This is a genomic window from Halomonas sp. A29 (genome assembly GCF_046723295.1).
GTDB lineage: Bacteria > Pseudomonadota > Gammaproteobacteria > Pseudomonadales > Halomonadaceae > Halomonas.
Map to the genome: position 1 here is coordinate 1 of NZ_JAXQPR010000001.1, position 227,838 is coordinate 227,838.

Genomic DNA, 227,838 nt, shown 5'->3' on the forward strand with positions numbered 1-227,838 from the left:
GCACCCAGGCCGAACACCGCCACGGTGGAGCCCGGCTCGACCTTGGCGGTGTTGAGCACCGCGCCGATGCCGGTGGTCACGCCGCAGCCGAGCAGACAGATCTTGTCCAGCGGCGCCTCCGGCGAAACCTTGGCCAGCGAGACCTCGGGCAGCACAGTGTACTCGCTGAAGGTGGAGCAGCCCATGTAGTGGTGCAGCATCTTGCCGTCGAGCGAGAAGCGCGAGCTGCCGTCGGGCATCAGGCCCTGGCCCTGGGTGGCGCGCACCGCCTGGCACAGGTTGGTCTTGCCCGAGCGGCAGAACTTGCACTTGCCGCACTCGGCGGTATAGAGCGGGATGACGTGGTCGCCGGGCTTGAGGCTGGTGACCCCTTCGCCCACCGCCTCGACGATGCCGGCGCCCTCGTGGCCCAGCACCGAGGGGAACAGCCCCTCCGGGTCGGCGCCGGAAAGGGTGAAGGCGTCGGTATGGCAGACGCTGGTCGCAACGATACGCACCAGGACTTCCCCGGCCCTGGGGTCCTGCACATCGATTTCGGTGAGCTCGAGGGGCTTGCCCGCTTCGAGAGCAACGGCGGCGCGCGACTTCATGCAAAATCTCCTGATGGTCAAACGATCCAGTTTGTAACGATCTCTATCAGTCTAGGTGCGCCCAGCGTTATGATGATATAGAAACAGCGACACAACATTATTCCAGCTGTGCAACGATGGAGTTCCTATGGCTCATTGGGATGGTATCGAAGCCTTCGTGGAAGTGGTCAGGTTGGGTACCTTTGCTGCGGCAGCACGCCAGCTTCACGTTTCCAACTCGCATATCAGCCGCCAAGTGGCTCAGCTCGAGCAACAGCTGGGGCTGCCACTGCTCTACCGAACCACACGCCAGATCCACCTTACCGACGCCGGCGAACGCTACTATGTCCGATGTCGTGAACTTCTCGATGGCTTTCGCGAAGCGGAAACCGCATTGCAGAGCCTCAAGGAGTGCCCCCACGGTGTGCTTCAACTGAGCTGCGCCACCACCTTCGGCGAGCGCTTCCTCGCCCCGTTGGTGAACGACTTTCTGCGCCTGCACCCTCAGCTCGAGATGCGTCTTCACCTGACCAACCGCCAGGTGGATGTGATCGACGAGGGCTACGACGTCGTCATTCGCATGGGCACTCTACAGGATTCAACCTTGGTGGCACGCCGCTTGTGCGAGCGACGCGAATACGTTGTCGCTTCTCCCGATTACTTTCAAGGCGTATCGCAGCCCCACTCGGTAGCGGAGCTGGCACACCATCGATGCCTGATCGGCACCCGCGATCACTGGCGCTTCGACATCGAGGGGCTGCACCGAGAAATACGCGTGCAAGGTCCTTGGCAGGCCAACTCCGGGCTTGCACTGCTCGATGCAGCGCTCAAGGGACTGGGGTTGGCCCAACTGCCCGACTACTACGTCATGCCTTACCTTGCCAGCGGCGAACTGATCGAAGTACTACCCCGCTTTCAATGCCACGACGCAGGGGTTTGGGCGGTCATGCCACGGCATCGCCAGCATGCAGCCAAGGTGCGCCAGTTCGTCGACTACCTGGTGGAACATCTTCCCGCCAGCCTGGAGCGGGCCTGCTCCACGTCGCAGGAATAAAAAATGGCGCCCATGGGGCGCCATGACGAGGCTTGTCGATGCTTCTTACTTGAAGTTCTTGCGATACATCTTCAGCGCCTCGCCGACGATACCGCTGCGGAAGCTGAGTACGCAGAGCACGAAAATGATACCCAGGATCGGACCCACCCAGTTGCCCAGCGGTGACTGAGCCAGCAAATGCTGCAGGCTGACCACCAGCCCCGCGCCCACCACCGGGCCGAACAGAGTGCCCACACCACCGAGCAGGGTCATCAGGATCACCTCGCCGGACATGTGCCAGTGGGCATCGGTCAGAGAGGCGAGCTGGAAAACTACCGTCTTGGTGGAGCCGGCCAGTCCGGCCAATCCCGCCGAAAGGATGAAGGCCACCAGCTTGTAGGCATCGACGTTGTAGCCGAGCGATACGGCGCGCGGTTCGTTCTCGCGGATCGCCTTGAGCACTTGGCCGAACGGCGAGTGCACGGCCCGCTGGATCAGGGCAAAGCCGAACAGGAAGACCGCGAAGACGAAGTAGTACATCGCCAGGTTGTTGCGCAGGCTGATGAAACCGAACAGCTGGCCACGCGGCACGCCGTGCAGGCCGTCCTCACCGCCGGTGAAGGGCGCCTGGATATAGAAGAAGAACATCAGTTGGGCCAGGGCCAGGGTGACCATGGCGAAGTAGATGCCCTGCCGTCGAATCGACAGCGCCCCGAAGATGGCGCCCAGCACCACGGCAGCGGCCGTACCGGTGAGAATGCCCATTTCGGGAGTCAGCGCCGGATAGCTCGACAGCAGGTAGCCGGTCACGTAGCCACCGGTGGCCAGGAAGGCCGCATGGCCGAAGGAGAGCAGGCCAGCATAGCCCAGCAGCAGGTTGAAAGCGCAGGCGAACAGGGCAAAGCACAGCACCTTCATCAGGAATACTGGATAGGCGATGAAGGGCGCCACCATACCGATCGCGATCAGCGCCACATAGAAGGCGTTGCGACGCAGGTTGGCGCGGCGCTCTCGCTTCATGGATGGCGTCATGGTTTGGGTCGTGGCCATGTCGTCATGCCTCCTTGCCGAAGAGCCCGGCGGGCCTGAGTAGTAGCACCAGGATCATCACCAGGAAAATTACGGTGTTGGCTGCCTCGGGGTAGTACACCTTGGTCAGTCCCTCGATCAGCCCCATGGCAAGCCCCGTCACGACGGCGCCCAATATGGAACCCATGCCACCGATAACCACTACCGCAAAGACCACGATCAGCAGATTGGAACCCATGGTCGGCGAAACAGGATAGAGCGGTGCGGCCAGTACGCCGGCGAAGGCGGCAAGCGCTACGCCGAAGCCGTAGGTCAGCGTTACCAACAACGGTACGTTGACGCCGAAGGCCTGCATCAGCGCCGGGTTCTCAGTGCCAGCACGCAGATAGGCGCCAAGCCGTGTGCGCTCGATCATGTACCAGGTGCCGAAGCAGACCACGATAGCCGCCAGCAGCACCCAAGCGCGGTACTTGGGCAGGAACATGAAGCCGGTCTGATAGCCGCCCTGCAGCGCTTCGGGTGTCGGGTAGCGCGCTCCCGAAACACCGAAGAAGTTGACCAGCGTACCTTCGAAGATCAGCGCCAGGCCGAAGGTCAGCAATAATCCGTAGAGATGGTCGAGGTGTCCGATACGGCGCAACAGCAATCGCTCGATCAGCATGCCGAACAGACCCACCACCAGCGGCGCAAGCAGCAGTGCCGCCCAGTAATTGATGCCCAGGTAGCGCATGCCGAGCAGCGTGGCGAATGCCCCCAGCATGTACATGGCCCCGTGGGCGAAGTTGACGATCTTCAGCAAGCCGAAGATCACCGCCAACCCCAGGCTCAGCAAGGCGTAGAAGGCACCGTTGATCAGCCCCAGCAGCAGCTGGCCCATGAACACCGCCAACGGCACGCCGAATATCATCGTCATGTCAGGTTCTCCTCGCCGTCAGAGGGGCGGCGGCCGCAGCCGCCGCCAACCGTGTGTGCTTCAGTTCTGCACCAGCTTGCACTGGCTCTCTGAAAGCGGGCGGTAGGCCTCTTCGGCGGGAATGGTGGAAAGGATCTCGTACAGGTCCCATTCACTGGTGGAGTCGGCCGGTGACTTCACCTGGGCCAGGTACATGTCATGGATCATGCGTCCGTCTTCGCGCAGCCGGCCGTTACGCGCGAAGAAGTCGTTTATCTCCTGCTCCATCATGTACTCGCGAACGGTGGCCGGATCGTCGCTGCCGGTTGCCTCGACGGCCTGAAGGTAGTGCGTGGTGCTGGAGTAGATACCGGCCTGGACCATGGTTGGCATGCGCCCGACACGCTCGTAGTAACGCTCGGACCATTCACGCGCCTCATCGTCCATGTCCCAGTACCAGCCAGTGGTCAGCAGCAGGCCTTGGGTGGCATCGAGCCCCATGGCATGCACGTCGCTGAGGAACACGAGCAGGCCGGCGAGTTGCTGGCCCGCTTCCACCACGCCGAACTGGCTGGCGGTGTTGATGGCATTGACGGTATCGGCACCAGCATTGGCGAGGCCGATGATCTTGGCACCGGAGCCCTGGGCCTGGAGGATGTAAGAGGAGAAATCGTCAGTGGGGAACGGATGGCGCACACCACCAATGATCTGCCCACCGCTCTCTTCCACGACGCGGGATACGTCCGCCTCCAGCGCATGACCGAAGGCGTAATCGGCGGTGAGCATGAACCAGGTGTCGCCACCCTGGTCGACGACTGCCTTGGCGGTACCATTGGCCAGCGGGTAGGTATCGTATACCCAATGGATATGGTTGGGCGTGCAGTGCTCGTTGGTAATGCTGGATGCCGCCGAAGCCGAGACGATGCCGAAGCCATTGTTCTCTTCCAACACGCGCGTCACGGCGATGGTCACCGACGAGGCTACCAGACCGGCCACGAGGTCGACGTTACGAGTATCCATCCACTCACGCACGGTGTTGGCGCCCACATCGGCGCTGTTACGATCGTCGGCACTGAACACCTGGATCGGCGCCCCATTGACGCTGCCACCGAAGTCCTCGACCGCCATGTTCAGCGCCTCCAGGCCACCTGGCCCGGCCAGGTCACGGTAGGTACCGGACATGTCCGCCAGGTAGCCGATACGCACCTGGCCATCGCTGATTTCCGCCTGGGCGGCAGTTGCCATGGCGGCGGTAGCGGCAATGGCAATGCTGCTGGCGAGAGTCTTCTTGATGAAGGTCATTTTCGTCTCCATAGCCCAACTGGGCAGGTTGTTGTTGTCATGCGCGCTGCAGGTAAGACGTGATTGTGGTTACGAGTGCTGGCTTGCTATACGCCCAACAAGGAGTTCAAGTGTTCACGCTTGGAAGGCAGCGCCGCCTTGCTGATCTCCTCAATGATGCGCCCATGCTCCATGACGTAGTGGCGGTCGGCGAGCGGCGCGGCGAAGCGGAAGTTCTGCTCCACCAGGACGATGGTCATGCCGCGGTCGCGCAGTTTGACCAGCACCTCGGCGAGCTTCTGCACGATGACCGGCGCCAAGCCTTCGGTGATCTCGTCAAGCAGCAGCATGCGGGCCCCGGTACGCAAGATGCGCGCCATGGCCAGCATCTGCTGTTCGCCACCGGATAGACGTGTGCCCTGGCTGCGGCGGCGCTCGTAGAGGTTGGGGAACATCTCGTAGATCTCGTCGATCGACATGCCACCCGAGCGCACCGTGGGCGGCAACAGCAGGTTCTCCTCGACGTCGAGACTGGCAAAGATGCCACGCTCCTCGGGGCAATAGCCGATGCCCAGGCGCGGAATGCGATGCGCCTTCATGGCGATGGTTTCGGTACCGTTGACCATGATCGAACCGGTGCGCCGGCCGACCATGCTCATGATCGACTTGAGCGTGGTACTGCGACCGGCCCCGTTACGGCCCAGCAGGGTGACCAGCTCACCGCGCCGCACCTCCATGTCGACCCCGTGCAGGATGTGCGATTCGCCATAAAAGGCATGCAGGTCACGGATGCGCAGCATCTCGGCGCCATCATGGTCGCGATATTCGGTACGATTCGGCTGTTCGATGACCTGGTTCATGCGCTGGCCTCCTCTGCCTCACTACCCATGTAGGCTTCCCGCACCCGCGGATCGGCGGAAACTTCCTCGTAGTCGCCCTCGGCCAGCACGGCACCACGGGCCAGCACGGTAATCCGGTCGCACAGCCGGCTCACCACGCTGAGGTTGTGTTCGACCATCAGTACCGTGCGCCCCTTGGCCACGCGGCGGATCAACTCGACGATACGATCGACATCCTCCGCCCCCATACCCTGGGTCGGCTCGTCGAGCAGCATCAGCGTCGGGTTCATGGCCAAGGTGGTGGCCACTTCCAGGGCGCGCTTGCGCCCGTAGGGCATCTCGACGGTCAGGACGTTCGCATACTCACGCAGGCCGACCTCATCGAGCAGCTCGATAGCGCGGTCGTTCAGATGATCCAGGGTCCGCTCCGACTTCCAGAAATGAAACGAAGTGCCGATCGGGCGCTGCAGGGCCACCCGCACGTTCTCCAGCGCGGTCATGTGGGCAAACACAGCGGAGATCTGAAAGGAGCGCACCATGCCCATGCGCGCGATCTCGTTGGCCTTCATGCCGGTGATCGGCTTGCCACGATAGAGAATTTCGCCCCGGGTCGGCGGCAGGAACTTGGTGAGGAGGTTGAAGACGGTCGTCTTGCCGGCACCATTGGGGCCGATCAAGGCGTGGATATGTCCTTCCCGGACCTGCAGGTTGACATCGTCCACGGCAGTGAAGCCGCGGAACTGCTTGGTCAACCCGCGAGTTTCCAGTATGAACTCCTGGGTCATGTGACGTCCTCTCTGGACCGTCGTGACGATCCATGCTGATTTGTTGTCGTTGTGGTGAGGGCTGCAACTTGTATTTACTCTCAGCCCGGGGCTTCTAACCTTTACGTTAACGTAAGCTAGAGGAGACGAAACCGCGGGGCAACCATTGAAGCGCCGAACTCGACCAATGGCGTAGAGAGCGCGGCCATTCAATAGCTTGCAAACGAAAACGCGATGCCGCATGGGCATCGCGTCGGAAGGGGGCAAAGCTCGGTTAGACGGCAGGAATGCCGTGCGCTTTCAACATTCGATGGCGTTCACCGCCAGCCCGCCACGGGACGTTTCCTTGTACTTGTCCTGCATGTCGCGGCCAGTGTCACGCATGGTGCGGATCGCCTTGTCGAGGGAGATGAAGTGTTCGCCATCGCCGCGCAGCGACATCTGAGCCGCATTGATCGCCTTGACCGATGCGATGGCATTGCGCTCGATGCACGGCACCTGTACCAGGCCGCCAACCGGATCGCAGGTCAGCCCGAGGTTGTGCTCCAGGCCGATCTCGGCGGCGTTCTCAACCTGGCCGACACTACCGCCCATCACTTCAGCCAGGCCAGCAGCGGCCATGGCGCAGGCCGAGCCCACCTCGCCCTGACACCCCACCTCCGCACCGGAGATGGAGGCGTTCTTCTTGCACAGGATGCCCACCGCGGCAGCAGCCAACAGGAAATCCACCACGTCGCGCTCGCTGGCACCGGGCTGAAACTTCATGTAGTAGTGAAGCACGGCAGGAATGATGCCGGCCGCACCGTTGGTCGGTGCAGTGACCATGCGTCCGCCGGCGGCATTCTCCTCGTTCACCGCCAAGGCGAAGACATTGACCCAGTCCATCGCACCGAAGGTGGTAGCGATCAGACTCTGGTCGTCACTCGTTGCCAGCAGGCGACGATGCAATGAAGCCGCGCGGCGCTTGACGTTGAGCCCGCCAGGCAAAACGCCCTCCTGCTGCAAGCCTTTGTCGACACAGGCCTGCATGGCCTGCCAGATCTGCCACAGACCATCGCGCACTTCGGCTTCACTACGCCAGGCCTTCTCGTTCTCGAGCATCAGCTCGCTGATGCGCATGTCGTGCATGCGGCACAGCGCCATCAGTTCAGCCGCCGAGTTGAAGTCGTAGGGCAACGTGGTGTTGTCCTGGTCCAGCTCTCCCCGCTCGGCCTGATCCTCGTCGATGACGAAGCCACCGCCCACCGAATAGTAGGTGTTGCGCCACAGCTCCTCGCCATGACCATGGGCCACCAGCGTCATGGCATTGGGGTGATAGGGTAGGCACTCTTCGTACCACTGCATGTCGCGCGCCCAGAGGAAGGGAATCGCCAGGCGACCGTCGAGCAGCAGGGTGCTCGCCTCCAGCAGCTCCTCGATACAGGGTGCGACGATGGCGGGATCGATCCGGTCGGGGCGCTCGCCCATCAGCCCCATGATCACGGCGCGGTCGGTAGCGTGCCCCTTGCCGGTGGCGCTCAAGGAGCCGAACAGCTTCACCTCGACCCGGGCTACCCGTTCGAGCAGGTCACGCTCACGCAGCACCTGAACGAAGTCGTAGGCGGCCCGCATCGGCCCCACGGTATGGGAGCTGGAGGGCCCAATGCCGATCTTGAACAGGTCGAAGACGCTGATTGCCATAAGTCACCTCATCGGTCGCCGGGCAGCCACCGAGTGCCTCACTATGAGAAGTCACCCACCGATGGATCAGCCTAGCTAAAACATGTTTGCCTTCACGGCATGAATGGCCTTATGTTGAGCGTGAATACATCGAGCGGCAAACGAAAATAACTGCTCACTCCTATAGTAAAACTAAACCATGAATCGCCTGCTCCATGCCCAGACCCATGCCTGGCTGAAGGTCTTCGCCGTCAGCGCCCGCCACCTCTCCTTCACACGGGCGGCGGAAGAGCTGCATGTCACCACCGGCGCGGTGAGCCAGCAGATCAAGCAGCTCGAGGAGCGGCTGGGATTCAAGCTGTTTCGTCGCCTGCCACGACGCCTGGAGCTCACCGAAGAGGGCAAGCGCCTGGCCGCGGTGGTCGACGAGGCCTATCAATCGGTCGGCCTCGAGGTGAAGCGCCTGCGCAGCGGCGTGATGAGCGGCATCATCCGCCTGCGCAGCGTGCCGGCATTCCTCAGCAAGTGGCTGATGCCACGACTGCCGCGCCTGCAGGCGCGCTTCCCCGACATCGAGCTTCAGGTCATCGCCGAGGACAGCAGCCTGTCGCTGCGCGAGGGAGAGTTCGACCTGGCCATCGATCTCAACGATGGCCACTACCCGGGACTGGCCATCACGCCATTGATGGAAGAGGTGATCTTTCCCGTCTGCGCCCCGGCTTTGATGCGCCGCCGCCCGCCCCTGTCAGGCCCCGAGGAGCTGGCCTGGTATCCCTTGCTTCACGACATTACCGCCTGGCGCGGCGGGCACCCCTATGCCGAGTGGGAACACTACCTGCAGGCCATCGAAGCCCCGCCGCTCAACGTGCGCCGCGGCTATACCTTCAACCGCCACCGGCTGACAATGGAAGCCGCTATTGCCGGCATGGGCGTAGCCATCGCGCGTCAGGCACTGCTGACCAATGAGCTCAGCACCGGCGCCCTGATCGCCCCCTTCGCCGCTCGCATTCCGACTGGTAAGCGCTACGGCATCGTACATACCAGCGGCGCGCTCGATGATCGTCGCGTGGCCGCGGTGCACGACTGGATCGTGGAAGAAGCCCAGCGACACGCCAATTTGCCAGCCGCTATCTAGCCTATTCATGCAGGAGTCATTAAAATGACATGCATTCGTGTATGTCTCGATAGCGACCTTGTCCATGCCCTCCTCAGCACCCCGAAACGCCTGGCCGATCGGCTTCACCGCCGCCAGCCTGCGCGCAGGGCTCTACGTCCTGTTCATCGCCGGATGCGGCCAGCTAGCCTACCTGGAAGCTGCTTATTTCCCGCAAAGCCGTTTCACGGAATATGGCTTGGTGGAACTGGCACAAAGCCTCGTTCTGGCGACCTCGGCTGCCCTGTTATTCTACGTGCGTCAGGTGCAGCGTGCGCTTCCCACCGTCACCCTGTTGATGTTCGCCTTCATTGCCAGCTCGCTGATTCGCGAGCAGGACTACTGGCTCGACACCCGCGTCGCTCGCCACGCCTGGAAAGTACTGGTTGCCTTGATCGTTCTTCCCGCCCTGGCCCTGGTCATACGCCGTCGACATCGGTTCGCCGATGAATTCCGCCACTATTCCAACACCTTCTCCTTCGGCCTGTTTGCCAGCGGCGTGCTGGTGACCTATGTCTTCTCCCGCCTGTTCGGACGCCAGAGCCTGTGGCAGGCCATCATGCAGGAGAGCTACCTGCGCAGCTTCAAGAACGCCGCAGAGGAGATGGTGGAACTGCTCGGCTACGCTTTGATCCTGATCGCCATCATCGAGTTGGTGCTGCTGGCCAGGCGCTGGTGCATGGCCCGGCACTGACCTGTACTCTCAGCCTGCCGACCCCCTCCCCCGAAGGGCAACACGGTCTTTCGTGCTTCCGTGCCTCTAAAGTCGATTTGCAGACGGCGCCATATCAAAGTAATGTCGCGCGCCAAGCCCATTGGGCAAAATAATTCACTGCAATATCCGTACTAAAAGAGCATTTTCCAATGTCAAATTACGCAAACCGTCGCGAGCGGCTACGGAAAGGAATGTTCCACCGCTTCCTCGACGGGGTGGAGTGGCTCGGCAACCTGCTACCCCACCCCGTGACCCTGTTCGCCCTGCTCTGTCTCATCGTGATCGTGGCCAGCGGTATCGCAGGCGCCCTGGACGTCTCGGTCGCCGACCCGCGCCCAGCCAACGAAGGTGAGTTCATTGCGGTGAATTCACTGCTCAATGCCGAGGGGTTGCGCCGGCTGGTCACCGAAATGGTGACCAATTTCACCGGCTTTGCGCCGCTCGGCACCGTATTGGTCGCCATGCTTGGCGTTGGCGTCGCCGAGCACTCGGGCCTGCTTTCGGCCAGCATGCGCGCGCTGGTGCTGGATCGTTCGCCGCGAATCGTCACCTACGCCGTAGTGTTTGCCGGCATCATGTCCAATATGGCCGCCGAGCTCGGCTATGTCGTACTGATCCCGCTGGCAGCAATGATCTTTCACTCGCTGGGGCGCCACCCGCTCGCAGGCCTGGCCGCGGCCTTCTGCGGTGTATCTGGAGGCTACAGCGCCAACCTGCTGATCGGCACTGTCGACCCGCTGCTCTCCGGCATCACCCAGGAAGCCGCGCGCCTGCTCGATCCGAGCTACAGCGTGGGCGCAGAAGCCAACTGGTTCTTCATGATTGCCAGTACCTTCGTCGTCACGCTGATCGGCGGCCTGGTTACCGAGCGCATCGTCGAGCCAAAGCTCGGCAAGTTCGATGCCGCCTACGCCGTGGACGATATCGACGATCAGCGCATGGAGGGACTCTCGACCACTGAGAAGCGCGCCCTAAAGGGGACCGGGATCGCCACGCTGGCCATCGTGGCAGTGCTGGCAGCCATGGTGATACCTGCCAATGGCATCCTGCGCCATCAGGAAACAGGGGCCATCGGCGGATCCCCCTTTCTAAGCGGCATCGTGGTGATCGTGGCGGTCTCCTTTGCCGTGCTCGGCTTCGTCTACGGCAGGCTTGCCGCCACCATGCGCGGCGACCGCGACATCGTCGATGCCATGGCGCGCAGCATGAGCAGCCTGGGACTCTATATCGTGCTGGTGTTCTTCGCCGCCCAGTTCGTGGCGCTGTTCAACTGGAGCAACTTCGGCACGGTGATCGCGGTGGCCGGCGCCGACCTGCTGCAGACCATGGGCCTGGGTGGCCCGCTGCTGTTCGCCCTGTTCATCCTGATGTGCGCCTTCGTCAACCTGTCACTGGGCAGCGCCTCGGCCCAATGGGCGGTGACCGCACCGATCTTCGTGCCGATGCTGATGCTGATGGGCTACGCGCCGGAAGTGATTCAGGCCGCCTATCGTATCGGCGACTCGGTGACCAACCTGATTACCCCGATGATGAGCTACTTTGGCCTGATCATGGCGGTGGCGGCCCGCTACCGGAAGGATCTGGGCATCGGCACACTGGTGGCGCTGATGCTGCCCTACACCCTGTTCATGCTGATCGGCTGGAGCCTGCTGTTCTTCGCCTGGGTGTTCCTGTTCGGCCTGCCGGTAGGACCGGGATCTGCCACTCACTACGTGCTTTGACGAACCACCCCCACCGCTGGCGACGAGCCAGAACGCAAGAAGCCCATGGCCGCACGGCCATGGGCTTCTTTCATCGGGAGCTCCAGGCTCAGGAGCGCTCCAGCTTACTCGTCGAGGAACGAGCGCAGCGGCTCCGAGCGACTCGGGTGGCGCAGCTTGCGCAGTGCCTTGGCCTCGATCTGACGAATCCGCTCGCGAGTGACGTCGAACTGCTTGCCGACTTCCTCGAGAGTGTGATCGGTGTTCATGTCGATGCCGAAGCGCATGCGCAGCACCTTGGCCTCACGCGCGGTAAGGCCGCCCAGCACGTTACGCGTCGCCTCGATCAGGCCCTCGCCGGTGGCCAGGTCGACCGGCAGCTGCATGGTGCTGTCCTCGATGAAGTCGCCCAGGTGCGAGTCATCGTCGTCGCCGATGGGCGTCTCCATGGAGATCGGCTCCTTGGCGATCTTGAGCACCTTGCGCACCTTGTCCTCGGGCATCTCGAGGCGCTCACCCAACTCTTCGGGCGTCGGTTCGCGACCCATCTCCTGCAGCATCTGCCGCGACACGCGGTTGAGCTTGTTGATGGTCTCGATCATGTGCACCGGGATACGAATGGTGCGCGCCTGGTCGGCGATCGAGCGGGTGATCGCCTGGCGAATCCACCAGGTGGCATAGGTCGAGAACTTGTAGCCACGGCGGTATTCGAACTTGTCCACCGCCTTCATCAGGCCGATGTTGCCTTCCTGGATCAGGTCGAGGAACTGCAGGCCGCGGTTGGTGTACTTCTTGGCGATCGAGATCACCAGGCGCAGGTTGGCCTCGACCATCTCCTTCTTGGCCCGGCGCGCCTTGGCCTCGCCGATGGAGAGCCTGCGGTTGATCTCCTTCAGCTCAGACACCGGCAACTGGACCATGTCCTCCTCGAAGGCGATACGACGCTGGGAGCGCTGGATATCGGCGCGCAGCGGCTCCAGGCGCTCGGCGAACTTGGCGTGATTGCCCATGAATTCGTCGATCCACTCCTGGCGCGATTCGTTGCCGGGAAACGCCTTGATGAAGCTCTTGCGCGGCACCTTGGCCTTCTTGACGAAAAGCTGCATCACTGCCTTTTCCTGGGCGCGCACCTGCTCGACGCTGATGCGCACCTGGCCGACCAGGCGCTCGAAGTGCTTGGGCACCAGCTTGATCGGCGAGAACAGCTCGGCCAGACGCTCCATCTCGACCTGAGCTTCCGCGCTGCCCCGGCCGTGCTTGGCAAGCGCCTCACGCACCAGCTCGTTCTGCTCGCGGATCTGCTCGAAGCGAGCCTTGGCCTCTTCAGGGTCGGGACCGCCGGAGCTCTCCTCCTCCGCCTCGCCGGCATCCTCGTCATCGTCGTCGCTGGCGTCGTCGTCATCGCCAACGGCGCTGAGCTCCTCCTCGGGAACCTCGGCCTCGGCCACGCCGGGAATGCCTTCGTCAGGATCGATGAAGCCAGAGAAGAGATCGGAGAGACGGCCAGGCGCCTCTTCGTTCTGAGTCGCATCGTAGGCCTCGAGAATCGAGTCTACCGCGCCGGGCAGCCAGGCCAGGGCCGACATAACCTCGCGCGTACCTTCCTCGATACGCTTGGCGATCTCGATCTCACCCTCGCGGGTCAAGAGCTCCACGGTACCCATCTCGCGCATGTACATGCGCACGGGGTCGGTGGTGCGGCCCACGTCGCTCTCCACCGCTGCCAGGGCAGCCACGGCTTCTTCAGCAGCCGACTCGTCGGCGGAGTGATCGGACATCATCAAGGTATCTTCGTCGGGAGCCTCCTCGACGACGCTGATACCCATGTCATTGATCATGCCGATGATGTCTTCTACCTGATCGGGATCGGCAATATCCTCGGGAAGGTGGTCGTTGACCTCGGCATAGGTCAGGTAGCCCTGTTCCTTGCCACGCGCGATCAACTCCTTCAGACGTGACTGCTGCTGCGCATTTCCAGCCATAGAAACCCTATCTCGACGAAGAAGAATGAAGCACCTGAAGCGCTGGGGTGGAGAAAACTCATGAAGCCCAATAGTATAGCGGGAAACCACACGGGCCCGCCAGTACGGCCCCATTTGCTCAAACACTCAGGTATGTTAGTTTTAACGGTTATGCCGACAGCGGCCTGCCCTTCCCCATGTGGGGCTGGGAAGCGAGAAAACAACCCCCGCCGGCTAACGCATCAGCTCAACCAGTAATTCCTGCAGACGCTGCCTCGCCTCGAGCGGCAAACGCTCGCCGCCGCGCTCCCTCGCCAGCAAGGCCTCGAACTCCTCCTGCGGTGACTGCCTCTGGCGATGGCGCTGGAGGTAGTCGACAAGCCCTTCCAACTCCTTGCCCCGCGTATCACGCGGAATCAGCAGCTCGCGTCGGGCCAGCACCGCCAACCGCTGCCCCTGGGCACTGCCCTGGAAGTGAGCCAGCACCACCTGCGGGCTGCGATAGCGGCCGGCACGCAACAGTCGCACCAGCTCCAGGCACAGCGCGGCGTCCTCATCCCCCTCGGGACACCAATCGTCCTCCGCGGGCAAACGCTCGACCAACGACGGCTCATGTACCAGCAGCTGTATCACCCGTGCCACCAACCCCAGCGATCCGCTCTTGGCCTGCTGCACATCGTTCGCCGCGCCCCGACCAACAGGAGCCTGTGCAGGCGCAACGCTTGGCTCGGCCGGTGTCACCGCCATGCTCTCTTCCTTCGCCAGAAGCGCTTCGAAGCGCGACTGATCGACCCCGGTACGGCGCGCAAGCTCTCCCAGCAATACCGTCTGCAACATGCCCTGGGGCAGGCGGCTCGCCGCCTTTAACACCTGGCTGGCAAAACGCTCGCGATCCTCGACCCGCGCCAGATCGCGCCCCCTTGCCGCCTGGTCGAACAGGAACTCCGACAGCGGACTGGCGCAGGTGATGCGATCTTCGAAGGCCTCACGCCCTTCACGGCGCACCAGCGTATCCGGGTCTTCACCCTCGGGCAGGAACAGGAAGCGCGCCTCACGCCCGTCGATCATCTGCGGCAGCACGGCTTCCAGCGCGCGACTGGCCGCCTGGCGCCCCGCCTTGTCGCCGTCGAAGCAGAACACCACCTCACTGACCATGCGAAACAGCCGAGCCAGATGCTCCTCGCTGGTGGAAGTACCCAGCGTGGCGACGGCATTGCGGATGCCGAACTGGGCCAATGCCACCACGTCCATGTAGCCCTCGACGATGACCACTCGTTCCAGCCGCGAATTGGCCTGCCGGGCTTCGAACAACCCGTAGAGCTCACGCCCCTTGTGAAAGACTGGCGTCTCGGGCGAATTCAGGTACTTGGGCTTGGCATCGCCGAGCACCCGGCCGCCAAAGGCGATGGTGCGTCCCCGCACGTCGCGAATTGGGAAGACCACCCGGTCGCGAAAGCGGTCATAGGTCCGCCCGGTATCTTCGCGCTGCACCAGCAGGCCGTATTCGATCTGCACCGCTTCCACTATGTCCCGGGCACTCAGGTGGCGTTTGAGCGCTTCCCAATCGTCCGGGGCATAACCGATACCGAAATCCCGCTGCACCTCTTCCGAGAGGCCGCGTCGGGCCAGGTACTCCCGTGCCGCTTGCCCTTCGGACATCTTCAGCCGCTCACGATAGAAGCTGGCCGCCAGCTCTAGAAGGTTGACCCCTTCCTGACGCTTGCGTTCACGCGCCTGGGCGCGCGGATCGTCGGCACCCTCTCGCGGCACCTCGAGCCCAACTCGCGAAGCCAACTGGTCTACCGCCTCGGGAAAACGAAGCTTGTCGTACTCCATCAGGAAGCGCAGGGCGTTGCCATGGGCACCGCAGCCGAAGCAGTGGTAGAACTGCTTGTCGGCACTGACGGTAAACGATGGCGTCTTTTCCTGATGGAAGGGGCACAGGCCGGAATAGTTACGCCCAGCCTTCTTCAACTGCACTCGCTCACCCACCACTTCGACCACGTCGACACGCGCCAGCAAGTCATCAATGAAACGCTGAGGGATCTGGCCGGCCATGCAGGTCTCGCCACCTCCCGTTGGGATAGTAGAAGTATGAAGTGGAGCGGGGCGTGAAAAACAAGCGGCCACCTGACGGCAGCCGCTTGGTCATCCTTCCAGGAGCACCGATGCCCAAGGCGTCGGCACCCCGTTAGTACGGATCAATAGAGCCGTTCGAAACGCTTGCGCTCACGCTGGAGCTTCTTGGCGTGACGCTTCACCGCGGCGGCTGCCTTGCGCTTGCGCTCTGCAGTCGGCTTCTCGTAATGCTCGCGACGACGCACTTCGGAGAGGATGCCGGCTTTTTCACAGGAACGCTTGAAGCGACGCAGCGCGACGTCAAACGGCTCGTTATCACGTACTTTGACAGAAGGCATTAAGCACTCACCTACCTTAGAATCTTGAGTTCGGTTTGAACGCATACCCTAGTCTGGGCACACGACCCAATTGTACAGCGCACAGTAGTTTAGTCGGCGACACCAAGCATTGCAAATTCCGCGTGCCAGAAGCGGGATGGCAACGCCCCGATTTGCTAGAATGCCGGCTTTCACTCTTCACGAGCCTGCCCATGCGAGTCCTTGGCATCGAGACCTCCTGCGACGAGACCGGCGTCGCAATCTACGACACCGACCGCGGCCTGCTGTCCGACGCCCTCTACAGCCAGGTCGCCATGCATGCCGAATATGGTGGCGTGGTGCCGGAGCTCGCCTCGCGCGACCACACCCGGCGCCTGCTGCCACTGATCCAGCAGGTACTCGACGAGGCCGGCATGACCCGCCACGAGCTGGATGGCATCGCCTACACCGCCGGGCCGGGACTAGTCGGCGCGTTGATGGTCGGCGCCAGCACCGCCCATGGCATGGCACGCGCCCTAGCCATCCCGGTGCTCGGCGTGCATCACATGGAAGGTCATCTCATGGCTCCCATGCTGGAGGAGTCTCCGCCCACCTTTCCCTTCGTGGCACTGCTGGTTTCCGGCGGTCATACCCAGCTGGTGGAAGTCCAGGGGCTTGGCCGGTATCGCCTGCTAGGAGAATCGGTCGACGATGCCGCCGGTGAAGCCTTCGACAAGGCCGCCAAGATGCTTGGCTTGAGCTATCCCGGCGGCCCCCAGGTTGCCCGGCTGGCCGAGAGCGGCAATCCAGGGCGTTTTCGCTTCCCACGCCCGATGACCGACCGACCCGGCCTCGACTTCAGCTTCTCCGGGCTCAAGACGCATACCCTGACCACCCTTCGCCAACTGGAACGGAACAGCGAGCTCGACGAGCAGGCGCGCGCAGACGTGGCTCGGGCCTTCGAGGAGGCCGTGGTCGATACCTTGGTGATCAAGTGCCGCCGGGCGCTGGATGACACCGGGCTGAAACGCCTGGTGATGGCCGGCGGGGTCAGTGCTAATCTGCGCCTGCGCGAGCGCCTCGAGCGCGAGGCAGAGAAGCGTAGCGCGCAGGTCTACTACCCCCGCGGCAGGTTCTGCACCGACAACGGCGCCATGATCGCCTTCGCCGGTGCACAGCGACTGCTGGCCGGAGAGCGCGACGTGATCGGCAGTATGAAAGCGGTACCACGCTGGCCGATGGCAACCTTGGAAGCCCCCGCCTGAGCCAGATTCACCCGGAACTCAAAGCGTGTGCTCATCGCCTACCTTGAGGCGCCGAATATTGAGCAGATGGCGCAACAGCACCAGCCCGGTGAAGGCCATCACCACCAGCACGTAGTCCGGGGCCAACCACACACTGGCCAACGGAGCGACCCCGGCGCTGGCCAGCGACGCCACGGCCGCGGTGCGCACCCGCCAGGCCAGCAACACCCATAGCACGGCACAGCACAGCGCGACCCAGGGCGTCAGCACCAGCAGTACGCCAAAGGCACTGGCCACCGCCTTGCCGCCACGGAAGCGATGCCAGGGCGGATAGCTGTGCCCCAGCAGCACGGCCAGCCCCACTGCGCCCTGAGCCCATGGCGCCATGCCAAGCGCCATGGCCAGCCACAACACCGGCATGCCCTTGCAGGCATCGAGCAGCAGGGTCGCCACGGCCAAGCGGTAGCCGTGCAGCCGCAGCACGTTGGAGAAACCGGGATTACCGGAGCCTTCCTGGCGTGGGTCGCCGACGCCCGCCAGACGGCAGACCCACAGCGCACCCAGCCAGGAACCGCTGAGATAGCCCAGCAGCGACAGGCCCAACAGCGGCAACCAAGCTTCGCCCAAACTGCCCTCCACGCTCTCCATGCACCTCAATGGATTCTGCCAGTCCCGGCGCCCCGGGGACAGCGCCGCAAGCCTGTCAATCGCGCGCCTCGCTCAGTACAATCGGGCCTCCTTTTTCTCAGGGGCCGCGCATGGACCGCATACTGATCGAGTCGCTCGAGTTCGAGACGGTGATTGGTGTTTACGACTGGGAGCGCACCATTCGCCAGCGCCTGACGCTTGACTTGGAACTGGCTACCGACATCCGCCCGGCGGCGACTGACGACGACCTGACCAAGACACTCGACTACGCTGCCATCAGCCAGCGCATCGCCCGCTTCGCCGACGAACACGACTTCGCCCTGGTGGAAACCTTCGCCGAACGTCTTGCCCAGTTGCTCATCGACGAGTTCGGCGTGCCATGGTTGCGGCTGACACTGCGTAAGCCAGGCGCCGTACCCGCCGCCGCCGCTGTGGGCGTGCGCATCGAACGCGGCACTCGCCCGGGGAGCGCTCGATGACCCAGGTAAGCGTCAGCATCGGCAGCAACATCGACCGCGAACGCCACATTCGGGCGTGCCTGGATGCCCTCGCCGCCGCCTTCGACGACATTGCCGTATCGCGTGTCTATGAAAGCGAACCGGTCGGCTTCGAGGATGGCCGCAACTTCTTCAATCTGGTGGCGGTATTTCACAGCGACTGGTCGGTCGGGGAGCTTCAGGCCTGGTGCAAGCGCATCGAGCGCGAACACGGCCGACGTCCGGGCACGCCCAAGTTCAGCCCGCGAACGCTGGACATCGACCTGCTGACGGTGGGCGACCTGGTCGGCGAGCACGACGGCGTCATGCTGCCGCGCGACGAGATCCTTCACCACGCCTTCGTGCTGCTACCGCTCTCAGAACTACTGCCGGATACACCGCATCCAGAGGTCGGGCGGACCTACGCCAAGCTATGGTCGGAATTCAAGCCTGGCGAGCAACGCCTGTGGCCGGTCGAGCTCGACTGGCAGCGCAGTACGTCGAGCTAGGCCCAGGCGACCGGGGCAGCATGGATTCAGCAGGCCTACGGTTGCACCAGCTCCCTCTCGAGTATGGCCCGACGACGACGGGCCAGCTCCGCGCCCAATTCACCGCCATGAAAACCTTCCGCCACCAGGGCTTTCGCCTCGAGTCGCGATACCGCCTGCCAGGCTCGTGTGAGCGTCGCGGCGAGTGCCGGGGCATCCAGTGCCAGCAGCGCGAGCAAGGGTTCCACGCGCTCGCTGCGCCGCCAGGCATCGATACCGTCCAGCCAGTCCTTGACGTCATTCGCACCATGCGACGCCTGCTGACGCAGCTGACGGGTCAGCGCCGCCTGGCGCCCCAGGTCGCGATAGATTCGCGGCAGGCGCAGGCGTTCGGCCAGCCCCGCCTGCCGGTCCTCTTCGAGATGCTCCACCAAGCGCGCCCAGCGCCAGCGGGGGCGTTCTTCGTCGGGCATGCCATCGGGCAGGCTATCGAGCCTTGCCAATGCGGATTCCAACGCCGGACCATCCGCACTGAGCTCCGGCATCAGCACCGGCAGCGCCCCGCAGTCCAGCAAGGTGCGGAAGTAGACCGCCGGCTCGGGCTCGCCCAGCGCCTTCTCGGTCTCGGTCCAGACCCGCTCGGCCACCAGGTGAGAAAGCTCACCGCTCTCGGCCAGCTCGCGCATCAGCGAGCGGGTCTCCCCGGCGATGTCGAAGCCGAGCCCGGCATAACGCGCCAGGAAGCGCGCGGTCCGCAGCACGCGCAGCGGGTCCTCGACGAAGGCCGGCGAGACATGGCGCAGCAACTTGTCATGGAGATCCCGCTGACCGCCATAGGGGTCGACCAGCTTGCCCTCCGGGGTCTCGGCCATGGCGTTGATGGTCAAGTCACGGCGGGCCAGATCCTCCTCCAGCGTCACGTCGGGGCTGGCGTGCACCTCGAAGCCGGTGTAGCCATGGCCGGACTTGCGCTCAGTGCGAGCCAGAGCGTACTCCTCGTGAGTTGCGGGGTGCAGGAAGACCGGGAAGTCGCGCCCCACCGGACGGAAGCCGCGGCGCTGCATCTCTTTCGGTGTCGCCCCCACCACCACCCAGTCGGTATCGACGGTGGGCCAGCCAAGCCGAGCGTCGCGCACCGCCCCACCCACGCGGTAGACCGCGAGGCCTTCGAGGCAGCGGTCCCGCACTCCACTCATGGGCGACCACGCTCCACTCTTTCAGGCAGGCGGTACTCCCATTCGGTGAAGCCGCCATCGAGGCTGTAGACCTCGGCGAAGCCCTGCCCTGCCAGCCAGGCCGCGGCTTGCTGGCTGGAGTGGCCGTGGTAGCACACCACCACGAGCGGCTGCTCGCGCGGCGCGGCCTCGAGCAGCGCCGGCACGCTGTCGTTATCGAGATGACGACTACCAGGGATGTGTCCGGCACCGAAGCTCCCGGAGTCACGAATATCGACCAGCGTCAGCGCTGTCTCGGCGTCGAGCCAGGCCGTTAGCGTATCGATCGTCAGGTGTTGGAATGGGGGGGTCGGCATGAGGCCTCCCAAGTAGCAGGTATGATCAGCGGCGCTGGCGACTGGGCACGCCGATGCGCTCGCCGGTGGCGAAGTTTAACGCAATGAGGCTACCGCCCCATACGCAGCCGGTATCCAGCGCCTCGACGCGCACCCGCGCACCCTCGGCATGCCCCTCCAGGGCCGCCCAGTGGCCGAACAGCAGGCGCACGTCGTCAGGGCGAGGATAACGGAACCAGGGAGCGAAACCGGCAGGAGCGCTGTCGAGCCCCTCCTTGGCACTGAAGTCGAGGCAGCCGTCGGCATTGATGAAGCGCATCCGCGTCAGCACGTTGACGATGGCCCGCAGGCGATCGATGCCGTCGAGCGACGCCTGCCAGCAGGCCGGCTCGTTGCCGTACATTCGCTCGAGAAAGTCGCCGCTGCGCTCGCTGCCGAGCCTCTCCTCGACCTCGCTGGAAAGTCCGGCCGCCTCTGGCAACGACCACTGCGGCAGCAGTCCGGCATGGGTCATCACGGTATCACCCTGTCCGTCGAAGGTCTCGCGCACCAGCAGCGGCCGCGACTGCAGCCAGTCGAGTAGCGCCTCGCGGTCGGGGGCGGCCAGGATGTCATCGAGGGTATCCTTGCGGTTGAGCCGTGCTCCACCGCGTGCCACTGCAAGCAGGTGCAGGTCGTGATTGCCGAGCACGGTCAGCGCGGCATCGCCCAGCGCACGCACCTCACGCAGGCAGGCGAGCGACTCGGGGCCACGATTGACCAGGTCGCCGGCCAGCCACAGGCGGTCGCAGTCGGGATCGAAGTCGATTCGCTCAAGCAGCTCGACGAACTCGGCGTGGCAGCCCTGCAAGTCTCCGATGGCGTAGGCGGTCATGGGCACTTTCCTTGCAGCTTGGTGTGGAAACCCAGGCAACCCGCAGGCCACCCCGGACCGATGCGGTCAGTGTACCTGGTTGGGGCCGGCCAGGCGGAAGGGGGCGATGGTGACTTCGAAGGGTCGCTGGCTGGCCGTATCGACGCACGTGTATGCCCCTTCCATCACGCCCACCGGGCCATCGAGAATCGCCCGGCTGGTATAGCGGAACGTCTGCCCCGGGCCGATCATCGGCTGCTGCCCCACCACACCCTTGCCGCGAACCTCCTGCACCTTGCCGCTGCCTTGGGTAATGCGCCAGTGCCGCGCCAGCAGTTGCACGCTGCGCTTGGAGTGGTTGTGAATCGTCACGGTATAGCTGAACACGTAGCGCGACTCGTCGCGTGAGGACTCGTCGTCGCGAAAGGCGGGCTCCACGTCGACCAGCACTTCCCGTTCCAGTGGCATGTCCGGCGTCTGGGTCATGACGTCGCCTCCGTAGCGGCCAGGTAGTTGGCGATGCGAACAAACTCCTCGACGGTAAGGGTCTGGGGCCGCCGCGCGGGGTCGATACCGAGTTCCGCCATGGCCTCGCCCTCGATCAGTCCCTTGAGGTTATTACGCAGGGTCTTGCGTCGCTGGCCAAAGGCCTGGCGCACGACATTGAACAGCAGCGCCTCGTCCTTGGCAGGCCATGGCAGCTCGACGAAAGGCGTCAGCCGCACGATGGCCGAGTCCACCTTGGGACGCGGCACGAACGCCTCCGGCGGCACCGTGAAAAGGTCGTCGACGCGACAGCGGTACTGCGCCATCACCGAGAGCCGCCCCCAGTCGGCACCGCCCGGTTCGGCAGCCAGGCGCTCCACTACTTCCTTCTGCAGCATGAAGTGCATGTCGGCAATGGCATCGCCAGCTTCTAGCAGGTGGCTGATCAGCGGCGTCGAGATGTTATAGGGCAGATTGCCTACCACCCGCAGCGGCTCGCTCTCGCCGCGCAGGGCGCGGAAGTCGAACTTCAGCGCATCGCCCTCATGCACGACGAAGTCAGGATAGTTGAAGAACTGCACGCGCAGGCCCGGGATCAGGTCACGATCCAGCTCGATCACTTCAAGCCGGCCACCTGCCGCTGCTATCAGCGGCTCGGTCAAGGCACCCTGGCCCGGGCCGATCTCCACCAGCCGATCGTCGGGGCGCGGCGCAATGGCGCGCACGATTCGCGAGATGATGCCGGGGTCACGCAGGAAGTTCTGGCCGAAGCGCTTGCGAGCGCGATGGACCGGCGGGCGCGATGCCATTCAATGAATCCTTGTCTGTGCGTTCGTCAGGAAGTTGTCGCGGTCGAGCAGCGGCCTGCCATTTGGGCGGCCAGTGCCACGGCAACCCGCAGGCTGCCTGCATCGGCCAGGCCACGGCCGGCCAGGTCCAGCGCCGTGCCATGGTCCACCGAGGTGCGCACTATCGGCAGCCCCAAGGTGACGTTGGCAGCACGACCGAAGCCGGCATACTTGAGTACCGGCAGGCCCTGGTCATGATACATCGCCAGCACGGCATCGACGCCGGCCAGGTGACGTGGCGTGAACAGGGTATCGGCCGGCAGCGGTCCGTCAAGGGCGAAGCCTTCGTCGCGCAGGCGTTCGAGGCAAGGCTCGATCACCTCGATCTCCTCACACCCCAAGTGCCCACCCTCCCCTGCGTGAGGATTGAGTCCACATACGGCGATGCGCGGTGCGGCAACGCCGAACCAGCGCACCAGGTCGGCGTGCAGGATACGCAGGATACTCTCGAGGCCTGGTCCGGTAATGGCCCCTGCCACCTCACTCAGCGGCAGGTGGGTGGTGGCCAGGGCCACCCGCAGCGCCGTAGCGCCCTGCCAACCGGGCTGCGCTGCATGCAGGGCGCTGTCGGTGGCCAGCATCATCACTACCTCGTCGACGCCGCAGGCATCACGCAGGTACTCGGTGTGGCCGCGAAAGCCGGCATGGCCGGCATCGAGGATCACGCCCTTGTGCAGTGGGGCCGTGACCATGGCATCGGCATGCCCTTGGCGACACGCTTCGATCGCCACGTCGAGGGTCTCGAGTACATAGCCGGCGTTGGCCACCGCAAGTCGCCCCGGCTGGCAAGGTGCACGCAGTGCCACCGACCATACCGGCAGTACGCCGGGCCGTGCAGCCGGCACCGGTTCGCCCGGTGAAAGTTCGAGCAGGCCGACATCGAGGCCAAGCAGCGCGGCCCGTGCGGCCAGCAGCCTAGGATCGCCTATCGCCACGACTCGCCCTGGCGGAGGCTCCTCCAGCGCCAGTTGCAAGGTCAGTTCGGGACCGATACCGGCAGGCTCGCCGGTGGTCACGGCCAGCACGGGGCCAGAACTCGCCACTGTGCTCAACGCCCGTTGGCGAGCCGGTTGTCGACGAATGCCTCGGCGCGGATCTCCTGCAGCCAGGCGTCGAGCGCCTCGTTGGCCTTGCGCTGGAACACCATCTGGCGCGCCTGGTCTTGGCTCACGTTGCCGCCCTGCTGCTCGATGAAACGCTCGACCTCACGATTGCTGACGTTGACCCGGCCGCCGACCTGTCGCTGGTGCAGTTCGCGCATCAGCATCTCGCGACGGATCTCCTCGCGTACCGACGCCATGGTGAGGCCGTCCGCCTCCAGTGCATCGGCAAACTGATCGAGGGACATGCCGTTTCTTTCGGCGATTTCGCGAATCTGGCGATTGAGAGCGGTGTCATCGATGCTGAGCCCGGCGTCCGCCGCCATCTGCAGTTGGATCTCCTCGAGAATGATCTGCTCCAGCATGTGTTCACGCAGCATCGCCTCGGGCGGCACCCCCTGCCCTTGGGCAGCAAGCTGGCTGCGCGCCTGATCCATACGCTCCTCGAGCTGGCTCTGCATGATGGCCTGCTGGTTCACCACGGCCACGATTCGATCCAGTGATTGCCGCTGCACCGGCCGGAAGTCCTGGGCCATGGCTGTCAGCGGCAAGGCGCCGAGGCACAGGGCCATGCCCAGGGCACCCAGGGTGGCAATTGGCGAAATCCGCATGGTTCTCTTTCCTCTCATATGTCTCACTTGTAAGGCGTCCCGCAGCGGTCAGAAAGCCGCTGCACGGTAGCCTGGAATGGCCCGCTCGAAGTAGTCACCGGCATCGCCGCCGACGCCGCCCAGTCCCTTGAACACGAAGCGCAGGAACAGGCCACGCTCGTTGAAATCATCGTTAATGGTATTGGCGGTGTCGTTGTCGTTGACCCACTCACGCCAGACCAGTTGCAGTCCATAACAGCAGTCGTTCCACTGCACACCGGCCACCTGATCCAGGCTACGACGATTGGTATGGTCGTACAGGTAGAGGCCGATCAGATCAATCCTGGGGTTGACCTTGTAGGCAAAGGAGAGCTCGTACTCCTCGCGATCATAACCCAGGCGGTCCTCGTCTTCTCCCGAAGGGTCGAACCCTTCGAGTTGCCAACGATAGGCAAGGTTCAACACGTGACCACGAGGATCGCGATAGGCGACACCCACACTGCTTCTCTCGGTACGGCTGCGCTGGTCGTCATAGAGCAATTCATAGTGCGTGCTCCAGCGATCGTCGATACGCCAGTCGAGCCGCGTCACCACCGGTGAACGATCCCGGGTCGCCTGGTAAAGACGCTCCCCATCGTCGGCATCCGGTGAAGGCAGGGTGTCGGGATCGCCCGCCATGTCGATGTTACGGTCTTCGAAGTAGACCGACTGGCCCATGCCAAGCATGAAGCGCTCGCGGCCGCTGGCATCCTCCAGGAAGCGAGTGCTGGCGCCGTAGGAGAGGCGGTTGAGGTCGCCGACACGATCGGACCCCGAAAAACGGTGTGGCGACCAGAGCTGGTTCCAGGAGAAGGCACGCTCGTCGCTGTCGAAATCGGGGAATTCACGCTGATCGCGGGCCGGTACGTAGGCGTAGTTGAGCCGAGGCTCCAGGGTTTGACGATAGTCGCGCCCGCCGAGTTCCAGCTCGCGCTCGAAGATCAGGCCGCCATCGATCGAAGAGACCGGGACCGCACGTTGCAGCGAGGTGTCGCGATCCGTCACCCGCTCACCGTAGTCGAGGTCGTAAGCGGTGTAGAGCCATTCCACACGGGGTTCGAGGTGGCCCCAGGTCTCGTCGAAGCGCCAGCCGGTGGCTGGCGAGAGATGCAAACGTGTGCCGACGGCCGCTTCACGCAGCGGAACCCGGTTGCGGTCCACGTCGCGCCAGAAATAGGTGACGTTGGAGCGCCACTGCTGATACAGCCCCCCGGGCTGGCTCCAGCGCGCATTGGCGGTCAGGCTGGGCAGGCGATAGAAGGGCTTCTTGCGATCCTGCAGCGGATCGTCCAGACGCTGGTAGCCCTGGGCGCGCGCATCGAGATTCCACACATCGCCGCGGTAGTTGAGCTGGGCCAGGCGCGGCATGTTGTTGGGGTCGTCGCCGAAGGGGCTGCCGAAATCGTCGAAGTAGCGCCCGTCGCTGGCCGCACCGTAACGCAGATTGTAGCTGGTACGCGAATCGAAGCGTCCCCTGTGGCTGTAGTCGACATACCAGCGATCCTCGCCCTCGTAGCGCCGCGAGGGGTCGTTGGGGTTGTCGTTGGAACCACCGCCGTCACTGGTAATGTAGGCCCCTTCGAGCTGGCCGGCATCGCTGGGATAGAGGTAGCGGTACTCGCCGCCAAGCAGCAGGCCGCGGTCGCTGATCCAGCGCGGTACGATGGTGGCATCGTGATTGGGCGCGATGTTCCAGTAGAACGGATGGGCGTAGTCCAGCGCACCACCCGACAGCCCCAGCTCGGGCCACAGGAAGCCGGTATGGCGCCGGTCGTCGATGGGGAAACGCACCCAGGGCCAGTAGAACACCGGTACCCGCCCCACCTCCAGGCGTGCGTGACGCGCAGTACCAAAACCGCTTTCACGATCCAGTACCAGATCACCGGTAACCAGCTGCCACAGATTGCTGCCGGGATCGCAGGTGGTGAAACTCGCCGAGGTGAGCCGGAAACGGCCATCCTCGAGTCGCTCCATCTGCATCGCGTCGCCACGCAAACGCTGGTCGTGTACCACGAAATGCGCCGCATCGACGCTGGCGGCATCGCTGACCAGCGAAACCTCCCCGGCCTCGCCGCGCACCAGCAGATTGAGATCGCGCAGGGCAAGCGGCCCCTCGGCATAGGCTCGCTCACGCTCCGGCGGCACGCTCACCCGCGGCGACTCGAGCTGGCTATCGCCGCGCCGCAGGATCACCTCGCCGCCGAGAATGGTCTCACCATCTTCACCGTAATAGGCACTGTCGGACTCGGAGCGGACCTGATCGGGCACCTGGGTGGCAGGCAGGCGATAGGCGGGCATCACATAGACGCCACGGCACAGCGCCTCGGCGGGGCGATCTTCGCCCCAGGGGTGCCAGTCGAGCTGCCATGCCGGCAACGGCTCGAGCGCCAGCGCCTGTGGCACGCCAAGCGCCAGGCCGGATGTGAACAGCCCGGCCAACGCCGTTCCTGCATGTCGCTTGCCCATGTTCCCTCGATGTTCTTGGCGAAGAGAATCGGTATTATACAGACCGCACACAGCCTGTCGTATGCGCCTGATCGCTCAGCATGCGGCGGCGCCCCACGAGCGTCAACCGGCACCGTCCGGCACGACAAGGAGCCCGCATGAACCCGGACGATACCTCGACGCGATTCGAAGCCTTGCGCCGCTGGGCGGCCGTGCAACATCGGCTGCCTGCCGCAACGCTGAACTTGCGCCTGGCCGCAGGCGATGCCAGCTTCCGCCGCTACTTCCGCCTGCACCTGCCCGACGGCCGCTCGCGCATGCTGATGGATGCCCCGCCCGCTCAGGAAGACAGCCGGCCGTTCGTCGAGATCGCCCGGCGCTGGCGAGCCGGCGGCCTGCCGGTACCGGCACTGCATGCGGTGGACCTCGAAGCGGGCTTCCTCGAACTCGACGATCTAGGCGACACGCCGCTGCAGAGCCTCTTCGCCGGAGTCGATCATGCCGACACCCTGGCCTGGCACGAGAGCGCCATGGCATTGATCCATGAGCTGCAGAACCGCGCCGGCCCTCAAGCCCTGCCGGTCTATGATGCCGCCCTGCTCGGCCGCGAGCTGGATCTCTTTCCCGAATGGTGCCTCGGCGAGTGGCTCGGTGAGACCGCTCTGCCCCCCGGCTGGAACGAACTGCGTGAGGCGCTGATCGAGTCCGCTCTGACCCAGCCGGTGGTCACGGTACACCGCGATTTCGATGCCATGAACCTGATGGTGCACGACGAACGACTCTACCTGATCGATTTCCAGGACGCCGTGGCCGGCCCTATCAGCTACGACCTGATCTCGCTGCTGCGCGGACGCTACTGCCGCTTCCCCCCCGCGCGCTTCGCCGCCTGGGTCGAGGCGTTCCGGCAGCAGGCGATCAGCGACGGTCGCCTGCCGAGCTCCACTGCCAGCGAGACCTTTCATCGCCAGGTCCAGGCCATGGCCGCCCAGCGGGCGCTCAAAGTGCTCGGCATCTTCTGCCGCCTGACCCTGCGCGACAGCCGCGATGGCTATCTCGAACGCCTGCCGCACTTCCTCGCCCATCTCGAGGAGAGCCTCGTCTCACTGCCTGAGCATGCCGCCTTCCAGCACTGGCTCGTGGACAGCTTCCGCCCCGCTCTGGCGCGACGTCTGCCCAGCGGAATCGCCCCCGCCCCGGAGTCGCCATGAGAGCCATGATCCTCGCCGCCGGTCTCGGTAAGCGTATGCGGCCATTGACCGATCACTGTCCCAAGCCTCTGCTGCCGGTGGCTGGCAAGCCTCTGATAGCGCATCACCTGGAGCGGCTGGCGGCGGCCGGGATTCATGACGTGGTGATCAACGTCAGCTACCGTGCCGAGCAGATCATTACGGCGCTGGGCGATGGCAGCAAGCATGGCGTCAACATCGCCTGGAGCCGGGAAACACACCCGCTGGAGACCGGCGGCGGTATTCTCCAGGCGCTGCCGCTGCTGGGCGATTCGCCTTTCCTGCTGGTCAATGGCGACGTCTGGAGCGATTTCGATCCGGCTACCCTGACATCGCTCGATGCCGGCGACCTGGCCCATCTGGTACTGGTCGACAACCCCCTGCACCACCCCGCAGGAGACTTCCGTCTCGACGACACCGGCCGGGTACACGCCCAAGGCGAACCGCGCCTGACCTTCGCCGGGCTCAGCCTGCTCGACCCGGCACTGGTGGCCGAGCAATCACCGGGAGAGTTTCCCCTGGCCCCGCTGCTGCGTGCGGCGATGCACGCCGGCCGCATCGGCGGCACCCATCATCGCGGGCGCTGGGTCGACGTGGGTACCCCCGAGCGCCTGGTCGAGCTGGAGCGGGAGCTGGCCGGGCAGCAGGGCTGAGCCGAGCGCCGCACAGTGGTAAGCTCTCCGACATGAACGTATCGACAAGGAAACCTTGCTCATGAAAGCCAGCGTCAAGTGGACCGATGGCCGTCAGTTCGTCGCCGAATCGGGTAGTGGTCACAGCGTGGTGATCGATGGTCCACCCGACCACGGCGGACGCAATACCGGCCCGCGCCCGATGGAGATGCTGCTCATGGGAATGGGCGCCTGCACCTCCTTCGATGTGCTGGAGATCCTCGAGAAATCCCGTGCCGGTGTGACCGACTGCGTGGCCAGCATCGAGGCCGAGCGCGCCGACACGGTGCCGTCGGTGTTCACCAGGATCCACATACACTTCACCGTCAGCGGGCGCAATCTCAAGGAGAGCCAGGTCAAGCGCGCGGTGGAACTCTCCGCCGAGAAGTACTGCAGCGCCTCGATCATGCTGGCCAAAGGCGGCGTCGAAGTCACCCACTCCTACAGCATCGTCGATGATTGATGCGGCAAGGCATTTTCTGAAACCACAAGGCCCGCTCTAGCGGGCCTTTCTGCTTCTGGACGGAGTGACCCCGTCGGTACGGAAAGTCTCTTGGGCTCATTGTGACGCAGCACCGATGGGCCTTCTCTGCCATGACTTCTTGCTCAGAGTCGATAGACGCTCTTGGTCATCACCTTGGACATCAGGCTCATGCCGAATTTGACCGGCGCCGGAAAACGCGCGCCGCCGGCTTCCAGCGCCAACTGGGCGTGGTGTGCCTCGTCGATGGCCATCTGACGCAGCACGGCTCGGGAGCGCCGGTCTCCCGCGGGCAGCTTGACCATGTGCTCTTCCAGATGCTTGCCCACTTGCTCCTCGGTGGCGGCGACGAAACCCAGGCTGATCCGGTCGCCAACGGCCCCGGCCACCGCCCCCAGGCCGAAAGAAGCGGCATAGAACAGCGGGTTGAGCAGGCTGGTGTGGCTGTCGAGCTCCTGTAGCCGGTCGTCACACCAGGCCAGGTGGTCGATCTCCTCCTGGGCGGAGTGCTCCATCTGATCGCGTACTTCGGGCAACTTGGCGGTACAGCCCTGTCCCTGATACAGCGCCTGGGCACATACCTCACCGGTATGATTGACCCGCATCAGCCCCGCGGCATGGCGCCGCTCGTCGGCGGTCATGTCGTCGTCCTGGATTTCTGCAGTCGCCGGCGAAGGGCGCGATGCGACTGCCGCATGCGGCACCAGTGTGCGCAGCACGGTATCGAACTGGTGAATCAGGTTGTCGGCATGGGAATAGTTGCGGTTCATCTCGCTCTTTCCTGTACGAAGCTTTCCGGTACGAAGCCTGGCTGTACGCAACCTTGTTGTATACGCAGAACGGACTTGCCACCGTCCGCCAGAAGGCTGCCGCAAGCACGGCAGCGCCACCCTGCTGGGTGGCGCCATGATTCAGTTGCACCTGATGCGCCGCACGCCTCGACGCGCGCGGATTGCTCCGCAAAGCGCCAGCTAGCCAGCCGGCCAAGTAAAGCGACGACCGCCCATCAGGTGCATATGAATATGATAGACCGTCTGCCCGCCCTGGTCATTGCAGTTCATCACCACGCGGTAGCCGTCATCGGCAAAGCCGCGCTTCTCGGCCAGCCGGGCTGCGGTGTACTGCAGCCGGCCGATCAAGGCCAGATCGGCCTCCTCGATATCGTTCAAGGTGGCAATGTGCTGCTTGGGAATGATCAGGATGTGAGTGGGCGCCTGGGGATTGATGTCATTGAACGCCAGAACCTGCTCGTCCTCGAAGACGATGTCGGCCGGAATCTCGCGCTTGACGATCTTGCAAAACAGGCAGTCTTGCATCGGTTCGGGTTCCTTTCTCGTCACCGCTGGAAGTTGCGCAGCAGCGCCCCCTCTCAACGAAAGCGACGCTGGGCCAGCAGGTGGCGCACCAGCGGCGCCAGGATCAATTCGATGGCCAGCGACATCCTTGCACCGGGCACCACCAAGGTGTGCGGACGACTCATGAAGGAGTCCTGGATCATTGCCAACAGCCAGGGAAAGTCTACCGTGGAGGGGTCGCGGAAACGGATCACCACGAACGATTCAGCATCGTTGGGGATGTCCTGAACCTCGAAGGGATTGGACGTATCCACGGTGGGCACGCGCTGGAAATTGATGTGAGTGCGCGAGAACTGCGGCTGGATGTAGCGCACGTAGTCGTCCATGCGTCCCAGGATGGTGTCGATCACCGCTTCCTGGGAATAGCCGCGCATCTTGATGTCGCGGTCGATCTTCTGGATCCACTCCAGATTCATGGTCGGCGCCACGCCCACCAACAGATCGACGTGCCGCGCGATGTCGTGCCCCGCCGTGACCAGGCCTCCATGCAGGCCTTCGTAGAACAGCAGGTCGGTGCCGCAGGGCAACGGCTGCCATTCGGTGAAGGTGCCGACCTGGTAGCCGGCCTCGATCATCTGCTTGTCTTCGGCGTGGATGTAGTGACGGAAAGTGCCGGTGCCGTGCTCGCCGTACTCGTGGAACAGCGCTTCGAGACGGTCGAGCAGGTTGGCTTCCACGGCGAAATGGGAGAGCTGATTCTTGCGTTCCGGCTCTTCGCGGAAGATCCGCGCCAGTTCCTCACGGGTATAGCGATGGAAAGCGTCGCCGTCGACGAAGGCGGCATGAACATCCTCACGGGCGAACATACGCTCGAAGGTTCGTTTCACCGTCGTGGTACCGGCGCCTGACGAGCCGGTGACGGCAATGATCGGGTATTCGCGCGACATCAGGCGCTCTCCACTCCAGCGATAGCCTGGCCGACAGCCTCGGGGATGGCGACGCTACGCCCCTGGGCCGGATCCACCAGCACCACATTGAGACGAGCGGTGGCCACCGGGCGGCCGCCTTCGGCATGGCATACCCGGTGATAGACAACGATGGCCTTGCCTGCAGGCGCAGGAATCGCGGTTTCCACCACCAGCGCATCCGGCCAGCGGGCCTCGGACTGGTACTGCACTGCGAGGTCGACCACCACGCTGGGGTACCCACCCATGTCCCACTCGCTCAGCCCAAGCGCGCCGAATGCCTGGATGCGGGCCTCGTGGAGCAGTGACACCAAGGAGTCATGGCCCAGATGGCGGCCGTAGTTCATGTCGGTGATACGCACCGACAGCGGTTGCCGGTGCACAATGGCGGACTCGGGAAACTCCAGCTTGATACGCTCCATGTCCACTCCCTGAATATTGTTATCTGGTCGATGCGGCAGGTTGCCGGTGACTCAGTTGGCCTGTCGCTCGCGGGCGATGGCGCGATAGGCAATGTCGCTGCGGAACTGAACACCGTCCCAGCGGATTGCCGCCACGCCCTGGTAGGCCAGATCACGCGCCTGGGACACCCCCTGCCCCAGCGCGGTAACGCACAATACTCGGCCCCCGCTGGTCACCACGCGGCCCTGATCGTCCTCAGCGGTACCGGCATGGAACACCTTGCAGCCGGTGATAGCGGCGGCCTCGAGACCTTCTATCGCGTCACCCTTGCGGTAACTGCCAGGATAGCCGCCCGCTGCCAACACTACGCCCACGGCGGCATGCGGATCCCATTCGCAAGTCTGCCCGGCCAGCTCTCCGAGCGCCCCCGCCAGACACAGCTCGGCCAGGTCCGACTGCAGGCGCAGCATGATCGGCTGGGTTTCGGGATCGCCAAAGCGGCAGTTGTATTCGATGACCTTGGGATTGCCTTCGTCGTCGATCATCAAGCCGGCATAGAGGAAACCGGTATACGGATGGCCCTCGGCCGCCATACCGTACACCGTGGGCATGATGACCCGCTCCATGATGCGCTCGTGCACGCTCTCGGTCACCACCGGTGCCGGCGAGTAGGCGCCCATGCCGCCGGTATTGGGGCCGGCGTCGCCGTCGAGTGCACGCTTGTGGTCCTGGCTGGTGGCCATCGGCAGCACCGTGGTGCCGTCAACCATGACGATGAAGCTGGCTTCCTCACCTTCGAGAAACTCCTCGATCACCACGCGAGCCCCGGCATCGCCGAAGGCATTGGCCTCGAGCATATCGCGCACCGCCGCCTCGGCCTCGGCCAGGGTCATGGCCACGATCACGCCCTTGCCCGCAGCCAGGCCGTCGGCCTTGATCACGATCGGCGCGCCCTGCTCGGCCAGATAGGCCAGCGCCGGTTCGACCTCGGTGAAGGTGCGGTAAGCGGCCGTGGGGATGGCGTGGCGAGCAAGGAAGTCCTTGGTGAAGGACTTCGAGCCCTCGAGCTGTGCCGCACCCTGGGTGGGACCGAAAATGGCCAGTCCCGCCTCGCGGAAGCGATCGACCACTCCCTCGACCAGCGGCGCCTCGGGACCGACGATGGTCAGCGCGATACCTTCGTCACGGGCAAAATCCACCAGGCGCTCCAACTCAGTCGCCTCGATGGCGACGTTGGTCAGACCCGCCTCATGTGCCGTGCCGGCGTTGCCGGGTGCCACGAACACCCGTTCGACGCGAGGTGACTGGCCGACTTTCCAGGCCAACGCATGTTCGCGGCCACCGCCGCCGATGATCAAAACCTTCATCCGCTTGTTTTTCCTGTCTCTTGCTACGCAGGCTCGACTGAGGCGAAGCCTGGTGTTCGGCTGGGAAACGTCGCGGCATTATGGCAGAAAGCTGACCGGCACGCCGCCCCGCTATGAGGTCTTGTCGTCGTCCTTGCCTTTCTTGTCCGGCGTTTCCTTCGACCCCGGCTTGCCGGGCTGCCCCTGGCCGATCGCCTGCTGCCAGAAACGCATGTTCTCCTCGGCCATTTCGCGCATCAGCTCCATGGGCGAGTGGCGCATGGCCTGCTGCCACTGGTCCTGCATGCGCTTCTGCTGTTCGAGCATCAGTTGCGTGCCCTGCTCCAGATAACGTGCCAGCGGCAATGGCTGGGCCATGTCATAGACACGAATGAACTGTGCCAACAGGTCGTTGGAGAACACTTCGGCCTCGCCATCGGCCTGCTCCTGCTCGATGATGATCGACAGCAGGATGGTACGCGTCAGGTCCTCTCCGCTCTTGGCATCCTCGACCCGGAACGGCTCCTCATCGAGAATCAAGCGCCGCAGATCCTCGAGCGTCACATAGCGGCTCTGTTGGGTATCATAGAGCCTACGGTTGGCATACTTGCGAATCACGCGCACGGCGACACTCCTTGTAGGGAAGGCAAACTGCCCTTGGCTGCTATTGTGCACCGCGCCACCCTCCTTGCAAATCGAAGCGACCAACGAGGCCCGATGAACCTGATCCTGCTGACACCCGAGGAGATCCAACACGACCGGCTGGCATGTCTGCGCGACCCGCGCCGTCTGCGTCATTTGCGGGAGATCCATCGCGCCCAGGTCGGCGACACCCTGACCCTGGGTGTGGCGGGCGGCGGCATCGGTCGTGGCGAACTCACCCTGCTGACCGCCGACGAGGCCCGCTTCACGCTCGACGGCCTCGACACACCGCCGCCGCCGGCGCTGCCGGTGCACCTGGTGCTCGCCCTGCCGCGCCCGCGCATGCTGGCAAGGAGCCTCGAGCATGTCACCGCCCTGGGTGTGAAACACGTCACGTTGCTGCATACCCGTCGGGTGGAGAAGAGTTACTGGCAGTCGCCGGAGCTCTCCCCGGCAAAGATTCACGAGCACCTGGTACTGGGGCTCGAACAGGCGCGAGATACGCTGCTACCCGAGGTGAGCCTGGCCAAGGGCTTCCGTCCCTTCGTAGAAGAACGTCTGCCGCTGTTGCTCGAAGCCCGACGTGGACTCGTCGCGCACCCCGGCATGGTCCAGGCCTGCCCCTCGGGCCTCAGCGAGCCCATTGCGCTATTCATCGGGCCGGAGGGAGGCTTCATTCCTCATGAAGTGGAGCGACTGCTCGAGGCCGGCTGCGAGGGTATTCACCTGGGGCCGCGCATCCTGCGAGTGGAGACGGCAGTGGTCGCCCTGCTCGCCCGGCTGTTCTGAAGCGCCCACAGCGGGCGGCGGGAGTCACGCCTCGTCGTCCTCGATGTCGCCCTCTTCTTCTCCGTTATAACGCATGACTTCAGCGTCGTCCTTGCAATCGGGCTTGTTGAGGAAGGTGCGGGTCACGTCGAGCAGACCCAGATGACCGATGCTGCGCCGGCCGAGCAACAGCGGATAGTGCATTTCTCCGCGGTCGCGCAGGCTGAACTGCTCCTCGTAGACCGTATCGCCCATGCATACCTTCATCAGTACCACCGGACGCTCGTCCCGGCCGCCAGCGCCGCGTACGCGGATATCACGGTACAAGGGCATTTCCAACTCTTCTTCGAACGGCTCGCCACTGGCCTCATCAGTGAGTTCGAGGCGAAAACGTACCCACTCCTCGCCCTCCTTGTCGAAGACCTCGATGTCACGGGCATCGAGGGACGAGGTGAGCGCGCCACTGTCCAGCTTGGCCTTCACCTCGACACCCCAGGGTTCGAGAGTGCTTTTCTCGATCCAGCCGAATACCGGTTTCTCCTCATCGGCAAGGGACGGCGCCAAGCCGGCCAACAACAGCCCCACTGCCAGTGCCAATCGATGCAGATGGCGACAGGTCTGGCGGCGAATACTCGACTCCCTCATGGGCATGGACGAAACCTCCTTTCATCGTCAAAGCTCAGTGGACCCCTGATCAGCGCTGCGGTTCCAGCCAACTGACACAGGTGTTACGTTTACTACACTATTTGCATCACCAAGGAAAAGGGAGGGCAAGACGATGTCACAGCCACGCATGACAAGGACGACCATCGCCGCCTCGGTCGGCCTGCTCATCGCCGGCCTCGCCATTGGCGCACAGGCCCAGTTCGACCCGCAAGGCCTCTATTCCACTCGCGCCATCCTCGACGCCGACGTGCACTTCGAGGTGGCGCCCGACAGTCAGCCCAGCCAGGTCGTCGACATGCTGATGGGCGACGACAGGAAAGTACACGCCATCGTGGTTCGTTCCAACGATGCCGTAGGGCAGAACGGCGACTACTTGGTAATTACCAACGCCCACTACCGCCTGGTCAATCATGAAGAGAATGACGAAACCCGCCATGAAATCGTCGTCGACGCCGACCAGGAGGCTCTTGAGGCCATGCCACGCTACGACAAGGAGTGGTGGGACACGGCACGTCAGCGCGCTCGTGAAGCCTGGCATGACGCCGGTGAAGGTGCAGACAGTGCCTGGCAGCAGACCCGCAGAGGCGCCGATCGCATCGGCGAAGGTGCCGAGCAGGCCTGGGAGCGCACCCAGGAGGGAGCCGAGCGGGCCGGCCGCACCATCAGCGAAACTCTGGACCGCTGGACCAACAATTAGGCACGCTCCTTGGCACGCCCGCCCCGGCTCACCGGGGCGAGCAACGCATCAACGCTGTAGCCGCTGCAACAGCCCCACGGTGGCGAAGCCATCCGGCGTGACGCCGATGCTGCGCTGGAACTCGCGCAGACCGCTACGTGTATTAGGCCCCATGACCCCATCCGGGGTGCCGACATCGAAGCCGCGCGCGTTGAGTGCCTGCTGCATCTCGCGTACCTGACTGCGTGACAGCAGCTGCGCATCGCGCGGCCACTCGGCCCGGATGCCTTCGCGCCCGGCGATCCGGTCGGCCAGGGTTCCCACCGCCAAGGCATAGCTGGTGGCATTGTTGTAGCGCAGGATGGCACGGTAGTTTGGCCCCACCAGGAAGGCCGGCCCTTGAGCACCGGCCGGAGCGATCACCGAGGCCTGTTCGAAGCCGGGCAGGCTACCTCCACCGATACGACTCACGCCCTGCTGCGCCCACTCGCTGCTGGAACGGCGCGTTGTCAGCTCGGTCTGTGCATAGTCGAAATCCTCAGGCAGGCGCACCTCCACTGCCCAGGGCTGGCCGAGCTGCCAGCCGGCCCGCGCCAGATAGTTGGCGGTAGAAGCCATCACGTCCGGGATGCTGCCCCAGATATCGCGTCGCCCATCGCCGTCCCCATCCACAGCGTAGGACTCGAAGCTGGAGGGAATGAACTGAGTGTGCCCCATGGCACCGGCCCAGGAGCCGACCATGCGCTCCGGTGCGATGTCACCCGCCTCGATGATACGCAGGGCGGCAAGCAATTCGCCGCGGGCAAAGTCACGCCGCCGCCCGTCGAAGGCCAGGGTCGCCAGCGCCTCGAGCGTGGAAAAGTCGCCGAAGTTGCCGCCGTAATTGCTCTCGATGCCCCAGATGGCCACGATGACCTCGGCCGGTACCCCATAGCGCTGCTCCATGCGCTGGGCCGTGTCCCGATGCTCGGCGAGTTTGGCTTGCCCCTGGCTCACCCGAGCCTGGGAAACTGCACTGTCCAGATATTGCCAGATCGGACGCACGAACTCAGGCTGCGAACGGTCCAGCTCGATGATGCGTGGCCGATAGCGGACACCATCCAGCGCGCGCGCCAGGGTCGCTTCGCTGACCCCTTCGCTACGGGCCTGGCGGCGAAAGTCGCGCAGCCAGGCCTGGAAGTCCTCAGGTGCGGCCCGTTCGGCCTCGCTGGGAGCCGGCTCGGGTGCGGCAGCCTCGCTCGAGGGAGCGGTATCGGGCTGGCGTTCATTGGCCGCTACGTCCTGTACGGGACCGGATTGACATCCGGCCAACAGCAGGAGAAGGAAGGCGACAGGGAAGAGTGGACGAGTCATGGCGAGGTATTCCTTTACATCGAAGGCCACCGATAATGGCCCAGAAGCGGCCCTCTGGCCAGCCCTCCGGGCCGCGGAATCGTCGTATTGTGTAACCGGCCGCAAGGGGCGGGTACGCAGGTCACTTGGGATCGTTTTCGCGAGGCTGATGCACGGCGTTGGTATCCGTTTCCAGGCCGCTCTTGAGCTCATGGGTGAACGGGTCGTAGTTGGGCCGCAGCTCGTCCTTTACCGTACCGCTCCACAGCTTGGAGCCGACGAAGTAGCCGGCCCGGCCGATCACGTGGGCCGCCACTGGCGCGGTCATGAGCACGAAGACGATGATGGCGAAGGCCCGCGCCACTACGGCCACATCACCGAAGTGCAACGCCACCGCGAGCATGATCAGGATCACCCCCAGGGCAGCGGCCTTGGTGGTGGCGTGCATGCGGGTGAGCAGGTCGGGCAGGCGCAGGATCCCCAGCGCCGCCAGCAACATGAAGAGAGCCCCGGTCAGGATCAGGAAGCCTTTAACGTATTCAATCATCGCGCGGCCCTCCACGCTCCAGGAAACGGGCAAAGCCGATGGCGGCCAGAAAGCCCATCAGTGCGATCACGATGGCGGCATCCAGGAAGCTGGAAACGTCGGTGCGAATGGCATACACCCCCACCAGCCCCACCACGATGCTGGCGAACAGCTCCAGCGCCACCACCCGATCGGGAAGACTGGGGCCCCTCACGACCCGGACAAAGGCCAGAATCAGGCCAAGGCTCATCAATACTTGGCTGATCAGGATCACGACATCCATTGCAGCTCCCCCTTCGTCGATGTCAACGGAACAGTTCCAGGGCGCGACATTCCATTTCCTTGAGGTTGCGGCGAAGTTCCTCCTCGTCATCGAGGAACATGGCATGGATATAGAGCACCTTGCGATCGTCGGAGACGTCCAGGCTCAGGGTGCCGGGCGTCAGCGAGATCAGGTTGGCGACCATGGTGATCTCGAGCTCCGTGCGGGCGGCCAAGGGCATGGCGATGACCCCAGGCTTCATATGCCAGGGCGGAGTCAGGATATCGAAACCGACCCTCAGGTTGGCCTGCACCAGCTCCTTGACGAAAAAGCCGAGGAAGCCCAATATCCGCGGCACCCGTCCCGGGTAGCCGGCCAGGGCATCGACCTGTGGTTCGATCAGCACCAGGGTGATGTAGCCGAATACCAGCCCGACCACGAGGTTGAGCCCCGAGAAATCGCCGGACAGGATGACCCAGGCCAGCGCCAGCAGCAGGTTCCAGATCGCACCGGTCATGGCAGCTCTTCCTCTTGGTCCGTCGTATCGATCAGCGCCTCCTCGACACCGACCGCCCCTCCCATGACCACCTCGATGTAGCCCTGCGGATTCATCAGCTGGTCGCCAATCACATTCATAATGCCCATCAGCGGCTCGGCGAAAACACCGATCAGCAGCGCGAACACCGCCAGCACGGCCACCGGCAAGTACATCAGCCACAGGCTGGCCGGTACCATGCGGCTGTCGTCGCCCGCCACCACCTCCTCGGTCGGCACCAGATTATCCTCGGGCAGCGTCTTCCAGAACACTTCGTTCCAGATCTTGACCATGGAATAGAGCGTCAACAGGCCCACCAGCAGGGCAACCGCAGTGACCACGTAGGCTTCCGCCTCAATACCAGCACGCACGATGACGAACTTGGCAAAGAAGCCCGACAGTGGCGGGACCCCCGCCAGCGAGAAGGCCGAAAGAAAGAAGGCCACCGCCAACCATGGCCGCTCGCGGTAGAGCCCGCCCATCTTCTTCAGCTCGTAGGTACCCTGCAGCCGCCGGGTAACGCCACTGATCAGGAACAGGTTGGTCTTGACCACGATGTTGTGCATGACGGCGAAGATACCACCGGCAATCGCCAGCGGGGTGAACAGAGCCAGACCCAGGATCATGTAGCCGATCTGGCTGACGATATGAAATGACAGAATGCGGCGAAATTCGAACTGCGCCGCTGCGCCGAGCACCCCCGTGACCATGGTCAACGCAGCCCCCCACAGCAGCAGGTCCTGGGTATAGCCCATGGTGTGGTCGAACATCAGGGTGAAGACCCGGTACAGGGCATAGACACCCACCTTGGTCAGCAGCCCGGCAAACAGCGCCGATACCGCTACCGGCGGCGTGTGGTAGGAGGCCGGCAACCAGAAGAACAGCGGGAAGGCCGCCGCCTTGATGCCGAAGGCCACCATGAACATAACAGCCAGCACCTCGACCATGCCCTGGTGTTCCGCTATGGCCAGGCGCTGGGCGGCATCCGCCATGTTGAGAGTGCCGACGGTGCCATACAGCAAACCCACTGCGGTGAGGAAGATCACCGAGGCCAGCAAGTTGAGAGTGACGTACTTGATCGCTCCTTCCATCTGCGCCTTCTCACCACCGAGAATCAGCAGCGCGAAGGAAGCCACCAGCATCACCTCGAACCAGACGTAGAGATTGAAGATATCGCCGGTGAGAAAGGCCCCGGCCACCCCGGCCAGCAACAGATGCATCAGCGGATAGAAGCCGAAGCGCTCATGCCCCGGGCCGGTGGAAGCCAGCGAATAGACCGACAGCGCCAGGCCGATGATGCCGGTCAGCACCACCATCACCGCACTGAGCATGTCCGCCACCAGGGTGATGCCATAGGGAGCCGGCCAGCCCCCCATCTGGATCACCACATAGCCTTCGCGGCTCACCGTGACCAGCAGCCACAACGCTATACCGAGTAGTGCAAGATTCCCGGCCACGGCGGTGAAGCGCTGCATGGGACGCGAGCGCCAGAACAGCAGCGAGATGGCACCCGACAAAAGCGGCAGAAGAACGGGAAGGGCGACTTCAGGCCTCACGTATCGGTTTCCTTCATCTTGTCCAGGTCATCGGCCTTGACGATTTCGTAGGCCCGGCGGATCAGCACCACGGCGAACGCCAGCACGCCGAAGGCAATCACGATGGCGGTCAGCACCACGGCCTGGGGCAAGGGATCGGCCACCGGTCCCAGCGGTGCCGTGAGCCCCTCGGGGATCAGCGGTGGTGCTCCACGAGTCATCCCCGCCGAGGTGAAGATCAGCAGGTTCGCCGCGTTGGAGAGCAGCATCAGCCCGATCACCAGCTTGACGATCGAGCGGCGCAGCATGAGAAAGATCGCTGCCGCAAAGAGCATCCCTATGGCCACGGCCATCACCGGTTCCATGCCATTCCTCCGTGTGGGTTCAACGATACGGCACCCGCGGCGCCCCAGTGCTCAAGGCTCATCCTTGTCCACCTCCATCAGTGTCATGACCATGGCCAGCACCGACCCCAGCACCGCGAAATAGACACCGATATCGAAGATCAGCGGCGTCGATGCCTTGAAGTCGAGACCGGGGATCGTCCACCACTGGGCGGTCAGGAACGGCTGGTCGACGAACCAGGCGGGAAACACCGAGATCATGCCCAGCAGCAGCCCCATGCCGATCAGGTCGCGAGGATCGACCATGCGCAGCACTTCACGCGTGGCGCTGACGCCGAAGGCGAACAGGTAGAGGGTGAAAGCCCCGGCAGCCACCAGCCCGGCAATGAAGCCACCACCAGGCTCATCGTGGCCGCGCAGCAACAGGAATACGGAGAACAGCAGCTGCAGCGGCATCAGGATGCGTGCCGCCGTGTGCAGTATGAGCGTGCCAGACTTAACCATTGCTCGACTCCTTCTCCTGTGCCGTCGGCTTGGCGGACCTGACCGGCGCCCTCAGCTTGAGCATGGCGATGACCCCGATGGCCGCCAGCGCCAGCACGAAGATCTCGCCCAGGGTATCCAGCGCGCGATAATCGACCAGGATCACGTTGACGATGTTGCGGCCGTGGGCCAGCGGTGCACTGTTCTCGATCATGTAGTCCGAGATCGGGACGAACTGATCGATCCCCCAGGCGGTGAGAATCAGCAACGTGATCAGCCCTCCCAGGCTACCCGCCACCAGCACGTCACGCACCCGCTCGAGAGGCGTAGACAGGCTGGCAAAGCGCGGCAGGCGGAACAGCACCAGGACCAGCAGGATCACCGTCAGCGTCTCTACCAACAGCTGGGTGATGCCCAGGTCGGGAGCGCTGAACAGGATGAAAGTCAGCGCGATGGAGAACCCCATGATTCCCACCGATACCACGGCACTCAGCCGCGAGCGGGCGATGGCCGCGAACAGCGCGCCGAACACCATCAAGGTGACTACCACCACCTCGTGGAAGCGCACATCGAGTTCGAAGCCTATCTCCAGCGAGTGGCGCAGCAGCAGAGAGTTTCCGATCAGCGCAATCAGCACCATGACCATCACCAGGATATAGTTGCGCATGTAGCCGTTCTGCAGGATGCGAGTCTGCCAGTCGGATACCACAGTGATCCAGTGCATGAACGCCTCGTAACCTGCCTCGGGACCACGGGCCATGATGGGGTCGAGCCGTGCCAGATGAGCGCGCAGGCGATCCCAGCGCTTGAACAACAGGTAGCCAAGCACCAGCGTCACGATCGACATGATCAGTGGCAGGTTGATGCCGTGCCACAGCGACAGGGAAACGGTTATCGGCTCCCCCATCACCGCCGAGGCCGCTGCGGTGAGCACGCCCATTCCGGCCAGCACCGGCAGCAGGCCGAGCAACACGGAGAGTACCGCCAGACAGGCGGGTCCCAGCAGCATCGACAGTGGGGCTTCGTGGGCAACTCGCGGCGTTGGGCGACGCTCACCGAAGAACGGACGCAAGGCGACGATGGCCGCCACGGCGATGGTAAGAAAGGCCGAGATGAAGGAGAGCAGCAGGATCAGCCAACCGAAGGCATCGGCCTCCAGCGCCGTCTCGAACAGCAGCTCCTTGGCGATGAAACCAAACAGCGGCGGCGCGCCGGCCAGCGACAGTGCAGCGATCACGGCGACGATTGCTGTCACTGGCATCAGAGGGCGCAGGCCACCCATGGCGGTGACGTCCTTGGTGCCGGTTTCGTGATCGAGAATGCCGGCCACCATGAACAGCGCCCCCTTGTACAGCGAGTGCGCCAGCAGGAAGGTGACGAAGGCGATCAGCGCACCTTCGGTCCCGATGCCGAGCAGCATGGTCAGGGTACCCAGCGCCATGATCGTGGAGTACGCCAGCAACTTCTTGATGTTGGTATGGCGAATGGCCAGGAAAGCGCCGGTGAACATGGTTAGCGCCCCCACCACCGAGAGGATGCCTACCCATTCCTCGGTACCGCCGAGGCTGGGCTGCAGGCGTGCCAACAGATAGATACCGGCCTTGACCATGGTGGCCGAGTGCAGGTAGGCGGAAACCGGCGTCGGCGCGGCCATGGCATTGGGTAGCCAGAAATGGAACGGGAACTGGGCCGACTTGGTGAACGCCGCCAGCAGCAGGCACAGCAGCAGCGGCAGGTAGAGATCGTGTTCACGCAGATCGATGGCCCCGGCGCCGATCTCGGCCAGCGACCAGCTGCCGCTGGCATTGCCGAGCATCACCAGACCTGCCATCAGGGCCAGTCCGCCGCCGAAGGTGACGAACAGACCCTGGCGCGCCGACTTGCGCGCTTCGATGTCGGCATGGCTGAAGCCGATCAGCAGATAGGAGGTGATGCTGGTCAGTTCCCAGAACACGAACAGGGTAAGCAGGCCATCTGCCAACACCAGCCCCAGCATCGACACCATGAAGGCGAGCATGACGACATGGAAACGCACCAGGTCACGGTGGCCCTTCAGGTAACCGCCGGCATAGATCAACACGAAGGTACCGATGACGGTAATGAGCAGAGCGAACAGCAATGCCAGGCCATCGATGACGAAGGTCAGGCTCATGCCCAGCGATGGCACCCAGTCGAGCTGCAGTTGCAAGACCTCGCCTTCCATCACCGCCGGCACCTGACCCAGGAACCACAGCGCCAGCAGGGCCGGGAATGCAGCCAGCACGAAGCTGGTGCGTGAGCCGAACCAGTGATGCAACAAGGGGGCAAAGGCGGCCAGCACGAATCCTGATAGCACGGCAAGTTGCATCATGCAGTTCCCTTCTGTCGGTTCTTCCAGCAGTATCGGAGCATCCCGGCACTGCATCGTAAAGTTGCTGGCAAATCAGCCTTGTCAAGCCCCTTCCGGGAGAGCTTCAAGTCGATAGTGCACCAGGTCAAGAAACGGTGATTGAGCCCAGAAAATACGCCCAAAGGATGAGCGTTGGCAGCCGTCCCAGACTGTCTATTGCAGCGCAAAAGCAGTAGACTTTGCGCCGCGGCTGGCTACGGTGAGCGTTGATTTCACGACAAAACGGCTTGCTAGTATAGCGATTTTCCTCCGTTTTTTCATTCCCTTCCGGCAGCCCACCGCGTCGATTCTCGATCATTATAATTAGCCTGTGAGTGGTACTCGGGCGCGCCACCACGCGATGGCGCCATGGAACGATGTCCGACCCGCCGCCAGAATGGACGAACCACCATGTCGTTGCTGTGGATCCCCCTTCTCACTATCGCCGGCATCTTTGTGCCGATAATGACCTCTCGCCATGGTCGCAAGATCTGTGTCGTCGCTACCCTGATCGCCCCGCTGCTCGCCCTTGGCCTGGTGCTGGTGAACGCGCCGGCCGTCATCGCCGGCGACGTGATCAGCCTACAGATACCCTGGATCCCCCTGCTGGGTCTCGACCTGGCACTGCGCATCGACGGCCTGACTCTGCTGTTCGCGCTGCTGATCTTGGGTATCGGTAGCCTGATCCTGTGCTACACCGGCTATTACCTCTCGAGCGACGAGGATGACGGCCGCTTCCTCGCCTACATGATGCTGTTCATGGTCGCCATGCTCGGTATCGCCATGGCGGACAACCTTATCCTGCTGTGGCTGTTCTGGGAACTCACCAGCATCTCGTCGTTCCTGCTGATCGGCTTCTGGGGCCACCGCAGCGATGCCCGGCGCGGCGCGCGCATGGCACTGATCGTCACCGGCGCCGGCGGGCTGACCCTGCTCGCCGGCATCCTGCTGATCGGCCAGATTGCCGGCAGTTTCGCCGTGAGCGACGTGCTGGCAGCCGGCGACCTCATCCGCGCCTCCGAGCACTACCCGCTGATCCTGGCACTGGTGCTGTTCGGCGCCTTCACCAAGTCGGCCCAGTTCCCGTTCCACTTCTGGCTGCCCCACGCCATGGCCGCACCGACGCCAGTTTCCGCCTACCTGCACTCGGCCACCATGGTCAAGGCGGGCGTGCTGCTGATGGCGCGTCTCAACCCTGCCCTGGGCGACACCGCACTATGGACGGTCAGCCTGTCACTGGTGGGCCTGGCGACCATGCTCTATGCCGCCTGGTTCGCCCTGCTCGAGCGCGACCTCAAGGGCATACTCGCCTTTTCCACCGTCAGCCATCTGGGACTGATCACCCTGCTGCTGGGACTGGGCAGCCCACTCGCCATCGTTGCCGCGATATTCCACATCCTCAATCACGCCACCTTCAAGGCGGCACTGTTCATGATGGTCGGCATCATCGATCACGAGACCGGTACACGTGACATCGATCGCCTCGGTGCGCTTTGGTCGATGATGCCGCTGACCGGCACCATGACGATCCTGGCCGGCTCCGCCATGGCGGGTTTCCCGCCGTTCAACGGCTTCCTGTCCAAGGAGATGCTGTTCGAGCAGAGTCTGATCAACAACCTGCTCGGAGCACTCAGCATCGTCATTCCGCTGCTGGTGGTGGTCGCTGCGATGCTCTCGGTGGCCTATTCGCTGCGGCTGATCTGGAGCCTGTTCTTTGCCGAGCCCAAGCTGACCCGCGAGCAGAAGGCCCAGCCGCCGCTGCAGGCCCATGACCCATCTCGCGGCATGCTGGCCCCAGGTCTGGTACTGGCCACCATGAGCCTGGTGATCGGGCTGTTCCCCATGACCCTGGCAGCGCCGCTGCTGAACGCGGCGAGCCTTGCCGTACAGGGCGAAACCACGCCGGTCTTCAGCCTGGCGCTGTGGCACGGTTTCAACATGCCGCTGCTGATGAGCGTGGCCGCCGTCGCCGGCGGCATCCTGGTGTTGAGCCAGCAGCGTCGCTTCGCCGCCATCGCCGGGCTGTTTCCCGAACGCAATGCAGGGTTGATCTTCGAAGCGGCGATACAACGGCTGATCAAGGCCGCCCTGTGGCTGACCCTGAAGCTGGAGAACGGCTCCCTGCAGCGCTATCAGGCCCTGCTGATCCTGAGCGCATTGGCCATGGCCGCCATAGGCCTGACACAGCTGGAGAGCCTAACCGGTGAGCGGGGGCTGCAGCCGCTCGACGGCATATTGCTCCTTGGCGCCGGGCTGATGATCTTCGGTGCCATCGGCAGCGCCCTGAGCCACCGCTGGCGGCTGGTGTCACTGCTGATGCTCTCGGTGGTGGGGCTGTCGGTATCGCTCACCTTCGTGCGCTTCTCTGCCCCCGACCTGGCGCTGACCCAGCTGTCGGTGGAAGTCGCTTCGATGATCCTGATGATCCTGGCGCTGTTCTTCCTGCCCCAACGCCCCCCGCTGCTGGTATCGGGTCGACGTATCCTGCGCGACCTGATGCTGGCTGCCTCGCTGGGCCTGGTAGTGGCCATGCTCAACTATGCCTTGCTGACCCGGGAGAGCGCGACCATCGCCGACTATTTCCTGCGCGAGAGCGTACCCGGCGGCGGCGGCACCAACGTGGTCAACGTCATCCTGGTCGACTTCCGCGGCTTCGACACGCTGGGCGAGATCACCGTGCTCACCCTGGCCGGCCTTGCCACTTTCAAACTGCTCAACCGTCTGCGCCTGTTCATGCCATCAGGCAACATCGAGGGCATTCGCTGGTCGCAGCATCGCTACCCGCTGATCCTCTCGGTAGTGGCACAGATCCTGCTGCCGCTGGCGCTGCTGGTGTCGGTCTACATCTTCCTGCGCGGCCACAACCAGCCTGGCGGCGGCTTCATCGCCGGGTTGATCACCGCCACCGCACTGCTGCTGCAGTACATGGCCCGAGGCCACGACTGGACCCGCGAGCGACTGCCGCTCTCCTATCCCATCGTGGCCGTGTCGGGCCTGGCCATCGCCCTTGCCACCGGCCTCGGCAGTTGGCTGTTCGGCTACCCCTTCCTGACCTCGGCGTTCGGTTACTTTCATTTGCCCCTGGTGGGCAAGTTCGAACTCGCCACGGCGATGCTGTTCGACGTCGGGGTCTACCTGGCAGTGGTCGGCGCCACGCTGATGATCCTGATCAATCTGGGCCGCGTCACTACGATGAACCGCCCCACGCTGGAGGAACGCTGATGGAAGCCCTCTTCTCGCTCGTCGTCGGCGTGCTCACCGCCAGTGGCATCTACCTGCTGTTACGCGGGCGTACCTTTCCCGTCATTGTCGGCCTGGCGCTACTCGGCTACGCGGTGAACCTGTTCCTGTTCTCTACCGGCGGGCTCAACACCCATGCCGCAGCGGTGATCGGTGAATCGTTCGCCCCCGCCGATCCCCTGCCCCAGGCCCTGGTGCTGACCGCCATCGTCATCGGCTTCGCCATGACCGCCTTCGTCGTGATCCTGGCGATTCGTGCCCGCGGCGATCTCGGCTCCGATCATGTGGACGGCCAGCAGGGGGAAGATGGGGACGGCCCGCGATGAATCAGCACCTGCTCTCGCTACCCATCCTGTTGCCCATGCTGGGCGCACTGGTACTGCTACTCTCCGGCAAGGCAACCGACCATATCCAGCGCTGCCTGAGCCTCGCCTTCACCGGCCTACTGCTGTTCGTCAGCCTGTTGCTGCTGCGCCAGGCAGCCGGTGGAGAGCTGGCTTTCTATGCCTTGGGCAACTGGCAGGCGCCCTACGGCATCGTGCTGATGCTCGATCGCCTCGCGGCACTGATGCTGGCCCTGACCGCCGTGCTAGCCATGGGTTGCGTCATTTTCGCCTGTGCTGGCGACGACATCCGTGGCAGCAATTTCCACGGCATCTTCCAACTGCAGCTGATGGGTCTGAACGGAGCCTTCCTCACCGGCGACCTGTTCAACCTGTTCGTGTTCTTCGAGATCCTGCTGCTGGCCTCCTACGCCCTGCTGATGCACGGCGGCAACAAAGCCCGGGTCGGCGCCGGTCTGCACTACGTGATCCTCAACGTGGCTGGCTCGGCGCTGTTCCTGATCGCGCTGGGCGTACTCTATGGCGCCACCGGTACTCTCAACATGGCCGACATGGCGCGCCGGGTGGAGGACATGTCGGGCGATGATGCCGCCCTGGTCACCGCTGGCGCCCTGCTGCTGATCGTGGTCTTCAGCCTCAAGGCGGCCCTGTTGCCGCTCTATTTCTGGCTGCCACGCACCTATGCCGCCGCACCGGCACCGGTCGCCGCCCTGTTCGCCATCATGACCAAGGTCGGCCTCTATGCCATCCTGCGGGTCCACTCGCTGATCTTCATTGACACTCCCGCCGCCAGCGCCATCACCGGCTGGCTATGGTGGTCTGGGCTGGCGACCATCCTGTTGGCCGCCATCGGTGTGGTAGCGGCACGCGACCTGCGCCCATTGATCGCCTACCTGGTGCTGGTCTCGGTCGGAACGCTGCTGACAGCCACTGCGCTGGGCACCCCCTCGGCCACGACCGCGTTGCTCTACTACCTGCCGCATACCACGCTGATCTGCGGCGCGCTGTTCCTGATCGCCGAACTGATCGGTCAGCAGCGCGGCAAGGCCGGTACGCGCCTGGTGCGTGCGCGACGTCTCCACCAGCGTCAGCTGCTCGGCGTCCTGTTCCTGATTGCCGCGGTGGGCGTGATCGGCCTTCCCCCCCTGGCAGGCTCACTGGCCAAACTGCTGCTGATGCAGGCTACGGAGGGAGTGGCGCGGCTCTGGCTGTGGCCTCTGCTACTGCTGGCGGGTCTATGCGCCCTGATCGCCATGTCCCGCGCCGGCTCGGTATTCTTCTGGGCCAGCTACAAGGGCGAAGTCGCCGCCGGCAAAGTCAGCCGCGCCCAGCTCGCCGGCGTGGTGTGGCTGCTCGCCAGCGCCCCTGTGCTGGTCGCCTTCGGCGGCCCCGTCAGCCACTATGCCCAGGCCACCGCCGAGCAACTGGCCGCTCCCCAGACGGTGATCCAGCAGTTACTCGGTGACGCGCCCACCCGGGATATCGCACAGCTGCGCCAGCTGACGCTCGGCGAGACACAGGGAGACACTCTATGAAGGCCCTGGGACGCTACCTGCCCACGCCCACGCTGTCGCTGGTACTGCTGGTGGTATGGCTACTGATGGTCCGTAGCCTCGCCCCCGGCCAGGTGCTGCTGGGGCTGATCCTGGCAGTCGGCATCCCCCTGCTGACCCAGGGGTTCTGGGAGCCACTGCCACGGGTCAAGCATCCGCTCAAGCTGGTCTGGTTCGTATTGGTGGTGCTGTGGGACATCGCCAAGGCCAACGTACACGTCAGCCTGCTGATCCTGCTGCCGCGGCGCGAGCCGCATCCTGGGTTCGTCGAGTATCCGCTCGAGGTGAAGGATCGCCTGGCCATCACCCTGTTGGCCAATACCATCACCATGACGCCCGGCACCGTATCGACCAATATCCGCCTCGACGGCTCCTCGCTGCTGATCCACGTGCTGGACCTCGACGACGAGCAGGCCCTGATCCGCGAGATTCGCGATCGCTACGAGCGGCCGCTCAAGGAGATCTTCGAATGCTAGATACCGCTCTGCTGATCAGCCTGACCCTGATCGTGCTGGCCATGGCCATGAACGTGTACCGTCTCGCCATCGGCCCCGACGTGCCCGACCGCCTGCTGGCCCTCGATACACTCTACGTGAACTCGATCGCCCTGATCGTGCTGCTGGGCTTGTGGCTCAACACCAAGACCTACTTCGAGGCGGCGATCCTGATCGCCATGCTCGGCTTCGTCGGCACCATGGCCATCTGCCGCTACCTGCTGCGCGGCGACATCATCGAATAGAGGACACCACATGACCTTCTACGTGATAGCCGAGGGCGTGATCTCCTTCCTGCTGGTAGCCGGCGGTATCTTCGCCTTTACCGGCTCGCTGGGCATGCTGCAGTTCAAGGACTTCTTCATGCGCCTGCATGGCCCCACCAAGGGCACCACGCTGGGTATCGGCTGCGTGCTGATCGCCTCGATGCTCTACTTCACCATTACCCAGCGCGAGCTGCACGTGCAGGAGCTGCTGATCACGCTGTTCCTGTTCATCACCGCCCCGGTGACCGGCCACATGCTGGCCAAGACCGGGCTGCACATGCACCTGCGCTTCATCACCGGTACTCAGGGCTCGGTGCCGGAATTCCGCGATGAGGACGTGGGCCAGAGCCGGGTCGCCCGTCCGGCCCGGGCCAGGCACCCCTGGAAATACCGCAAGCAGAAGCGTTCGCGCCTGTTCCGCTGAGTCGTCTCGCTGGGCGAGACGACTCAACACCAGCCGCTCAGTTCATTGTCGATGATCGCCAGCAACGCGTGGATATGGTCGTCGCGGTCGTTGAGGCAAGGGATGTAGGTGAAGCGCTCTCCCCCGGCCGCCAGGAAGCTGTCGCGGATCTCCTCATTGATCTCCTCGAGGGTTTCCACGCAGTCGGAAGAGAACGCCGGCGAGACCACCGCGATGTGCCTCCTGCCCTGGCGCGCCAGCTCCGCCACGTGATCCACGGTGGGCGGTCCGACCCACTCTTCCGGACCGAACTGCGACTGGAAGGCCGTCTGCACGGCACTCTCCTCCCAGCCAAGCTGCTCGCGCAGCAGCCGCGTGGTCTTCTGGCACTGGCAGTGGTAGGGATCGCCTTCCATGAGGAAACGCTTGGGTACGCCATGGTATGAGGCCACCAGCACCTCCGGTGGCGTGTCGGCCGCGGCGTAGGCCTCGCGCACCGAGTTGGCCAGTGCCTCGAGATAGGCCGGGTGCTCGAAATAGGCTGGCACGGTGCGAATGGCCGGCTGCCACTTGAGTTTCATCAAAGTGCGGAAAGCGTGGTCGTTGGCCGTGGCCGTGGTTGGCGAGGCGTATTGCGGGTAGAGCGGAAAGAACAGGATACGTTCGCAGCCCTCGGCCTGCATTCGCCGCAGCACGCTGTCGGTGGACGGATTGCCATAGCGCATGCAGAAGTCCACCAGCACCCGGTCACCATATCGCTGCTGGAGGCCCGTCGCCACCTTGAGGGCCTGCTCCCGGGTGATGGTCAACAGTGGGCTCTCGTCCTTCTCGTTATTCCAGATGCCGCGATAGGCTTCGCCGGACTTGAACGGACGTCGGCTGAGGATGATCAACTGCAACAGCGGCTGCCACTTCCAGCTCGGGTAGTCGACGACCCGCTTGTCGGAGAGGAACTCGCTGAGGTAGCGCCGCATCGACCAGTAGTCGGTGCCATCCGGCGTGCCCAGGTTGGCCAGCACGACGCCCACCTTGGGCCGCGAAACCGCGGGATGATCCGCCGGAGCATGGGCAGGACGTTGACGTTCTGTCGAGCCCGGTTCCACTTGCGATGCGGCCATGCGCTGCGCTCCTCATGGGTGAGAAAAAGGAGCAGTTATTGTATCAGGCAGGAAGGGTGCGGGGCATGAAGTTATACTATGAATGTGATTTGTATAACTTGGATCAAGGTTGGTACCCGGGCGAGCTGCCCGGGCCGCCGCAAGCCCTAGAAAACCAGCGGCATGCGTGACGTGAGCGGGTCGCGGTAGTGAGCCTCACGGCCGACGACCTCATCCTGAGGCACGTGCTGGACCAGGAAGGCACGATGGATACCGGCACGCTGCAACTCAAGGTAGACGTCCTCCAGGGAGCGAAACACCGTCGGCTTGCCGCGGTGAGTCAGGATGTGGCGCGCCCCTTCGACGTCTTCCAGCTCCACCTGGTAGCAATGGCTGCCGGAATGCGTGATGACACGCACCTCGAAATTGTCGTGTTGGGCGACGAAACTCTTCAGCTGTTCGAATTCCATTGGCTCCCTCCATGCATCGGAATGGCGTTCCGTTGTTGTGCAGGATATGCGTCGGGCACAGCATGACTGTGCCCGATGTAATCTGCATGACGCTGACATATTGATCATATGACAGCATTGGAGCCAGGAGGGTTCCCAGCGCGCTCTTCCGCGTCCGCGCCGAGGTGTACTGCGCGGGCGGCTAGTGGTAGTCGGAGGGGTCGATCGCCTTGGCCAACGAGTTGCGGTCGACCCACTTGCCCGCCTTGGTCTCCTTGTAGCGGAACACGACACGATCGCCTACCGCCACGGTCAGCTCGGCGTCTTCGGTCTGGTAGCTGTAGGCTTCGCCATCGACGACCAAGTGAAAGCGATAGAGATCCGGCATACCCAGCCACTCCTTGAATGGCCCTTCACGCTCCAGCGACTGGAGTTCGCCGCGCGCTTCCAGTTTGGGGGTGCGCTGGCGCTTGCCGCGCCGAAATCCGCCTGCCATGGTCACTCCTCGAAAAACGACTGTCGGGGGGTCGGCATTATACGGGGCCGAACGAGAGGCTCAAGCACTGCCCTCGGTCATTCGCCAAATGCCTCGCCGTAGCTGTCCGGCGCCAAGTCCTCGAAGCGGGTGTACTTGCCGATGAAGGCCATGTGCACCGTACCGATGGGGCCGTTACGCTGCTTGCCGATGATCAGCTCGGCCAAGCCCTGGTTATCGGGGTTATCTGGATTGTAGACCTCATCGCGATAGACGAAGGCGATCACGTCGGCGTCCTGCTCGATGGCGCCCGATTCGCGCAGATCCGACATCACCGGACGCTTGTTGGGACGCTGCTCCAGTGAGCGGTTGAGCTGGGAAAGCGCGATGACCGGGCAGCCGAACTCCTTGGCCAGCCCCTTGAGTGAGCGCGAGATCTCTGAGATCTCGCCGGTGCGGTTCTCGGAGAAACCGGGAATCTGCATCAACTGCAGGTAATCGATCATCACCATCGCCAGGTTGCCATGCTCGCGCACCAGGCGACGCATCCGCGAGCGCATCTCGTTAGGCGACAGCGCTGCGGTATCGTCGATGAACAGCTGCTTGTCCTTGAGCAGGTTCACCGCCGATGTCAACCGCGGCCAGTCCTCATCCTCGAGCTGGCCGGTACGCACCCGGGTCTGGTCGATACGCCCCAGCGATGACAGCATGCGCAGCATCAACGAATCCGCCGGCATTTCCATGGAGAATACCATCACCGGCTTGTCGCTCGAGATCACCGCATGCTCCACCAGATTCATGGCAAAGGTGGTCTTGCCCATGGAGGGACGCCCCGCGATGATCACCAGATCCGAGGGCTGCAGGCCCGAGGTCATCTCGTCGAGGTCGCGAAAGCCGGTAGAGAGCCCCGTCATCTCGCCCTTCATGTTGAACAGCTCGTCGATGCGGTCCACCGCCTTGGCCAGCAGCTCGCTCATGCCAATGGGGCCGCCCGACTTGGGCCGCTCTTCGCCGATCTGGAACACCAGCCGCTCGGCCTCGTCGAGCAGCTCGTCAGCCGGCCGACCCTGAGGGCTGAAGGCACCGTCGGCGATCTGGCTCGCCGCGCGAATCAGCTTGCGCAAGGTGGCCCGCTCGCGAACGATATCGGCGTAGGCGCGGATGTTGCTCGCCGAAGGCGTGTTGCGCGCCAGCTCGGCCAGGTACGCAAGCCCGCCGACGGTATCGAGCTGATCGCGCCTTTCCAACGCCTCGGAGAGCGTGACCACGTCGAGCGGCTTGGCCGCCTCGGCGAGGCCGATCATGGCGTTGAAGATCAGGCGGTGCTCGTAGCGGTAGAAGTCGTCCGCCACCAGTCGGTCGGCCACGTTGTCCCAGGCCTGGTTGTCGAGCATCAGGCCACCCAGCACCGATTGCTCCGCCTCCAGCGAGTGCGGCGGCACCTTGAGCGCAGCGGTTTCCTTGTCGAGCTCGAGCGTGTCGTTCATGGCGCTACAACCTTCATGGGAACGGGCCGTGCCATTCTACCCGATGGCCCGGGTCCGCCCTACCTCTCGAAACGACAAAAACCGCGACCTAAGTCGGCCGCGGCAAGGGGATCGAAACAGTATGCGAACAATGGCCCGGCCGCAGCCGGGCTTAGAACCACACCTCGGTTTGTACACCGAAGCTCCACTGGCCACCGGTGAAGCCATCGCTACCGAAAGCGCCGGTGCCGTAATCGTTGAGTTCGCTCGACCAGTCGGTATAGGAGGCGAAGGCGCGGATCTCGGGGCGCTGCCAGAAGCCGCCCACCTGGGGCTTGAAAGTCGGCGCGATGGTGAACTTGCCGAAGTCGCCACTCACGGCGTTTCGCCCATCGTAGCCGTTGGGATCGAGATCCATGTACTGGTAACTGGCTTCGTACTGCATCTCGAAGTTCTGAGTAATCTCGTTGGCCAGGCGCGCGCTCAGGGTCAGCCACTTGTAGTCGTCGCCCTCGACGTAGCGGTCCTTGCTGACCTCGCCGAACAGCACCGGGGCGATACGCCAGCGAGGCGCCAAGTAGGTGGTGCCGTAGATGCCGAGGCGGGTGGCCTGGGCGTCATCCGTCAGGTTACCGTCGCTGCCGAGCCCCTTGACCTCGGCGCCCAGGCCCTGGCCGTGCAGCAGCGCCACCTTGAAGTTGCCCTCGCCCAGGCCGAAGAAGCTGTCGCCGTGGTAGGCCACCATGGTATGGAAGCCGCTGTCGGCGGCGGTCTGCCCTGCTCCGATGTCACGCTCGTCATTGTCGGCCGCCGAGAGGGCGTTGACCATCCACTGCCAATTGCCGAAGTAGTTGTTCGAGGTCAGGATCAGGCTGTCGGTGCTGCCATCATCCCCCGGGTACTCGGGACGTACCGGGTAGTCGCTGAAACTGCGCCCGTAGAGCGAGAAGTTGGAGCGCCAGCTGTCGGCCAACTGCATGTCATAGACACCGGCGCCGGTACCGGCGAGGAAGATGAAATCGCTGTCGAGCCAGTGGATGTCGAAGTTGTCGCGATCGAAGCGCTTGCCGGCCCAGATAGAGGCATTCTCGAAGGCACCGGTGAAGCTCGGCAGGTCGCTGAACTCGGCGTAGACCTGGCGCACGTTGAGGTTGGAGTCATCGTCCCAGTCGTTGCTGGTCGTGGTCCCGCTGGCCAGCATGGTGCGGTAGAGCGCCTTGGCACCGTTGTCGAACTGCATGCGGTAGTTGAGGATCGCCTCGGCGTAGGTATCGTCCTCGTTGCCCAGGCGGCCCACGGCACCGCCCACCCCACCCGCCGGCGTCACGTAGGGACCGCCCGGAATACTCTTGCGATCCTCGCCCAGCAGCAACCCCGAGCGGGCGTAGACGTTGAACGAGAAACCCTCTTCGCCGCTGGCCTGACGCTCGACCTTGGCCAGGCGCTCCTCGACCTCGTCAGTGGAAAGTCGCCCCTCGGACTGGGCCTCGGCGAGTTCGGCGCGCTGCTCCGCGGCACTGGCACGCTGTTCGGCAGCGGCGATACGATTCTCGAGCTCGAGCAGGCGCTGCTCCAACGCAGCAGTATCGGCGACGGCATGCCCCATCATGCCGAAGCTGGCCACGGCCACGGCGGCAACGAGTGGAGTTCGTAGCAAGGCGGTCTTCATCGCAGTTGTTCCTTTTATGTTTGTTTATTCGTTTGTTTTCACAAGAAGAACGGGGCGAAACACGGCACTGTATCGTTATAGACAAGCATCGCAATGCTGCCTTGCGGCCCTGCTGCCCTGGCCTGAAGCGCAACGCATCCAGGTCAGGCAGAACTTAATCGTTTAAGAGCAATGACGCAAAGACAAACCGTAATATTACTACCAATGTCTAAGAGGCTGGTGTCGGCACGAAAAAACAAGGGGCGCAGGGAGTTTTCTCCCCGCGCCCCTTGGCGTCGTTACCGAGCTAGCTGGAAAGCTTACTCGGCGACAACGACCACGCGAACGGTGGCGTCGACTTCGGCATGCAGGTGCAGGTCGATGTCGTACTCGCCGGTCTGGCGAATCGGACCTTCGGGCATGCGAACTTCGCTCTTGGCGACTTCGATGCCGGCCTGGCCCAGCGCTTCGGCCAGGTCGCGCGGACCGATGGAGCCGAACAGCTTGCCTTCATCGCCGGCCTTGGCCACCAGCGACAGCTCGATCTCGGCCAGTTGAGCGGCACGGGATTCGGCGATCGCCTTGCGCTCGGCGGCCTGCGACTCGAGCTCAGCGCGCTGGGCTTCGAAGGCTTCCACGTTGTCCTTGGTGGCAGGCACGGCCAGGCCGTAGGGCACCAGGTAGTTACGGCCATAACCAGGTTTCACGGTGACCTTGTCGCCCAGACCGCCCAGCTTGCCAATGTTGTCGAGCAGAATGACTTCCATCTCGTTAACCTCATGTCAGTCGCTGCGAGGGGCCAGACGGCTGCGGAAATCCGCGAACACGTCGATGAAGGCCACCAGCAGCACTATCAGAATCATGGGCCAGGTGGTGATCAGCAATACGTAGAAAGCGATCAACCACAGCCCGTTCATGCCCTTTATCCCGATGAAGCCGTGCACCAGGGCAATACCGGCCACCAACAGCGGCACCCAAGCCAGCATGGAGAGCGACGGCAAACCCAGTACCATGCCCACCACACCGAGCAGAACCAGCAGGCCGAGTTCGCGCGGCGCCAGGCGCAACGCATGGAACTCCTCGCGAAAACCGCCGGGGTTGTAAAGCCCCGCCTGCCACGCGCGCGCCAGAGCCAGACAGCCCACCGCGGCGATCAGCACCATCAGACCGGTAATGCCACCGATCAGCAGCGTTGCCAGCTCTTCGGTGTCGAAGCCCTGCCGCGCCAGCTCGGTCAGCATGCGGTCGATGTCGGCCGAACCCTGGCGTAGCTGTTCCAGCAGCGGCCCGGTACCACCCGGCGGCACGAAGATGCCGAACTGGATCATCGCCGCGGCGGCCAGGGTGCCGACGATCAACGCCTCGCCCCAGCGCATGCGCGAGCGCAGCACCACCGCCATCAGCGTGACCAGCAACACGCTGGCCAGCGGAATGGCATCGCCCTGGGTCCACCACCAGCCGGAGGGGACGGCAGCCGCCACCAGTACCGGTAGCGCTGGCGACAGACCGCGCCGCAGGGTAACCAGGGCGACGATGGCACCGCTCAGCCAGAACAGCCAGGGTACGATCGCAGCCAGAGCCGCCCCACCTGCTGCGTAGGGCATGCCGCGCATCAGCCATCGGGCAATCGGCAACATCGAGTGCGGCTTACTGGTGGCTGTCGGTGTAGGGCAGCAGAGCCAGGTAGCGCGCGCGCTTGATGGCGGTAGCCAGCTGACGCTGGTAACGGGCCTTGGTACCGGTGATACGGCTAGGTACGATCTTGCCGGTTTCGGTGATGTAGGCCTTGAGTGTGTCCAGATCCTTGTAATCGATCTGCTTCACACCTTCAGCGGTGAAACGGCAAAACTTGCGACGGCGGAAAAAGCGTGCCATGTAAAGACTCCTCGGTACGTGCTATCAGTTGGCTTCGGCAGTTTCTTCTTCTTCCGCACGCGGTCTTTCTTCGCGACGCGGACGCTTGTCGTCTGCCGGCTTCATCATCGGCGAAGCTTCAGTGATGGCTTCCTTGCAGCGCACCACCAGGCTGCGAATGATGGCGTCGTTGAAGCGGAAGATGTTCTCGATTTCCTCGAGGGTCTCGCCGCTGCACTCGACGTTCATCAGCACGTAGTGAGCCTTGTGAATCTTGTTGATCGGGTAGGCCAGATGACGACGGCCCCAGTCCTCCAGGCGATGCAGGGTGCCACCGCTCTCGGTGATGATGCTGGAGTAACGCTCGACCATGGACGGCACTTGCTCGCTCTGGTCCGGGTGGACCATGAACACGATTTCGTAATGACGCATGGGATCTCCTTTCGGGTTGGCAGCTTCCGCGTGCGCCGATGGCGTCAAGGGAAGCAAGGAGGTGATAGTCGAAATAGCAACGCCCGCTCACGCAGGAACGGGCGCCTGTATTCTAGTGATCCGCGCCGCCACATGCAAGGCAGGGCGGCGCTGGCGACTCAGCCGCTGGCGCCTCGACGCTGACGTACCGCCTCGAACAGGCAAATGCCGGTGGCCACCGAGACGTTGAGGCTAGAGACACTGCCGGCCATGGGCAGCTTGACCAGGCCGTCACAGGCTTCGCGGGTCAAACGACGCATGCCCTTGCCCTCGGCACCCATCACCAGCGCGGTGGGGCCGCTGAAGTCGGCATCGAACAGCATCGCCTCGGCCTCGCCGGCGGTGCCGGTGATCCACACACCGAACTCCTTGAGCCGGGCCAGGGCTCGGGCCAGGTTGGTCACCTGGTAGACCGGCAGGCTCTCGGCGGCGCCACACGCCACCTTGCGCACCGTAGCGTTGAGCGGTGCGGCCTTGTCCTTGGGCACGATCACGCCATGCACGCCGGCCGCATCGGCGCTACGCAGGCAGGCGCCGAAATTGTGCACGTCGGTGACGCCATCGAGTATCAGCAACAGAGGCGGCGCCTCATGAGGCCAGGCTTCCAGCTTGAACCACAGCGAGGCCTCGCTCTCGAAGGCAAGGGGGGCCGTGAAAGCGACGACACCCTGATGAGAGGCTTCCTGCGCCAGGCGATCCAACTCATCACGCGGGTGCAGTTCGATACGAGTCCCGCCTCGCCGGGCCCTGTCGACTATTTCAGCCAGACGCTGCTGGGCCTCGCCCTCCTGTACCCAAAGCAAGCGTGGGGAGTCGCCCCGCTCCAGCAGGGCGCGAACGGCGTGAACACCGAACACCGCATCGAGCCCACCGGGCACGCCAGGTGCGTTGGCTGCGTAGCGGGAACCTGGCCGCCGGCCCGAATCACGCTGCCTGCTCTTGCGCCCTTGCGCCATCAGCTGCGCGCTCTCGGCTTGCGCGGGCCGCGGCGGCGCTTGCCACCCTTGCCCTTACTACCCTTGTCGTCCGCCTGGCCCTTGCCGGCGTTAGGCTTGGGCGTAAAAACCGCCTCGCTCTCGCCACGGCGCTTGCGCGACTCACGCTTGGGCCGCGGCTTTTCATCTTCCAGAGCGAAGTCGATCTTGCGGTCGTTCAGGTCCACACGCGCCACCTGCACGGTGACGCCATCGCCCAGGCGATAGCTCATGCCGGTACGCTCGCCCTTGAGGCGGTGCTTCTCGGGCTCGTAGTGGTAGTAGTCGGACGGCAACGAGGTGACGTGCACCAGGCCCTCGACGTAGACCTCGTCGAGGCGCACGAAGATACCGAACTGGGTGACCGAGGCGATGGTGCCCTCGTAGACCTCACCCAGTTTGTCGGACATGAACTCGCACTTGAGCCAGTCCTCCACGTCGCGGGTAGCGTCGTCGGCGCGGCGCTCGGTCATCGAGCAGTGCTCACCAAGCTCCAGCATCTGCTCGAAAGTGTAGGGGCACCACTTGCTGGGCGGCTCCACCGGCGCCCCTTCGGCGCGCAGTACGGTGTTGGTCTGACGCGGCCCGCGAATCACCGAGCGTATGGCGCGGTGCACCAGCAGATCGGGATAACGTCGAATCGGCGAAGTGAAGTGGGCGTAGGCCGGATAGGCCAGGCCGAAATGCCCCTCGTTCTGCGGCGAGTAGACCGCCTGGCTCATCGAGCGCAGCATCACGGTCTGGATCACGTCGGCATCGGGGCGGCCGCGAATCGCCTCGGCCAGCGCCTGGTAGTCCTGCGGCGTGGGTTCGTCGCCCCCGCCCACCGAAAGCCCCAGCTCATTGAGGAACAGGCGCAGCTTATCGAGACGCTCCGGTGAAGGCCGCTCGTGGATGCGATAGAGCGCCGGCAGGTCGTGTTTGTCGAGGAAACGCGCGGTGGCCACGTTGGCCGCCAGCATGCACTCCTCGATGATCTTGTGCGCGTCGTTGCGCTTGCGCGGAACGATCTTCTCGATCTTGCGCTCCTCGTTGAAGAGGATGGCAGTCTCGGTGGTTTCGAAGTCGATGGCACCACGCTCCTCGCGAGCCTGGCGCAGTACACGGTAGAGCTCGTGCAGGCCCTGGAGCGGCTTCACCAGGTCGCGGTACTCCTCACGCAGCGCGTCCGCTTCGGCATCATCGCCACTGAGGATCGCCGCCACCTTGTTGTAGGTCAGCCGCGCATGAGACTGGAATACCGCCTCATAGAAGTGGTAGCGACTGATGGTCCCGTTCTTGGAGATGTTCATCTCGCAGACCAAGGCCAGGCGGTCGACGTGGGGATTGAGCGAACAAAGCCCGTTGGAGAGCAACTCGGGCAGCATCGGCACTACCTGCCCCGGGAAGTAGACCGAATTGCCGCGGCGGATCGCCTCCTCGTCCAAGGCACTACCCGGGCGCACGTAGTGCGACACATCGGCGATGGCGACGAGCAGCTTCCAGCTGCCGGACTTGGTCTTCCAGGCGCATACCGCGTCGTCGAAATCCTTGGCCGTCTCATCGTCGATGGTGACCAGAGGGATATGACGCAGGTCGATGCGATGCTGCTTGTCCTGCTCGGCCACTTCGGCGGACATCTCGGCAATCTGGTCGTGGACCTCCGGGGGGAACTCGGCAGGAATCTCGTAGCTGCGGATGGCGATGTCGATTTCCATCCCCGGATCCATGCGCTCTCCAAGCACCTCGACCACTTCACCCACCGGCTGCACTCGCGTATCAGGCTGCTGGACGATCTTCGCCGACACCACTTGACCATCCCGAGCGCCGCCGCAGGCGCTGTGGGGGATGATTACTTCCTGGGTGATGCGCGGATTTTCGGGGATCAGCACGCCGAATTCGGACGTATTCTCGCGGAACACGCCGACGATAGTCTGGGTGTTGCGCGACAGTACCTCGGCGATGGTGGCTTCGTCGCGGCCGCGGCGATCGCGCCCGCTGACGCGAACCAGTACGTAGTCGCCATGGAAGACCCGGCGCATCTGCCGCGGCGGCAGCACCAGGTCGGGTTTCTTGCCATCGTCGCGCAGCACGAAGCCGAAACCGTCGCGATGGCCCAATACCTTGCCCTTGACCAAATCCAGCTTGTCGATCAAGGCATAGGCACCGGCGCGGTTGCGCAGTACCTGGCCATCGCGCTCCATGGCCGCCAGGCGACGGCGCACCGCCTCCTGCAGCTCCTCGTCGTCGAGACCCAGCATGCGGCTCATTTTTTCATGGGTGACCGGCTTGCCGTACTCTTCCAGGCGCGCCAGCAGGTACTCGCGGCTGGGCGCCGGCTTGTCGTACTTGTGGGCCTCGCGGCTGGCATGAGGGTCGTCGCTGAGCGTCCAATGAGTCATGCGTGGGGCATCCTTGGCAACGGGAGCAGCGTTCCTGGGAGGGCGCGGGCGAGAGGCCGCGTACGTTGGGTGTTGCTAATGGAGTCGTTTGTCATGCCCGCATTATAGCGCCGGTGCCGGTTCGGCCCAACCATGGCGGCATGATCTGTAGACAACACGTGAGCGAGGACACTCGGCGAAGCCCTTGCCAGCGCCATCCGCGCCGCCTGGCGCCGGGTGAAAATTCTCCCGGCGCTCTTGCATTGGGCCCTGAATTGGGTAAGATACGCGTCGCCTGCCCAGATGGCGGAATTGGTAGACGCGCTAGCTTCAGGTGCTAGTATCCTTACGGATGTGGAGGTTCAAGTCCTCTTCTGGGCACCATTCGCTCCCTTCGGGATCGATGGTAGGGTCAGGCCCCTCGCTCTTTGTCAGCTTGAAAGTCTCGTGTTCGCCCAGGTGGCGGAATTGGTAGACGCGCTAGCTTCAGGTGCTAGTATCCTTACGGATGTGGAGGTTCAAGTCCTCTCCTGGGCACCATCCCAGGCTCGCGAACACGACCGACGACAGCATGATGCGCCCAGGTGGCGGAATTGGTAGACGCGCTAGCTTCAGGTGCTAGTATCCTTACGGATGTGGAGGTTCAAGTCCTCTCCTGGGCACCACTGCTCTTCACGAGCACATCGCGTCATGCAGTGACAATATCCAAGAGCACTAAAAGCAGGTAACCCAAGAAACCGCGATCAATCGCGGTTTTTTTGTGCCTATATCAAGCCTAGCCATTACCGTCGCGAGCGAAGAAAGGCGGCTTCTCGCCGGAGCGCAGCAACCGGAGTTGACTTGCTGCTCAATGAGGATTCGACCGGGCCGGCGCTCCGGTACCGCCGAGCAGCCGGATTTCTAGCGCAGCTAGGAATGGGTGGCTTGATCAGAAGCGTGATGGCAGGCGCGCCACCTCTTCCAACGCCCAGCCCTCTGCCACGACCTCTCCCTCCAGCACCTCGGCCACTTTTTCGGGCAGGCGCGGGAAGAAATTCAACCCGGTGCGTTTCTCCACCTCGTCGATGCTCACCAGGTAGTCGTCCAGCGGTTCGTCGCCGCGCACCTCCTGGGGCATGATGAAGGCCAATGCCCTGGGCTCCTCGCCCGGCACCACGATGATCTTGTAGAAGGCTTCGGGGATCTCGACGAGCCCCACCCGGTTGGTCACGTTGTCGAGGAAGCGCTCGGGAAAGACCGGGCCGGTAATCACCTGCACCACGCCGAAGCGCGGCACGAAGTGATCGATCACCACCTCCTCCAGGCGCTGCCAGAGCCGGCGATTAAGGTCGGGTCGCTGGGGCGAGATATTGCTCATCAGGAACGACTGCTCCTGGGCCTGGCGCCCATGTACTACGGCAATGGCATAGTTCGGGGCCAGGTGCCCGCGGTCATAGCCGCTGCCGAAGTAACTGTCGGCAGCGATGGGCCATAGTGTGCGCCAGTCGCGGCGAAAATCGGGCCTGGGACCCGACCTCGGATCTTCCACCTCGTGCAGCAAGTAGCTGACCCAGAGCGGATTGACCCGCACGTCCGACCAGCCCACCAGGAAACCGTCGTTGCGCAGTACACGATGTAACGTCAGCGGTGTCGGGCTTTCCCAGGTGGGCACGCCCATCCAGCTCAACTGGTCACGATACTCCTGCTCCTGGGTGTACCACAGGCCGCTGCCGACCAAGACGAAGACGAGGGTGATAGCGAACTGCCGAGTGCGTGAACGCCAGCCTGACAGTGGCGAGCGTCGGCGCCTTCGCCGGCTGTGGGAACGTGCTAGAGCCATGAGTCGATCCGAAAGGTGCCGCTGCCGGCGCGCATCGGCACCGGCACATGGTATTCAGTAACTTGGGTATTCAGGAACTTGGGTGTACAGGCAGTTGGAAAGCAACAGCCCCAGGTTACCAGCCCAGCGAGAACATGGTCTCGAGGTCGTGCCGGGAGTGCACCTGCATGGCATTGAGGGTCTCGGTGTCGCGGATGCCTTCCACGGCATTGAGGCGCTCGGTGACCAGCTCGGCCAGGCTTTCGAAGTCGCGGGTACGGGCGATCGCCACCAGGTCGTAGCGACCGCAGGTGGAGTAGACCTCGCTGATCCCCTCGACATCGGCGAGCCGCTCGGCCACCGCCTTGACCTGCCCTTTGTCGGTATTGATCAGAATCACGGCATTCTGCATCGGGCACCCTCCCCGGTTAAGTATTCGTGCGGCATGGCACCGCCGCGCTGGCGCGAGTATAGCAGGCCAACCACGGCGGCAGAACAAAGTGCCGGTCTCCCCGCCTGCCTCATAAACAGGGCGGTAGAAATATTATCGGGTAGCCGACGAACAGCGTGCCGCCCGCCGAGAACAGGAAGACACCCGCCGAAACATGGGCAAAATAGCAATCGCGCTGCAGCTCTGTCTTGCGTGCGGCCGCTACGCTGGCACAGGTCAGCCACAGCAGCAGCGCAGTAGTCACCAGCGTGGCCAACCCGATGCCGACATTGATGCCGGTCAGCATATCGCGCTCGGGATCGGGTGGCGCCACAGAGCAGGCCACCGAGAGCCCGGCGTAGATGGCCACGAACCAGATGCCCCATATGGTCAGGCCGCTGATCACGTGAATCGGATGGGTCAGTCTCAACAGACGTTTCATGACGCCCCTCCCAGCAGGGTCGGCATGACCCAGATGGCCACGAAGAGGGTCCAGTAGACCACCAGGTTGTAGTACCACAGACGCAGCACTACCACCGGCTCCATCGGCACCTCGACGCTGACATAGCCGAAACCGACGCGCAGCCCCTGCAGGATGCAAAGTACTGCCCCCAGGGCAGCCAGGATAAGCACGTAGCACAGCGCCACCAGCAGCGTGGCATCATGGGCCGTCTCGGTAGGTGCCAGCCCCGCGAGCCACATCACTGCAACGATCAGCAGCGTCTGCAGCCCCCCCAGGCCACCTGCCGCATACATCAGCAGGCCGAGCCCGGCTCCTTCGCCACGGCGCAGCCGGCGCACTACCTTGGCCAGCAGCAGCGTGCCCACGGTCAGCGCCACACCTGCCCCCACCAGCAACGGCATGGAGAGCGGAGAGGTTTCCGGCATTTGCCATTCCGGCGCTACGGTCCACAGGTAGAACCAGCCAAACAGCAGCGAGAGGTAGAGCGAGCCATTGGCCAGATGAGACACCGACATGCACCATACGCCAGGTCCATTCATGGTGTGGTAGTGAAGCGGTGGCTCGCTGGGCGCCATCGACGCCTCGGGCGCCTTGCCGGGGTGCGCGCCGTTTTCCCAGGACCAGCGCAGTAGCAGCACGACAGCCGCCAGGGTTGCGATGGCCCCTATCCAGTAGATTCGGATCAACAGGCTGATACAGACGAGGGCGATGGCCAGCGATGCGAACAGCGGCCACCAGGAGTTGCTGGGCAGATGAATGGTTTCGCGCAGCTTGCCGGTCAGGGCGTCGCTGCCCCAGGTCTCGCGCCGGCCATGCTCGATGGTGTTGAGACCATGCTGCCCCTCGTAGATGGTGCGTGAGAGTTCGGGCTTCTCCCACAGCGGGTGACGCGTCTCGACCGCGGGCAGGCTGACGAAGTTGTAGGGCGTGGGCGGCTTGGGCATGGCCCACTCAAGGGTGTCTGCATTCCATGGGTTCTGCGGCGCCTTCTTGCCGAAGCGGAAGTGCAGTGCGATATCGAAGACCAGCAGCGCCACCCCGGCGGACATCATGAAGCCGCCTACCGAAGAGATCAGGTTGTAGAGATCCCAGCCCATGGCGGTATCGTAGGTGAACACGCGCCGGCGCATGCCCAAGAGTCCAGTCCAGTGCATGACCAGGAAGGTGACGTTGAAGCCGAGGAAGATCAGCCAGAAGCTCCACTTGCCGAGCCGCTCCGAGGGCATGCGCCCCGAGACCTGGGGCAGCCAGTAGTAGAGTCCCGCCATCAGCGGGAACAGCATGCCCCCCACCAGCACATAGTGCATATGAGCGACGACGAAGTGAGTGTCGTGGACCTGCCAGTTGAACGGCACCAGGGCCAGCATCACCCCGGTCAGCCCCCCCAGCACGAAAATCACCAGGAAGCCGACGATCCACAGCATCGGCAGGGTCATTCTAGGTCGGCCCAGCCACAGGGTGGAGAGCCAGACGAAGATCTGGATGCCGGTAGGGATCGCCACCAGCATGCTCGCCGCCGAGAAGAAGGCCAGCGCCAGCTGCGGTATGCCCAGAGTGAACATGTGGTGCACCCACAGCCCGAAGCTGACGAAGCCCATGATGATGATCGCCGCCACCACCCAGCCGTAGCCGACGATGGGCCGCCCGGCAAAGACCGGGATCAGGGTCGAGACGATGCCCGCCCCCGGCAGGAAGATGATGTAGACCTCGGGGTGGCCGAATAGCCAGAACAGATGCGCCCACAGCACCGGGTCGCCGCCGCCGGCCACCTCGAAGAATGGCATGCCCGCGGCTCGCTCCAGTTCGAGCAGGATGCTGCCGAGGATCAGCGGCGGAAAGCCGACCACGATCATCAGCGCCATGGCCAGGATGTACCAGGCAAACAGCGGCATCTTGTGCAGCGCCATGCCCTGGGTACGGGTACGCAGGATCGACACCACCAGCTCGACCCCGGCGGAGAGCGCCGAGATCTCGACGAAGGTGATGCCCAGCAGCCAGAAATCGGAGCCCCTCCCCGGGGCATATTCGCCGCTGCTCAGGGGGGTGTACATGAACCAGCCGCTGGCCGGTGCCATCTCGAGGATCATGCTGGAGGCGAGAATGATGCCGCCGAACAGGTAACAGAAGTAGCCGAAGGCGGTCAACCGCGGGCAGACCAGGTCGCGAGCCCCGATCATCTTGGGGATCATGTAGATCGCCAGCCCCTCGAGAATGGGAATGGCGAACAGGAACATCATCACCGTGCCATGCATGGTGAAGACCTGGTTGTAGATCTCGTGGGACATGAAGTCGTTGTCGGGAAAGGCGAGCTGGGTGCGGATCAGCATCGCCAGCAGGCCACCGATCAGAAAGAAGATCGCCCCGGTGACCATGAAGCGCAGGCCGACGGTGGTGTGATTCACCACTGTCAATGCCCGCAGGCCCGTGGGATTACCCCAGACTTCGTCCATGCCCTTGTGCAGTCTGCGGAGCTCGGGCGTCAGGGTCGCATCCTTGATATCGCTCATGGTTCCATCGTCTCCAGCCAGGCACCAATATCCTGCAGTGTCTCGATATCGATATGGTTATGAGGCGGCATCCTGTTGCCGGGCTTGAGCGTCTGGTGGTGTTCGAGCCAGTAGGCGATGGCGCCCTCTTCCATGGGCAACACACCAGCTCCCAGTGAAGGGCGCGAGCCGATGTCGGTCAGATCGGGCCCCTGGATGTCGTGGGACACGTCATCGACGATGAGCTGCTCGGGGAAGCCGTCCACCGTGTGGCAGGCCACGCAGTGCTCGCCGAAAGCCTGCCGAGCCTCGTCGAAGCCGTCGCTTGGCTCGGGCGGTGCCCGGCGTTCGGCCAGCCAGGCATCGTAATCGTCGCGCTCCAGCGCCTCGACGTGGAGCAGCATGGCGGTGTGCTGGGCGCCGCAGAACTCCGCGCACTGGGCGCCGAAGACACCGGGCACATCTGCCTCGAGGCGAATGGTCGAGCGCCGCCCCGGCACCATGTCGCGCTTGCCGCCGAGGCGCGGTATCCAGAAGGCGTGGATCACGTCGGCGCTCGTCAGACGAAAATCGACCGGTTCGCCAGCCGGCATCACCAGCCGGTTGGCGGTGATTACGTCAGGCTCACCGTTCTCGCCGGGATAGCGGATCTCCCACCACCACTGGTGCCCCACCACCTCGATGAGTTCGGCTTCGCCCTCGGCAAGCGGCAGGGGCAGCATGCCGCGACCGGTGGGGGCGGCAAATACCAGCAGCGCGACTATGCTGACCACGGGCAGTGCGATTCCGCCACCCAGCACCCAGCGCAGCATGATGCGCTGCTCCTCTCGCGGCGTTCGCGTTGGCTGCTCACGGCGGCGGAAGGTATAGAGCCAAAGCGCAATGAGGGCCAGCGAGACCACCACGCTGACGCCGAGCATGGCCCACCACACCCAGAATTGGTGACGAGCGGCCGGGCCGGAAGGATCGAGGATCGACATCTCCCCGGCACAGCCAGCCAGTATCCCCAGCAGCGGCGCACCCAGAATGAGACGCCGCCAGCAGTTGACCCGATGCCGCACGGGGCGTTGAATGCCTGTGAGAGCCCTGAACCGATCGCAAAGGACGCGAACATGGCTGACCAACCGAAGCGCTCGATAAAGAGCCGCGCCGCCATCGCCGGCCACCCTCTTCACCCGACCATGGTGCACTTTCCCATCGCTTGCCTGATGCTGGTGGTAGGAAGCGATGCACTGCTGCTCTACACCGACGACCCGTTCTGGGCACGGGTCGGCCTGTGGCTGGCCGGTATCGGCGCGCTGGGCGGCTGGGTCGCCAGCATTGCCGGGCTGACCGACCTGATCATGGTGAGACGAATTCGCCAGATGATCCTCGGCTGGTGCCACGCCATCCTGGCGGTGATGATGCTGTCGCTGGCCTCGCTCAACTGGCTGTGGCGCTACTTGCACCCCACCGACCTGCTGCCCTGGGCCGTCAGCCTCACCTTGATGACGGCCGGAATGATCATGCTGGCCGGGATTCTCGGCGGTATGCTCGTCTATGACGAAGCGGTCGGGGTCGAGATCGACGACAAGTGAAGCAAAGCGCACCTGGCGTGACGAGTGACACATGTGACTCTCCTTGTCATGCCTCAGTCGAAGGGTTTGCTCAGCACCAGTACCAGCACGGTGAGCATCAGCGATGCCGCCAGAGCAGCGATCAAGCCGCTGGCCGGTATGAGGAAGCGGTATCGATTTCGCTCCAGCCGTACGATCAGTGCGCCGCACAGCACATGACACAGCACCATGCCGCTCACCGCCGCCAGCTTCAGCACCAGCCAGCCACCCGTGAGCTGAGCGACGACGAAGAGCAGTGTGCCGCTCATGATCGCCAGCAGGGCGAAAGGCGTGGCGACATGGGTGAAGAGAAAACGCAGCAAGGGCGGAGCGGGAACCTCGAAGGTCGCCTCCCCCCGCGTTCTGGCGCTTGCCATCAGCAGGGCCGGCAAGTAGAGCAAGGCCGCACACCAGCACAGCAGCGTGGCAATGTGCAGAATTTTGATCCACGGCATAACAGCATCCTTGCAGCAGCAGTGTGACCCCACACTACCCAATGTAGGGCCGCTGGGCCAAGTTTACCCGGACGGCATACGATCCGCCGTGTCGCCGGGCTCCTCTCGATTCGTTACGCCGTCACTTTGTCGAACCCATGACACCGGGTGGAAACACAACGAAACACACGGCAATTGCGCCTGCGCTAGAAAAAGTGTTTCCTCTGCTTCACACAAGAACTTCATACCCCTCGTCGAGTCTGATGATCAGGATGGTGCTACCCCCTCATCCTTGGCGCCAGTCTGGCCTGAACCGGGGTAATCTTCATTGACCGTGTCGAAGCAGGAGAACCCTCCATGGCCAAAAAAACTTCCATGGCCAAACAGAGCCGACGAGCCTTTCTGCGCGATGGCTTGCTGGGTGTCGCTGCCCTGCCGTTGGGAATCGGCGTCCTCTCGCGACAGGCCTTCGCCCAGAACCTGCCCAGGCTCGACCCCAACGATGAGCAGGCCCAGGCATTGAACTATGTCGAAGCGGCCAGGCAAGCCAGCGACCACCCTGCCTATGCAGAGGGTGAAACCTGCAGCAACTGCATGTTCTTCGAGCGCCGCAGCGAAGGCTGCCAGCTCTTTCCCCAGAACAGCGTCGAGCCCGCGGGCTGGTGCCAATCCTGGGTCAGCATGGACTGAGCGGGCCTCTTGGCCCGCCAATGCCCCCCCTTTCTTCGTGCTACTGCTCCTTGCCTTCGTCGTCGGGTAGCGGCCACTGATAGCGCCGGACGACCGCTCCCTCTTCGGAGAGCGATTCCAGCCTTACGGGGAAGCCCCACAGCTGGTGCAGGTGGCGAATCACCGGGTAGACACTGCGACCCATGGGACGCCGGCTGTCCTGCACGTGATGCAGGGTGAGCGAGCGGTTACCGCGGATGTTGGCCTCGTAGACCTGGATGTTGGGCTCGCGCAGCGACAGCGCATACTGCTGCGCCAAGGCCTCGCGGATTCGGCGATAACCTCGCTCGTCATGGATGGCGGCCACTTCCAGCATCTCTTCCTGATCGTCGTCGATAATGCTGAACAGCTTGAGGTCGCGCATCACCTTGGGTGAGAGGAACTGCTGGATGAAGGATTCGTCCTTGAAGTTGCACATGGCGAAGTGCACCGCCTCGAGCCAATCGCTGCCTGCGATGTCGGGAAACCACTCGCGGTCCTCGTCGGTAGGGCTCTCGCACATGCGCCTGATATCGCTGAACATGGCGAAGCCCAACGCGTAGGGGTTGATGCCGCTATAGAATGGACTGTCGAAACCGGGCTGACTGACCACAGCGGTGTGCGACTGCAGGAACTCCAGCATCAGGCCCTCGTCGACCAGACCTTCGTCATAGAGCCGGTTCATCAGGGTATAGTGCCAGAAGGAGGCCCACCCCTCGTTCATCACCTGGGTCTGGCGCTGGGGATAGAAGTATTGCGCCAGCTTGCGCACGATACGCACTATCTCACGCTGCCAAGGCGCCAGCAGCGGTGCATTCTTCTCCAGGAAGTAGAGCAGGTTCTCCTGGGGCTCGGGAGGATAACGCCCGGCCGTATGCAGGCCCAGAGGGTCCTCCTCACTGTCCAGGCTGCCTGGGAGGACGTCGGCCTGATGACGCCCCGGAATGGTACGCCATAGCGTATTGACCTGGGTCTGGAGATACTCCTCGCGCTCCGCCTGGCGACGCACTTCCTCTTCGGCAGAGATCGGCGAGGGCCGCTTGTAGCGGTCGACACCATAGTTCTGCAGGGCATGGCAGGCGTCGAGCAGTTGCTCGACGGCCGTCACGCCGTGCCGCTCCTCGCATTCGGCCACGTAGCGGCGAGCGAATACCAGGTAATCGACGATCGAGCTCGCATCCGTCCAGGCGCGAAACAGGTAATTACCCTTGAAGAAGGAGTTGTGTCCATAGCAGGCGTGGGCCATGACCAGCACCTGCATCATCAGCGTGTTCTCCTCCATCAGATAGGCAATACAGGGGTCGGAGTTGATCACCAGCTCGTAGGCGAGCCCCATCTGGCCACGCCGATAGGCCTGCTCCACCGCCAGGAACTGCTTGCCGAACGACCAGTGATGGTAGCCCACCGGCATCCCCACACTGGCATAGGCATCCATCATCTGCTCGGTGGTGATGATCTCGATCTGATTGGGATAAGTATCCAGTCGATACTCGTCTGCCAGCCTGGCCAACTCCCGTTCATACGCATCGAGGATCTCGAAATTCCAGTCGGAACCGGTGGCAATCGGCTTGCGTCGGATCATGTTGCCTCCTCGTTCGCTCAATGGGCGGCACGGCGCTTGAACAGCTCGCGGAACACCGGATAGATGTCACCTGCCTCGACGATCTGGCGCATGGCAAAACGGTCGGGGAACACGGCGGCCACCGTCTCGTACTCCTCCCATAGCGCCTGGTGCGCGTGGGGAGTGATTTCCACGTAGGTGTAGTACTGCAGGCGGGGCATCAGCGACTTCATCAGTCGCTCGCGGCAATTCACCGAATCGTCATCCCAGTTGTCACCGTCCGAGGCCTGGGCCACATAGAGGTTCCACTGTGCAGGTGGGTAGCGCCGGGTGATGATCTCATCGACCAGCGTCAGGGCGCTGGAAACGATGGTGCCGCCAGTTTCCCGCGAGTAGAAGAACTCCTCCTCGTCGACCTCCTTGGCCGCGGTGTGGTGGCGCACGAAGACCAGTTCGACCTTCTCGTAGTTACGCTCGAGGAACAGATACAGCAGCAGGAAGAAGCGCTTGGCGATGTCCTTGTGAGCCTGGGTCATGGAGCCCGAGACATCCATGACGCAGAACATCACTGCCTTGCTCGACGGCTGCGGCTGGTTGATCAGATTGTTGTAGCGCAGGTCGTAGGTATCGATGAAAGGCACCGCCTCGAGGCGCTTCTCGAGCCGCTCGATCTCCGCCTTGAGTTCACCGATTCGCGATGGGTTACGCAGCACCGGATCCTTGCGCTCCTCCTCATCCAGCGCTTCCTGTGCCTCGCGCAGTGCACGACGAATGGGGGCACGCATGGCAATGCGCCGGGCATACGCCTCGCGCATCGAGCGCACGATATTGATCCGAGCCGGTACACCATCGCGGGTGACCCCGGCGCGCACCGGTTTCACTTCATCCAGATCCTTGAGCGCCTTGCGCTCGAGATGCGGCAATTCCAGGCCGTCGAAGACGAAATCGAGGAATTCCTCGCGAGTCAGGCTGAAGGCGAACTCGTCCATGCCCTCGCCCTGGTTGGAGGCGTTGCCTTCACCCGAGCCACCACCACCGCCGCCCCCACCGGGGCGGCGCAAGCGATCACCCTCGACGAACTCCTTGTTGCCGGGGCTGACGATGGTGCGCTTGCCACCCGGGCCGTGCTGGAACACCGGCTCCGAGATGTCGCGAGCCGGAATCGAGACCTTCTCGCCGCGCTCCATGTCGGTGATCGAGCGGCGGTTGACGGCTTCCTCGACAGAACGCTTGATGTGCGTCCGGTAACGGTCGAGGAAGCGCTGGCGGTTCACGGCGCTCTTGTTCTTGGCGTTGGCGCGTCGATCGATGAAATAGGTCATGTTGACCTCCTGGCTCGCGCCGATTATTGCGATTTACGCACCCGCAGATACCACTCGGAGAGCAGCCGCACCTGCTTCTCGGTATAGCCACGGTCCTTCATGCGGGCCACGAAGTCCTCGTGCTTCTTCTGATCCGCGGTCGAGGCCTTGGCGTTGAAGGAGATCACCGGCAGCAGCTCTTCGGTGTTGGCGAACATCTTGTGCTCGATCACCCCGCGCAGCTTCTCGTAGGACTGCCAGCTCGGGTTCATGCCGTTGTTCTGAGCCCGCGCCCGCAGCACGAAGTTGACCACCTCGTGGCGGAAATCCTTGGGATTGGAAATACCCGCCGGTTTCTCGATCTTCTCCAGCTCCTCGTTGAGCGCCTGGCGATTGAACAGCTCCCCGGTTTCGGGATCGCGATACTCCTGGTCCTGGATCCAGAAGTCGGCATAGGTGACGTAACGATCGAAGATGTTCTGGCCATACTCGGAGTAGGACTCGAGATAGGCGGTCTGGATCTCCTTGCCGATGAAGTCGACGTAGCGCGGCGCCATGAACTCCTTGATGTAGCGCAGGTAGCGCTCGAAGGTCTCCTTGGGCAGATGCTCCTGTTCGAGGCGCTGTTCCAGCACGTAGAGCAGGTGCACCGGGTTGGCGGCGATCTCGTGGTTATCGAAGTTGAACACCTTCGACAGGATCTTGAAGGCGAAGCGCGTGGAGAGCCCGTCCATGCCCTCGTCGACGCCAGCCGAATCGCGATACTCCTGGATCGACTTGGCCTTGGGATCGGTATCCTTGAGGTTCTCGCCGTCGTAGACCCGCATCTTGGAGTAGATGCTGGAGTTTTCCGGCTCCTTGAGCCGCGAGAGCACCGAGAACTGCGCCAGCATGCGCAGGGTATCCGGAGCGCACGGCGACTGATCGAGCGAAGAGTGCTCCAGGAGTTTCTTGTAGATGTTGATCTCCTCGGTCACGCGCAGGCAGTACGGCACCTTGACGATGTAGACGCGGTCGAGGAAGGCCTCGTTGTTGCGGTTGTTGCGAAACGCCTGCCATTCGCTCTCGTTGGAGTGAGCCAATACGATACCGTCGAAGGGGATCGCCCCCATGCCCTCGGTAGGGTTGTAGTTGCCCTCCTGGGTGGCGGTCAGCAGTGGGTGCAGCACCTTGATCGGTGCCTTGAACATCTCGATGAACTCCATCAGCCCCTGGTTGGCCTTGCACAGGCCGCCAGAGAAGCTGTAGGCGTCAGGATCATCCTGCGAGTAGAGCTCGAGCTGGCGGATATCGACCTTGCCGACCAGCGAGGAGATGTCCTGGTTGTTCTCGTCGCCGGGCTCGGTCTTGGAGATGGCGATCTGGTTGAGCCGCGAGGGGTACAGCCGCACCACCTTGAACTGCGAGATGTCGCCGCCGTACTCCTTGAGCCGCTTGGCCGCCCAGGGCGACATGATGCTCTTCACGTAGCGGCGCGGAATGCCGTACTCCTTCTCGAGCAGCTCGCCATCCTCCTCGGGCGAGAACAGCCCCAGCGGCGACTCGAAGACCGGCGATCCCTTGATGGCGTAGAACGGGATGTGTTCCATCAACAGCTTGAGCCGTTCGGCCAGCGACGACTTGCCACCGCCCACCGGCCCCAGCAGGTAGAGGATCTGCTTGCGCTCCTCGAGCCCCTGGGCGGCGTGGCGGAAGTAAGCCACGATCTGCTCGATCGCCTCCTCCATGCCATAGAACTCGGAGAAGGCTGGATAGCGGCGAATCACCTTGTTGGAAAAGATTCGGGAGAGCCGCGGATCCTTGGCAGTGTCGATCACCTCGGGTTCGCCGATGGCTTTCAGCATCCGCTCGGCGGCGCTGGCGTAGGCCATGGGGTCCTCACGACACAGCTCCAGGTACTCCTGCAGGCTCATTTCCTCCTGCTGAACACGAGAGAAGCGGTTCTGCACATGATCGAAGATGCTCATCGAAGCCTCCTGTTTTGCCTACCCTGTTGGCCACCCGATCGGAATGACCCCCTTGGGTTACTCATCAGCCTAGACACTTCGCGACGGAGTGGGTGGCAAAGAATCAACGCAAGGTAAGGATAATCATGAGAACGCCGGAGACGCCAAGGGTTCGATGAGCAAAACCGAAATGAATTAAACGTTGTTAGGACGCAGCCTGCCTGCCCCGCCGGTACTGACGGAACGGGCAGCCAGGCGCCCCCACAGCGCATGACGCGTGGCCTGGAGCCAAGTCCGCCGTCGTAAATGCCATAGATAAATGAGGTGATCGGCAACGCCACGACCGGTCGTAGGACCGGCCGTGGCGTCTTGCTGAAAGGTCATCATGGGCAGCAAGGGATTTCTTCAGCTTAGCTGCCTTGATGAATTCTGCTGTCAACGCTGCACGTTACAACCCTGCTGCTACTCGTGTGCCCTGGTCGATGGCCCGCTTGGCGTCGAGTTCGGCGGCTTCGTCGGCACCGCCGATCAGGTGCACCGCCACGCCGGCTTCCTTGAGAGGTTCCAGCAGCTCGCGGACCGGATCCTGGCCGGCACAGATCACCACGCTATCGACCTCGAGCAGGCGCGGCTCCTCGTTATAGCGAATATGCAGGCCAGCGTCATCGATACCGACATACTCGCAGCCGGCCAGTGCCTCGACGCCGCGGTGGCGCAACGACATTCGATGCACCCAGCCAGTGGACTTGCCTAGCCCCTTGCCGGGCTTGGAGCGCTTGCGCTGCAGCAGGAAGACCTGACGCGGCGTCTCGGGGCGCTCGGGTGGGCGAATGCCGCCAGGCTCGGAAACACCGAGGTCCACACCCCACTCGGCACACCAGGCCTCGCGATCAAGCGAGGGATGCCCCACATGGGTGAGCAGCTCGGCCACGTCGAAGCCGATGCCGCCGGCCCCGATGATTGCCACTCGCCGCCCGACCCGCTCGGGATGCAGGATTGCCGTGGGATAACTCATCACCTTGGGATGCTCGATGCCCGGCAGCTCCAGGCGTCGCGGGCGTACGCCGGTGGACAGGATCACCGCATCGAAGGCGCGCAGCGTCTGGACATCGGCCTCTGTACCCAGCCTTACAGAGACGCCGTGTTTGGCAAGCATCACCTTGAAGTAGCGCAGGGTCTCGTCGAACTCCTCCTTGCCGGGAATCTTGCGCGCCAGGTTGAACTGGCCGCCCAGCTCGTCGGTGCGCTCGAACAGCACTACCCGATGGCCACGCTGGGCGGCGGTAAGCGCCGCCGCCATGCCTGCCGGTCCGCCACCGACCACGGCAACGTCACGCGGCATCTCGGCCGGCACCACTTCGAGCTCGGTCTCGTGGCACGCCCGGGGATTGACCAGACAAGAGGTGAGCTTGCCCTGGAAGGTGTGGTCGAGGCATGCCTGGTTGCAGGCGATACAGGTATTGATCTCGTCGCTACGTCCCTCGGCCGCCTTGCTCATCCAGGCCGGGTCGGCAAGGAAGGGGCGCGCCATGGAAACCATGTCGGCATGCCCCTCTGCGAGTACACGCTCCGCCACTTCGGGCATGTTGATGCGGTTGGTGGTGATCAGAGGAATGGAGAGCTCGGCCTTCATGCGACGGGTCACCTCGGTGAAGGCCGCACGCGGCACGCTGGTGACGATGGTGGGCACGCGCGCCTCGTGCCAGCCGATGCCGGTGTTGATCAGGCTGGCCCCGGCGGACTCGATGGCGCGCCCCAGGGTCACGACCTCCTCCCAGGTACTGCCCTCCTCCACCAGATCAATCATCGACAGGCGGAAAATGATCAGGAAGTCGTCGCCCATCGCCTCGCGTATACGCGAGACGATCTCGACGGCAAAGCGCATGCGATTGTCGAGGGGTCCACCCCAGCGATCGTCGCGCTGATTGGTGCGCAGGCAGAGGAACTGATTGATCAGATAGCCCTCGGAGCCCATTACCTCGACGCCGTCGTAGCCGGCCTCGCGGGCCAGGGATGCGCAGCGCACGTAGGCATCGATCTGCCGCTCAACCTCTTCATCGGTGAGCTCTCGCGGGGTAAACGGGTTGATCGGCGCCTGAATCGGTGACGGCGCTACCAGCTCGGGCGAATAGGCATAGCGCCCGGCATGCAGTATCTGCATGCAGATATGGCTGCCCTCGGCATGTACTGCCTCGACCACACCGCGATGGTCGGCCACCTGCTCGGCCCGCTCCAGTGTGGCAGCGCCCTGGAACACCGCCCCTTCGGCGTTGGGGGCGATACCACCGGTGACGATCAGCCCCACGCCCTCGCGGGCACGCTCGGCATAGAAGGCCGTCAGGCGCGCAAAGCCATTCGGCGCCTCTTCCAGATTGGTATGCATGGAGCCCATCAGCACGCGGTTGGGCAGCGTCAGGTGGCCCACCTCGAGCGGACGAAAAAGATGAGGATAGCGCACGCCGAACTCCTCCTTGGGTCTAGTCACGGTTATTTCAAACAACTGTATGATAGCCGGGCGGCAGGCGCAAAGGAAAAGCGAGCCTTACGCCAAAAGACGAAGCACGCTCTGCTCTCGCGACGGGGAGACACCCGCGGCTCATGCACGCCGGGCGAAGACTGGATGGGGGGAGTATAGACGATACGAAAAGGCCCCGAGCCTGAGCTCGGGGCCTGAAATCGATGGCGGACCGGACGGGACTCGAACCCGCGACCTCCGGCGTGACAGGCCGGCATTCTAACCGACTGAACTACCGGTCCGCGTGGTGGGTGATACCGGATTCGAACCAGTGACCCCCAGCATGTGAGGCTGGTGCTCTAACCAACTGAGCTAATCACCCACGGATATCGCACTGCTGCGATGAGGACTTACCAAGCCAGGGCATCATGGCGGACCGGACGGGACTCGAACCCGCGACCTCCGGCGTGACAGGCCGGCATTCTAACCGACTGAACTACCGGTCCACGACAGATGACACTAGCGTCGGAAGCGATGGCGGACCGGACGGGACTCGAACCCGCGACCTCCGGCGTGACAGGCCGGCATTCTAACCGACTGAACTACCGGTCCGCTGTTTGCTTCCTGGGTGTTGCACGTGATCACCGTTTCACCATCGCTTGCTGCTCGAAGGCGATGGTGGGTGGTACAGGGTTCGAACCTGTGACCCCCAGCTTGTAAGGCTGGTGCTCTCCCAGCTGAGCTAACCACCCCTGGTCACGTGGCGCTGAATTCTACAGAGTTCCTTAGCCTTGTCAACGCCCTTGCGCATATCTCAAGTGAGCAAAAGGGCCTTGAAAGAGACCGGCCATCGGGACGAATGTCCTACAACCCGCGCCATCCGTGGAGTCGCTCATTTCGGCTCGCGATGTGCTCGCATGAAAGCGGCGATCACGGCTGCGCCTTCCTCGATCAGGATCGCCTGGGTACGGCCCGATCGTTGTCGCGGCTTCCAGTCGTGGTCGCCCTCCTCAAGCCAGTGCAGTTGCACCCGGGCAGGAAGCTCGTAGCGAGAAACCTCTTCATGCGTACCGAAGGGATCACGGCTGCCCTGCACCACCAGGGTGGGGCAATCGATCAGCGGCCAATGTTCGAGCCGCAGGCTCGCGGGCTTGCTCGGTGGGTGGAACGGGTAGCCGCACAGCACCAGGCCGGCCGCCTGGTCACGGGCTGCCAGCAGGCTGGCCGCACGGCCACCCATGGACTTGCCGCCGAGCCACGGCATACCCCCTTCTGAGCGTGTCAGAATGTCGCACCAGCGGGACAATTCTTCTACCAGGCGATCAATCCTCGGAGGTGGGATCCGCCGCCCCTCGCGCTGCATGCGCTGCATGTAGCCGAACTCGATGGCAAGGGTCTGGACGCCCTGGTTGGCAAGCGCATCCCGTAATTGCCTCATATAGGCGGATTGCTGCCCAGCCCCCGCGCCATGGGCAATCAGCATGCGTCCGGCGCTTCCGCCACCTCTCACTTCGAGCGGACCAAGCCCTTCGACGAGCCAGCAGCCAGGCTCTCGATCGAGCCCCTGCTCGTGCAACTGATCCGGCCCAATCGAAACAGGGTCTAATCGTGCAAAGTTCGACACACGTCAAATTCCTATACGAGTTTCGCCTGTATGCTTGTTTCAGTCTGTCAGGTGGCTGCGCTAGAATCCGCCTGCTTTCTGACCTGCTTCAGCCAACCGAGAGCGCGTCGTGGCCACCGCCACCGCGAGTTCTCGATACGCGTTCGATGGGAACCTGACATGAGCACAGCATTAGAGCATCCGACCTACAACTACAAGGTAGTTCGGCAGTTCGCGATCATGACAGTGGTGTGGGGCATCGTGGGCATGTTCCTCGGTGTCATCCTTGCCGCTCAACTGGTATGGCCGCAACTCAACCTCGATCTGCCTTGGACGAGCTTCGGCCGCCTGCGTCCGCTACATACCAACGCAGTGATCTTCGCCTTTGGCGGCTCCGCGCTGATGGCGACCTCGTACTACGTGGTGCAGCGCACCTGCCAGACACGACTGTTCTGCGACAAGCTGGCCGCCTTCACCTTCTGGGGCTGGCAGGCAGTGATCCTATCGGCGGTGGTCACGCTCCCGCTCGGTATCACCACCACCAAGGAGTACGCCGAGCTCGAGTGGCCAATCAACATCCTGATCGCCGTGGTCTGGGTCAGCTACGCCATCGTCTTCCTGATGACGATCAAGCAGCGCAAGACTTCCCACATCTACGTGGCCAACTGGTTCTTCGCCGCCTTCATCCTAACCGTGGCCGTGCTGCACATCGTCAACAACGCTGCGATCCCGGTCACCCTGACGTACTCCACGTCGATCTATGCCGGCACCATCGATGCCATGGTGCAGTGGTGGTACGGGCACAACGCGGTGGGCTTCTTCCTGACCGCCGGCTTCCTCGGCATGATGTACTACTTCGTGCCCAAGCAGGCCGAGCGGCCGATCTACTCCTACCGCCTCTCCATCGTCCACTTCTGGGCGCTGATCATGATCTACATGTGGGCCGGGCCGCACCACCTGCACTATACCGCCCTGCCCAACTGGGCCCAGTCGCTGGGCATGGTGATGTCGATCATCCTGCTGGCGCCCTCCTGGGGCGGCATGATCAACGGCATGATGACCCTCTCCGGTGCCTGGCATAAGCTGCGTACCGACCCGACCCTGCGCTTCCTGGTCGTGGCCCTGTCGTTCTACGGCATGTCCACCTTCGAAGGCCCGATGATGGCAGTGAAGACGGTCAACGCCCTGTCCCACTACACCGACTGGACCATCGGCCACGTGCATGCCGGCGCCCTGGGCTGGGTGGCGATGATCACCATCGGCTCCATGTATCACCTGATACCGCGCCTGTTCGGGCGCACCGAGATGTACTCGGTCGGCCTGATCGCCGTGCACTTCTGGCTGGCCACCATCGGCACCGTGCTCTACATCGCCGCCATGTGGGTCAACGGTATCCTGCAAGGCCTGATGTGGCGCGCCATCAACCCCGACGGCACCCTGATGTACACCTTCATCGAGTCGGTCGAGGCCAGCGGCCCGGGCTACATCGTACGCCTGATCGGCGGCCTGTTCTGGATCGTCGGCATGCTGCTCATGGCTTACAACGTCTTCATGACCGTCAAGCGCAGCGAAACCGTCAACCAGCAGCCGATTCCGCAGACTGCTTGAGTAACCGGGGAAACCGACACCAATGAAACACGAGATTGTCGAAAAGAACGTAGGCCTGCTCGCCGTGTTGATCCTGGTGGCGATCAGCTTCGGCGGCCTGGCCGAGATCGTGCCGCTGTTCTTCCAGAAGCAGACCACGGAGCCGGTGGATGGCCTGCGTCCGCTCTCCGCCCTGGAGCTGGAAGGGCGTGACATCTACCGCCGTGAAGGCTGCGTGGGCTGTCATTCGCAGATGATCCGTCCGTTCCGCGCCGAGACCGAGCGCTACGGGCACTACAGCGTCGCCGGCGAGTTCATCTACGAGCACAACTTCCTGTGGGGCTCCAAGCGGACCGGGCCGGACCTGGCCCGTGTCGGCGGCCGCTACAGCGACGACTGGCACCGTGCCCACATGTACAACCCGCGCGACGTGGTACCGGAATCGATCATGCCGGCCTATCCGTGGCTGTTCGAACGCACCCTCGACGGCAACGACACGCCGCGCAAGATGGAAGCGCTGCGTACCCTGGGCGTTCCCTATACCGACGAGGACATCGCGGGCGCCACGCGCGAGGTGCGTGGCCAGCAGGAAATTACGGCCCTGGTCGCTTATCTGCAGCAACTGGGTACCGTGCTTGAGGGCACGCGCTGATCATGGATACCGGGACCTTTCGCGGCATCATCACTTTTCTGCTGATCGTGGCATTCATAGGCATCACCTGGTGGGCCTATTCCCGGCGGCGCAAGCCGGACTTCGACGAAGCGGCCAACCTGCCCTTCGTCGAGGACGATGAGCCACTCAACCGTGACAGCACCAGCGCCTCGCAGCGGCATGCGAAGAATGAATCGAACAGCGCAGCCGATTCCCGAAACGACAGGGGAGATAAAAACACATGAGCAATCTTTGGGATGACTCCCTTTCCGGGTTCTGGAGCGCCTGGATCATTGTGATAACGCTGGGCTCAATCGCCTTCGCATTCTGGATCCTGTACGCCAACCGCAAGACCGACAAGGTGCCCGATGCCGACGGCAACGTGGAAACCACCGGACATGCGGCCGACGAGATCGAGGAGTACGACAACCCGCTGCCGCGCTGGTGGTTCCAACTGTATGTCGCCACCGTGGTGTTCTCGCTCGGCTACCTGCTGCTGTACCCGGGGCTGGGTAACTTCGCTGGCCTGCTCGGCTGGACCCAGGAAGGTCAATGGGAGCAGGAAGTCGCTCGCGCCGAAGAGCGCTTCACGCCGATCTTCGCCCAGTACCAGGAGATCCCCATTCCAGAGCTGGCACGCGACGCCGATGCCATGCAGGTGGCCGAACGGATCTACCAGAACAACTGCGCGGTGTGTCACGGCGCCAATGCCCGAGGCGGTTATGGCTTTCCCAACCTGACCAACGACGATTGGCTGTACGGCGGCGAACCCGAGCAGATCGTGACCACCCTGGTGCGCGGGCGTAACGGCCTGATGCCCTCCTGGCAGCAGCTCGGCCAGAGCAACATCGAGAACGTGACCCAGTTCGTGCTGTCGCTGTCCGATCTGGAGCACGACGCCGAACGCGCCGAACAGGGTGGAGCGGTCTACGCCTCGGTGTGTGCAGCTTGTCACGGCCAGGAAGGTACCGGTAACCAGGCATTGGGCGCCCCCAACCTGACCAACGATACCTGGCTCTACCAGGCGCCCGGTCAAAGCGTTGCCGACTCTGTGCGCCAGACCCTGCGCAACGGCCGCAACGGTCACATGCCGGCTCAGGAAGCCTATATCGGTGAAGAGCGCGTTCATCTGGTTGCGGCTTACGTCTACAGCCTGCGCCTGCGAGACTGAGGCCCACCCAGCAGCGGCAGAGTGCGACGTCGAGTCGCACTCTGCCCGCCTCGCCCCGGGCTCTCGATACAATGAAGCCACTTCATTGCCTTCCCTCTGCGGGCCAGCGTTGCCCGTCGCGAGTCCAACATGAACGATAAGATTCCCACGCGTGACGTGACCCCGGAACCGGTGGGCCACCACAGCCCGCGTGGCGCGGTGCAGCAGGAGATGTACGCCAAGCGACGCCACATCTACGTGCGCGAGATCAAGGGCCTGTTCCAGCGCCTGCGCCGGCTGTCGAACTGGTTCCTGATGCTGGCCTTCTTCGGCCTGCCCTGGCTCACCTGGGGCGATCGGCCGTTGATCTGGTTCGACCTGCCCGGACGTGAATTCCACATCTTCGCAGCAACCTTCTACCCCCAGGAATTCATCCTGCTCTCGTGGCTGCTGATCATCTGCGCCTTCGGCCTGTTCTTCATTACCGTATTCGCCGGTCGCGTATGGTGCGGCTATACCTGCCCCCAGAGCGTGTGGACCTTTCTCTACATCTGGGTGGAGCACCGCCTCGAGGGTTCACGCAACCGACGCATCAAGCTCGACCGCGAGCCGATGAGCGTCGACAAGGCATGGCGCAAGAGCGCCAAGCACGCCGTCTGGCTGGCTATTGCGCTGGCGACGGGCGTGACCTTCGTCGGTTACTTCACCCCGATACGCGAACTGGCCGTGGAGCTGCCCACCCTCGAGGCCCACGGCTGGTCCTATTTCTGGGTCGGCTTCTTTCTGGTCTTCACCTATCTCAATGCCGGCTGGCTGCGCGAGCAGGTGTGCATCTACATGTGCCCCTATGCCCGCTTCCAGTCGGTAATGTTCGACGCCGATACCCTGATCGTTTCCTACGACACCAGCCGTGGCGAGCCCAGGGGGTCGCGCAAGAAGAGCCTGAGCCATGCCGAGGCCCGCGAGGCCGGCCATGGCGACTGCATCGACTGCGACCTCTGTGTACAGGTCTGCCCCACCGGAATCGACATTCGCGATGGTCTGCAGTACGAATGCATCACTTGCGCGGCCTGTATCGATGCCTGCGACAGCGTGATGGACCGGATGAACTATCCGCGTGGCCTGATCCGCTACACTACCGAGAACGCCCTGGAAGGAAAGCGCTCCCATATCCTGCGCCCCCGCCTGCTAGGCTACTTCGCCGCGCTGATGGTGATGGTCGGCCTGTTCGTCTGGGCGCTGGGCGATCGCATGCCCCTCAATTTCGAGGCCGAGCGCGAGCGTGGCCAGCTCTACCAGATGACCCGTGACGGGCGCATCAGCAACGTCTATACCCTGACGGTGCGCAATCTCGACGACCGGGAGCATACCTACCACCTCGCAGTGAGTGGGCTGCCCGGCCTGGAACTGGATACCGAGACGCTGCGGGTACCGGCCGGCACCTCGCGGCTCTTCGCCGTTCAGGTCACCGCCGACCCGGCGGTACTGGAGCTACCCAGCCATACCATTCAGCTGCTGTTGCAGTCACAAGACAACGAGCGCATCGCGCTCGAGCGAGAAACCCGCTTCATCGGTGAAACCCGGAGATGAATCACATGACGACCCCCTCCCCCTGGTACAAGCAGTTCTGGCCGTGGTTTCTGCTCGGGCTGCTGATGCTGTCGATCAGCGTAAGTTCGACCTTTGCCGTGCTGGCCGTGCGCTCCGCCGATGGCATGGTCCAGGAGGACTATTACGAACACGGTCGCGCCATCAACATGGTCCTGGCCAAGCAGCAGCGTGCTCATGAGCTGAACCTGGCCGCGGATCTGCGCATCGACCCCATGACCAGCGACATCATCGTGCAGCTCGACGGCGATGACCGCCCCGAGAGGCTCTACCTGCGCCTGATCTTCCCGACCCAGGACGATCGCGACCAGGATCTCGTGCTCGAACACGTGCGCGACGGCCGCTACCTTGGCCAGGCACCCGACAACCTGCGCTACCGCTGGTACCTGCAGCTTCATCCCAGCGCAGAACAACCCGAGTGGCGTCTGGTCGGCGAGGCCAGCCTTCCCAGCGAGGAGAGTTTCAGCCTCACGCCGGGCGTGCAGCAGCGTAGCTGACACGAGCGATGTGACCACACTTGACGCATGACGACATGACCCTGGCCGCCAGTAACGTGAAGCCCACCGAAAGCTGTTATCACTGCGGCAGCCTGGTTCCGGCAGGGGCACCTTGGTCGATTGCCCTCGATGACGGCAGGCACCCGCTGTGCTGCCCCGGCTGCGAGGCGGTGGCTCACGCCATCGTCGATGGCGGCCTGGCCAGCTACTACCGCTTTCGCACCGAACTGCCCGAGCGCCCCGACGAGCGCCAGGCGGTCAAGGCCGAGACCTGGGCGGTATTCGACGATCCCGGGCTGCAGCGCCAGTTCGTGCATACCGATGGCGACAACGGCGAGGTCCATGCGACCCTGGCGGTGGATGGCATCACCTGTGCCGCCTGCGCCTGGCTGATCGAACACCGCCTCAACGCCTTGGAGGGCGTGACCTCCAGCGCTGTCAACCTCAGCCATCACCGCGTACGCGTGGCCTGGGATCCGGCCCGACTCAAGCTTTCAAACATCCTCGCCGAGATGGCCGCCATCGGCTACAGCGCTCAGCCCTACGAGCCCGACGCTGCCCAGCAGCGGCTGCAGCACGAGGAGCGCATGAACATCCGCCGGCTGATCATCGCCGCGGTGGGCATGGCCCAGGTGATGATGTTCTCGATCCCCATCTACGTGGCCGGCCCCGGTGAGATCAGTGAGGATTTCTACGCCCTGTTCCACTGGCTGTCGTTCGCCCTGGCCACACCGGTGGTGTTCTTCTCGGCCGTCCCCTTCTTCCGTAATGCCGTACGCGACCTGCGCACCCGCGTACTGGGCATGGACGTGCCGGTCTCCATCGCCATTGGCGGCGCCTATCTCGCCAGCGGCTATGCCGTGCTGTCAGGCACGGGCGAGGTCTATTTCGACTCGGTGGCGATGTTCACCTTCTTCCTGCTCTTCGGCCGCTACGTGGAAGCGCGGGCGCGCCGGCGCAGCGGCCACACCGGTAACGTTCTGGCCGGTGCCCTGCCGCTCTCTGCCGTGCGCCTGGAAGCCAATGACGAGGAGCGCATCCTGCCGGCCAGCGAGCTCGCCGCCGGTGACCGGGTGCTGATCAAGCCTGGCCACGGTGTGCCCGCCGATGGTGTCATCGAAGAGGGCGAATCGAGCCTCGACGAATCGATGCTCACCGGCGAGTACCTGCCGGTGAACCGCCGCGTCGGCGACGCCGTCACCGGCGGCAGCCAGAACATTGAAAGCCCATTGGTAGTACGCGTTACCCACGCCGGCAAGGAGGCGCGGGTGGCGGGCATCGTCGACCTGACCGACCGCGCCTTCGCCAGCCGCCCGCGCCTGGCCCAGATGGCCGCACGCATGTCGCACCTGTTCGTGCTGCGCCTGCTGGTGGTGACCGTCTGCGTAACCACCGCCTGGTGGTTCATCGACCCCAGCCGCATGCTGTGGGTCATGCTTTCGGTACTGGTGGTGACCTGCCCTTGCGCCCTGGCGCTGGCGACACCTACCGCCCTCACCGCGGGGCATGGACAGCTGCGCCGCCGTGGGGTGCTGATCACCCGTGCCGATGCCATCGAGTCACTGTCTCAGGTCGACCGGGTCATCTTCGACAAGACCGGCACGCTGACCTGCGGTGAAATGCAGCTCGTCGACACCCGCCCGCTCGGTGAGCTTCAGCCGGAGCGCGCCAAGGTGATCGCCGCGGCGCTGGAGGCTTACTCGGAACACCCCATTGCCCGCGCCTTCCGCCCCTGGCGCGACGCCACGATGGAGACAAGCGAGCGGACCAGCCGCACCGGCCTGGGCGTAGAGGGAGTGATCGAAGGCCGTCGCTGGCGCCTGGGGCGACCCGACTTCGCGGCTCCCGAGCACAAGCTCACCGCCCCGGGCGATGGCCAGTGGCTGCTGCTCGGCGAGGAAGGCGAACCCCGCGTCTGGTTTGCCCTGCGTGACCGGCTGCGCGACGATGCCATCGAGACCATGGTGGCGCTGAAGGCTCGCGGCGTCCAGGTGGAACTGCTCTCTGGCGACACGGCCGATGCCGTGCGCACCATGGCACAGCAGCTCGGCATCGATACCTGGCAGGCCGGCGCCAGCCCGGAAGACAAACTGGCCCGCATTCGCCAGTGCCAGGCCGCCGGCGAGAAGGTGGCCATGATCGGCGACGGTATCAACGACGTGCCGGTGCTGGCCGGGGCCGACGTATCCATCGCCATGAACGGCGCCACCGACCTGGCCCGCACCAGCGCCGATGCCGTGTTGCTGAGCCCGCGCCTGATGCGTATCGTCGAGTCGATCGAGATAGCCCGTGCCACCCGCCGCATCATGCGCCAGAACATGATCTGGTCGGTGTGCTACAACTTCTCTGCCCTGCCCCTGGCCGCCATCGGCATCGTGCCGCCATGGGTCGCGGCGCTAGGCATGTCGGGAAGCTCGCTGGTGGTTGTGGGCAATGCACTGCGTCTCAATCGCTTCCATATGCGCCCCAACCCGACGCCGAGCCCCGATGCGCAACTGGTGAATGCATGACGATCCTCTATCTGCTCATTCCGCTCTCCCTGATCCTGCTCGGCCTGGCCGTGTGGGCTTTTTTCTGGGCGGTCAAGAACGATCAGTTCGAGGACCTGGAGGGCCCGGCCCACCGCATTCTCTTCGACGAGGACGAGAACGACCTGACGCCGGCGGAGCGCGAAAAACGGCGGCAGGCCGCCCAGCGCAAGCCGGCCGATGGGAATGGCGACGGCCCGGCGGCGCGCTGATGGACCCTACCGGACTCGGCCTGCCACCGCTGCTGGCGGCCTTCGTCTTCGGCCTGCTCGGTGGTGCGCACTGCATCGGCATGTGTGGCGGCATCATGAGCGCGCTGACCTTCGCCGTGCCGCCCAGTATGCGCAGTCCCGCAAGGCTTTCGGGGCTGCTGCTGGGCTACAACCTGGGCCGCATCCTGAGCTACATGGTCGCCGGGGCGCTGGTCGCCTCGCTTGGTACCGTCCTGGCGCTCACCCCTGCCACGCGGATCGTCCTGCAGGTGTTCGCTGCCGCGATGCTGATTCTGATGGCGCTCTACATTGCCAACTGGTGGAAGGGGCTGCTCAGGGTGGAGGCTCTTGGCCGGCACCTGTGGCGCTACCTGGAGCCTCTTGGCAAACGCCTGATGCCGGTGGTGAAGATTCCCCAGGCCATCGGCCTCGGCGCGGTGTGGGGCTGGCTACCCTGTGGGCTGGTCTACTCGATGCTGGCCTGGAGCCTGGCCACGGCAGACCCACTGCGCGGCGCAGCGCTGATGGGTGCGTTCGGACTCGGTACCCTGCCTGCACTGCTGGTCACCGGTTTCGCCGCCCGCCAGTTGGGTGCGCTGATCCGTCACCCGGCGACCCGTACCATCGCGGCACTCTCCATCATCGCCTTCGCCCTGTGGCAGCTCTTTGCACTATTGCCGCATGGCATGGCAGGGCATTAAAGGCGCTGTCCCGGGACGGCATTGACACTTCGTTTGACGCAGCTCAATCCACCTAGGGCGGTGTATCGCTACATTGTGTCAACGCTAGCCTTTCGGAGTGCCATCATGTCCGTTCCCGCGATGTCCGTGCATCGAGCGATGGCCGATCCATTCGCCTGGAACGAGGCCCTGTTGCGGCGCTACGACACTCATGGCCCGCGCTATACCTCGTACCCCACTGCCAATTCGTTCAGTGACGATTTTGGCGTGGAGGCCTACCAGGCCGCCCTTGCCCGCAGCAATGCCGACGGCAGGCCGCTGTCGATCTACGTCCATATCCCCTTTTGCCGCAAGGCTTGCCATTATTGTGCCTGCAACAAGATAGCCACCAAGAACGCCAAGGTGGCGGAGCCCTACATCTCGCGCCTCGATCGGGAAATGGTGCTGATCAAGCCCTACCTGGATACGCGTCGCGAAGTGGCACAGCTGCACTGGGGTGGCGGCACCCCGAGCTTTCTCAGCCTCGATCAGATGAGCGATCTGATCGACCGGCTCGACGCGCGCTTTGGCCTCTCCAGCGCCCGTGAGCGCGACTACGCCATCGAGATCGACCCGCGTGAGGCCGACGTCTTCACCTTGCGCCACCTGCAGGCGCTGGGGTTCAATCGCTTGAGTCTCGGCGTTCAGGACCTGGACCCCAAGGTGCAGCGCGCCGTGAACAGGGTCCAGCCACGCATTCTCACCGAGGCCCTGCTCGACGAAGCCGATCGCCTCGGCTTTCGCTCGCTCAACCTGGACCTGATCTACGGCCTGCCTTTTCAGACTCGCGACAGCTTCGCCACCACCCTGTCACAAGTGATCGCCATGGCACCGGCGCGCCTTTCGGTGTTCAACTATGCTCATATGCCGGAGCGCTTTACCGCCCAACGGCACATTCGCGCCGAAGACCTGCCTCGGCCCGAGGAGAAACTGGCGATACTGCGCACTACCATCGCCATGCTGACCGAGGCGGGCTACGTGCACATCGGCATGGATCACTTCGCCCGCACCAGCGACAGCCTGGCCATCGCCCAGCGCGAAGGCACGCTACAGCGCAACTTCCAGGGCTATTCCAGTCATGCCCAATGCGACCTGGTTGGGCTAGGCGTCTCGGCCATCTCCTGCATCGATGACGCCTATGCCCAGAACCACACCAGCCTTGACGCCTATGAAGCGGCCCTCGACGGCAGCCGCTTGCCCACCGCAAGAGGTATCCGGCTGAACTTCGACGACCGTGTCAGACAGCATGCCATCGAGCGGCTGATGTGCGACATGGAGCTGGACATGGCCGAGCTGAGCGAAACCTTCGGCATCGATGCTCCCCGTTACCTGGCGGATGCCCTGGCACGGCTGGAGAACCTCCAGCGCGACGGGCTCGCGCTCATGGAAGGGCCGCGGATTATTGCAACCCCCATCGGCCGGCTGCTGATCCGACACCTGGCCATGGCCTTCGATGCCCGCTCGCCGCTGCTGCCCGATGCTCAGTTCTCACGCATCGTCTGACCTCAAAGGGCTAGCAAGAAAGTTCTAAACATACTGCGGCCAAAGGTCGCAAGAGGCATTTTACCGGCTACAATAATGCTCCATAATGCGTCAATGATAACGATCCAGGAGGTGGAGCATGCCGGTCAACGCGGCCAATGCAGTCGGCAAGCGGCGTTCGTTGCTGCATGAAACCCGCTGCCAGAACTGCAGCTTGAGTTCGCTATGCCTGCCTCTCGCCCTGGAGCTCGAGGACATGGAGCAGTTCGACGCCATCATCCGGCGTCGCTCACCCTTGAAGAAGGGCGAATCGCTGTTCCGTCAGGGCAGCGCCTTCAGCAGTGTCTTTGCCGTGCGCTCAGGCAGCCTCAAGCAGGTCACCACCGAGGGCTCCGGCGACGACCAGGTCACCAATTTCTACCTGCCCAGCGAACTGGTCGGCCTCGATGGCATCGACGAAGAGATCTATCCCGGCAGCGTGATCGCGCTCGAGACCACCACCGTGTGCGAGATCCCCTTCGATCGTCTCGACAGTCTTTCCGAGCAGTTGCCCGAGCTACGAGGCCAGCTCTACCGCAGCATGAGCAAGGAGCTGCGCGATGACCGCAAGATGATGCGCCTGCTGTCACGCAAGACCGCCGATCAGCGCCTGGCCAGCTTCTTCTCCAGCCTGTCGGACCGCTTCCGCCGCCGCGGCTACTCGCCCTACAGCTTCCGCCTCTCCATGTCGCGTGCTGATATCGGCAACTACCTGGGCCTGGCCGTGGAAACGGTCAGCCGCATCCTGGGGCGCTTCCAGCAGCAAGGGCTGGTCGAGGTCTCTGGGCGCGAAGTGAACATTCTCAATCTCGAGGCATTGGTGGCCCAGGCGCAGGACGATCACTGAGCCCATAATTCGCAACTCCGATCGAAGAGACCCGCCCGGCAATGCCGAGCGGGTCTCTCTGTTTGGTCTCTGTTTGGCGGCACTAACCGGCTATTCAGCGATTGTGCGAAAGCTCCAGCGCGTCGATTCGACGCTCGCGCATCCGCACCTGCTTGGACTCCAGCCCTTCGAAGTCGAACAGCTCACGGTCGGCCAACTGAGACGGTGCCACGTTGGTCACCGCCTTGAACATGGTTTCAATGCGCCCAGGATGCTTGCGCTCCCATTCGGAAAGCATCTCCTTGACCACCTGGCGCTGCATGTTGGGCTGTGAGCCACACAGGTTGCAGGGAATGATGGGAAAGTCCATCAGCCGTGCGAATTCGGCGATATCCGCCTCGCGGCAGTAGGCCAGGGGACGAATGACGATATTCTTGCCGTCATCCGAGAGCAGCTTGGGCGGCATGGCCTTGAGACTACCGCCATAGAACATGTTGAGAAACAGCGTCTCGAGAATGTCCTCGCGATGATGGCCCAGCGCCACCTTTGTCGCACCGATCTCCTCGGCGAAGCCGTAGAGGGAGCCGCGACGCAGCCGTGAGCAGAGCGCACAGGTGGTCTTGCCCTCCGGCGTCTTCTCCTTCACCACCGAATAGGTGTCACGCTCGAGAATGTAGTACTCGACGCCGATGGACTCGAGATATTCGGGCAGCACGTGTTCGGGGAAGCCCGGCTGCTTCTGGTCGAGATTGACCGCCACCAGCGAGAAACTTACCGGCGCATTGCGCTGCAGGTTGCGCAGGATTTCGAGCAGGGTGTAGCTGTCCTTGCCACCTGACAGGCAGACCATGACGCGATCGCCCTCGCGGATCATGCCGTAGTCGACGATGGCATTGCCCACTTGACGTCGCAGGCGCTTCTGCAACTTGTTGAATTCGCGCCGGGCCTTGGCATCGAGCGCCTCCAAGGGGGAGGTCTCTACGCCATTGCCCTGCTCTTGATGAGCATCAGGGCCGTCGGCAATATGAGGATTGAAAATCACGGCGTCTTGCATGGTCACGGACTGCCAGAGCGTGGTGGATGACGGTGGCCATCCTACCATCGCCTCGTCCCAGTGGCGACGCCGTGGCGTCATGCCGGCGCAATTTACCAGGTTGTTTCACCACTTCACGCCTCGCGGCGATCAGGCATCGCAACACGCTCCAGGCGCAGGTACATCAACGCCGTGGTCACGGCATCGCCGAGCGCGGTGTTGCGCCCCATGACCGGCACGCCAAGAGTTTCCGCTACCGCCTCGAAGCGCTGCGAACGCGGCTCCGGCTCCATGACGCTGCGACGCTGTTGGCGATGAAACAGCTGTGCCACATCGATCCCGCTGTTGGGCAGGTCGAAACCGAAGCGAGGCCGAATCTGGCGATTGAGAATGGCCAGGTCGAAGTCCAGCCGCCAGCCCAGCAGCGGGCGGTTGCCAATGAAGTCGAGCAGTGTCACCAAGGCTTCATCCAGACTGACGCCATCGTCGAGATCGATACCCCGCAGCCCATGCACGCGGATCGAGTCGCCAGTCAGCGTGGCGGGGCGCTTGAGGCGCAAGTCCAGCGACTCGCTGGTCAGCACCCTGTCGCCGCGCACCTTGACCGCACCGATGGATACGGGCTCGGCGGTACGCGTATCGACACCGGTAGTCTCGCAGTCGATAGCCACCAGCTCATCCCCGGTGTAGGGATGAAAAAGCCAGCCATACTCGCCGCCGGCATGGCGACGACGATCATGGGCCCGGCGTAATGCTCGAAACATGCCGTTCCTCCTTGGTTCCTGTCTGCCTGCCGCGGTTGCCATTCTCAGGAGTATTCGAGGTGGTAACGCTGCGACAGGCTCTGCTTGAAATCCTTGACGATGTGCAGCGCTTCACGCAGCAGGTCACGCTCCAGTGACGACAGCTGCTGAACCACGACACGATCCGGACTCTGGTTATCGATATCGCCACCCAAGCGCTCCAGTTGCTGTTTCAGGCGCAATTCGGTGAACAACGACAGCGCCTCGGCCAGATCCTCGGCGACTCGCTCTTCCAATCTTCCATCCGCCGCCAGAGCCTCGAGCCGCTCCAGGGTGGAAGTGGGTTTGATGCGACGCTCCAGCGCCATGGTGCGCACCCCATGCACGATCGGGAAGATGCCGCCCTTCTTGATGTCGATGCCGTGCTGAGGCTTCTTTAGCGAGCCGAACAGGGTCAGAGGCGTGGAGAAGCGCAGCGCCGTGCGAGCGAAATAGGAAAGAAGGATCTCGTCACGCGAGCACTGCTCGAAGAGGGCCTGGCGTACGCGGTCGAGCAGCGCCGGGTTGCCCGCCACGGCATGGGAATCGAGCATGATGGCAAGTTTCATCAGGCTGTCTCCGTCACGCTTCTCTGCCCAGCGGGCAATGCGTTCCCGCCACTGGGAAACGGACCCCACCCAGTCGGGGTTGCTGACCATGATGTTGCCGGGACAGGGCGGGTAACCCAGTTCGATCAGTGTTTCGGTGAGTCGCTGCATCTGCTCACCCACAGCAGGCCATTCGAGTCCGTCGGCGAGTATCAGGCCGTTGTCCTGGTCGGTCTTGAGAATCTGCTCACCCCGTCCTTCACTACCCATCACCATCAGACAGCTGTCGGCGTGATAACGCTCGTCGATTAGAAAGCCCCAGGCCTTGGACATGATGCGCCCGTTGAGCGCCGCCAGCAGGCCCATGGCGAAGCGCAGCTTGACGCCTTGCGCCATCAGCGCCTTGACCAACTCGGGTGTACGGCGACTGGCGCGGAACAGGGCATCGAGACTATCTGCCTGTTCCACTTGCAGGCTCACCACATAGCTACGGCTGGAGAAATAGCTGAGTACGTCGGTGAGTTCCACCACACCGATCGGTGAGACTTTTTCCTGTTCCTGTTTCTGCTCCAATACCACGACCCGTTCCACCTTGAAGCGGGTCATCATGACGAGGACTTCGAACAGGTACTGATCGGGGCGTACCGTGACCAGCTCGAAATGAGCGATATCCTGAAGCGGACTCTCCTTCTCACGCTCCTGAAGCACCAGCGCTTCGAGCAGGTCGGTCTTGGTCACCATACCCGTGCCGCTCTCGCCTTCCACCAGCAGGCTGTCGGCGTGACTCTCATGCAACCTGAGCACCGCCTCGGCGATGGTCGTCCCCGGTCCCATGCACAACGGTGGGCGCATGCACTCTTCGACCCGTGCCAGCATGAAGCCGGCCATGGTCATACCTCCCTCTGCCCGCTGTTCGGTCAGCAGGCGCGCCTTGTGGGCCAATGTTTGACGGAAGAATTCGGCAAAAGCGGGGTAATCGTCAGCAAGCTGCAGGAACAGCGCCTTGGGCAACAGATAGCAAAGGCTTTCTTGCTCGGCGCGGAAGCGGTAGCGGCTCTTGCCATTGAGGATGCTGATGGCCCCGAAGAGATCGCCGGCCGTATAGTGACCGATCCGCTCGCGCGCGCCCGGCTGCGTGGTGTCCAGTTCGGCCACCTCCCCCTTGTGGATGAGGAAGACGTACTCACCGGGCTGACCGGTTTCGAGGATGATCTCGTCACGATCGAAATAGGCCAGGTCGATGCCATTGCGAACGCGCTCACGCCCCTCTTCGTCCAGAAAGGAGAACGGGGGTTGGGAAAGATCGACATCGACCATGCTGTAGCCCTCGTTGTGCGGCCGCCATCGCCGTCAGCACCCGAACGAGTCCGAAGGGAGGCCTGGCGAACAGGTCGCAATACCAAGGGAAACCCATGCCTGGGCCATCTACGTCCCTGTCGCCCGAAACAATAAAGAAACATTCCCTCGCTATATTTCGATGTGACCCACATCGAACAGGACTTCTCGAGGCAGAATAACAGTCCCGACTTTCGAGACATAACCTAGACCAACGTCCAAGAGAGTTGACTACAGGGGTTTTCAATCAGTACTAGACAATGGTCTTACAGAAGAGATATAGACAAAAGTTCAATGCTAGACAATCGTCCTAACACACAGGTTGCGATATCTCTAACCTCCACGAAAAGATAAGACAAGTCAATGATATTAAAAGCAAAATTAAAACATAAGAGCATTACAGTTTGCTCATGATACCAAAGTCTGGGATTTTATTTTCCTGATTTATTGACCACTATTGCTCATGAGTCATTCGGGGGAGACGTACCTTGATAACGCGGCTCGATGATCGGTAACCAGAAATGGTGGGAAGTGCGGCTCGTCCGCAGGGAGCATGGGAACTTAAGGCACTTGCCAGCGCCATTGACCATACCACCCGACCCGAATCGCCCAGCGCGAACCCCGATGAAGCTTGGCAACCCCTCTTGGCGACTTCCCAACCTTAACAACAAGTGGAGAGCATCACTATGGCAGATGATAAAACCAATGCTGCTGCATACTGGAAGGCGAACGTACGCCTCATAACCGGGTGCATGATCGTCTGGGCATTCGTTTCGTACGGCTGCGCCATCCTGTTTCGCCCCCTTCTTTCAGGCATCCCGATCGGCGGCACCGATCTCGGATTCTGGTTCGCCCAGCAGGGATCCATCCTGACCTTCATCGGCTTGATCTTCTTCTACGCCTGGAAGATGAACAAGCTCGATCAGAAGTTCGGTCTCGGGGAGTAAGCCAGCATGAGTCAGTTTGCCATTAACCTTCTCTTCGTGGGCGGCTCTTTCGCCCTCTATATCGGCATTGCCATCTGGGCCCGTGCCGGTTCGACCAAGGACTTCTATGTCGCCGGCGGTGGCGTTCACCCGATCACCAACGGCATGGCCACCGCGGCCGACTGGATGTCCGCGGCCTCCTTCATCTCCATGGCCGGCCTGCTGGCTTCCGGCGGCTATGCCAACTCCACCTTCCTGATGGGCTGGACCGGCGGCTACGTGATTCTGGCCATGCTGCTTGCGCCCTATCTGCGCAAATTCGGCAAGTTCACCGTGCCCGACTTCATCGGTGACCGCTTCTATAGCAAGACGGCCCGTATCGTTGCCGTCGTGTGTCTGATCGTCGCCTCGGTGACCTACGTCATCGGCCAGATGACCGGCGCTGGCGTTGCCTTCTCGCGCTTCCTCGAGGTGCCCAGCAGCGTGGGTATCTGGATCGCCGCGGGTATCGTCTTCCTGTACGCCGTATTCGGCGGCATGAAGGGCATCACCTATACCCAGGTGGCCCAGTACATCGTGCTGATCGTCGCCTACACGATTCCGGCTGTGTTCATTGCCTTGCAACTGACAGGCAATCCGATTCCGATGTTCGGCATGTTCAGCACCCATACCGAATCCGGCATCCCCCTGCTGGCCAAGCTCGACGAAGTGGTCACTGCATTGGGTTTCCGTGACTACACCGCCGATGTGGACAACAAGCTCAACATGGTGCTGTTCACCCTGTCGCTGATGATCGGTACCGCCGGCCTGCCCCACGTCATCATCCGTTTCTTCACCGTGCCCAAGGTCGCCGACGCGCGCTGGTCCGCTGGCTGGGCGCTGGTGTTCATCGCCCTGCTCTACCTGACCGCACCGGCCGTGGGCTCCATGGCACGCCTCAACCTGGCCACCACCATTTTCCCGGACATGGCCGGCCAGGTTCAGGACTATGAAGAAGCGGCAGACAATGCGCTGCTCTACGAAGAGCGTCCGGACTGGGTACGCACCTGGGAAGAGACAGGACTGCTCACCTTTACCGATCGCAATAACGACGGGCGCATCCAGATGTACAACGATGCCAACCCGGCCTTCCAACCGATCGCCGAGCAGCGCGGCTGGGAAGGCAACGAGTTGACGGTGAACAACGACATCCTGGTACTGGCGAATCCGGAAATCGCCAACCTGCCGGGCTGGGTCGTGGGTCTGATCGCAGCCGGGGGTATAGCGGCGGCACTCTCCACTGCGGCGGGCCTGCTGCTGGCCATTTCCTCGGCCATCAGTCATGACCTGATCAAGAACACCATCAATCCCAACATCACCGAGAAGGGTGAGATGCTGGCGGCACGGATCTCCATGGCCGGTGCCATCCTGCTGGCGACCTACCTGGGCCTCAACCCGCCAGGGTTCGCCGCGCAGACCGTGGCACTCGCCTTCGGTATCGCTGCCGCCTCGCTGTTCCCGGTGCTGATGATGGGTATCTTCTCCACTCGGATGAACAGCAAGGGCGCCATCTGCGGCATGCTGGCCGGCCTGATCGCCACCCTGCTCTACATCTTCACCTACCTGGGCTGGTTCTTCATCCCTGGCACCAACATGCTGCCGAATACCCAAGACAACTGGATCATGGGCATCTCGCCGCTCTCCTTCGGTGCCGTGGGTGCGATGATCAACTTCGCCGTGGCCTATGCGGTCTCCACCGCGACCGAGGAGCCGCCGCAGGAGATTCAGGACCTGGTGCAAAGCGTGCGTTATCCGAAAGGCGCTGGCGTCGCACTCGACCACTAAGCCATAATGACCCCGGCCCGAAGCGGGCCGGGAACCAGTCCCAATCGGGCTTCCCTCCGGGAAGCCCGATTGTTTTAGAAGGTAGCGCTATGATATGGCACTTGATTGCGGCGATCTTCGCCGGCCTGGGTGCTGCGGGCATCGGCTTGATACTGCGCCTGGCCAGTGGCAAGCGGCTTCCGAAGTGGATCGTTCCGGTATTCGCCGGCCTGGGGATGCTGGGCTACCAGATCCACTACGAATACTCCTGGTTCGACCACAAGCAGGACCAGCTACCCGCCACGGCTACGGTGATACAAACCGAGCAGGACAGCATGGTTTGGCGGCCCTGGACCTACCTGTATCCAATGACGGTGGCCTTCAGCATCGTCGACCGAAACAGCATGGTGTCCCGGCAGGCGGACGATCAGGAGCTGGTCGAGTTCATTCTCTACCGCTTCGAGAAGGAGTATGTGGATCAGCTTCATCACCAGCCGTATCTGATCAACTGCTCCTCGGCCGAGCTGGTACCGCTCAGCGAGGGCAACCGCCAGCCACGCCTCGATGCCCTGCGCACACTGGACGAGGAATCGCGCCTCTACCAGGCGGTCTGCTCGCACGAGTGAGTCTCGGCACCCCGCCGACACCGCCCCTCGGCCCGAGTGTTCTCGGGCCGATATCGCTTTAGAATGGTCGGCACTTGCCGGGGGGAGGAATCATGTTTGCCGGTTGGCTGCTGATCGCGGTTTCACTGCTCTACATCGCCGTCCTGTTCGGCATCGCCTGGCTTGGCGATCGCAACGCCCGTCGGCGTGGCGCCAGTCGCCAGCGTCCGGTCATCTATATCCTGGCACTGGCGATCTACTGCACCTCCTGGAGCTTCTATGGTGCGGTCGGCCAGGCCGCGACTTCTGGCTGGTCCTTTGCCAGTATCTATGTCGGGCCGATTCTTACCTTTCTGCTGTTCTGGCCAGTACTCGCCAAGATGATTCGCGTCGCCAAGCGGCAGAACATCACCTCGATCGCCGACTTCATCGCCTCGCGCTACGGCAAGGCGCAGTCCCTGGCGGCCTTTGCCAGCCTGGTCGCACTGATCGGCACGCTGCCCTACATCGCCCTGCAGCTGAAAGCCGTATCGACCTCGTTTGCCGTACTGACGGATGCGGCCGATATCACCCACACTCCGCTCTTTGCCGATACGGCCTTCTTCGTTGCCATCGTGATGGCAGCGTTCGCCATCCTGTTCGGTACGCGCCACACCGATGCCACTGAACACCATGAAGGATTGATCCACGCCGTCGCCTTCGAGTCGATGGTCAAGCTGCTGGCCTTTCTGATCCTAGGCGCCTATGTCACCTGGGGCATGTTCGATGGACTTGGTGAGCTGATGGCGCTGGCTGACACTCAGATGGAGCTTCAGCGCCAGCTCGCCGACCAGGACTTCGGTCGAGGTTTCTGGGCCCAGACGCTGCTGGCGATGCTGGCGATCTTCTGCCTGCCTCGCCAGTTCCACGTCGCCGTGGTGGAGAACACCCACCCCGATGATGCCGCCAAGGCACGCTGGCTATTCCCGCTCTACCTGGTGGCGTTCGCCTTCTTCATCCTGCCCATCGCCGCCGCGGGCCTGGCCCTGTTCCCCGACGGCTCTGTGGAACCCGACACCTTCGTGCTGGCACTACCCATGGCCGCCGGCCAACAGTGGCTGACCCTGCTCACCTACATCGGCGGCTTCTCCGCAGCGACCGGCATGGTCATCGTGGCCACGGTCGCGGTATCGATCATGATCTCCAACGAGATCGTGATCCCGCTGCTGTTCCGCCTGCGCTGGCTGGATGCTCGCCCGCGCGATTACGGGCGGCTGGTGCTGCAGGCACGGCGCATCACCATCTGCGTCATCCTGGCGCTGGCCTACGGTTTCTATCACCTGATCGCTGAGTTCACCTCACTGGCGTCCATCGGCATGCTCTCCTTCGCTGCAGCGGCCCAGTTCGCCCCTGCCCTGCTCGGCGGGCTCTACTGGAAGCGCGGCAACCGGCTAGGGGTGGTGGTGGGCATGAACGCCGGATTCGCCATCTGGGCCTACAGCCTGCTGATGCCGGGAATGATTCAGGCTGGCGTACTGCCAGCCGACTGGCTTGTCGGCGGCCCCTTCGGCCACCCCTGGCTGACGCCCACCTCGCTGTTCGGGCTCAACTTCGGTGACTCTTTCACCCATGGGGTGATGCTCTCCCTCGGGGTCAACCTGTTCTGCTATATCTTCGTTTCCCAGCTCACCTCACAGCGGGTGGTAGAGCGTATCCAGGCCTCGCTGTTCGTCGACAGCGTCGAGACCCGCCAGACTTCGATCAATCGCCCCTGGACCGGCGCTACTACCGTTGGTGACCTGAAGGTGCTATGCGAACGCTTCCTCGGTGCCAGCCAGGTAGCTCGCGCCTTCGACGACTACGCCCGGCGCACCGGCAAGCCGCTGGAGGACGGCAACCGCGCCTCCATCGACGTGATTCAGTTTACCGAGCGTTTCCTGGCCTCGGTGCTCGGCGCCTCTTCGGCGCGCATCGTGGTCAACTCGGCGCTGCAGGGGCGCGGTATCGGCATCTCCGACGTTATCTCTATCGTCGACGAAGCTTCCCAGGTGCTGGAGTTCAACCGTGCCCTGCTGCAGGCCACCATCGAGAACATCAACCAGGGCATCAGCGTGGTCGATCAGAACATGCGCCTGGTGGTATGGAACCAGCGCTATCTGGAGCTGTTCCGCTTTCCCGACCACTTGATCCGGGTCGGCGCACCAATGGACAAGATCTTCCGTTACAACGCCCACAACGGCGAGTACGGCCCCGGCGACCCGGAAGAGCACGTGCAACTGCTGATCGACAACATTCGGGACGGCCAGCCTCACCGCTACGTGCGCTACCGCCAGGACGGCAGCGTGCTCGAAGTACAGGGCAACCCCATGCCGGGGGGCGGCTTCGTCTATACCTACCAAGACATCACCCAACAGAAGCGCATCGAGGAGGCGCTGATACGCTCAGAGAACAACATCCGCATCTACACCGACAACGTACCTGCGCTGATCGCCTACTTCGACAAGGAGTGCCGCTACCTCTTCACCAACCGCGCCTACGAGCAGGCCTTCGGCATTGATCGCAACGAGGTCATCGGCAAGCACGTCAACAGTGTCATCAGCGACGAGATGGCCCGCGAGCGCGAGCCCTGGATTCATCGGGCCTTAGCTGGCGAACGGGTCAGCTTCGAGGTGTCGCTGCGCCTCGGCGACGACCTGCGCTACATGCTGGTGACCTATACCCCGCACTTCGGCGACAGTGGCGCAATACTGGGCTTCTTCGCGCTCTACCAGGACATCACCGAGCGGCGCCTGGCCGAGATCGCCCTCAAGGAGACCAACGAGACCCTGGAAGAGCGGGTACGCGAACGGACCCAGGCACTCTCGGAAGCCAACACCGCACTGCGCCAAGAGAACCGGGTGCGAGCCGAAGCCGAGCAGGCGCTGCGCCAAGCCAAGCAGGTGGCGGAGGATGCCAACGCCTCCAAGACTCGCTTCCTTGCTGCCGCCAGCCATGACCTGCTGCAGCCACTCAATGCCGCACGCCTGTTCACTTCGGCGCTGTCGAACGAGATAGATGCCAGCGACATGAAGCGCACCATCGGCCATATCGACAATTCGCTGCAGGCCGCCGAGGAACTGCTCGGCACCCTGCTCGACATCTCCAAGCTCGATGCCGGTGCTCTCACCCCACGGCGCAACCACTTCGCGCTGGCGGATATCTTCCGCCCCCTGCGCGCCGAATTCGAAGTCATGGCCGAGGAGCGCGGCCTCGACCTGGTGGTGGTCCCGACCCGTGCCTGGGTCGACAGCGATCCCCAGATGTTGCGGCGAATCGTGCAGAACTTCCTGTCGAACGCCCTGCGCTATACCCAAGAGGGCCGGGTGCTGCTGGGTTGCAGGCGACGCGGTGCGCGCTTGACCATCGAGGTGTGGGACTCGGGCCCGGGTATCCCCGAATCCAAGCAGGCGGAGATCTTCCAGGAATTCCGCCGTCTGGACCAGGCCTCACGCCACAAGGAGAGCGAAAAAGGCCTGGGCCTGGGTCTGTCGATCGCTGACCGCATGAGCCGCGTACTCGATCACCCGATCAAGGTTTTCTCCCGGGAGGGTATCGGCACCATGTTCTCGGTCAGCGTGCCTGTGGTGGCCGCACGCAGCGAGGCAGAACGCGCCGAAGAAGCCGCCTCGCCGCGGCGTGCGGGCAACAAATTGGTGGGCACTCGCATTCTGTGCGTCGACAACGAGACGTTGATCCTGGAAGGCATGAAAGCAATGCTATCGGGCTGGGGCTGTGAGGTGTATACCGCCACCACCATCGGCGGCGCCAAATCGGTCCTGCGCAATCTCGACGGCGAGCCGGATGCGATACTGGCCGACTACCATCTCGACAACGAAGTCACCGGCCTGATGGCGCTGGAGGCCCTGAGCGAGCGGTTGCAAGGTGCGGTGCCAGGCATCGTCATCACCGCCGATCGCACCGAGGAGGTGGCCGAGGAGATCCGCCGCAGCGGCTATCATCTGCTGCAGAAGCCAGTGCGTCCTGCCGCCCTGCGCGCCCTGTTGACCCGCACGCTGCAGGCCAGCCGAGCCCCTAGCGCTTAACAGGAAGGCAGCCTAAACGAAACCGCCTCCGCGGCAAGACCAGGGAGGCGGATTTTCTTTTTTTCTTTCAAGCTTCCAGCCGCGAAGCGCCGCTCTTGAAGCTCCTGTTCGAAGATCAGGACTCCACCTTGGGCGGCTCCACCTCGAGCTTCTGGGCGGCGATGACCGCCTGGGTGCGCGAGTGCACCCCCAACTTGCGCAGGATGGCGGTGACGTGAGCCTTGATGGTGGCCTCTGAGACGTTCAGCTCGTAGGCAATCTGCTTGTTGAGCAGGCCTTCAGTGAGCATGTTGAGAACCCGGAACTGCTGCGGTGTCAGCGAGGCGATAGCCTCAGCGAAACGGGTCTCCTCTTCGTTGGCATCACCCAGGGAGTCGGCCAGCTCCTGGGGCAGCCACACCTCACCGTCGAGAATCTCTCCCACCGCCTCGGCGATCAGTTGCAAGGAGGAGGACTTGGGAATGAAGCCAGAAGCTCCATAGTCGATCGCTCGGCGTACCACGTAGGGCTCATCACTGCCGGAAACCACTGCCACCGGGATATCCGGGGTCTGCCCGCGCAGTTGTATCAAGCCGGAAAAGCCATGAGCGCCCGGCATGTGTAGATCGAGCAGGATCAGGTCGGCATCGGGATGACGGGTGACGACCTCGCAGGTCGCCTCCATGGTGTCGGCTTCGACGATCTCGGCCTGGGGAGCCAGCTGGCGCAGCGCCTGCGTCAGCGCTGCTCGGAACAGCGGATGGTCATCGGCAACGATGAATTTCTGGGCAAAGGCCATGGATTCTCCTCCGGTTCCTCGAGCTCGGGGCTTGGGGCCGCCGCTTCAGGCTCTTCGATTGTTCACCGCATGTTACCCCATGCTTGGGCGCTTCCCAAGCATGGGAAGCGAGTTGTCGACAATACTTTCCGACTTGTCCCACTTCGAACGGGCAATAAAGACAATTTTCTTTTCACATGGAAACAGCAATCCTCTTGATGGCCTTGGAAAGCGACTTCTATCTTCAGAGACGATGGCAGACGCCAGCAGTGCCGGATTCCCGGTAAATGGAAGTACGTGCATGGGAAGTCCATGCGGAAAGGATTCAAGGAGATTTACTATGGCACAGCGCAACCAGAACCCCGGTAATTTCGCCAACGATCCGAAGAAAGCCTCCCAGGCCGGCCAGAAAGGTGGTCAGAACAGTGGCGGCAACTTCTCCAACGACCGCCAGAAGGCTTCTGAAGCCGGTCGCAAGGGGGGGAAGAACAGCTGATTACTCTGTCTTATTGATCTCAATCAACCAAGCTGCCGGGAAGCTGCCGGCAGCTTTTTCCCTGCCCCTCCCGCCAGTTTTTGCGAGCCATGCATGTGTCTCCCTCCCTGATCATACGATCTTGGCACGTGGTGAAAGATCTTCGACAGACGACAAAAGCGCCAGACGACAAAAGCGCCAGACGACAAAAGCGCCGCCTCTCCGCGAAGCGGCGCTTTAGCGTCGAGGCCGGAACCTACATATGATCGCGCGGAATCACCTTTTCCCAGTTCTTTGAGAAGACCCGGTACTCGTCCTCGTAGGCATCGAGCTGGGCATGGACGAAGAAATTACTCTCGTCGCAGCTCAATATGGTGCGCGTATAGACTTCCACGTTCCAATCGTCACGTTTGAAGGTACGCTCGGTATAGGTCTCACCGCGCGCCGAGGTAAAGTCGTCGTTGACGGTGGTGTACCACTCGCGGGTGCTGCGCCTGATCTCGGTACCGATGTCCTCGATACGAAAGTGCCCCTGGTCGTTGATCACCTCGAGGGTCGCTTCCTTTGTCGCCAGGTCGCGATGCAGCAGCCAGTTGTGTTCGCTGGCAGCGAAGGTATGGACGTCCAGAGGCGGCGCCTCCTGGGGCTCGTCGAATGCGGACAGGCGCAGGTCCTCCTCGCCCGGGGTTCGTTCCGGCAGCACCAGCGCGCTGCTGTCGGGATAGATGTCGACCTGAGCCGGCTCCGGCGGCAGCCAGGCCAGGGGCCAGTAGGAGGTCGAAACCGACACGCGTAGCTGGTGTCCCTTCGGGAAACGCTGGGCGATACCGTTCATCGGGATGCGCACCCGATAGCGGCGGTGCGGTATCAGCGGTTCGGGGTTGGCATCGCTGTCACGATGCGACAGGTTGAGCAGACCATAGGTGACTCGGGTCGACTTACCGTCCGGTGCCACGTCGGAAAGACGCACCGCCAGCATCGCCTGCGGTTTGTCGCAGGAGAGTTCGAGCTCAACCGCGGGCATACCGAAGATATCGAGCGGCTCGGCCAGTTGGCGACTGCTGAAGATCAGCGAGCCGCCGTCCTCCTCGCGCTGGTCACCCGGCAGGTCCGGCGTGGCGGCATAGGAGCACCACTTGCCCGCCGCCAGGCCGACGCTTAGCGGAGACTGCAGCGCCAGGGCACTCTCCTGCCCCTCGCGCTGGTGCGGGCCGCCATGCCCCTCGCCCATGTGGATGGTATAAGGGCCTAGCCCGTAGCGGCGCTCCTGAATGTTACTCGAAGGCCAGCCGGATTCGGCGATCCAGCGCCCGGGGCGCTCCTCATAGGAAGTATCAGGCGGCACGCTGTCCTGCTGCCAGGCGCGCAGCATGGGTTCCTCCATGATGCCGGTGTCCTTGCCCTTCAGCCAATGGTCCCACCAGCGCAGGGCCTCCTGGAGAAAGCCAATGGCCGGCCCCGGAAGTCCCTGGTGTGGATACTTGTGGCCCCAAGGGCCAATCAGACCTTTGCGTGGCACCTCGAGATGCTGCATCAGGCGCAGAACGGTATTGGTAAAGCCGTCGGCCCAACCGCCAATGGCATACACAGGGCACTGGATTGCCAAGTAGTCTTCGTTGATCGAGCTGGTGGACCAGTAGGGGCCGCGTCGCTGGTGCTCGAGCCAGGGCTCGAGCCACAGGCCGCTGTTCTCCATGCGGTCGAACCACATGTCGCGCCAGCGATTGCCGACGATCTGGGGGTCCGGCGGTAGGGTATTGAAGGCGAACATGACAGTTGCCTCGGAGAGGTTGTCGCCGAGCAGGCAGCCGCCCATGTAATGCATGTTGTCCGCATAGAGATCATCGCTCGAGCAGATACTGATGATCGCCTTGAGCGCCGGCGGCTGCTTGGCGGCTACCTGGAGGCTATTGAAGCCCCCCCAGGAGATGCCCATCATGCCGACGTTGCCGTCGCACCAGGGCTGCTCGGCGAGCCAGGCGATGGCGTCGACACCGTCCTCCTGCTCCTGCTGGGTGTATTCGTCGGTCACCACCCCATCGGAGTCGCCGCTGCCACGCATGTCGACGCGGACACAGACATAGCCATGGCCCGCCATGTAGGCGTGATTGGCGGCATCACGTGCTCGGGTAATGTCTCGCTTGCGATAGGGAATGTATTCCATGATCGCCGGCATAGGCGTACTCTCGGCCCCCTCCGGCAGCCAGATCCTGGCTGCCAGCTGAGCCCCATCGCGCATGGGGATGAAGACGTTCTCGATCTCGCGAACCTTGTAGGGAAACGAATCTACGACACTCACGGTTCCTCCTCGCGGGTTCATTCGGTGGGTTCGATCTCGAACTGAAGCGTCTCCAGGCATGCCCTGTAGCGCTCTTCGATCTGGTCGTGGTCCTCACCCGCAACATAGAGGGTGCCCAGGCGATAGCAAAAGTTGTCTTGGTGCAGCAGCTCTCCCAGCCGCGTGCCAGGCGCCACATCGATTCGCACCTTGGTGCCGGGATAGCGCTCGCACAGCGCCTCGATTTCCGCTTCGCTGGGTATCCGCCTGACGATGCCGTCCTTGTGCTCGTAGGGGATGTAGCACTTGGCCGCCACGGCGGCCACGCCTTGCCGATTGACCAGTGAGGGCCGTTCGCCCAGGGCGATATCGACGGCGACCTCATGGTTCGACATGCCGTCGACCATGATGAAGATCTCGCTGTGGGACTGTGAGATCCGTGTGTTCACCTCGATCAGCCACAGCTTGTCATTCTCCTCGTCCCACATGAACTCGGCGTTGAAGCAGCCGTTGTCATAGCTGATGTGCTCGAGGAATCGGCGCGACACATCGATCATTTCGCGATGGATGCGCTCTGGCAGGTTGCTGGGATACTCCAGTCGATCGTAGGGGATGTCCTTGTTGACCGAATTGGGCTGGGCGATGATGCCATGGACGTTGAATTCACCACGATAGACCGTGCCTTCGGGTGCACCCTGCACACCCGCAACGATCTGTTCGGCAATACATGAATTACCGTCCATTTCCTGTACTTCGGGCGGCAATTCTGCGTGTCGCAGCGCCTCGTTGAACGGGTCGCCGAGCTGGCGAATGCCCTCGCGGATCTCCTTGATCGCCGCATGGAACTGCTCCTCGTTCTCGATTCTGAAGCCCAGATGTGAGGAAAACGCCTTGACCGGTTTTATCCAGAAGGGGTAGTTCAGCGTGACCTGGGACAGCGGGTCTTCTACAAAAGGGTCGACGGCACAGAACTCAGGTACCACTTCAGGGATGACTTTCTGTTGCTCTAGCCGGCTCCAGTACTTGTGCTCGCACTTGAGCACACTTTCGACCGAGGGCGCCGGGATGCCATTCTCCTTGCACAGGATGGGCACCATCACGCTGGTGGGAAAGTCCCACTGCGCCACGATGGCGTCGATGGAGCCATCGAATCGCTTGAGCTTTTGGCGGGCCTCGTCCAGCAAGGCGTCGAAGGAAAAGCTGGGCGACTCGACAGCAGTCCTGACCGACAGCAGGTTATGCACCTCGAACCCTTCGGAGTGGCGTAGGGTCTCAAGTTCCTGGCGCTGTTGATCTTCCAGCGCTACGACAAAAATGTTCCGTTTCATCCGTCTATCTCCATGACAGTTCCTTTGGAAAGCCACGTAAGGACTTTCCTCTCTTCCCTACACGCATCAATCAAGATAAGTAGGCGGGGCCCAAGGTTCCATGAAGAAGACGATTCTTTACCCTTCCAAACCCCGAGAAACAAAACGGCACGCAAAGCCTGACGTCTCGGTGTTGCCATCGGCTTGGGATACAACAAAGCCGTTGCGCTGCGTTATGGGTTTGGTGACTACGCCAAGCGGGACTAGTCTGAAAGACGAGGCCTTTGTGGCCTGGGAGTCAGCGGCCAAGGATGGAGCCGATGGAGAAACTCGAGGAGTACCGACGCAAGCGCGACTTCACGCAAACACGAGAGCCCGCGGGCGAAGCGCGAGGCAAGGACGCGTCGGGAAATCTCTACGTGATGCACAAGCACGCGGCCAGTCACGACCACTTCGACCTGCGCCTGGAGCAGGATGGCATACTCCGGAGCTGGGCCCTGCCCAAGGGGCCGAGCCTCGAACCTGGTGAGAAGCGCCTGGCCGTAGAGGTTGAAGACCACCCGCTAGAATATGGCAAGTTCGAAGGCGTGATCCCCGAAAAGTCCTACGGCGGGGGTACCGTCATGCTCTGGGATCACGGCACCTGGCGGGTCAAGGGTCGGGCCAAGCAGGACCGTCTCGATATCGAGCTCGACGGTGAGCGGCTCAAGGGCAGCTGGACCTTGACACGCATGAGCGGCAAGCGCCAGGACAAGCACGGGCGCAACTGGTTGCTGATCAAGCGCCACGACGACAAGCCACGCATGGATGAATCGCTCACGGTCGAACTCGACGCGAGCGTCGCCAGCGGTCGCAGCATGGATGAGATCGCCGAGGACCGAGACGCCACCTGGTCCTCGAAAAGCCGCGCCCTGCCCGATCCGTCAGGCCTCGAGGGTGCCCGGCGCACGAAGCTGCCCCGCGAGGTAAAACCGCAGCTCGCCACTCTGGCCCGCGAAGTGCCTAGCAAAGGCGACTGGATCCACGAGATCAAGCTCGATGGTTATCGCCTGCTCGCCCGCATCGAAAACGGCGAGGTGCGGCTGATTACCCGCAATGGCAAGGACTGGACCCATCGTTTTCCCGAAGTCGCCCGGGCGCTGGCGCCGCTGCCGGTGACCTCGGCGCTGCTTGATGGCGAGGTGGTGGCCATGGGCAAGGATGGGGTCAGCCGCTTCGGCCAACTCCAGGAAGCGCTCTCCGACGGCCGCACGTCCGCCCTGGTCTACCAGGTCTTCGACTTGCCCTATTTCGAAGGCCATAACCTCGCAGGCGTGGCGCTGCTCGAGCGCAAGCGTACCTTAGAGGCGCTACTCGATGCCGCGGGAATGAAGGAAGGCACCATCCGTTACTCCGATCATATCGAGATCCAGGGCGAAGCCTTTCATGAGCGCGCCTGTCACATGGGCCTCGAAGGCATCATCTGCAAGCGGGCCGACAGCCGCTACCAACAGAAGCGCAGCCGCGACTGGCTCAAGGTCAAGTGCGTCAGTCACGAGGAGTTCGTAGTCGGCGGTTACACCGAGCCTAGTGGTTCGCGCAGCGGCTTCGGCTCACTACTGATGGGGGCCTATGGCAGGCAGGGATTGGTCTATGCCGGCCGCGTCGGCACCGGCTTCAGCAATCGCTTGCTGGAGCAGCTAAGCACCACCCTGAAGGAGCTCGAGATCAAGCGTTCACCCTTCCACGACAGTGTGCCGGATAGCCGCTCGGCCCACTGGGTGCGCCCCGAGCTGGTGATCGAAGTGGAGTTCACCGAGCGCACCCGCGACGGCCGCCTGCGCCACCCGGCCTTCCGCTGCCTGCGCGAGGATCGCAATCCGGAGGAGATCCGCATGACCCCGACCAAGGAGATGGCCGCCGATGACGCGCCGGAAAAAGACGGCAAGGCGGGCAAGACAACCTCTCGTAAGCGCAAGGACGAAACCTCGTTGCTCGGCGTCCGCCTCACCAGCCCCGACCGCGTGCTGTTTCCCGAGCAGGGCCTGACCAAGCTCGATCTGGCGCGTTTCTACGACCAGATACACGAGTGGGTACTGCCCCACCTGGCGCGGCGGCCGCTGTCGCTGGTGCGCTGCCCCCAAGGCCGCGACGACGAATGCTTCTTCCAGAAGCACCCGCGACGCGCCATCCCGGCAAGCGTGCCGCGCCTCGACATCCCGGAGAAGAAAGGCAGCGCCGAATACGTCTATGTCGAGTCGGCCGCCGACCTGGTGGGTCTGGTCCAGGCCGGCGCGTTGGAGATTCACCCCTGGGGCAGCCGCATCGACCACCTCGAGCAGCCAGATAACTTGGTATTCGATCTCGATCCGGACGAAGGCATCGCCTGGAAGGAGATCCTGCGCGTCGCCGGCACGCTGCGCGAGCGCCTCGAGTCACTGGGCCTTACGCCCTTCCTGCGCACCACCGGCGGCAAGGGCCTGCACCTGGTGGTGCCACTCGAACCCAGCGCCGAATGGGACCAGGCCAAGGCCTTCGCCAAGGGCCTTGCCGAAGCTCATGCCAAGGACGACCCGCAACGCCTGACCACCAACATGTCCAAGGCCAAGCGCGAGGGGCGCATCTTCATCGACTATCTGCGCAACGCCCGGGGTGCCACGGCAGTCGCCTCCTATACGGTCCGCGCCCGCAAGAATGCCCCGGTGGCAGTGCCGATCCGCTGGGACGAACTCAACGCCGCGCTGCGCGCCGACCGCTACAACGTCGAGAACCTTCGCCGGCGACTCTCGGCCCTGCGCCAGGATCCTTGGGCGAATTTCGCTGAAGCGGCGCGCCCACTGGATGCCGACCTGCTCAAGCGAGTCGGCGTGAAATAGGTAGCAGGACGGAGGAGACGACATGAGCGAAGCGCCCTGGTGGCTCGAATCCGGTCCCGAGACCTGCCAGTTCTGCCTGCGCACCTTTTACTACGAGGCCGGCTACCACTGTATCTACTGCGACCGGCCGATCTGCCCTTCGTGCGTCGCGGCACGCTTCGAGAGCCGCGAGACGGTCTGCCCGGAATGCCATGAGGATGGTAACCGTCATGAGGAGGAAAACTGATGGCGGCACGAGCGATGTGGAAGGGCGTGATCCGCTTCGGCGAGGTCCAGGTTCCGGTCAAGCTCTACTCGGCGGTCCAGGACCGCAGCGTGCACTTCCGCCTGCTGCACGAGAAGGACCGTTCACCGGTCAAGCAGGCCATGGTCAATCCCGAAACCGACGAGGTCGTGCCCTACGCCGAAACCCGGCGCGCCTATCGCACCGACGAGGGCAGCCTGGTGGTATTCGACCAGGAGGAGCTCGAGGCACTGGAACCCGACTCGGGGCGCGACATCGAAGTGATTCGTTTCATGCCCCCCCAGATTATTGACCACCGCTGGTACGACCGCCCTTACTACCTCGGCCCCGACGGCAGCGAGTCGCTCTACTTCGCCTTGGCCGAAGCGCTGGGCAACAGCGGCAAGGAGGGACTGGCCCGCTGGGTCATGCGCAAGAAGAGCTACGTCGGCGCTCTGCGCCTGCATCGCGGCGTGCCCATGCTGATATCGCTGCGCCACGAGGAGCAGGTGGTCCCGGTGGATGCCCTGGAGCCACCGAAGGGCAAGGCGCTCGACACCAAGGAGCTCGACATGGCGCGGCAGTTGATCGGCATGCTGGAAGCGAAGTTCGATCCCGAGGAGTATCACGATGAGTATCGCGAACGCGTGCTGGCGCTGATCGAGGCCAAGCAGCGCGGCAAGAGCGTCAAGGTCACGCCCATTCGTCGTCGGGAGGCTTCCGACGACCTGTCCAAGGCGCTCGAGGCCAGCCTGAAGAAGGAGCGCAAGCGTGCCTAGCCAGAGCAAGCGCCGGACCAAAGGCAAAGAGAAGGAGAAGGACAAGCGCAAGGACCCATCAGCGAAGCGCGACGAGAAGAAGCGCTTTCACGCCAGCGGTCCGCGCCCGCTGTGGTCGGGCACCATCACCTTTGGGCTGGTCAGCCTGCCGGTCAACCTCTACCCGGCCAACCGGCCCAAGCCGGTGTCGCTGCGCATGGTAGACCGGGAAGGCACGCCGCTGGCGCGACGCTACTTCTGCGAGAAGGAGGAGCGCGTGCTCGACTATGACGAGCTGATTCGCGGCTACGAAGTCGAGAAGAGCGAGTTCGTGGTGGTGGAGGATCGCGAACTCGAATCGCTCGCACCGGAGAAATCCCAGGAGATCGACCTCAAGCGCTTCGTCGGGCTCGACGAGATCGACCCGATGTACTTTGAGCGCGCCTACTTCATGACTCCCGACAAGGGCGTGACCAAGGCCTACCGTTTGCTGGCGAAGAGCATGGAGGCCTCCGAACGCGCGGGTATCGCCACCTTCGTCATGCGTGGCAAGGAGTACCTGGTGGCGATCATCGCCGAGAAGGGCATCCTGCGTGCCGAGACGCTACGCTTCGCCGAAGAGATACGAGCACCCGAGGAGATCGATCTGCCCGAGGCCATCCAGCCCGACAAGAAGCGGGTCAAGGCCATGCAGCAGGCCATCGATAAACTCACCAAGGACGACTTCAGTCGCGAGGCGCTCCAGGATCTGCAGAGCCAGCGTATCGTCGAGCGTGCCGAAGAGAAACTCTCCCGCGGCGAAGACGTGATCGAGCTGAGAAAAGAGGACGAACCCGACGTCGATCCGGAACAGGGCGGCGAGGTGATCGACCTGATGCAGGTGCTCAAGCAGAGCCTGGCCGAAGGCCGACCACCGGGCCAGGGCGAGTACGAAGGCAGCGCCTCCAGCAGCGCCAAAAAAGGCAAGCCGGGCAAGAGCAACAAGACATCGGCCTCGGGGAACAAGCGCCCGAGCAAGCGTCATCCCGTCGAGCTGGACAGCCTCGCCCGCGACGAACTCTATGAGCGCGCCCGGCAGCTTGACCTGCCCGGCCGCAGTCGCATGAGCAAGGCCGAACTGGTCAAGGCCATCGCCAACGCCGGCTGAGACGAAAACGCCGGCCACAAGGGCCGGCGAAAAGAGTCGTGAACCGGGGTGGTCAGCGAACGGCGCGGTTCTCGATCAAATCATCCACCACGCTCGGATCGGCCAGGGTACTGGTATCGCCCAGGCCATCGGTTTCATTGGCGGCAATCTTGCGCAGGATGCGGCGCATGATCTTGCCCGAGCGGGTCTTGGGCAGGCCCGGCGCCCACTGGATGACGTCCGGCGAGGCGATCGGCCCGATGTCCTTGCGCACCCACTGGGTCAGCTCTTTCTTGAGCTCATCACTGGGCTCGATACCATCGTTCAAGGTTACGTAGATGTAGATGCCCTGGCCCTTGATGTCGTGGGGGAAGCCCACCACGGCGGCCTCGGCCACGGCCTCGTGAGCCACCAGCGAGGATTCGATCTCGGCGGTGCCCATGCGGTGACCAGAGACGTTGAGTACGTCGTCGACACGGCCGGTGATCCAGTAGTAGCCGTCCTCGTCGCGACGACAGCCGTCACCGGTGAAATAGTAGCCCTTGTAGGTGGAGAAGTAGGTCTGGATGAAGCGGTCGTGGTCACCCCAGATCGAGCGTGCCTGGCCGGGCCAAGAGTCGCTGATCACCAGGTTGCCGTCGACGGCCCCCTTCAGTTCGTTGCCCTCGCTGTCGAGCAGGGCTGGCTGCACGCCGAAGAAGGGCAGCGTGGCGGAGCCCGGCTTGAGGTCCATGGCACCCGGCAGCGGCGAGATCATGATGCCGCCGGTCTCGGTCTGCCACCAGGTATCGACGATCGGGCATTTGGAGTTGCCGATCACGCGGTGGTACCACTCCCACGCCTCGGGATTGATCGGCTCGCCCACCGAGCCGAGCAGGCGCAGGCTGTCGCGCTTGCTGGAGTCCATCACACCGTCGCCGTGGGCCATCAGTGCGCGGATGGCGGTTGGCGCAGTGTAGAGAATGGCGACCTTGTGCTTGTCGACGACCTCGCCCATGCGACCATGGCTGGGATAGCTCGGCACGCCTTCGAACATCAGCGTGGTGGCGCCGTTGGCCAGCGGACCGTAGACGATGTAGCTATGGCCAGTGACCCAGCCCACGTCTGCGGTACACCAGTAAACCTCGCCATCCTGATAGTCGAAGATGTACTGATGGGTCAGGCTGGCATAAACCAGATAGCCGCCGGTAGTGTGCTTGAGCCCCTTGGGCGCGCCGGTTGAGCCGGAAGTGTAGAGAATGAACAGCGGATCCTCGGCGTTCATCTCCTCTGCCGGGCAGTCGCTGGCCTGCTTGTCGACCAGATCGTGGTACCAGACGTCACGCCCTTCCTTCCACTCGATCTCACCGCCGGTACGCTTGACCACCAGCACCTTTTCACACACCTCGGTGCCCTTGCGGGTCAGAGCGGCATCGACGTTGTCCTTGAGCGGTACCTGCTTGCCGCCACGCACCGACTCGTCGGCGGTGATCACTAGCTTCGAGTCGGCACCAATGATGCGCTGGGCCAGGGCATCGGGGGAGAAGCCGCCGAACACCACCGAATGCACTGCGCCGATACGAGCACAGGCCAGCATGGCCACGGCCGCTTCGGGGATCATCGGCATGTAGAGGGTCACGACGTCGCCCCTGCCGATACCGAGCTCCTTGAGCGCGTTGGCCAACTGGCAGGTCTTGGCGTGCAGTTCACGGTACGTGACGTGCTTGGAATCCTTGGGGTCGTCGCCTTCCCAGATGATGGCGGTCTGGTCGCCACGCTTCTCCAGGTGGCGGTCGAGGCAACTGACGCTGGCATTCAGGGTGCCGTCCTCGAACCAGCGAATATCGACGTTGTGCGGATCGAACTTGGTGTTCTTGATCTTGGTCGGCGCCTTGAACCAGTCGATACGCTTGGCTTGCTCGGCCCAGAAGCCCTCGGGGTCGTCGACGGACTGCTGGTACATGGCCTGATACTTCTCGCGATCGATCCAGGCGTTGGCGGCGAAGTCGTCGCTTACCGGATGGACTTTTTGCTGCTCGGTCATTGGCTAGCCTCTTCCAGGAGATGCACCCTCACGGTGGATGTTACCGGCTGCCTTGTTGTGGGTTGCGCCGGCATCAGATTCGCCCATCAGCATATACCCTCGACGCGGGCCTTCCTCTTAGACCTTGGTATCAGGATTTTTCCTTTAGTAATCAGCCATTTGTAGCATATTTTTCATGCTCTACGAAGGATTGATAGACCAACGTCTCAGCACACGACAGGCAGCGATAGCGGCGCCCCTTGGAGGCCAGTGCGTGGCGGCGCGAAGTGAAGAAGTGCTCCTGGCAAGCACAGAGGTAGCGATAGGGCATGGGACTTGCCCGCCGGGTATCAAAGGAGTGCGTTACGCTTGCCTTGAGGCCGAACAGTCGCTCCATCACCGTGCGCCACTCCCGCCCATGAGGTCTCGCATGGCGCCCGTCGCTTAAATGACGTACCAACCAATGAGCCATTTCATGCGGCACCACCTCACGTAGAAAGAGGTGGCGATTCTCACGAAAGAGCACCGGGTTGAAGCGCAGCCCACCGCGGCCGTAGTGCGCCTGGCCGGCGCACTTGCCGCGCAGGTCGCACCACACCTTGGGTCTGGGCAGCTCGGGATGATAGTCGCGACACAGCTGCCAGGCAGCCTCCACCCGCTCCAGCAAGGCCTGGTGCAGGGCGTTGTCATCGAGTTTCTCGAGCCTCTCGGGGCAAGGATCAGGAAGCGCAGGTCGTCTCATGGGTGCTAAAATGACGTCCCGCCACGGCGGTGTCCAGCCTTGCATGGCCACACCGCCTTCACGATGCCATGCGAGAGGCCCGATGTCCGATACGCCCCTGCCCCAGCCCCTGCTCGAGGACGAAGAACTCGACCGCCTCGACGAGTTCCTCGACTCCGAGAGCGTCGACCCCGATGCTCTGGACCTGATCTCGGCCCATGGCTTTCTGGTCGCGCTTGCCGTAGCCCCCCGTGAGGTGGAATCCGCTACCTGGGTGGCGGAACTGTTCCACGGCGAGCCGGCGTTCAGCAATGCCGACGAGCGCAGCGAGATCCTTGGGCTATTGGAAAAGCTGCGCACCAGCGCTATCGACACGCTGGAGCAGGGTGGATTGCCCGAACTGCCCTTCGACCTGACCCTTGAGGACTTGCCACCGGAGGAGACGCCCATTGGCGACTGGTGCGCCGGATTCATGGAGGGAGTGTTCCTCGACGAGGCGGCCTGGTTCGAGCAGGACGAAGAAACTGTGGCCACCCTGCTGCTGCCGTTCATGGCGCTGTCGGGACTGTTCGAGGACGAACCGGACATGGCCGAAATGGCGGCGGATACTGCACGCATGGAGTCGTTGGTCGGCCAACTGCCGGACCTGGTGCTGGATCTCTACCTGCACTACCGCGTGCCGCCCGAGACACCCAAGCCCATGCCGCGCAAGAAGAAACCCGCCGGCCGCGGCCCCATCAAGGGAAAACCCAGCGGCAAGCGGTAGTCTCGCCTGTCTTCCGGTATAAGCACGGGAGCGCAACAAAGCGATAGCTACCCGGAAGCGCTGGCGTTAGCGCAGCCACTCGCGGCGATCAGCGCGGATGTCGCTCGAGGACAGGTGTCATGAGCGCAATAGCCCGTCACCGTAGCCGCGTCAACCAGGCATCGAAGCTACCGAACACCCACTCCTTGAAGCGCTGCCAACGCGGACGCTGCAGCCACTCCCGATGGGTGATCTCGCGGCTGGCGGAGAAGTTGCGCTCGAACAGTGCCGCCACCTCGCCAGCGAAACGGGCATCGTCCACCTCCTGGTTGGCCTCCAGGTTCCAGTGCAGGCTCCAGTGGTCGAAGTTGCACGATCCCAGGCTCGACCATTGGTCGACCAGCGAGAACTTGGCATGGATGAAGGTGGGCTGGAACTCGAAGATGCGCACGCCGGCGCGCAGCAGGCGCCGATAGAAGCGCTGGCCGGCATAGCGCACCCAAGGGTGATCGTGGTCGCGGCCAGGCAGCAGCAGGCGCACGTCGACGCCGCGACGGGCGGCACGGGCCAGCCGCATGCGCAAACTGAGGGTGGGCACGAAGTAGGGTGTGCACAGCCAGATACGGCGCTGGGCCGATGATACCCGGCCATACAGCGAGTGACGAATGGCCTGGTAGCGGTAGCCCTGCCCCCATACCACCCGGCCACGCATACCGTGATAGTCCTCATGTGGACCGAGCTCGAGCCGCAAGTGCCGCACCAGTGTCGCTTCGCCTGCTCCTCGTGTCATCGGCGAATCCCACAGCCGCGAGAACAGCCGCACCCAGTCGGCGATGACCGGTCCTTCGATACGTATCGCGACCTCGTACCAGGCTTCGAGGAACTCATCGAGCACGCCGAAGCCGCCGGTGAAGGCGACCCGGCCGTCGATCACCACCAGCTTGCGGTGGTCGCGGGTCAGATTGCGCGTCAACGAACGCAGCCCCAGGGGGTTGAACAACCGTAGCGCCACGCCGGCTTGCTCCAGGCGGTCACGATCCTCCCCGGCGAGCCCCATGGCGCCATAGGCATCCAGCATCACGGCCACCGTCACGCCCCGTCCCGTCGCGCGGCATAGCGCATCGATCAGCTCCGTGGCCAGGCGCCCCGACTCCATCAGGTAGAGTTCGATCAGTATCGAGCGACGCGCCTGCTCTATGGCCGTGAACATCACCGGCAGAAAGCACGACGACTCCGCCAGCAGCTCGAACCGATTGCCATCCCGCCACACGCCATGCATGGCATGCCTCCCGTCTCCTTGCCAGCCGTGATTGACGCACGTTTGCACGGCGAGGGAAAGCACCTGACCCAAGCAGGGTGCCATGGCTATACTGGCCCCTCGGTTCGACATCGAGGCAATCGGATGGCCCTAGCCCACTCTCTACTCTCTATACTACGCGCCCCATTGAAGGGCTTGCTCAAGGCCTGGGTCGAGACTCGACTCATCGAGCCCGAGCCCACGGAGCTGGCCATCACTCCCTCACGACCCACGCTCTACGTGCTACCACATCCCGCCCTGTCCGATGCTCTGCTGCTCGAGGTGTTGTGCCAGCGTCACGGACTGCCGCCGCCCCAAGGGCGTCTCGACCTGGATGGCCTGACACTGCCGGCCAGCGTGGCACTACCCGCCAGACAGCGCCGCCTCTGGCGTCGCACCCGTGCGCTCGAGGCTCCCTTTCGCCAGGCGTTGGAGTACCTGGACGCTCATCCTGATGCCGATATTCAGTTGATCCCGGTAAGCGTGTTCTGGGGGCGCGCCCCTGGCAAGCGCTTCGGTTTCTGGCGACTGCTCTCCGCCGACAGCTGGCAGCTGACCGGGCGGCTGCGCCGGGCGCTCTCGGTGCTGGTCAACGGCAAGAGCGTGGAGGTCCATTTCGGCGCACCGCTGCAGCTGCGCGACCTGCTGGACGAGCGCGGTCCCGCCGTGGCCAACCGCAAGACCGCCCGACTGCTGCGCATCCATTTCCGGCGTATGCGCGCACGCGTGCTCGGCCCCGATCTTTCCCACCGCCGCACCCTGATTGAAGGCGTGGTAGCGAGCCCTCCAGTGCGTCGAGTCATCAACGAACTGGCACCAGCCGAGAAACGCTCCCCCGAGCGGCTGCAGCGACGAGCCCTGCGCTATGGCCGCGAGATCGCCTCGAACATGACCTACCCGGTGCTGCGCTTCATGGACGGCCTGCTGCGGCGCCTGTGGAACCGACTATACGATGGCGTCGAGGTGCGTGGCCTCGACCGGGTCAAGGCGCTGGCGGGCGATCATACGCTGGTCTACGTACCCTGCCACCGCAGCCACATCGACTACCTGCTGCTCTCCTACGTGCTCTACCGCGACGGCCTGATGCCGCCACACATCGCCGCCGGGCGCAACCTGAACATGCCGGTCATCGGCCCGCTGCTACGCCGCGGCGGGGCCTTCTTCATGCGCCGCAGCTTCCGCGACAAGCCGCTCTATGCAGCAGTGTTCAACGAGTACCTGCATCGTCTGCTCGAGCGCGGTCATCCGCTGGAGTATTTCATCGAGGGCGGCCGTTCACGCAGCGGGCGCATGCTCGCACCGCGCCCCGGCATGCTGTCGATGACGCTGCGCTCGTTCCGCCGCAGCGCCGACAATACCAGCCCGCCCCGGCTCGCCTTCGTTCCCGTGTACATCGGCTACGAGCGCGTCATCGAGAATTCCAGCTATCAGCGCGAGCTGCGCGGCGGCAAGAAGCGCAAGGAATCTCCGCTGGCACTGCTCGGAGTTATCAGCAAGCTACGCCAGCCGTTCGGCAAAGTGTCGGTCAACGTCGGCGAGCCATTGCAACTCGGCCCCTGGCTCGACGCCAGCGCGCCTGACTGGCGCGCGGACACCTCCTCGGCCAAGCCGGCCTGGCTCAACCAGGCCGTGCCAGGGCTGGGCGACGAGCTGGCCCGGCGCATCAACGCCGCTGCGGCACTCAATCCAGTCAATCTGGTGGCACTGGTACTGCTGGCCACGCCCCATCACGCCATCGAGGCCAGCCTGATGTCGCGGCAGCTCGCCCTGCTCGCCGCCCTGCAGCGCCATTGCCCGGGCGGCCAGCACGTCAGTCTGCCCCAGGGCGCACCAGACGACTGGATCGCAGGGGTCGTCGCGCTGGGAATGATCGAACGCCGACCCCATGCGCTGGGCGACATCCTGGTAGCGACAACGGAGCAGGCCAACCTGCTGGTGTGGTACCGCAACAACGTATTGCACTTGTTCGCCCTGGCCGGCCTGACCGCCTTCGCCTTCCGCCATTCTCCACGCCAGGATCTCGATAACCTGCAGGCTCAGCTCGAGCCACCCTGGCCGATACTGGCCCGCGAGCTGTTCCTGGAGCCAGTAGTGCTGTCCCAGGCGTTGCCAGCCATGCTGGAGGCGCTGTGTCAGGAAGGCTTGCTGGAACGAAGTGGCGATGGCTGGCAACGGCCCGCCTCGCTGGAGGCCGGCGAGCAGCTGCGCCTGCTGGCGAGACTGATGCAGCCCTCGCTGGAGCGCGGCTATCTATTGCTGGCGATCCTGTTGGCCCAACCCCCCGGCACCTTGGGGCGTGACGCCCTGGCCGAGCGCAGCCAGCAGTTGACCGAGCGCCTGGCGCTGCTCTCCGGACGCGACGCGCCGGAGTTCTTCGACCGCAAGCTGTTCGCCAGCCTGATCGAAAGCCTGGAGGCCGAAGGCTGGATCTGGGAGCAAGATGAGCGACTGTGGTTCGACGAGCGGCTGCGCAGCGCCGCACAACGCAGCGGTGAGCTGTACGATCCGGCACTGCGGCATAGGCTACAACTCATCAGCCACGAGTAGGGGTGGGTTTGAGTGAGCGATGGACGTAGAGGTCGTAGCGGCTGGTCTTGCCTTCGATGACGTGCTGCGGCGCCGGGCCCGCAATGGGTGGCGCCTTGCGCGGGCGCTTGACCACCACGCGGTGAGTGGCCACGTCCAACGCCGCTTCCAGCAGCCGCGGGGCATCGTCATCATCCCCGGCAAGCTCGCGGAACAAGCGCATCTCCTTCTTCACCAGCGCGGACTTCTCACGGTGGGGAAACATGGGGTCGAGGTGGATCACCTGAGGCGCCACCCTGCTGGTGGCGACCAGCGCGGCGAGTTCGCGGGTGGCGTCGCCATGGGCCAGGTACATACGGGTCACGATTTCTGCCGCCTCGGGGTCTCGGGCGGCACGCGCCAGGCCGTCTTCCAGCAGCGCGTGGATCTCCGCTACGCGCTCGATCAGAAGTACCTCGGCACCGAGGCTGGCCAGCACGAAGGCATCGCGGCCGAGGCCGGCGGTGGCGTCTACCACGCTGGGCGTGACCCCGGCGGCAAAGCCGCATGCCCGAGCGATGAGCTGACCCCGCCCGCCGCCGAAGCGGCGGCGATGGGCGGCGCGCCCCTCGGCGAAGTCGACCCGCAGGGGCTTGCCGTAGCGCGCCGGATCGCCGGCCAGCACCAGGGCACCCCCGTCGCGCCGGAGCTCCAACTCGCCGCTTGCGCTCACAGCATCGTCGCTCGGCCGGGCGCTACGGTTCATTTGCCCTTCTGCCATGCCACCTGATCACGCAGGTAGATAGGCTGGCTCTCATGGGCGGCAGGGCGAAGACCCTGTGCATAGTCTCTGGCGGCCAGCAATACCATCTCCTCGGCGGCAGGCTCGGATTCAGCATCGCGCTGCGCAATAGCCGCCTGTACCTCAGCCGGCATTGCCTCCCATAGCGCCCAACCGGAGCCGATGCCATACCATCCGCTTTCTTCTGTAATCTCAGGCAGTCGCAGGCGCTGCGGAGGTATCACCGCCTCTTCGAGCAGCGCTTCGGTCACGCCATCGCGACAGCGCCAGGCAGCAACGTAGATTTCACCCATGCGCGCGTCCATCGCCGCAACGATGTACTCGACCGCATGGCGCCGATGCGCCGCCAGGGCCAGCGCCTCAAGGGTCGAGACGCCCAGCAGCGGTCGATCCAGGCCATAGGCCAGCCCCTGAGCCGTACCGGCAGCGATACGCAGCCCGGTGAAGGAGCCGGGGCCGCGGCCATAGGCCACGCCGTCCAGCTCGGAAGGGGACACGTCCGCCTCGGCCAGCACTTCGTCGACCATCGGCAACAGGCGGCGGGTATGTTCACGGGGGGTCAGGGCGAAGCGGGAAACCAGGCGCTCCTCATCGCCGCCACGCCGTATCAACAAGGCGGCAGAGCAAGCACTGGAAGAGGCATCGAGGGCCAGCAGGATCGGCATAGGGGTTGTCGAGTCAGAACATGGGCGGATCATTATACGCCGCTGCGGCACACGGGACGATGATTCAGAACGCGAATGGCCCACCGAAGTGGGCCATTCCAAGCATCAGGTGCTCGAAAGGAGTCAGGCGTCCAACGCCTCAGTCACCTTGCGCGTGATCTCGTCGACGCTGCCTATGCCTTCCACGCGATGGTAGGCAGGCGCCGCCTGCGGCTCCTGTTCGGCCCACTGCTGGTAGTAGTCGACCAGCGGTGCGGTCTGCTCGTGGTACACCGCCAGGCGGTTGCGTACGGTGGACTCGCGGTCGTCATCGCGCTGGATCAGCGGCTCGCCGGTGACGTCGTCCTTGCCCTCCTCCTTGGGTGGGTTGTACTCGACGTGATAGACCCGGCCGGAGCCCGGGTGCACGCGTCGCCCCGCCAGGCGCTTGACGATCTCCTCGTCCGCCACGGCGATTTCGAGCACGTGATCGATCTTGACCCCGGCCTCCTTCATGGCATCGGCCTGGGGGATGGTGCGCGGAAAGCCGTCGAACAGGAAGCCATTCTCACAGTCGGGCTGCGCGATGCGCTCCTTGACCAGCGAAATGATCAGCTCGTCGGACACCAGGCCACCGCTGGTCATGATCTCCTTGACCTTGAGGCCCAGCTCGCTGCCCTCCTTGACCGCCGCGCGCAGCATGTCACCAGTGGAAATCTGCGGAATCTTGTAGCGTTCGCAGATGAACTGGGCCTGGGTACCCTTGCCGGCACCCGGCGCGCCCAACAGGATCAAACGCATCTAGCTGCTCCTTGAGAGAGTGGAAATTCTTGTGGGTAAAAGGAATGTCATGAACGATAACCGCGGCGACGCCACCAGACAACCGCATGCTGCTGCCCGAGCCCCATGCGCTTGGCCTAAGCCTCTGCATTTACAGTCAAATAAGGTCAGGTTGCACTTTGGTATCCCTACCCTAAAGTGGCGACTGCAAACACCGACGGCGCCCCGCAGGGCGCCGTCGATACTGCCTCGAGCCGTGATTACAACAGCATGCGTCGAATGTCGCTCAGCGCCGCCGCCAGGAAGGCAGTGAAGCGCGCGGCATCGGCGCCGTTCACGGCCCGGTGGTCGTAGGAGAGCGACAGCGGCATCATCAGCCGCGGCTCGAAGTCGGAACCGTTCCACACCGGTTTCATCTGCGCCTTGGAGACACCGAGGATGGCAACCTCCGGAGCATTGACGATCGGCGTGAAGGCAGTGCCGCCAATGGAACCCAGACTCGAGATGGTGAAGCAACCGCCAGTCATCTCCTCGCGCTTGAGCTTCTTCGACTGCGCCTTGCCGGCAAGCTCGACGCTCTCCTTGGCCAGCTCGATCAGCGATTTCTTGTCGGCATCGCGGATCACCGGCACCATCAGGCCGTCCGGCGTGTCCACGGCGACACCGATATGGACGTACTTCTTCCATACCAGGGTCTCGCCGTCGCTCTTCAAGCTGACGTTGAACTGCGGGAACTTGCGCAGGGCGAAGGCGCACGCCTTGATCATGAACGGCAGCGGCGTGAGCTTGGCACCCTGGGCCTCGGCCTCGGCCTTCATCGACTTGCGGAAGGCCTCCAGCTCGGTGATGTCCGCCTCGTCGAACTGAGTGACGTGGGGCACGTTGAGCCAGCTGCGATGCAGGTTGGTGGCGCCCATCTTGAGCAGGCGCCCCATCGGCTTCTCTTCGATCTCACCGAACTGGCTGAAGTCCTGGTCAGGCACCGGCGGAATACCGGCGCCCCCGGACGCTGCCGGCGCGGCGGCAGGCGCCTTGGCCTGGCCCGCCATCACCTGCTTGACGTAGGCGTGGACGTCCTCCTTGAGCACTCGCTCCTTGGGCCCGCTCGGCTTGACCAACCCCAGGTCGACGCCCAGCTCGCGTGCCAGCATGCGCACCGCAGGGCCAGCATGAACCAGCTTGCCATCGCGCGGCTTGTGGGCCGCCATCTGCGCCTCGGGGCTCGGCGTACCGGCCGGAGTCGGCTTGGCCTGGGTGGACGAGGCCGGCTTTTCGCTCGGCTCGCTCGGCGCCTTGCTGGCCTTGGACGTGGCCGCCTGTGGCTTGGCACCAGCCACCTCAATATAGCCAATCAGATCACCTTCGGAGACAGTATCGCCCTCCTTGACAGTGAGTTCGATCAGCTTGCCCTTGTAGGGGCTCGGCACGTCCATGGAGGCCTTGTCGGACTCCAGGGTGATCAACGGGTCTTCCTCATTGATTTCGTCGCCAGCGCTGACGGCGATTTCGATGATCGGGACGTCGCTAGAGCCGGAGAGATCCGGCACGCGAAGCTCCTTGCGCTCGGGCTCGCCGCTCGTCGCCTCTTCCTCGGCCTGTTCGGCGGGCTCAGCGGTGGTTTCCTCCGCCTCGGGTTCGGCCTCGTCGGCCTCACCGTCGCCGGCGATCTCCATGGTGCCGATCACATCACCCTCGGAGACGGTATCGCCCTCCTTGACGGTGAACTTGACCAGCTTGCCGCTATAGGGGCTCGGCACGTCCATGGAGGCCTTGTCGGACTCCAGGGTGATCAAGGGGTCTTCTTCGTTGACCTCATCTCCCTCGGAGACGGCCACCTCGATCACCTCGACGTTCTCGGAACCGCCCAGGTCGGGCACCTTGATCTCGACGGTGCGCTTGCCGCCGCCGGAGGCCTTCTTCGCCGCCGGCTTCTCTTCAGCGGCCGCGGACTGCTGCTTGGCGGGTGCTTCCTCACGCTTGGCCTCGGCCTTCTCGCCGCTGCCAGCGTCATCGCTGCCGCTACCCTCCACCTCGAGTTCGACGATGTCGTCGCCCTCGGAAACGGTATCGCCCTCTTTCACCAGCACGCGGACCACCTTGCCACCCTTGGGTGACGGCACGTCCATGCTGGCCTTGTCCGATTCCAACGTGATCAGGGTGTCCTCTGGCTTGATGACATCCCCTTCGGATACGGCGATTTCGATGATCTCGACGTCTTCACTGCCGCCGATGTCTGGAACTTTTATGATTTCGCTACTCAAGGTCGCGCTCCTTCCAAATCGTGCCTGGAACAGGCGGGCCGAGGCCCGCCTGGCCACCGGATCAGCTGGTCAGCGGGTTGGGCTTGTTGGGGTCGATGCCGTACTTCTTGATCGCCTCGGCGACGACCTTGCGATCCAGCTCGCCGCGATCAGCCAGCGCCTTGAGCGAGGCCACGGTCACGAAGTAGCGATCGACCTCGAAGAAGTGGCGCAGTTTCTCGCGGGTGTCGGAGCGGCCGTAGCCGTCGGTTCCCAGTACATGGTAGTCGGTCGGCACCCAGGCACGGACCTGGTCGGCGAACAACCGCATGTAGTCGGTGGAGGCGATGACCGGCCCCTTGCGACCTTCCAGGCAGCGAGTGACGTGCGGCTTGACCGGCTCGTCGGCGGCATTGATGAAGGCTTCACGCTCGAGCAGCAGGGCCTCGCGGCGCAGCTCATTGAAACTGGTGACGCTCCACACGTCGGATGCCACGCCCCACTCGTCGGCCAGCATCTGTGCCGCCGCTTCCACTTCACGCAGGATGGTGCCGGAACCGAGCAACTGCACATGACCCTTGTCGCCCTTGTGCTCGCGCAGCAGATACATGCCCTTGATGATGTCGTCGACGGGAACGTTCTCGAGTTCGGGGTGCTCGTAGTTCTCGTTCATCACCGTCAGGTAGTAGAAGCAGTTCTCCTTGTCGGCGAACATGCGCTTCAGGCCATCCTGGACGATCACCGCCACTTCATGGGCATAGGTCGGGTCGTAGCTACGGCAGTTGGGAATGGTCGCCGCCTGCAGGTGGCTGTGGCCATCCTGGTGCTGCAGGCCTTCACCGTTGAGCGTGGTGCGCCCGGCGGTACCGCCGACCAGGAAGCCCCGTGCCTGCAGGTCGCCGGCGGCCCAGGCCAGGTCGCCGATGCGCTGGAAGCCGAACATCGAGTAGTAGATGTAGAACGGCAGCAGCGGCAGGTTGTGGTTGCTGTAGGAGGTGGCCGCGGCAATCCACGCCGACATGGCGCCGGCCTCGGTGATGCCCTCCTCGAGGATCTGACCCTTCTTGTCCTCGCGGTAGAACATGATCTGGCCCTTGTCGACGGGCTCGTACTTCTGACCTTCGGAGGTATAGATGCCGAGCTGACGGAACATGCCCTCCATGCCGAAGGTGCGCGCCTCGTCGGGCACGATCGGCACCACCTGCTGGCCGATCTTCTTGTCCTTCACCAATCCGTTGAGGATGCGCACGAAGGACATGGTCGTAGAGATCTCGCGCCCCTTGGAGCCGACCAGCTGGGTAGCGAAGGTCTTGTCCTCAAGACTGGGGATCGTCAACGCCTGGAAATCGTTGCGCCGCTGCGGCAGATAGCCGCCCAGGCGCTCGCGCTGCAGGTGCATGTACTTGAGCTCGGGGGAGTCGTCCTCCGGCTTGTAGTACGGCACCTCCTTGAGCTGCTCGTCGGTCAGCGGAATGCCGAAGCGATCGCGGAATTTGCGCAGCGCCTCGTACTCCATGGTCTTGACCTGGTGAGCTTCCATGGAAGCCTCGCCCTCACCGCTGCCCATGCCGTAGCCCTTGACGGTATGCGCCAGGATCACGGTGGGGCGGCCGTTGGCGTTGTTGACCGCCTCATGGTAGGCCGCATAGACCTTGAACGGGTCGTGGCCGCCACGATTGAGCCGCCAGATGTCCTCGTCGGACAGGTCCTTGACCATCTCGGCGGTCTCGGGGTACTTGCCGAAGAAGTGCTCGCGGGTGTAGCCGCCGTCGATGGCCTTGTAGTTCTGGTACTCGCCGTCGACCGCCTCGTCCATGCGCTTCTGCAGGATACCCTTCTTGTCCTTCTCGAACAGCGGGTCCCACAGCCGGCCCCAGACCACCTTGAGCACATTCCAGCCGGCGCCGCGGAAGACACCCTCGAGTTCGTCGATGATGCGACCGTTACCGCGTACCGGCCCATCGAGGCGCTGCAGGTTGCAGTTGATGACGAAAATCAGGTTGTCGAGCTTCTCGCGGCTGGCCAGGTGGATGGCACCCAGCGATTCCGGCTCGTCACACTCGCCGTCGCCCATGAAGCACCAGATCTTGCGATCGTGCATGTTCCTCAGCTCGCGCGAATCGAGGTACTTCATCACGTGAGCCTGATAGATCGCCTGGATCGGGCCCAGGCCCATGGAAACGGTCGGGAACTGCCAGAAATCCGGCATCAGCCAGGGATGCGGATAGGAGGACAGCCCGTCACCATCGACTTCCTGCCGGTACTTGTCCATCTGCGCTTCGGTAAGGCGTCCTTCCAGGTAGGCACGGGCGTAGACGCCCGGCGCCACGTGGCCCTGGATGTAGACCAGGTCACCCTCGAAATCCCCGTTGGGGGCACGGAAGAAATGGTTGAAGCCCACGTCGTAGAGCGTGGCGGCGGACATGAAGCTGGCAATATGCCCGCCCAGCCCCGGATTGGCGCGGTTGTTGCGAATGACCTGCGCGATCGCGTTGTAGCGGATCAGCGAACGGATGCGACGCTCCATGAACAGGTCGCCAGGCATCGGCGCCTCGCGATGCACCGGGATGGTGTTGCGATGCGGCGTCGTCACCGAGAAGGGTGCCTGCATGCCGTCACGGCGCAGCCGATCGGCCAGGCGTGACAGCAGGTACCGGGCGCGTTCCTCGCCCTCACGATCCAGGACCGACTCCAGGGAATCCAGCCATTCCGTGGTTTCGACCGGATCGAAATCTTCTCTTGCCTCCAGACTCATAGACGTCTCTCCGAGTGACAATGTGATGTCAGGTTGCCCCATGCGGATAGACGATGGGGCGGGTAGTACCGCTGACGATCAGGGGAATGTCAGGCCGCGACGCGGCTGTTGTAGTCATATTACAGAAGCGCATACAACGAATGGCGTAGAACATACCGTAAAGTGGTCTCTCTGCCAATCTCCAAGAAATGGAATATTTTTCCACACTTACGACATTGCATTGCAACACAAGATGTTACGACAACTATCGCGACAGGCGTGGGGCTGAGTTCGAAATGTAATAAAACTACCGTATGATTCTTCCTGACGCATTCTACCTCTGGAATCCCAACTTCTTGAGGCACTGGCGGAAATAGGCCCAGTCGAAGGCGGGACCAGGGTCGCTCTTGCGCAGCGGCGCCACCCGCGCGTGGCTGGTGATGCGTGCGCAATTCACCTCAGGGTAGTTTTCCATGAGCGCCTTCACGGCCTTGGCCAGAGCTCGATACTGGGTATCACGATAGGCATGGACCTCGTCTCCCTCCAGCTCGATACCCACAGTGAAATCGTTCAGCGCGCGACGCGCCTGCCCGCGGTCGATCCAGCACGAGCGGCCCGCATGCCAGGCACGCCGGCCGAAGGGCACGAACTGCACGCACTCGCCATCGCGGCGAATCAATAGATGGGCGGAGACGCGTAGCTGGGCGATACCGGCAAAGAAGGGGTGGGCTGCGGCATTCAGTGAGTTGGTGAACAGCTGCTCGATATGCTCGCCGCCGAACTCGCCGGGAGGCAGGCTGATCGAATGCAGCACTATCGCCGAGACCTCGCCCTCGGGACGTGCGTCCTGGTTGGGCGACGGCACGCGCCGTACGCCTTCCAGCCAACCTTGCTCGATACTCATCTCGTTCCCCTGACGTCCTGGGCCTGGATTCCCTATAATGACGATCCCGACGCTCCATGAACATGAAAAGGCCTGCCATGCATTATCAGGACGCCCTTGCCGAAGCGATCCGCGAAGCCGCCGCTCATCTGCTGGCCGAAGACGTCGGTCCCGCCGACATCACCGCGCAGTTGATCCCCGAGTCGCAGTGGGCCACGGCCCGGGTCATCACCCGCGAGCCGGCGGTCCTGTGCGGTATGGCCTGGGTCGAGGAGATCTACCGTCGCCTCGACCCCAGCATCAGTTTGCGCTGGAGCGCCGCCGATGGCGATCGCCTGGAGGCCGGGCAGTGCTTCCTTGAGATTGAAGGCCCTGCGCGCCGCCTGCTAACCGGGGAGCGCGCTGCCCTCAACCTGCTGCAGACGCTCTCCGCCACCGCCACCCGCACGCGACACTATGTCGACTTGCTCGAAGGCACCGGCGTGCGCCTGCTCGACACCCGCAAGACCTTGCCAGGCCTGCGCCTGGCGCAGAAGTATGCGGTCACCTGCGGCGGTGGGCACAATCATCGCATCGGGCTCTACGACGCCTTCCTGATCAAGGAGAACCACATTGCTGCCTGCGGCAGCATTGCCGCCGCAGTCAAGGAAGCACGCAGCATCGCCCGCGACCTGCCGGTGGAAGTCGAAGTGGAGAATTTCGATGAGCTCGACCAGGCCCTGGCGGCCGGCGCCGATATCGTCATGCTGGACAACTTCACGCTGGAAGACATGCGCGAGGCGGTGAAGCGCAACGCCGGCAAGACCACGTTGGAGGCTTCCGGCAACGTCGACGAGACGACCCTGCGGCAGATCGCCGAGACCGGCGTCGACTGCATCTCCAGCGGCGCCTTGACCAAGGACGTCAAGGCGATCGACCTGTCGATGCGTATCAGCGCCCTGCGCGACGCTTGAGCTTCTTGAGGAAATGCTGAACAAATCGACGAGCGAGATGAAGCGCAAGGCGCACGGAGCACAGGAACCGGAGCCTATGGGGTATAGGTGAGGATTCCGCGCACCGCGCAACGCAGCGATTCGCTCGCACAGGCATTTGTGCAGCGTTTCCCTAGGTTTCGACAGCGGAGAGGCGCCTCTCCAGCCGCTGCCGTTCGAGCCGCACGCCGTCGCGCGTAACCCACTCCGTGCCGAGATCCCGCCAGCCGCGGCGCAGCAGGCTTTCGGCCAGCATGCGGCTGGCATCGATGGTGGCACGCGCATAACCGTATTCGAGCAGCACCCGCTCGGCGTGCACCAGCAGCGTCGAGCCGATGCCGCGCCGCGCCAGTGATGGCCAGACATAGAGGGTGTGGATATGCCCCTTGGGGATGTCCAGCTCCAGGAACCCCACGCAGCGCCCGTCGCAGGTGGCCATCAGCGTCGTGTAGAGCGCCTGGCGTGCCGCCCATGCGCTGGCCTCTCTTGGCATCGTCGCGGCCCAAGCCTCGCGCTGCTCGACGCTGTAATGAGCGGCCGCACCCTGCATAACGGCGTGGTGGAAGACCTCGGCCTGATCGGCAGCGTCCCGTGCCTTGGCCTGTCGGTAGAGGATCCGCGGCGAACCGCTTCTCGCGGACGGCGCATCGTTCGTCGTCATCGTTGCCATCTTCCCTGCCCATGTCTCACGTTGCCTGCCTCGGCATGCAGGGTACACAAGCTCGCCGCTGCGGCCAATGGCAGGCATAATGCAACGCCATGACCAGCCCAACATCTCCTACCACCGGCTACATGATGCAGGCCATCGGCCACATCGAGAGCGACTTTCCCGACAAGTTCGGCGTACCGCGTCAACCTGGTCTGGCGCCGGCCGCTCACGCCGTGCTGATTCTCGTCCCACCCTATGACGACCCCTTGATGGTGCGCGGCCTCGAAACCTTCAGCCACCTGTGGCTGACCTTCGTCTTCCACCTCAGCCCCGAACGCTGGTCCCCCCTCGTCCGCCCACCGCGGCTCGGCGGCAACGCCAAGGTCGGCGTATTCGCCAGCCGCAGCACCCACCGGCCCAACCGGCTAGGACAGTCTCTGGTGGAACTACTCGGAATCGACACACAGGATGGTGTGCGCCTGCTGCTGAGCGGCTGCGACCTGGTCAGCGGCACGCCTGTGCTCGACATCAAGCCCTACCTACCTTGGGTGGAAGCGCTACCCGATGCCCGCGCCGGCTTCGCCCCCGAGGCTCCGCCCATGCTGCCGGTAACCTTCGCTCCCGAAGCCGAGGCGGCGCTGAATGCACGAGGCGATGGCGATTCGCTGCGAACCCTGATCATCCAGGTACTGGCCCAGGATCCCCGCCCCGCCTATCATCGGCGCACACTTGGTGGCGATAGCGCCCGGGTCTATGGCGTGCGGTTGCGCGATGTCGATGTGCGCTTTCACGCGATCGAGGAAGGACAGGAAACGTTGATCGTCGTGGTGGAGATCGTGCCGGCCTGAAACGGTGACGCCCTCACAGGGAGGGCGTCAGGGCAGATCGACGACTGGCGGATTCAAAACCTCTACTCAGGTGAACTCCACACCAATCCGCCGCCCCACTTCCTCGTAGGCCTCTATCACGCCACCCAGCCCTTGGCGGAAGCGGTCCTTGTCCATCTTGTTGCGCGTCTTGGCATCCCACAGGCGGCAGCCATCCGGAGAGAACTCGTCGCCCAGCACGATCTGGCCCTTGAAGAGACCGAATTCCAGCTTGTAATCGACCAACAGCAGGTCACCGTCGGCAAACAGCTTCTTGAGTACCTCGTTGACCCTGAAGGTCAACGCCTTCATCTCGGCGAGCTGCTCGGGGGTCGCCCAGCCGAAGGTCTCGGCCAGCGACTCGTTGATCATCGGGTCATGCAGGGCATCGTTCTTGAGGAACAGCTCGAAGGTAGGCGGCGTGAGCTCACTACCCTCCTCCACGCCCAAGCGCTTGACCAGGCCACCGGCGGCGATGTTGCGCACCACGCACTCCACCGGGATCATCTCGAGCTTCTTGACCAGGCTCTCGGTATCGGAAAGGCGCTTCTCGAAGTGGGTGGGAATGCCCGCCGTCGCCAGCTTCTCCATGATGAAGGCATTGAAGCGGTTGTTGACCATGCCCTTGCGTGCCAGCGACTCCATACGTTCGCCGTCGAAGGCGCTGGTATCGTCACGGAAATGGAGGACGAGCAGGTCGGGATCGTCGGTGGCATATACCGATTTGGCCTTGCCGGCATAGAGTTCTTGGCGCTTTTCCATGGGAGTCTCCAGAAAGGGTGAAGGCATGACCTGAGGATGGCAATTCAGTTGATCGCCTGCCAATGCAGCCCGCTGTCCTGGGCGGCGATCGTCAGGCGTGATACGTCGCCGTCGAGCAGAGGCGTCAGGGCCTCGAGGGCCAGTTCGGGGCGGTTGTTATGCTCCGAGAGGTGCGAGCAGACGACGTGCTGCAAGCGATCCAGGCCGAGGCGCTGCAGCAGTGCCGCCGCCTGAACGTTCGCCAGGTGCCCCCAGTTGCCACCGACGCGCCGCTTGAGCCGTGGCGGGTAGGGCCCGACCTCGAGCATGTGACGGTCGTGGTTGCACTCCAGGATCAATGCATCGCAGCCGCGGAACGCCTCGACGACATGGTCGGTGGGGTGACCCAGGTCGGTCAGCACACCCAGGTGGCAACCGCGGGACTCGAAGCGAAACTGGACCGGCTCGCGGGCATCGTGGGGTACCGTGAACGGGTCGACGACGAGGCTCTTCACCGCGAAACGCGACTGCGGCGTGATCCAGTGGCGGCAAGGCACCTCACCCAGACGACCCGAGAGCCAGGTGCCTGGAGTGATGTAGACCGGTACCGCATAGCGCCGAGCCAGGGGCCCCACGCCACGCAGGTGGTCGCCATGCTCGTGGGTCACCAGCACGGCGTCGAGCTGGCTCGGATGCACGCCGAGGTGCGCCAGCCTGCGTTCGGTTTCGCGCAAACCGAAGCCACAGTCGACCAGCAGCGTGGTCTCGCCGTCGCTGACCAGGGTGGCGTTGCCCTTGCTGCCGCTACCGAGCGAGGCAAAGCCGAGCCGACCAGCGGCCGGCAGCGACCCGATGGTCTGCCCTGACTGCATCAGCGCAGCAGGCCCGCCACCCGCTCGAGCAGCTCGCGGGCGTCCTCTTCGGTGAAGCGCCGCTCGCTCTCGTTGACGGCCCGCAGCGTGGTGCGCTCGGGGCCTTCCGACTCGAGCACCAGGCGAATCTCCTGAGGCATCTGGCGAACGTCGGGGCTCAGCACGATCTGCAGCATGCCACGGCCACGCTCCGAGGCGGTCATGTAGCTGATCAGGAAATCATGCTGCTGCGGGTTCTGCTCGAGCAGCTCACGGCGTTCCTCGACGGTGAAGTCGGCTTCCAGCTGATGGCTCAGCTCGGCCCAGACCCGGTCGATGTCCAGCGGGATGCGCACCACCCATTCACCGCCGGAGAGCTGCTCGAACCTCAGGCGGTCTTCGCTGGCGATCTGCTGCCCGGCCAGCGACGCGGCACTGGCGGTAGCGGTGCGTGCGCTGAAGTGCTGCTCAAGCGCATCGAGGCAGGCCACCACGGGGCGCCCGTTCTGGTCGCAGCGAACCTCGCTGTCACCGGCCCGCAGCCCCTGGCGCACGCTCAGCCGGCCTTGGGCCGTTTCCAGCACGCCGCGGTCATCGCTGGCCTGTACCTGCAGTCCGCGGGCATGAGAGAAGTCCTGCAGTTGGGGCCACACCATGCCTGGGTCGGAACCGATCACCAGCCAGCGATCGTTGCCGATCTCACGCCGCTCGACGAAGTCCCGCTCCACCGTACTGCCGGAAGCCAGCCGCGTAGGGCTGGGCGCGCGGAAGCGTTCACCGCCGGTACGCAGGCTGCCTTGGGCCTCAGGTACCGGCATGGCATCGCGGTAACGCTGCTCATTGCGCCCTTGCGGCAGGACCAGGGGCGCACTGCGCTGGGCCTTCACATAATCGATGTTGCGATCGTCATAGAAGCCTTCGCGGGCACAGCCAGCAGTGGCCAGGGCAGCGAGAGCCACCAGCGGCATCCATTTCAGCGCAGAGTTCATGCATTCACCTTGCAGTCAGAATATCGGGGCGGCAGGAGCTTCCACACCGCCTCAATCGTCGATTACGCCAGCCAGTTGCAGCGCCTCGTCCACCGTCGCATGGTACTTGCTAGACAGCCAGGTGAGCGGCAGTCGAATGCCCTGCTCGATCATGCCCATGCGGTGCAGCGCCCACTTGACCGGAATCGGGTTGGACTCGATGCCCATGTTGGTATGCAACGGCATCAACCGGGTATTGATCTGGTGAGCTCGGTCGGCATCACCCGCGACCGCGGCGACGCACAGCTCGTGCATGGCCTTGGGCGCAACGTTGGCAGTGACCGAGATGTCGCCATTGCCGCCCATCAACATGAATTCGCAGGCAGTGGCGTCGTCACCGGAGTAGAGCATGAAACCGCTGCCCTTGAGGCGAGCGATGAGGTCTTCGGCGCGCTCCAGGTTGCCGGTAGCATCCTTGAGCCCGACGATATTGTCGACCTCGGCCAGGCGCATGACGGTTTCATTGTAGAGATCCGAGCAGGTACGGCCGGGCACGTTGTAGAGAATCACCGGCAGGCGGCTGCCCTCGGCTACCGCCTTGAAGTGGCGATAGAGCCCCTCCTGGGTGGGCTTGTTGTAGTAGGGACACACAGACAGACAGTAGTCGGCGCCCACTTCGCTGGCGTAGCGCGCCAGCTCGACGGCCTCGGAGGTGGCGTTGGCGCCGGTCCCGGCGATCACCGGAATGCGGCCGTTGACCTCCTCCACCACCGCGCGGATAACGTCGAAGTGCTCGGCGAAGGACATGGTAGTGGGCTCACCGGTGGTGCCGGCAGCCACGATACCGTCGGTGCCGTTCTCCAGGTGGAAGTTCACCAAGCGGCGCAACGCCTCCCAGTCGATATCGCCATTGGCCTTCATCGGCGTCGCCAGGGCGACGATACTGCCAGTGATCATCTCTCTTCCTCTACGCAATAGCCGCTCACGCTGCACTCGGGTGTCGTATCGACTGGTCTCGAGCAAAGGGTAAATGGTACTCAGGCGGCACAGGCCTGTACAGCACGGCCGACGTGCTCTTTGACAGCGCACGCAGGCCTGCGTGTAATGAAACGCTTCCCATCCAGCCAAGGAGCCTCTCATGACGCTTGCCATCGGCCAACCGGTGCCCGATTTCAGTGCCGCCGCTACCGGCGACACCACCGTTTCCCTCTCCGCACTCAAAGGTCGCCAGGTGGTGATCTATTTCTACCCCAAGGCCAGCACCCCCGGCTGTACCACCGAGGGCGGCGATTTCCGCGACCGCAAGGCAGACTTCGAAGCCGCCAATACGGTCATCCTCGGCGCCTCGCGCGATGGCATTCGCGCCCAGCAGAACTTCAAGGCCAAGCAGGCGTTCAACTTCGAGCTGATTTCCGATCAGGACGAGGAAATCTGCAAACTGTTCGACGTCATCAAGCTGAAGAAGTTGTATGGCAAGGAGCATCTCGGCATCGAGCGCAGTACCTTCCTGATCGATGCCGAAGGCAAGCTTGCCCGTGAGTGGCGCGGCGTCAAGGTCAAGGGGCACGCCCAGGAGGTACTCGAAGCGGCCCAGGCGCTGCACGCTGCCGATTGAAGCCAGAGATTGAAGCCAGAGACAGGCACTCCGCCCGGGACCAACGGGCGGATGCCACTCACTCCTCGACCCGCTGCTCCGGCTCCTCGACCTGCTGCGAGTCATGGTACTGCCGAATTCCTCGCGGCCAGGCATAGACCAGGGCCTTGAGCAGCGTGGCCAGGGGGATGGCGAAGAAGATCCCCCAGAAGCCCCAGACCCCGCCGAAGAACAGCACCGCCACGATAATCGACACCGGATGCAAGTTGACCGCCTCGGAGAACAGGATCGGTACCAGCACGTTGCCATCCAGCGCCTGGATCACGCCATAGGCGATCAATACGTAGAGGAACTGCTCGCTCATCCCGAAATGGAAGCCCGCCACGGCAGCCACCGGCAGGGTCGCCACGGCCGCGCCGATGTAGGGTACCAGCACCGAGAACCCGACCAGTACCGCGAGCAGCGCCGAATAGGGCAAGCCGAAGAAGGCAAAGGTGAAGAACGACACCGTACCGACGATGATGATCTCGACGAACTTGCCGCGCACGTAATTGGCAATCTGGGTATCCATCTCCTGCCAGATGCGCGTCATCAGCGTGCGTTGCTGAGGCAGCAACGACAGGATGAAACCGACCAGTTGCTCGCGGTCCTTGAGCAGGAAGAAGACCAGGATCGGCACCAATACCAGATAGATGATCAGCGCCAGGATATTGCCCAGCGAAGCCAGTGAGAGGGTCAGGGCGCGCTGGCCGAACTGGGTCAGCTCACGGCCGGCCACGGCGATCCATTCCTGCACCTGGTCCGGCGTGATGAGGTTGGGATAGCGCTCCTGGAGATCGTCCAGCCAGCGCTGGCCGCTGGCCACGATACGCGGCGTTTCCTGTACCAGGCCCACCAGTTGGTTCCATATCAGGGGCATGAGGATGAAGGCCAGCGCCAGCAGCACGCCGATGAAGGCAAGGAAGACCAGAGTCACCGCCATCAAGTGCGGTACACCGCGCCGCGTCAGAGCGTTGACCCCGCCCTGCAGCAGGAAGGCGATGACCAGCGAAGTGAGGAACGGAGCCAGCATGCGACCAAACAGAATCACCGCGGCGAAGCCCAGTACCAGCACGACCAGCAGGATGACCGCTTCCTCATCCGAAAAGTAGTGCTCGACCCAACCCTTGAACACCTCACGCAAGGTCATGAGGCCGGCTCCTCGCCCTTGCGTAGCCAGAAGTGAAAGACCTCGCCGCGCTCTTCCCGCTCGATCAAGTCGTGGATGCTGTTGTCGGCGAAGGTCTCGAAGTCGCGCCAGGAGCCAGCATCGGTTGCCCGGATCTCGAGTATCTGGCCGGCCGCAAGCCTGGCCAGCGCCTGCTTGGCCTTGAGCAGTGGCAGCGGGCAAGGCAGGCCGCAGGCATCGAGTACATCGTCTGGTTGCACAGCCATGTCGTCTCCCGGGAAAATACAAACGATCTTGCTGGATTGAGCGGTTGCCCTTGCAGGGAAGCGCAAAACCCTTGAGATTTAAAGGCACTTTGCGGGCCGAATCAATGTCGGATAGGTTAACCACCGCTGCTGCGAACGAGACTGGCACATGTTGCGCAAGACCCGAACCTGCCTGACCACCGGTGCCGTCGCGCTGACGTTGGCCTTGGCCGCGCCAGTGCCAACCAGCGCCACGGAAGATTATGGCCTCCCCAGCCTGACCGGCAGCAGCCAGGCCATGACCGGAGAGGAGTTCCGCCTGGGACGCGCTTGGCTGCGTCAGTTCCGCGCCCGCGCGCCCAATTGGCAGGATCCCATCGCCCAGGATTACATGGAGACGCTGGTGTCGCGTCTGCTGCCGCACAGCGGGCTGGCCGATACCCGTACCGTGGTGACACTGGTAAACAGCCGTGCCCTCAACGCCTTTGCCGTACCGGGTGGTGTCATCGGCGTCAACGCCGGCCTGTTCGCCTTCGCCAACGAAGAGGATGCCGTGGCCTCGGTGCTGGCCCACGAACTGGGCCACCTGTCCCAGCGTCACTTTGCCCGCGGCCAGGCACGCGCTGAGCAAACCCAACTGCCGGCCATGGCCGCGATGCTGGCAGGGATGCTGATCGCCGCCAGCGGCGGTGGCGACGCCGGCATTGCCGCGGCCATGGGTTCCCAGGCCGCCTTCGTGCAGGACCAGTTGGCCTATTCGCGGCGCTTCGAACAGGAAGCCGACCGGCTCGGCCTGCAGACCATGGCCCAGGCCGGCTTCGACCCCGACGCCATGGTCAGGATGTTCCGTGCCATGCAACGCCAGGTGAGCCTGCAGGGCGGCAATCCACCGGAGTTCCTGCTCACCCACCCCTTGACCGAGTCGCGTATCAGCGATGCCGAGTCCCGCGCCTCCCAGCTCGAGCCCGTGCGCCCCCGCGAGGGCGACCCGATCTACCATCTGGTTCGCGCCCGGGCATTGCTGGCGATCAATCAGCGCGACCCGCAGCAGGCCGCGACACGCCTGGCCCAGGATGACGCCCCGGCAGCGGCCAAGCGCTACCTCGACGCATTGATCGCCGCCCACCACGGCCAGACCGACAGCGCTCTCAGCCAGCTCGATGGTCTCGCCCGGGAGCTTCCCGACCTGGCCATCCTGCCGGTCAGCGCCGCCGAGGTCGCCTTCGACGCAGCCCGCTACGACGACGCCATCGAGCGCAGCCGGCGCGTGCTGCGCCTGATGCCGGGCCATATGCCGGCCACTCGCATCCTGGGCGAAGCATTGCTTCAGCGCGACCCCAACGAGGCCTACCGAGTCCTGAATGAGCTGTCCAGCCGGCGCCCCGAGGACCCCCAGGTCTTTACCCTGCTCGCCGAAGCCGCCGGTCGCAGCGGCCGCGAGGCCTGGGGCCACCTGGCCCGGGCCGAGCAGATGCAGCTCACCGGTGACATCCAGCGCGCGATTCGCCAGCTCGACGTGGCCCGCGGGATTGCGCAGCAGAGCGGCGACAGCAACGCTCTGGCGCGCATCGAGCAGCGCCGGGAAGATTTCATCGGCTATCGCGAGACCATGGAGAAGTTTCGATGAAAAAGCCCGCGAGGGTTCGCGGGCACTCGTGCTTTGATCGGAAGCGCGATTATCCGGCACTCACCTACTTCTGACCGGCACTGCTACTTCTGAAAGTTGAGCATGCGCTCCAGCGGCTTGAGCGCCTTCAGGCGCAGCTCGGCGTCGACGAAGATTTCGCCGCTGCCTTCGCGCAGGGCACCGGCCAGGTTGTCCAGTGCGTTCATCGCCATCCACGGGCAGTGGGCACAGCTGCGGCAGGTCGCGCCGTTGCCGGCGGTGGGCGCCTCGAATAGGATCTTTTCGGGCACCATCTGCTGCATCTTGAAGAAGATGCCGCGGTCGGTGGCGACGATCAGCTTGTCGTTCGGCAACTCCTTGGCCGCCTTGATCAGCTGCGAGGTCGAGCCAGCCACGTCGGCCAGCGCTACCACCGAAGCCGGCGATTCAGGATGCACCAGCACGGCGGCATCCGGATAGAGCCCTTTCAGATCCTCGATACCCTTGGCCTTGAACTCCTCATGGACGATACAGGCACCATCCCACAGCAACATATCGGCGCCGGTCTTCTGCTGGATATAGCCGCCCAGATGCTTGTCCGGGGCCCACAGGATCTTCTCGCCACGGGCCTGCAGATGTTCAATGACATCCACCGCGATGGAGGAAGTCACCACCCAGTCGGCACGCGCCTTCACCGCCGCAGAGGTGTTTGCGTAGACTACCACGGTACGCTCAGGGTGCTGGTCACAGAAGGCGCTGAACTCGTCGGCCGGACAGCCGATGTCGAGCGAGCAGGTCGCTTCCAGAGTGGGCATCAGCACACGCTTCTCGGGCGACAGGATCTTGGCCGTCTCACCCATGAAGCGCACCCCGGCCACCACCAGGGTGTCGGCGTCGTGACGCGCACCGAAGCGGGCCATCTCCAGCGAGTCAGCCACGCAGCCGCCGGTCTCCTCGGCCAGCTGCTGAATCGCATCGTCGGTATAGTAGTGAGCGACGAGTACTGCGTTGTGCAGCTCGAGCAGACGCTTGATCTCGTCGATACGCGCCTCGTCCTCGGCCGGAATACGGGCCGGGCAGTAGGCGCGGGCAAGGTGCTCGCGCACCTCGATACGGGAAGTCATGATCGTCATCGTGTCTACCACTGTGACTGGCAGGGGCTCCCCCTGCGGGTATCGGGTACATCGCGACTTGCACGCTCCGTGCAGGCGATGCGCCTGGGGTCCAGATTGCGTCTCTCGCTATCTCGACCCATTCACTTATTCTAGACCAGAACGGTGGGGTATTGACCAGTCCCGGCCAGATTAAAGTGGCATACGAGGACAATGAGGGCTTCTCCCGGCAGGATCAAGGGGATTCCTCCAGCAGCGGGAGACTATGTGCGCCACCAGACGGATGACACTCTTGTTCTGCCTTATGCTGAGGGTGGCGGTCCGTCGTAGCCGCGCCGCTCCCCAGGTAACTCCCGCTGCGAGCAAGACCTCTTAACCCGAGTGACACCATCATGAAACACATCAGACATCTCATACTTGGCACTACCTTTTCCTTGACACTGCTGTCACTCGCTGCCTGCTCCGGCATGTCGGCACAGGACAAGGGCACCGTGGTGGGTGCAGGCGTGGGGGCCGTTGGTGGCTCAGTACTTACCGGAGGCTCCGCTATCGGTACCGTGGGAGGCGCGGCGGTGGGCGGCGTGATAGGCCATGAGATCAGTAAACCAGACCAGTAAGCCGTGCTAGCTTGGCTTATTAATGAGCTTCACAGCTGGGGACATCCGGAAGAAATCCTGCTTTCAAAGCTGCGATCTAATGGGTAGGAGAATTTTTTCTGACAACTTTTCGTGCCATGGGCGACTCTTCCAGTCAGCAAGGGAATACGGTTCAGCCGACAGTAGATCGGCATCGAACACTGCGGTCATCTGAGTGGCAAAATCTCTGCTGTAAATATTCAGGCTGGCTTCGTCATTGAGCCGAATCGAACGCATGTCGAAATTGGTTGAACCCACCGAAACAAACTCGTCATCGATGACCAGCAGTTTTGTGTGCAACATGGTCGGCTGATAGACGTGGATCTCGGCACCGGCGCCAAGCAGCGCGCCCCAATCAGACTTGGAAGCAACCTTTACCGTCACCGCATCGATGTGCGGCCCAGGCAACAAGATGCGAACGCGAACCTCACGATCACGGGCTGCGATGAGGGCTTCGATTAACATCCTGTCGGGCACAAAATAGGATGCTGCCAGGTCGATAGTCGCCTCGGCCGCCGCGATGGCAAGCAGATACATCAGGTGCATGCTCTCGCTTCCGCCTGATGGCGAAGCAACGAAGACGTGCGCGTCCATCTCGCCCTCCTCCTCAAGGGCTGGAAAGTAGCTCGGTCCGTTCAGCACTTGGCCAGTGGTCTGGATCCAGTTGTCGTTGAAGGCCGCTTGCAACTGCGCCACCACGGGTCCTTCAATCCGGAAGTGAGTATCTCGCCAGTGATCAGGATCGCCACCGTCGCCACTCCACTGATCCGCGATGCCAACCCCTCCGGTGAACCCGATACGGCCATCAACCACCAGCAGCTTGCGATGAGTGCGGTTGTTCATCCGGCCAACGTTGTACCAGTTCAACGGCCGATAGCGATGCAACTGCACACCGGCGGCCTGCATGTAGTCCAGCAGAGACTGCTCCATCTTGTTGCTGCCGACCCAGTCCATGGTGACGCTAACCGCCACGCCCGCACGGGCACGGTCAGAAAGCGCTAGCGTGAACGCTTCACCAATGCCCCCCGACCAGTAAATGAAGGTCTCGAACGTGATCGACGTCTGTGCCGAGCGAATGGCCTGCAACATCGCTGGAAAAATCTCGTCGCCATTTTGCAGCGCGGTCACTTGATTGCCGCCCACTATCGCCGGGCCCAGCAGGACAGACATCTCGCGCCTAAACTGCAAATCAGAAACCGCGTAGCGATGCTCTATCTTGCGCTCCAGAGACCTCTCAGGTGTCTTGAAATTCTGCAGCAACAACAGTGCCACACCGGTGGCCAGCACAGTGGCCCCAATAACCCAGAGCATAGACTTTCGCCCCCCAGTCAATGACGTTCCAACCGTGCGAAGGCGAACAGCGCAGTCAATGGATGCCGGCGACGCTCGATTTGCGCGCGCAGCAATTCGGCACCGAGCATGCTGTAAGTGATGCCGTTCCCACCATACGCCAGCGCAAACAGAACACGCGTACCGTACTGCGGGTGGCTACCAAACAGCGGCAGCCCGTCGCTGGTTTCAGCGAACGTACCTGCCCAGGCAAATGTCGGTCGTGCGTGAAGGTAGGGGAGCAAATGAGAGACCTTGCGCTGCAGCGTCGCTGCCTTGCGGTCGACCGATCGATCACGTCGAGCCGGGATGTCGCGGTCGTCGTCTTCACCGCCGACCAACAGCCGCCCGTCGCCGGTGCTCCGCAGATACAGATACGGTCGCGCGGACTCCCACAGCATCGTGCTTGCCAACCAGCCCAGCTCGGCAGAATCGATGGGATCACTGATGTAAGCGTAGCTGCTGAGATTCGTTGCGACGCGCTGGAGCAACCAGCATTGCGCTTCGTAACCGCTGGCAATCACGGCGTGCTTCGCCCTGATCGACACACCACTGGCTGTAGTGAGCTGTACCGAACGCGTCGTCGCCGTGATAGCTTTCACCTGCGTGCGATCGAACACGCGCGTGCCTTGGCGCTGCATTCTGCGCAGCAGTCGTGAGGCGAGCCGGTAGGGATCAACCCTGGCGGCTACCGAGCTGAGGATGGCAGACGGTGCTGTCAGTCCATATTCACCCTTGAGCGCAGTACGGCTCAGCCAGCGTACCGGAAATCCGTGCTGCTTCCGCCAGGCGAATTCGTCAGCCAAGCGTGGATGATCGGCGCGATTGCTGGCGTAGTAGAGGCTTTCACACATGGAGAAATCGACATCGCCGACCGCATGCGCGACTGCTTCGATCATGCTGATGGCACGCAAACTGGACTGATAAGCGAGCAATGCAGAAGTTTGGTCGAAGCGCCTGGCGAGATCTATAGCATGAGTATCGATTTCATACTGCAACAAGGCGGTGCTGGCCGATGTGCTGCCCCAGCATACATCGCGCTGATCAAGCACGACGACATCGTGACCGTGGCGAGCCAGTTCATCCGCGATCAGCGCGCCGGTGATGCCAGCGCCCACCACCGCGACGTCGCAGATCAGATCGGCATCAAGCTGCGGGAAGGCGTACATCAGGCCATTCTTGACTGCCCAGAACGGATAACCGCTTTTCAAGTCCACCGGCAACTCCTGCCGCAGTATTCCTGGAGTGTAGATGGGTAGTGTCAGCCAGTACGATAGCCGCGTCGGTGCGCTGCCACACGGAGCGAGAACGGAGCAAATCGCAGCCCGGCTCCTCAAAAGTGCCTGATGTCGTTACGCCACTCAGCCAATGGCTACGCTTTTAAACGGAAGCAGCTTATACTCCCCCTACAAATCGGGCCTGCCACCTAATAAAACAGTAAATTCAACTACCTCATAAAAAATTTTCCGAAATAACCAACTAAAAACTTAACCATCAGAACCCCTTGAACAAAAGAGGGTATTCCAAAGTGCGCAATGAAAGCTGTTCGGTCAGCTCAGGGGCATGTTCAGCAAGGAGCAGAAAAAATTATGATGCAATAGAAATCACCAACCCAGGAGCCTATTGGATTTTACCGAGCGTCACGAAATCATTAATTTCGATACGATTTTATCAATCGGGTGAGTCGAATAGCCCGACTCTTAACGAACCAGATCGATTAAAGTTTTCCGAAAAACCAAACCTAGCAGTAACCAAGCGTTAAGTCCGACAGGCTCCTAGAACCCAAAAACTGCCCGTCGTCGGCCACCACAAATCCCGAAGATTGCCGAAATCCCCATATTCATCCTTGTCGTGGTGAGCTACCATGAGATCTATATTCGGAGCAAATTATTGGAGTCTCGCATGCCCGCAACCATTAATGAACATAAAGACTATATTCAGCTGCGAGACAAGGCGGAAGCGCAGTTGAAGTCGGGCACGGCACCCGCAGCGAATCACTGGCCGGTAGGAGTTGATGCCCTACGCCTGCTTCACCAGCTATCAAGCAATCCAGAAAAAGCGGAAGATGCTCTCAAGCTGCTTCATGAACTGCAGGTTCATCAGGTGGAGCTTGAGTTGCAGAACGAGGAAATTGCCGCCAATGAACGAGCCCTTGTCGAGGATTTTAACCTTTATCGGACACTTTTCGACTCCGCTCCCCTTGGCTACTTTCTCGTCGACCTCGTGGGCAACGTGATTCAGGGCAATTTTGCCGCAGCGGAGCTTTTTGGTGTTGGCCGTGAAGCGCTGGAGGGACGGCCCATCGCCACCTACTTTCTCGCTGAGAGCCGGCCACGACTGCTTGACCTGATACGACATGTCGCACAGAGCGGCACCATGGATTCCTGCATGGCCAAAACGGGGGGGCACAATCAAACTCCCCGGCACATGCAGCTCATGGCATCACTCTCGCCAGAGCGCAAGCATATCCTGCTGATCTGCCGCGAGTGCGGAAATGCAGAATAGCTGCCGCTCTACCGTTCCGCGTCACGAAGGCGACGACACCACCGCCAAGCCCCCCGTGACTACGCGAATCCTGGGCATTGGCGCCTCCGCCGGTGGCCTAGCGCCGCTGGAGCAATTCATCGCCCGGATCCCCCCATGTAGTCGCATGGCCTATGTAGTGGTGCAGCATCTCGATCCCACCCATAAGGCATTGCTCCCGGAATTGCTCCAGCGGGCCACTCCGATGCCGGTAAGGGAAGCCAGGCAAGGCACCCTTATCGAACCTGACTGCGTTTACGTGATACCGCCGAATACCGAACTCAGCGTTGTCGACGGCAGGCTGAACCTCGCCCCCCCCTTGGAATCCAGGGGAATGCGTCTGCCCATCAACGTGCTGTTTTCTTCCCTGGCTAGCGCCCAGGGAGAGCAAGCCATCGGCGTGGTTCTGTCCGGCATGGGTTCCGACGGCACCCTGGGCCTACAGGCAATCAAGGCCGTGGGCGGCCTCACTGCCGTGCAACAACCCGACACAGCACAGTTCGATGCCATGCCCAGCAGCGCTATCGCCGCAAACTGCGCCGATATCATTGCCCCGCCCGGCGACTTGCCCGCTCGCATCCTGGCCTGCCTTGCACAGGCACCCAAGCAGGGCGCTCCCGGTCATTTGGTGGACACAGAGCTGGAAGCGACACCCTTGCAACGCATTCTGCGTCTGCTGCAAGGGCGAACCCGCCACGATTTCTCCCACTATAAGCCAAGCACTCTGCACCGCCGCATGGAGCGGCGGATGGCGATCCACGAAATCACCACCTTGGCGCTTTATGCGGATTATCTCCAGCACAACCCTCAGGAGATCGACCTGCTGTTCAATGAAGTGCTCATCGGGGTGACCGGTTTTTTCCGCGATGCTCCGGTATGGGAGTATCTGATGGATGCCACCTTGCCAGAGCTGCTGGCACGACAGCCCAGGGAGCCCCATTTGCGCGCCTGGGTAGTGGGCTGCTCGACCGGCGAAGAAGCCTACTCCTTGGCCATGGCCTTCACCGAGGCGCTGGAAAAACTGCCACACGCCCATGACGTTACCCTGCAGATTTTCGCCTCCGACCTAAGCCCGGATGCCATTGCCACCGCTCGCCGCGGTCACTACCCCGCGGAAATCAGCAGCAGTGTTTCGGCGGAACGCCTGGCACGTTTTTTCAGTGCCCATGCCGACGGCTACCAGATCAACAGCGACATCCGCGACCTGGTGCTGTTTGCCCAGCAGGATGTGGTGCTTGACCCTCCCTTCACCCGCCTCGACCTGATTTCCTGCCGCAACCTGCTGATCTACTTCGATCAGAGCCTGCAGCACAAACTCATTCCCTTGTTTCACTACAGCCTGCGTGCCGGGGGAGTACTGTTGCTGGGAAGCTCTGAGACGATAGGCCGCCACACTCAGCTCTTTGTCCCCATTCAATCCAAATTGCGACTCTATTTGCGCCAGGATAGTGCTCGGAGTAACGATACCCGGTTGCCGGTGAAGTCGTTTCCACCCTTGTCCAGGATAGCCAAGGAGCTTCCCGTGTCCGCCAACAACTCATCGTCCCAGACAACGGATAACCTGCAAGCGGCAGCCGATCAGGTATTGCTGCAGGTTTATGCTCCCGCCGCGGTGGTGGTCAACGATGAGGGCGATGTCGTCTATATCAGCGGACGTACGGGCAAGTACCTGGAGCCTGCTGCCGGCAAGGCCAACTGGAATTTTCACGCCATGGTGCGGGAAGGCCTGCGGACACCCATAGGCAGCGCACTGCGCCAGGCTGCGGACCAGAGCGAACCGCTACACTTGCCAGGCCTGCAGGTGCAACTGCCCGGCGGTGGTATGCAGAGCGTCGATGTCACCGTACAAGCGCTGCGGGAGCCCACCGCCCTGCGCGGGATGAAGATGATCGTATTCCGCGACATCGCCAAGACTCATGCCGGCCCGGCCAACAAAAGCAAATCGACAACAGCCGCCCAACAGGCCTATGCCGCGGAGCTGCAACAGTACCAGGATGAAGTCCAGACGCTGCGTGAAGAAAACCGCACATCCCAGGAAGAGTTGCAGTCAGCCAACGAAGAACTGCAGTCAACCAATGAAGAATTGCAGTCAACCAACGAAGAGCTGACCACCTCGAAGGAGGAAATGCAGTCAATGAACGAGGAGCTGCAAACCATCAATGCGGAAATGCAAACCAAGCTCGATGACCTCGCCCTCGCTCAAAGCGATATGAACAACCTGCTCAACAGCATCGAGATAGCCATTCTGTTTCTCGACCAAAAGCTGAATCTCCGCCGTTTCACCGACCGGGCATCAAAGATCATCAACATCCGAGAAGGCGATATCGGTCGACCTCTTAGTGACCTCACCACCAGCCTGCTGTATCCGGAACTCAACGACGATGCTCTTAACACTCTGAGTACCCTGGCATTTTCTGAGAAACAGATCACCACTACCGACGACCGCTGGTTTACGGTACGGATCATGCCCTATCGCCGTCTGGATAATGTGATTGATGGGGTAGTGATCACACTTATTGATATCACCGCGACTAAAGAGCTGGAACAGGCCCTACGCAAGGATTTGCAATCTTGACAAAAAACCACGATCCCATGCAAAGAATGCAGCCGGCAGACCCCACCAGGCACTGCACTTCGAATTAAATATCGTGTTAATTGCTTGTGGATTTACCGAACAGCAGCAATCCAACGCCTGCCGCCGCAGATGCCGCGCCAAGGACAAGAAACCAGAGGGTGGAGTCAGTGAAGCGGCCGGTAACGACCTCCGAAACCTGGTCGCCGAGGCTTTGGGACGACTGATATGCGAAGAAAAGCAGGATCATACCCACAACAAGCAACACAACGGCCAGAACTCTATTATTCGTCATTTCTATCTCCTGGTGGCGGATGATCTCATCGGCACGGTTGACCCAGATAGGCGTCTATCAGGATCTTCCGCGCCGATCTCCTCTAAGCAACCCTATCACCTTGCGTAGTAGTTCTCGACGGTAGAATTCCAGCTGGCGTCAGCCATATTCGGCCAGTTATCCTTGTCGAAGCCCGGCGCATTCTTCAAACGTTCGACATCGACGTCCAGCATGAAACATCTGTTCTCCTTGTCCAGTGTCAATGCCTTCCACGGGACAGCGAACAAACGATCACCCATGCCAAGAAAACCACCTGACGACAGGACTGCATAACGTATTTTTCCTTCAGCCACATCGATCATGACGTCATGGATCTTACCGAGCTTTTCATCCTGCATATTGCAGACATCATCGCCGGTAATGGTCGAGGCACTCAGCAATATGGACCCGACGAGCAGGTCATCAGCGGTTTCGTACCTACTATTCGGCTGGGACATTGAATCGTTCATTTCGTTGCCTTCTTGATATCGCTCTTTAGATCTCCGTACTTGGCTTCAGCCTTACCGCCATGCTTTTCGGCTTTACCCTTGTACTCCGTATTCTTTTCTCCCGTCACCTTGCCGACAACCTCCTTGACCTTTCCTTTCACCTCTTTCGCCTGACCTTTTATCTGATGCTTGTTCATGAGCCTACCTCCAGGTGTCTAGCTTGGGTTATCGCTCTCACCATGAACTACGAAGACAGGGTGATGGCCCCAATAACTATATAGAGGAAAACCGCAGCATGGTCTGTGCGGTGTCCAACATATACGGAGAATTTCTTGGATAGAACTACGTAACACCGCACCAGAGTATTTTTCACCTATATCCGAGGCAAATGATACCCACAATCAAGAAACTGAACTCTAGACACAAGAAAGGTAAATATCCCTTTACCTTTGGCGAGGATAGCTCAGCAACCGGTCATATTCTTTCTTGACGACCGCATAGCATTCACAGACCCGTGCTTCCAGACCAGCTCTGTCCAGGATGCTGATATGCCCACGATGGTAGGAAATCAGGCCGGCCTTCTGCAGTTTACCGGCCGACTCGGTTACGCCCTCGCGGCGTACGCCGAGCATATTGGCGATCAGTTCCTGGGTCATGACCAGCTCGTTGGTCGGCAAGCGGTCGAGGCTCAGCAACAGCCAACGACACAGCTGCTGATCCAGGCTGTGATGCCGATTGCATACCGCCGTCTGAGCCATCTGAGTGATCAGAGCCTGGGTATAACGCAACAGCAGGTGCTGAAGCGTTCCCGCGTGCTCGAACTCGTCCTTCAGCAGCTGCCCCTTGAGGCGATAGGCGCTGCCAGCACTCTGCACGATGGCACGGCTCGGTGTAGTTTCGCCCCCCATGAACAGCGAGATGCCGACGATACCTTCAGCACCAACGACGGCAATTTCCGTCGAGTCGCCATCCTCCATGACGCACAGTAGCGATACGATGGAGTCCGTCGGGAAATAGACATGCTGCATGACCTTTCCCGACTCGGCCAGCGAATCCCCCAGCGTCAGCTCTACCCGCTCCAGGTAGGGCGCCAAGCGCTGATATTCATCCTTCGGCAGGGCTGCCAGCAAGTGGTTCTGACGAGGATCATGTTGCAGGGGCATGACGGACACTCCCATATCTGGCAAGCCCCCTCCAACTACAGGGTACGAAGAGCGGACTTGCCCATGGTGGCTGACGACAAACGGAAGCCAACAACCGATTGAATTTCAGTGAAAAAAAATAACGCTTATGGGCCTCGCCCTCCGACACAGACGCAGGAACCGAAGTACATATTGTGTACGCTAGCGCACGGAAGCAACTCCATCATGTCACTACGCTCGCTGAATGACCAACCAAGCCCCAAGGCTCAGGTCAGGCAGTGCCGCCCCATTGGGGGGTCACACGCAGGCGGAACAGGAAACCGACTCATGGTAGTGCCAACGTCTCTGATCACGCCCCTTGCGCCACTGGTTCTAGCACCGCACCAGTCCACACCGTTCTTACCCCACGCCAGGGTGTGCGGTCCATGTGAAGTTCACGTTTCGGGGCCGCGTGCATGAGGGACGACCCGATGCTCCAGGGCACCGCCTGGACGCAGTTTCGTTGTGACTCCTTGCGCGCAGAGGAACCGGTGCGGCAAGGATACACCCAGATTCACGCTTCGAGACGGGAAGTCGCAGCAGCCTTGGATGCCGAGAGGGCATGGGCTCGAGTGGCCCTCAACGCCATTGGCGATGCCGTCCTGGCCATCGACCTTCACGGCACAGTCACCTACATGAACCGGGTGGCTGAAAGCCTGACGGGCTGGTCGGAAACGGAGGCCGTCGGCAAACCGCTCTCCAGAGTATTTCAGCGCGTCGATGGCACGACATACCAACCGACTATCTCCCCTGGGCATCGGGCCATTCAGGAGAATAGAAAGATCGGCCTCGCCCTGGATTGCGTGCTAGTTCGCCAGGACGGCAGCAAGCTCGAGATCGAGGATTCGGCAACACCTATCTATGACTGGGAAGGTCGAGTCACCGGCGCCGTGATCGTGTTCCACGACGCCTCACGGTCACAGGCCATGTTGGAAAGGCTGGCCTACCTGGCACAGCACGACGCGCTCACCGGCCTGCCCAATCGTGCCCTGCTGATGGAGCGTCTCTCCCGAGCCATTGGCCTGGCCCGGAGACACCAGCATTTGGTCGCTCTACTCTATCTTGACCTTGATGCCTTCAAGCCCATCAATGACTCGCTCGGCCATTCCTTGGGTGACAGACTGCTCCAGGCGGTTGCGGGCCGTCTTCAGGACTGTATGCGTGACATCGACACCGTCTGCCGTCAGGGTGGCGACGAATTCGTGATCCTGCTTGCCGAGATCAGGAAAGCGGAAGATGCGACCAAGGTCGCGGAAAAGCTGCTCGACATACTGAGCAAACCATATCGTATTCAGGGTCATGAGCTCCTCATCACGCTAAGCGTAGGTATCAGTCTCTACCCGAATGATGCAGAGGATGCAGATACCCTCATGCACAACGCCGACATGGCCATGTACCACACCAAGCGGAATGGCCGAAATGGGCACCAATGTTTCACGGCTGAGATGGATACTCTACCCCTCCAGCGGAGACAGATCGAACCGGGTTCGCATCGACTCCTTCCCTCGTCTCAACTCTTTTTCGACTTCTAAGCCAAAGTGCACTCTTCCGACACTAATTAAGTGAGTCACTTGGTACGACAGCGCACAGACTGAGAGCCATCAAGGACATACACTCAGGTTGAGCGAGGCAAGGAGACAGCCGGTACAGGGAGTTACGCTCAGCGTCGCAAGGACCGCGACGCCATCAGAACACGAACCATACAGCAGCATCCGAAACAGGAACATGCGCCGCAGAGGAAAGCCTTATGAACAACATCGTCTATATCGTCGGCGCAATCGTCATAGTATTGGTGATCCTCTCCGTTCTTGGCCTTCGTTGAGACAAGCGACGAGATAAGTTGGTTCTCAGGACAGCAGGGAGAATGCCGGCCGAAGCCCCCTTCCCACTGGAGACGCCTCGTGGCCATCATCAAGGGATCAGTGTTCCTGCTCTTTCTTTTCGGTCACATCGCGCTGATCAATGCCGATTACCGCTACACCGATGCCCTGCAGAGCTACGAGCGGCAGGAGTACCGCCACGCTTTGCAGATGTTCGATCGGCTCGCCACTATCGGTGACGCCGATGCCCAGTACATGCTGGGGCAAATGCACGAGGCCGGCCAGGGGACTCTGCAGGACTTCGTGGAAGCACATAAGTGGTACAACCTGGCCGCGGCTCGTGGCCACCGTCATGCCGTTACGGCGCGCGATGCAGTAGCGGCGCGGATGACCGTGCAGCAGATCAGCGAGGCCCAACAGGCAGCCCGTACCTGGCAACCAAGGGCGACACCGTCAGGAATAGCGCTCGAATCATCGTCTCCCGTCGAGGGCCTGTCCGGCCAACAACTGGTGGCCGAAGTTCAGCGTGAACTCAACCGGCTCGGTTATGCGGCCGGCCCGGAGGATGGCCTGATGGGAACTCGCAGCCGTAATGCGATTCGCGATTTCCAGGGCACAGTGGGCCTGGCCCAGGATGGTCAACCGACAACGGCCCTACTGGCCAGATTACGGCAAGCGGGTCGGGAGCAGGCGGCCACGGCTCCCGAGACGGGACCAGCAAGGCGGGTCGCACTGGATGAAGCCTTCAGTGATGGCGACTTCCGGCACAATCCTCCCTGGACCGTACTCAGCGGACGATTTGGCATCGATGACGGCGGATTACGCAGCGTCGTGGAGAAACCACAAATGGCCACCCCCGTCTCACCGGCGCTCCGCCCGGAGCGACCGGAAGAACTCGGCCTGGCAATGCTCCAGTTGATCCTTGAGCAAGCGGGAGGGCTGAAGCCAAACGCGCCATCACCGGAGGCGGCAGAGATCGAGTTCGGGGACGCAGCCCGGATTTTCGTTCTGGCACCCGTCGACAACGCCTTCAGACTGGAGCTGGAACTGGCCTCCTACCAGCGGCCGGGCAGCCTGGAACTGGGGCTTTTCCAAGGCAGCCAACCCGACGGAGGCTACCGCCTGATCTACAATGCCGGCTCACGGCCCGGGCTTAGCCTGGTACGGATGACTGGCGATGGGGGAGACGTGATCGCCAGCAGCGATGGCACACTCGACCTCGAAGATGGCCGCTTCCACATCTTGAGCTGGACCCGAGACGAGAGCGGCAACATGCAAGTCTCGGTGGATGACCAGCGTGTGCTGCAGGCACAAGATCGTCGCCTGCGCCAAGGTTTCCAGGGCTTCGTGCTGGTGAATCATGGGGGAGATTATAACCTTCGCCGGGTGCGGCTGGAGCATTAGGGACACGCTGCACAAATACCTGCACGAGCGAATCACTGCGTTGCGCGGTGCTCGGAATCCTCACATATACCTCATATGCTCCAGTTCCTGTGCTCCGTGCGCCTTGTGCTTCATCTCGCTCGTCGATTTGTTCAGCGTTTCCTTAGGGCAACGCTCGCTTCCTGAGCGGATCGATCAACGCGCTCCCGTAACGACAAAGCGCCCTCGCTTTCTGGAAGCGAGGGCGCTTTGTTGTCAATCTGGTGGGTCGTGTAGGATTCGAACCTACGACCAATTGGTTAAAAGCCAACTGCTCTACCAACTGAGCTAACGACCCGGAGCTTGCGAACAAGCATACAGGCCCGGAATGGTGGGTCGTGTAGGATTCGAACCTACGACCAATTGGTTAAAAGCCAACTGCTCTACCAACTGAGCTAACGACCCTTCCGGACGGGGGCAGATATTACTGATCACACCCCTGGCTGGCAAGGATTTTTTTGACTTTAGGCGGCATGCCCGCCTCAGAGAAGCACAGCCGGCACAAGACCTAGCGCCCCTTGGGGTTCTTGGCACTCTTGGGCTTGCGCATCGCCTGCACAGGGCGCCGCTTGTTCTTGTCACGACTCCAGCGGTTCTTCTCGTCCGGCGTGAGCTCGGGCACCTTGCGCGGCGTCAGGCCGGCGGACTGGGCCAGGTCGTCGATCTCATCCTGGGACAGCTCCACCCACTCCCCCGCCTTTGCCCGCTTGTCGAGGAAGATATTACCGTAGCGCACCCGCTTGAGCCGGCTGACCGTGAGCTCCTGGGACTCCCATAAGCGACGCACCTCGCGGTTGCGCCCCTCCAGGACCACCACGTGGAACCAGGTGTTGATTCCTTCACCACCAAACTCCTGGACGTCGGTGAAGCGCGCCGGGCCGTCCTCGAGCATGACACCCTCGACCATGGCCACGATGTGCTCCTTACGCACCTCTCCCATGACCCGCACGGCGTACTCCCGCTCGATCTGGGTCGAGGGATGCATCAACCTATTGGCGAGCTCACCGTCGGTGGTGAAGAGCAGCAATCCGCTGGTGTTGATGTCCAGACGACCGATGGCGATCCAACGCTCGCCCTTGAGGCGCGGCAGCCGCTCGAATACGGTACGCCGCCCCTCGGGGTCCTTGCGCGTGCACAGCTCGCCTTCCGGCTTGTTGTACATGATCACTCGACGTGGCGTCTCCTCGACGCCACGCAGGGTCACGGGGCGGTCGTCGAAGGCGACCCGGTCGCGCATCTCGATGCGGTCGCCAAGCGTGGCGACCTTGCCGTTGACCTTGACCCGGCCGGCCTCGATGGCCGTTTCCATCTCGCGGCGCGAGCCCAGCCCGGCCCGGGCCAGGACCTTCTGCAGTTTTTCCGTGTTACTCGTCATGTGTCGTCTGACTTCTCGTCTACGGTGGGTTCCGCCCCCGCTCCGCCGTCATCATCGACGCTGGTGCGGGCACGTTCGGCCAGGCGGGCTTCGAGATCGGCGAAGCTCAACCCTGGCCTGTCGGACGCCTTCCCGGCGTGTGGTTCGTCGGCCGTCCCGGCCGTCGTTTCGACATGTCCAGCATGCCCATGTTCGCGCTCTGTCTCGTACTCTACCTCAAGCTCTTCCTCGTCGCCTTCATAGCCGACCTCATCCCCATTGCCCGGCGTGTCCTCGTCGGCCTGCGCCAACAGGAGGTTGGGCGGTGGCGGGGCCTCGTCCTCGAACACCGGCTCCGCCATTCCCTTGAGCTCATGCATGGGCGGTAGCTCGTCCAGGGTCTTCAGGCCAAAGTCATCGAGGAACTGGCGAGTAGTGGCGTAGACCGCCGGGCGGCCCGGCACGTCACGGTGCCCGACCACACGGATCCAGCCGCGCTCGGCCAGGGTGCGCATGATCGAACTGCTCACCGCCACGCCGCGCACCTCCTCGATATCGCCGCGGGTCACCGGTTGACGATAGGCGATCAACGCCAGGGTCTCCAGTAGCGCCCGGGAGTAACGCTGCGGTCGCTCGTCCCATAGCCGCGAAACCCAGGGTGAAAGGCGTGGACGAATGCGCAGCTGATAGCCCGAAGCGGTCTCGATCAGCTCCATGGCGCCACGATCGTGGCGCGCAGCGACCCGCTCCAGCGCCTCGCGCAAACTGCGCCGCTGTGGCCGCTCGTGATCGTCGAACAGCCCTTCGAAGCGCTCCAGCGAAAGCGGCTCGGCCGCCGCCAACAGCGCCGCCTCGAGGATCTCATCGAGGCTGTCAGGCAGCTCCATGGCGGTCATGGACGGTCTTCCTCTTCGACAAAGGGGCTTTCGGCAAAGGGGCTCTCGACATCGGCTCCCTCATCGTCGAAAGCTGCCTCCTCCGCCTCTTCTCGTGGCGCACGAGCGCGCACATGGATCGGCGAAAGCGGCACGTTCTGCACGATCTCGATCATTGCCTCCTTGGCCAGCTCCAGGATGGCCATGAAGGTGACGATGACGCCGGCGCGCCCCTCCTCAAGGGTGAACAGCGCTTCGAACGGCGTGTAGTGTTCGTGATCGAGCCGCTCCATGATCGCCAGCATGCGCTCGCGGGTCGAGAGTACCTCACGCCCCACCTGGTGGGCCTGATTGAGTTCGGCCCGGCGCAGGATGCCGGCCAGCGCACCGAGCAGCTCGTCGAGCTCCACGTCGGGATGGATCACCCGCGCTTGCAGCGGCGGCAGTGCCGCCCGCGCCGGAAACCAGTCGCGGCCCAATCGCGGCAGCTCGGCCAAGGCCTCGGCGGCGCCCTTGAGCTGCTCGTACTCCTGCAGGCGACGGATCAGCTCGGCACGCGGGTCTGCCTCTTCGTCGTCACCGCCATCCCTGGGCGGACGCGGCAGCAAGGTACGCGACTTGATCTCGGCCAGCATCGCTGCCATCAGCAGGTATTCGCCGGCCAGCTCGATCTCCATCGCCTTCATCAACTCGACATACTCGATGTACTGGCGGGTGATGGCGGCCACGTCGATGGCGAGGATATCGAGGTTCTGGCGGCGGATCAGGTAGAGCAGCAGATCGAGCGGCCCCTCGAAGGCCTCGAGGAAGATCCGCAGCGCCTCCGGCGGGATGTACAGATCCTCCGGCAGCTCGGTGATCGGCTCGTCGAACAGCCGCGCCAGCACCGCTGACTGAGTCTCGGCGTCGCTCGTGGCCGGCTGATCGGGAACAGCCATATGGGGCGTCTCGCTCACGCGGGGCTGGCCTCCCGGCTGGGCTCGTCTGAAGATCGATCACGCAGTCTACCAAGAGCGCGGGGGTCAGGGTAAGCCCGACTCAACCCGCGGCCGATGAGGCGACCTCTCCCTGGATATGCGCGCCGGCATGACACTCCAGCCGTTTGGCCTCCACGATGCCCAGTATGCGGGCCCGCGAGCGTAGCGTGAGCTTGTCCGAGGCCTTCACTTTTCCCACCACCTGCCCATCGACGCTGATCTCACGACCTTCCAGATATGACGACACTCTCCCACTCATCGTCACCATGACAGGGTGCTCCTGGGCGATGAGAGCACCCTCTATGCTGCCCTTGATCACGACAGGCTCATTGGCGATGAGTTTGCCCGACACTCGTGTCGCCACACCGATGCGGCTTCCCTCCGTCTCGCTCGGCAAACGCGCCGCTGGCTGCGTCTCGCTGATTGTCGTCTCGACCCGTTGCGTCTCACGCGGAATGACCGGGAAGGCCTCGGAGTGAAAAGCAGGCGCAACCGTCGTCATACTCTCAACCAGGCCCGCGGCGAGACGTTTTCGCTTGCGCCTTCCCCCATCCCAGACGATCAGCGTCATGGCAGCCACGCCAATAAGGATAAGCCATGTCTGAATACCCACATCCCTACTCCATCCCCTCGTATTGTTCCTTATAGGCGCCTAGCCTCACGCTCGGTGTCGAGAAAAAGCTGTCAGATGCCGCATAGATCTGCGCTTTGATATCGCTGCAAGCGAGCTAGGCTGCATGGCTACTCGTCGATCTTGGAGGCCTGCATGTTTCACAAGGCAAAGCATCGTCAACCGGAAGCAGCGACACCCAGCGTCGTTACGACCGATACCGAACGAATGCCACCTCGGCAGGAAATGCCCGCGACACGGCCCAGCGTGTCGGTCATCGGCAGCCACACCCGCGTGCAGGGGAACATCGACGCCGAAGAGGATCTGGCCGTGGAGGGTTACGTCCAGGGAACCATCACCTGCAAGCAGAACAGCGTGACGCTGGGGCACGGTAGTTGCATCGTCGGTGACGTCTACGCGCATACCCTGCACGTTTCGGGCGAAGTCGAGGGCAACCTCGTGGCGTCGCACCGCGCAACGATCCACAAGGGCGCCATCGTCAGAGGCACTATCGTGACACCATGCCTGATGCTCGAGGACGGCAGCACTTTCCACGGCAATATCGACATGGACCCCGAGAACGCTCTCCTGAAAGAGGCTTTCGGTGAGCCTGCCGTCGGCAGAGAACCTCTCTCCTCTCCATCGCTCGACGTCAGCGGCACCAGTATCGGAGAGGAGTCTGACCTCGAGGAGCCCCACACCGCCGCGGCGCAGGAGGAAGAGGCCCGCTAGGCGGAAAACTCGACCTGAGCCAATCTCCTGCGTCGTACTATGGCAGCCTGACCGCCAAGGATGTCTCACCAATCGGCGCCCTCAGGCGCTGCCACTGGCGCATCACCATTGCCAGTACCACGCAGGCCAACGCCAGATTGGACAGCGGCAGCGCCAGCCACACCCCCGTCAGCCCCAGCCCTAGCGGCAGCAAGGCCAGGAAGGGCACCTGAATGGCCATGTTGCCCAGGGTAATCAGCATCGCCTGGCGCCCCATGCCCATGGCCTGGAAGAAACAGGCCGCCAGCACAATGAAGCCGTCCAGGAAGAGCGCGAACAGATGAAGGCGGATTCCCAGGGCGGCAGCCGCCAGAAGCCCGGCATCGTCGGAGGCGAAGATGCCAGCGACATGGCTGGGCCAGAGCATCAGCACCGCCACCATCGCCACACCGAACCCCAAGCCTGTATAAAGACCGAGTAGAAAGACCCGCTTGATATCGTTGCTCCGACGCGCGCCATGGAAGTAGCTGATCAGCGGTTGCATGCCATTGGCCACGCCCTCGGCCAGCATGTAGTAGAAGGCCAACAGGTAACCGGTGATGGCATAGGCCGCCACCTGCACCGAGCCGCCATACCTCATCAGCAGCACGTTGTGCAGTACCGTCACCACGCCGAGATAGAGATACATCACCATGCTGGCGCCCCCGGTCCCCAGCACCGATCGGCAGGCGGCAAGACGCAGCGGCTGCCAGCGCAGGCGGACGGGGGGCTTGCGGCTGAGCAGAAAGCCCAGGCAGATCAGAACGGTGAAGCTCTCTGCCAGCAGCGTGGCCAGGGCCGCCCCCAGCAGTTCCCAGCCTAGCCACAGGATGAAGACATAGTCGAAGGCAATGTTGACCAGGCCGCCCGTCACCATCGCCAGGGTCGCCAGGCGAGGGGCGCCCAGGTTGCGCACCCAGAACGGCAGGGCCAGGCTGGCCAGCACCAACGGTGCCCCCCAGGCCATGACCGTCAGATAGTCGCTGCCAAGCCGGGCCACCTGTCCCGTGGCACCCTGGAGGGCCAGGAAAGCCTCCCCGCCGAACAGCAGCATACCGCCCACCGGAACTCCGAGCAGCACCAGCAGCCAGCCGCCTTGGCCCAGCATCACCGCTGCCTGCGCCTCATCCCCCCGGCCCTGAGCGATGGAACACTGGGCTCCGGCCCCGGCACCCAACATCAGCCCCACCGCCAGCAGCACGAGGACCGCCGGAACGGCCATGGTGATACCGGCCAGGCCCGGCTCGCCAACGGCGTGACCGATGAAGATGCCATCCACCACCTGGTACATGCCGCTGACCAACAGCGCCGTGACGGCTGGCAGGGTGTAGCGCCAATAGGTGCGGGTAATCGAGCCAGTGTGCATCAGTCGCCCCTTCCGAGGCCCTGGCAGGCCTTGTCCAGCAGCCGCTCCAGCTCGCGCCGCTCATGCTCATCCAGCCCTTGCCGTAGCGCCGCGGCGGTCTCCGCATAGACGTCGTGCTCTTCCCTCTCGATCTGTCGCGCCCTGTCCGTGGGATGCAGGTGCACGGCTCGGCCATCCTCTGGACAGGCCGTGCGTTGGAGGTAGCCGCGCGCCTCCAGCTTGCTGACCATGGTGCTGGCCGAGGCCTTACTCACCCGCAGCAGGGCGGCCAGCTCCGTCAGGCGCATCCCTTCGGTCGTCGAGAGCAGGGCGTAGAGGTAGTCGAGCTCGGCGGCAGTGAGCTCCATGCTGCCGCTGCGCCGGCCATGCTCCCGCCAGCGGTCCCATATCTCCCAACCCAGGACCTTCAGGTCCGCTTCGAGTGTCACGTTCAACCTCCATCACCATATAGTTAGTTATTCTAACTAATCATATGGTGATGGCAACCCCCTCACCCTCACCGATCCGCTACAATCCAAGCGCTTGCATGGCCCCCTATTCCACCGCTTCGGCCCTGCGATAACGCCCGGTGTAGTCGAACAGCTTCTCGCGTACCTGCCAGTGGCGCCCCACCCTGCGCCCGACCACGAAGTCGGGATGGCGCAGACGACGGCGCTCGGCGATGACCTCCTCGGCGCTCAGCGGCTGCCAACGTGTTCCCGGCGCGCGCAGGTGATCGCGCAGGAACACCGCAGCGAAGGCGGCACGCTGGGCCGGGGTCTCCAGCGCGAACCACTCGGCCAGGGTCGTGCCGTCCTCGTCGTGATAGGTGACCTTGAGCCGCGGCAGCCCGCGGCCGTTGACGGTAGCTTCGAGCTGCATACCGGCCACCCGCAGCACCCGGGCATCCCTGAGGCGTAGCGCCTCCTTGAGCTTGTCGTCGGCGTCGACCAGCAGGGTCTGACAGCCATGGCAGCGCCGCGCGGCGATATCGTTTTCGGCACCGCAGTCGCCGCACACCTTGAAGCGAAAGCGAAATGAACATTGCGTCATCGCTGGCGTTGTCGATGCTGATTTTATGCTTTTAGCGCGGGTGCGGGCGCTATGAACAAGAAGCCCTTGGCAGCGCCGCCCGAAGTGTTCAATCACCAGCTCGCCGTCGCGCCGTCCCCAGAACAGGTTGGCGTGCCCGCACGCGGGGCACTCGACCTGTACCGGCTCGGTGTCCGAAGCCGGTCGCGGGCTGCCCACTTCCGGCGCGTAGAGATCCCAGGGATTGCCGGCGTAGTCGAGAATCAGGCAGTCGCGCTTGCCCGGCGCGAGGCGCAGGCCGCGGCCGACGATCTGCTGGTACAGGCTCACCGACTCGGTAGGTCGCAGAATGGCGATCAGGTCGACGTGAGGCGCATCGAAGCCGGTGGTCAGCACCGCCACGTTGACCAGGTACTTGAGTTCTTTCGCCTTGAAGGCAGCGATGATGCGTTCGCGCTCACGTGATGGCGTCTCGCCAGTGACCAACGCCGCCTCACGCTGGGGCAGATAGCCGAGGATCTCCTCGGCGTGGGCGACACTGGCGGCGAAGATCATTACCCCCTGGCGCTCGGCGGCACGCTCGACGATCTCGGCGATGATGCCCGGCGTGGCGCGGTTGCCCGCTACTACCCGGTTGAGTTCCTCCTCTCGGTAGAGGCCACTGGCCGCCGGGGTGAGTGCCGAGAAGTCGTAGCGTTCGACCGCCGCATCGACGCGGTTCGGTGGCGCCAGGTAGCCCTGCTTGACCATCAGCCGCAGCGGCTGCTCGAACACGCAGTCGCGGAAGAAGCAGGCCTCGTCGCCACGCACCATGCCGTGGTGGTGGCGGTGATAGATGAAGCCCTGGCCCAGACGATAGGGCGTGGCGGTCAACCCCAGCACCTTGAGCCGCGGATTGGCGTGGCGCAGGCACTCGATCACGCGACGATAGCTGGCGTCCTCCTCCGGCGAAACCCGATGGCACTCGTCGATCACCAGCAGGGTGAAATTACTGTCGTCGAACAACGCCAGGTTGCGTACCACCGACTGCACCGAGCCGAACACCACCTGGCGTGCGCTCTCCTTGCGCCCCAGCCCGGCGCTGAAGATGTCCGCCTCGAGGCCGTAGGCCAGGTACTTGGCGTGGTTCTGCTCGACCAGCTCGCGCACGTGGGCCAGCACCAGCACCCGCCCACGGGCGAGCCGCGCCAGCTCGGCGATCACCAGCGACTTGCCGCTGCCGGTGGGCAGCACCACCACCGCCGGTTCGTCGCTGGCACGAAAGTGCGCCACCACGCGCCGCACGGCCTCCTGCTGATAAGGGCGCAGCGCGGGGGCCGCGGAAGCAGATATGTCAGAAGTAACGCCAGGGTTCATGGGAAGATACGACAGGCGACAAGGCCCGTCATGTTACCCGCCCTCGAGCTCGTCGTCAGGTCACCGAGGATGGTCGAATCTCGGCTCGCGCCCGCCCATCCTGGCCGCTACCGCCTCCAGTTGCTCCTCGCCGCCGAGCAGGCCGCGCTGCAGGCTGGCCTCCAGCGCCAGGCGCTCACGTTCGGACATACCCGGGGCTCGCCCAAGGAGCTCGCGGGCCGCTGCCACCGCTTTGGGCGAACGCGCCGCCACCGCCGTGGCAATGTCGCGCGCGGTGCGCTGCGGGTCGTCTGACAGACGCGTGGCCAGGCCAAGTGTTACGGCTTCGCGCCCGTCCACCTTGCGTCCCGTCCAGATCAGCTCCCGCAGCACGTCGCCACGGACGTTTTCGGCAGTCACGCTGATGCCCATGTCGGGGATGATGCCCCAGACGATCTCCAGCAGTGCCAACCGAGAGTCGGGATGCACCACGCGAATATCGGCGCCTAGCGCAATCTGCAAGCCGCCGCCGTAGACGTGCCCGTGCAGCGCGGCGATCACCGGCACGCCGGCGTCGCGCCAACCCAGCGCCAGCCGCTGTACCGGATTGATGCCAGCCCCATCGGCAACCAGCAGCGAGGGCAATCGCTCGGGGCTGGACATGATCGCGGCCATGTCGAGGCCGGCACAGAAGCTCTCTCCATCCCCCTTGAGTACTACGGCACGCAGCCCATCGAGCTTGCACAGGTACTGCTGCGCTGTCTGCAGGGCATCGATCATCGCCCAGTCGAGGCCGTTATGCTCGCGGGGCCTCGCAAGGGTAACCTCGGCCACATGGTCCTGAAACGTAAGTGTCACCCGCTCATGGAAAACTTGTCGTGTCATGCCTGATTGCCTCATGTCATTCCATCAGGGCAGTCTGGCGTGACGGCTACAGTTGTCAAACATTCGTTTCATTTTGATTCCTTGGCTTTTCCACAGTTCGTCTATAGTGAAGATTCAGTGCCGTGTCGGACGAAGCCATCAAGGGCAACGGGGAAGAAGCGTGGCTTTCGTCATACCCGTGGATGGAATCACTGGTTCATCAGACCTAAATATCGCGAAACCTGATGAAGGTCATGCTAACCGGGGGCATTCTCTGAGCATCATTCAAGCCGCAGCCGATGCGGGGGCGCGGTTGATGCTTGGCCTTCGAAAAGAGGACACTGCCATGCCAGAAAAACCAACAAGGATCACCAGGCTGGCCCTGGTGCTGGATGAGCTGTTGACACTCGCCGAGGCGCACGAACGCGCCGAGGTGGCGCGTTACCGACGACTCGCCTTCAGCTTTCTGCCTTTCGATACCGCCGTGAGCCGCTTGATGGCATCGCTGGGCATTCAATGCGAAATGCGCGTGGAGGAGCTGCGCCGCCTCTCGCACCAGCTAGGCCTTTCGGAACTTCTTTCCGCCCAGGCAACACCAGGCGCTACCTCAGCCCCTCCCTTCTTCATCAGCACCGAGGAAGTGGCGCTCGAGGTTCTGACCCAGGCGATGACCGATGCCGGCTACTCGCTGCATTTCCATGAGCATCTGCGCGAAGCCAGTACCGTCCCGGCGCTCTATCCGGCCCTGACGACGTTGATCAAACAGAAGCGGGCGGAGCACGCCGTGCTGGAGGGCTTTCTCGCCTCGCACAGTGTTTCCCCCAATGTCTCTCGCAATGGCCTGCTGCAGATGGAACAACGCGCTTGACGCTGTGATGCCTTTGCCGGTCAGCATAATCACAACACGGCAGGGATGAGCCAAGACAGCATGAAACGAAGAGGCGGCCCACAGGCCGCCTCTTTCATTTGTTGCCGGTGAACATCAGCCAAGCCAGACGCGAGCGTTGCGGAACAGGCGCATCCAGGCGCCATCCTGGGTCCACTCCGTGGGGCGCCAGGAGTTGCTCACGGCCCGTACCACCCGCTCCGGGTGAGGCATCATGATGGTGACGCGCCCATCCGGCGTGGTCAGGCCGGTGATGCCGGAAGGCGAGCCGTTGGGGTTGGCCGGATAGCGGGTGGTCACCTGTCCGTAGTTGTCGACGTAGCGCAGGGCGACCTGGGCACTACCCTGCATATTGCGCAGGTGGGCACTGTCGCGGAACTCGGCGCGGCCCTCACCATGAGCGACAGCGATCGGCAAGCGCGAGCCCTCCATGCCGGAAAGCAGGATCGAGGGGCTCTGCTCCACCTGAACCATGGCCACCCGCGCCTCGAACTGCTCGGATTCGTTGCGCATGAATCGCGGCCAGCTCTCGGCACCGGGAATCAGCTCCTTGAGCTGGGCGAACATCTGACAGCCGTTGCACACACCGAGACCGAAGCTATCGTCGCGCTCGAAAAAGGCGGCGAACTGCTCTCGTGCACGCGGGTTGAACAGAACCGACTTGGCCCAGCCACCGCCGGCTCCGAGCACGTCGCCGTAGGAAAAGCCGCCGCAGGCAACCAGCCCCTTGAACTCATCGAGAGCGACACGCCCCTCGAGAATGTCGCTCATGTGCACGTCTACCGACTCGAAGCCGGCATGATCGAAGGCCCAGGCCATTTCCACATGGCCGTTGACACCCTGCTCACGCAGGATCGCTACCGCCGGGCGTGCCGTGCTGATGAACGGCGCCGCCACGTCCTCGTTGACATCGAAGGTGGCGCTGGCCGAGAGGCCCGGGTCACGGCCGTCGAGCAGGCCGTCGAACTCGCTCTTGGCACAGTCCGGGTTGTCGCGCAGCGCCTGCATACGGTAGCTGGTCTCGGCCCAGGTGCGCTGAGTCAGCAGCCGGGTGGTCTCCAGCAGCGGCTCCTCGAACAGGGTCACGCGTACCTGGTCGTCGTAGCGCGGGCGGGCGATGACGCCGCAGGTCTCGATACCGGCGGCGGCGAACTGGGCCAGCACCTCTTCGGTATGCTGACGGTTGACCTGGATCACCGCGCCGAGCTCCTCGGCGAACAGCGCATCCACCGCCTGGGTGGGTTCGTCGATCAGCCAGTCGAGCTTGATCTCGAGGCCGGCACGGGCAGCGAAGGCCATCTCCAGCAGCGTTATCAGCAGGCCGCCGTCGCTGCGGTCGTGGTAAGCCAGCAGCTTGCCATCACGGTTGAGCCCCTGGATCACGGCGAAGAACGCCTTGAGATCCTCCGGGTCATCGAGATCGGGGCAGTCGTGGCCAAGCTGACCGTAAACCTGAGCCAACGCCGAGCCGCCCAGGCGGTTCTTGCCGCCGCCCAGGTCGATCAGGATCAGGTCACTCTCGTCCTGATCGAGGTTGATCTGCGGCGTCAGCGTCTTCAGCGCATCAGTCACCGGGGCAAAGCCGGTGACAATCAGCGTGAGCGGTGCGGTGATGCTCTTTTCGTAGACCTCCTCACCGTCACCCGCCTGCCAGGCGGTACGCATGGACATGGAATCCTTGCCCACCGGAATGGCGATACCGAGCTGCGGGCAGAGCTCCATGCCCACCGCATGGACGGCATCGAACAGCGCCTGGTTCTCGCCGACGTGATCGGCGGCGCTCATCCAGTTGGCGGAGAGCTTGATGTCACCGAGTTTCTCGATGGGCGCGGCAGCCAGGTTGGTGATCGTCTCAGCTACCGCCAGGCGAGCGCTGGCTGCCGGGTCGATCAGCGCCACCGGCGGACGCTCGCCCATGGCCATGGCCTCACCGGCATGGGTGCCGAAGCTTGCGGTCGTGACAGCGACGTCGGCCACCGGCACCTGCCACGGGCCGACCATCTGGTCGCGGGCCACCATGCCGGTAATCGAGCGGTCACCGATGGTGATCAGGAAGCTCTTCGAGGCCACCGTGGGCAGGCGCAGCACGCGCTCCATCGCTTCACGCAGGTCGAGGTTGTCGAGCATCACACCGGGTAGCTCCAGGCTCTCGCGCTGGAACTCGCGCTGCATCTTCGGCGGCTTGCCGAACAGCACGCTCATCGGCAGGTCGACCGGCTTGGTCTCGAAGTGGCCGTCGCGCACTTCCAGGTGGTGCGCCTCGGTGGCCTCGCCGACCACGGCGTAGGGGCAGCGCTCGCGGGCACACAGTGCATCGAAGGTGGCGAGATCCTCCGGCGCCACCGCCAGTACGTAGCGCTCCTGAGCCTCGTTGCACCAGATCTCCAGCGGGCTCATGCCGGGCTCGGCGTTGGGCACCGCGCGCAGCTCGAAGCGACCGCCGCGATCACCGTCCTTGACCAACTCCGGCAGGGCGTTGGAGAGCCCACCGGCACCCACGTCGTGGAAGAAGCGAATGGGATTGGCCTCGCCCAGTGCCCAGCAGCGGTCGATCACCTCCTGGGCGCGGCGTTCCATTTCGGGGTTTTCGCGCTGCACCGAGGCGAAGTCGAGATCGGCACTGGAAGTTCCGGAGGCCATCGACGAGGCCGCTCCGCCGCCAAGGCCGATCAGCATCGCCGGACCGCCCATCACGATCAGCTTTCCGCCAACGGGGATCTCCCCCTTCAGCACATGGCCTTCGCGAATGTTGCCGTAGCCACCGGCAATCATGATCGGCTTGTGGTAGCCGCGCCGCTCGATGCCACCAGCGCCCAGAATGTCCTGCTCGTAGGTGCGGAAGTAGCCGGCAAGGTTGGGGCGTCCGAACTCGTTGTTGAACGAAGCTCCGCCGATGGGCCCCTCGAGCATGATCGCAAGCGCCGACTGCATGCGCTCGGGCTTGCCGTAGTCGAACGCTTCCCAGGGCTGCACGAACTCGGGGATACGCAAGTTGGAGACGGTGAAGCCGGTCAGGCCGGCCTTGGGCTTGCCGCCGATGCCGGTGGCCCCTTCGTCGCGGATCTCGCCACCGGCACCAGTGGCCGCTCCCGGATAGGGCGCGATCGCGGTGGGGTGGTTGTGGGTCTCCACCTTCATCAGGATATGGATCGGCTCGCGATGGGCGGCGTACACGGCGCGCTCGGCGGCCTTGCCGGTCAGCGGCGCGGCGAAGAAGCGTGGCGCCGTGGTCCCCTTGATCACCGCAGCATTATCGCTGTAGGCGGAGAGAATGTTCTCTGGCGAGGCCTGGTAGGTGTTCTTGATCATCTTGAACAGCGAATGACTCTGCGCCTCGCCATCGATCACCCAATCGGCATTGAAGATCTTGTGCCGGCAATGCTCGGAGTTGGCCTGAGCGAACATCATCAGTTCGACATCGGTGGGGTTGCGCTCCAGGTCGCGGAAAGCATCGACCAGATAGTCGATCTCGTCTTCGGCCAGCGCCAGCCCCAAGGCGAGGTTGGCCTCCTCCAGCGCTGCCCTGCCCCCGTCGAGAATGTCCACCTGCCCCAGCGGCGCCGGCTCGTGATGGGCGAACAGCCGCGCGGCATCGGAGGCATCGGTCAGCACGTTCTCGGTCATGCGATCGTGGAGCGTCTCGAGAATCGCCATGAAGGCGGCCTCTGACATTGGCGCCTTGAGCGTCACCCGGTAAGCGATTCCGCGCTCGATCCGGCGCACCCGGTCCAGGCCGCAGTTACGGGCAATATCAGTGGCTTTGGACGACCACGGCGACTGGGTACCGATACGCGGCACTACCAGGAACAGCTGGCCTTCGCTATCCAGGGCGTCGTCGCTTTCGCATCTGATGCCGTAGTCGAGCAGTTGGTCGAGGAGGGCGTGCTCCTCGCCGGAGAATTCACCGTCGTGATCCACGAAGTGCACGTAGGCAGCGTGCAGGGACTCGACCTCGGGAACCCGTGCGCGCAGAGCAGCCAGCAGCTTGTCGTGACGGAAAGCGGAAAGGGCAGGCGCGCCTCGAAGTTCGAGCATGTCTGGAAGCCTCTGAAGCAAGCGGAGGTAAGAGGGGGCCGCACGGCGGCGCAGAAAGGCGACATGATACTGGAAAGCGACGGGCAGACGAAATGCAGCAGATGACAGGCGTGCCTTGGGCCGTTATCGTGAAGCTCTCTTCGCCGATCGTCGCCTGAATGCCCGAGTTCGATAGTCGTCTCCTGCTGAGCCGCCTGCGCCTGGCCGCCCTGTTGCTGCTGGGAGTCGTGCTGTGCCTGGCGCCCTATCGCCACTTCAAGCCCGTCAGCGGTCTGTTGGAAGCGGTTCAAGAGCGCGATTTCATCAGCATTCACACGCGCAACACCCCAACCACCTACTACGAGGGACGCCACGGCCCAACCGGGTTCGAGTACGAGTTGATGCGCCGCTTCGCCGAGTTCCTCGGCGTCAGCCTGACCCTGGATGCCCGCCATCATATCCACAGTGCGCTGGACGCGGTGCGCCAGGAAGGCGATCTCGCCGCGGCCGCCCTGCCGCTGGACCTGACCCAGCGAGACCTTATCTATAGCCGCCCGATTCTCGACCTGCAACCGCTACTGGTCTATCGCCGTGGCCTGCCGCCGGTCAAGACCACGGAGGGCCTCGCCGGCCTCACCATCGGCACCATTCGCGGCTCGGGTACCGATCGCGTACTGCGCGAGCTGCAGGCCGAGCATCCCGAGCTGGGCTGGCAGGAATCATCGGATCTGGAAGTCGCCGAACTGCTCAGCCGAGTGGAGAACGGCAGCCTCGATGCTGCGGTGGTGTTCGAGCACCAGTTCCGCATCAACCGGATCTTCTTTCCCGGCGTGGAACGTGGCTTCCCACTGGGCAGACCACTCTCCATGGCCTGGGCCTTTCCCGCCCAAGGCGGCCTGGGGCTGCAGCAGGAAGCCAACCGTTTTCTCACCGGCCTGCAGCAGGAGGGGCTGCTCGACGAACTGGTCGCTCGCCACTTCGGCCATGACGACTACCTGGAGTACGTCGGCGCCCGGGTCTTCATCGATCACCTCAACGCACGCCTGCCCACCTACGCCGAGCTGTTCCGCGAGGCGGCCCGCAGCACCGGCTTCGATTGGAAGCTGCTGGCGGCACTGGGCTACCAGGAGTCGCACTGGAACCCTGAGGCCACCTCCCCCACCGGCGTTCGCGGCCTGATGATGCTGACCTTGCCCACCGCTGGCGAAATGGGCGTGAGTGATCGACTCGACCCGGCCCAGAGCGTGCATGGCGGAGCGCGCTATCTGCGCCAGATCAAGGATCGCCTACCCGAGTCGATCCAGGGCGAGGATCGGCTATACATGGCCATGGCCGCCTACAACGTGGGGCTTGGCCATCTGTATGATGCCCGCGTCATAGCCGAAGAGCTTGGCGGCAATCCCGATAGCTGGGAAGACGTACGCGAGGCGTTGCCGCTGCTGCAACAGCATGAATGGCACAGCAAGACGCGCCATGGCTACGCGCGGGGCGGCGAACCGGTCATCTACGTGCGCAACATCCGGCGTTACCACGAGATCCTGACCTATGTCGACCGTAGCCAGCAGCAGTACCTGCAGCTCAACGAACTGTCGAACAGCGAGGACGACGACGCCCCGCTGTTCGACATCATTTCTCCCCTTCTCTAGAAGAGCGTGACCATGTATCGACATGCCGCCTTCTTGACCTGCCTGGCCAGCGTGCCACTCGTCATCGGGATCGTGCTTGGAGATGGCGAGCGTCCCTTGCATGAGTTCGTCACGCTCGGGCTCACCGGCATGCTCGTCCTGGCCAAGCTGATGCTGCTGTGGGGCTGGCATGCGCCGGCCAAGACGCTTGTAGTGGTCAGCCTGCTGCCGTTGACACTGGCACTGGTCAGCTATGTGCTGCCGGAGTACTGGGTACCACTGTCGCGCTGGGACGACATGAGTCGAGGGCTGGTCGAGGGGCTGACGCTGGAAGCCTGGCGTCCGGCGCTGCTGACGACCCTGAGCCTGATCCTGCTGGCCATACTGATCGTCACGCGTACCCGCTCCACCCTGGGCGGCCCACTGCTGCTGCTCATGACGGCGCTATTGCTGGGAGTGCAGGGCCTGCTCGGCAAGGCGGGCCCCGATACTCAGCTGTTGCGTTCAGCAGCCGGACCATGGCCCACGCTGGCCATGGCAACGCTGCTGGCGGGTCTGGGCATGGCGGCCCTGCCAGGCTGGCGGGCCCATGCCACCGCCCTCAGACGCGCACTGGTACCATCATTGATCCTTGTTCTGGCCGTGTTGCTGCTGTGGCATCATCAGAAGGCCGTCACCGAGCGCGAGCTGCATGTTACCGTCGAGACGGAAGCCCGGCAGCTCGGCGATCATCTTACGCGTGAGATACAGGATCACCTGGCCGCCGTGGAACGCTTCGCCAACGTCTGGACCTTGTTCGACACCTCGCCCAGCCAGGCCGAATGGTCCAGGCAGGCGGCCCTCTACCACCGCGACTTCCGCTATCTGCTCAACATCGCCTTCGTCGACCCCGATAGCCGGCTCACGCGAATCTATCCGTTCAACGAAATCAATCACCGGGCCTTGGGGGCACGCCTGTTCGATGCCCAACCCGCCGGGCGCGAGGCAGTCAGTCGTGCGCTCTTCGAGCAGCGTATCGGACGCACGGACGTCATCATGCTGCTGCAGGGCGTTCCCGGCATCATTCACTACCTGCCGATCGTTCTGGACGAACAACGCACTCTGGGCGCCGTGGCCATGGTCATCAGCTTGCCGATGCTGGCCGAAACGCTGTTCAGCGAGGTGGACAAGCAGCACATCAGCCTTATGCTCACACAGGGCGACCGGGTACTGGCCAGCCAGATACCCGAGACACGCCTCGGCCCCTGGCAGCACGAGGTACAGCTCGACGTGGCCGGCGCACCGCTGGGTTTGCGCGTTCAGCCCAGCCACTCTCGCCTGTTGCAGCAGTTGCCTCGGCACCCGGTAGTCAGCCTCGTCATCGGCCTGACCCTGGCCTATCTGCTCTATCTGGTACTGCACGGCTACACACGCCTCGCACGCCAGCATCGCAAGGTTCACTCTGCCAACACCGAGTTGCGACGCGAAATTCGCACCCGTAGCCAGCTCCAGCAAGAGGTCGAGTGGCTGGCCCGCCATGACGACCTGACCCAGTTGCCCAACCGCCGGCTGTTCATGGAAACGCTGGAAGCCAATGCCGCTCAAAGGCCGCTGAGCGTATTGATCTGCGATGTCGACCATTTCAAGCGTATCAATGATCATCAGGGCCACCTGGTCGGCGACCGCTACCTGGATCAACTGGGTCGGATAGGATGCGAGATCATCCAGTCGTACGGTGGGTTGTTCGCCCGCTACGGTGGGGAGGAGTTCGTTGCCTGCCTGCCGCTGACAGACCCCGTGCAAGCACGGGAAATTGCTGAAGCACTGCGTCAGCATCTGCAGGACGCCGAGCTACGGCATCATGATGGCAGCGTCCTGACGGCCAGCATCGGCGTCGTGACCCTGGTCGACGGTCCGCTTGACGTCGCCACCCTCATGCAGGCCGCCGACGACGCGCTCTACCGCGCCAAGGCCGAAGGGCGCAATCGGGTCAGGGCCGCCCCGCCATTAACCACCATCGAGAAAGTCTGAAGAGGCTGTGCCATTCTCGCGCCTGGCTTCGAAGAAATCCTTGAGCAGCCGGGCGGCACGCGGGGCCAACACCCCGCCTTCCACCGCGACCCGATGATTGTGCCAGGGCTGAGCGAACAGGTTGGCCTTCGACTCCACCATGCCGGTACGTGGCTCGGCGGCGCCATAGACCAACCGGGCCATGCGAGCATGGATGATCGCACCGGTACACATCAGGCAGGGCTCCAGGGTGACGTAGAGCGTGCAGCCGTCGAGGCGGTAATTGCCCAACCGCTGGGCGGCATCGCGCAGGGCGCGAATCTCGGCATGGGCGCTGGGATCGTGGCCCGAGATCGGGGCATTGTAGCCGGCGCCGACGATCTCGCCGGTGGCATTTACCACCACCGCCCCTACCGGCACTTCGCCGGCGGCCAGCCCCTCGCGGGCCTGGTCCAGCGCCCGGTGCATGTAGAATTCGTCACTGCGCATCGGCGCGGACTCCGTTATGCTGTTGCCTGAAACAACCGTATGATACGCCGATGAGGAAACCCATGACCGATGCCCTGAATGCGCTCGTCGATCTGCTCGGCCTGGAGGAGATCGAGGAGAACCTGTTCCGCGGCCGCAGCCAGGATCTTGGCCTGCCGCAGCTGTTCGGTGGACAGGTGCTCGGCCAGGCGCTCTCGGCCGCCTCCCATACGGTGGATGCCAGCCGTCAGGCACATTCGCTGCATGGATACTTCCTGCGCCCCGGCGACCCCCATCGCCCGGTAGTCTATCAGGTCGACGCCGTGCGCGATGGCGGCAGCTTCACCACCCGGCGCGTCACTGCCATCCAGAAAGGCCGCCCCATTTTCTTCTGCAGCGCTTCCTTTCACGGCCGCGAAGAGAGCATGGCCCACCAGATGGCCATGCCCGGGGTCACCCTACCCGAAGCGCTGGATCAGGATCCGAACGCGCGCCTGGAGCGCTTTCCCGGTCACCCCATCGAGTTCCTGCATCTGGGCGACGAAGCCGAACCGGGCCAGCCTTCGCGTAAGCGGCTGTGGTTCCGCCTCACCGGCGAGTTACCCGACGACCCGGCCCTGCATCGCTACCTGCTGGCCTACAGCTCCGACTTCAACCTGCTGACCACGGCCCTGGTGCCACATGGCATCACCTTTCGCGACCCCAAGCTGCAGATCGCCAGCCTCGACCACGCGCTGTGGTTCCATCACGACGTCAAGGTCAACGACTGGCTGCTCTATGACATGGACAGTCCCTGGGCAGGTGGCGCCCGGGGCTTCGCCCGCGGCAGCATCTATGACCGCAGTGGCCGGCTGGTCGCCTCTACCGCCCAGGAAGGCCTGACCCGCCTTCGCGAGGCTCCCTGACTCACACGAGACTCCAGATCGGCCTGCCGTACGGCTAATGTCGTAGCCCTAGAATCGTCGGCAGGCCTCAAGCCATCGCTAAATCAGCCGAAGTTAGTAAGTACTTACGATCGTATCAGTACACTTGCTATCTTCGAGGTTTCGCAATGCATGAAGCATCCGCTCCCAAGGCCTCATTCGCTCTGAGCCTTCAGGCTCGTCTCCTGCTGCTGGTCCTGCTGCCCCTGCTGGTGACCACCGTCAGTCTGGTGGTCATCGATGCCTATTCCCGCTCCCAGGACAGTCGCATCAACCTGGAACATCAGCGTGAGCTACTCATCGACACGCGCAAGTCTGGGGTTCGCGACGTGGTCGAGAGCGCTCATTCGGCGATTCAGCCCATCCTGCAGGCCTCCGGCCTCAGCGACACCGAAAAGCGCGAGCGCGCCGCCGGGATCCTGCGTGCCATCCGCTTCGAAGGCGGCAACTACGTCTTCGCCTATCAACACGACGGCCTCAACGTAGTGACCGCGCCGATGCCCGAGCGCGAAGGCACCAACATGATCGGCGTACAGGCACCCGATGGCGCCTATATCATCCGCGACCTGATCACCGTGGCCCGCCAGGGCGGCGGTTTCTACGAATATCCCTGGGAGTATCCCGGCACCCGCAGCATCGAAACCAAGTACTCCTATTCCGTCAACGTGCCCGAGTTCGACTGGATGCTCGGTGCCGGGGTCTACGCCACCGACATCGACGCCGCCATGGTCAGCGCCAGGGCCCAGGCGGCCAGCGAACTGCGCCATTCCATTCTGACCTCGGCACTACTCGGGCTGGGACTGTTCGTCATCGTAGCGATCGTGTCGATCTGGCTGGTGCGCCGTACCGTGGCACCGATCCGTCGTACCGCCGAAGCCATGCGCGACATCGCCAAGGGCCAGGGCGACCTGACCCGGCGCCTGACGGTGGAGAGCCGCGACGAGATCGGCGAGCTGGCAGCGCAATTCAACGCCTTCGTCTCGCGCATGCAGGATACCCTGCGTGACGTGCGCCGCAGCACCGCCAGCGTGAACCAGGCCGCCGAGGAGATCGCCCAGAGCAGTGACGAGCTGGCGACCCGCACCGAGCAGGCGGCGGCCAACCTGCAGGAGACCTCCGCCTCGATGGAGGAGATCACGGCCACGGTGAACCACAGCGCCGAGTCCGCCGAACAGGCCAATCAATTGGTGGTGGCCACCAGCCAGGTGGCCCGCGAAGGCGAGGTCGCCATGCAGCGCGTCGAGCGCACCATGGCCGATATCGATACCTCGTCGGGCCGCATTGCGGAAATCATCAAGCTGATCGACAGTATTGCCTTCCAGACCAATATCCTGGCGCTCAACGCCTCGGTAGAAGCCGCCCGCGCCGGTGAACACGGCCGCGGCTTCTCGGTCGTGGCCCAGGAAGTTCGTACCCTGGCCAGCCGCAGCGGCGATGCCGCGCGTGAGATTCGATCCTTGATCGATACTTCCGCGACCCATACGCGTGAGGGCACCAACATCGTCAAGCAAGCCGGCGAGACCATGCGCGAACTCGTCGCCAGCGTAGCGCGGGTCAGCGACGTGATCGCCGAGATCAGCGCCGGCGCGAAAGAGCAGAATGCCGGCATCGGCCAGATCAATACCGCCGTGGCCGAGATGGACACCATGACCCAGCAGAACGCCGCCATGGTCCAGCAGTCTTCCACCGTTGCCGGCGACATGCGTCATCATGCGCAGCATCTCAGCGAACTGGTGGGTACCTTCATCCTTGGCGAGGATGGGCCGGCGCAGCCGAAGGCAGCACAGCGGGCTGCCCCGACCCCTCGGCCTACCGCGCTTCCGCGCCCCGCCACCGATCCCAAACCGCGCAAGGCGCACGCTGCCGAGGAGGAGTGGGAAACCTTCTGACGAAGAGGAATGGCCAGCCAGGGAGGGCTGGCCATGCATCGCCTCGCAGCCTCTTCCACGCGATCAAGTGCGAATGCCGGGCACGTCATGCCGTAGCCGCGGTACGGGCTGCGGCGGTGGAACGTCGGTGGTGACCTCCAGCTCGCTCTCCTCGCCTTCCTGCCAGTAGCGTAGCCGGGCATCCTCATCCACGGCGGTGTCACGCACCAGCTCGAGGTAGCGCAGCGGCGTATCGGGCACCTCGCCGTTGACCTCGAGCAGCAGCGCACCGGGCTGAAGGCCGGCATCCGCAGCGGGTCCGCGTACGTCACTGACCAGCACGCCGGGACTGTCGGGCAGGCCCAGCGCCTCGCGCAGATCCTCGGTTACCGGAGTGACGGTAATCCCGAGCGCCACGACCACTTGATCGTCCAGCCCTTCGTACTCGATCTCTCTGGCCGCCTCGAGCACCTGGGGCGCCACATGAATGCTCGCCCCCGCATAGAGCGCCAAAGCGATGGCATCGCTGGGCCGACTGTCGATGAGCAGCGTCTCTTCACGCCCCGGCAGGCGCAGCTCCAGCATGCCGAGAAAGGTGTGATCGACGATGGCATCGACGTAGACCCGCTCCAGGGTGGCGTCGATTCCGCCGAGTACGTCACTCAGCAAGTCATGGGTCATGGGCCGAGGCGTGCGTTCCCCGGCCAGCCCGCGCAGGATGGCCCCCGCCTCGTTGACGCCGATGAAGATCGGGATGACTTCCCGCGCGCCCGGCTCGCGCAGCAGCACCACCGGCGGTCCGCCGAAGCCAGCCAGGCCCACCGTGGCGACTTCCACCTCGACCATCTCGTCGATTTCAGCGGCGAGCTCACGCGCGCCCGCAGCCAGCGAGCCCGTCAGCAGCACGGTACCGCACAGCAACGACAGCAGGCAGCGCCAGCGAATTGGCCATGGCATAGGTATCTCCCGCGAGCAGGGTTCGCCTTCAGCATGGCACCCATGGTGCCCCCCTGCCATGTGGTTGCCGGCAACCCCAAGAGGGTGGCGCCTTCATCATTGCGTCTTGGCCGTCACCAGTTCCTTCCAGCAGGTGGTGTAGCGCTGAGTGCGGCGCTGGCAGCGCAGTTCCCAGGCATTATCCTTGTGCGGCAGACCGAAGCGCACCGTATCGCGCCCCATCTCCCGGTTGAGGTGATCGAGGGTAGCCATCAATCGTCGGCTGCGGTCACGTCGCTTCTCATCGGTGGGGTCATCCAGCAGCGAGAGCTGACTGCGCTCGGCATCCATCAAATCCAACAGCATTACGCCGCATTTCTGGTAGCGATGCCCTTCGAGAAAGATCGCTGTCAGTGCCTGGTGCACCGCGGCAAGGATGCTTGGCGTGTCGTCACAGGGCTCCGGTAATGCCACGACATGACTATTGGCGTACTGGGCGTCCCTTGAACGGTGCGGATTGGTGCGCACGAAGACGAGCACCGCACGGGCCAGGCTGCCCTGGCGGCGCAATTTCTCGGCAGCCCGGGTGGCATGCTGCCGCGTGGCGGCCTGCAGGTCGGCAAGCTCGCTGCTCAACTTGCCGAAGGAGCGCGACACCAGGATGCGCTGGCGTGGCATGGACAGGTCCTCGAGTTCGATGGTCGAATGGCCGCGTAGCTCCCAGACGACACGCTCAAGTACGACCGAAAAGGACCCACGGATCCACTTGGGATCGGCCTGTCGCAGTTGCCAGGCCGTCTCGATACCCATCAGTTGCAACCGCTCGGCTGTTCGCCGGGCTACGCCCCACAGGTCAGAAACCGGCAGTTGCTCAAGCACCTGGCAGGTTACGTCACTATCGGCCTCGAGCAGGCACACGCCTTCGTAGCCCAGCTCACGCTTGGTCAAGCGGTTGGCCAGCTTGGCCAGCACCCGAGTGGGGGCCAGGCCCACGCCGGCCGGGATACCCGTCCAACGCTGCACTGTCTCACGCAGTCGCTGGCAATGGGCTTCCAGCGCCCCAGGCTCAAAGCCGGAAAAGTGCACGAAACTCTCATCGATCGAATAGAGCTCCACCACTGGGGAGAATTCAGCGAGCACTTGGTTCACCCGGCGTGAGACATCGCCGTAGAGGGCGTAGTTGCTGGAAAGCAGCACGGACTGGCGGCGGATAGCCGGGGGCAACTGATGCAATGGCGCCCCCATGGCCACGCCTAGCGCCTTGAGCTCCCGTGAGCGCGCCACCACGCAGCCATCGTTATTGGAGAGTACACCTACCGGCAGCCCTTCCAGACGCGGATCGAAGGCCCGCTCACAGCTGACGTAGAAGCTATCGCCATCGACCAAGGCGATCATGGCAAGGCCCCCGGCAAGGCATGAACGACATGGGTCACCACGCCCCACACATGGCATTCGCGCCCTTCCAATGGAATCGGCGCAAAGCTTGGGTTGCTGGCCAGCAGTACGGTGCGCCCGCGCTGGTGGGCCAGCCGCTTGACGGTGAGCTCACCATCCACCGCTATCACGATCACCCGTCCGGGCAACGGCTCCAGACTGCGGTCCACCACCAGCAAGTCGCCATCGTGGATACCGTCACCTCGCATCGAATCTCCTTCGGCGCGCACGAAATAGGTGGATGCTGGACGCCGCACGACATATTCGTGCAGGTTGAGGTCGCCATCCAGATGATCGTCGGCAGGGCTGGGGAAACCGGCCCGCACCCGGCAGCCCAGCAAGGGCTGGGCTTGCAGACCGGCTCCCGTGGTGGCACTGCAGACGGCGCGCAAGAAGGAGAAAGGGGCAAGCTCCATGGGGCCTCCAAACAAATACTGTAATCATATACAGTATTCGACATGGATCCGTCCCTTGGCAAGCGCTTCGCGAACGGAAAACGCCGACCATCCACAGTTGAAGGTAGCGGCCTAGCGTTCCACGCTAGAGGGAGAGGCTTTCCAGGGAAGGAAACGGCATGGACGACCTTGCCAGCGACTTTCTGGCCGATAATACCGTTCTCATGGAGCTTGCCGTGGCATTGCTGCTGGGTGCGCTGATCGGCATCGAGCGCGGCTGGGTTGCGCGCGAGCGGAAGTGGGGCGAGCGTGTGGCCGGGGTGCGCACCCATGCCTTGGTGGGCCTGTTCGGTGGCATAGCGGCCCTGCTCGCGGAAGTGCTGACGCCCTGGGCCTTTCCACTGATTTTCCTGGCCGTGGCAATCATCGCCCTGGTCGGCTACCGCGCTCGCATGGAGCAGAGCCGCGACTACAGCATCACCGGCCTGATCGGACTGCTGCTGACGTTCTGCTTCGGCTCCCTGGCGGTGGCGGTGAACATCGCCCTGGCCACGACCTGTGCAGTGGTCACGGCGCTGATCCTCGACAACAAGCGCGAGATCCATGGCCTGCTCAACAAGCTGCAGGCCAACGAGCTCGACGCCGGTCTCAAGCTGCTGCTGATCAGCGTCGTGATGCTGCCGCTACTGCCCAACGAAGACATGGGCCCTGGCGGCGTACTCAACCCCTACGAGATCTGGTGGCTGGTGGTATTGATCGCCTCGATCTCTTTCATCGGCTATTTTGCCGTGCGCCTCGGCGGCACCGAAAAAGGCATTCTGTTCACCGGACTGTTCGCCGGGCTCACCTCCTCCACCGCCCTGACCCTGCAGTACGCCCGCCAGGCACGCCGCGAACCGCAGCTCGCCCCGATGCTCGCCGCCGGCATCCTGCTGGCCTGCGGCACCATGCTGCCGCGCCTCTTGCTCTATGCCGCTCTGCTCGGCCCCACGTTGCTGCCGCAACTGGCGGCACCGGTCGCGACCATGGGCGTGACGCTATACCTGCCGGCGCTGTGGCTATGGCGCCGCCACCGCCGCAATCCCAAGGCCGACCGGCCGATGACCCAGAACCCCCTTGAGCTGCGCGCCGCACTGCTGCTCGGCGCCCTGCTGGCGGTAGTCATGGTGCTGGGTGAGTGGCTGCGGGCCTGGCTTGGCGCTGCCGGCGTCTACCTGCTGGCCGCCGTCTCCGGCATGGCGGATGTGCATGCCGTTGCCCTGTCGCTGAGCCGCATGGCCACGAACACCATCGAACCCTCCACCGCCGTGCTGGGCATCGTGCTGGCGGCCTCGGTCAACAATTTGTTCAAGATTGTGCTGGCCGTCAGTGCCGGCAATGCTCACCTGGCCCGCTGCATTGCCGGCCCGACATTGGCTTCCGCAGTGGCGGGACTAGTTGTCGCCTGGCTGGTCTAGGGTCTGGGGTTCCAGGGGCTAGGTCCAGGGGCTAGGGCAGCCTCAGCACCTCGCGAAACCCACCCCAGATCATGCGCTTGCCGTCGAACGGGTGGTTGGCCGGATCCATCATGTCTGCCATGCGTGGGTCTTCCATCACCTTGGCATTGATGCGGTCACGCTCCTCACGCGAGGCATAGAGGATCCAGGAGAAGATCACCGTCTCCCCCGGTTCGAGCTTGACGCTCTGGGGGAAGGAGGTATGCTCTCCCGGCTTGACGTCATCGGCCACGCACTCCACGTACTCCAGCGCGCCATGCTCGCGCCAGACCTCGCCGGCCCGCCGGGCCATGTCCAGGTAGGCGTCGAGGTTCCCTTCGGGAACCGGCAATACGAAACCATCGACGTAGCTCATGGGATGTCTCCTGAGTTATGAGTTGGGGATGGGCCAATAGGCCTCATCCCTCTTTCGAGCGAGCCAACGGCAAATCGACATCGGTGGCATTCGCCAGCACCTCGCGCAGGCGGCGCTCGAGGAAACGTCGCTCAGCCCCCTGGGTTGCCAGCGCCAGCGCCTGGCGATAATGCACCGCCGCCTCATCACGACGGCCCAGCCGGCGCAGCAGATCGGCCCGCGTGGCCGGCAGCAGGTGATAGCCAGGCAGGTGAATCTTGTCGAGTAGTTCCAGTCCCGCTTCCAACCCGTCGGCCATGGCGATCGCCACGGCTCGGTTGAGTGCCACCACCGGTGTGGGCTGAAGGGCGTACAGCAGGCTGTAGAGCGCGGCGATGCGCCGCCAGTCGGTCTCTGCCGGCGTCAGCGCCTGAGCATGCAGCGCGGCAATGGCAGCCTGCACCGCGTAGCCGCCGAGCACGCCACCACGCAGCGCGATGCCAACATGCGCGCTGCCCTCCTCTATCTCGTCGGCATGCCAGCGCGAGCGATCCTGCTCCTCCAGCAGCACGATATCGCCAGCCGCGTCGGTCCGCGTATCGCGTCGAGAATGGTGCAGCAGCATCAGCGCCAGCAGGCCACGTGCCTCGCGCTCCGCCGGCAGCAGCCGTACCAACATTCGCCCCAGGCGAATCGCCTCGGCGCAGAGGTCGCCGCGCACCCAGTCGTCGCCGAAGCTGGCCGCATAGCCTTCGTTGAAGATCAGGTAGATCACCGCCAGCACCGACTCCAGGCGCTCGCCCAGGGCCGTGTCGTCGGGCACTTCGAAAGGAATGCCGGCGTCGCGGATCTTGGCCTTGGTCCGCACCAGCCGCTGGGCCAGGGTCGGCACCGGCACCATGAAGGCGCGGGCGATCTCCTCGGTACGCAACCCACCCAGGGTATGCAGCGTCAGTGCCACCTGGGCGGGTCGTGCCAGGGCCGGATGGCAGCAGGCGAAGATCAGGCGCAGGCTGTCGAGCGGCTCGGCCTCGAGGTCGGTGTCCAGCAGCAGCTCCAGGTGCTGGCGCAGCTCGTCGCCCTTGCGCTCGCGCATCTGCTGATGACGCAACTGGTCGACCACCTTGTGGCGGGCGGTGGAGATCAGCCACGAGGTCGGGTTCGGCGGCCAGCCCTGCGCCGGCCACTGCACCATCGCCGCCTCGAAGGCCGCCTGCACGGCATCTTCCGCCAGTTCGAAGTGACCGAAGCGGCGAATCAGGCTGGCCAGCACACGGCCATACTCGCGGCGATAGAGATCGTCCAGGGTCACTCAATTTCCTCACAGTCGATAGGCAGGATCCACCGGTCGCACTTCGACCGAGCCGCCGACCCGCAGCGGCGGAATACGCCGGGCCAATCCCAGGGCCTCGTCCAGGTCGCGACACTCCACCACATGGAAGCCACCCAGCTGTTCGCGACTCTCGGCAAAGGGGCCATCCAGCATCACTACCTTGCCGTTCTGCTCACGCAGGGTGGTGGCACTGTCCACCGATTGCAGCCGGGCACCGCCACGGTAGTGGCCGCTGGTGACCATCTCCTGGATCAGGGCGTTGTAATCGTTCATGACCGAGTCGCGCTCGGCATCCGGCAAGCCGTTCCACAGCGCCTCGTCGATACAGCACATCAGCATGTATTGCATGGTGGTCTCTCCTGGATGGTTCATAAGACTAGCGCATCCGCCGTCATTCATAAGTCGCGCGAGCCCTATCGAGATCGACATTGCGACATCGTTCAGACGGAACTGGCTCTAGATGAGCCCGGCTGCCACCAGCTCATCGGCGACCGCCTGGAACGTATCTTGAGGAATCGGCCCCCCGTTACCGGCCCGCTTGGCGATTCGAGCCGCCAGGCCTGGTCGGTTGGCTACGGTGACCCCGCGAGCGGCAGCCGATGCAAGCAGCGCGGCGGACTCCTCGGGGGAGGCCTTGCAGACCACCACCGGCACGGGAGTCTCGCCCTTGACGTAGCGCAGCCCTACCAGCCAGTCACCGGCCGCACCCAGCATGAGCGAGGCATTCTCCATACCGGTTCGTGCGCTATGGGCATACAGGTCGCGCCGTTCGCGCTGACGGGCACGGCGAATCTCGGGGTCACCCTCCATGTCCTTCCGTTCACGCTTCTGCTCGGTCTTGGTCATGCGTTGATCGCGTCGGAACAGCCAGCGCTGCATCAGCACGTCGATGGCACCGACCACCAGAAACGCCACCAGGGCGGTAATGATCAGCGGCTTGAGTAGCGCCATGAAGATGCCATCCAGGCAAGCGAAGCCACAGCGCGGCGAATCCATCAGGGGTTGCAGGCCCAGTCGGAAGACAATCACGAACGCCGTGGCCAGGGCAGACATCTTGATCAGCGACTTGACGAACTCGATCACACCGCGAGCCGAGAAGATTCGCTTGAAGCCCTCGGCAGGATTGATGCGCTCGAACCTCGGCTTGATCGGGTCCACCGAGAATACCGGGCCACGCATGATCAGGATATTGGTCAGCACGGCAGCCACGACGGAAATGATGATGATCGGCAGTACCGAGCGCACCACGATCTCCGCGCCCAGCGCCAGCATGCGTGGCCACAGGGTATCGAAAGGCTCGTGGTAGAGGCGCGTGGTAGTGCTGATGAGGTGGCGAACCCGCTGCTCGATGCCACCGGCGGCCATGACGAGATAGAGCGTGCAGCCAAGCATCACCATGGCGGTAACCATGTCCGAGCTCTTGCTCACCTGCCCTTTCTTGCGCGCATCGCGCAGCTTCTTTTCGGAGGGCGGGAGCGATTTCTCTTCGCTGGGTTTCTCGCTCATGCGCTTCCCTGCCCTGCAGACAGCCCGAAGGCGCCGCTCAATAGCGTCTCGAGGCGGCGATAGCCATCACCCAGCGTGCCGAGTTCTTCCACCAGCAGCGGTATCAGGAAGACGATGTAGATCAGCATCAGGAAGGTGAAGAGCAGGTTCTTGATCGCCAGCGACAGCGAGAACACATGCAGGCTGGGTGCCATGCGCGCCAGGTAGGCTAGCATCAGGTCGGCGACCAGGATGGCGATCACCAGCGGTGCGACCATCATCACGCCCACCCGCATCACCTGGTCCAGCATTTCCAGCATCGTCAGGGCGGTACGGGTCTCCAGCACCGGCACGAAGCGCTCCACCGGCCACAGCGCATAGCTCGCATAGAACGCCTCGAGCATGACCATGAAGCCTCCCGAGACGAAGAACAGCGCCACCAGGGTCACCACCAGCAGCGTGCTGGTGACACCGGACTCGGTACTGCCCATCGGATCGAGTAGCTGCCCCATGGTCGAGGCACGCTGCAGGTCGACCAGCTCCCCCGCCACTTCCGCCGCCCAGAAGGGGATGCCGAACACCACGCCGATGACCGCGCCGATCATCAGCTCCTTGACCAGTAGAGAGGCGAGGCCGAAGGTCGACAGCGGCCCCATCGACGGCAATGCGGAGAAGATGAACGGTATCATCGGCAAGGCAATGGTCACGGCAACGGCGGAGCGGATCATCCCGGTCAGGCCGAGTCGGTTGAAGGCCGGGGTGATCAGGATCACTCCCAGCGCCCGGGCCATACCAAGAGATGCAGCCACGAGCATGGGGTAGACCAGCTCGGTAAGAAGGGGAATGATCTCGTCGAACGCCATGCGACCTCAGCGCGTCCAGGCGGCAAAGTTGTCCAGCACCTGGTCGGTCAGGTTGACGAGCTGCCCTACCAGCAGCGGCCCTCCCACGATTAGCACCAGCATGATCACGATGACCTTGACCGCCTGGGGCAGGGACTGGTCCTGAATCTGCGTCAGTGCCTGCAGCAGGCCGATGCCGAAACCGATCACGATGGCTGCCAGCAGCGCAGGCGCGGAGAGCAGCAGCACGGTCCACAGGGCATTGTTCATCAGCGTGAGGAAGATCTCGCCGGTCACGGTGGCTAGCCTCCGTAGCTGAGTATCAGGCCATGCATCAGGCGCGACCAGCCGTCCACGGCAACGAACAGGAAGATCTTCAGCGGTACCGAGATCAGTGGCGGCGCGACCATCACCATGCCCATCGCCATGAGCACGTTGGCTACCACCAGGTCGATGACCAGGAACGGGATGTAGATCAGAAAACCGATCTCGAAGGCACGCACAAGTTCGGAGGTGACGAAGGCCGGGATCAACACCACCAGGTCGTCGTCCTGAAGATTCTCACGCGCTTGCTCCGACCAAATGTTCTGCGTGGCATCGATGAAGAAGGCACGCTCACGCTCGTTGGCGTAGAGCGACAGGTACTCCTGGAGCGGTTCGCGCAGCAGCGCTCCGGTCTCGCGGATGTCCTCGATGCTCTCCAACGAGCCGCCATGGTTCTCGAGCCGATAGGCGATCTCGCCAACGAGCGGCGTGGTGATGTAGACCGTCAGTACCAGGGCGATGCCGTACAGCACCAGGTTGGGCGGCGTTTGCTGGATGCCCAGGGCATTGCGAATCAGAAACAGCACCACGGCGATCTTGAGAAATGAGGTCATGGTCACCACCGCCAGGGGCAGCAGCCCCAGGCCGGCCATGACAATGATCATGCCGACCAGGTTGGGCTCGAACTCATTCATCGCCCATGAACCTCACGATCTGCACGCCCAAGCTATCGCCGATCTCCACCAGCCGCCCCTGCCCCATGGGTCGCCCATTGACGACCAGGTCCACGGCTTCTCCCGCCGGTCGGGACAGCGGCAACACGCTCCCCGGACCCAACTCACGCAGCTCGCCGAGCGAGAGCTCCAGACGGCCGAGTTCACACACCAGACGCATCGGCAGGCTATCCAGGGCCGCCGCATCCGTGGGTGGCGGTTTCGGGCTACGAGGGTTTTCTGCCATGTCGTCACGCCTCCTGCCATTATTGAAGGGATTGTTACCGAGGGAATCGCTGTCGGTTCTTGTTGATGGGGGTGCATTGAGGTCGTCGCCATGCCCGGCCATCGGCGACGCCAGCAGATGCAGGCCATCCTCTTTCTCTGTCACCTCGGCCATTGGACGCCCGGCGAACGCCAACGCCCTGGTCGGGCGCTCGAGCAGCACCACGTCTCCCGGCATCAGGCTGCGCAGCTCGTCCAGCCGCAGTCGCTGATGGCCGGCAATCCACTGCACGGGAAGGGACAACGCCGAGCAGGGCCTGGGTTCGACGGCGGGAAGTGCCTCCAGCAGCGGTGCGATGGCCCTCATCGCGGCAGCGCCCAAGGTCAGGGCCAGTTGGCCGGTGCGCCCATCGGCCTCCAGATGCAACGAGATGCGCATGGCCGCGATCTCCCCGCTCGGGGGAGGCGCCGCGTCCAGCCGCAGGGCAACACCCAAGCGCGCTTCCAGGGGCTCGATCCACTCCAGCAGGGCGTACTCCAGCCACAGTGCCGTGAGATCGGGTTCGCATGCCTCCAGCCCAGCGCGCAGCGCCAGGCGATCGGTCAATAGCGCCAGGCTGTCATGGCAGAGATGCAGCAGCGCGGGAGCGCTGCCGATCGACAATCCCAAGGTCACGGGCAGAACGGACGGCTCAACCTCCGGGACCACGGATAGCCGCAGCGCCCGCTCGCCCAGGGAGAGAACAAGTGCGGGGCGAGGGCGATGCAGCGCGTTGAGCATGGCCACCTGCTCCGGCGACAACCGGGGCAGTCGCGCCGCCACGGCCATGCTCCCTTCCCTCGCTGCCGAATCCTGTCGCCCCGCCGCCGCCATCAGGTCTAGCTTCGCCATTCCGGCCCTCCGCGCGGCAAGGTGTCTTCGAGGTCCGCCTCGAGGCGGCCCTCCTGCACGATGCGATCGCTCAGCTCGCGCCGCTCGGACAGCTTCTCCAACGCCTCTCGGGCATGGGAACGCTGCTTCCAGACCTCGGCCTGCCGGGAGCACTCCTCGAGCAACCGGCTTCGCTCCCGCTCGGCTGCCGCACGTGCTTCGGCCAGTTCGATCTGGCGCCTCTGATGATCGTCAATGGCCTGGCGCGCCTGCTCCAGCTCCGCCGGCGACAGGGTGGATCCCTCCGCCGCCTCGAACCATGCCTGCTCGAGCCGATCGAAATCGCTCTGCTCGCGCGCCAGGGCAAGGCCGAGTTCGTCGATGCGGCGAGCCTCGTCCCGACAACGCCGCTGCTGCGCCATCAGGGCTGCTGCGGCCTGGCGTTCGCGTCGCTCGCGCAGCGCCATGAGTTGCTCGAGTCGGAAGCGGTCGGTCATGACAACAGCTCGTTCATGCGCTTCAGGGTCTCCTCGAAGTTGCTGTGCTCCCCCTCGCTCTGGCGCAGGAAGGCTTCGATGGCGGCATGCCTGGCAACCGCCTCGTCGGTATGAGGATCGTTGCCCTCGCGGTACTCGCCGACCTGCAGCAACAGCTCGACGTCGCGGTGGCGCGCCAGCAGATCGCGAATCCGACTGGCATTGCGACGCTGTTCGTTCGAGATGACCGTATCCATCAGGCGACTACGGCTGGCGAGGACGTCGATGGCAGGAAAATGGTCGCGCTTGGCCAGGTCGGCACTGAGCACGATGTGGCCGTCGAGGATGGCGCGTGTCTCCTCGGCGACCGGATCGAGGCTACCGTCGCCCTCGGTGAGCACGGTATAGAGTGCAGTGATACTGCCGCGGGCGCCGGGACCCGCCCGCTCCAGCAGGCGCGGCAAGGCGGCGAAGAGCGAAGGCGGATAGCCACGCCGGGTTGGCGGTTCGCCGGCGGCCAGGCCGATCTCGCGCTGGGCGCGGGCAAAGCGTGTGATGCTGTCGACCAGCAGCAGGACGTCGCGCCCCTGGTCACGGAAGTGTTCCGCCACGGTGGTAGCGACCATGGCGGCCCGTGCCCGCTCGATAGCCGGGCGATCGGACGTGGCCACCACGCAGACCGTACGTTGTCGGGCCTTGGCATCGAGCTGCACGTCCAGCAGCTCGCGCACTTCACGGCCACGTTCGCCGACCAACCCCAGCACGATGACCTCCGCCTCGCTGCCGCGCACGATGGCAGAAAGAAGCGACGACTTGCCCACCCCGGGCTCGCCGAAGATGCCGATACGCTGACCACGCGCCACGGTCAGCAGGCCATCGATGGCGCGAATGCCCAGCGCCAGCGGATGCTGGATCAGCTGGCGCGCCAGGGGACTGGGCGGTTCAGCATGCACAGGGCAGATGCGCAAGGTATCGACATCGCGCTCCGGCGCGGCATCGATGAAGGTGCCCAGCGGGCTGATCACCCGTCCCAGCAACGCCTCCCCCACCGGCACGCCCTGTGGCCCTCCGGTAGCGATGACCTCGGCCCGGGTGGACATGCCCTGCAGGTCGCCGATGGGCGAGAGGATGGCGTGCTCCTCCTCGAAGCCGATCACCTCGGCGGCGACATGGCGTCCGCTCAACGGGTCACGCAGGTAGCACAGCTCACCGATGCCGGTGCCGTCGACGCTGGCGTGCACCAGCAGGCCGCGAATGCGCCGCACACGGCCATGCACCGGACGCAGTTTGGCATCTTCCAGCCGCGCACCCAGCCGCGGCAGCAGCGCATCTAGGTCGATCTTTGGGGGCGTCATGGCTGCGGCTCCTGGCCACTCGTCAGCGCTCGGCGCAGGGCGGTCAGCTGGGCATCGAGCCCGACATCGACGATCGCCACCGGGCTGACCAGCAGGCACTGGCCCGGACCCAGTTGCGCATCGCCTTCGACACGATAGGCAGGGCCTTCGGGTATCGACGGCCCCTGAGCCAACAGCGCTTCGACGGCCGCCACCCGCTCCGGCGCGACGCGCACGCTGACCCGCATGTCGTGGCGGAATTCGCGCAGGGCCTGGCGCGCGCAGCGACTCACCAGCTCGGCGTCGTCGTACTCACCCAGGATACGGCGCACCATGCGCAGGGAGAGTTCGGCCAGCGCCTGGTCGAGCCCCGCCAGGTAGCGCTCCACCCGCTGGGTGGCCTGCGCCAACAGCTCGGCTGCCTGGGCTTCGCCTTCCCGGCGCCCTTCTTCGAAGCCGTCGGCATAGGCGCTGGCCGCGGTATGTCGGGTCCTCGACTCCACCTCCCTGGCGTTCGCCCGGGCACGCTCGAGAAAGGCATAGCCATCAATCCAGGCCTGGGCCTCATCGCTACGCAGGATGACCTTACCCGGACGTGTCGGCAGTTGATGCATGCTCTGACTCCCTGATCTCGGCACCCACGATGGCGGCGGCGCAGCGCACGATGCGTGGCCCCTGCTGGTAAACCTCGGGGGTAGCGTCCTGCGCCTCCTCCGGCAAATTTGCGGTCGGCCCCAACCTCAGCCAGGCGGCGAGTTCGGGCGGTTGCAGCGCCAGCCAGGCCGAGACGCAGGCCTGCCCATCGCGGCGTACCTCCCGCGCCAGCGTCTCGATGTCGTCACCGCTCGCTGCCGCCACCGACAGTTCGCGGTTGGCCAGCGCGGCGGCGAAGGCGGCGGCGCCGAAGCGCTCCTTGAGTGCCACTACTCGCGGTGCGCGAATTTCACGTACGAAGGCGGTGGCATGGCAGATCACACCGCAATAATGAACCAGCGTGACACCGGCCTGCGCTGGCAATACCAGTAGCCGTGCATCCTCTTCGGTGGGTACGGGCATCGCCTCGGGCGGCGTCAGGCCATGCCGGTCGATCAATCGCTGCGCCAGGCGGCTTTGAAAGCGGGGATGGCGCGCCAGCACTTCCAGGGTGGCATCGTCGGCGATTCCGCCCAGACACGCATGCAGCCAAGGACGTGCAACGCAGCGCGTCGGTGCCTCGACGAAAGATCGCCAAGCCGCGGCTGACGGCCCCCGTTCGGCGGCGGTATTCGCTTCGCTCATGCGGGTGGCTCCAGGTCGTAGGGGGCACGCCGACGCCTCTGCCAAACCATCCACCCCACCGCCGCGCCCAGGCCCAGCAGCAGGACGATGAAGGTACCGAAGAGCCAACTGAGCCTTCCGGCGCTGCTCGCCGGCATGGCGATGCCGAGAAAAGCGCTCGTCTGGGATGGCGAGACCTCCACCCGTGACTCCAGCCTCACGGCCGCCACCGGCACCACCGAGACGTTGTCGTAGGAGAGCCCGGCAATGCCATTGGCCACCAGGGTCTTGATCCGCGGTATCAGCGGCCCTACCTCGAGCTCGGGCGCGTGACGAATGAATACCGAGGCCGACGAGGGCGTGCTGTTCTGGCGCATCAGGTCATTCTCGGGAAGAACGACATGCACGCGCGCGGTGAGTACACCGTCGATCTGCGACACCGTATGCGACAGCTCTTCGCTGAGCGCATAGAGCATCTGCGCACGCTCCTGCACCGGCGACGAGACCAGGCTATTGCCCTGGAAGATGTCGCCCAGGTTGGAATAGCGCTCCTGGGGCAGCCCCAGGCGATCCAGTATCTCCACCGCCTCGGCAAAGCGATCCTTGTCGACGGTAACGGTCATGCGGCCGCCATCGGCGGCAACCCGCTTGGCGGGAATGCCATGCCTGGCCAGCGTCGCCACCATGACGTTGGCCTCGCGCTCACTAAGATCGGTGTAGAGCTCGGTGTCACAGGCCTGCAGCAGCAGCGCCATGGCGAGGATCGGCAGCGCTCGGAGCAAGCCCCGGCATCGTTGGGCGAGTCGCAAGCGCATTATCCTCGTAGCAACGTCGAACAGGCACCCGACGTCTGGGCAGCACAGGACGCCATCAATCGCGCCTCGACCGCGTGGTCGAACATCGTGCCGAACGCTTCGATCATTCGTTCGAACTGGGCGTCACCCAGCGCTTCGGCATCGCCCCCCTCAGCGCCCTCTCCCCTCGCCACCGGCTGGGAGGCGCTACTCCCCTCGCCACCCTGGCCGGAAGAGAACGCCTGCATCCGCTCGAAAGTGCCTTCCAGCCGATTGAGGATGTTCTCGCCCAGCTCGGCCGGGGTCACCGCCTGCAGGGTCGAACCGGAAACGCGCGCCATATGCTCGAACAGATTCTGCTCGGCAAGCGTTCCGGAATTCGCCACGCCCTCCGTCATCGGGGCAGGCGTCGCGCCTGTCGTCATCGCAGACATCATCACGAATCACCTCATCACGTGTGCCTGAACGGCAGACATCGCCTGCCGCGCTCATGCCATGGCCTGCGACCTCAGCCCTCGTCCTTGAGCATGTCGCCGGCATAGTCCATCAGGTGCATCATCGCCAGGGATCCCACCGCCTGGCCGACGATGGCCTGGACCTGTGCATTCTCCACGGCAGCATCGAAAGCCTGCTGATCCGTGCTGGACAGGTCGCTGCCACCGGGTGCACCTACGGGTTCAGTCGCCATGATCACTACCTCCTTTGCCTTTTCTTTGTTGTCACCGTCATTCGTTGACGGCGGTCTCAGTGGTTCCGCCACGGAATACCCGAACACCGGATGGACCGCGCGGGGTCGGTTGGCGCAAGCGCTCGACGTGCCTGGCCACGTTGTCTATCCATGCCGGCGGCCCCCAGGCCTGGAGCGTCGAGCCGCCGTCCACCAGTCGCACCCGCAGGGGCGAGCCGACACGGGATCTTTCTATGTCCTCCATCAGGCGCTGCGAGTCGATTCCATTGAGTTCGAAGCGGCGCTGGGTCATCTCTCCTCGCGTAGCGACATGCAGTACACCACCATCGAAGAACCAGGCCAGGCCGTTGGCCGCGCTCACTCGCTCGAGGAATTCCTCGGCGCTACCGGCGCGTATATCACCTCGCACCCGGCCTTTCACTTCACGCGAAATCTCTACGGGAAGCGACAGGTTGTGCCCCATTTCGCGGAGCACGTCGCGCACGTCCTGGTCGATGATGACGTAGCGATACTCGCGCTCCTTCCACTCCTCCATTGGCCATCCATTTGATGGTTCCTCCGCCATGCAATTTCCAGGAACAGCGAAGAATCCCGCGCCAAAAATGGCAAAAGCTGCGCAGCCATTGCGTCTTGATGGCGAAAAGAGTTTCAACATAAACGAATACATAAAAGAGAGACCTTCCCCTATACCAAGAAGGAAATAGGTGCAGTAATATCGAAACGCCTTTGCTTGGAAAGCAGACGGCCTTTCCTGGAATACCCATAACGGACAATTCTTTGGAAAACGTGTTTGGTGACAAGCAAATTCGGGGCGTGCTTTCACGTACGAGGAGGTTTCATCGGTGATACGCAACGACATACAAATGGCCACTCTGCTGCTCTCCTGCCTGGCGCTCAGCGCCTGCTCTACCATCGGCAGCGGCCCGAGCGGGGAAGAGGCCCGCCTACTCAGCCTGGCGGATAACATCGGCCAACGCGGCGACCACGCCACGGCCGCCGCCATGTACGAGCGGGCGGCAGAGCTTTCTGCCGATGACCCGCAGATCCACGTGCGTCTCGGCAATGCACGGCTCGCCGCTGGCAATGCGGAAGCCGCCAAGGCCTCCTTCCGCACCGCTCTCAGGCTGGATATCGAAAACGCCGATGCCCTGCTGGGGCTGGGCACGGCCCAGCTGCGGCTCGGTGAAACCGAGAGCGCGGTACGCAACCTGCAGAAGGCGGCCCCAGAGGTGAACACCCTGGCGGCCTGGAGCCGCCTGGGTGCCGCCCAAGCCCTGATGGGCCAGGGAGAATCGGCGCAACACGCCTTCTCGCAGGCGGTAGCGCTCTCACCGCACAGCCCCGATGCCCTCACCAACCTGGCGCTGGCGCATTCATTGGCAGGCGACAGCAATGAAGCCATCGAGCTGATGCGTCGTGTCAGCGACTCACCGCTGGCAGAGGAGAGACACTTCCGCAACATGATTCTGGTGCTGGTACTGGCCCAGGATCTGGAGCAGGCAAACAGCATCGCACTGCCCGAAATGTCTGCCAGCCAGCGCCATGCGCTGATCGAGCAGGCCTCGCGCATCGGCGAGATCGCGGACCCCGCCAGCCGGGCCCGCGCCATGGGCCTGGCCATGGCACGGTAACGCCCCCCCTGGGGCCAAGTGCCCCAGGGAAGGCGTAGCTGCAGGCTAACGCTCACAGGCCCCCCGTGGTGGCGCTGCGGCTGGAAGAGCCGCGCGCTTCAGACTCGAGCGCAACACGGCGACTATTGGCACGCTCCCTGTCTTCCAGGCGCTCGCGGGCCGCCGCCGCTACCGGACCACCCCTCGCTGGCCCCATCTCGCGGCCGTGGAGCAGGTCGCCGGGGCGCTCGACCATGGCTTGCAGATTGAGGTCATTGGCGCAGCCAGGTGGCAGGGGCACGATGCCGGCCTGCCCAGGGGAGACCCGGCAGGTATTGGGCGCGATGGCACGCCGCAACGACTCCGTATCACTCCCCTCTGGTTCGCTCACCTGCCGATAACCGGTATCCCAGGAGATCGGCCCCATGGACGAGACACAGCCGCTCAGCAACAGCGCCAAGGGGAGTAGTTGCCAGGGTCGCAGGCCTGTGTAATAGCGCATGCCTTCGTTCTCCTTGTTCATTGCAGGTGGAAGCCGAAGGGATCGTCGCTCACGACCCGATAGGCACTGCTCGTATCGAGCCTTCCCTCGTCACCAACGACCCGGGCATGGTCCATCGGCAACCGCACCGGCGCCGAGGTAGGTTCGACGATATAGGGGGTAATCAGGATCACCAGCTCGGTTTCGTTGCGCTGGAAGCGGCGCGAGCGGAACAGGTTGCCGAGGATCGGGATATCGCCCAGCACGGGAATACGCTCGATGTTGTTGAAGGTGTCGCGCTGGAACAGGCCGGCTATGGCAAAGGTTTGTCCGCTACCCACTTCCACCAGAGTGTCGGCGCGCCGAACCTGCAGCCCCGGCACGCTGATGCCCCCAACCTGCACGCTGCTGTTGGTCAGGCTGCTTACCTCGGGGCGCACCTGCAGCGAAATGCGATCGTTTGGCAGCAGCACCGGCGTGAACAGCAGCGAAACGCCGAACTGCTTGTACTCGATGCCGACTAGGTCGCGATTGACAGGTACCGGGATGGGGATCTCGCCGCCGGCCAGGAAGCTGGCGGTTTCACCGGTTACCGCTGTGATGTTGGGTTCGGCCAGGATCTGCAGCAGCCCGTTCTCCTGCAGCGCCTGCAGCAGCCCGTCGATGCTGTCCCCCCTCGCGCCCAGTGTGCCGAAGGTCATGCCGGCCTGGGAGCCGGGCAGCACGCCCAGCGACAGGGAGCCGTTATTGATCAGCGCGCTCCAGCTGACGCCATACTGCAGCAGCTCTTCACGCGACACTTCGGCGAAGCGCACGCGCAGGTTGATCTGGGTGCTACCCCGGTAGGTGGTGGCATCCAGCGATCGCCCCTGCTCAGGCGTATGGCTCTCGAGCGTCGACTGGATGGCGATGGCGCTGTCGACGTCCGCACTTTCGCCCTCCGCTACCAGTTGGTTGCCGGCCATGCGCAGCACAATCGGCGCTCCGCCTCCCGCCCCTTGCAGGGCCTGGTTGACCGCCTGGGCGCCATCACGCACCTGCAGGCGCATCGATGCCTGGGTACGCTCGTCCGCACCCAGCACGATCAGATTGGTATCGCCCTGGGCCTTGCCGAAGAGGTAGAGCACTCCCGGAGAGACGACCTGTACGTCGGCAATATCGGGATCGGCCACGAACACAGAAGCGGCCGGCTCGCCGAAGCGCAGAATTCGCCCTTGCCCGGTCTCCAGCGTGAGCCCCTGCTCCCCACCGGGGTCGACATTCTGAGCCTGCGCAGGGACCGCCAGTACGAGCCATGGCAGTAGCATTGCCAGGCAGCGGACCAGAAAATGGAAAGGTACTGTGCCAAGGAAGGAAGAAAGCGTCGAGGGTCTGGCTGCCATTGCAGTCATTGCTCCTTGAGAGGGAGGGTTGTTGTTCGAGTTGCTCATTCCGCTTCACCCTTAGGGGCTTGGGCAGCTTCACCGTCGCCCCGCGGATTCGCTTGCGGCAATCGCACCTGGGCCAGCGACTGGAGGCTGAACTCCGGCGCCACCTCGGACCAGGCGATGACCGGCAGATCCAGCTCATGCCGCTTCGCCCACTGCTGCAGCACCGGGCGTACGTCGGCGGACACTACAAGCACAGGTGATACATCGCTATCCAGCGCCTCCAGGCGTTGCTGAAACCAGAGATTCAAGGAGCGCGACAGCGATGCCGGTACGCTCCCACTCCTGGCAGCACCATCGGCACTACGCAGCGTTGCACGAATGGCCTCCTCGAGCTGGCGGGTCACCACCCAGGCCGGCAGTACCCGATCGGCCCGGGCAAAGCGATGACAGATCTGGCGTGACAGGGCGGCACGAATCCGCTCGGTCAGCCGCGGCACGTTCGCTTCCTGGGGCCCCCAGGTCACCACGGCCTCGAGGATGGTGCGCAGCGCACGCAGCGGAATGCCCTCATCCACCAGGCGCCGCAGAATGTCCGAGATCTTCTGCAGCGACACCACGCGCACCGCCTCGCCCACGAGTTCCGCGTAGTCCTGCTCCATGCGCGACAGAAGCGTGCGGGTTTCCTGAATGCCGACGAACTCTCCGGCATAGCGAGCCAGGGTGCGTTCCAGGCACAGACACAACACCTGATCGGCCCGTCGATAGCCGATCCCGGCTTCATCGAGGCGCTCGACTTCCTGTGCGGACACCCAGTGTCCCGATTGCCGACCCAACGGTGACGGGTGCTCGACGGCTTCGATCTCCAGCAACTCCAGGTGCATGGGATCGTCGTCGAGCAGTACCCGCTCGGCGGGAAACTCTCCCTTCATGATCGGGACTTCATCGAGCTCGATGGAAAAGTGGTGGGCTTCCAGTGTCGCATCGGTGCGCAGGCCGACTCCCGGCATTTCGATTCCCAGGCTAGCCCCGGCGCGACGGCGCGCATCGTCGAGCTCCCAACGCAAAGCATCGAGAGACAGGGCATCAGCCAGCGAGGCCGACAGGCAAAGCACCACGCGATTCGATCCATCCAATTGCGGAGCTGTGTCGGCACCCGACGTGGGCTCCGCGGGTGGTGCCGCTTCGGCCCCTGCGGGAGCGGCACCTGCCGGCATGGCCCCCGCAGGCGCCAGCTCTCCCCCAGCATCGGCCTGCGCCACCAGCCTGAGCTCCCGGCGGCGCATGATGAAGGCCGCGAAGCCCAAGCCTGCCGCCAGGGTGAGGAACACACCGGAAGCGAACCCTGGCACGAAGGCAGCGAAGAACAGGATGACGGCGGTCAGCCCCAGCGCTCGGGCACTCCTGCCGAGCTGACCGACGATTTCGCTGCCCAGGTCGCCGCTGTGGCCGGAGTTCGAGCTGACCCGCGTCACCACGGTGCCAGCACCGACGGCGATCAGCAGCGCTGGAATTTGCGCCACGAGCCCGTCGCCGACCGTCAGCAGCGAATAGGTGTTCACCGCCTCGCCGAACGACATGCCCCGCTTGACCATGCCGATCGACAAGCCGCCGATCAGGTTGACGCAGAGAATTACCAGCCCGGCAATGGCATCGCCCTTGACGAACTTCATCGCGCCGTCCATCGCCCCGTAAAGCTGGCTCTCCTGCTCCAGGCGCTGGCGCCGGCTGCGCGCTTCGCCCTGCTCGATGTCACCGTTGCGCAGGTCGTTGTCGATGCTCATCTGCTTGCCCGGCATGGCATCGAGAATGAAGCGGGCGGCCACTTCTGCAACCCGCTCGGCCCCCTTGGTGATCACCAGGAACTGGGCCACGGTGATGATCAGGAACACCACCAGCCCGATCATCACCTCGCCGGCGATGACGAAATTGCCGAACGCCGACACGATCTGCCCGGCATCGCCCTCGAGCAGGATCAAGCGCGTGGTGGTAATCGACAGCGCCAGGCGGAACAGCGTGGCCAACAGGATGATAGGTGGCAGCGAAGAGTACTCGACCGGGTGCGAGATATAGAATGCCACGATGAGGATCAGCAGGCTGAGGCCGATATTGATGCCGATCAGCGCATCCACCAAGGCCGTCGGCAAGGGGATGATCATCATGACCACCGCCAGCACGATGAACAGCGCGATGACCACGTCGCTGCGCTGGGCGGCCCGCTGGGCGACGAGATTGAGCTTTGCCAGAACCGCGCTCATGCATCCCCCCGCCGTTGCAGGTAGTCGCGGAAAAGCCGTCGGGCCTCATCCTTCTGCCCGGCCACCCACAGCGCCCGGCTCTGCAGCAACGTCAGCCCGGGCGAAGCCCCTTGCAGCCGCTCGAGGCGATCGATCGCTTCGAGCGCCCTCGGCGTATCGCCCACCGCGATGAAGGCCCGAACCAACGTGTGCAGGATGCCGGCATGATCGGGCGCGATATGTGCCGCGATCAGCAACAGCACCAGCCCACGCTTCGTTTCACTGCTCTTGAGGTAAAGATGTCCCATCATGTGCAACAGCTCCGCCGCTCCTTGGTCCCCTTCCCTCATCGTTCCAGCTCCTCGGCCTCGGCACGGCGCTCCACCCATTCCAGGCGCTGTGCGATCTCCTCGTTGAGCAACTGAACGGCCAGCTCGACCACCTCTCCCTGCATATCCACTTCGGGCAGTACTGCATCGACGACGTGCTGCAGCAGCCCGATGCTGCGCTCATCGGTATAGAGCGAAGGGTCGCCGGCGGTGGGTTGCGCCAAACGCTCGATCTGCTCCCGCAGTGAACCGCCCTGCTGACGACGTGTCTGGCTGCCCTCCACTGCCTTGGCGAAATCGGCTTGTCGCTCCGGATCGACGGGCTTGCTGCCGCCGGCCTCGCCGACATGGGGCACCGTTCCCGAGCTGGTGCGGAGACGATGATCGTCATGAATACGATCGGCGGTGACTCTCATGGTGTCGCCTCCATGGCAAGGGTGCCGTGCCGGCAGCGCTTTTCGCTACAGCGTCAGGGAGAATTCATCACTGCCACGGCGTACCGTGACGCGGTTGTCGGCGATCTCGGCCAGCACCCAGCCCTCCTGCAAGCCCGCACCGGGGTAGAGGCGCTCGCCTCTGGGCCCAACGACATAAGGATTCTCGCCGAACCACACCGCCTGGAACTGGAAAGCAGGAGCGTCAGGTGACAGCCCCGGGCGAGCTTCGCTAATCAGCAGCTGACTGCCGCCGTAGTGCTGGTCGAACCAATGCTGAACATCACGCCATTCGTCATAGCGCTCGGGGGGAAACTCACCGGCAACGACCAGATGGCTACCGGAGTCTCGAACCTGCAGGGCATTCAGCCCGGCTTCGGCAAGCCGCTGGGCCAGTGCCTCGCCGGGAGGAATGTCTGCGGCAATCAGCGAACGGGCCGCCTCGGCCGCCTGCGGATGCAGCATGCCCGTGGAATAGAGTGCACTGGCCGAGATACTGGCCCCGGCCTTGCCGACACCGACGAACTGGTAGATAGCGACGATTGCGAGAGTGGTGCAGAGTGCCGTCACGGCGGCGCTAGGCCTGGCCAGAACATCAGGTGACGCCTGGCGCACCTGAACCAGGCGTTGGCGCCAGCGCAGCGGAATCGGCGCCCGCTGCCACTGGCGGGCAATGGTGTTTCCCAGCGGCGCGAGCCAGCGACCGAGGCGTTGGCTTACAGGAGCCGTAACCCGCTCGAGGCGTGACCACAACCGCCCCATCCTGGCTTGAAGAGCCGTCACAATGGGTAGGGCAATGCGTCGTAGACAAGCCCGCATGGGGGCAAGCCGATGCTTCAGCGCTGCCCATGCCACAGGCGCACTCGCCCGTACGCGCCGCTGCAACTTATACGCACCCTGTTGGGCGCTCTGCAGGGCTGGCGGAAGCGCCAGCTCAGGGCGGGTGAGCGTGAGCCTCACCTCGCCAATGGCAAGGGTGACCGGCAAGGACGTGCGCCAGCCAGTGCCTTGCGCCAAGGGTTTGCCATTGGCCTCGACCGTACCGCCAACCGCCTCGATAGCCACCATGCGCGCGTGGAAGCGCAAGATGACATGCTCACTGGCAAGGTCGGCATCGCTCAACATCACGTCGCAGCTGGTCGCGGAGCCGATACGACAGACCGGCTGTTCGAGCGGCACGGCAACCCCCGCGTGAAGACCGCTCCTTACTTCCAGCGTGGAAAACACCTCGGTCGTCGGCAACAAGTACGAAGTCACGGAAGCCATGAACGCCACCTGTCATCAAATTCCACCACGCCCGGGCCCCATCCCGAGACATGACGGCAGCAATGCGCAGCCTGAACCTCAAGCACGAACGGACGCTGGTGCCCTGCCAGCGTCCGTCGTGACCGCATCAATTGTTCGGGCGTGCCGCCCTGGCGGTATCGACCTCGGTATTACCCTCGGTCTTGACCTTGCTGACCTCCATCGACTTCTTGGCGGCTTCGTCGAAGACGCTCTTCAGCTCCTGGACATCGATACCGCCACCGCCAGCACCGCCAGCGCCCGACACACCTTCACCTTGTTTCTTTTCCTTGATCTTGAAGATCGCCATGCCATGTCTCCTTTCTTGGTCTATGACAGAAAGAATCAAAATCAGAGAGTCAGCCCTCTCCATCAGCAGTCGCAAAAAAGCAACCATAAGTCGCAAAAGAGAAGCTATCACGCTGAATATCAACCCTCTTTCATAATAGACAAACAATGTTTCAGCGCAATTAAAAAATCATGTTATGCCCTTCTTGCGCCGCAAATAGATAATTATAACGAATCACAATAACTGCAGCTGAAGAACAAATAACGAATCCAAATAAATATTCAATCCGATCGTTATCAACCATAAGCAAGGGTGTCAAATTTTGGACTGCCTCTCCGGCAGGTAGATCCGATCCCCAGGATAGATGACGCCAGGATCAATGATATGCTCCAGATTGAGCACCACAACCTGTTCGATATCATGTCCCTTGCGTACTGCTATCCCCCCCAGCGTCTGATGGGGTTCCACGGTAACTGCGGCATAACGTCCCTCATAATCGGGATTGAAGCGTCCACTTTCGCCCATGGCACCACTGGAATGCTCTGTGACGCCTTGCGCCATGGCCCAGCCAATCGGCTCCCCATCCGATCCCAACCGTACGGGAACCCATTCGTTGCCATCGCCATCGGTGACACGGCTCCCCGTCTGCTCCAGGAAGGTCCCATGCGGATAGTACGTGACGACAGGCGACACGCCGGCGGGGTCGGTATGCAAGGCCGTGCCTTGCCGATCGAGAACGACCAACTGGACTGCTTCGGTCATTGGCTGGAATGTCGTCGGCTCATCAGCGAGCCTAGGCGGTACGTTATCGGCATTCTCACCAGATGGTGGTGTTTCGGGTGGAGAAAAGTCAGATGGTACATAGCCGGGAAGTTCAGGATCTATATCTTCAACCTCCGTATTACTCTGCTCATAGTAGTGCTCCTTCATTCCCAAGGCGGCGGCGGGTATCAATGTGCCACCAAACCCCACGATCGTAGCAATGTCCCGTTTCTGCAATTTCATTGTCATGAAATCACCAAGGGGGCGGAACTTGGCAGATACAGCCGGCCCCCATCGGGTACCTAACTTTTTCCCCAGTGAGGAATCTCGCAACCATAAGCGGATGCTTGCCACGGCCAGCATGCTATTCGTGACAAGCTCGTATGTCGTACGCAGAGGACTACTATCTGTTGCGAGGCTTGACCCCACGCCCTCGGCACCACCAGCCACAAACAAGGGCAACGCAACATCGTCCGCCCAAGGCACCGCCTCCTTGCCCGTTGAGGCTTCCCGTAGCGTCTTGATAGCATAGGCAAAGTTACCGACAAAGAAGGCGCCATCTCGACCGGCATCCAAACCAGCAAGGGTGCCTTCCTTAAGAGTGCCATCCTTTATCTGGTTCAGGACCTCCCCACCCTCAGTGGATAGCACGATCTGCCCATCCTCAGTGGCTCCGTACTTACCCAACGTCCCGGCATTACTGGTGACGAATGTTACAAATTCGATACCGCGCAGGGTACGTCCTAGCCCCGTATCCACTGCTGTCGCCTTGGGTGCAATAGAGCGCAACGCCAGACTCGCTCCCCGCACACCGGCCGCAAGGGCGTTCAAAGGAACGGATATCTCAGGTGGTCCCACTAATACGGTAGCACCACCGACAGCAGCTACGCCAAGCAACAGCTTGCGAATCGCGCTCTCATAGCTCTTTGCCGAACTCCAGTTACCCTCTGCGCCGTTATAAAGGGTAAAGGGCAGCGTGTCCGGATTAGTGGGTTTGAGCGTTCCACGCAATTGACTCGCCCACTTGTCAGTGACAATGACGTAAGCCTCGCCGTCAAAATCTCTGTTACGCAGTACCCGACCACTCCCCGAGTCCTTAATATGGACGGTCTGCCGACCATTTCCGCCATCGCTCAAGGTATAGATTAGCGGCTGTTCACGCCGACTCTTCGGCCAGCGGATATGCCCATCGCCATCCACGCGTCCGCCACGTAGAACCGTTCCTTCGCGCAAGACGAAATTGGTGATATCCAACCGGCCAGGCTGAACGAAGTGAACGTGGTGCCCTGCAGGCAAGGAGCCGTTGAGAGATGCCTGATTCAAGGCTTCCAGGTCGCCAAGACGGTAGAGGCGAGACATCCCGGGAGGTGGCAGGGGTTCTCCATGCCGGGCCGGCAGCTTGCCTTGGGTCAATGTTTCGGGCGCCCCCTGATTGGGACGCGTGGCTCGCAACGCCTGATAGCCCATGCCGGCACCGAAGAGTCCACTGCCAAGGCCTATCAAGGCTTCGCTTCTCTCCAAGCCCGTCATATCCTGCCAGTTAGTCGCCAAATTGACGCCAGAATAGCCCATCAGTGGAACACCGACCACCATGGCGGCCCGATCGAGGCCGCGTGCCGCATTGAACGCAAAACTGCGCTGAGTCAGTTGATAGGCTGCTTCCTGGTACATGGGGTTCTGGCTCCAGGCTTTTCCCCAAGTATTCACGGCCCCAGTGCTTGTCCGTACGGCCACTCCCGCTGAGGTACCTGCCCGAGTGAGGCCGGCTACGCGGAAGGCGCTCGCCCCCATGGGAAAGAATGAGGTCGCCAGCATTGCTCCCTGCATGGCGCCTTCCGTACTGGCCAAAGGTCGACCATGCTCATGCATCTCATGAATATTGGAAACGCTGCGCGCCCCGAAGTAGGCGCCCCCTGCGAAAGCGATGGGTGCTGCGATCGGTGCCAAGGGAGGGATGAAAGAAGCGACTGTGGCGATACCGGTACCGATGCCGATAATGGGGTCCAGCCACTCTTCGGTGAAGCTCTTCTCGCGGGCCTGATGCCATTCATAGGTGAGATCACCACTGGCATCGGTCAGTCGGTTGGGGCTTTCCGGCAGGAACACATGGCCCTTATCGGACAAATAATTGTTCTGTCGGTAATCCTCGAAATTGCGATACTTACTGCCGCTCTCATCGACCAGCCATGTCTTGCCGTCACCATCCTCTACGGTAAACAACGCTGTATCGCGTACCCCATGGCTATCCCGATAAAGGATAGGGATGATACCAACTTCGGCGTTATCGCCTCCGATCTCGCGCAGTTGATCCTCGACAGCATCCACGAGTTCCTCGTCATCGCTGCCCAGTGCCTGATCGAGCACCTCACGCGCGTCGTCATCGTCCAACTTGATCGACTCCGGCAAGGCTTCGAGGCGATCCTCGATCGCTGTTCTTGCCACCTCAGGGTTTTCTTTATAATAATCTTCGATGATATGCCCATTTTCAGGGTCGAGCCGATCATCGAGGGAGTAATCCTGCCTTAGATGGTTGTTCCATTGCGCCGACTCTTGCAACTCTTCACGATCATTCACCACCTGTGCACGCACGTCGCTCAACTCACCGGCCTGCAGGCCATTTGCCAGATCTACCGAGTCGACTCCACTGGCCATGGCCAGCTCCATGGCCTCGCCCGATGCCTCAAATCCTGCCCGAACCAAGCCCTCTTCGGTCGTCAGCAGCGCCTCCTGACTGTCAAGCAGTTCGGTGCGCGCCTGTGTCAGGCTGCCGTGCTCACCGTTCGCCTCGAGGTATACCTCTTCCATCTGCCACGCGGCCTGGACACTCATCTCATGCTCCGCAGAGGCCCCGTCATTGAGCAGCTTCCAGGTCGATGGACGACTGGCACGGTAGTCGGATTCCACGGCGGCCAATGCCATCTCTTCGGCGGCGGTTGCACTGCTTTCACGTTGTGATCTGGCGGCTTCCAGAGCGCGCAGGGCCATCGCCACATCGGGATGGACGCTACGCTGTTCGCCAACGGTCGTCACCGGCATGGGGTCCATGATCTGCAGGCCGCCAGGGTCGAGCACCTGCTCATCGATCGTCACCAGCACGGGATCTACCCCGTCAGGCAATGCCTCGGTCAATTCCCGTGTCGTGCCAGTTCCATAACGCTCGACCTGGTCGCCATAGGCCTCCTGGGCTTCCTCGTAGGCCTGTTGTGCCGCGGCCAGAGGGTCTTCTTCTCCATCTTCCCCATGAGCCTCCCACCAGTCGGCCCACTCCCGGTCAAGACGCAATTGTTCTTCGGAACGTCCCTCCGGGGCGGTGCCCGGGGCGTAAGTCAGTGGAAAGTTGCGCGGTTCATCCTCGTCTTCATAAACATTGCGCAGATAGAGCTGACCATTGTCGCCCACGATGATGCCGGAGTCCGCCCCCATTATAGCGCCCGTCGAAATGTACTGGGCGCTAGGTCCCACTGCATCTGGATCCTTGAAGGTGAAGCCATCGGGATCGACGTGATCCGGATGCTGTTCACCGTACAGATCCTCCGCCCGTTCAGTAATGTCCTCACCGTCCTGAAGGACTTCGTGGCTGGCTTCCTTGTTCCGATATGCTTCCGCAACATCCGGGTGCACCCAGCGCATCACGCCATCGATCTCGATGCGCTCCGCCTCTTCGCCACCGGGCGTGACCGTGCCTTCGCCGTGCTCCTCGAGCTCGTCCTGATAGCGTTGTTCCAGCTCCGAAATGGGGGCATCCGCCGCTTCCGCCGCTTCACTGTACTGCTCGGCGAGCCACTCATTGATGGCGCTTTCGGCCTCGTGCCGGCCCTTCATTATTCCTGCCAGGCTATCTTCTGAGCTGTAGCGATACTCCTTATAGCTCGCCCAGTCATCATCGATCTGCTGCTGGGTCTGCGTCCGCCTGGATGTATCGCTTTCAGGGTCAAAGGTCAGCTGTTCTTCCAGCGGCTCATCCAGATTCTCATAGGTGGAAACCAGGAATAATTGACCATCGCGCTCGACGATTTCTTGGCTCTGTCGTGCACCTGAGTGCTCTTCGATCGGGTCCCCTAGCCGCTGCGGAGTGGTGTCGGTAAAGCCTTCGGGCTTGAAATGATCGGGGTGTTCCTGGCGCGCCTGATCTAAGATTCGCTCCCTCAGGTCTTCATCGATGTCCTTACCCTCGGTGAACTCCTGCCAGGCCTCGTTGGCCTCTCGCTGCGCTTGGGAGAAGTCATCAGGTATCTCTTCACCCGGTGCATAGGTGAGCGGTAGCTCCTTCGTCGTCTCCTCGAAGCCCTCGCCGTAGGTATTGATGACAATGAGCTGACCATCGCGCTCGACGACCCGCGAGTCCGTCAGTTCGCCCGATTCCCACTCATAGTCTCCCCCCGGTCCACCAGGGCGCGTCTCCGAATAGCCCTCGGGACGGAAGTACTCCGGGTTGGCTGAGCGGAAGGCCTCAAGAGCTTCCTCTTGCAGACGCGCAGGCTCCTCGCCCAGCTTCAGTTCCTGCCACTCCTCGTTGAGGCGCCGTTGTTCGTCCGACAGACCGCTTAGGTCGTCGCTATCGGGACTCAGGGTCAGTGGCTTATCCAGGGGACTATCGCGATCTGCATAGATATTGCGCAGGTAAAGCTGGCCATCTATCTCAACCACGGACTGGTGCAATAGCTCCCCGGTATGCTCTTGTTCCCCTGAGGAGTTTCTAGGGGTAGACGATGCAGTGGTCTCCTCGAACCCTTCCTCCTTGAAGTAGTCCGCGTACTCCTCATCATTACGATAGGCTTCGAGGATTTCCCCCTTGAGCCCATCGGCTTCCTCTTGCAGATCTTGGAATTCTTTCTCCGTTTCCAGGTAGTCTATCCAGGTATTGGCGCTGCTCAGACTCTCCTCGGCGTCATCCAAGCTCAGCCCTAGCTGTTCAAAATCCGGCGGCACCCAGCGCAGCCCATGCGGTGCCCACAACTCATTGATGCGCTCGATGGCAGCGTCCATGGCATCCTCGTACTCGTCATCGAGCCCATAGACCGCCAACTGCGACAGATCGCGCGTGGCTTCCGCCTCTGCCAGTCTCAGCGCCAGCCTTGCCGACTCCCGATCTTGGAGCACCTCGGCAATGGCCGAATCCACCCACTTCCATTCGCCCTGGTAGAGCATCGCGACCCAATCGCCTCCCGAGGGGGCCTCGTCACTCGGCGGCTTGCCCAGGGGATCGCCTTCTTCCGCCTCTTCGCCAGGCTTGATGACATCGCCCTCATCGCCATCTTCGCCGAGGATTTCCTCGAGCGCGTCTTCCACCGCCTGATCCTGATCCTCCAGGTCGGCTTCGAGATCATTGAGATCCTTGAGGTTGCCCTCGTCGTCCCGCTCCGCCAGCATCTCGTCGATGACGGCCTGCAACACCCTGTCCTCGTCGGAGCCATCGGGATCGAGCTCAAGCAGTTCCTCGGCCATAGACTGCTCTTTCGTTCCCCGCTCGATCGTGATCTCCTGGTCATCTTTGTGGCGGTGCAGCGTCAGATCGCCATCCGGTGGGGTCGTCAGCGTATAACCGTTGTCGGTTACGTGGGTCGTCGTTTCGCCATCGTCATTCCTCCTGATCTCGGTCTTACGACCCGTCGTATCTTCAGCGATCTCATGCTCAACACCATCGAAATACTCGGTTCTAGTAAACTTGCTGCCATCGGAATTCTCGAAGTAGGAGGAGTTTGCAATTTCATCATCATCATCTGCTCCTAGACGATATCTCGCGATCTCTTCGCCTGTTTGAATACTAACGATTCTTACGGTACGTTCGAAACGTACCGACCCCGTTTCCCTGTCATCTTCCTCATACATGAACCCAGCAGCATTCAGTTGAGCATGTATCTGTTCTTCCGTAACTCCTAACTCCTCAGCAATGTCTTCGACACGTTCACCTTCAGAAACTCTCCTTGATATATCGTCAACCCCCTCCCTGCTTGGAGTTTGACTTTTATCCAACTCTATTGCCGTGCCATCTTCATAGATAACCACATAAAATCGATTACCAGCTTCATCAACCACTTCTCTTATCGTCATTCCCTCTGACGTCTGCCTTTGAGAAACCACTTCTCTTCCATGAATGTCGTAGTCAATAGAGGAATGTATTTTTCCCTCATCACTCGCCACTTCAATCCAATAAGTGTCATCGCCATGGTCATAATATTCACTGATTGTCTCACCCGTGTCAGGATCCGTGATCGTGGTCCGAGTGATATCGTCATTATTGAGCCCCCATTCCGACGACTCGACCTCATAGCCACCCGCTTCGAGTCGATCAATCACCTCTTCTCGATTCAGTTCGTCATCTCCGAATAAGCCGAGCCCTCTACCCTCGGCAATCTCATCAGCCAGGCTTTGAGCCTGCTCGATCGCATCCTCGTCGACGACAGGTTCGTCTTCGGCGACTACGTTATCAACAGGTTGAAAAATTACATCCTGGGTCGAGGGGTCGAAGATCAGTGGTTCGACGTTTGGAGTGTCGAAATTTTCCGGCTCAAGGGGCACATGAAGGGGCGATTCTGAGGCAACTTCCAATGGCGGAAGGTAGGCCGGCAAATAGACACCATAGCCCGCCATGGAGGTTTGAGCAGTTCTCACCGGGTGGTAGCTCGTACCACCGCTCCATTGTGGAGTAGAGACGGGCTGTTGCGGAGTGAACTGTGGCTGGCTAGACAGACGTGCCTTGGCAGTTGCTCTGATCAGGGTCTTGGAGAAGGTCGAATCACTTCCACTCGAGACCCTGGCGGCCAATCGCATAATACTGTTCAGTCTCATTTTTGTTCTCCTTCCGTGGCACCACCGAGCCTGTTCATGTCAGTGTGGGGCGAGGTTGCAAAAAAGCGCTCAATGCCCTTGGCCGGGCAAACTTATCCTGCCGTCTAGGCTCGATCTTTATCCGGTAAATAGATGCGATCGCCCGGATAGATAACGCTTGGATCGATGATGTGCTCCAAATTGAATTCCACGACATCCTTGATGCCATGCCCTTGGCTGACAGCGATACCGCCCATTGTCTGGTTCGGTTGCACGATGATCGCGGTGTAATGGCCATCAAGCGCAGGGTTGAGGCGCCCCCCGTCGTCTCCCATGGCGCCGGTGCCGTGCTCATCCACATAGCGGGCCATTACCCAGCCCTGCTGCTCGTCCCCTGCCATGTCGATGCCGCGCACGGCCAGCCAATCGTTTCCCGAGCCGTCCATGTCACGCTCCCCCCTTGCCTCCAGAAAGGTGCCATACCGTAGAGTCATGACAACCGAGGCTTCCTCAGTAGGCGCCGATCTCAGGTGCAGGCCATCCTGGGGAAGGACGACAAGTACGAGAGCAGCAGCAGCTTCCTCTTCTTCGGGTAAATCGCCCGGAGGTTCGGGCCTCACCGGGGGAGGCGTTGTATCTTGCGGATCGAGCCGGCTTTGTATGCCATCATCCAGTCCTGTATCGCCCGGATCCGCCTGGCTCTCCTCGACGAAGAAGTCCAGTATCTGGTCGCTGGCAAGACTGATGCCGAACATGGCGGGCACGGCAACCAGGGTCCAGCGTGCCAGGTCGATAGCCTGTTTCTCCTTCAATGACGAAGGCGGGCGCCCAAGACGGAGCACTGATCTCATCTCGTTCTTGGCGACTTGATATCCGTAATAGGCAATCCCGGCTCCTGCGGCCACTCCAGCCGCATGTGGCGCCGCCCCCACATAATCCAGCAGCACTTCACCATTACGGATTTGATTAATACCTGTTACAAAATTAGTGAAGGATATAGTGCTGCCAATGAGTGGCGCTGGCATGGCAGCCAGCAGCCTCAACGGGATACGAACTTCACTGTTGCGATCGGCAAAGTTGGTTCCGATTTTGCCACTTATAAAGCGCAGGGTGTTTTGAAAGAAGCCGTTGTTGCGCGCAATAAAACCCATACCCGCCTGCGTCGGGGCGGCTCCCGTCATTAAGGAGGCCGGAGCCGTGACCATATTGACCCAATTCGTGATGGCATCACTGCGCGCGAACTTGCGACCAAACTCTGTGCGTGTATCGGTCGTGCCAAGGCTAGGCAATTCGACACCCAGCGCAGCGGTAGCAGCCAGTTCATAGCGACGAACCTCAGCCACGATGGCATTGTGACGATCCCGCGGCGAAAGCGAGGCATCCTGTCTCAAGGCCTGGATATTGGTATGGGCCTGGTAGGCATGCCAGATCACCTGCTCGATGTCCCTATCGGCGATATTGCTGTCTTTCGACACCGCTCTGAAACGCTCTACCAGCAGCGCATCGCTTCCCTCGACCTTGGCATCTTCGCTGATGTTCTCCCATGCCACTCGCTCATCTCGGGTAATCGAGGTCTTCTCTACGGCTTTCTTGGCACGCCAACTGGTTGCTGTAACACCGGCCGCCAGCAGAATTTCCGGAACGGGGCTACCCGGAACAAGTAAAGGGCTTCCGGTCAGCCATGCATGACCACCCAAGACCGCCGCAGGCGTGACAGCAACGGTACTCAACCCAAGTGCCTTCAACCACGCTTTCACCTTGGTCCTTTTATCGACCATGCCCCAGGGGGTGCCCATGTCCACCTGTTTTTTTCCTCCTGCCAGAGTCGGCACGAGGGATTCGGAGGTGATGGGAAAAGGAACCGTCGTCTCGGAATGCGGTACGGTGCGCTGCGACTCCGCAGGCAGCGATGCCACCCACTGGTCGAACGACTCGCGCGCCCGTTGGTTCATGACCTGTCTTCGATCGGTCAGGAGGTTCGCTGAATCCAACCCCACATTCGGCTGGCTTGACTCCATCGCACGAGCGCGGGCGCCATCGATCAATGTTTCGTAGTGCCCCCGCACGAAGTCGAAGGCGAACGAAGCATCCGCTCGTGCCAGATCGGCAATGAAGGGAGACAGCGTTGTCAGCGTGCGTTGGTAAACCTGCGGATTGGCAGGGGCGAATGAACTACTTTCATAGATCACCGCATCAGGATGGCGCTGCATGAAGGCGATCAACGCCTGGCTCAGCGCCGGGTCGCGAGAAAGCCACATCGCTGCCTGCTCGCCCACCGTGAACCTGACGTTGGGAGCGGCCGACACCAGCTCCTCCATCTTGGCGATATGACGCGGCAGGGTTTCGCGGCGAATCTGGCCAGCATTGTCAGTCAACGTCGCGTCGTCCTGCTGTCGATCGGGCTGAACAAAGGTGTCAAGGCCGAGGTCCTTGAGGACGATGGGAGCATCGGCGCTGTCATATTCTCTCGCCAACTGCTGGATCGCCTGGAACTGCTTGTCGTAGCTTGCCACCCCTGCCTGCGGGCGACCGTCTGTGCCGACCGGAACAGGACCCCAGTTGGCTGTGATGAATATGGGGTAGCCCGACTGCTGCCCTGCCGTGATCACCTCACCGAGCAATGCAACATGTGCCGGATTGTCGAAGTGAAACCCCTCGCTGAACCGGTTCGACACTTTGCCTTTCTTGCCCAGCATGGTGGTGGTAACGCCTTTTTCCGCTACCACATGGACACTGCCAAAAATGGAGGGGTGCTCCCGCGCCATCTGGCGGATGAATGCCGGAGCCCGCTTGTGATTGGGTGGTACCCAAAGCTGCGGGTCCACCTTGGCAGCCAGCGCCGGCTGTTCCGATGCCAAGGCGCGGAAGTCCTGCGCCAGCCGGCGCGTCTTCTTGCGCCACCAGATCTGGCTGCCTTGTTCCGCATTGATGGCATGTTCACTGGAAGCACCGAAACTCTCGGCGGGAACGGCAACCGTCGCCCGAGCAAATTTACCCAGCCGTGTAGCAAACACCGCCAGGGTTCGATCATCCCGCGGTACTCCCGTTGCCGGGGAAGCCCCAGCATCGGCCACGCTGTATTGCAGGTTTCGCTGTGAGAAGCCGGAGAGCTCATGAACATGCACAGCAGGCTGAAAGCCCTCGGGCGCCTGAGTTTCCAGTGAGATGGTCAGCCCGCGCTTCTCGCTGAAAGGCGAGGCACCGTAGGTAGAGAGGTTCCAGCCAGTTGCACGGTGAGTCTTGAAATCCTGGCCATGACGCCCGCCCAGGCCGGTCAGCCCTTCGGCCGGCCATCCTTCTAGCTGCAGGAAAGTATCCGAGTAGCTGGAGCGCCGAGAGGTTCGATCGATCAACAGCGCTTTCAGCAAAGCGGGGGACTCTCCGGAATCCGATACCAGCCCCGAGCGCCGGAACAAGGCCCGTGGATGGGTGTAGTGGGAGTGGCCCTTGGCGGAGGTCAGGTAGTTTGCCGCCGACGATTGCTCAAGCGCAGCGTAGAAGTCGCTACGGCCGTCTCCTCCGCGCTGGGCCACGATGTGCGATCCACTGATCAAGTGCTCGAGGAAGTGCTTGATCTCGGCTGAGCGGGAAAACTCACCAGCCGCCAACTCCTCCGACGTGTGATAAAGGCGATGGGTCGTCGAAGCACCGTCCGCCGATGGTTGCCCGTCGGCTCCAAGATGCGGTTCCCGCATGACGACTCGATGCTCCTGGACATATTCGGCCAAGGCCTTAAGGAAGGCATAGTCACCAGCCTGGTACATGGCCGGCATGGGCTGGTCCGGCGCGAAGAGAGCGTGCTGCCAAGCACCGTGCAGGTTGTCGATGATTCTCTGACGCGCCTGCGGCGAGATCAGGGACATGCTCGTCTCGCCGTTAAGCTTGGCGGCCTCAATACTGGCAGCCAGCCGCCGCGGGTCGCGTACCGACGGGCTGAACAGGCTGTCCTGGAAGCGTACGATGCCCGCATCGCCATCGGCGGAGAGTCCGAGATTCGACGGCAGCTCGACATAGCCTTCAGACTGCCATGGAGGGCGCACTGCTCCCGACTCATTGCCGCCCTGACTCACCACCGCGGCACGAGCAGGTTGTTGGGGAGGACTGGACGCCTCAAACGTTGCCGGAGCCTCCACTTCCCCTCGTCCGGGAGCGAGCCAGGTATCCTTACCAGCGTAAACGGCGAAGGCCAGCCCCTCGCCGCTGCGGAAACGCTCACGGATCTGGCTGGCCGACAGCTCGCTGACCACGGCATGAATCCGACCATTGCGATTGTCTGCATTGACTGCCTGCCCCTGCGGCCAGCGAAAGCTGCCGGCGTCATCCACACGGCCGCTACGCGGCACCGTGCCCTGCTCCAGGGTGAGCGTGGAAGTATTCAGCTCGGGAGTCCGCACCAGGTGCACGTAATGCCCCGGGGGAAGCGCACCCTGATTCGAGGCCTCGTTCAGTGCCTCGAGGTTCTCGAGACGATAGACGCGGGCCAAGCCTTCAGCCTCTGGCGACATTGACCTAACTTGCGGCGCTACTTGGGAAGTCGATGCTGAGGTAGAGGCCTCGGTCAGCCGCCGCTGCGTCTCGGCGGCACGCTCGGCTTGCGCCTTGGCTTCGATGAGCTCGCCCCCTTTCGGCGTCTGTCCGCTCTCCTGACTTGGCTTATGGCCTTCTGCAGCCCCGCGAACCCAGGGCATCAGAATCCTTTCACCGGTTTCCGGGTCACGAATCAAGATATGCGTCTTGCCCGCCAACGTAGGAGAGTCACCTCGCGCTCCCACCGTTCCGTCCGAGACGTAGATAGCCTCTTCGGATTTGGGATAAGAGCCGTAAACTCGGTCTGCGATTACCCCCCCTGTCTCTTCACTGAAATAGCGGCGCGGCTCGGGGCCGGATGGCGTCGTGGCATTTCCCTCCTGATAAGCCGGATTGCGCACGAACTCACCAACGAAGTTGCCATTCGGATCCACCTGACGCCATCCCATCACTTCACTCCATGGGATGCTGCCGTCGACGGCCATCTCGTTCACTTGCCTCATATGATCACTGACGGGACGCCCCATCGCTTCGAACGCGCTGGCCACATGCACACGCTCTCGACTCGGGTTGAGAATGTATACGAACGTGTGCCCTTGATCGCTCGCTGCCCGGGATTCCTGCGAGACGAAAGCCTTGACGCCCTCGACCGAACCACTGGTGCCGACGAACCGCCCCCGCGTATTACCAAGCACATAGCTACTGAGGGGAATACCCTGCGGGTTGTCCACCCAGATTCCCGTGGGCTCTGGAGGCAAGAACCCTCCAGCAGCTTCGATTTGTCCAGGTGATCGAGCATCCGCCCTGAAGACGTAAGGCCCCATGTTGCCCCGTGGCCTACCATCAGAATGCGAAGCCGTAGGACGCGGCGGCGGTGGCGAAGTTGCCTCGGTTCGAGTGTCGGACAACGCTGCCTGCTCCGCCCGCCCCTCAATGGATGCTGCAACTGTCTGAGAGGTCCCATCCCTTGCAGCAGGTTCCGAAAGGATCGGATTGTCATGGGCGCTTTTTGCTGGCGGAGAAGCACCTTCGCCTGTCTCACCTGGAACCGGGGTATCCCTGCCGCTCTGGGTACCGTCGGCAGAGGGTCGTTGGGAGGTGCCACCGGTAACTCCCGAAGTATCCATGTCAGGCCTAGGTAACGGCGTACTGCCCCCTCCATCGGGAGAAGGAGGCCCATCGGGTTTGGGTGTAGGCGTGACCGTGGGCTCCCGTAAAGGGCGCGTGGTCCTGAGCCCATAAATACCCAGCCCGGTTCCTGCAAAGCCGGTAGAAAGGCCCAAGACAGCATCGAACTTCTGCAGGCCGTTCATCTGGTCACCATTGACCGCTAACTGGTAGCCGGATACTCCCATGAGCGGAAGACCGGTAGTGATGGCCCCCCAGTCCGCTCCCCGCGCCAATCGATTCCAGACGTCGGTGCTACGCATGTAGGTGTTGGCATTGGCCGCCAACGCCGAATTCGGTTTGACGGCACCGATGCTGGCAAGAAAAACCTCCCCTCTCGTCATGTTCAGACTGGAATTTCTGGCCATCCCGACCATGCGAAACCCACCGGCCTTGACCGGCAGGAAGGTCGTGGCAATGGAAAGATAGTTTAGGCCCGACTCCAAGTCGTTCCAGTTTCCGCCACGCTGCATATGATTGCGCTGATGCTCGAAGGCCCGGTAACCCAGGTAGCCGCTACCCAGTAATGCCAGAGGTACGGCCACGGGGGCCGCTGGAGTAAAGGAAAGCACAGTGGCAACACCGGTCCCGATGCCGACCAGCGGATCGACGATCTTCTCCTGTACCGATACATTGCGAGCGGTAACGACTTCAAGAGGAATGACGCCATCATCGTCTGGACACATTTCCAAGTCCTTGGGAACTACCAGCCTGCCCTCCTCGCCAAATAGCCGGTTGTGGTCCTGGAAGTCATCCAAGTCGGCGTAGTGCTTGCCTGTGCCATCGACGTAGCGAATTTCACCGTCATCACCGCGCACAGCGAGAAGCACTATCTCTGATCTTCCGCCCTCACGATCGAGATGAAGAAGCGGCACTGCCCTAACTGCCGGCCACTCTCCCCCAATGTCATGAATCGCGTCCAATACGTCGCCGTACTCTTCTTGCTCCGTGGTCAAGCCAAGGTTGTCTTCGAGAAACGTATCCAACCCCTCTTTAGACAAGACATGAAATGTCGTATCGAAGCCCTGTGCATGAAATTCCTGGAAACGCGACTGGAAAAGAATATCCAAGGCTTCATCGCCCTTATCGATGACGGTATCGTATTCCACACGCGCCGCGTAATCGGCATCCGATTCGCCCAGTAAACGCATGGGTTGCTCGGTAGCCAACTGGTAGCGATCGGCCATGTTGCTTACTTCATCTCTTGCTGTCTCCAGGATGTTACGCTGTGTCTCGTCACTTGCGATCTCTAAAGCAGCATGTGTAATCGCAATTTCCGCATGGACCCATTGCTGCTTCCCATCGATCATGATTCCGACTGGTTGATCGCTGGATTTCAAGACATCCAGGTTTCGTTCCTGCGCTTCGAATTCAGCCGCCACATCCGCTGTCACCCATAGCACCTGGCCACCAAACTTGATTTTCTCCAGTTCCACATCATCCGAAAAAATTTCCTCAGGCGTCCCCTCAGTTGCCTGACCATGCTTCTCAAAGAGGAATTCGAGCTCAGTTTCAAGGTCGGTAATCTGCTCGTCGAGGCTCTCAAGGGCAAAGTCGTAGCCTTGCTCGAGAGCATGGTGCAGGGCGGTGCCCGCCTCGCTTTCCTGCCCCTGCGCCGCTTGCCGGTTTTCGCTGAGCTCAAGCCATGACTCGGTGAGCTCAGGATCTCGATTTCTTTCCCACCATTCACTCATCTCTTCGGGAGCCAATCGCTCTTCCGTAGTACCTTTCTCAAAATGAGTGACAACCCACAGACCATCCTCTCGTTCTTCAATGACCTGCTGTCCAGTGAACTCACCTAGGTATTTACCGCCAACGGTGTTGAACTTCTTGCCTTCCTCCAGCAGCCCCTTGTCCTCATTGAAAGCCTCAAGCAGCTGCTCCCTCATCTCGTAGGCTTCAACAGTCAATTGGAGGTTGTCCCGCCGCGCCACATGAAAGTCGTAATAGGCTTGAGCCGTGCTCACCTGAATGCCGGCTCCCTCCTGACTGGTCTTGGCCTCCTTGAGTTCCTTCTCTATTTCCTTGTAGGAATCGCTATCGGGATCGACCTCCGCCAGCATGTCCTCGAGTTGTGAAACTTGATAATCCACCAAATGGCTTCCGCCCTTGGCATTGTGCAGTCCGGCTTCCAAGAAAAGCACATTGACATTGGCCTGTGCGGCCTCGTAGACGCTTCTCTCCTGTTCGTATTCATCGGCCATGATCTGCAAGTCGGCAGGGCTGTCTTCACTGGTGCAGACACCCCCACTGGGCAAGTCGGGCATTTCACCTTGCGCAGAAATGGCCTCACCCAGCAGACGCTCGGCCTTCTGATATTCCTCCACGGCTTTACCGGCAGCTTCCTGCCGGGTCTCCGCTCCATCCAACTGTGCTCGGGCATCTCCTAAGGTTCCCTCTGACTCGGGCCGAACCCATACCAGACCCTGCGGAGCCAGGGCCTCATCGAACATGTTGCCGGCTCGCTGAAGCGCCTCTTCATAAGCCGGATCGAGCGCAAAAACATTCAGTTGTTTCTGACTACGCTCGAATTCGGCAAAGGCTTTGAGCTGCTCCGCTTCCAAGGCATTCAGCGCTGCCGTCGCCTTGGCCACCTCCGGATCCAGCCACTTGCCATCCATGGGTACCCAGTCCCCTCCCGAGGGCGGCGGTTCGAGCGGTGGATTTCCGTAGGGGTTCTCGTAGGTGACATTCCTGTCCGGCTGCTCGCCAGGACCATATTCTTTGATCGCCTCGTCCAGGGCTTTCTGCTGCTCGGCTACCGTCCCATCGGTGCCATCGCTTCCGTAAAGCTCCTGAAAGGTTTCGCCAGCCAGCGCGCGCTCCACCGCAGCGAGCACGACCTCCGACGCCCGGGCCTCATCAGCATCGGTACTGTCGAGGTCAGCGGTCATCAATGTCTCGACCATCGCCTCGAGAGGCGTACCTCGCTCGACTTCTACTTTGGCGCCATCCTCCTCACGGCGCACCGTGATGTCCCCATCCGGCGGCGTAGTCACGGTATAGCCATTGTGAGTCACTCGGGTCGTCGTCTTGCCATCGGCACTCTCGCTGGTCACGGTCTTACGGCCGTTGGCCTCCACGAGCGTCTCGGTGCTGCGTCCATCCCGGTAGCCCGTCCGGCGAGTCTCGTTGCCCTCGACGTCGAGATAGACCGAAGAGCTTCCAGTGCCTAGCCCGGAGCTATAACTTGCAATCACCTCCTCGCCATCTGCATCAGTGATCCTGGTGGTATATTGCTCCCCACCATTAGCCAACTCATCGGTCTCGGACTCGACCTTGAAGCCGGAAGCGGCCAGTTGGGCAATGATCTGCTCAGGTTCAAGCCCCAGATCCTCGGCAATCGCATTGATGCTCTTGCCTTCGGAGACCGCCTCGGCGATCTCATCAATTCCTTCGCGGCTCGTATCCTGCTCAGGCTCCAGCTCTGTGCGATTGCCTTCATCATCGATAATGATCGTCGTGGTCTTGCCGTCGTCAATAGTGACTTCTTCCACCGTTACGCCATTTTGTTCGTACGTGACGGTCGTGGTTGTTTTGCCGTCGGAATCTACGGTTCTCTCGGTTACCCGGCCCTCAGTATCGATCACACGGGACGTCTGTGTACCATCGGCGCCAATCTCATGACTGACGAGGAGGTCGCCACTTCCTGATTCGGTGATTCTCGTGGTATCGGTGTCATCGGACTCGAGCTCGAAACCGGCCGCTTGGAGTTGAGCAACCACCTGTTGGGGTACTAGACCCTGCTCTTCCGCAATCTCTTCGATACTCTGGCCATCGGCGACCCCATCAACGATCTCCTCAATGCCTTCCCGGCTCGTATCTTGCTCAGGATCCAGCGTCGTTTGGGTGCCATCTTCGGCCACAACTACCGTCTCGCTATTGCCGTCGCCATCGGTCATCGTGATCGTTACCACGTCACTGTTCGGTAATTCTGTAGTCTCGACCTCATACCCCTCCGCTTCGAGCTGCTCTATTGTCTTCCCATCAATGGCAATCTCATCCTCGGTCGGCAAGCTATCGGCAGGCTGGAAAAGGTCATCTCGCTGCCACGGGTCGTGACTCAGCGGGTCGAAAAACGGAGTGTTGGTATTTTCTGGTACGAAGGGACCGTAAAGGGGCGGTTCCGAGTTGAGCGGTAACTGCTGCACGTATTCCGGCGTATAGACGCCATAGCCCGCGGGGGTATGGTTTGCATTGATCGGTTGAAACGGCGTTCCCCCACTGTTCCATTGCGGTGTCATTGGCGCCGTTACGGTCTGTTGCGGGGTGAACTGTTGCGGGGTGAACTGGTGCGTGCTGGGCGGCCTCGGCCTGGCAGCCGCCATCATCAGCGCACGGGAGAAAATCGAATCGTTGCCGGACGAGATCCTGCTGGCCAGCCGCAATACGCTATTCAGCCTCACCATTGTTGTTCTCCCCTCCATGAAGAGGACACAAGATGTGGATCATGCCTGTTGTTATTTGTCAGCCCTGCAGAGCTAAGCCGGCTCCGCTATCGGCGGCGAGGGACAAAGGTGCTCGACGATCCGATCGGCCAGCGCCGAGAGCACGGCCTGGTCTCCCGTGGGATTGGCCATCAACATGAACTCGGCTTCCGGTAGCGGCGGCAGGCCATGATCGTCCGCCAGGGCAACCAGCCCTGGCCCAAGTTGACTGGCCGGCATCGGCGCCAACGCAAACCCTCCTTCCACTGCGGCGCGCAAGCTGGCTCCACTCGTACACAGCATTGCCATGCGCTGGGGCACGCCGGCCAGCGCAAGCTGGGTCAGGGCCGCTTCACGATAGGGACAGGCTTCCGGGAACAGGGCCAGAGGCAGTGGAGAAGGCAAACGCACAGGGCAGCGCTCGGACCAGGCCCAGACCAGGGGTTCCTGCCACAAGAGGCGGCCTGGTTCCTGGGACCCGCACTGGGCACCCAGGACCATGTCCACATCGCCACGCTTCATGGCGACGACCATGTCGCCGGGAATACCAACCCGTACGCCAAGCTCGACCTGAGGGTTGTCCTCAACGAACTCCCTGAGCGCTCGCATCAGTGAGGCGTTGACGCAATCCTCCGCAACTCCCAGGCGAACGTTGCCTTGGTAGGAGGAGCGGGAGAGCTGGGTCATGGCATCGCGATTGAGTGCCAGAATGGCCCTGGCGTAGGCCGCCAGGCACTCTCCATCGGGTGTGATTTCGAAGGCGCGTGTAGTACGACGAAGGAGAGGCTTGCCAACCTGGGCCTCCAGGCGGCGCAGATGCCCACTGATGGCCGGCTGGGTCAGGTGCAGGCGGCTGGCAGCGCGAGTGAAGCTACCTTCATCGATGACGGCAACGAAACTCCTCAGGAGAAGCAAATCGAGCATATGCATATCTTTCCATGATGAATATGGCTTTCATTTTTTATGTATCACTCGGTAGCATGTCATGACACGCCACCTGATGATTGCTCTGCCCTCAAAGCCGCCCCCGGCTGCTCTTGCCCCACCCACTTACCCAGAGTAGCAGAGTTAATAAAAAAGTATCATCTCAGTTCATTATAAATACCATCACACTATTTGATTTATATTTTTTGCCCGGAGGTGCTGGCATATAAGGACAACAATCAACGAGGTTTTTGTATCATGACAATTCTCCTGCATATCTCATCTTCCCCCCGCAAGCAGCGCTCTGCATCGCTGGAGGTCGCACGAGGCTTCATATCCCATTACCGTGACTACGCGCCGCATACTCAGGTAAAGCATCTTGACCTGTGGGACATGGTGCTACCCGAGTTTGATGACAACGCCATGACGGCGAAATACGCCGGGCTAGCGGGAACGCCCCTGACGGAAAGCCAGCAGCAGGCCTGGGATCGCCTGCGTGAGCTTGCTGCCCATCTGCACGAGGCCGACCTCCTGCTCTTCTCGGTACCGCTGTGGAATTTCGGCATTCCATATAAACTTAAACACTTCATCGACCTGATATCGCAAAAGGACATCCTTTTCTCCTTCGATCCCGAGTCCGGATTCAGCGGCCTGCTCGCTGGCAAGAAGGCCGTCGTCGTTTATGCCAGGGGACTCAGCTACGAGAGCGACTCCTTTACTCCGTCGCAAGCATTCGACTACCAGAAAACCTATTTCGAGATGTGGCTGAAGTTCGTCGGCATCACGGATGTCGAATCAGTGATCGTGGAAAAGACACTTTTCGGCAGCGAGGTCGATAGCGGTGCTCGTCAACAGGCCTGCCTACAGGCTGCGCAGATCGCACGGCACCTTGCATAGCCCACCAGTGAGGCCACGGCTCTGACTTATCACGAAATGGCATTGAGAAGGGTGTAGCGCAAGGATTCCAGCGTTCAGCATAATGCTCTTTGTACTGGCACGAGAGAATATCCTCTACTCGTGCATGAAGCCTGGGCGGTCGCTCGGGAGCCCATTTCGAGAAGGATGACAGAGCATGGAAATTACCCGCAGCCGGGACTTCACCGCCGAGCGCGCCTGGGGAGCCAAGGACATCGCCAACATGAACGGTACCACCACTCGCCTGCATTGGACCGATCAGCCCTACCGCTGGCACGTCAATGACGGAGAGGAGGTCTTCGTGGTGCTCGATGGCCAGGTGGAGATGCGTTATCGCAGCGAGGGCGTCGTATATTCCCGGCTGCTGGAGGTGGGCGACATCTTCTTTGCCTCGGTGGGCACCGAACATGTCGCCAGCCCGGTTGGCGAGGCTCGGGTGCTGGTTATCGAGAAGGAAGGCAGCGTCTAGGGGCCATCAGGCCCCTTCCCACTCCAATACGAACCGTTCCCTGGGCCAACGCACCTTGGCTTGCCCAGCCAGGCGGTCCTGCTCGGTATCGCGATAGCCAAGCGCCAACAGCACCACGCTGCGCAGGCCCTGCGCCTCGAGGCCCAGCAGGGCATCCAGTGCCGGCGGGTCAAAGCCCTCCATCGGTGAGGCGTCGACTCGCTGCGCTGCCGCGGCGGTCAAGGCCGTGCCCAGGGCGATATAGGCCTGTCGCGCCGCCCATTGGTGCCGTACCTCCGGCGAGGAAAGACCGGCAACGGCCGCATGGAGTGACTGCCGATACCCTTCCAACTCCTTGGGGTCGAGACCGCGAGCCGCGGCAGTCAGCGCGATCAACTCATCCACATGCCGACCATCCACCTCGTCCCAGGTGGCGAAGACCAAGAGATGGGAGCATTCGCTGACCTGGGGCTGGTCGCACGCGTCGCGCCGGATTCGCTCACGAAGTGCCGGGTCTTCCACCACCAGCACGCTGTAGGGCTGAAGGCCGTAGGACGACGGCGCCAGGCTCGCTGCCTCGAGGATGGTATCGAGCGTATCTTGAGGCACTTTTCTTCCATTCATGCGCTTGGTGGCGTAGCGCCAGTGCAGGGCTTCCATAAGGGACATGGATTTCTCCTCGGTCTAGGGTTCCGCCGTGGCAAGCGGAGCCGTGGTGCGGCGCGAGGCGCCACGGTGGAACAGGACCGCGCCGAGGACTACCAGTCCTCCCGCCAGGCCCAGGTAGGGCGGTACCGCCTCGCCCAGCAGCAAGACGGCGATCAGCGTGCCGACCAGGGCAGCCACCATGCCGATCTGGCTGAGGTAGACGGGGCCGGCAATCTTCTGCAGCACGAAGTAGAAGACATAGAGCACGGTGAAGACCATGGCTTCCGCCAGCAACAGCTGTACCACTTCCCAACCGAGCAGCTGCGGCACCTGCCGTATCTCGAACGCCAGCACGAAGGGGACGAGCGTCAATGCGCCAACCAGCAGCATCAGCGCGGCCAGGTAGACCGCCCCTGCCTCGCCGGGCCAGCGCAGGGTACGGTAGACATTACCCAGTGCCAGAATCAGAGGAATCGCCAGGACCAGCGCGGCCCAGCCCTGGGCGCCCTGCATACCGCCTGCCTTGGCCCATGCCAGCAGCACCCCGCCAGCCAGCCCTAGCATGACACCCAACAACCGCAGGGCATTGACGCGCTCCATACCCAGCCCCACCGCCAGTATCCAGGTCACCAGTATCGGAAAGGCAAAGCTGAGTGAGACGAACCCGGCACCCACGTGGCGTACCGCCAGGAAGACCAGCGCATTGGGCAAGGCGAACAGCACGCCCGAGACAAATGCGTATTCAAGAGTGCGCCGGTTGAGCACCATGGGCTGGCGCTGCAGAGCCGCAAGTGCCAGTAGCAGCACGCCGGCGCCGGCCACCGCCACCATCAGAAAGCTCAAGCGTGGTGCACCGGCATTGTCGGCGAGCTTGGCCACGACCAGCGAGAGAGCCAACAGGCTGCCAACCAGCAGCAGGCAACCCAGGGCATACCAGCCGGCGCGGTTGCTTGGTGTCGTTGAGTTGGTCATGATCGGCTCCTGTTCAGCACGGCAAAAGATTCTCGACATAAAGTATCTTGATGGAAAGATAAACGCGCCTATGAATCGTGTCAAGCAAGCCATTGCCCAATGGCAACGGGAAATGCCCGAACTCGACCTGCTGCCGATGGAAGTGGTGGGATATATGAAGACGACCCAACTGCTCATCCAGGAGCGTCTACAGGCTTTTTTCAAGGAGTACGGCCTGCAATTGGGAGAGTTCGACGTTCTGGCCACGCTGCGCCGCTCCGGCCCCCCCTACCGTCTGGGGCCGACGCAGCTGTTCGAGACGCTGATGGTCTCGTCGGGAGGTATGACCAGTCGGCTGGATCGTCTGGAGAAGGCGGGCCTGATCGTGCGCTCGCCGAATCCCGAGGATCGGCGCGGCACGCTGGTATCGCTGACCGAGGAAGGCTTGGCCCTGATGAACCGAGTCGTGCCTCGCCACGTGGCGAACGAGGCCAGAATGCTTTCCGCTCTCAGCCGCGAGGAACAACAGGCATTAGGCGAGCTATTGAGCAAGCTGCTGGAAGGCTTGGTCGATGAGACCTGAGCAAGCGCAGGCCGCTACGCGAGCGTGAACAGCTCTCCCTGAACCAGCCCCCGCTCATGCTCCACCAGCCAGCGTTTGCGCGGCAGCCCGCCGCCATAGCCGGTCAGGGTGCCGTTGGCACCGATCACGCGATGGCACGGTACCACGATGGCCACCGGGTTGGCGCCGTTGGCCAGGCCCACGGCACGGCAGGCACCGGGCCGCCCGATTCGCATGGCCAGCTCACCATAGCTGATCGTGGTACCGGCCGGGATCAGGCGCAGCGCCTGCCACACCAGGCGCTGGAACTCGGTGCCGCCGGTAGCCACCGGCACCGAATCGAGGTGGGAAGGGTCGCCGGTAAAATAAGCCTCCAGCGCCTGGCGGATGGATTCAGGGGCCGTGCCCTCGAAAAGCTCGTAGTGGCGATAATGGCGCGCCAGCAGGCGGTGTAGCCGCTCGTCATGGCTGTCGAATTCCAGCGCGCGCAGTGCCCCCTGGTCATCGCCGACCAGGCGCAGCTCTCCCACGGGGGACGGCAGTCGATCAAACCAGAGTCGCATCGCCTCTCTCCTGTTGTGAATTGACACGCGTGGTGGCCCCATCGGCATGCCACAGGTGTATCACGGCGTAAGCCCGCCACGGTCGCCAGGCCTCTGCGCGTGCCAGCAGCTCACGTGGCGTTGGGCGCTGGCCCTGTTCTGCCAATACCCGCTGCAACGCCACGTCCGAAGGCAAAAAAGCATCACTCTCCTGCAGTCCGCGCATGGCAATGTAGTGCGCCGTCCACTCGCCGATGCCGGGCAGGGCACATAGATGAGCCACGGTTTCGTCAAGGTCCTGGCGCCGGTCGAACAACTGCGGTTGCTCGCGGTAGGTGGCTGCCAGCCGCACCAGCGCAGTGGCCCGTGCGCTGGGCATGCCGAGCGCCTTGATCTCGTCGAAGGTGAAGCGGTCGGGCGAAGGAAACAGCCGATTCAGTCCGGTTTCAGCTTGATCCATCATATTTTCGCCTAGCCGTTCGACCAGGCGCCCGGCCAGCCCTGTAGCCGCATCGACGCTGACCTGCTGGCCGAGGATCGCCCGCACGGCCACCTCGAAGGGATCCCATCCGCCCGGCACACGCAGACCCGGGCGACTTTCTACCAGTGGGGCCAGTGCCGGGTCGCGACCCAGCCCCCGGCGTATCGCCTCGGGATCGGCCTGCAGGTCGAAGAGTCGCCGCAAGCGGGCGATGACATTGGGCAAGGCTGAAAGCTCGGGCAGCCGGATCGACGCCTGCAGCGCGTTATCGCCAGGAGCATGCGTCACGCTTACGCTGCCGATCGTCTCGCCGACCCGAAAGACCCGCTGATAGCGCTCCTCGTCGATGCACTCGAGCCCCGGGATGATCCGCCGGGCCAGGAAAGCCAGCATCGCCTGCCAGTCATAGGGTGGCCGGTAAGGCAGTCGAAGCGTCAGCGCAGCCGCTTGGGAATGCTCGGCGCGGCGACCGCGCAGGGTGCCCGGCGCACGGCCATAGAGGTGCAGGAACACTTCGTTGAAGCGGCGCACGCTGCCGAAACCGCTCGCCAGCGCGACATCGGCGAGTGGCAGCTCGGTCTCATGCAGCAACTGCTTGGCCAGCAGTAGACGCCGGGTCTGGGCCACGGCTAGCGGAGAGGCCCCCAGGTGACGCTGGAACAGCCGCCGCAGCTGGCGCGAGCCCACGCCCAATCGGTCACACAGCGCTTCCAATCCGACTTCGTCCAGCGCGCCCTCGTCGATCAAGCGCAGCGCCCGCTTGACCGTGGCCGAAGTTCCGGCCCAGGCGGGCGACTCCGGCGCACTTTCCGGCCGGCAGCGCAGGCACGGTCGGAAACCCGCTTCCTGCGCCGCCGCCGCAGAGGCGACGAAACGACAGTTCGCAAGCATCGGCGTCTGCGCCGGACAAATCGGACGGCAGTAGATACCGGTGCTGGTCACGCAGGTGAAGAAGCGTCCGTCATAGCGAGCATCGCGTGCCAGCAGGGCTTGATAGCAGATATCGGTCGAGAGGTTCATGGCTCCATTCTAGCCTGGGTACAGCCGATGTCTGGCGGTTTTCGGACCTGAACGTCAACGAAAAGTGGCTCTTCAAAACTTCCTTGAAATGGCTCTTAGCAAGGAGCCAGTCAAACGCCAAACTGACACAACGGACGCTGAATAAACGAGGGAGCACCGATGTCCATACGCCACGCCACCCAAGCCGATCTCGACCCGCTCAGCGAGCTGCTCGACGGCTACCGGCAGTTCTATCGTCAGGCACCGGACCTCGATGGCGCCAGACGCTTCCTGCAGGCGCGCCTGGAGCGCGGCGACTCTCATATCCTGGTACATGAAGGAGCGCTGGGGGAGTTGCAGGGCTTCGTTCAGCTCTATCCATTGCTCTCGACTGTGCGCTTGGCACCGCTGTGGCTGCTCAACGACCTGTTCGTCTCGCCGCAGGCACGCCGCAGCGGTGTCGGCCGAGCCCTGATGCTGGCCGCCAGGGAGCTGGCCCAGGCCAATGGTGTCGGCCACCTCAAGCTTGCCACGGAAATGGCCAACCACACCGCCCAGGCGCTCTACGAATCGCTCGGCTGGCAGCGCGACACCACCTTCTATCACTACGGCCTGCTGTTCGACACGCAAGCGGACCAAGGCTGACCCGGAGGCGTCATGTACGTTCCCCCATCGATGCAGCTCGGGCGCAATCAGGCCTGGGAATTGATCGAGCGCCACGGCTTCGCCGCCCTGGTCGGTACCGACCTGCAGGCCACCCATCTTCCCCTGCTGCTGGAGCGCAGCGAAGGCGAGCTGGGTATGCTCTACGGCCATTTCGCCCGGGCCAACCCGCACTGGCGCTCGCTCGATGGCAGCCGGGCGCTGGCGGTCTTCAGCGGCCCACATGCTTATATCTCGCCGACCTGGTACGCCAGCCAACCCGCCGTGCCGACCTGGAACTACCTGGCCGTGCACGCCACGGGCGTCCTCGAACTACTGGATCGCGAGGCCACGCGAGCCCTGCTCGATCGCAGCCTGGCGCATTTTGAACCCGCCCTGCTCGATTCGCTGTCCCGTGAGCAGGGCTACCTGGAGAAGATGCAGGCCGGCGTGGTCGGCTTTCGCCTGCCCATCGAGACGCTCACGGGCAAGGCCAAGCTCGGCCGCCAGCGCTCCGAGGCCGACCAGGCTGGTGTCGAGGCAGCGCTGGCCGGGAGCCGCGACCCACAGGCGCGCCAGCTATGGCGCTACATGCAGCAACTGACCGAAGAGGAGAGCACTTCATGACCCTGGCCGACGAGAGCCATGACGTGAACCGCAACGATTTTGGCCAACCGGTCGGCGCCGCCCTGCCCGATTGGCAGCCGGCACGCCACCCCGGGCGCATTGCGCTACAGGGGCACAGGGTCCGCCTCGAGCCGTTGGCACTGGAGCGTCATGGCGCTTCGCTGTATGCCGCTTTTCTGGCGCCCGGTGAAGGGGCGCACGACGCCCCCGAAGCGCGCTGGACCTACTCCGGCGGCATGCCGTTTACCGATGCCGAGCAGTACCGCGCCTGGCTGGGGGCCAGGTCGGAAAGCCACGACCCGCTGTTCTATGCCATCGTCGTGACGACTGAGGAGCAGGCACTCGGTCGGGCGCTGGGTGTCGCCAGCTATCTCAACATCGAGCCGGAGCACGGCAGCATCGAGGTTGGCCATATCCACTTCACGCCCGCACTACGGCGTACGCCGGCGGCCACCGAAGCCATGCTGCTGATGATGCGCTACGCCTTCGAGCTCGGCTATCGACGTTACGAGTGGAAGTGCGATGCGCTCAACGCCGCCTCGCGACGCGCCGCCGAACGTCTGGGCTTTCGTTTCGAGGGAATCTTCCGCCAGCACCGGGTGACAAACGGGCACAACCGCGACACCGCCTGGTTTTCCCTGCTCGACAGCGAATGGCCTGCCGCCGAGGCACGCCTGGAGCGCTGGCTAGCGCCGGAGAACTTCGACGCAGAGGGAAAACAGCGGTGCTCGCTGTCAGAGTTGATGGCAGAACTGATGTCAGGCTAGGTATTGCCCACCAGTTTCAGCCATGCTCGAGCCAGCCACTCTCCGGCCCGCTCGACTTCGGCCTCGGCAGTGCCGGCATAGCCCAACACCAGGCCGGGGCGTCGGGGGGCAGCGAGATAATAGCTCGACAATGGCGACAGTGAGATGCCCTCGGTCCGGGCCCGCTCGACCAGGCTCCGCTCATGCTCGGCATCGCCGAGCCAGGCAACGAGATGCATGCCGGCCTGCCCTTCGGACAGCCGGAGACCATGCGCCACGGCCGGTGCCAGCGCCTTGCGCAGCAGGGCCTGACGCCGACGATAGCAGTCACGCATGTGACGAATATGGCGCGAAAAATGGCCGCGTACAATGAACTCGGCCAGGGCGGACTGCACGGCGTACTGCCCCTCGCGATGGAGCCGGGCATTGGCCTGGCGAAACGGTTCGACCAAAGGCTCGGGCAACACCAGGTAGCCCAAGCGAAGGCCGGGGTACATGACCTTGCTGAAAGTGCCGACGTAGATCACCCGCGAATCGTCCACCAGCCCCTGCAGGGCCGCGATGGGCCGATGGCCGTAGCGGAATTCGCTGTCGTAGTCGTCCTCCACGATCCAGGCGCCGTGCCGCTCGGCGGCTTCCAGCAGCGCCAACCGCCTGGCCAGGCTCATGGTCACACCGCTGGGGTACTGGTGCGATGGCGTCACATAGATCAACCGCGGATGCCCCGGATCGTTCAGGGCATCGATGCACATGCCCTCGTCATCCACGGGCACCGGCGTCATGTCGAGCCCGGCTGCCGCAAAGCAGGCCTGGGCGCCCTGGTAACCCGGCTCCTCCAGCCACACCTGATCGCCGCTGTCGCTCAACAACCGCACGATCAGTTCGAAGCCCTGCTGAGCCCCCTGAACGATGAGAATCTGCTCGGGGCGGCAGCGCACCGAACGGGAAAGCTGCAGGTAATCGGCCAGTGCCTCGCGCAGCTCCGGCACCCCGCCCCGGGCCTGGTAGGCAAGCCAGTCCGTCGGCATGCGCTGCTGGTGACGACGCAATATTCGTTGCCATTGAGCGTGGGGGAAGCGATCCAGCGCGGGAACACCGGGAACGAAAGCGGAATGACGCTCCTGTCGGGCATGGCAAAAGGCCAGCAGTGCCATGCCACGCGAAGAGAGTCGCGACGAATCGGTATCCGCCCTCGCCGGAGGGCTCGATGCGGCAACAACCGACGCCGCGTGCTCGAACGGCAGGTCAGCAACGAAGGTGCCTGCCCCGTGGCGGGTCACCAGAAAGCCTTCAGCAAGCAGTTGGTCGAAGGCAGCCAGCAGCGTATTGCGCCCCAGGCCCAGTTCTTGCGCCAGCTGCCGGGTGGAGGGCAGCCGTTGGCCATTGGCCAGTCGCCCCGACTGAATCCACTCGCGCAGGGCGTGATAAAGACAAGCGCTCAATGGCTGATTCGACGGCTCGCCCAGCACCAGGCCCAATGCATCGGTCAGCCAGTCGGCTCGTTCCAGAATAGCCGCGCCTCGTGACGACGCGCCTTCAGCCATTCCGTTCATCCGCCACGACCCGATTGCGACCAGCTCGCTTGCCCTGGTAGAGATTCTGGTCGGCACGATGAAGGATGGCCTCCACCGTCTCTTCAGGTCCGTGGAATGACGATACACCACAGGTAATCGAGGTACTGAAGCTGTGCCCCTCCTCCGAGGTAAACGTCTGCTCCAGCACCAGTTGGCGCACCTTTTCCGCCACGCCGACGGCTTCCTCTAGCGCAGTTTCGGGCAGCAGGAGGGCAAACTCTTCTCCGCCGAGCCGTGCAGGAATGTCGTTCGTGCGCAGCTTTTCGCGCAGTAGCTTGCCGACGCTCATCAACACCTGGTCACCGGCGGGGTGGCCATGGGTATCATTGATACGCTTGAAGTAATCGAAGTCGAACAGCACCACCGATGTCGGCCTGTCATAACGGCGATAGCGAGCCAGCTCCTGCACCAGCCGCTGCATGAAATAGCGCCGGTTGAACAATGCGGTGAGTTCGTCGGTGCGCGAAAGCTGGCGCAATCGCAGTTCCAGTCTCTTCTGCTCGGTGATGTCGCGCACCGTGCCGATCAGGATCTGCTCGTCACCCTCGGGCGCGTAGTCGGCCAGCTCATGCACCCAGCGCACCTCGCCATCGGGGCGCACGATGCGATGCTCCACGTCGTGGCTGCCGGTTTCCTGGGCGCGCCACATGCCGGCTTCGACACTTTCCAGGTCTTCGGGATGCACCATGGCTTTGAAAGCCCGAATACTGGGGGTGAAGGTCTCGGGGGCGACGCCGAAAATGTCGTAGATCACATCGGACCAGAACAGCTCATTCTCCTTGAGACTGGCCTTCCAGTAACCCAACCGGGCAATTTGCTGAATACGATGCAGGGTGCGCCTGAGATGAGCGATTTCCTCGCGTACCTCCTCGAGCTCACAACGAACTTTCTCGCAAGGGTCAGTATGAGAGCCGCAACCATGCGTTTCCCCGGACAATCGCTGATCGTCGATGCTATTGCGCGTGCCCTTCATGGTCTTTTTACGGCGGTTATGGGTCATGAAGGAAGAATACCGTTTGGCTCAATGGACTACCAATGTTGCGCGAACCCTTACTCAATCCACATTCAGTCCTCGGTACGCCGACAAGGCGCCGGAACACACCTCAAGTGCTGCGCTAGCCCCTTGGCACCTGTCCGCATCATGGCACGATGATTCCACAGCACCAATGGGCGAGCCACGCGTGAGAGCAGGCTCAACCAGGGCCGCACCGTATGTACCCGCCAGGTATAGCGGATTCGAGTGCCGGTACTCCCTTCGTGCAGTTGCCATTTGCCAATTCCGGCCACATCACCGCTCGCTACCCCTTCGATCAAACATGGGACATGGACGCGAGTAATGCGGATATCGAAGCGCAGACGATAGCCCAATCGGCTCTTCCAGACGAAACGCTGGGTGCGCCCGATTCCCTGGTCATCCCCAGCCTCGAGCGACTGCACGTCGACCAGCCCAGGCCACCAGTCGGGCCAATGCATCGAATCGGCCAACGCGTCGAACACCTCGCCGATCGGAGCTTTGATGTGCCAGGTGGTATCGAAGTCGAAGCTTGCCATGGGCGCTACTCACCATGCACGTCAGGGCGAGAAATGCCCACGGGGAAAGGCCGGGTCGAGGGACACATCTTCCAGGTGCACGCTTTCCAGGCGCTCGCCACGCCGGTCATAGCTGATCACCCGCAGCGGGAACAGCGTTTCCTCGTCGAGCCATAGATCGTAGCGCGCCACCTCGTGCACCGCCCGCCCCGGCTCGGCCTCCACCACCACATGCAGCACCGGGTGCTCATTGATCGTCGTCGCACCGAGCAAGCGTGCATTGCCGTGTTGCTGTAACCGCTGCACGTTACGCAGCAGCGTGCCCACGTCCGACTGGTCCACACGATGCCCACGCGAGCTGCGTACCATGCGGTTGGTGGGGCGAAGGGAGAGACCCGGCCGACTGCCAGGACCGCCGAATGGCCACAGCTGGACCTTGCCTGTATCGGGGCGATAGATCAGCACCGCTCCACGATAGGGGATTTCCATATCCATGCGTACGTAACCCGGCTGCTGATAGCTGTAGCGGATGATTTCTTCTCCGCCACTGCCCTGGCTGCGCAGCGTCAGGCGATAGCCCTGCAGCGCATCGATACGCGCCAGCGCCGCTGCGACCGGGTCTTCCTCGATGGGGGCGCTCATCGCCACCAGCACGAGTAGCAACATGTAGCCTCTCCTCGACTCCCTCCCTTGAGCCTAGCAGGACCAAGGCGAGTGGCGAGGGGGCAAGATGGAGAGATGATGTGCGTGCTATCGTATTGGCGACGCCCAACCCATGGAGAGGCCAGATGAAATACCTCGGAGCCCATGTCAGTGCCGCCGGCGGGCCCGACCAGGCCGTACTGCGCGCCGTCGAGATCGGCGCCAACGCCTTTGCCCTGTTCACCAAGAACCAGCGCCAGTGGCGGGCCAAGCCCCTCGACGATGCCACCATCGAGGCCTTCCGCGCCGCCTGTCGGGAGCACGGCTTTGGCCCCGGGCAGATCCTTCCCCACGACAGCTACCTGATCAACTTGGGCCATCCGGACAACGCAGGGCTCGAGAAGTCGCGCGCCGCCTTCCTCGACGAGATGCAGCGCTGCGAGCAGCTCGGGCTGACCCTGCTCAACTTCCACCCCGGCAGCCACTTGAACAAGATCAGCGAGAGCGAGTGCCTGACCCGCATCGCCGACTCGATCAACCACGCTTTGGCCGAGACCCGTGGCGTCGTCGCGGTGATCGAGAACACCGCCGGCCAGGGCACCAACCTGGGCTGGCGCTTCGAGCACCTGGCCGAGATCATCGAGCAGGTCGACGACAAGTCGCGGGTTGGGGTATGCATCGATACCTGCCACGCCTTCGCTGCCGGCTACGACCTGCGCACCCCCGAGGCGTGCGCTGCCACCCTCGACGAGTTCGGTAAGGTAGTCGGCTTCGAGTACCTGCGCGGCATGCACCTCAACGATGCCAAGAGCGAATACGCCAGCCGCGTCGACCGCCACCACAGCCTGGGCCAGGGCAACATCGGCCTCGATGCCTTCACCACCATCATGCGCGACCCACGCATCGACGAAATCCCGCTGGTGCTCGAAACCATCGAGCCCGAGATCTGGGCCGAGGAGATTGCCTGGCTGCGCGCCCAAATCGCCCACGATTGAGTCATCACAGCGGCCAGGCGGCCTCACTCAATCACAGCATGACCGCCTGGGCATAGTCGCGTTCCGCCCGGCCCCGGCGCAGGGTCTCGGCCCACCAGGCGAGCCGCGCCAGTACGGTCTGCATGCCGCGCTCATAGCGCTGGGCTTGCAACGGTTGCCCGTGTTCGTCGAACTGCTCCCAGGCGTTGGGAAACATCACGCCGTCGCGGATACCCACCGCATGCAGCTCGGCGAAGACATGGCGCAGGTGCTCCACCGCACGCAGCCCACCCGAAGCACCGCCGTAGGAGACGAAGGCCACGGGCTTGGCCTGCCACTCCGCCTTGTAGGCGTCGACCAGCACCTTGAGTGCGGCGGGGTAAGAGTGGTTGTATTCGGGCGTGATCACGATGAAGGCATCCGCCTCGTCGAGGCGCTTGGCGAAGGACTCTGTCGGCTCGGCAGCGGGGTCGACCACCACCGGCGAGAAAGCCTCCCGGCGTTGGATCTGGGTCACGACCCACTGCCCCACGGTGTCGCCGAAGCGCCCTTCCCTCACGCTGCCGTAGATTACGGCCACCTTGATCGCATCGTTCATTGCTGGTTCTCCTGGCTGGATGAAGATGCGATGAACGATACGACCTCAAGCAAAGTTGAGGTCAAAGACCAACGTATCAATGGTTTCGATAGAGCGGAACTATTCCAACTCGACCAGGCCATGCCGCATCGCATAGCGAAATAGGCCCGCCAAGGAGTTGGTGTTGAGCTTGCGATAGATATTGCTGCGATGCGACTCCACCGTGCGGGCACTGATGGCTAGCGCTTCGCCGATGTCGCGGCTGCTCATGCCTTCGAACATCAGCTTCAGGATATCGGTTTCGCGCTGGGTCAATCGCCCTTCCTTCTCCTCGAGCAGGACCCGCGAGACGCTGGAGCCGAAGTGGCTGCGTCCGGCTGCCACTTCACGCAAGGCAAAGACCATCTGCTCCGCCGACGCATCCTTGAGCAGATAGCCAGCGGCCCCGCAGGCCACCGCACGCCGGATGTACTCCTCGTTGTCATGCATGGTCAGCACCAGCACCCGGATGTTCGGACAGGTCTCCTGCAGAATTTTGCAGGCTTCGAGGCCAGACAGGCCGGGCATGGTGATGTCCGTGACGACTACGTCTGGCTGCAACTCCTGGGCGAGTTTCAGCAACTCCTGGCCTGAGCTGGCCACCCCGATGAGGTCAACGCCCTGCTGAGCTTCCAGTCGGTAGCGCAGCCCCTCCAGCACCAGCGGATGGTCGTCCGCCAAAAGTACGCGTATAGACCCTTCCATCGACTCTCTCTCCGCTTGTGTTGCTGGAAACACGCTGAAACGGCACTTTCAGCTTGATGCGCACCCCCCTGCCGGGCGCCGTCTCGATCGTCAGACGCCCACCCAGCAGGTCGACGCGATCCTGAATGTTGCGCAACCCCATGCCGGTTCCGTCCTGCTCATGGCGACGATCGGCATGCCAGGTGAAGCCTGCGCCATCGTCCGCGATCTCCAGGTACACCCAACTCCGTCGTCGCAGCACCCTTACCTTCACCTGGCGGGCTCCGTCGGCATGCTTCTCGATGTTGTGCAGGCTCTCCTGGGTGATGCGATAGAGCGCCGTGGCCAGCACCGGCTGGCACTGACGGCTGTCGATGTTCGACTCGAAGTGCAGCTGGAGCGGCTTGCGCTCCACCAGATCCGAACAGAGGCTCTCCAGGGCCGCCACCAGCCCCAGGTCGTCGAGTACGCTGGGGCGCAGATCATAGGCGAGCCGCCTGAGATCCTGGATGCCCGTCTCGAGGATGCGATCGGCCGCTGCCAGGGAAGAGTAGGCATCCAGATGGTCGCCGCGGCCCAGCGCATCGTCGATACGCTCCAGCTTGAAACGCGCCGACACCAGCAGTTGGTTGATGCCGTCGTGCAGCTCGCGGGAGATGCGCCGCCGCTCCTTCTCCAGGAAGCTGAAGGTCTTCTGCGCCATCTTGACCAGCTTGCGATTCGCCACCCGCGCCTCGCTCAGATTGACCGCAAGGCCGATCACGGCGATGACCAGCAGGCTGGAAGCGGTGAAGAAAGCCATCAGCAGGATGGTCTTGCGCGCATTCTCCACCATGTGCCGTTCCATCTGGCTGACGACCTGCTCGATGTCATCCAGATACAGCCCGGTGCCCACCATCCAGCCCCACTCATCCAGGCCGAGGGAATAACCCAGCTTGAGTACCGACTCCCCGCCGGAAGGCTTGTCCCAGCGATATTCGGTATAGCCCCCGCCCTCCTGGGCGCGCTGGACGAGGTTCTGGATCAGCAACTTGCCGTCCTCATCGCGGAAGTTCCACAGGTTCTGTCCCACCAGGTGGCTGAGCCGCGGATGGACGATGCTCAGGCCGTCGTAGTCATAGACGAAGAAGTAGCCATCGGAGCCGTATTCCATGCGATGGAAAGCCTCCGCCACGCGGCGTTGCGCCACGTCTCGGGTTAGGGAAGGATCTTCGTAGATGTCACGGATCGCCGTATAGGCGAGTTCCATGTAATTCTTCAGTTCGGCCTTCTTGGCTTCCAGTAATCCGTCCTTGAGGATCTCCGACTGCACCCCACTCAACCGCGCACTCTGATGGATGGCAAAGAACGTCACGCCAGCAATGAGAACCAACAGAGGGAGCAAGGTAAGCAGTGTCAGTTTGGTTCTGAACGTGAACACTGGCGTATACCTGTTTACTTATTATTGTTGAGCTACAGTTATTGTCGAGCCACAGGCCCCACCAACCTCAATATGCACAAGAATTGGCAGGGCCTGATTTCGAACTCGGGCAGTGCTATTTGCGACTCACCATCCTACCACTCGGGGTAACCACAGCACCACATCGGGGAAGACGATGATCAGCGCCAGGGCGAGTATCTGGATCAGCACGAAAGGCACGGCCCCCTTGTAGATGTCGCCCGTGGTGATCCCCGGCGGTGCCACCCCCTTCATGAACAGCAACGACCAGCCGAAGGGTGGCGTCAGGAACGAGGTCTGCAGGTTCATGGCGATGAGGATCGCTACCCAGACCATGGACATGTCGCCCTGGCTCGCCAGGAAGGGCAGGAACAGCGGCACGGCAATGTAGGAGATCTGAATCCACTCGAGGAAGAAGCCCAGGAAGAAGATCAGCAGCAGCATGAAGATCAGCGTGCCGTACATGCCGCCCGGCACCCACTCGAACATCGCTTCGATCAGGAACTCGCCGTCCAGGCCCCTGAAGGCCAGGGCAAACACCTGCGAGGCGATCAGCACGAAGAAGATCATGCAGCTGATGCGCAGCGAGGTCTTCACGGTTTCGGAGAGTACCGGGAGCGACATGCGACCGGACACGATCGTCAACAGCAAGGCGCCCACGGCCCCCACCGAAGCCGCCTCCGTGGGCGCGGCCACGCCACCGATGATCGAGCCGAGCACGGCGAAGATCAGCAGCAGCGGCGGCACCACGACCTTGACGAAGTCCTTGCCCAGCTCCAGCTTGCTGACGGCGGCACGCTCCTGCTCGTCGATGGCGGGCACGTCGGCGGAAAAGAAGAAGGCCAGTACGAGCAGATAGGCCAGGTACATGCCGGCCAGCAGCAGGCCGGGCACCAGGGCCGCGGCGAACAAGCTGCCGACGGAGAGGTTCATGATATCGGCCAGCACCAGCAGCACCAGGCTGGGCGGGATGATCTGCCCCAGGGTGCCGGCGGCACAGATGGTGCCGCAAGCCACCGTCTTCTTGTAACCGCGGCGTACCAGGGTAGGCAACGCCATCAAGGTCAGTGTGACGATGGCCGCACCGACGATGCCCGTCGCCGCCCCCAGCAATACACCCACGATGATCACCGCCAGGGCCATCCCGCCCGGCAAGCCGCCGCACAGGTGGCCAATCACGTCGAGCATGCGCTCGGCGATCTTCGAGCGCTCCAGCATCACGCCCATGAACACGAACAGCGGTATGGCCAGCAGGGTGTAGTTGGCAACGACCCCGTAGATCCGCGAGGGCAGCAGCTCGAACAGCCAGCCGTCAAAGCCGATGAAGCCAAACACGAAGCCGACGAAGGCCACCACGAAGCCGACCGGAATCCCCGTCATCACCAGCACGAAGAAGGCCACGATCATGGCCAGCGCATAATATTCCAAGGGCATGGGTCAGGCTCTCCCAGCGTAGTGTTGAACGAGGCGCCGGCCGTTCTCCAGCACCTGGCGCAGCGACTCGGTCGCCACGAAGACGAAGCCGACCACCACCAGGGCCTTGGGGATCCAGCGCCAGGGAAGACCGGACGAATTGGGCGAGCGCTCACCGCGGATGAACGAGGTCTCGGCGAAGGGCAAGCTGTAATGGATGATGAGCAGCGCGCACGGCAGCGCCACCAGGAGCGCGGTAATGAGGTTCAACCACATCATGCCAACGGGGCTGAAGCGGCTCGAAAGGATATCCACGCGGACGTGGTCGTCGAACTTCATGGCATAGGCGATGCCCATCATCGCCATGACCGACAGCAGGTACCACTCCAGCTCCTGGGCCCACACCGCGCCCAGGCCGAAGGCATAGCGACTCAGCATATTGCCGAAGATCAGCGCGACCATGACGATCATGGCCACGCAACCGATGAAGCCGGCAAAGCCGGTGATACGCTCGAGCAGGCGCTCGAGCGAGGTGCAGAAACGCAGCATGCAATCTCCCTCCTCCGGGCTGGCCCCCGGTGGACGTCTGAAGCGAGGTAGAGGTGGCCTTTGAAAGGCAGGTCAGTAAAGTCCCTCGGCTCCGGGAGCCGGAGCCGAGGGGCAGGCCGGGCTCAGATCATGCCCTGGCCGTAACGACTGATGGTGTTGGCGAATACGCCCTCGCTGTTGGCCTGCCAACCGTCATGCTTCTTCTTGAACGCCCAGAAGCTGTCGTTGATACGCTTGACCAGCGGATCCTTGTCGGCCTCGGTCGCGAGAATGTCGCGGGTCGCCTCGAACAGGGCCCGGATGACGTCGTCGGGCAGGGTCTCGAACGCCACGCCGTGGTTGTTGACCAGGTCATCCAGGGCGTCGCCGTTCTGCGCTTCGATCCAGGTGTGGGAGGTGATGTTGCAGGCCGCGGCCGCGTTGTGAAGCACCGCCTGGAGATCGCTGGGCAAGGAGTCGTAGGCGTCCTTGTTGACGATGACTTCGGTGGTGGTGGAAGGCTCGTGCCAGCCCGAGGAGTAGTAGTGCTTGGCCGCGTTGTGCAGGCCCAGCGCGCGGTCGAGATAGGGCCCCACCCACTCCGCCGCATCGATGGCGCCGCGCTCCAGCGCCGAGAAGATCTCGCCACCGGGCAGCAGGCGGGCGTTGGCGCCGATGGCGTTGTAGACGTCGCCGGCCAGACCCGGCATGCGAATGTTCAGGCCACGGAAGTCCGCCACGCTGGTCACCGGCTCGCGGAACCAGCCCACCGGCTGCGCGCCGGTACAGCCCACCGCGAGCGGGATCAGGTTGTAGGGCTCGTAGGTTTCCTTCCACAGTTCGTAG

The 227,838-nt window shown here is 62.9% G+C and carries 204 protein-coding genes and 10 tRNA genes (1 of these 214 only partly in view); 69 read left to right on the plus strand and 145 right to left on the minus strand.

Annotated features, from left to right (window positions below):
- Positions 1–590, minus strand: a 590-nt coding sequence (locus SPH52_RS00005; RefSeq protein ID WP_411792948.1) for an alcohol dehydrogenase catalytic domain-containing protein, incomplete at its 3' end; no start/stop codon positions are given.
- A gap of 127 nt (positions 591–717) precedes the next feature.
- On the opposite strand from SPH52_RS00005, the gene SPH52_RS00010 reads away from it, so the two are divergent.
- Entirely contained in the window at positions 718–1,623 is a 906-nt protein-coding gene (locus SPH52_RS00010; protein WP_411792949.1) for a LysR family transcriptional regulator, read from the plus strand.
- A 45-nt stretch (positions 1,624–1,668) separates the two neighbouring features.
- On the opposite strand, the gene SPH52_RS00015 is transcribed toward SPH52_RS00010, so the two are convergent.
- The 6 genes from SPH52_RS00015 to SPH52_RS00040 all read right to left on the minus strand — a co-directional run bounded on the left by SPH52_RS00015 (position 1,669) and on the right by SPH52_RS00040 (position 8,087).
- Positions 1,669–2,652, minus strand: coding sequence for a branched-chain amino acid ABC transporter permease (locus SPH52_RS00015; RefSeq protein WP_411792950.1), 984 nt, complete (start codon positions 2,650–2,652; stop codon positions 1,669–1,671).
- A gap of 4 nt (positions 2,653–2,656) precedes the next feature.
- Positions 2,657–3,544, minus strand: a complete 888-nt coding sequence (locus tag SPH52_RS00020) for a branched-chain amino acid ABC transporter permease (protein WP_411792951.1) — start codon at positions 3,542–3,544, stop codon at positions 2,657–2,659.
- 60 nt (positions 3,545–3,604) lie between these two features.
- Positions 3,605–4,825, minus strand: coding sequence for an ABC transporter substrate-binding protein (locus SPH52_RS00025; RefSeq protein WP_411792952.1), 1,221 nt, complete (start codon positions 4,823–4,825; stop codon positions 3,605–3,607).
- Between the two features lie 86 nt (positions 4,826–4,911).
- On the minus strand, positions 4,912–5,664 hold the full coding sequence (locus tag SPH52_RS00030) for an ABC transporter ATP-binding protein (RefSeq protein ID WP_411792953.1): 753 nt from the start codon (positions 5,662–5,664) through the stop codon (positions 4,912–4,914).
- Positions 5,661–6,428 carry an ABC transporter ATP-binding protein gene (locus SPH52_RS00035; protein ID WP_411792954.1) on the minus strand — a complete coding sequence of 256 codons (768 nt, stop codon included), beginning with the start codon at positions 6,426–6,428 and terminating at the stop codon, positions 5,661–5,663. Before SPH52_RS00035 ends, SPH52_RS00030 begins: the two co-directional genes overlap by 4 nt.
- A gap of 279 nt (positions 6,429–6,707) precedes the next feature.
- Positions 6,708–8,087, minus strand: a complete 1,380-nt coding sequence (locus SPH52_RS00040) for an L-serine ammonia-lyase (RefSeq protein WP_411792955.1) — start codon at positions 8,085–8,087, stop codon at positions 6,708–6,710.
- A 178-nt stretch (positions 8,088–8,265) separates the two neighbouring features.
- Here SPH52_RS00040 and SPH52_RS00045 point away from each other — a divergent pair, with 178 nt between their 5' ends.
- The 3 genes from SPH52_RS00045 (at position 8,266) to SPH52_RS00055 (ending at position 11,655) form a co-directional block, all read left to right on the plus strand.
- Positions 8,266–9,201: a LysR substrate-binding domain-containing protein gene (locus tag SPH52_RS00045; RefSeq protein ID WP_411792956.1), complete on the plus strand. Its 936-nt coding sequence runs from the start codon at positions 8,266–8,268 to the stop codon at positions 9,199–9,201.
- Between the two features lie 64 nt (positions 9,202–9,265).
- Positions 9,266–9,913, plus strand: a complete 648-nt coding sequence (locus SPH52_RS00050; protein WP_411792957.1) for a hypothetical protein — start codon at positions 9,266–9,268, stop codon at positions 9,911–9,913.
- Between the two features lie 170 nt (positions 9,914–10,083).
- Complete coding sequence (locus SPH52_RS00055; protein ID WP_411792958.1) at positions 10,084–11,655, plus strand: AbgT family transporter; 1,572 nt, start codon at positions 10,084–10,086, stop codon at positions 11,653–11,655.
- Positions 11,656–11,759: 104 nt separating this feature from the next.
- On the opposite strand, the gene rpoD is transcribed toward SPH52_RS00055, so the two are convergent.
- The 3 genes from rpoD to rpsU all read right to left on the minus strand — a co-directional run bounded on the left by rpoD (position 11,760) and on the right by rpsU (position 16,012).
- Entirely contained in the window at positions 11,760–13,616 is a 1,857-nt protein-coding gene (rpoD, locus tag SPH52_RS00060; RefSeq protein ID WP_411792959.1) for an RNA polymerase sigma factor RpoD, read from the minus strand.
- Positions 13,617–13,829: 213 nt separating this feature from the next.
- Positions 13,830–15,653, minus strand: coding sequence for a DNA primase (gene dnaG / locus SPH52_RS00065; protein WP_411792960.1), 1,824 nt, complete (start codon positions 15,651–15,653; stop codon positions 13,830–13,832).
- A 143-nt stretch (positions 15,654–15,796) separates the two neighbouring features.
- Positions 15,797–16,012, minus strand: a complete 216-nt coding sequence (gene rpsU / locus SPH52_RS00070) for a 30S ribosomal protein S21 (RefSeq protein ID WP_010629611.1) — start codon at positions 16,010–16,012, stop codon at positions 15,797–15,799.
- A gap of 191 nt (positions 16,013–16,203) precedes the next feature.
- Here rpsU and tsaD point away from each other — a divergent pair, with 191 nt between their 5' ends.
- Positions 16,204–17,235, plus strand: coding sequence for a tRNA (adenosine(37)-N6)-threonylcarbamoyltransferase complex transferase subunit TsaD (tsaD, locus tag SPH52_RS00075; RefSeq protein ID WP_411792961.1), 1,032 nt, complete (start codon positions 16,204–16,206; stop codon positions 17,233–17,235).
- Between the two features lie 18 nt (positions 17,236–17,253).
- On the opposite strand, the gene plsY is transcribed toward tsaD, so the two are convergent.
- Positions 17,254–17,862 (minus strand): glycerol-3-phosphate 1-O-acyltransferase PlsY, encoded by a 609-nt coding sequence (gene plsY / locus SPH52_RS00080; RefSeq protein ID WP_411792962.1) that lies wholly within the window; start codon positions 17,860–17,862, stop codon positions 17,254–17,256.
- Positions 17,863–17,972: 110 nt separating this feature from the next.
- Between plsY and folB the strand changes: the two genes are divergently transcribed.
- Together folB and folK are read left to right on the plus strand one after the other, a co-directional pair.
- Positions 17,973–18,341: a dihydroneopterin aldolase gene (gene folB / locus SPH52_RS00085; RefSeq protein WP_411792963.1), complete on the plus strand. Its 369-nt coding sequence runs from the start codon at positions 17,973–17,975 to the stop codon at positions 18,339–18,341.
- Positions 18,338–18,847, plus strand: coding sequence for a 2-amino-4-hydroxy-6-hydroxymethyldihydropteridine diphosphokinase (folK, locus tag SPH52_RS00090; protein WP_411792964.1), 510 nt, complete (start codon positions 18,338–18,340; stop codon positions 18,845–18,847). Before folB ends, folK begins: the two co-directional genes overlap by 4 nt.
- A gap of 35 nt (positions 18,848–18,882) precedes the next feature.
- On the opposite strand, the gene SPH52_RS00095 is transcribed toward folK, so the two are convergent.
- The 8 genes from SPH52_RS00095 to SPH52_RS00130 all read right to left on the minus strand — a co-directional run bounded on the left by SPH52_RS00095 (position 18,883) and on the right by SPH52_RS00130 (position 26,718).
- On the minus strand, positions 18,883–20,022 hold the full coding sequence (locus SPH52_RS00095; RefSeq protein WP_411792965.1) for a polynucleotide adenylyltransferase: 1,140 nt from the start codon (positions 20,020–20,022) through the stop codon (positions 18,883–18,885).
- Positions 20,019–20,357, minus strand: coding sequence for a thiosulfate sulfurtransferase GlpE (glpE, locus tag SPH52_RS00100; RefSeq protein WP_411792966.1), 339 nt, complete (start codon positions 20,355–20,357; stop codon positions 20,019–20,021). Before glpE ends, SPH52_RS00095 begins: the two co-directional genes overlap by 4 nt.
- Before the next feature lie 25 nt (positions 20,358–20,382).
- Positions 20,383–21,210 (minus strand): symmetrical bis(5'-nucleosyl)-tetraphosphatase, encoded by an 828-nt coding sequence (locus SPH52_RS00105; RefSeq protein WP_411792967.1) that lies wholly within the window; start codon positions 21,208–21,210, stop codon positions 20,383–20,385.
- Between the two features lie 66 nt (positions 21,211–21,276).
- On the minus strand, positions 21,277–21,675 hold the full coding sequence (gene apaG, locus SPH52_RS00110) for a Co2+/Mg2+ efflux protein ApaG (RefSeq protein ID WP_411792968.1): 399 nt from the start codon (positions 21,673–21,675) through the stop codon (positions 21,277–21,279).
- Entirely contained in the window at positions 21,672–22,484 is an 813-nt protein-coding gene (gene rsmA / locus SPH52_RS00115; RefSeq protein WP_411792969.1) for a 16S rRNA (adenine(1518)-N(6)/adenine(1519)-N(6))-dimethyltransferase RsmA, read from the minus strand. The genes apaG and rsmA overlap by 4 nt, the downstream gene beginning before the upstream one ends.
- Before the next feature lie 26 nt (positions 22,485–22,510).
- A complete protein-coding gene (gene pdxA, locus SPH52_RS00120; protein WP_411792970.1) occupies positions 22,511–23,548 on the minus strand; it encodes a 4-hydroxythreonine-4-phosphate dehydrogenase PdxA in 1,038 nt (345 codons plus the stop codon).
- A gap of 23 nt (positions 23,549–23,571) precedes the next feature.
- The gene (locus tag SPH52_RS00125; protein ID WP_411792971.1) at positions 23,572–24,234 is read right to left on the minus strand and encodes a SurA N-terminal domain-containing protein; all 663 of its coding nucleotides are present in this window, start codon (positions 24,232–24,234) and stop codon (positions 23,572–23,574) included.
- A 48-nt stretch (positions 24,235–24,282) separates the two neighbouring features.
- Complete coding sequence (locus SPH52_RS00130; RefSeq protein WP_411792972.1) at positions 24,283–26,718, minus strand: LPS-assembly protein LptD; 2,436 nt, start codon at positions 26,716–26,718, stop codon at positions 24,283–24,285.
- A 137-nt stretch (positions 26,719–26,855) separates the two neighbouring features.
- Between SPH52_RS00130 and SPH52_RS00135 the strand changes: the two genes are divergently transcribed.
- The 3 genes from SPH52_RS00135 (at position 26,856) to SPH52_RS00145 (ending at position 29,057) form a co-directional block, all read left to right on the plus strand.
- Positions 26,856–27,905 (plus strand): aminoglycoside phosphotransferase family protein, encoded by a 1,050-nt coding sequence (locus SPH52_RS00135; RefSeq protein ID WP_411792973.1) that lies wholly within the window; start codon positions 26,856–26,858, stop codon positions 27,903–27,905.
- Positions 27,902–28,576: an N-acetylmuramate alpha-1-phosphate uridylyltransferase MurU gene (gene murU, locus SPH52_RS00140; RefSeq protein WP_411792974.1), complete on the plus strand. Its 675-nt coding sequence runs from the start codon at positions 27,902–27,904 to the stop codon at positions 28,574–28,576. Before SPH52_RS00135 ends, murU begins: the two co-directional genes overlap by 4 nt.
- Positions 28,577–28,637: 61 nt before the next feature.
- Positions 28,638–29,057, plus strand: a complete 420-nt coding sequence (locus tag SPH52_RS00145) for an OsmC family protein (RefSeq protein ID WP_411792975.1) — start codon at positions 28,638–28,640, stop codon at positions 29,055–29,057.
- Positions 29,058–29,200: 143 nt separating this feature from the next.
- Here SPH52_RS00145 and coq7 read toward each other — a convergent pair whose 3' ends face one another.
- The 6 genes from coq7 to phaR all read right to left on the minus strand — a co-directional run bounded on the left by coq7 (position 29,201) and on the right by phaR (position 33,707).
- Entirely contained in the window at positions 29,201–29,845 is a 645-nt protein-coding gene (gene coq7, locus SPH52_RS00150; RefSeq protein WP_411792976.1) for a 2-polyprenyl-3-methyl-6-methoxy-1,4-benzoquinone monooxygenase, read from the minus strand.
- 201 nt (positions 29,846–30,046) lie between these two features.
- On the minus strand, positions 30,047–30,391 hold the full coding sequence (locus SPH52_RS00155) for a histidine triad nucleotide-binding protein (protein ID WP_411792977.1): 345 nt from the start codon (positions 30,389–30,391) through the stop codon (positions 30,047–30,049).
- Positions 30,392–30,444: 53 nt separating this feature from the next.
- Positions 30,445–31,317, minus strand: coding sequence for a phosphoribulokinase (locus tag SPH52_RS00160; RefSeq protein WP_411792978.1), 873 nt, complete (start codon positions 31,315–31,317; stop codon positions 30,445–30,447).
- The gene (locus SPH52_RS00165) at positions 31,317–31,757 is read right to left on the minus strand and encodes an acyl-CoA thioesterase (protein ID WP_411792979.1); all 441 of its coding nucleotides are present in this window, start codon (positions 31,755–31,757) and stop codon (positions 31,317–31,319) included. The genes SPH52_RS00160 and SPH52_RS00165 overlap by 1 nt, the downstream gene beginning before the upstream one ends.
- 51 nt (positions 31,758–31,808) lie before the next feature.
- On the minus strand, positions 31,809–33,104 hold the full coding sequence (gene purD / locus SPH52_RS00170; protein ID WP_411792980.1) for a phosphoribosylamine--glycine ligase: 1,296 nt from the start codon (positions 33,102–33,104) through the stop codon (positions 31,809–31,811).
- Between the two features lie 111 nt (positions 33,105–33,215).
- Complete coding sequence (gene phaR / locus SPH52_RS00175; RefSeq protein WP_411792981.1) at positions 33,216–33,707, minus strand: polyhydroxyalkanoate synthesis repressor PhaR; 492 nt, start codon at positions 33,705–33,707, stop codon at positions 33,216–33,218.
- A 93-nt stretch (positions 33,708–33,800) separates the two neighbouring features.
- Between phaR and SPH52_RS00180 the strand changes: the two genes are divergently transcribed.
- Entirely contained in the window at positions 33,801–34,514 is a 714-nt protein-coding gene (locus SPH52_RS00180) for a 16S rRNA (uracil(1498)-N(3))-methyltransferase (protein ID WP_411792982.1), read from the plus strand.
- Between the two features lie 24 nt (positions 34,515–34,538).
- Here SPH52_RS00180 and SPH52_RS00185 read toward each other — a convergent pair whose 3' ends face one another.
- Positions 34,539–35,138: an ATP-dependent zinc protease gene (locus tag SPH52_RS00185; RefSeq protein ID WP_411793590.1), complete on the minus strand. Its 600-nt coding sequence runs from the start codon at positions 35,136–35,138 to the stop codon at positions 34,539–34,541.
- A 133-nt stretch (positions 35,139–35,271) separates the two neighbouring features.
- Between SPH52_RS00185 and SPH52_RS00190 the strand changes: the two genes are divergently transcribed.
- A complete protein-coding gene (locus SPH52_RS00190) occupies positions 35,272–35,856 on the plus strand; it encodes a hypothetical protein (RefSeq protein WP_411792983.1) in 585 nt (194 codons plus the stop codon).
- Between the two features lie 48 nt (positions 35,857–35,904).
- Here the strand turns inward: SPH52_RS00190 and SPH52_RS00195 are convergent, their stop codons facing one another.
- The 8 genes from SPH52_RS00195 to SPH52_RS00230 all read right to left on the minus strand — a co-directional run bounded on the left by SPH52_RS00195 (position 35,905) and on the right by SPH52_RS00230 (position 43,199).
- Entirely contained in the window at positions 35,905–37,188 is a 1,284-nt protein-coding gene (locus SPH52_RS00195) for a lytic murein transglycosylase (protein ID WP_411792984.1), read from the minus strand.
- 121 nt (positions 37,189–37,309) lie between these two features.
- Positions 37,310–37,714 (minus strand): monovalent cation/H(+) antiporter subunit G, encoded by a 405-nt coding sequence (mnhG, locus tag SPH52_RS00200; protein ID WP_411792985.1) that lies wholly within the window; start codon positions 37,712–37,714, stop codon positions 37,310–37,312.
- Positions 37,707–37,976 carry a monovalent cation/H+ antiporter complex subunit F gene (locus SPH52_RS00205; RefSeq protein ID WP_411792986.1) on the minus strand — a complete coding sequence of 90 codons (270 nt, stop codon included), beginning with the start codon at positions 37,974–37,976 and terminating at the stop codon, positions 37,707–37,709. Before SPH52_RS00205 ends, mnhG begins: the two co-directional genes overlap by 8 nt.
- A 22-nt stretch (positions 37,977–37,998) precedes the next feature.
- Entirely contained in the window at positions 37,999–38,472 is a 474-nt protein-coding gene (locus tag SPH52_RS00210) for a Na+/H+ antiporter subunit E (protein WP_411792987.1), read from the minus strand.
- The gene (locus SPH52_RS00215) at positions 38,469–40,046 is read right to left on the minus strand and encodes a Na+/H+ antiporter subunit D (protein WP_411792988.1); all 1,578 of its coding nucleotides are present in this window, start codon (positions 40,044–40,046) and stop codon (positions 38,469–38,471) included. Before SPH52_RS00215 ends, SPH52_RS00210 begins: the two co-directional genes overlap by 4 nt.
- Complete coding sequence (locus SPH52_RS00220) at positions 40,043–40,390, minus strand: Na+/H+ antiporter subunit C (protein ID WP_411792989.1); 348 nt, start codon at positions 40,388–40,390, stop codon at positions 40,043–40,045. Before SPH52_RS00220 ends, SPH52_RS00215 begins: the two co-directional genes overlap by 4 nt.
- A 51-nt stretch (positions 40,391–40,441) precedes the next feature.
- Complete coding sequence (locus tag SPH52_RS00225; RefSeq protein ID WP_411792990.1) at positions 40,442–40,873, minus strand: Na+/H+ antiporter subunit B; 432 nt, start codon at positions 40,871–40,873, stop codon at positions 40,442–40,444.
- Positions 40,866–43,199: a putative monovalent cation/H+ antiporter subunit A gene (locus SPH52_RS00230; protein ID WP_411792991.1), complete on the minus strand. Its 2,334-nt coding sequence runs from the start codon at positions 43,197–43,199 to the stop codon at positions 40,866–40,868. Before SPH52_RS00230 ends, SPH52_RS00225 begins: the two co-directional genes overlap by 8 nt.
- A gap of 432 nt (positions 43,200–43,631) precedes the next feature.
- Here SPH52_RS00230 and SPH52_RS00235 point away from each other — a divergent pair, with 432 nt between their 5' ends.
- Genes SPH52_RS00235 through SPH52_RS00260 form a run of 6 tightly spaced genes read left to right on the plus strand, consistent with a single transcriptional unit; the run spans position 43,632 to position 49,541 of the window.
- Positions 43,632–46,442 (plus strand): monovalent cation/H+ antiporter subunit A, encoded by a 2,811-nt coding sequence (locus SPH52_RS00235; RefSeq protein WP_411793591.1) that lies wholly within the window; start codon positions 43,632–43,634, stop codon positions 46,440–46,442.
- A complete protein-coding gene (locus SPH52_RS00240; protein WP_411792992.1) occupies positions 46,442–46,786 on the plus strand; it encodes a Na+/H+ antiporter subunit C in 345 nt (114 codons plus the stop codon). Before SPH52_RS00235 ends, SPH52_RS00240 begins: the two co-directional genes overlap by 1 nt.
- Entirely contained in the window at positions 46,783–48,339 is a 1,557-nt protein-coding gene (locus SPH52_RS00245) for a monovalent cation/H+ antiporter subunit D (RefSeq protein ID WP_411792993.1), read from the plus strand. The genes SPH52_RS00240 and SPH52_RS00245 overlap by 4 nt, the downstream gene beginning before the upstream one ends.
- Positions 48,336–48,833 (plus strand): Na+/H+ antiporter subunit E, encoded by a 498-nt coding sequence (locus tag SPH52_RS00250; RefSeq protein WP_411792994.1) that lies wholly within the window; start codon positions 48,336–48,338, stop codon positions 48,831–48,833. Before SPH52_RS00245 ends, SPH52_RS00250 begins: the two co-directional genes overlap by 4 nt.
- Positions 48,827–49,096, plus strand: coding sequence for a K+/H+ antiporter subunit F (locus SPH52_RS00255; RefSeq protein WP_159550058.1), 270 nt, complete (start codon positions 48,827–48,829; stop codon positions 49,094–49,096). Before SPH52_RS00250 ends, SPH52_RS00255 begins: the two co-directional genes overlap by 7 nt.
- Positions 49,097–49,106: 10 nt before the next feature.
- Positions 49,107–49,541, plus strand: a complete 435-nt coding sequence (locus tag SPH52_RS00260) for a Na+/H+ antiporter subunit G (RefSeq protein ID WP_411792995.1) — start codon at positions 49,107–49,109, stop codon at positions 49,539–49,541.
- A gap of 23 nt (positions 49,542–49,564) precedes the next feature.
- On the opposite strand, the gene hemH is transcribed toward SPH52_RS00260, so the two are convergent.
- From hemH to rnr, 11 genes are all read right to left on the minus strand, one after another.
- On the minus strand, positions 49,565–50,638 hold the full coding sequence (hemH, locus tag SPH52_RS00265; protein WP_411792996.1) for a ferrochelatase: 1,074 nt from the start codon (positions 50,636–50,638) through the stop codon (positions 49,565–49,567).
- A gap of 146 nt (positions 50,639–50,784) precedes the next feature.
- Positions 50,785–51,087 (minus strand): DUF6482 family protein, encoded by a 303-nt coding sequence (locus tag SPH52_RS00270; RefSeq protein ID WP_411792997.1) that lies wholly within the window; start codon positions 51,085–51,087, stop codon positions 50,785–50,787.
- Positions 51,088–51,268: 181 nt separating this feature from the next.
- On the minus strand, positions 51,269–51,562 hold the full coding sequence (locus SPH52_RS00275) for a hypothetical protein (RefSeq protein WP_411792998.1): 294 nt from the start codon (positions 51,560–51,562) through the stop codon (positions 51,269–51,271).
- 77 nt (positions 51,563–51,639) lie between these two features.
- Positions 51,640–53,028 (minus strand): replicative DNA helicase, encoded by a 1,389-nt coding sequence (gene dnaB / locus SPH52_RS00280; RefSeq protein WP_411792999.1) that lies wholly within the window; start codon positions 53,026–53,028, stop codon positions 51,640–51,642.
- A 151-nt stretch (positions 53,029–53,179) separates the two neighbouring features.
- Positions 53,180–54,676 (minus strand): carbohydrate porin, encoded by a 1,497-nt coding sequence (locus tag SPH52_RS00285; RefSeq protein ID WP_411793000.1) that lies wholly within the window; start codon positions 54,674–54,676, stop codon positions 53,180–53,182.
- A gap of 299 nt (positions 54,677–54,975) precedes the next feature.
- Positions 54,976–55,422 carry a 50S ribosomal protein L9 gene (gene rplI, locus SPH52_RS00290; RefSeq protein WP_411793001.1) on the minus strand — a complete coding sequence of 149 codons (447 nt, stop codon included), beginning with the start codon at positions 55,420–55,422 and terminating at the stop codon, positions 54,976–54,978.
- 15 nt (positions 55,423–55,437) lie between these two features.
- On the minus strand, positions 55,438–56,292 hold the full coding sequence (locus SPH52_RS00295; RefSeq protein ID WP_411793002.1) for a hypothetical protein: 855 nt from the start codon (positions 56,290–56,292) through the stop codon (positions 55,438–55,440).
- 10 nt (positions 56,293–56,302) lie between these two features.
- Positions 56,303–56,530 (minus strand): 30S ribosomal protein S18, encoded by a 228-nt coding sequence (gene rpsR / locus SPH52_RS00300; protein WP_010629658.1) that lies wholly within the window; start codon positions 56,528–56,530, stop codon positions 56,303–56,305.
- A gap of 24 nt (positions 56,531–56,554) precedes the next feature.
- The gene (gene rpsF, locus SPH52_RS00305; protein WP_411793003.1) at positions 56,555–56,941 is read right to left on the minus strand and encodes a 30S ribosomal protein S6; all 387 of its coding nucleotides are present in this window, start codon (positions 56,939–56,941) and stop codon (positions 56,555–56,557) included.
- A 158-nt stretch (positions 56,942–57,099) separates the two neighbouring features.
- Positions 57,100–57,936, minus strand: a complete 837-nt coding sequence (rlmB, locus tag SPH52_RS00310) for a 23S rRNA (guanosine(2251)-2'-O)-methyltransferase RlmB (protein WP_411793004.1) — start codon at positions 57,934–57,936, stop codon at positions 57,100–57,102.
- A complete protein-coding gene (rnr, locus tag SPH52_RS00315) occupies positions 57,936–60,335 on the minus strand; it encodes a ribonuclease R (protein WP_411793005.1) in 2,400 nt (799 codons plus the stop codon). The genes rlmB and rnr overlap by 1 nt, the downstream gene beginning before the upstream one ends.
- Positions 60,336–60,611: 276 nt before the next feature.
- Here rnr and SPH52_RS00320 point away from each other — a divergent pair.
- The 3 genes from SPH52_RS00320 (at position 60,612) to SPH52_RS00330 (ending at position 60,979) form a co-directional block, all read left to right on the plus strand.
- Positions 60,612–60,698 (plus strand) — tRNA-Leu (locus tag SPH52_RS00320).
- Positions 60,699–60,767: 69 nt separating this feature from the next.
- Positions 60,768–60,854 (plus strand) — tRNA-Leu (locus SPH52_RS00325).
- A gap of 38 nt (positions 60,855–60,892) precedes the next feature.
- A tRNA-Leu gene (locus SPH52_RS00330) sits at positions 60,893–60,979 on the plus strand.
- Between the two features lie 263 nt (positions 60,980–61,242).
- Here the strand turns inward: SPH52_RS00330 and SPH52_RS00335 are convergent.
- From SPH52_RS00335 to coxB, 5 genes are all read right to left on the minus strand, one after another.
- On the minus strand, positions 61,243–62,133 hold the full coding sequence (locus SPH52_RS00335; protein ID WP_411793006.1) for a DNA/RNA non-specific endonuclease: 891 nt from the start codon (positions 62,131–62,133) through the stop codon (positions 61,243–61,245).
- Positions 62,134–62,248: 115 nt separating this feature from the next.
- Complete coding sequence (locus tag SPH52_RS00340) at positions 62,249–62,524, minus strand: Lrp/AsnC family transcriptional regulator (protein WP_043510462.1); 276 nt, start codon at positions 62,522–62,524, stop codon at positions 62,249–62,251.
- A gap of 109 nt (positions 62,525–62,633) precedes the next feature.
- Positions 62,634–62,984, minus strand: coding sequence for a hypothetical protein (locus SPH52_RS00345; RefSeq protein ID WP_411793007.1), 351 nt, complete (start codon positions 62,982–62,984; stop codon positions 62,634–62,636).
- Positions 62,981–65,512, minus strand: coding sequence for a cytochrome c oxidase subunit I (gene ctaD, locus SPH52_RS00350; RefSeq protein ID WP_411793008.1), 2,532 nt, complete (start codon positions 65,510–65,512; stop codon positions 62,981–62,983). The genes SPH52_RS00345 and ctaD overlap by 4 nt, the downstream gene beginning before the upstream one ends.
- A complete protein-coding gene (coxB, locus tag SPH52_RS00355; RefSeq protein ID WP_411793009.1) occupies positions 65,509–66,552 on the minus strand; it encodes a cytochrome c oxidase subunit II in 1,044 nt (347 codons plus the stop codon). The genes ctaD and coxB overlap by 4 nt, the downstream gene beginning before the upstream one ends.
- Positions 66,553–66,603: 51 nt before the next feature.
- On the opposite strand from coxB, the gene SPH52_RS00360 reads away from it, so the two are divergent.
- Positions 66,604–67,068: a DUF2231 domain-containing protein gene (locus SPH52_RS00360; RefSeq protein WP_411793010.1), complete on the plus strand. Its 465-nt coding sequence runs from the start codon at positions 66,604–66,606 to the stop codon at positions 67,066–67,068.
- A gap of 53 nt (positions 67,069–67,121) precedes the next feature.
- Here SPH52_RS00360 and SPH52_RS00365 read toward each other — a convergent pair whose 3' ends face one another.
- A complete protein-coding gene (locus tag SPH52_RS00365) occupies positions 67,122–67,541 on the minus strand; it encodes a CopD family protein (RefSeq protein ID WP_411793011.1) in 420 nt (139 codons plus the stop codon).
- Positions 67,542–67,895: 354 nt separating this feature from the next.
- On the opposite strand from SPH52_RS00365, the gene SPH52_RS00370 reads away from it, so the two are divergent.
- Positions 67,896–68,210, plus strand: a complete 315-nt coding sequence (locus SPH52_RS00370; RefSeq protein WP_411793592.1) for a high-potential iron-sulfur protein — start codon at positions 67,896–67,898, stop codon at positions 68,208–68,210.
- A gap of 40 nt (positions 68,211–68,250) precedes the next feature.
- Here SPH52_RS00370 and SPH52_RS00375 read toward each other — a convergent pair whose 3' ends face one another.
- The 10 genes from SPH52_RS00375 to SPH52_RS00420 form a co-directional block, all read right to left on the minus strand.
- Positions 68,251–69,810 (minus strand): SpoVR family protein, encoded by a 1,560-nt coding sequence (locus tag SPH52_RS00375; RefSeq protein ID WP_411793012.1) that lies wholly within the window; start codon positions 69,808–69,810, stop codon positions 68,251–68,253.
- Positions 69,811–69,827: 17 nt separating this feature from the next.
- On the minus strand, positions 69,828–71,111 hold the full coding sequence (locus tag SPH52_RS00380; RefSeq protein ID WP_411793013.1) for a YeaH/YhbH family protein: 1,284 nt from the start codon (positions 71,109–71,111) through the stop codon (positions 69,828–69,830).
- Between the two features lie 23 nt (positions 71,112–71,134).
- The gene (locus SPH52_RS00385) at positions 71,135–73,057 is read right to left on the minus strand and encodes a PrkA family serine protein kinase (protein WP_411793014.1); all 1,923 of its coding nucleotides are present in this window, start codon (positions 73,055–73,057) and stop codon (positions 71,135–71,137) included.
- Between the two features lie 427 nt (positions 73,058–73,484).
- The gene (locus tag SPH52_RS00390; RefSeq protein ID WP_411793015.1) at positions 73,485–75,521 is read right to left on the minus strand and encodes an FAD-dependent oxidoreductase; all 2,037 of its coding nucleotides are present in this window, start codon (positions 75,519–75,521) and stop codon (positions 73,485–73,487) included.
- Between the two features lie 195 nt (positions 75,522–75,716).
- Positions 75,717–75,793, minus strand: a tRNA-Asp gene (locus tag SPH52_RS00395).
- Positions 75,794–75,796: 3 nt separating this feature from the next.
- Positions 75,797–75,873 (minus strand) — tRNA-Val (locus tag SPH52_RS00400).
- 47 nt (positions 75,874–75,920) lie between these two features.
- Positions 75,921–75,997: transfer RNA gene (locus SPH52_RS00405), tRNA-Asp, on the minus strand.
- 29 nt (positions 75,998–76,026) lie between these two features.
- Positions 76,027–76,103 (minus strand) — tRNA-Asp (locus SPH52_RS00410).
- A 64-nt stretch (positions 76,104–76,167) separates the two neighbouring features.
- Positions 76,168–76,243 (minus strand) — tRNA-Val (locus SPH52_RS00415).
- A 140-nt stretch (positions 76,244–76,383) separates the two neighbouring features.
- A complete protein-coding gene (locus tag SPH52_RS00420) occupies positions 76,384–76,974 on the minus strand; it encodes an alpha/beta family hydrolase (RefSeq protein WP_411793016.1) in 591 nt (196 codons plus the stop codon).
- A gap of 300 nt (positions 76,975–77,274) precedes the next feature.
- Here SPH52_RS00420 and ccoN point away from each other — a divergent pair, with 300 nt between their 5' ends.
- The 11 genes from ccoN (at position 77,275) to fnr (ending at position 88,415) form a co-directional block, all read left to right on the plus strand.
- Entirely contained in the window at positions 77,275–78,702 is a 1,428-nt protein-coding gene (gene ccoN, locus SPH52_RS00425; RefSeq protein WP_411793017.1) for a cytochrome-c oxidase, cbb3-type subunit I, read from the plus strand.
- Between the two features lie 22 nt (positions 78,703–78,724).
- Positions 78,725–79,333 carry a cytochrome-c oxidase, cbb3-type subunit II gene (gene ccoO, locus SPH52_RS00430; protein WP_411793018.1) on the plus strand — a complete coding sequence of 203 codons (609 nt, stop codon included), beginning with the start codon at positions 78,725–78,727 and terminating at the stop codon, positions 79,331–79,333.
- A 2-nt stretch (positions 79,334–79,335) separates the two neighbouring features.
- Entirely contained in the window at positions 79,336–79,578 is a 243-nt protein-coding gene (locus SPH52_RS00435) for a cbb3-type cytochrome oxidase subunit 3 (protein WP_411793019.1), read from the plus strand.
- On the plus strand, positions 79,575–80,504 hold the full coding sequence (gene ccoP / locus SPH52_RS00440; RefSeq protein ID WP_411793020.1) for a cytochrome-c oxidase, cbb3-type subunit III: 930 nt from the start codon (positions 79,575–79,577) through the stop codon (positions 80,502–80,504). The genes SPH52_RS00435 and ccoP overlap by 4 nt, the downstream gene beginning before the upstream one ends.
- A gap of 129 nt (positions 80,505–80,633) precedes the next feature.
- Complete coding sequence (gene ccoG / locus SPH52_RS00445; protein WP_411793021.1) at positions 80,634–82,073, plus strand: cytochrome c oxidase accessory protein CcoG; 1,440 nt, start codon at positions 80,634–80,636, stop codon at positions 82,071–82,073.
- Positions 82,074–82,078: 5 nt separating this feature from the next.
- Entirely contained in the window at positions 82,079–82,588 is a 510-nt protein-coding gene (locus tag SPH52_RS00450; RefSeq protein ID WP_411793022.1) for a FixH family protein, read from the plus strand.
- Positions 82,589–82,623: 35 nt separating this feature from the next.
- Positions 82,624–85,098, plus strand: coding sequence for a heavy metal translocating P-type ATPase (locus tag SPH52_RS00455; RefSeq protein ID WP_411793593.1), 2,475 nt, complete (start codon positions 82,624–82,626; stop codon positions 85,096–85,098).
- The gene (gene ccoS, locus SPH52_RS00460) at positions 85,095–85,328 is read left to right on the plus strand and encodes a cbb3-type cytochrome oxidase assembly protein CcoS (protein ID WP_411793023.1); all 234 of its coding nucleotides are present in this window, start codon (positions 85,095–85,097) and stop codon (positions 85,326–85,328) included. The genes SPH52_RS00455 and ccoS overlap by 4 nt, the downstream gene beginning before the upstream one ends.
- Entirely contained in the window at positions 85,328–86,029 is a 702-nt protein-coding gene (locus SPH52_RS00465; protein WP_411793024.1) for a sulfite exporter TauE/SafE family protein, read from the plus strand. The genes ccoS and SPH52_RS00465 overlap by 1 nt, the downstream gene beginning before the upstream one ends.
- Positions 86,030–86,134: 105 nt before the next feature.
- A complete protein-coding gene (gene hemN, locus SPH52_RS00470; RefSeq protein ID WP_411793025.1) occupies positions 86,135–87,550 on the plus strand; it encodes an oxygen-independent coproporphyrinogen III oxidase in 1,416 nt (471 codons plus the stop codon).
- A gap of 118 nt (positions 87,551–87,668) precedes the next feature.
- Entirely contained in the window at positions 87,669–88,415 is a 747-nt protein-coding gene (fnr, locus tag SPH52_RS00475; RefSeq protein WP_411793026.1) for a fumarate/nitrate reduction transcriptional regulator Fnr, read from the plus strand.
- A 94-nt stretch (positions 88,416–88,509) separates the two neighbouring features.
- Here the strand turns inward: fnr and ttcA are convergent, their stop codons facing one another.
- The 3 genes from ttcA to SPH52_RS00490 all read right to left on the minus strand — a co-directional run bounded on the left by ttcA (position 88,510) and on the right by SPH52_RS00490 (position 92,074).
- The gene (gene ttcA / locus SPH52_RS00480; RefSeq protein WP_411793594.1) at positions 88,510–89,448 is read right to left on the minus strand and encodes a tRNA 2-thiocytidine(32) synthetase TtcA; all 939 of its coding nucleotides are present in this window, start codon (positions 89,446–89,448) and stop codon (positions 88,510–88,512) included.
- A gap of 113 nt (positions 89,449–89,561) precedes the next feature.
- Entirely contained in the window at positions 89,562–90,191 is a 630-nt protein-coding gene (locus tag SPH52_RS00485) for a 3'-5' exonuclease (RefSeq protein ID WP_411793027.1), read from the minus strand.
- A 44-nt stretch (positions 90,192–90,235) separates the two neighbouring features.
- On the minus strand, positions 90,236–92,074 hold the full coding sequence (locus tag SPH52_RS00490; protein ID WP_411793028.1) for a DUF294 nucleotidyltransferase-like domain-containing protein: 1,839 nt from the start codon (positions 92,072–92,074) through the stop codon (positions 90,236–90,238).
- Between the two features lie 704 nt (positions 92,075–92,778).
- On the opposite strand from SPH52_RS00490, the gene SPH52_RS00495 reads away from it, so the two are divergent.
- From SPH52_RS00495 to SPH52_RS00510, 4 genes are all read left to right on the plus strand, one after another.
- A complete protein-coding gene (locus SPH52_RS00495; protein ID WP_411793029.1) occupies positions 92,779–93,039 on the plus strand; it encodes a DUF4212 domain-containing protein in 261 nt (86 codons plus the stop codon).
- A gap of 6 nt (positions 93,040–93,045) precedes the next feature.
- Positions 93,046–94,842 carry a sodium:solute symporter family protein gene (locus SPH52_RS00500; RefSeq protein ID WP_411793030.1) on the plus strand — a complete coding sequence of 599 codons (1,797 nt, stop codon included), beginning with the start codon at positions 93,046–93,048 and terminating at the stop codon, positions 94,840–94,842.
- A gap of 89 nt (positions 94,843–94,931) precedes the next feature.
- Positions 94,932–95,447: a hypothetical protein gene (locus SPH52_RS00505; protein ID WP_411793031.1), complete on the plus strand. Its 516-nt coding sequence runs from the start codon at positions 94,932–94,934 to the stop codon at positions 95,445–95,447.
- 92 nt (positions 95,448–95,539) lie between these two features.
- Entirely contained in the window at positions 95,540–99,487 is a 3,948-nt protein-coding gene (locus tag SPH52_RS00510) for a NahK/ErcS family hybrid sensor histidine kinase/response regulator (protein WP_411793032.1), read from the plus strand.
- Between the two features lie 115 nt (positions 99,488–99,602).
- On the opposite strand, the gene SPH52_RS00515 is transcribed toward SPH52_RS00510, so the two are convergent.
- On the minus strand, positions 99,603–100,265 hold the full coding sequence (locus SPH52_RS00515; protein ID WP_411793033.1) for a LuxR C-terminal-related transcriptional regulator: 663 nt from the start codon (positions 100,263–100,265) through the stop codon (positions 99,603–99,605).
- Positions 100,266–100,584: 319 nt separating this feature from the next.
- Between SPH52_RS00515 and SPH52_RS00520 the strand changes: the two genes are divergently transcribed.
- Positions 100,585–100,740: a general stress protein gene (locus SPH52_RS00520; protein ID WP_411793034.1), complete on the plus strand. Its 156-nt coding sequence runs from the start codon at positions 100,585–100,587 to the stop codon at positions 100,738–100,740.
- 235 nt (positions 100,741–100,975) lie between these two features.
- On the opposite strand, the gene SPH52_RS00525 is transcribed toward SPH52_RS00520, so the two are convergent.
- Together SPH52_RS00525 and SPH52_RS00530 are read right to left on the minus strand one after the other, a co-directional pair.
- Positions 100,976–103,018: a CocE/NonD family hydrolase gene (locus SPH52_RS00525; protein ID WP_411793035.1), complete on the minus strand. Its 2,043-nt coding sequence runs from the start codon at positions 103,016–103,018 to the stop codon at positions 100,976–100,978.
- 17 nt (positions 103,019–103,035) lie between these two features.
- Positions 103,036–104,325 (minus strand): ATP-grasp domain-containing protein, encoded by a 1,290-nt coding sequence (locus SPH52_RS00530; protein WP_411793036.1) that lies wholly within the window; start codon positions 104,323–104,325, stop codon positions 103,036–103,038.
- Between the two features lie 299 nt (positions 104,326–104,624).
- On the opposite strand from SPH52_RS00530, the gene ligD reads away from it, so the two are divergent.
- Genes ligD through SPH52_RS00550 form a run of 4 tightly spaced genes read left to right on the plus strand, consistent with a single transcriptional unit; the run spans position 104,625 to position 109,287 of the window.
- Positions 104,625–107,159: a DNA ligase D gene (gene ligD / locus SPH52_RS00535; protein ID WP_411793037.1), complete on the plus strand. Its 2,535-nt coding sequence runs from the start codon at positions 104,625–104,627 to the stop codon at positions 107,157–107,159.
- A gap of 22 nt (positions 107,160–107,181) precedes the next feature.
- Positions 107,182–107,385 (plus strand): hypothetical protein, encoded by a 204-nt coding sequence (locus tag SPH52_RS00540; protein WP_411793038.1) that lies wholly within the window; start codon positions 107,182–107,184, stop codon positions 107,383–107,385.
- Entirely contained in the window at positions 107,385–108,161 is a 777-nt protein-coding gene (locus SPH52_RS00545) for a Ku protein (protein ID WP_411793039.1), read from the plus strand. The genes SPH52_RS00540 and SPH52_RS00545 overlap by 1 nt, the downstream gene beginning before the upstream one ends.
- The gene (locus tag SPH52_RS00550; protein ID WP_411793040.1) at positions 108,154–109,287 is read left to right on the plus strand and encodes a Ku protein; all 1,134 of its coding nucleotides are present in this window, start codon (positions 108,154–108,156) and stop codon (positions 109,285–109,287) included. Before SPH52_RS00545 ends, SPH52_RS00550 begins: the two co-directional genes overlap by 8 nt.
- 52 nt (positions 109,288–109,339) lie before the next feature.
- Here SPH52_RS00550 and acs read toward each other — a convergent pair whose 3' ends face one another.
- Both acs and SPH52_RS00560 read right to left on the minus strand, forming a co-directional pair.
- A complete protein-coding gene (gene acs / locus SPH52_RS00555) occupies positions 109,340–111,289 on the minus strand; it encodes an acetate--CoA ligase (RefSeq protein ID WP_411793041.1) in 1,950 nt (649 codons plus the stop codon).
- Between the two features lie 151 nt (positions 111,290–111,440).
- Positions 111,441–112,010: a SprT-like domain-containing protein gene (locus tag SPH52_RS00560; protein ID WP_411793042.1), complete on the minus strand. Its 570-nt coding sequence runs from the start codon at positions 112,008–112,010 to the stop codon at positions 111,441–111,443.
- Between the two features lie 82 nt (positions 112,011–112,092).
- Between SPH52_RS00560 and SPH52_RS00565 the strand changes: the two genes are divergently transcribed.
- Positions 112,093–112,755 (plus strand): YecA family protein, encoded by a 663-nt coding sequence (locus tag SPH52_RS00565; protein WP_411793043.1) that lies wholly within the window; start codon positions 112,093–112,095, stop codon positions 112,753–112,755.
- Between the two features lie 136 nt (positions 112,756–112,891).
- On the opposite strand, the gene SPH52_RS00570 is transcribed toward SPH52_RS00565, so the two are convergent.
- On the minus strand, positions 112,892–114,013 hold the full coding sequence (locus tag SPH52_RS00570) for a phospholipase D-like domain-containing protein (RefSeq protein WP_411793044.1): 1,122 nt from the start codon (positions 114,011–114,013) through the stop codon (positions 112,892–112,894).
- Between the two features lie 123 nt (positions 114,014–114,136).
- On the opposite strand from SPH52_RS00570, the gene plsB reads away from it, so the two are divergent.
- Positions 114,137–116,578 (plus strand): glycerol-3-phosphate 1-O-acyltransferase PlsB, encoded by a 2,442-nt coding sequence (plsB, locus tag SPH52_RS00575; RefSeq protein WP_411793045.1) that lies wholly within the window; start codon positions 114,137–114,139, stop codon positions 116,576–116,578.
- On the opposite strand, the gene SPH52_RS00580 is transcribed toward plsB, so the two are convergent.
- The 6 genes from SPH52_RS00580 to ampD all read right to left on the minus strand — a co-directional run bounded on the left by SPH52_RS00580 (position 116,565) and on the right by ampD (position 124,640).
- The gene (locus SPH52_RS00580; RefSeq protein ID WP_411793046.1) at positions 116,565–117,302 is read right to left on the minus strand and encodes a class I SAM-dependent methyltransferase; all 738 of its coding nucleotides are present in this window, start codon (positions 117,300–117,302) and stop codon (positions 116,565–116,567) included. The genes plsB and SPH52_RS00580 overlap by 14 nt on opposite strands.
- A complete protein-coding gene (gene tsaB, locus SPH52_RS00585; RefSeq protein WP_411793047.1) occupies positions 117,299–118,003 on the minus strand; it encodes a tRNA (adenosine(37)-N6)-threonylcarbamoyltransferase complex dimerization subunit type 1 TsaB in 705 nt (234 codons plus the stop codon). Before tsaB ends, SPH52_RS00580 begins: the two co-directional genes overlap by 4 nt.
- Before the next feature lie 123 nt (positions 118,004–118,126).
- Positions 118,127–118,783 (minus strand): adenylate kinase, encoded by a 657-nt coding sequence (gene adk, locus SPH52_RS00590; protein WP_411793048.1) that lies wholly within the window; start codon positions 118,781–118,783, stop codon positions 118,127–118,129.
- Positions 118,784–119,022: 239 nt separating this feature from the next.
- Entirely contained in the window at positions 119,023–121,023 is a 2,001-nt protein-coding gene (aceF, locus tag SPH52_RS00595) for a pyruvate dehydrogenase complex dihydrolipoyllysine-residue acetyltransferase (RefSeq protein ID WP_411793049.1), read from the minus strand.
- Between the two features lie 61 nt (positions 121,024–121,084).
- Positions 121,085–123,757, minus strand: a complete 2,673-nt coding sequence (gene aceE / locus SPH52_RS00600; RefSeq protein ID WP_411793050.1) for a pyruvate dehydrogenase (acetyl-transferring), homodimeric type — start codon at positions 123,755–123,757, stop codon at positions 121,085–121,087.
- Positions 123,758–124,070: 313 nt separating this feature from the next.
- A complete protein-coding gene (ampD, locus tag SPH52_RS00605; RefSeq protein ID WP_411793051.1) occupies positions 124,071–124,640 on the minus strand; it encodes a 1,6-anhydro-N-acetylmuramyl-L-alanine amidase AmpD in 570 nt (189 codons plus the stop codon).
- A gap of 77 nt (positions 124,641–124,717) precedes the next feature.
- Between ampD and nadC the strand changes: the two genes are divergently transcribed.
- Positions 124,718–125,572, plus strand: coding sequence for a carboxylating nicotinate-nucleotide diphosphorylase (gene nadC, locus SPH52_RS00610; RefSeq protein WP_411793052.1), 855 nt, complete (start codon positions 124,718–124,720; stop codon positions 125,570–125,572).
- 151 nt (positions 125,573–125,723) lie between these two features.
- Here the strand turns inward: nadC and SPH52_RS00615 are convergent, their stop codons facing one another.
- On the minus strand, positions 125,724–126,260 hold the full coding sequence (locus tag SPH52_RS00615) for an N-acetyltransferase family protein (protein WP_411793053.1): 537 nt from the start codon (positions 126,258–126,260) through the stop codon (positions 125,724–125,726).
- Positions 126,261–126,349: 89 nt separating this feature from the next.
- On the opposite strand from SPH52_RS00615, the gene tsaA reads away from it, so the two are divergent.
- Positions 126,350–127,087: a tRNA (N6-threonylcarbamoyladenosine(37)-N6)-methyltransferase TrmO gene (gene tsaA / locus SPH52_RS00620; RefSeq protein ID WP_411793054.1), complete on the plus strand. Its 738-nt coding sequence runs from the start codon at positions 126,350–126,352 to the stop codon at positions 127,085–127,087.
- 66 nt (positions 127,088–127,153) lie between these two features.
- On the opposite strand, the gene purC is transcribed toward tsaA, so the two are convergent.
- Genes purC through dapA form a run of 4 tightly spaced genes read right to left on the minus strand, consistent with a single transcriptional unit; the run spans position 127,154 to position 130,622 of the window.
- Positions 127,154–127,867 carry a phosphoribosylaminoimidazolesuccinocarboxamide synthase gene (gene purC, locus SPH52_RS00625; protein ID WP_411793055.1) on the minus strand — a complete coding sequence of 238 codons (714 nt, stop codon included), beginning with the start codon at positions 127,865–127,867 and terminating at the stop codon, positions 127,154–127,156.
- A 44-nt stretch (positions 127,868–127,911) separates the two neighbouring features.
- The gene (locus tag SPH52_RS00630; protein ID WP_411793056.1) at positions 127,912–128,718 is read right to left on the minus strand and encodes an MBL fold metallo-hydrolase; all 807 of its coding nucleotides are present in this window, start codon (positions 128,716–128,718) and stop codon (positions 127,912–127,914) included.
- Entirely contained in the window at positions 128,718–129,686 is a 969-nt protein-coding gene (locus SPH52_RS00635) for a lipoprotein, NlpB (protein WP_411793057.1), read from the minus strand. Before SPH52_RS00635 ends, SPH52_RS00630 begins: the two co-directional genes overlap by 1 nt.
- Before the next feature lie 51 nt (positions 129,687–129,737).
- Positions 129,738–130,622, minus strand: a complete 885-nt coding sequence (gene dapA, locus SPH52_RS00640; RefSeq protein ID WP_411793058.1) for a 4-hydroxy-tetrahydrodipicolinate synthase — start codon at positions 130,620–130,622, stop codon at positions 129,738–129,740.
- A gap of 181 nt (positions 130,623–130,803) precedes the next feature.
- Between dapA and SPH52_RS00645 the strand changes: the two genes are divergently transcribed.
- On the plus strand, positions 130,804–131,280 hold the full coding sequence (locus SPH52_RS00645; RefSeq protein WP_411793059.1) for a peroxiredoxin: 477 nt from the start codon (positions 130,804–130,806) through the stop codon (positions 131,278–131,280).
- Between the two features lie 58 nt (positions 131,281–131,338).
- Here SPH52_RS00645 and SPH52_RS00650 read toward each other — a convergent pair whose 3' ends face one another.
- Both SPH52_RS00650 and SPH52_RS00655 read right to left on the minus strand, forming a co-directional pair.
- Positions 131,339–132,448 (minus strand): AI-2E family transporter, encoded by a 1,110-nt coding sequence (locus tag SPH52_RS00650; RefSeq protein WP_411793060.1) that lies wholly within the window; start codon positions 132,446–132,448, stop codon positions 131,339–131,341.
- Positions 132,445–132,693 carry a sulfurtransferase TusA family protein gene (locus tag SPH52_RS00655; RefSeq protein ID WP_411793061.1) on the minus strand — a complete coding sequence of 83 codons (249 nt, stop codon included), beginning with the start codon at positions 132,691–132,693 and terminating at the stop codon, positions 132,445–132,447. Before SPH52_RS00655 ends, SPH52_RS00650 begins: the two co-directional genes overlap by 4 nt.
- A 148-nt stretch (positions 132,694–132,841) precedes the next feature.
- Between SPH52_RS00655 and SPH52_RS00660 the strand changes: the two genes are divergently transcribed.
- Complete coding sequence (locus tag SPH52_RS00660; protein ID WP_411793062.1) at positions 132,842–134,299, plus strand: M48 family metalloprotease; 1,458 nt, start codon at positions 132,842–132,844, stop codon at positions 134,297–134,299.
- A gap of 83 nt (positions 134,300–134,382) precedes the next feature.
- Here the strand turns inward: SPH52_RS00660 and nadA are convergent, their stop codons facing one another.
- Positions 134,383–135,411, minus strand: coding sequence for a quinolinate synthase NadA (gene nadA / locus SPH52_RS00665; protein WP_411793063.1), 1,029 nt, complete (start codon positions 135,409–135,411; stop codon positions 134,383–134,385).
- A gap of 371 nt (positions 135,412–135,782) precedes the next feature.
- On the opposite strand from nadA, the gene SPH52_RS00670 reads away from it, so the two are divergent.
- Complete coding sequence (locus SPH52_RS00670; protein ID WP_411793064.1) at positions 135,783–136,007, plus strand: glycine zipper 2TM domain-containing protein; 225 nt, start codon at positions 135,783–135,785, stop codon at positions 136,005–136,007.
- Between the two features lie 63 nt (positions 136,008–136,070).
- Here SPH52_RS00670 and SPH52_RS00675 read toward each other — a convergent pair whose 3' ends face one another.
- Both SPH52_RS00675 and SPH52_RS00680 read right to left on the minus strand, forming a co-directional pair.
- A complete protein-coding gene (locus tag SPH52_RS00675; RefSeq protein ID WP_411793065.1) occupies positions 136,071–137,336 on the minus strand; it encodes a phospholipase D-like domain-containing protein in 1,266 nt (421 codons plus the stop codon).
- A 17-nt stretch (positions 137,337–137,353) separates the two neighbouring features.
- Positions 137,354–138,571 (minus strand): NAD(P)/FAD-dependent oxidoreductase, encoded by a 1,218-nt coding sequence (locus SPH52_RS00680; protein ID WP_411793066.1) that lies wholly within the window; start codon positions 138,569–138,571, stop codon positions 137,354–137,356.
- A 685-nt stretch (positions 138,572–139,256) separates the two neighbouring features.
- Between SPH52_RS00680 and SPH52_RS00685 the strand changes: the two genes are divergently transcribed.
- Entirely contained in the window at positions 139,257–139,859 is a 603-nt protein-coding gene (locus SPH52_RS00685) for a PAS domain S-box protein (RefSeq protein ID WP_411793067.1), read from the plus strand.
- Entirely contained in the window at positions 139,849–142,452 is a 2,604-nt protein-coding gene (locus SPH52_RS00690; RefSeq protein WP_411793068.1) for a chemotaxis protein CheB, read from the plus strand. The genes SPH52_RS00685 and SPH52_RS00690 overlap by 11 nt, the downstream gene beginning before the upstream one ends.
- Positions 142,453–142,528: 76 nt before the next feature.
- Here SPH52_RS00690 and SPH52_RS00695 read toward each other — a convergent pair whose 3' ends face one another.
- The 4 genes from SPH52_RS00695 to SPH52_RS00710 form a co-directional block, all read right to left on the minus strand.
- On the minus strand, positions 142,529–142,744 hold the full coding sequence (locus tag SPH52_RS00695; RefSeq protein WP_411793069.1) for a DUF3185 family protein: 216 nt from the start codon (positions 142,742–142,744) through the stop codon (positions 142,529–142,531).
- A gap of 95 nt (positions 142,745–142,839) precedes the next feature.
- Positions 142,840–143,232 carry a PRC-barrel domain-containing protein gene (locus SPH52_RS00700; RefSeq protein ID WP_411793070.1) on the minus strand — a complete coding sequence of 131 codons (393 nt, stop codon included), beginning with the start codon at positions 143,230–143,232 and terminating at the stop codon, positions 142,840–142,842.
- Positions 143,229–143,408 carry a CsbD family protein gene (locus tag SPH52_RS00705; RefSeq protein ID WP_411793071.1) on the minus strand — a complete coding sequence of 60 codons (180 nt, stop codon included), beginning with the start codon at positions 143,406–143,408 and terminating at the stop codon, positions 143,229–143,231. Before SPH52_RS00705 ends, SPH52_RS00700 begins: the two co-directional genes overlap by 4 nt.
- Positions 143,409–143,654: 246 nt before the next feature.
- Positions 143,655–144,374, minus strand: a complete 720-nt coding sequence (locus tag SPH52_RS00710; RefSeq protein ID WP_411793072.1) for a Crp/Fnr family transcriptional regulator — start codon at positions 144,372–144,374, stop codon at positions 143,655–143,657.
- Between the two features lie 449 nt (positions 144,375–144,823).
- Between SPH52_RS00710 and SPH52_RS00715 the strand changes: the two genes are divergently transcribed.
- Both SPH52_RS00715 and SPH52_RS00720 read left to right on the plus strand, forming a co-directional pair.
- The gene (locus SPH52_RS00715; protein WP_411793073.1) at positions 144,824–145,924 is read left to right on the plus strand and encodes a diguanylate cyclase domain-containing protein; all 1,101 of its coding nucleotides are present in this window, start codon (positions 144,824–144,826) and stop codon (positions 145,922–145,924) included.
- Between the two features lie 369 nt (positions 145,925–146,293).
- The gene (locus SPH52_RS00720; protein WP_411793074.1) at positions 146,294–147,616 is read left to right on the plus strand and encodes a peptidoglycan-binding protein; all 1,323 of its coding nucleotides are present in this window, start codon (positions 146,294–146,296) and stop codon (positions 147,614–147,616) included.
- A 240-nt stretch (positions 147,617–147,856) separates the two neighbouring features.
- Here the strand turns inward: SPH52_RS00720 and SPH52_RS00725 are convergent.
- The 6 genes from SPH52_RS00725 to SPH52_RS00750 all read right to left on the minus strand — a co-directional run bounded on the left by SPH52_RS00725 (position 147,857) and on the right by SPH52_RS00750 (position 151,411).
- Positions 147,857–147,932, minus strand: a tRNA-Lys gene (locus SPH52_RS00725).
- 31 nt (positions 147,933–147,963) lie between these two features.
- Positions 147,964–148,039 (minus strand) — tRNA-Lys (locus SPH52_RS00730).
- A gap of 103 nt (positions 148,040–148,142) precedes the next feature.
- Positions 148,143–149,009 (minus strand): 23S rRNA pseudouridine(2605) synthase RluB, encoded by an 867-nt coding sequence (gene rluB, locus SPH52_RS00735; protein WP_411793075.1) that lies wholly within the window; start codon positions 149,007–149,009, stop codon positions 148,143–148,145.
- A complete protein-coding gene (gene scpB, locus SPH52_RS00740; RefSeq protein WP_411793076.1) occupies positions 149,006–149,884 on the minus strand; it encodes an SMC-Scp complex subunit ScpB in 879 nt (292 codons plus the stop codon). Before scpB ends, rluB begins: the two co-directional genes overlap by 4 nt.
- On the minus strand, positions 149,881–150,819 hold the full coding sequence (locus tag SPH52_RS00745) for a segregation and condensation protein A (RefSeq protein ID WP_411793077.1): 939 nt from the start codon (positions 150,817–150,819) through the stop codon (positions 149,881–149,883). Before SPH52_RS00745 ends, scpB begins: the two co-directional genes overlap by 4 nt.
- An 82-nt stretch (positions 150,820–150,901) precedes the next feature.
- On the minus strand, positions 150,902–151,411 hold the full coding sequence (locus tag SPH52_RS00750; RefSeq protein WP_411793078.1) for a bactofilin family protein: 510 nt from the start codon (positions 151,409–151,411) through the stop codon (positions 150,902–150,904).
- A 195-nt stretch (positions 151,412–151,606) separates the two neighbouring features.
- Here SPH52_RS00750 and SPH52_RS00755 point away from each other — a divergent pair, with 195 nt between their 5' ends.
- Positions 151,607–152,182 (plus strand): bactofilin family protein, encoded by a 576-nt coding sequence (locus SPH52_RS00755; RefSeq protein WP_411793079.1) that lies wholly within the window; start codon positions 151,607–151,609, stop codon positions 152,180–152,182.
- Positions 152,183–152,219: 37 nt separating this feature from the next.
- On the opposite strand, the gene SPH52_RS00760 is transcribed toward SPH52_RS00755, so the two are convergent.
- The 4 genes from SPH52_RS00760 to SPH52_RS00775 all read right to left on the minus strand — a co-directional run bounded on the left by SPH52_RS00760 (position 152,220) and on the right by SPH52_RS00775 (position 156,797).
- Positions 152,220–153,566 (minus strand): MATE family efflux transporter, encoded by a 1,347-nt coding sequence (locus SPH52_RS00760; RefSeq protein ID WP_411793080.1) that lies wholly within the window; start codon positions 153,564–153,566, stop codon positions 152,220–152,222.
- Entirely contained in the window at positions 153,566–153,994 is a 429-nt protein-coding gene (locus tag SPH52_RS00765) for a MarR family winged helix-turn-helix transcriptional regulator (RefSeq protein ID WP_411793081.1), read from the minus strand. The genes SPH52_RS00760 and SPH52_RS00765 overlap by 1 nt, the downstream gene beginning before the upstream one ends.
- A 106-nt stretch (positions 153,995–154,100) precedes the next feature.
- The gene (locus SPH52_RS00770) at positions 154,101–155,933 is read right to left on the minus strand and encodes a DEAD/DEAH box helicase (protein WP_411793082.1); all 1,833 of its coding nucleotides are present in this window, start codon (positions 155,931–155,933) and stop codon (positions 154,101–154,103) included.
- Between the two features lie 60 nt (positions 155,934–155,993).
- A complete protein-coding gene (locus tag SPH52_RS00775; RefSeq protein WP_411793083.1) occupies positions 155,994–156,797 on the minus strand; it encodes a crotonase/enoyl-CoA hydratase family protein in 804 nt (267 codons plus the stop codon).
- 325 nt (positions 156,798–157,122) lie between these two features.
- Between SPH52_RS00775 and SPH52_RS00780 the strand changes: the two genes are divergently transcribed.
- Positions 157,123–157,644, plus strand: a complete 522-nt coding sequence (locus SPH52_RS00780; RefSeq protein ID WP_411793084.1) for a hypothetical protein — start codon at positions 157,123–157,125, stop codon at positions 157,642–157,644.
- Positions 157,645–157,758: 114 nt separating this feature from the next.
- Here SPH52_RS00780 and purL read toward each other — a convergent pair whose 3' ends face one another.
- On the minus strand, positions 157,759–161,697 hold the full coding sequence (gene purL / locus SPH52_RS00785) for a phosphoribosylformylglycinamidine synthase (protein WP_411793085.1): 3,939 nt from the start codon (positions 161,695–161,697) through the stop codon (positions 157,759–157,761).
- A gap of 158 nt (positions 161,698–161,855) precedes the next feature.
- Between purL and mltF the strand changes: the two genes are divergently transcribed.
- Positions 161,856–163,322 carry a membrane-bound lytic murein transglycosylase MltF gene (mltF, locus tag SPH52_RS00790; RefSeq protein WP_411793086.1) on the plus strand — a complete coding sequence of 489 codons (1,467 nt, stop codon included), beginning with the start codon at positions 161,856–161,858 and terminating at the stop codon, positions 163,320–163,322.
- A 12-nt stretch (positions 163,323–163,334) separates the two neighbouring features.
- Positions 163,335–165,311, plus strand: a complete 1,977-nt coding sequence (locus SPH52_RS00795) for a diguanylate cyclase domain-containing protein (RefSeq protein WP_411793087.1) — start codon at positions 163,335–163,337, stop codon at positions 165,309–165,311.
- Here SPH52_RS00795 and tadA read toward each other — a convergent pair.
- Positions 165,288–165,779, minus strand: a complete 492-nt coding sequence (tadA, locus tag SPH52_RS00800; protein ID WP_411793088.1) for a tRNA adenosine(34) deaminase TadA — start codon at positions 165,777–165,779, stop codon at positions 165,288–165,290. The genes SPH52_RS00795 and tadA overlap by 24 nt on opposite strands.
- 62 nt (positions 165,780–165,841) lie before the next feature.
- Between tadA and SPH52_RS00805 the strand changes: the two genes are divergently transcribed.
- Together SPH52_RS00805 and SPH52_RS00810 are read left to right on the plus strand one after the other, a co-directional pair.
- Positions 165,842–166,663: an acyl-CoA thioesterase gene (locus SPH52_RS00805; RefSeq protein WP_411793089.1), complete on the plus strand. Its 822-nt coding sequence runs from the start codon at positions 165,842–165,844 to the stop codon at positions 166,661–166,663.
- A gap of 146 nt (positions 166,664–166,809) precedes the next feature.
- The gene (locus SPH52_RS00810; protein ID WP_411793090.1) at positions 166,810–168,570 is read left to right on the plus strand and encodes a methyl-accepting chemotaxis protein; all 1,761 of its coding nucleotides are present in this window, start codon (positions 166,810–166,812) and stop codon (positions 168,568–168,570) included.
- A 63-nt stretch (positions 168,571–168,633) separates the two neighbouring features.
- Here SPH52_RS00810 and SPH52_RS00815 read toward each other — a convergent pair whose 3' ends face one another.
- From SPH52_RS00815 to SPH52_RS00825, 3 genes are all read right to left on the minus strand, one after another.
- Positions 168,634–169,506 carry a bifunctional nuclease domain-containing protein gene (locus tag SPH52_RS00815; RefSeq protein WP_411793091.1) on the minus strand — a complete coding sequence of 291 codons (873 nt, stop codon included), beginning with the start codon at positions 169,504–169,506 and terminating at the stop codon, positions 168,634–168,636.
- 96 nt (positions 169,507–169,602) lie between these two features.
- The gene (locus SPH52_RS00820; protein ID WP_411793092.1) at positions 169,603–170,880 is read right to left on the minus strand and encodes a Y-family DNA polymerase; all 1,278 of its coding nucleotides are present in this window, start codon (positions 170,878–170,880) and stop codon (positions 169,603–169,605) included.
- Complete coding sequence (locus tag SPH52_RS00825) at positions 170,877–171,335, minus strand: LexA family protein (RefSeq protein WP_411793093.1); 459 nt, start codon at positions 171,333–171,335, stop codon at positions 170,877–170,879. The genes SPH52_RS00820 and SPH52_RS00825 overlap by 4 nt, the downstream gene beginning before the upstream one ends.
- Before the next feature lie 158 nt (positions 171,336–171,493).
- Here SPH52_RS00825 and SPH52_RS00830 point away from each other — a divergent pair, with 158 nt between their 5' ends.
- Positions 171,494–172,771, plus strand: a complete 1,278-nt coding sequence (locus tag SPH52_RS00830) for an MgtC/SapB family protein (RefSeq protein ID WP_411793094.1) — start codon at positions 171,494–171,496, stop codon at positions 172,769–172,771.
- A 31-nt stretch (positions 172,772–172,802) separates the two neighbouring features.
- On the opposite strand, the gene SPH52_RS00835 is transcribed toward SPH52_RS00830, so the two are convergent.
- From SPH52_RS00835 to SPH52_RS00910, 16 genes are all read right to left on the minus strand, one after another.
- The gene (locus SPH52_RS00835) at positions 172,803–173,165 is read right to left on the minus strand and encodes a DUF1428 domain-containing protein (protein ID WP_411793095.1); all 363 of its coding nucleotides are present in this window, start codon (positions 173,163–173,165) and stop codon (positions 172,803–172,805) included.
- Positions 173,166–173,208: 43 nt separating this feature from the next.
- Positions 173,209–174,456, minus strand: a complete 1,248-nt coding sequence (locus SPH52_RS00840) for an RNA polymerase sigma factor (RefSeq protein ID WP_411793096.1) — start codon at positions 174,454–174,456, stop codon at positions 173,209–173,211.
- Positions 174,457–174,465: 9 nt separating this feature from the next.
- Positions 174,466–174,825 (minus strand): YciI family protein, encoded by a 360-nt coding sequence (locus SPH52_RS00845; protein WP_411793097.1) that lies wholly within the window; start codon positions 174,823–174,825, stop codon positions 174,466–174,468.
- Positions 174,826–174,933: 108 nt separating this feature from the next.
- On the minus strand, positions 174,934–175,983 hold the full coding sequence (locus tag SPH52_RS00850; protein WP_411793098.1) for an EscU/YscU/HrcU family type III secretion system export apparatus switch protein: 1,050 nt from the start codon (positions 175,981–175,983) through the stop codon (positions 174,934–174,936).
- On the minus strand, positions 175,980–176,825 hold the full coding sequence (gene sctT / locus SPH52_RS00855) for a type III secretion system export apparatus subunit SctT (protein ID WP_411793099.1): 846 nt from the start codon (positions 176,823–176,825) through the stop codon (positions 175,980–175,982). Before sctT ends, SPH52_RS00850 begins: the two co-directional genes overlap by 4 nt.
- 6 nt (positions 176,826–176,831) lie before the next feature.
- Positions 176,832–177,101 carry an EscS/YscS/HrcS family type III secretion system export apparatus protein gene (locus tag SPH52_RS00860; RefSeq protein ID WP_411793100.1) on the minus strand — a complete coding sequence of 90 codons (270 nt, stop codon included), beginning with the start codon at positions 177,099–177,101 and terminating at the stop codon, positions 176,832–176,834.
- 5 nt (positions 177,102–177,106) lie between these two features.
- On the minus strand, positions 177,107–177,763 hold the full coding sequence (gene sctR / locus SPH52_RS00865; protein ID WP_411793101.1) for a type III secretion system export apparatus subunit SctR: 657 nt from the start codon (positions 177,761–177,763) through the stop codon (positions 177,107–177,109).
- A complete protein-coding gene (sctQ, locus tag SPH52_RS00870; RefSeq protein ID WP_411793102.1) occupies positions 177,756–178,898 on the minus strand; it encodes a type III secretion system cytoplasmic ring protein SctQ in 1,143 nt (380 codons plus the stop codon). Before sctQ ends, sctR begins: the two co-directional genes overlap by 8 nt.
- A complete protein-coding gene (locus SPH52_RS00875) occupies positions 178,886–179,374 on the minus strand; it encodes a hypothetical protein (protein ID WP_411793103.1) in 489 nt (162 codons plus the stop codon). Before SPH52_RS00875 ends, sctQ begins: the two co-directional genes overlap by 13 nt.
- The gene (locus SPH52_RS00880) at positions 179,371–180,708 is read right to left on the minus strand and encodes a FliI/YscN family ATPase (protein ID WP_411793104.1); all 1,338 of its coding nucleotides are present in this window, start codon (positions 180,706–180,708) and stop codon (positions 179,371–179,373) included. The genes SPH52_RS00875 and SPH52_RS00880 overlap by 4 nt, the downstream gene beginning before the upstream one ends.
- Entirely contained in the window at positions 180,705–181,301 is a 597-nt protein-coding gene (gene sctL, locus SPH52_RS00885; RefSeq protein WP_411793105.1) for a type III secretion system stator protein SctL, read from the minus strand. The genes SPH52_RS00880 and sctL overlap by 4 nt, the downstream gene beginning before the upstream one ends.
- Positions 181,273–181,965, minus strand: a complete 693-nt coding sequence (locus tag SPH52_RS00890) for a hypothetical protein (protein ID WP_411793106.1) — start codon at positions 181,963–181,965, stop codon at positions 181,273–181,275. Before SPH52_RS00890 ends, sctL begins: the two co-directional genes overlap by 29 nt.
- Entirely contained in the window at positions 181,962–182,726 is a 765-nt protein-coding gene (gene sctJ, locus SPH52_RS00895; protein WP_411793107.1) for a type III secretion system inner membrane ring lipoprotein SctJ, read from the minus strand. Before sctJ ends, SPH52_RS00890 begins: the two co-directional genes overlap by 4 nt.
- Before the next feature lie 32 nt (positions 182,727–182,758).
- Positions 182,759–183,163, minus strand: coding sequence for a hypothetical protein (locus SPH52_RS00900; RefSeq protein WP_411793108.1), 405 nt, complete (start codon positions 183,161–183,163; stop codon positions 182,759–182,761).
- 83 nt (positions 183,164–183,246) lie between these two features.
- On the minus strand, positions 183,247–183,426 hold the full coding sequence (locus tag SPH52_RS00905; protein WP_411793109.1) for a hypothetical protein: 180 nt from the start codon (positions 183,424–183,426) through the stop codon (positions 183,247–183,249).
- Positions 183,427–183,463: 37 nt separating this feature from the next.
- Positions 183,464–183,961: a hypothetical protein gene (locus SPH52_RS00910; RefSeq protein ID WP_411793110.1), complete on the minus strand. Its 498-nt coding sequence runs from the start codon at positions 183,959–183,961 to the stop codon at positions 183,464–183,466.
- A gap of 328 nt (positions 183,962–184,289) precedes the next feature.
- On the opposite strand from SPH52_RS00910, the gene SPH52_RS00915 reads away from it, so the two are divergent.
- Positions 184,290–185,057, plus strand: a complete 768-nt coding sequence (locus SPH52_RS00915) for a tetratricopeptide repeat protein (protein ID WP_411793111.1) — start codon at positions 184,290–184,292, stop codon at positions 185,055–185,057.
- A gap of 52 nt (positions 185,058–185,109) precedes the next feature.
- On the opposite strand, the gene SPH52_RS00920 is transcribed toward SPH52_RS00915, so the two are convergent.
- The 10 genes from SPH52_RS00920 to SPH52_RS00965 all read right to left on the minus strand — a co-directional run bounded on the left by SPH52_RS00920 (position 185,110) and on the right by SPH52_RS00965 (position 210,032).
- Positions 185,110–185,538: a hypothetical protein gene (locus SPH52_RS00920; protein ID WP_411793112.1), complete on the minus strand. Its 429-nt coding sequence runs from the start codon at positions 185,536–185,538 to the stop codon at positions 185,110–185,112.
- A 17-nt stretch (positions 185,539–185,555) separates the two neighbouring features.
- The gene (locus SPH52_RS00925; protein WP_411793113.1) at positions 185,556–186,899 is read right to left on the minus strand and encodes a type II and III secretion system protein family protein; all 1,344 of its coding nucleotides are present in this window, start codon (positions 186,897–186,899) and stop codon (positions 185,556–185,558) included.
- Between the two features lie 44 nt (positions 186,900–186,943).
- Entirely contained in the window at positions 186,944–189,142 is a 2,199-nt protein-coding gene (gene sctV / locus SPH52_RS00930; RefSeq protein ID WP_411793114.1) for a type III secretion system export apparatus subunit SctV, read from the minus strand.
- Positions 189,139–189,471, minus strand: coding sequence for a hypothetical protein (locus SPH52_RS00935; RefSeq protein WP_411793115.1), 333 nt, complete (start codon positions 189,469–189,471; stop codon positions 189,139–189,141). The genes sctV and SPH52_RS00935 overlap by 4 nt, the downstream gene beginning before the upstream one ends.
- On the minus strand, positions 189,468–189,866 hold the full coding sequence (locus SPH52_RS00940) for a hypothetical protein (protein ID WP_411793116.1): 399 nt from the start codon (positions 189,864–189,866) through the stop codon (positions 189,468–189,470). The genes SPH52_RS00935 and SPH52_RS00940 overlap by 4 nt, the downstream gene beginning before the upstream one ends.
- 45 nt (positions 189,867–189,911) lie before the next feature.
- Positions 189,912–191,150, minus strand: a complete 1,239-nt coding sequence (locus SPH52_RS00945) for an FHA domain-containing protein (protein WP_411793117.1) — start codon at positions 191,148–191,150, stop codon at positions 189,912–189,914.
- A gap of 127 nt (positions 191,151–191,277) precedes the next feature.
- On the minus strand, positions 191,278–191,478 hold the full coding sequence (locus SPH52_RS00950) for a hypothetical protein (protein ID WP_411793118.1): 201 nt from the start codon (positions 191,476–191,478) through the stop codon (positions 191,278–191,280).
- Between the two features lie 294 nt (positions 191,479–191,772).
- Complete coding sequence (locus SPH52_RS00955; protein WP_411793119.1) at positions 191,773–199,008, minus strand: hypothetical protein; 7,236 nt, start codon at positions 199,006–199,008, stop codon at positions 191,773–191,775.
- 104 nt (positions 199,009–199,112) lie between these two features.
- Positions 199,113–209,090 carry a DUF4781 domain-containing protein gene (locus tag SPH52_RS00960; RefSeq protein WP_411793120.1) on the minus strand — a complete coding sequence of 3,326 codons (9,978 nt, stop codon included), beginning with the start codon at positions 209,088–209,090 and terminating at the stop codon, positions 199,113–199,115.
- 72 nt (positions 209,091–209,162) lie between these two features.
- A complete protein-coding gene (locus tag SPH52_RS00965; protein WP_411793121.1) occupies positions 209,163–210,032 on the minus strand; it encodes a LysR family transcriptional regulator in 870 nt (289 codons plus the stop codon).
- 258 nt (positions 210,033–210,290) lie between these two features.
- Between SPH52_RS00965 and SPH52_RS00970 the strand changes: the two genes are divergently transcribed.
- Together SPH52_RS00970 and SPH52_RS00975 are read left to right on the plus strand one after the other, a co-directional pair.
- Positions 210,291–210,929, plus strand: coding sequence for an FMN-dependent NADH-azoreductase (locus SPH52_RS00970; protein WP_411793122.1), 639 nt, complete (start codon positions 210,291–210,293; stop codon positions 210,927–210,929).
- A 175-nt stretch (positions 210,930–211,104) separates the two neighbouring features.
- On the plus strand, positions 211,105–211,416 hold the full coding sequence (locus SPH52_RS00975) for a cupin (protein ID WP_411793123.1): 312 nt from the start codon (positions 211,105–211,107) through the stop codon (positions 211,414–211,416).
- 6 nt (positions 211,417–211,422) lie between these two features.
- On the opposite strand, the gene SPH52_RS00980 is transcribed toward SPH52_RS00975, so the two are convergent.
- Together SPH52_RS00980 and SPH52_RS00985 are read right to left on the minus strand one after the other, a co-directional pair.
- Complete coding sequence (locus tag SPH52_RS00980; RefSeq protein WP_411793124.1) at positions 211,423–212,064, minus strand: NAD(P)H-dependent oxidoreductase; 642 nt, start codon at positions 212,062–212,064, stop codon at positions 211,423–211,425.
- A 15-nt stretch (positions 212,065–212,079) separates the two neighbouring features.
- A complete protein-coding gene (locus SPH52_RS00985) occupies positions 212,080–213,015 on the minus strand; it encodes a DMT family transporter (protein ID WP_411793125.1) in 936 nt (311 codons plus the stop codon).
- Positions 213,016–213,085: 70 nt separating this feature from the next.
- Here SPH52_RS00985 and SPH52_RS00990 point away from each other — a divergent pair, with 70 nt between their 5' ends.
- Positions 213,086–213,577: a MarR family winged helix-turn-helix transcriptional regulator gene (locus SPH52_RS00990; RefSeq protein WP_411793126.1), complete on the plus strand. Its 492-nt coding sequence runs from the start codon at positions 213,086–213,088 to the stop codon at positions 213,575–213,577.
- A 14-nt stretch (positions 213,578–213,591) separates the two neighbouring features.
- Here SPH52_RS00990 and ogt read toward each other — a convergent pair whose 3' ends face one another.
- Entirely contained in the window at positions 213,592–214,119 is a 528-nt protein-coding gene (gene ogt / locus SPH52_RS00995) for a methylated-DNA--[protein]-cysteine S-methyltransferase (RefSeq protein ID WP_411793127.1), read from the minus strand.
- Positions 214,103–215,599, minus strand: a complete 1,497-nt coding sequence (locus SPH52_RS01000; protein WP_411793128.1) for an AlkA N-terminal domain-containing protein — start codon at positions 215,597–215,599, stop codon at positions 214,103–214,105. The genes ogt and SPH52_RS01000 overlap by 17 nt, the downstream gene beginning before the upstream one ends.
- Positions 215,600–215,758: 159 nt before the next feature.
- On the opposite strand from SPH52_RS01000, the gene SPH52_RS01005 reads away from it, so the two are divergent.
- From SPH52_RS01005 to SPH52_RS01015, 3 genes are read left to right on the plus strand one after another with little or no spacing between them, the layout of a single operon-like run.
- Positions 215,759–216,223, plus strand: coding sequence for an N-acetyltransferase family protein (locus SPH52_RS01005; RefSeq protein WP_411793129.1), 465 nt, complete (start codon positions 215,759–215,761; stop codon positions 216,221–216,223).
- 12 nt (positions 216,224–216,235) lie between these two features.
- Complete coding sequence (locus SPH52_RS01010) at positions 216,236–216,847, plus strand: FMN-binding negative transcriptional regulator (RefSeq protein WP_411793130.1); 612 nt, start codon at positions 216,236–216,238, stop codon at positions 216,845–216,847.
- A complete protein-coding gene (locus tag SPH52_RS01015) occupies positions 216,844–217,614 on the plus strand; it encodes a GNAT family N-acetyltransferase (RefSeq protein ID WP_411793131.1) in 771 nt (256 codons plus the stop codon). Before SPH52_RS01010 ends, SPH52_RS01015 begins: the two co-directional genes overlap by 4 nt.
- Here the strand turns inward: SPH52_RS01015 and SPH52_RS01020 are convergent.
- The 4 genes from SPH52_RS01020 to SPH52_RS01035 form a co-directional block, all read right to left on the minus strand.
- Complete coding sequence (locus SPH52_RS01020) at positions 217,611–219,137, minus strand: PLP-dependent aminotransferase family protein (protein ID WP_411793132.1); 1,527 nt, start codon at positions 219,135–219,137, stop codon at positions 217,611–217,613. The genes SPH52_RS01015 and SPH52_RS01020 overlap by 4 nt on opposite strands.
- Positions 219,130–220,167, minus strand: a complete 1,038-nt coding sequence (locus SPH52_RS01025) for a GGDEF domain-containing protein (protein ID WP_411793133.1) — start codon at positions 220,165–220,167, stop codon at positions 219,130–219,132. The genes SPH52_RS01020 and SPH52_RS01025 overlap by 8 nt, the downstream gene beginning before the upstream one ends.
- Positions 220,168–220,232: 65 nt before the next feature.
- Positions 220,233–220,718 (minus strand): SRPBCC family protein, encoded by a 486-nt coding sequence (locus SPH52_RS01030; RefSeq protein ID WP_411793134.1) that lies wholly within the window; start codon positions 220,716–220,718, stop codon positions 220,233–220,235.
- A gap of 21 nt (positions 220,719–220,739) precedes the next feature.
- Positions 220,740–221,363, minus strand: coding sequence for a LolA family protein (locus SPH52_RS01035; protein WP_411793135.1), 624 nt, complete (start codon positions 221,361–221,363; stop codon positions 220,740–220,742).
- A gap of 122 nt (positions 221,364–221,485) precedes the next feature.
- Between SPH52_RS01035 and nfo the strand changes: the two genes are divergently transcribed.
- Positions 221,486–222,334: a deoxyribonuclease IV gene (gene nfo / locus SPH52_RS01040; RefSeq protein WP_411793136.1), complete on the plus strand. Its 849-nt coding sequence runs from the start codon at positions 221,486–221,488 to the stop codon at positions 222,332–222,334.
- Positions 222,335–222,365: 31 nt separating this feature from the next.
- Here nfo and SPH52_RS01045 read toward each other — a convergent pair whose 3' ends face one another.
- From SPH52_RS01045 to SPH52_RS01070, 6 genes are all read right to left on the minus strand, one after another.
- A complete protein-coding gene (locus SPH52_RS01045; protein WP_411793137.1) occupies positions 222,366–222,911 on the minus strand; it encodes an NADPH-dependent FMN reductase in 546 nt (181 codons plus the stop codon).
- 99 nt (positions 222,912–223,010) lie between these two features.
- Positions 223,011–223,634 (minus strand): response regulator, encoded by a 624-nt coding sequence (locus SPH52_RS01050; RefSeq protein ID WP_411793138.1) that lies wholly within the window; start codon positions 223,632–223,634, stop codon positions 223,011–223,013.
- Positions 223,543–225,033 (minus strand): cache domain-containing protein, encoded by a 1,491-nt coding sequence (locus tag SPH52_RS01055; protein ID WP_411793139.1) that lies wholly within the window; start codon positions 225,031–225,033, stop codon positions 223,543–223,545. The genes SPH52_RS01050 and SPH52_RS01055 overlap by 92 nt, the downstream gene beginning before the upstream one ends.
- A gap of 126 nt (positions 225,034–225,159) precedes the next feature.
- Positions 225,160–226,485, minus strand: a complete 1,326-nt coding sequence (locus tag SPH52_RS01060) for a TRAP transporter large permease (protein ID WP_411793140.1) — start codon at positions 226,483–226,485, stop codon at positions 225,160–225,162.
- A 3-nt stretch (positions 226,486–226,488) separates the two neighbouring features.
- Entirely contained in the window at positions 226,489–227,013 is a 525-nt protein-coding gene (locus SPH52_RS01065; RefSeq protein ID WP_411793141.1) for a TRAP transporter small permease subunit, read from the minus strand.
- A 122-nt stretch (positions 227,014–227,135) separates the two neighbouring features.
- Positions 227,136–227,838 carry the 3' portion of a TRAP transporter substrate-binding protein gene (locus SPH52_RS01070; protein ID WP_411793142.1) on the minus strand. The gene runs 407 nt beyond the window's last position, so the window shows 703 of its 1,110 coding nt (coding positions 408–1,110); its start codon lies off the right edge, out of view; it ends in the stop codon at positions 227,136–227,138.

Excerpts from the sequence above, each read along its gene's own strand:
- SPH52_RS00010 (WP_411792949.1), top strand. The coding sequence starts at position 718 with ATGGCTCATTGGGATGGTATCGAAGCCTTCGTGGAAGTGGTCAGGTTG.
- SPH52_RS00015 (WP_411792950.1), bottom strand. The coding sequence starts at position 2,652 with ATGGCCACGACCCAAACCATGACGCCATCCATGAAGCGAGAGCGCCGC.
- SPH52_RS00020 (WP_411792951.1), bottom strand. The coding sequence starts at position 3,544 with ATGACGATGATATTCGGCGTGCCGTTGGCGGTGTTCATGGGCCAGCTG.
- SPH52_RS00025 (WP_411792952.1), bottom strand. The coding sequence starts at position 4,825 with ATGACCTTCATCAAGAAGACTCTCGCCAGCAGCATTGCCATTGCCGCT.
- SPH52_RS00030 (WP_411792953.1), bottom strand. The coding sequence starts at position 5,664 with ATGAACCAGGTCATCGAACAGCCGAATCGTACCGAATATCGCGACCAT.
- SPH52_RS00035 (WP_411792954.1), bottom strand. The coding sequence starts at position 6,428 with ATGACCCAGGAGTTCATACTGGAAACTCGCGGGTTGACCAAGCAGTTC.
- SPH52_RS00040 (WP_411792955.1), bottom strand. The coding sequence starts at position 8,087 with ATGGCAATCAGCGTCTTCGACCTGTTCAAGATCGGCATTGGGCCCTCC.
- SPH52_RS00045 (WP_411792956.1), top strand. The coding sequence starts at position 8,266 with ATGAATCGCCTGCTCCATGCCCAGACCCATGCCTGGCTGAAGGTCTTC.
- SPH52_RS00050 (WP_411792957.1), top strand. The coding sequence starts at position 9,266 with ATGCCCTCCTCAGCACCCCGAAACGCCTGGCCGATCGGCTTCACCGCC.
- SPH52_RS00055 (WP_411792958.1), top strand. The coding sequence starts at position 10,084 with ATGTCAAATTACGCAAACCGTCGCGAGCGGCTACGGAAAGGAATGTTC.
- rpoD (WP_411792959.1), bottom strand. The coding sequence starts at position 13,616 with ATGGCTGGAAATGCGCAGCAGCAGTCACGTCTGAAGGAGTTGATCGCG.
- dnaG (WP_411792960.1), bottom strand. The coding sequence starts at position 15,653 with ATGGCCGGCCAGATCCCTCAGCGTTTCATTGATGACTTGCTGGCGCGT.
- rpsU (WP_010629611.1), bottom strand. The coding sequence starts at position 16,012 with ATGCCTTCTGTCAAAGTACGTGATAACGAGCCGTTTGACGTCGCGCTG.
- tsaD (WP_411792961.1), top strand. The coding sequence starts at position 16,204 with ATGCGAGTCCTTGGCATCGAGACCTCCTGCGACGAGACCGGCGTCGCA.
- plsY (WP_411792962.1), bottom strand. The coding sequence starts at position 17,862 with ATGGAGAGCGTGGAGGGCAGTTTGGGCGAAGCTTGGTTGCCGCTGTTG.
- folB (WP_411792963.1), top strand. The coding sequence starts at position 17,973 with ATGGACCGCATACTGATCGAGTCGCTCGAGTTCGAGACGGTGATTGGT.
- folK (WP_411792964.1), top strand. The coding sequence starts at position 18,338 with ATGACCCAGGTAAGCGTCAGCATCGGCAGCAACATCGACCGCGAACGC.
- SPH52_RS00095 (WP_411792965.1), bottom strand. The coding sequence starts at position 20,022 with ATGAGTGGAGTGCGGGACCGCTGCCTCGAAGGCCTCGCGGTCTACCGC.
- glpE (WP_411792966.1), bottom strand. The coding sequence starts at position 20,357 with ATGCCGACCCCCCCATTCCAACACCTGACGATCGATACGCTAACGGCC.
- SPH52_RS00105 (WP_411792967.1), bottom strand. The coding sequence starts at position 21,210 with ATGACCGCCTACGCCATCGGAGACTTGCAGGGCTGCCACGCCGAGTTC.
- apaG (WP_411792968.1), bottom strand. The coding sequence starts at position 21,675 with ATGACCCAGACGCCGGACATGCCACTGGAACGGGAAGTGCTGGTCGAC.
- rsmA (WP_411792969.1), bottom strand. The coding sequence starts at position 22,484 with ATGGCATCGCGCCCGCCGGTCCATCGCGCTCGCAAGCGCTTCGGCCAG.
- SPH52_RS00125 (WP_411792971.1), bottom strand. The coding sequence starts at position 24,234 with ATGCGGATTTCGCCAATTGCCACCCTGGGTGCCCTGGGCATGGCCCTG.
- SPH52_RS00130 (WP_411792972.1), bottom strand. The coding sequence starts at position 26,718 with ATGGGCAAGCGACATGCAGGAACGGCGTTGGCCGGGCTGTTCACATCC.
- SPH52_RS00135 (WP_411792973.1), top strand. The coding sequence starts at position 26,856 with ATGAACCCGGACGATACCTCGACGCGATTCGAAGCCTTGCGCCGCTGG.
- murU (WP_411792974.1), top strand. The coding sequence starts at position 27,902 with ATGAGAGCCATGATCCTCGCCGCCGGTCTCGGTAAGCGTATGCGGCCA.
- SPH52_RS00145 (WP_411792975.1), top strand. The coding sequence starts at position 28,638 with ATGAAAGCCAGCGTCAAGTGGACCGATGGCCGTCAGTTCGTCGCCGAA.
- coq7 (WP_411792976.1), bottom strand. The coding sequence starts at position 29,845 with ATGAACCGCAACTATTCCCATGCCGACAACCTGATTCACCAGTTCGAT.
- SPH52_RS00155 (WP_411792977.1), bottom strand. The coding sequence starts at position 30,391 with ATGCAAGACTGCCTGTTTTGCAAGATCGTCAAGCGCGAGATTCCGGCC.
- SPH52_RS00160 (WP_411792978.1), bottom strand. The coding sequence starts at position 31,317 with ATGTCGCGCGAATACCCGATCATTGCCGTCACCGGCTCGTCAGGCGCC.
- SPH52_RS00165 (WP_411792979.1), bottom strand. The coding sequence starts at position 31,757 with ATGGAGCGTATCAAGCTGGAGTTTCCCGAGTCCGCCATTGTGCACCGG.
- purD (WP_411792980.1), bottom strand. The coding sequence starts at position 33,104 with ATGAAGGTTTTGATCATCGGCGGCGGTGGCCGCGAACATGCGTTGGCC.
- SPH52_RS00180 (WP_411792982.1), top strand. The coding sequence starts at position 33,801 with ATGAACCTGATCCTGCTGACACCCGAGGAGATCCAACACGACCGGCTG.
- SPH52_RS00185 (WP_411793590.1), bottom strand. The coding sequence starts at position 35,138 with ATGAGGGAGTCGAGTATTCGCCGCCAGACCTGTCGCCATCTGCATCGA.
- SPH52_RS00190 (WP_411792983.1), top strand. The coding sequence starts at position 35,272 with ATGTCACAGCCACGCATGACAAGGACGACCATCGCCGCCTCGGTCGGC.
- SPH52_RS00195 (WP_411792984.1), bottom strand. The coding sequence starts at position 37,188 with ATGACTCGTCCACTCTTCCCTGTCGCCTTCCTTCTCCTGCTGTTGGCC.
- mnhG (WP_411792985.1), bottom strand. The coding sequence starts at position 37,714 with ATGATTGAATACGTTAAAGGCTTCCTGATCCTGACCGGGGCTCTCTTC.
- SPH52_RS00205 (WP_411792986.1), bottom strand. The coding sequence starts at position 37,976 with ATGGATGTCGTGATCCTGATCAGCCAAGTATTGATGAGCCTTGGCCTG.
- SPH52_RS00210 (WP_411792987.1), bottom strand. The coding sequence starts at position 38,472 with ATGACCGGTGCGATCTGGAACCTGCTGCTGGCGCTGGCCTGGGTCATC.
- SPH52_RS00220 (WP_411792989.1), bottom strand. The coding sequence starts at position 40,390 with ATGGAACCGGTGATGGCCGTGGCCATAGGGATGCTCTTTGCGGCAGCG.
- SPH52_RS00225 (WP_411792990.1), bottom strand. The coding sequence starts at position 40,873 with ATGGTTAAGTCTGGCACGCTCATACTGCACACGGCGGCACGCATCCTG.
- SPH52_RS00230 (WP_411792991.1), bottom strand. The coding sequence starts at position 43,199 with ATGCAACTTGCCGTGCTATCAGGATTCGTGCTGGCCGCCTTTGCCCCC.
- SPH52_RS00235 (WP_411793591.1), top strand. The coding sequence starts at position 43,632 with ATGTCGTTGCTGTGGATCCCCCTTCTCACTATCGCCGGCATCTTTGTG.
- SPH52_RS00240 (WP_411792992.1), top strand. The coding sequence starts at position 46,442 with ATGGAAGCCCTCTTCTCGCTCGTCGTCGGCGTGCTCACCGCCAGTGGC.
- SPH52_RS00245 (WP_411792993.1), top strand. The coding sequence starts at position 46,783 with ATGAATCAGCACCTGCTCTCGCTACCCATCCTGTTGCCCATGCTGGGC.
- SPH52_RS00250 (WP_411792994.1), top strand. The coding sequence starts at position 48,336 with ATGAAGGCCCTGGGACGCTACCTGCCCACGCCCACGCTGTCGCTGGTA.
- SPH52_RS00255 (WP_159550058.1), top strand. The coding sequence starts at position 48,827 with ATGCTAGATACCGCTCTGCTGATCAGCCTGACCCTGATCGTGCTGGCC.
- SPH52_RS00260 (WP_411792995.1), top strand. The coding sequence starts at position 49,107 with ATGACCTTCTACGTGATAGCCGAGGGCGTGATCTCCTTCCTGCTGGTA.
- hemH (WP_411792996.1), bottom strand. The coding sequence starts at position 50,638 with ATGGCCGCATCGCAAGTGGAACCGGGCTCGACAGAACGTCAACGTCCT.
- SPH52_RS00270 (WP_411792997.1), bottom strand. The coding sequence starts at position 51,087 with ATGGAATTCGAACAGCTGAAGAGTTTCGTCGCCCAACACGACAATTTC.
- SPH52_RS00275 (WP_411792998.1), bottom strand. The coding sequence starts at position 51,562 with ATGGCAGGCGGATTTCGGCGCGGCAAGCGCCAGCGCACCCCCAAACTG.
- dnaB (WP_411792999.1), bottom strand. The coding sequence starts at position 53,028 with ATGAACGACACGCTCGAGCTCGACAAGGAAACCGCTGCGCTCAAGGTG.
- SPH52_RS00285 (WP_411793000.1), bottom strand. The coding sequence starts at position 54,676 with ATGAAGACCGCCTTGCTACGAACTCCACTCGTTGCCGCCGTGGCCGTG.
- rplI (WP_411793001.1), bottom strand. The coding sequence starts at position 55,422 with ATGGAAGTCATTCTGCTCGACAACATTGGCAAGCTGGGCGGTCTGGGC.
- SPH52_RS00295 (WP_411793002.1), bottom strand. The coding sequence starts at position 56,292 with ATGTTGCCGATTGCCCGATGGCTGATGCGCGGCATGCCCTACGCAGCA.
- rpsR (WP_010629658.1), bottom strand. The coding sequence starts at position 56,530 with ATGGCACGCTTTTTCCGCCGTCGCAAGTTTTGCCGTTTCACCGCTGAA.
- rpsF (WP_411793003.1), bottom strand. The coding sequence starts at position 56,941 with ATGCGTCATTACGAAATCGTGTTCATGGTCCACCCGGACCAGAGCGAG.
- rlmB (WP_411793004.1), bottom strand. The coding sequence starts at position 57,936 with ATGGCGCAAGGGCGCAAGAGCAGGCAGCGTGATTCGGGCCGGCGGCCA.
- rnr (WP_411793005.1), bottom strand. The coding sequence starts at position 60,335 with ATGACTCATTGGACGCTCAGCGACGACCCTCATGCCAGCCGCGAGGCC.
- SPH52_RS00335 (WP_411793006.1), bottom strand. The coding sequence starts at position 62,133 with ATGGCTCTAGCACGTTCCCACAGCCGGCGAAGGCGCCGACGCTCGCCA.
- SPH52_RS00340 (WP_043510462.1), bottom strand. The coding sequence starts at position 62,524 with ATGCAGAATGCCGTGATTCTGATCAATACCGACAAAGGGCAGGTCAAG.
- SPH52_RS00345 (WP_411793007.1), bottom strand. The coding sequence starts at position 62,984 with ATGAAACGTCTGTTGAGACTGACCCATCCGATTCACGTGATCAGCGGC.
- ctaD (WP_411793008.1), bottom strand. The coding sequence starts at position 65,512 with ATGAGCGATATCAAGGATGCGACCCTGACGCCCGAGCTCCGCAGACTG.
- SPH52_RS00360 (WP_411793010.1), top strand. The coding sequence starts at position 66,604 with ATGGCTGACCAACCGAAGCGCTCGATAAAGAGCCGCGCCGCCATCGCC.
- SPH52_RS00365 (WP_411793011.1), bottom strand. The coding sequence starts at position 67,541 with ATGCCGTGGATCAAAATTCTGCACATTGCCACGCTGCTGTGCTGGTGT.
- SPH52_RS00370 (WP_411793592.1), top strand. The coding sequence starts at position 67,896 with ATGGCCAAACAGAGCCGACGAGCCTTTCTGCGCGATGGCTTGCTGGGT.
- SPH52_RS00375 (WP_411793012.1), bottom strand. The coding sequence starts at position 69,810 with ATGATCCGACGCAAGCCGATTGCCACCGGTTCCGACTGGAATTTCGAG.
- SPH52_RS00380 (WP_411793013.1), bottom strand. The coding sequence starts at position 71,111 with ATGACCTATTTCATCGATCGACGCGCCAACGCCAAGAACAAGAGCGCC.
- SPH52_RS00385 (WP_411793014.1), bottom strand. The coding sequence starts at position 73,057 with ATGAGCATCTTCGATCATGTGCAGAACCGCTTCTCTCGTGTTCAGCAG.
- SPH52_RS00420 (WP_411793016.1), bottom strand. The coding sequence starts at position 76,974 with ATGCTGATTGCCCATGGCGCGGGGGCTGGGCAGCAATCCGCCTATATG.
- ccoN (WP_411793017.1), top strand. The coding sequence starts at position 77,275 with ATGAGCACAGCATTAGAGCATCCGACCTACAACTACAAGGTAGTTCGG.
- ccoO (WP_411793018.1), top strand. The coding sequence starts at position 78,725 with ATGAAACACGAGATTGTCGAAAAGAACGTAGGCCTGCTCGCCGTGTTG.
- SPH52_RS00435 (WP_411793019.1), top strand. The coding sequence starts at position 79,336 with ATGGATACCGGGACCTTTCGCGGCATCATCACTTTTCTGCTGATCGTG.
- ccoP (WP_411793020.1), top strand. The coding sequence starts at position 79,575 with ATGAGCAATCTTTGGGATGACTCCCTTTCCGGGTTCTGGAGCGCCTGG.
- ccoG (WP_411793021.1), top strand. The coding sequence starts at position 80,634 with ATGAACGATAAGATTCCCACGCGTGACGTGACCCCGGAACCGGTGGGC.
- SPH52_RS00450 (WP_411793022.1), top strand. The coding sequence starts at position 82,079 with ATGACGACCCCCTCCCCCTGGTACAAGCAGTTCTGGCCGTGGTTTCTG.
- SPH52_RS00455 (WP_411793593.1), top strand. The coding sequence starts at position 82,624 with ATGACCCTGGCCGCCAGTAACGTGAAGCCCACCGAAAGCTGTTATCAC.
- ccoS (WP_411793023.1), top strand. The coding sequence starts at position 85,095 with ATGACGATCCTCTATCTGCTCATTCCGCTCTCCCTGATCCTGCTCGGC.
- SPH52_RS00465 (WP_411793024.1), top strand. The coding sequence starts at position 85,328 with ATGGACCCTACCGGACTCGGCCTGCCACCGCTGCTGGCGGCCTTCGTC.
- hemN (WP_411793025.1), top strand. The coding sequence starts at position 86,135 with ATGTCCGTTCCCGCGATGTCCGTGCATCGAGCGATGGCCGATCCATTC.
- fnr (WP_411793026.1), top strand. The coding sequence starts at position 87,669 with ATGCCGGTCAACGCGGCCAATGCAGTCGGCAAGCGGCGTTCGTTGCTG.
- ttcA (WP_411793594.1), bottom strand. The coding sequence starts at position 89,448 with ATGCAAGACGCCGTGATTTTCAATCCTCATATTGCCGACGGCCCTGAT.
- SPH52_RS00485 (WP_411793027.1), bottom strand. The coding sequence starts at position 90,191 with ATGTTTCGAGCATTACGCCGGGCCCATGATCGTCGTCGCCATGCCGGC.
- SPH52_RS00490 (WP_411793028.1), bottom strand. The coding sequence starts at position 92,074 with ATGGTCGATGTCGATCTTTCCCAACCCCCGTTCTCCTTTCTGGACGAA.
- SPH52_RS00495 (WP_411793029.1), top strand. The coding sequence starts at position 92,779 with ATGGCAGATGATAAAACCAATGCTGCTGCATACTGGAAGGCGAACGTA.
- SPH52_RS00500 (WP_411793030.1), top strand. The coding sequence starts at position 93,046 with ATGAGTCAGTTTGCCATTAACCTTCTCTTCGTGGGCGGCTCTTTCGCC.
- SPH52_RS00505 (WP_411793031.1), top strand. The coding sequence starts at position 94,932 with ATGATATGGCACTTGATTGCGGCGATCTTCGCCGGCCTGGGTGCTGCG.
- SPH52_RS00510 (WP_411793032.1), top strand. The coding sequence starts at position 95,540 with ATGTTTGCCGGTTGGCTGCTGATCGCGGTTTCACTGCTCTACATCGCC.
- SPH52_RS00515 (WP_411793033.1), bottom strand. The coding sequence starts at position 100,265 with ATGGCCTTTGCCCAGAAATTCATCGTTGCCGATGACCATCCGCTGTTC.
- SPH52_RS00520 (WP_411793034.1), top strand. The coding sequence starts at position 100,585 with ATGGCACAGCGCAACCAGAACCCCGGTAATTTCGCCAACGATCCGAAG.
- SPH52_RS00530 (WP_411793036.1), bottom strand. The coding sequence starts at position 104,325 with ATGAAACGGAACATTTTTGTCGTAGCGCTGGAAGATCAACAGCGCCAG.
- ligD (WP_411793037.1), top strand. The coding sequence starts at position 104,625 with ATGGAGAAACTCGAGGAGTACCGACGCAAGCGCGACTTCACGCAAACA.
- SPH52_RS00540 (WP_411793038.1), top strand. The coding sequence starts at position 107,182 with ATGAGCGAAGCGCCCTGGTGGCTCGAATCCGGTCCCGAGACCTGCCAG.
- SPH52_RS00545 (WP_411793039.1), top strand. The coding sequence starts at position 107,385 with ATGGCGGCACGAGCGATGTGGAAGGGCGTGATCCGCTTCGGCGAGGTC.
- acs (WP_411793041.1), bottom strand. The coding sequence starts at position 111,289 with ATGACCGAGCAGCAAAAAGTCCATCCGGTAAGCGACGACTTCGCCGCC.
- SPH52_RS00560 (WP_411793042.1), bottom strand. The coding sequence starts at position 112,010 with ATGAGACGACCTGCGCTTCCTGATCCTTGCCCCGAGAGGCTCGAGAAA.
- SPH52_RS00565 (WP_411793043.1), top strand. The coding sequence starts at position 112,093 with ATGTCCGATACGCCCCTGCCCCAGCCCCTGCTCGAGGACGAAGAACTC.
- SPH52_RS00570 (WP_411793044.1), bottom strand. The coding sequence starts at position 114,013 with ATGCATGGCGTGTGGCGGGATGGCAATCGGTTCGAGCTGCTGGCGGAG.
- plsB (WP_411793045.1), top strand. The coding sequence starts at position 114,137 with ATGGCCCTAGCCCACTCTCTACTCTCTATACTACGCGCCCCATTGAAG.
- SPH52_RS00580 (WP_411793046.1), bottom strand. The coding sequence starts at position 117,302 with ATGAACCGTAGCGCCCGGCCGAGCGACGATGCTGTGAGCGCAAGCGGC.
- tsaB (WP_411793047.1), bottom strand. The coding sequence starts at position 118,003 with ATGCCGATCCTGCTGGCCCTCGATGCCTCTTCCAGTGCTTGCTCTGCC.
- adk (WP_411793048.1), bottom strand. The coding sequence starts at position 118,783 with ATGCGTTTGATCCTGTTGGGCGCGCCGGGTGCCGGCAAGGGTACCCAG.
- aceE (WP_411793050.1), bottom strand. The coding sequence starts at position 123,757 with ATGAGTCTGGAGGCAAGAGAAGATTTCGATCCGGTCGAAACCACGGAA.
- ampD (WP_411793051.1), bottom strand. The coding sequence starts at position 124,640 with ATGAGTATCGAGCAAGGTTGGCTGGAAGGCGTACGGCGCGTGCCGTCG.
- nadC (WP_411793052.1), top strand. The coding sequence starts at position 124,718 with ATGCATTATCAGGACGCCCTTGCCGAAGCGATCCGCGAAGCCGCCGCT.
- SPH52_RS00615 (WP_411793053.1), bottom strand. The coding sequence starts at position 126,260 with ATGGCAACGATGACGACGAACGATGCGCCGTCCGCGAGAAGCGGTTCG.
- tsaA (WP_411793054.1), top strand. The coding sequence starts at position 126,350 with ATGACCAGCCCAACATCTCCTACCACCGGCTACATGATGCAGGCCATC.
- purC (WP_411793055.1), bottom strand. The coding sequence starts at position 127,867 with ATGGAAAAGCGCCAAGAACTCTATGCCGGCAAGGCCAAATCGGTATAT.
- SPH52_RS00630 (WP_411793056.1), bottom strand. The coding sequence starts at position 128,718 with ATGCAGTCAGGGCAGACCATCGGGTCGCTGCCGGCCGCTGGTCGGCTC.
- SPH52_RS00635 (WP_411793057.1), bottom strand. The coding sequence starts at position 129,686 with ATGAACTCTGCGCTGAAATGGATGCCGCTGGTGGCTCTCGCTGCCCTG.
- dapA (WP_411793058.1), bottom strand. The coding sequence starts at position 130,622 with ATGATCACTGGCAGTATCGTCGCCCTGGCGACGCCGATGAAGGCCAAT.
- SPH52_RS00645 (WP_411793059.1), top strand. The coding sequence starts at position 130,804 with ATGACGCTTGCCATCGGCCAACCGGTGCCCGATTTCAGTGCCGCCGCT.
- SPH52_RS00650 (WP_411793060.1), bottom strand. The coding sequence starts at position 132,448 with ATGACCTTGCGTGAGGTGTTCAAGGGTTGGGTCGAGCACTACTTTTCG.
- SPH52_RS00655 (WP_411793061.1), bottom strand. The coding sequence starts at position 132,693 with ATGGCTGTGCAACCAGACGATGTACTCGATGCCTGCGGCCTGCCTTGC.
- SPH52_RS00660 (WP_411793062.1), top strand. The coding sequence starts at position 132,842 with ATGTTGCGCAAGACCCGAACCTGCCTGACCACCGGTGCCGTCGCGCTG.
- nadA (WP_411793063.1), bottom strand. The coding sequence starts at position 135,411 with ATGACGATCATGACTTCCCGTATCGAGGTGCGCGAGCACCTTGCCCGC.
- SPH52_RS00670 (WP_411793064.1), top strand. The coding sequence starts at position 135,783 with ATGAAACACATCAGACATCTCATACTTGGCACTACCTTTTCCTTGACA.
- SPH52_RS00675 (WP_411793065.1), bottom strand. The coding sequence starts at position 137,336 with ATGCTCTGGGTTATTGGGGCCACTGTGCTGGCCACCGGTGTGGCACTG.
- SPH52_RS00685 (WP_411793067.1), top strand. The coding sequence starts at position 139,257 with ATGCCCGCAACCATTAATGAACATAAAGACTATATTCAGCTGCGAGAC.
- SPH52_RS00690 (WP_411793068.1), top strand. The coding sequence starts at position 139,849 with ATGCAGAATAGCTGCCGCTCTACCGTTCCGCGTCACGAAGGCGACGAC.
- SPH52_RS00695 (WP_411793069.1), bottom strand. The coding sequence starts at position 142,744 with ATGACGAATAATAGAGTTCTGGCCGTTGTGTTGCTTGTTGTGGGTATG.
- SPH52_RS00700 (WP_411793070.1), bottom strand. The coding sequence starts at position 143,232 with ATGAACGATTCAATGTCCCAGCCGAATAGTAGGTACGAAACCGCTGAT.
- SPH52_RS00705 (WP_411793071.1), bottom strand. The coding sequence starts at position 143,408 with ATGAACAAGCATCAGATAAAAGGTCAGGCGAAAGAGGTGAAAGGAAAG.
- SPH52_RS00710 (WP_411793072.1), bottom strand. The coding sequence starts at position 144,374 with ATGCCCCTGCAACATGATCCTCGTCAGAACCACTTGCTGGCAGCCCTG.
- SPH52_RS00715 (WP_411793073.1), top strand. The coding sequence starts at position 144,824 with ATGCTCCAGGGCACCGCCTGGACGCAGTTTCGTTGTGACTCCTTGCGC.
- rluB (WP_411793075.1), bottom strand. The coding sequence starts at position 149,009 with ATGACGAGTAACACGGAAAAACTGCAGAAGGTCCTGGCCCGGGCCGGG.
- scpB (WP_411793076.1), bottom strand. The coding sequence starts at position 149,884 with ATGACCGCCATGGAGCTGCCTGACAGCCTCGATGAGATCCTCGAGGCG.
- SPH52_RS00750 (WP_411793078.1), bottom strand. The coding sequence starts at position 151,411 with ATGACGCTGATCGTCTGGGATGGGGGAAGGCGCAAGCGAAAACGTCTC.
- SPH52_RS00755 (WP_411793079.1), top strand. The coding sequence starts at position 151,607 with ATGTTTCACAAGGCAAAGCATCGTCAACCGGAAGCAGCGACACCCAGC.
- SPH52_RS00760 (WP_411793080.1), bottom strand. The coding sequence starts at position 153,566 with ATGCACACTGGCTCGATTACCCGCACCTATTGGCGCTACACCCTGCCA.
- SPH52_RS00770 (WP_411793082.1), bottom strand. The coding sequence starts at position 155,933 with ATGAACCCTGGCGTTACTTCTGACATATCTGCTTCCGCGGCCCCCGCG.
- SPH52_RS00775 (WP_411793083.1), bottom strand. The coding sequence starts at position 156,797 with ATGACACGACAAGTTTTCCATGAGCGGGTGACACTTACGTTTCAGGAC.
- SPH52_RS00780 (WP_411793084.1), top strand. The coding sequence starts at position 157,123 with ATGCCAGAAAAACCAACAAGGATCACCAGGCTGGCCCTGGTGCTGGAT.
- purL (WP_411793085.1), bottom strand. The coding sequence starts at position 161,697 with ATGCTCGAACTTCGAGGCGCGCCTGCCCTTTCCGCTTTCCGTCACGAC.
- mltF (WP_411793086.1), top strand. The coding sequence starts at position 161,856 with ATGCCCGAGTTCGATAGTCGTCTCCTGCTGAGCCGCCTGCGCCTGGCC.
- SPH52_RS00795 (WP_411793087.1), top strand. The coding sequence starts at position 163,335 with ATGTATCGACATGCCGCCTTCTTGACCTGCCTGGCCAGCGTGCCACTC.
- tadA (WP_411793088.1), bottom strand. The coding sequence starts at position 165,779 with ATGCGCAGTGACGAATTCTACATGCACCGGGCGCTGGACCAGGCCCGC.
- SPH52_RS00805 (WP_411793089.1), top strand. The coding sequence starts at position 165,842 with ATGACCGATGCCCTGAATGCGCTCGTCGATCTGCTCGGCCTGGAGGAG.
- SPH52_RS00810 (WP_411793090.1), top strand. The coding sequence starts at position 166,810 with ATGCATGAAGCATCCGCTCCCAAGGCCTCATTCGCTCTGAGCCTTCAG.
- SPH52_RS00815 (WP_411793091.1), bottom strand. The coding sequence starts at position 169,506 with ATGCCATGGCCAATTCGCTGGCGCTGCCTGCTGTCGTTGCTGTGCGGT.
- SPH52_RS00820 (WP_411793092.1), bottom strand. The coding sequence starts at position 170,880 with ATGATCGCCTTGGTCGATGGCGATAGCTTCTACGTCAGCTGTGAGCGG.
- SPH52_RS00825 (WP_411793093.1), bottom strand. The coding sequence starts at position 171,335 with ATGGAGCTTGCCCCTTTCTCCTTCTTGCGCGCCGTCTGCAGTGCCACC.
- SPH52_RS00830 (WP_411793094.1), top strand. The coding sequence starts at position 171,494 with ATGGACGACCTTGCCAGCGACTTTCTGGCCGATAATACCGTTCTCATG.
- SPH52_RS00835 (WP_411793095.1), bottom strand. The coding sequence starts at position 173,165 with ATGAGCTACGTCGATGGTTTCGTATTGCCGGTTCCCGAAGGGAACCTC.
- SPH52_RS00845 (WP_411793097.1), bottom strand. The coding sequence starts at position 174,825 with ATGCAATACATGCTGATGTGCTGTATCGACGAGGCGCTGTGGAACGGC.
- SPH52_RS00850 (WP_411793098.1), bottom strand. The coding sequence starts at position 175,983 with ATGAGCGAGAAACCCAGCGAAGAGAAATCGCTCCCGCCCTCCGAAAAG.
- sctT (WP_411793099.1), bottom strand. The coding sequence starts at position 176,825 with ATGGCGTTCGACGAGATCATTCCCCTTCTTACCGAGCTGGTCTACCCC.
- sctR (WP_411793101.1), bottom strand. The coding sequence starts at position 177,763 with ATGAATGAGTTCGAGCCCAACCTGGTCGGCATGATCATTGTCATGGCC.
- sctQ (WP_411793102.1), bottom strand. The coding sequence starts at position 178,898 with ATGGCGAAGCTAGACCTGATGGCGGCGGCGGGGCGACAGGATTCGGCA.
- SPH52_RS00875 (WP_411793103.1), bottom strand. The coding sequence starts at position 179,374 with ATGACCGACCGCTTCCGACTCGAGCAACTCATGGCGCTGCGCGAGCGA.
- SPH52_RS00880 (WP_411793104.1), bottom strand. The coding sequence starts at position 180,708 with ATGACGCCCCCAAAGATCGACCTAGATGCGCTGCTGCCGCGGCTGGGT.
- sctL (WP_411793105.1), bottom strand. The coding sequence starts at position 181,301 with ATGCATCAACTGCCGACACGTCCGGGTAAGGTCATCCTGCGTAGCGAT.
- SPH52_RS00890 (WP_411793106.1), bottom strand. The coding sequence starts at position 181,965 with ATGAGCGAAGCGAATACCGCCGCCGAACGGGGGCCGTCAGCCGCGGCT.
- SPH52_RS00900 (WP_411793108.1), bottom strand. The coding sequence starts at position 183,163 with ATGACGACAGGCGCGACGCCTGCCCCGATGACGGAGGGCGTGGCGAAT.
- SPH52_RS00905 (WP_411793109.1), bottom strand. The coding sequence starts at position 183,426 with ATGGCGACTGAACCCGTAGGTGCACCCGGTGGCAGCGACCTGTCCAGC.
- SPH52_RS00910 (WP_411793110.1), bottom strand. The coding sequence starts at position 183,961 with ATGGAGGAGTGGAAGGAGCGCGAGTATCGCTACGTCATCATCGACCAG.
- SPH52_RS00915 (WP_411793111.1), top strand. The coding sequence starts at position 184,290 with ATGGCCACTCTGCTGCTCTCCTGCCTGGCGCTCAGCGCCTGCTCTACC.
- SPH52_RS00920 (WP_411793112.1), bottom strand. The coding sequence starts at position 185,538 with ATGCGCTATTACACAGGCCTGCGACCCTGGCAACTACTCCCCTTGGCG.
- SPH52_RS00925 (WP_411793113.1), bottom strand. The coding sequence starts at position 186,899 with ATGGCAGCCAGACCCTCGACGCTTTCTTCCTTCCTTGGCACAGTACCT.
- sctV (WP_411793114.1), bottom strand. The coding sequence starts at position 189,142 with ATGAGCGCGGTTCTGGCAAAGCTCAATCTCGTCGCCCAGCGGGCCGCC.
- SPH52_RS00935 (WP_411793115.1), bottom strand. The coding sequence starts at position 189,471 with ATGAGGGAAGGGGACCAAGGAGCGGCGGAGCTGTTGCACATGATGGGA.
- SPH52_RS00940 (WP_411793116.1), bottom strand. The coding sequence starts at position 189,866 with ATGAGAGTCACCGCCGATCGTATTCATGACGATCATCGTCTCCGCACC.
- SPH52_RS00945 (WP_411793117.1), bottom strand. The coding sequence starts at position 191,150 with ATGGCTTCCGTGACTTCGTACTTGTTGCCGACGACCGAGGTGTTTTCC.
- SPH52_RS00950 (WP_411793118.1), bottom strand. The coding sequence starts at position 191,478 with ATGGCGATCTTCAAGATCAAGGAAAAGAAACAAGGTGAAGGTGTGTCG.
- SPH52_RS00955 (WP_411793119.1), bottom strand. The coding sequence starts at position 199,008 with ATGAGACTGAACAGTATTATGCGATTGGCCGCCAGGGTCTCGAGTGGA.
- SPH52_RS00960 (WP_411793120.1), bottom strand. The coding sequence starts at position 209,090 with ATGGTGAGGCTGAATAGCGTATTGCGGCTGGCCAGCAGGATCTCGTCC.
- SPH52_RS00965 (WP_411793121.1), bottom strand. The coding sequence starts at position 210,032 with ATGCTCGATTTGCTTCTCCTGAGGAGTTTCGTTGCCGTCATCGATGAA.
- SPH52_RS00970 (WP_411793122.1), top strand. The coding sequence starts at position 210,291 with ATGACAATTCTCCTGCATATCTCATCTTCCCCCCGCAAGCAGCGCTCT.
- SPH52_RS00975 (WP_411793123.1), top strand. The coding sequence starts at position 211,105 with ATGGAAATTACCCGCAGCCGGGACTTCACCGCCGAGCGCGCCTGGGGA.
- SPH52_RS00980 (WP_411793124.1), bottom strand. The coding sequence starts at position 212,064 with ATGTCCCTTATGGAAGCCCTGCACTGGCGCTACGCCACCAAGCGCATG.
- SPH52_RS00985 (WP_411793125.1), bottom strand. The coding sequence starts at position 213,015 with ATGACCAACTCAACGACACCAAGCAACCGCGCCGGCTGGTATGCCCTG.
- SPH52_RS00990 (WP_411793126.1), top strand. The coding sequence starts at position 213,086 with ATGAATCGTGTCAAGCAAGCCATTGCCCAATGGCAACGGGAAATGCCC.
- ogt (WP_411793127.1), bottom strand. The coding sequence starts at position 214,119 with ATGCGACTCTGGTTTGATCGACTGCCGTCCCCCGTGGGAGAGCTGCGC.
- SPH52_RS01000 (WP_411793128.1), bottom strand. The coding sequence starts at position 215,599 with ATGAACCTCTCGACCGATATCTGCTATCAAGCCCTGCTGGCACGCGAT.
- SPH52_RS01005 (WP_411793129.1), top strand. The coding sequence starts at position 215,759 with ATGTCCATACGCCACGCCACCCAAGCCGATCTCGACCCGCTCAGCGAG.
- SPH52_RS01010 (WP_411793130.1), top strand. The coding sequence starts at position 216,236 with ATGTACGTTCCCCCATCGATGCAGCTCGGGCGCAATCAGGCCTGGGAA.
- SPH52_RS01015 (WP_411793131.1), top strand. The coding sequence starts at position 216,844 with ATGACCCTGGCCGACGAGAGCCATGACGTGAACCGCAACGATTTTGGC.
- SPH52_RS01020 (WP_411793132.1), bottom strand. The coding sequence starts at position 219,137 with ATGGCTGAAGGCGCGTCGTCACGAGGCGCGGCTATTCTGGAACGAGCC.
- SPH52_RS01025 (WP_411793133.1), bottom strand. The coding sequence starts at position 220,167 with ATGACCCATAACCGCCGTAAAAAGACCATGAAGGGCACGCGCAATAGC.
- SPH52_RS01030 (WP_411793134.1), bottom strand. The coding sequence starts at position 220,718 with ATGGCAAGCTTCGACTTCGATACCACCTGGCACATCAAAGCTCCGATC.
- SPH52_RS01035 (WP_411793135.1), bottom strand. The coding sequence starts at position 221,363 with ATGTTGCTACTCGTGCTGGTGGCGATGAGCGCCCCCATCGAGGAAGAC.
- nfo (WP_411793136.1), top strand. The coding sequence starts at position 221,486 with ATGAAATACCTCGGAGCCCATGTCAGTGCCGCCGGCGGGCCCGACCAG.
- SPH52_RS01045 (WP_411793137.1), bottom strand. The coding sequence starts at position 222,911 with ATGAACGATGCGATCAAGGTGGCCGTAATCTACGGCAGCGTGAGGGAA.
- SPH52_RS01050 (WP_411793138.1), bottom strand. The coding sequence starts at position 223,634 with ATGGAAGGGTCTATACGCGTACTTTTGGCGGACGACCATCCGCTGGTG.
- SPH52_RS01060 (WP_411793140.1), bottom strand. The coding sequence starts at position 226,485 with ATGCCCTTGGAATATTATGCGCTGGCCATGATCGTGGCCTTCTTCGTG.
- SPH52_RS01065 (WP_411793141.1), bottom strand. The coding sequence starts at position 227,013 with ATGCTGCGTTTCTGCACCTCGCTCGAGCGCCTGCTCGAGCGTATCACC.